Source organism: Microbacterium rhizophilum, from assembly GCF_039605615.1.
GTDB classification, from domain to species: domain Bacteria; phylum Actinomycetota; class Actinomycetes; order Actinomycetales; family Microbacteriaceae; genus Microbacterium; species Microbacterium rhizophilus.
Genome location: NZ_JBCNUN010000006.1, coordinates 1 through 202441, shown reverse-complemented (window position 1 = coordinate 202441; position 202441 = coordinate 1). Strand labels below are relative to the sequence as shown.

Genomic DNA, 202441 nt, shown 5'->3' with positions numbered 1-202441 from the left:
CCGCCGTCCACGTCCCCGGCTTCGCCGTCACCGTCTGCGTCACCTTCACCGTCCCCGACACCGACGGCCTCCCGACCGTGAGCTCGGCCGGGGCGACCGCGCCGGCCGCGGCGCTGGTGCGCTCGGTCGTGACGTAGCCGTCGAGAGTCGCCGTGACCTTCGCCGACAGCGCGTGCCCGAGATCCGCGGCGGAGACGGTGTAGGTGCCGGCAGTCGCGCCCTGGATCGGGGCGCCGTCGCGCAGCCACTGCCAGGCCAGTGTCGCCGGAGCAGGCGTCCACGCGCCGGCGTCGGCCGTGAGCACCGCACCGACCCGCGCCTCACCCGAGACCGTGGGCAGCGGAGCCGCGGCGAACTCCTGCGGGCCGGTCGGCCCGGGCAGCGTCCCCGAGCGCAGCGCGCCGGGCTGGACGCCGTCCGTGAACCACCACGCGGGCCGCACGCCGCCGGCCGTGAGTGCGGCGGGGGCGGTGGCGAAGCCCTCCGCGTTGTCGACCGGGGCGTTCGCCGGGCGGGCGAAGAACGTCACGCCGGGGGTCGCGGTGCCGTTCGGCTCCACGAACGCCGCCACGTCGCCGCAGCCGTCGTCGCACACGGTCCAGAGGCCGCCGCGCACCGTGTCCCAGTCGAGCGCCATCACGCCCGTGAGGCCGGGGGTGAACTCGGCCACCTCGGTGGCAGCGCCGTCCGACAGCGCGAACGCGTGGACCGATCCGCCGTCCTCGACCGCGACGAAGAACAGTCCGTCGCCGTGGCCGGGGTAGTCCGCCGGGTCGTACGCCTTGCCGAGCGCGGTGTCCCACAGCGCGCCGGTGAGGTCGGCGTCCGACACCCACTCGACCGCCTCGATGCCGAGGTTCGCGCCGACGGCCGAGATCATCGCGGTGACGTCCCACTCGGCGAGCGCCACGAGATCCGGTCCCGCGGCATCCGGGTCGACCTTCAGGATCACGTCCTGGTTGATGTCCTTGGCCGAGTTGTCGCGCTCAGAGGCGACGTAGACGAAGCCGTCGCCGTCGGCCGTGATGCCCTCGGCGTCGGGGCCCGCGGCCGCCGCGTTCGCCGCGTCCTTCTGGAAGCGCACGCGCTTGCCGTCGGCCCAGCCGTCCGCGAAGGCGAAGGATCCGTCGGCCGCCACGCGCAGCTTCCAGAACCGTCCGGTGCCGTTGTCGACGGCGTACAGGTAGGTGCCGGTCTCGTCGGTCCAGGTGTCCAGGCCCGAGGAGTCCTCGAGGAACGTCGTCGCGGTGTCGAGCACCGTGACCTCCGCGCCACCGGGCCACGGCGCGGGGTCGTACTCGGAGCCCGGATCCGTGGGCTCCTCGCCGCCGCCATCGCAGGCGTTCGCGGCGCCCGGCGTGCGTGCCGTCTGGACGAAGTCGTCGCCGCCCTCGGGGCACGCCGACCACACGCCGTTGTCGGCCGCGTGCGCGGGGTACGCGTGCTCGTCGACGAGGGTGCCGGCGCCCGTGAACACGCGCCCCGCGTCGCCGTTGCCGAGGCCGAACGCGAAGTGGACGGTCTCCTCGAAGACGAAGCGCGCGCCGGCCGCGAGCGTCGTGCCCGCGGCGAGCGGGGTGACCTCGGCCGCCGTGCGGGCGCTGTCGTCGTTCACGTACCAGCCGGTGAGGTCGATCGCCGCGCCGGAGGTGTTGACGACCTCGACGTAGTCGTGCGGGCCGCCGTTCGAGTTGATCTCGTTGACGGCGACGGCCGGGGGCCGCACGGTGCCGGCGTTGGACGCGCCCTTGCTGATCGCTGCGAGCAGGAAGCCGCCGACGCCGTCGACCTCGCGGGCGAGCGTGTATCCGGCCGCATCCGTGCCGACCGCGGCGTGGTCCGACCAGGCGTAGGTCTCGTCGATCAGCGCGCCGGTCGCGTCGTAGAGGCGGATCTGGTCGGCGCCGCCGACGCCGATCGGCGTGCTGAAGGCGACGTTCTCCTCCCAGGCGGAGGTGGAGTCGTTCCAGCCGCCGCCGAGCGTGTTCGCGTCGACCACGAGGAACGCACCCGCGGCGATCGAGGTGCCGGCGGCGAAGCGCCACCGGTGGTCGTCCGAGTTGTCGCGGATCTCGTAGCCCGAGATGTCGAGCGCCTCGGTGCCCGGGTTGTAGAACTCGACCCAGTCGGACGGCTGCGAGTCGACCTCGTTGATCCGCAGGGCCGCGGGGCTGGCCGGCGGCTCGGGCTCGTCCCAGACCGGCAGGTCGAGCGGCGACGCGCTGAACCGGCTGGTGCCCGGCGAGCCGGGGAAGCCGCCGAGCGAGAGCCAGGATCCCTCGGCGTCGTCCACCGTCGACTTCGTCCAGTTCGCGACGGTGTTCGCGCCGAGCACGGTCTCGTCGTTCGGCCACGCGCTCGCGGTGTCGGTGCGAGGGCCGCCCACACCCGTGACGTTGTCGCCGTAGACGAGCTGGTCGACCAGCGCACCGGCGCCGTCGAAGAGCTTGACGGTGTCGCCGCGGCCGAGGTTCACCGCGTTCCCGCCGGCGACCTTGACGCTCGCGGGCAGGCCCCACTGTGCTCGGAAGGTCGCCGCAGCGTCCTCGGCGAGAAGGAACGACTCGCCGGGGGCGACCACCCCCAGCGCCGCGAGCGACACGGCGCCGGCGGTCGTGCCGGAGTCCGCGAACGACCAGCCGGCACCCTCGGCGAGGTCGACCGGGGTCGCGCCGAGGTTCGTGAACTCCACGAACTCCGAGCCGTTGTACTGGAACTCCGTGATGCGCACGGGGGAGGCGTCGCCCTCGGCCGCCGCGGCGGGTACGGCCACCACGCCGGTGGCGATCAGCGCGACTGCGCTGGCGAGGGCAAGCGGACGGAGGCCGATCTTCGTCGACATGGTGCTCCAGGGCTCGGGCGCACGCGGAGCGGGGGATCTCGCGTGCAGAAAGGGGCGGGTGCTCGTCATGCTGGCGATGCCGCATGGCCGGATCATGGACGCATGGTGAACGGATGGCGCCGCGTGGGCGACCGGAAAGCGCCGACCGGCCGCATCGGTCCACGTCCTAAGCTGGCGCAATGCGCCGTACTGAGCCACCGAACGGGGTCGACATGACGACCCCGGACCAGGAAGCAGCACTCGCCCAGCCATCGCGAGGCCCATCCAAGCGCGCCGCACTCGTCTTCAACCCGGTCAAGGTCGACGGTCCCGCGCTGTGCGCGCTGGTCGAGCGGCACTCGGCCGAGGCCGGCTGGGAGCCGCCGCTGCTGCTGGAGACGTCGGTCGACGACCCCGGCCAGGCGACGACGCGCGAGGCGCTCGCCGAGGGCGTGGACGCCATGCTCGTCGCCGGCGGCGACGGCACGGTGCGCTCCGTATCGGAGGCGGTGCGCGGATCCGGCGTCCCGCTCGCGATCATCCCGGGCGGCACGGGCAACCTGCTGGCGCGCAACCTGCGGCTGCCGCTCGACGGGCAGGACCAGGTGGTCGCGGGCGCATTCGACGGCGACACGGTGGACGTCGACATCTGCGTCGCATCGCTGCGCCGTCCCGAAGGGCACGTCGAGGAGCACGCGTTCGTCGTGATGGCAGGCATGGGCCTGGATGCCGCGATGATCGCGAACACGAGGCCGGAGCTGAAGAAGTCGGTCGGCTGGGTGGCCTATGTCGACGGCGCCGCGCGCTCGCTCGCGGGGGCCGAGCCGTTCCGGATCATGTACGAGGTCGTGAAGAACCCGCTGCGCCGCGGTCAGACCGAGGCCATCCCGACCGCCGCCCGGCTGCACTCCGCCAAGGTGCAGAGCATCCTGTTCGCGAACTGCGGCGAGCTGCCCGGGGGGATCTCGCTCATCCCCGACGGATCCGTGCTCGACGGCGAGCTGGACGTCGCGATCATGCAGCCCTCGGGTCCGCTGGGCTGGCTCGGCGTATGGCGCAAGGTGTGGTGGGACAACTCGGTGCTGCGCCGCACGCGGCGGGGCCGGGCGATCATCGAGCGCCGCGGCCGCGACGCGTCCGTGCGCTACCTGCGCGGTATCGCGGCGGAGGCCGCCACGCCGATCCCCCAGTCCGTCCAGCTCGACGGCGACGAGTTCGGCGAGGCCACGCGGATCTCGTGCCGGATCGAGAAGGGCAACCTCCTCGTGGCGGTCCCGAAGGGGCACGACGTGCGCGCCAAGCAGCCCAAGGCCGACGTTCAGCGGGCCGGTCGCTGAACGAGACGCTCGCTACTGCAGCGCGCTCGTGAGCCGCGCGAGGTTGTCGAGCACGGTCGAGCGCAGCGGCTGCTGGAGCCACTCGTCGAGCGTGAGCTCGCGGCTCAGCTCGCGGTACTCGGCCTCGACCTCGCGCATCTGCTGCACGAACTCCTCGCCCCGCACGAGCAGCGTCACCTCGAGGTTCAGGCCGAACGAGCGCATGTCCATGTTGCTCGAGCCGATCACCGCGACCTCGTCGTCGATCGTCAGGCCCTTGGTGTGCAGGATGTACGGCTTGGGATACAGCCAGATCCGCACGCCCGCGCGCAGCAGCGCCTCGTAGTAGCTGCGCTGCGCGTGGTAGACGACCGTCTGGTCGCCCTCCTCCGAGACGAACAGCTCGACCTGCAGCCCGCGCTTGGTCGCCGCGGTGATCGCGAGCAGCAGCGCCTCGTCCGGCACGAAGTACGGGCTGATCATGATGACGCGCTTCTGCGCCCCGTACAGCAGCCCGAGGAACAGGCGCAGGTTGTTCTCGACCTCGAAGCCCGGGCCGGACGGCACGATCTGGCAGTCGAGGTCGCCGGTGCCGGATTCCATCTCCTTGAGATCGATGCCTTCCGGCACCGCGTCCGCCTCGCTGAACCAGTCGGAGAGGAACACGGCGTTGACGCTCGAGACGATGGGCCCGTCGAGACGCACCATCAGGTCGACCCACTGCAGCCCGCGGCGGATGTTGGCCTTGAGGTTGTAGCTCGCGTCCGTGACGTTCTGCGATCCGAGGAACGCCACGTCGCCGTCGACCACCAGGATCTTGCGGTGATTGCGCAGGTCCGGACGCTGCCACTTGCCCCGCAGCGGCTGGATCGGCAGCGTGAACCGCCACTCGGCGCCCATCGCGTCCAACCGGCGCAGCGTGCGGCGGTGGTACGGCTTGGAGAGGTTCGCCCAGTGGTCCAGCAGCACGCGCACGGGAACGCCCCGTTCGCGCACCTCCTCGAGCGCGCGGAAGAAGTCGTCCGTGGCCGCATCCGACTTCAGGATGTAGAACTCGACGTGCACGTACTCGCGCGCCGCGCGGATGGCGGCGGCCATCTCGGCGAGGCTCTCGCCGTAGTCGCGGATCAGCCGGGCGCCGTTGTCGCCCGTGAGCGGCATGGCGCCGAGCTCGCGGTTCATGCGCACGAGCGACGTGAACCACGCGGGCTCGTTCGGGCGGAGGCTGCCGCGCTCCAGGTACTCGCGCGCCTCGCGGATGTAGTCGTTGATCTGCTCCTGGCGTCGCCGGCGATGGCGCGGCAGGCGCGGGTTTCCGATCAGCAGGAACAGCAGCAGGCCCGGCACCGGCAGGAAGAAGATCGCCAGCAGCCAGGCCATGCCTGCCGTGGGACGGCGGTTGCGCGGCACGATGATGACGGCGATCACGCGGATCGTCAGATCCACGATCGTGACGACGATGAGCGACCACGACGGGTCCAGGATCAGATCCACCTGCACCCCTCTCCCGCGGTCGGCACCAGCGTATCGGTGCCCGCGACGGTGCCCTCGCAGGAGGTGCCAACGCAGGAGGTGCCCGCGCGGGACGCCATGCGAGCGCCGCGCGTCACTCGGCGGCGGAGTCGCGGGGCGGCAGACCGCGCTTGGCGCGCTCCTCCGCCTCGATGCGGGCGTATGCGCGACGCTCCGTGCGATCGAACCGCAGGATGCTGCGGAGCACGAACCAGAAGATCACGCAGATGACGACGGTCGGCAGGAGCGACCACACCACCGTCAGCCAGTACTCGTCCACGTGTCCATGGTACGTGGCGGGCCTGTGAACAACGCCCGGATGCCTCGTCCACAGCCCGCTTCGCCGCAGGGATCAGCGCACACGCCTGTCGGGCGGCGAGCCGCCGGCGACAGGCTCGCCGCATGAGCCTCCAGACCCCGCCCCCGACGCCCGCTCCCGCCCCCTCCGATCCGATCGTCGTGCGCGCCACCGGCTCGTCCGAGTTCCTCGCGATGGTCCCCCACCTCGCAGGCTTCCGGCCGCGCGACAGCCTCGTGCTGGTCCCCTTCGCCGGGAAGCGCACGGCCGGCGCGATGCGCATCGACCTCCCCGGGGCCGACACGGATCCCGCGCGCCTTCCCGAGCTCGCCGCGGCGTTCATCGGAGCGCTCACGCGGGTGCGCGCCGCGGACCGCGTCGCCATCGTCGTCTACACGGACGACCCGTACCGCGACGACCACGACCGGATCGCCCGGGCCGCGTTCGTCGAGGCGCTCGTGCGCTGCGCCGAGGCCGCGACGTACACGATCGTCGACGCGCTGTGCGTCGCGTCCGACGGCTGGGGCTGCTACGTCGAGCCCGACGGGCCGTACGCCGGGCGGCCGCTCGAGGAGATCCGCCCGGAGGACCTGGACTGGCCGTCGGATGCGGACCACCCGCTGCTCGAGGACCAGAGCGCAGGCTGCGAGCTGCCGGCGAGCGACCTCGCCGAGCGCGAGCGCGTCGCGCGGGAGGTCGCCGCGATGACGCTGCGCCTCGACGATCTGACGCTGCCCGCGGTCTTCGAGGACGTCGTGACGCGCGAGCAGGAGCTGCCGCCGCGCTCGCTCGCGCTGCTGACGCTCGCGCTCGACCGTCCGGCGATCCGCGACATCGCGCTCAGCCAGTGGTGCGGAGGCCTGCGGGAGGGTCAGGAGATCCAGCGGTTCAACCTGGCCTGGGCCGCGGGCGAGGTGTCGGACTTCGCCGGGCCGCTGCGGCTCGCGGGCGAGGGCGATCGCCCCGATCCGGCGCGGCTGCGCCGCGCGCTCGAGATCGTCAAGCGCGTCGCCGCCGCCGCGCCGCGCGCCCGGCGCGCAGGGCCCCTCGCGGCGGCGGCGTGGCTGTCGTGGGCGCTCGGCCGCTCCACGCACGCCGCGCACTTCGTGGATCTCGCACGCGAGATCGATCCGGATCACGGCCTGTCGGACATCATCGCGACGATGCTCGCGAACGCGTACCTGCCGGCGTGGATCTACGAGCGCGCCGCCGCCGGCCCCGCCCCGCGCAACCGCGCCGACCGCCGCCGCGCGGCGAGGGCGCGACGGTGACGAGGGGTCACTTGACGAGCGGGAAGAGGATCGTCTCGCGGATGCCGAGACCCGTGATCGCCATCAGCAGGCGGTCGATGCCCATGCCCATGCCGCCCGTCGGGGGCATGCCGTGCTCGAGCGCGCGCAGGAACTCCTCGTCGATGCGCATGGCCTCGTCGTCGCCGCGCGCGGCGAGCTTCGCCTGCTCGACGAAGCGCTCGCGCTGGATGACCGGGTCGACGAGCTCGGAGTAGCCGGTGGCCAGCTCGAACCCGCGCACGTACAGGTCCCACTTCTCGACCACACCGGGGATCGAGCGGTGCTCGCGCACGAGCGGGCTCGTGTCGACCGGGAAATCCATCACGAACGTGGGGCGCGTCAGGTGCTGCTTGACGAAGTGCTCCCAGAGCTCCTCGACCAGCTTGCCGTGCGTCGCGTGCGGCGGCACCTCGACGCCGTTCGCCTCGGCGAGCGTCAGCAGCTCGTCCAGGCCCGTGTCGGGCGTGATCTCCACCCCCGCCGCCTCCGACAGCGACGGGTACATCGACACGCGATCCCACTGGCCGCCGAGGTCGAACTCGGTGCCGTCGGCCCACGTGACGGTGGTGGAGCCGGCCACCGCGATCGCGGCGTTCTGGATCAGCTCCTGGGTCAGGTCGGCGATGCCGTTGTAGTCCGAGTAGGCCTGGTAGGCCTCGAGCATCGCGAACTCGGGGCTGTGCGTGGAGTCGGCGCCCTCGTTGCGGAAGTTGCGGTTGATCTCGAACACCCGGTCGATGCCGCCCACGACCGCGCGCTTCAGGTACAGCTCGGGCGCGATGCGCAGGAAGAGCTCGGTGTCGAACGCGTTCGAGTGCGTGACGAACGGTCGCGCCGTGGCACCGCCGGGCTGCACCTGCAGCATGGGCGTCTCGACCTCGACGAAGTCGTGACCGGCGAACGTCGCGCGCAGGCTGGCGTTCACGGTCGCGCGGGCGCGCACCGTGGTGCGGGCCGTGTCGCGCACGATCAGGTCGAGGAAGCGGCTGCGGACGCGGCTCTCCTCATTGAGTTCGCTGTAAACATTGGGCAAAGGCAGTATCGCCTTGGCCGCGATCTCCCACGCCGACACCATGATCGACAGCTCGCCGCGGCGGCTCGAGACGATCTCGCCCGCCACCTGGACGTGGTCGCCGAGGTCGACGAGCTCCTTCCAGCGCTGCAGCGAGTCGTCGCCGACGTTCGCGAGCGAGACCATCGCCTGGATGCGCGATCCGTCGCCCGCCTGCAGCGTCGCGAAGCAGAGCTTGCCGGTGTTGCGGCTGAACACGATCCGGCCCGCGACGGCGGCCTGCTCGCCCGTCTCGGCGCCCGCCTCGAGGTCGCCGTACTGCGCCCGCAGCGCGGGGATCGTGTGCGTCACCGGCACCGTGACCGGATACGCCCCGCCGGCCGCGCTGTCGCGCTCGGCGATCAGCCGCTCGCGCTTCGCCAGCCGCACGGCCTTCTGCTCGAAGATGTCCTCTTCGGTGGGCTCGGGCGCGGTCTCGACGGGCGTCTCAGGCATGGTCTCAAGTCTATGGGCGGCATCCTGAGCGCTCAGAACACGTGCTCTCAGCGACGACACGCGATCTGAGCGCTCAATCGGCGTGTGCTCGTCGAGAACACGTGTTCTCGAGTCAGGCGTCGGGCTCCGGCGGCAGGATGACCGTGGGCGAGGCCTCGGAGAGCGCGTGGTCGACCGTCGAGCGGACGAGGGACGACAGGTATCCACCCGGGTTCTCCACGCCGATGCCGCGCAGGATGCCGGTGGCCTGGTGCACGATCTGGCGCGAGAACTCCGAGGCGGTCGCGATCGCCTCGGCATAGGCGGCGCGATCCCGCTCCGCGATCACGATCGGCTCGCAGCCGAGCTCGACCGCGAGGGCCTGCGCGATCGGCAGCACGGCCGCGGGCGCCGTGACCGCGGCGTACGAGGCGGCGAGCTGGCGCAGGTCGATGCTCGTGCCCGTGAAGGCGATCGCGGGGTGCACGGCGAGCGGGATCGCGCCGCGCTCGGCGGCGGGACGCAGCACCTCGATGCCGTACGCGGCGTCCGTGTGCAGCACGAGCTGACCGACCTGCCACGCGCCGAGCTCGGCCAGGCCCGACACCAGTCCCGGAAGCTCCGACCGCGGCACCGCGACGATCACGAGCTCGCTGCGCCGCACGACCTCGAGCGCGTCGAGCACGGGCACGCCGGGCAGGATCGCCTCGACGCGCTCGTCGTCGGAGCCGCTCGTGATGCCGGTCAGCGCGTGGCCCGCCCCGGCGAGCGCCGCGCCGATCACGGGCCCGACGCGTCCCGCGCCGATGATGCCGACGCCGAGCCGTCCGTCGCGGTTCACTCCGCGCTCCCCTCGGTCGAGGCCGCCGGGGCAGAGACCATGGGCAGGTGCTGCAGCCAGCGGTGCGACTGATCGGCGGCCGCCGCGGCGACCGCCTCGCGGCTCACGCTCTCGAACAGGCCGATCGCGTCGTCGCGCTCGAGCCCCACGACGCTGCCCGACACGGGTCCCAGCACGGTGTGCACGCGCGCGGCCGCGACCCGCTGCCAGCGGTCGATCGGCCCCTGCTCGAGGCCGACGCCCTGCAGCCGCGCCAGGGGGAACAGCGCGAGCTTGCGCCAGAACACGCCGCGGCGCAGCAGCAGGGCGCCCGGCAGCAGGGCGAAGCCGTGCCGGCGCCACGACAGCGGCCGGCGCCACCACGCGCGCCGCGGCATCGTGCGGTACGGATCGTCGACGTCCGGCACCGGCCCGAGCAGCCCGTGCTCCCACAGCAGCGGGGCGTCCGTCCCCGGCACGACGGGCAGGATGAGCGACAGCACGCGCTCGACGTCGGCCCGCGTGCCGACGGGCAGCACGGTGTTGAACTGCTGGCCCTGACCCGACGACTGCTGCGCGGCGCTCTTGCCGCTCATCCGGTTGATCTTGATGGACCACCAGCCGAACGGCCGCCACAGCAGCGGCTGCGACACCTCGACCGCGTAGATCCGGCCCGGCGGCAGCGTCTCGGTCACGGTCGTGAACAGCCCGAACGTCAGGCGCACGCCGTCCGGGGTCGGCGCGATCGCGTATCGCAGCGACTTCGAGATCTGCGACCACGTGATCGCGACGGCGGCGAACACCATCGGGATGCCGGTGCCGAGGCCGACGCCCACCGTGATCGCGACGCGCTCCCCCGCTCCCGTCGCGAGCAGCAGCGGCACCAGCACGCTCGAGCCCCAGACCACGCCGAAGAACACGACCCACAGCGCGCCGTTGAGCGCCTGGGCCGCGATCAGCCGTCCCGCGGGGATGTGCACGACGCTCTCGGGCGCGATGTCGGCGTTGTCGACGCCCTCGATCATCCCGGCCACACCGTGGTTCAGGGCGTCCACGAGCCGCTCGCGCGCCCCGGACTGCACCCCCGAGACGCCGTCGCGGGCGGCCGCCCGGGCGGCCCGCGCGCCCGACGCGAGCCGGAGGATGTCCGCGCGCACCTGCTCGGCGCGCTCGGTCGCGAGGTACTCGAGCGCGACGTTGGCGTCGGTGCCGGCGCCCACGACCTCGAGCTTGGCCATGCCGATGAGCCGCGCGGGGAACGGGCGCGTGAGGTTGACGCCCTGCACCCTGTCGAGCGGCGCGCGACGGTGCGTGCGGAACACGATGCCCTTGCGCACCTCGACGTCGTCGCCCGTGATCCGGAACTGGTGGAAGCGCCACACGACCCAGAAGATCCCGATCAGCACGAGCACCGCGGCCAGCAGGATGCCGAGTCCGAGCAGGATCAGGTCGTTCTCGAACAGGAACCCCAGCAGGTCGCCCTCGTCGACATCGTCCGCCTCGTCCGCCTCGGACGGCGCGAAGATCGAGATGGCCCAGAACACCGCGTGGTCGCGGAAGTTCGACACGATGATGCCGGCGACGACGAGCAGCACCAGGCCGCCCTGGAACAGGGGCGTCAGCGGGTGCAGCCGGTGCCACCCGCCGTCGGCCAGCGAGGAGGATCCGCCGTGCGACAGGGTGGGCTGCGGCGCCTGCTCCTGCGGCTGCCCGCCGGTCGCGGGCCCGCCCGTCACGGGCCCGTCCGTCACAGGCCCGTCCGCCGCGTCTCGGCGACCTCGATGAGCGTGTCGCGCAGCGCCTCGGACGCCTCGCGGCCGAGCCCCGGGATCTCCACCCCGGTCGTCGCGGCCGCGGTCACCATCTTGAGCTTCGCGATGCCGAACGCGCGGTCCATCGGCCCGTGCGTGATGTCGATCAGCTGCATGCGGCCGTACGGCACGGCGATCATCCGCTGCCACAGGATGCCCTTGCGGAAGACGAGGTCGTCCGCCCGCAGCATGTAGCCGAGCGCGCGCGCCTGGCGCGGCAGCACGAGCTGCGTGATCACGGTGATCAGGATCATGATCCCGCCCGGGATCCAGGGCCACCAGTGGTCGAGCACCCGCCACGCCACCACCGCGGCGATCGCGACGACCGCCACGAACACCGCATTCTGCACGGTCTGCGACACGACGTACTTCGGCGAGATCTGGTGCCACGCGCCGTCGAGCGCGAGACGCCCGGCCCCGCGGGGCTCCCGGATCGCCGTGTACGTCCCGGCGTCGAGGACCGGGTCAGTGCGCGTGCTCTCCGGACCCGGGCTCTGGGGGCTCGGCGTCGTCTCGCTCATCAGGGTCCTTCGGCAGGCTGCAGAAATGCTCCGCGACCAGGGCCGCCGTCACCAGCACGGCGCCCGCCGCGATGGTCGCGATGGTCGTCGCCATCGAGCCTAGCGCCGGCGTCACGGGCCGTGTCGAGACGTACAGCAGCAGGCCCGCAGCCGCCCCGAGGAACGCCGCCCCGACCAGGCTCGACGCCTTCGCGAGCATCGCGATCCGGACCGCGCGGAACGGATCCACGCGCGCCGCGCCCGGCGTGCGCACCGAGCGGCGCACGGGCCACGCGAGCGCCAGGCTCACGAGGCCCAGCAGCACCAGCAGGATCGGCAGGCCCGGTGCGGGCGAGAACGTCGGCCGGCCCGACAGCGTCAGGAGGTGGTCGACCAGGAACCCGACGCCGCCGCCGAGCACGGCGGCTACGAGCAGCGCGAGCGGAGACGTGCGCCTCATCGGGCGCCCCCGCGCAGCTGCGCCAGCAGGTCCGCGACGCGGCCGCGGCCGGGCACGACCGCATCCGGGTCCACCTCGAGCCAGGGGGCGAGCACGAAGTCGCGCTCGGCGGCGCGCGGGTGAGGCAGCCGCAGCCGCTCGTCCCCCGATACGACGTCGCCGTACGCGATGAGGTCGAGGTCGAGTGTGCGGGCGCCCCACCTCTCGCGCCGCTCGCGGCCGTGCCGGGCCTCGATCGCGTGCAGCATCCCGAGCAGCACCGAGGGAGCGAGCCGCGTGCGCACGAGCGCGACGGCGTTCAGGTACGCGGGCTCGGACGCATCGGGCCCCGCGAGCGTCAGCGCCACCGACTCGATCGGCGTCGAGGCGATCACGTCGTCCACGAGAGGCAGCCGCCGCAGCTCCGCGACGGCGTCCTCGAGCGTCGCGGCGCGGTCGCCGAGGTTCGCGCCGAGCGCGACCACGGCGGTCACGGTGTCGCGCGCCGCTCGCTCGGGCGGGGCGCCGAGCGGCATCCGCAGATCGCGGCTCATCCGACGCTCCTCTCGCCCTGTGTCCCACCTGGTGCCGGAATGAATGCGGCATTCCGGCCGCAACGGGGACACGGATCGACCGAGAGCCGCGCGAAGTGGGACATCACCGGTGCTCGTGCATTCCGTGCTCGTCGCGCGTGGCGTGCACGGTCACGGCGACGTCGGCGAACTGCGCCGGTATCGGCGCGTGCGGCTTGTGCACCGTGACGGCGAGGAACGCCACGCGGTGGTCCTGCATGACGGCGTCGGCGATGCGATGCGCGAGCGTCTCGATCAGGTTGACGGGCTCGCCGCCGACGATCCCGACGACCTTCTCCGCCAGCTCGCCGTAGTGCACGGTGTCGGCCACGTCGTCGCTGCGCGCGGCGCGCTTGGTCGACACCCCGAGAGCCAGATCGATCACGAACTCCTGGCCGTTCTCGCGCTCGAAGTCGAAGACGCCGTGCCGCCCGAAGGCGCGCAGGCCGGTCAGCGTGATGGTGTCCAGCGACGTCACTTCGTCTCGCTCCGCTCGGTCGGTACGGCGCGTCCCGGGCCCTCCCATGCCTCCACCACGGCGATCGCGTCGCGGGTGGATCGGACGTCGTGCACGCGCACGGCGTGCAGCCCGCGCCGCGCGGCGAGCGCGCTCGTGACCGCCGTCGCGAGGTCCTTGCGCGCCTCGCTCGCGTCGTCCCCCAGCACCTCGCCGAGGAACCGCTTGCGGGACGTGCCGATCAGCACGGGGAACCCCAGCCGCTGCACCTCGTCGAGCTCGCGCAGCAGGGTCCAGTTCTGCGCGCCCGCCTTGGCGAACCCGATGCCGGGATCCAGGATGATCCGCTCGCGCGGCACGCCGGCGGCGAGCGCCGCGTCTGCGCGCTCCCGCAGCTCGCGCGCGACCTCGGCGCCGATCCGGTCGTACTCCGCCTTGGCGTACATGTCGGCCGACGGGCCGCGCCAGTGCCCGAGGGCGACGTCCGCACCCGACGCCGCGGCGACCTCCAGGATCGTCGGCTCGGCCAGGCCGCCCGAGACGTCGTTGACGATCCGCGCGCCCGCGGCGAGCGCGGCCCGCGCGACCTCGGCCCGGTAGGTGTCGACGCTGACCGAGGCGCCGTCCGCCGCGAGGGCCTCGATCACGGGCACGACGCGGCGGATCTCCTCCTCGGCGCCGACCGGCTCCGAGCCCGGGCGGGTCGACTCGCCGCCGACGTCGAGCACGTCGGCGCCCTGCGCGCGCAGCATCCGGCCGTGCGCGATCGCGGCCGCAGGGTCGAGATAGCGCCCGCCGTCGCTGAACGAATCGGGCGTGACGTTGACGATGCCCCAGACGAGCGTCATCCGCGCGCCCCGATGAGTGCGACGACCTCCGCGCGCGCCGCCGGCTCCGCGAGGTCGCCGCGCGCCGCGATCGTGACGGTCGAGCTGTCGCTCTGCCGCGATCCGCGCATCGTGACGCACTGGTGGGTCGCGTCGAGCACCACGAGCACGCCGCGGGCGTCGAGGGATCCGGCGATCGCATCGGCGATCTGCTCCCCGAGGCGCTCCTGCACCTGGGGGCGGGCGGCGAGGATCTCCACGACCTTCGGCAGCGCGCCGAGGCCGACCACCTGCTCGCCCGGCAGGTACGCGATGTGCGCGTGGCCCGCGAACGGCAGCAGGTGGTGCTCGCACACCGAGCGGAACCGGATGTCGCGCAGCACGACGGCGCCCGACGGGACCGTGTCCGGCGCGGGCCCGTGCGCGACGCTGATCGTGTGCGACAGGGGTTCGGCGGGATCCTCCCCGACGCCCGCGAAGAACTCCGCGTACGCGTCCGCGACGCGCTCCGGCGTCTGACGCAGACCCGGTCGATCCGGATCCTCCCCGATCGCGACCAGCAGCTCTCGCGTCAGCGCGGCGATGCGCTCCCTGTCGACGGACATCCGCTCATCCTAGGGCGAGATCAGGCGGTCGCCGGGCGCGCCTGTCCCGTGGCGGGACGCTTCACCGTCGCCTTCGCCGGCTGCTCTGCGGCGACCGTCGCGGCCACGCCCGACTGCTCGGCGCGGCGCGGGATCTGCACCGGCGGCAGCTGCGAGACCGGACGCTCCTCGCTCGAGAGCCACTGCGGGCGCGGCGGTAGCTTCCGCACGTCCTTGAAGATGTCCTCGAGCTGCACGTGGTCGAGCGTCTCGTGCTCGAGCAGCGCCAGGGCCAGCCGGTCGAGCACGTCGCGATTGGCGTTGATGACCTCGTACGCCTCGTTGTGCGCCTGCTCGATCAGGCCGCGCACCTGGCCGTCGATGCGCTCGGCGACCCGCTCGGAGTACTCGCGGCCGTGGCCCATGTCGCGGCCCATGAACACCTCGCCGCTCGACGACGCGAGCTTCACGGGGCCGACGTCGGTCGTCATGCCGTACTCGGTGACCATCTTCCGGGCGATGCCCGTGGCCTTCTCGATGTCGTTCGACGCCCCCGTGGTGGGGTCGTGGAAGACGATCTCCTCGGCGACGCGTCCGCCCATGGCGTACGCGAGCTGATCCTGCAGCTCGTTGCGCGTCACCGAGTACTTGTCCTCGAGCGGAAGCACCATCGTGTAGCCGAGGGCCTTGCCGCGCGGCAGGATCGTGATCTTCGTCACGGGGTCGGTGTGGTTCATCGCCGCCGCCGCGAGCGCGTGACCGCCCTCGTGGTACGCCGTGATGAGCTTCTCCTTGTCGTTCATCACGCGCGTGCGGCGCTGCGGGCCGGCGATCACGCGGTCGATCGCCTCGTCCAGCGCGCGGTTGTCGATGAGCTGCGCGTTCGAGCGCGCCGTGAGCAGGGCCGCCTCGTTCAGGACGTTCGCGAGATCCGCGCCCGTGAAGCCCGGGGTCTTGCGGGCCACGACGTCGAGCTCGACGCCGTCGGCCAGCGGCTTGCCGCGCCCGTGCACCTCGAGGATGCGGCGGCGCCCGGCGAGGTCCGGCGCGTCCACGCCGATCTGGCGGTCGAAGCGGCCGGGACGCAGCAGCGCGGGGTCCAGGATGTCCGGACGGTTCGTGGCCGCGATCACGATGACGTTGGCCTTGGGGTCGAAGCCGTCCATCTCGACGAGCATCTGGTTCAGGGTCTGCTCGCGCTCGTCGTGACCGCCGCCCATGCCGGCGCCGCGGTGGCGGCCGACGGCGTCGATCTCGTCGATGAAGATGATGGCCGGGGCGTTCTCCTTGGCCTGGTTGAACAGGTCGCGCACGCGGCTGGCGCCGACGCCGACGAACATCTCGACGAAGTCCGAGCCCGAGATCGAGTAGAACGGCACGCCCGCCTCGCCCGCCACGGCGCGCGCGAGCAGGGTCTTGCCGGTTCCGGGAGGACCGTACAGCAGCACGCCCTTCGGGATGCGAGCGCCGAGCGCCTGGTACTTGGCCGGGTCCTTCAGGAAGTCCTTGATCTCCTGGAGCTCCTCCAGCGCCTCGTCGGCGCCGGCGACGTCGGCGAACGTGACGTCCGGGTGCTCCTTGTTGGAGAGCTTGGCGCGCGACTTGCCAAACTGCATGACCTTGCCGCCGCCGCCCTGGGCGCTGGACAGCAGGAACCAGAACAGCACGCCGAGCAGCAGCATCGGCAGCAGCAGCGAGATCAGCCCGTCGAACCAGGTGGCGCGCGGCACGGCGTCGTCGAAGCCGTCCGCGGGGGCGGCCTTCTCGACCGCCGCGACGACCTCGTCGGCACGCGCGCCCACGTAGTAGAACTGCACGTCGGTGGCGCCCTCGTGCGGCTTGGACAGCTGCAGGTCGACGCGCTGGTCGCCGTCGGTGATGAGCACCTTCTGAACCGTGTCGCCCGCGAGGAGCTCGAGGCCCTGCTGCGTCGTGACCTGCTTGGTGCCGGTCAGGCTCGAGATCAGCGAGAAGCCGACCACGAGAAGCACGCCGATGAGCAGGACGTAGATCAGCGGATTGCGAGTGAGCTTCTTGAAGTCCATGGTCCGGGGTCTCCCCCTGCCCCTCCTGTGATGCGCGCCGCGACACGAGGCGACGTGCGCTTCACGTTACCCCTCGGTGTCTATGCGCTGACTGGTATTCGCCCACGGCGTACGTGCGCGTCGCGCACGAGGCGCCCAGACACCTCCCGGGCGGGTCCGCGCCCGTGCGAGCGCAGCGAGCGTGGAGCGAAGCGACCAATGCGGGCGCGAAGCGCACGCCGGCGGGCGCGAAGCACGCCGGCGAGCGCGAAGCGCGAGCCTCGTTCGCGGAGGGCCCCCGAAGGGGCGCCCGAACGAGTGCGAGATCTTCTAAGAAGAAGACGCGTAGACGTGGGGCGCCAGGATCGCGACGTCGCGGAGGTTGCGGTAGCGCTCGGCGTAGTCGAGCCCGTAGCCGATCACGAACTCGTTGGGGATGTCGAAGCCGAGGTACTTGCAGTCGATCTCGACCTTCGCGGCCTCGGGCTTGCGCAGCAGCGCCAGCACCTCGATCGACTCGGCCCCGCGCGAGGCGAAGTTGTCCAGCAGCCAGCTGAGGGTCAGGCCGGAGTCGATGATGTCCTCGACGATCAGCACGTCCCAGCCGCCGAGGTCGGTGTCGAGGTCCTTGCGGATCTGCACCACGCCGCTGGACTTGGTCGAGTTGCCGTAGCTGGACACGGCCATCCAGTCCATCGCGATGTCGCGCTTGAGGTGGCGGGCGAAGTCGGCCATGACCATGACCGCGCCCTTCAGCACGCCGACGAGCAGCAGCTTCCTGCCGGCGTAGTCCTCCTCGACCCGGCGAGCGAGCTCGGCGAGCTTCTCGTCGATCTGCTCCTCGGTGACGAGGACGGAGGTGAGGTCGTTCGGGATGTCCGCCGCGCGCATGCCTCGAGTCTACGTGCGGGCCGTGAAGTGGATCAGCCCGCCGCGGCGGGCGGCCGTGCAGGAGGGCAGGTCGAGGGGGCCCTGGCCAGCCCACGCGGTCGCGAGGCGCGCGACCTCGAGCGTCTGGACGCGCGTGAGCGCCACGCCGAACTCGCTCTGCACGACGTGCCGGATGATCCGGTTCCGCAGCGCGGGCGGGTTCGCGGCGAGCGCGGCCGCGGAGACCGCGATGCCCGCCTCGGAGTGCTCGACGATGTCCTCGATGGTCTCGTCGATCATGTCGGCGAATGCCTCGCTGTCCTCGCGCAGCTGCTCGGCCGTCCGGGCGAGCGCCTCGGCGATGCCGGGACCCAGCTCGGCCTCGAGCACCGGCATGACGCGTTCGCGCACCCGCACGCGCGAGAACCGGTCCTCGACGTTGTGCGGGTCGTCCCACGGCTCGATCCCCTGCGCGGCGCACGCCTCGCGCGTGACCCGGCGGCGCAGCCCCAGGAGCGGGCGCAGCCAGCGCAGCCCGTCCTCGTCCTGCCGCGCCGGGGGCATGCCGGCGAGGCTCGTCGCGCCGGCGCCGCGCGCGAGGCCGAGCAGCACGGTCTCGGCCTGGTCGTCGAGCGTGTGGCCGAGCAGCACGGCGGCGGCGCCCGCGTCGGATGCCGCGTCGCGCAGCACGCCGTAGCGCGCGTCGCGCGCGGCGGCCTCCGGGCCGCCCTCGGTCCCCACCGAGACGGCGACCACGATCGGGTCGACGCCGAGGTCGGCCGCCTTCCGCGCCGCGGCGAGCGCGACCTCATCCGATCCGTCCTGCAGCCTGTGGTCGACCGTGACGCTGCCGACCCGGATGCCGCGGGCGCGCGCCTCGTGCGCCGTCGCCGCGGCGAGCGCGAGCGAGTCGGCTCCGCCGGACAGCGCGACGAGGACGACCGCCCCGTCCGGCACATCGGCGAGCGCGGTGCGGACGGCGAGACGGGTGGCGGCGATGGCGGGATCCAGCACCCCTCCAACGGTAGTGGGACGGCCCGACTACGCTGGAGCGCGCACATCCCCCTGATTTACGAGGAGCAACCGGCATGGGCGCCTACGACGCAGTCATCGAGATCCCCCGCGGCAGCCGCGTGAAGTACGAGGTCGACCACGGCACGGGCCGCGTCTTCCTCGACCGCGTGCTGTACACGACCTTCGGCTACCCGACCGACTACGGATTCTTCGAGAACACCCTCGGCGAGGACGGCGACCCGCTCGACGTGCTCGTCGTGATGGACCACGCGGTCTACCCGGGCGTCGGCCTGAAGGTGCGTCCCGTCGCGGTGCTGAAGATGAAGGACGAGGCCGGCGGCGACGACAAGGTCATCGCGGTGCTCGCGAAGGACCCGCGCTGGGACCACATCCAGGACATCGGCGATCTGCAGGAGTTCACGAAGAAGGAGATCGAGCACTTCTTCGAGCATTACAAGGACCTCGAGCCCAACAAGTGGGTCAAGGTCGACCAGTGGGGCGACGCCGCCGAGGCGGAGCGCCTGGTGAGCGAGGCGTACGAGCGCTTCGAGGAGCACGAGGCGCAGACGCGCACGCAGGGCGCCGGCGAGGCGCCGAACACGCGCGACTGAGATCGGAACGTCGAAGAGGCCCGTCCGGATCGGACGGGCCTCTTTCGCGTGCGAGCGTGCCAGCGCGAGCGTGCCCGCGGACAAGCCGCCCCTCGTGCGAGCGAAGCGAGCGTGCCCGGATGGGCCCCGGCCCCGCTTGCGAGCGCGCCAGCGCGAGCGCGCGGGCGCTCATGCGCCCGCCACCTCACGCCCCCCGATGGAGCCTGCGACAGCGCACGAATCCGCGAGCGGCGCCGCGAAGCGGTGCCCGAGCGGATGCGTGGGGCGTGAGCCGACTAATACGTGTTGATGCCGCGCGCGGACATCCAGGGGCCCGGATCGGTCGTGGCGCCGCCGACGTACACCTCGAAATGCACGTGGCAGCCGAACGAGTTGCCCGTGTTGCCCTCGTAGGCGATCACGTCGCCCGCGCGGACGCGCTGACCATAGCGGACATTGATGCCGCCGTTGACGATGTGGCCGTAGCCCGTGCCGACGCCGTTGCCGTGGTCGAGGCGGACGTAGTTGCCGTAGCCGCCGTTGTAGCCGGCGTAGACGACCGTGCCGGTCGCGGCGGCGTAGATCGGCGCGCCGCAGCCCGCGGCGAGATCGATGCCGGCGTGGAACGTGGATCCGCAGTAGCTCGGACCGCACATCTGCGGGCGCGGGCCGTAGCCCGAGGTGCGCCATCCGTCGCTCGGACGCGCCCAGCCGCTGCCCTGGATGGTGCCGCCGGAGGTGGTGCCACCGCCGCCGCCTCCGCCGCCGCCACCGCCGCCACCGCCGCCGCCGCTGTTCGCGGCCGCTGCCGCCGCGGCGGCCGCGGCCTGGCGGGCGCGCTCGGCGGCCGCCGCGGCCGCCTTGCGGCGACGCTCCTCCTCGAGCTTGCGCTGCTCCTCTTCGTAGGCCTTCTTGGCCGCGACGCCCTTCTCGTAGTCCGCGACCGTCTTCTTGGTGTCGTCCTTGAGAGCAGCCAGCTGCCCCTCCAGGGTGACCATGTGGTCCTCCTGGTCGGCGAGCGCCTGCTCGGCGGCGATCTGCGCGTTCTGCGCGACGATCATCTTCTCTTCGGCGATCTTCTGCAGGCGATCGCGCTCCTCGCGGGCGACCTTCGCCTGATCCGAGAGGTTCTGCGCCGAGTCGCGCGCGGCGACGGCCTCGGCGTAGATCGTCTCGCTGCCGCCGATGAGCTTGTCCATCTGGCCGAGCTTGGTGAGCAGCTCGTCGGCGCTCGCGGCGGATCCGGCGAACAGCACCTCGAGCGACGTGCTGTCGCCGCCCGCGCGGGACAGCTGCGACGCCACCCGCGCGGCGTTGGTCGCCGCGGTCTCGGCGAGGGCGGCCTGCTCGTCGGCCTGCTTCTGCAGCTCGTCGGCGCGGTAGGCCGACTCGTAGAACGCCTGCTGGGCCTCGTAGTACTCGTCGGCGGCTTTCTGCGCCGCGGCCCGGGTTTCTTCCACGCGCCGCTTCAGCTGCGCGATCATGTCCTCGAGCCGGCGGATCTCCGACTCCTTGTCGCCCTGGTTCTTCTTGGCGCGCTCGACGTCATCCCAGGACGGATAGTCGTCGGGGTTGTAGGTGAGCGCGAAGGCGCTGCCGCCGTGCGAGAGGCCGGTGCCGAGCGCGACCGCACCGACGCCGATGCCGGCGAGGGCCAGCGCGCCGCGGCGAGTGATCGGCGTCCACAAGCTGCGCCGCTCGGCCGGGGTCGGCGCGCAGTCGCACGCTTCCGCCGTGGCCTCGGGCGCGTCCATCGGGCCGGTCACCGCCTGTTTCACATCAGTCACACTAACAACACCTGTCACATGGACAACATGGGTCACGCCCTCGGGGCGTGCGACGACGACACTCGGGGGCGCCGCCCATCCTGGCGGCGAAACGCCCGGGATCAGGGAGGACGCGCCCCGAATTGGTAAATCCGAATCCATCCCCTTATGCTGGATCGTCGGCACGTGAGCCCCGAGGTTCACCCCGGCCCCATCGTTTAGCGGCCTAGGACGCCGCCCTTTCACGGCGGTAGCACGGGTTCGAATCCCGTTGGGGTCACACGAGCTGATACAATTTCATAGTTTGGCCCTGTAGCGCAGTTGGTTAGCGTGCCGCCCTGTCACGGCGGAGGTCGCGGGTTCAAGTCCCGTCAGGGTCGCTCCGGGCGACGGGCCCTCTCTCGAGAGGGCCTTTCGCATAGGAAGCGGCAGAAATGCAGCCGCTCGGCTCTGTAGCTCAGTTGGTAGAGCGCACGACTGAAAATCGTGAGGTCACGGGATCGACGCCCGTCGGAGCCACGGAAAGAACCCCGCCTCGGCGGGGTTCTTCTCTTTGGCGGCCCGACCTCACGGAGCGGCGGGAGCCTCCGTGTCGGCGTGCTCGCCGGTCAGCACGATTCCGCCGCCCACAGCGGAATCCGCCAGCTGCTGAAGCCACTTCCGGTTCAGGTCCGTCGGCTCAGGGCCATCGAAGTCGAACTGCACCGGGATCGTCGGATGGATCCACACCGTCGTGCGGCCGAACTCATCGGGCCGCTTCCACGACAGCGTGAAGCTCTCGTGGCGCCGCAGCTTCGCCGTGACCACCACCTTCAGGTGCGCGAGGGTCCGGTCGTCGATCTCGACGGCTGGTCCGATGTGGTCGTAGATGAGTCGCCCCATTGCTTCTCCTTCCCTCGTGCATGCCGACGTTACACCGCGCCGGCGGAAGCGTCGGTGGTGGCCGCCTCAGGCGACGGGGGCGTTGCGCTCCAGGAACTCGTACACCTCGGTCGTGTCGACGCCCGGGAAGGCGCCGCTCGGCAGGGTCGCGAGCAGCGTGCGCGGCGTGCCGACGTGGGGCCAGGCGCCGTCGCGCCAGGCGTCCTCGAGCGCGGCCGGAGGGCGGCGACAGCACACCTCGACGGAGTGCCGCGAGATCCCCCGGTTCGGGGTGTCGCGGCCGACGAACCACCTGGTGTCCTCGAACCGGACGCCCACGCTCACCGAGTGCGCGCCCTGCGGCGAGTGCTCCACGCGGGCCGTGCACCAGTACGTGCCGTTGCCCGTGTCGGTGTACTGGTAGTACGGGTTGAAGCGGTCCTCCTCCGCGAAGACCACCCGGCTCGTCCACCGCCGGCAGCACATCTGGCCCTCGATCGCGCCGAGCTGATCCGCCGGGAAGTTCACGTCGTCGTTCTCGTACGCCTTCGTGATCGTGCCCGACTCGTGCACCTTCAGGAAGTGCACCGGGATGCCGAGGTGCCGCGTGGCGAGGTTGGTGAACCGGTGCGCCGCGGTCTCGTACGAGACCGAGTACGTGTCGCGGAGGTCCTCGATCGAGATCGCCTTGCGCTTCTTCGCCTCCTGCAGCACCTCGACCACGTGCTGCTCGGGCATCAGCAGCGCGCCCGCGAGGTAGTTCTGCTCGATGCGCTGGCGCAGGAACTCGGCGTAGTCCGTGGGCTCGGCGTGGCCGAGGACGCGCGCGGTGAGCGCCTGCAGCACGGCGGTGCGCGGATCGCCGCGGTGGCGATCCGACAGGTACAGCCGGCCGTTCTTCAGGTCGAGGACGCTGCGCGTGGTCTGCGGCAGGTCCGCCACGTGATGGATCGTGAACCCCAGGTGCGACGCGATGTCGCTCGTCGCGCGCTGGGTGAGCGGACCGCCCGGATGCCCCGCCGCGCGCAGCAGCTCGTGCGCCGCGTTCTCGAGCTCGGGGAAGTGGTTGTCCTGCCGGCGCATCAGCCGCCGCAGCTCGACGTTCGCACGGCGCGCCTGCTCGGGCGTCGCGGAGCGCTCGTCGTGCAGCCGGTCGATCTCGCCCGACAGGCGCAGGATGGTGCGCAGCACGTCGTCGGGCAGGGACTTCGGGATCCGGAACGGGCTGATCCCCAGCGCCTGCAGCCGCGCGCCCCGCAGGGCGCGCTCCACGCCGATCTCGAGCTCATCGCGCTCGTCGAGCGGATCGGCGCGCAGCAGTGCGTCCGTCGTGGTGCCGAGCGCCTTCGCGATCGACCGCAGCATCGACAGCCGCGGCTCCCGCCGTCCGTTCTCGATCATCGACAGCTGGCTGGGCGCGCGGCCGACCTGCGACGCGAGCGCCTCGAGCGTCATCCCGCGCTCGCCGCGGAGCTGGCGGATCCGTCGTCCGATCGCGAGCGCGTCGGCATCGTCCAGTTCTTCGTCGAGCGGCATGCGCCAGATCCTGCCATACAGATCCGTGAAACAGAAGATCACTGGAACTTCTGCCGACGAATGCCGTTCGGAAGCCGGATCCTTCGCGCAGGGTGGATTCCACCAGCCGCAGTCCCGAGAGGGACCCGAACCGAGGAGCACGACGATGAGCACCCCGAACGCGCAGCCCGCCCGCCCCGGCGACCAGCTCCAGACCGCCGACGACCTCCGCCTCGAGTGGAGCGCCGACCCGCGGTGGAACGGCGTCCGCCGCGACTACACGGCCGAGGACGTCGTCCGCCTGCGTGGCAGCGTCCGCGAGGACGCCACGCTCGCCCGCCGCGGCGCCGAGGTGCTGTGGGAGCGCCTCACCGCTCATAGGGACGGAGGGGAGGCGTACATCCGCGCGCTCGGCGCCCTCACCGGCAACCAGGCCGTGCAGCAGGTGCGCGCGGGTCTCAGGGCCATCTACCTGTCGGGCTGGCAGGTCGCCGCCGACGCGAACCTATCGGGCCAGACCTACCCCGACCAGTCGCTCTACCCCGCCAACTCGGTGCCCGCCGTCGTGCGGCGCATCAACAACGCGCTGCTGCGCCAGGACCAGCTCGAGAGCGCCGAGGGCGCGCCCACGCGCGATTGGCTCGCGCCGATCGTGGCCGACGCCGAGGCGGGCTTCGGCGGCCCGCTCAACGCGTACGAGCTGGCGCACTCGATGATCCAGGCCGGCGCCGCCGGCATCCACTGGGAGGACCAGCTGGCGAGCGAGAAGAAGTGCGGCCACCTGGGCGGCAAGGTCCTCGTGCCGACGCGGCAGCACATCCGGACGCTGAACGCCGCGCGCCTCGCGGCGGATGTCGCGGGCGTGCCGACCATCCAGATCGCCCGCACGGACGCCCTCGCGGCGGACCTGCTCACGAGCGACGTCGACGAGCGCGACCGCGAGTTCACGACCGGCGAGCGCACGAGCGAGGGCTTCTACCGGGTCCGGAACGGCATCGAGCCCGTCATCGCCCGCGGCCTGGCCTACGCGCCGTACGCAGACCTGCTCTGGGTCGAGACCGGCACGCCCGACATCGAGCTCGCCCGCGAGTTCGCCGCGGCCGTGCACGCCGAGTTCCCCGGCAAGATGCTCGCCTACAACTGCTCGCCGAGCTTCAACTGGCACCGCGCCCTGTCGGACACGCAGATCGCGTCCTTCCAGGACGAGCTGGCCGAGCTCGGCTACCGGTTCCAGTTCATCACCCTCGCGGGCTTCCACGCCCTGAACCACTCGATGTACCAGCTGGCGCGGAAGTACGCCGAGAGCGGCATGCCCGCGTACGTCGAGCTGCAGGACGCGGAGTTCGCGGCCGAGGCCGACGGCTACACCGCCACCAGGCACCAGCGGGAGGTGGGCACCGGCTACTTCGATCGCGTGTCCACGGCGCTCAACCCCGACAGCGCCACGCTCGCGCTCGCGGGCTCCACCGAGACCGCGCAGTTCCACTGATGCCCCATCCGGGCACGACCGTCACATCGCTTTCCGAGGAGACATCATGACCATCACCGACATCGCTCCCCCGCCCCGCGCGATCCGCCAGGAGCCCGAGAACGAGCGCATCACCCCGACCCTCACGGTCGTGGGCCCGCTCCACCCGCGCTTCGAGGAGATCCTGACCGGGGAGGCGCTCGCGTTCGTCGCACAGCTGCACGAGCTCTTCGCCGGCGCGCGCTACGACCGCCTCGCCGACCGGATGCGCCACGGCTACGAGATCGGCAATGGCCGCGACCCGCGCTTCCGCGAGGACACCGCGCGCATCCGCGAGGACACCGCGTGGCGCGTCGCGGGCGCCGGACCGGGCCTTGAGGACCGCCGCGTGGAGATCACGGGCCCGACCGACCCGCGCATGACGATCAACGCGCTCAACTCGGGCGCGAACGTGTGGCTCGCCGACCAGGAGGACGCCACCAGCCCCACCTGGCGCAACGTCATCGGCGGGCAGCTCTCGCTGCACGACGCGATCCGCGGCCGGCTGAGCTTCACGACCCCGGAGGGCAGGCGCTACGAGGTCACCGCCGAGCGCACCCCGACCATCGTGCTGCGCCCACGCGGCTGGCACCTCGAAGAGCACCACATGCACTTCACCGACCGCTACAAGCGCACGATGGCGGCGTCCGGATCGCTCGTCGACTTCGGCCTGTACGCCTTCCACAACGCGACCGCGCTGATCGCGCAGGGCCGCGGGCCGTACTTCTACCTGCCGAAGATCGAGTCGGCGGAGGAGGCGCGACTGTGGGACCAGGTCTTCTCGTTCACCGAGCACTTCCTCGGGATCCCGCACGGCACGATCCGCGCGACCGTGCTGATCGAGACGCTCCCGGCGGCATTCGAGATGGAGGAGATCCTGTACGAGCTGCGGGACCACTGCGCCGGCCTCAACGCCGGGCGCTGGGACTACATCTTCTCGATCATCAAGACGTACCGCGGGCGCGGGTCGCGATTCGTGATGCCCGACCGCAACCAGGTCACCATGACCGTGGACTTCATGCGCGCCTACACGGAGCTGCTCGTCAAGACGTGCCACAAGCGTGGGGCGTATGCGATCGGCGGCATGAGCGCGTTCATCCCGAACCGGCGCGATCCCGAGGCGAACGCGCGAGCCCTCGAGCAGGTCGCCGCCGACAAGCGCCGCGAGGCCGCGGACGGCTTCGACGGCACGTGGGTCGCGCACCCCGACCTGATCCCGACCGCACGCGCCGAGTTCGACGCCGTGCTGGGCGACCGGCCGCACCAGCTGGACCGCCGACGCGACGACGTGCGCGTGTACGAGCGGCACCTGCTGAACCTGTGGATCGGACGCCCCATCACGGACGCCGGCGTGCGGGCGAACGTGTCGGTCGCGCTGCGCTACATCGAGGCGTGGCTGCGCGGCCAGGGCGCGGTAGCGATCGACGGCCTCATGGAGGACGTCGCCACCGCCGAGATCTCGCGCTCGCAGATCTGGCAGTGGATCCGGCAGGAGAAGTCGACCGAGGAGGGCACTGAGATCACGCGCGAGTACGTGTCCGAGCTCATCGAGCGCGTGATCGACGAGTCCGAGCGGCGCCCCGAGGACCGATTCGACGACGCCGCCGAGGTGCTGCGCGACGTCGCACTGAGCGAGGGCTTCCGCCCGTTCCTCACCACGCGCGCCTACGCCGATCACCTGGTCGAGCTCGGCTGACGCGGCAGCACGACGCGGCGGCGCAGGGGCCGGATCCGCCGGATCCGGCCCCTCGTCGCGCCTAGCGGCGGGGCTGGTCGGCGCGCAGCACCTCGAGGCGGGCGCGGTACTCCTGCTCGTCGATGTCGCCGTTCGCGAAGCGGTTCGCGAGCGTCGACTCGGCCGACGGGCCGTGGCCGCCCCAGCCGCCGCCGCGGAAGCGTGGGCCGCGGCGGATGAAGACCGCGAGCAGGACGAAGAAGCCGATCCAGAACAGCGGGACCAGCAGGAGCAGCCAGCCGGGGCCGCCGCCGTGCCACGGTCCGTGGGCGACGGCGTCCTGGGCCTGGATGAGCGCTGCGGTGAGCATGACGAGTCCTTTCGGAGGAGGAGGCGGGCCGATCCGGCCGCTCCTCCAGGCTCACCCGGCGGCGCGATCCGCACATCCGCCCGGCGGAGTCATCCCCGCACTCCCTCCGGAGTCAGCGCCAGCCGGGCTTCACGAGGCCCGACTCGTACGCCAGCACCACGAGCTGCACCCGGTCGCGCGCGCCGAGCTTGCCCATCATGCGTGACACGTGCGTCTTGGCGGTGAGAGGGCTGAGGAACAGCCGCCGCGCGATCTCCTCGTTCGTCAGGCCCTGGCCGATCAGGACGAGCACCTCGCGCTCGCGATCGGTGAGCAGCGACAGATCCTGCCCGCCCGGCGCGCGCACGCCGTCCGCGACGCGCTCGAGCAGGCGCCGCGTGATGCCGGGGCTCAGCAGCGCGTCCCCGCTCGCCGCGACCCGCACGGCGCGGATCAGGTCCACGGGCTCGGAGTCCTTCACGAGGAAGCCGCTCGCGCCGGCGAGGATCGCCTCGGTCACGTACTCGTCGAGCTCGAAGGTCGTCACGACCACGACGTGGACGCACGCGAGGGCGGGATCGGCGACGATCTCGCGCGTGGCCCAGAGGCCGTCGCGTCCGGGCATCCGGATGTCCATCAGCAGGACGTCGGGGCGGTGCTCGCGCGCCATCCGCACGGCGTCCTCGCCCGTGGCGGCCTCGCCGACGACCTCCATGTCGGGCTCGGCGCCGAGCAGCGCGCGGAACCCCGCGCGGATCAGCTGCTGATCGTCCGCGATCGCGACCCGGATCATGCCTCGTCCTTCCCCGCGGGGATGCGCGCGACGACCGCGAACCCGTCGCCCCGGGGACCGGCCTCGAGCGTGCCGCCCAGCAGCACGGCACGCTCGCGCATCCCCAGGATGCCGCGCCCGCCGCCGCGCGGCGGCTCGACGGGCCGCGTCGGTCCGCCATCGGCCACCTCGGCGACGGCCGCTCCCGCCTCCCGGCGCAGGGAGATCCGGACGACCGCGCCGGGCGCATGGCGGGCCGCGTTCGTGAGGGCCTCGCGCAGGATGCGGTGCAGGGCGAGCTGGACGGTCGCCGGCGGGCGCGGATCCAGCCGGTCGTCGAGCGTCACCGTCAGCCCCAGCCGGCGCGACTCCTCGATCAGCTCCGGCAGCGCCGCCAGGTCCGGCTCGGGCGCGAGGGCGGCACCCTCGTCGCCGCGCAGGACGCCGAGCACCTGCCGCACCTCGTCGAGCGCCTGCGTGGACGTGCGCCGGATGTCACGCAGCGCGTCCTGTGCACGCTGCGGCTCCCGATCCGCCAGGTGCAGCGCGACCCCGGCCTGCACCGAGATGGACGACAGCGAGTGCGCGAGCACGTCGTGCAGCTCGCGCGCGATGCGGACGCGCTCGCGCTCGGCCTCCGTGCGGCGCCGCTCCTCGAGCGACGCGCGCAGCCGGCGCATCCGCTCGTGCCGCCCGCGCAAGGCGATGCTCAGGCCCAGGACGATCGCCGACACCACGACCGTGAGCATCGCCGGCAGCATGAACCAGCGGCTGTTGAGCGTGACGGTGACGACCGGCACGGCGAGCGTCGCCGCGGTGACGCCCGCCGCCCACCACACCGCGCCGTACCGCACGGCGCGGGCGATGCCGATCGCGAGCGGCACGAGCGCGAACGGCGGCGCGGGAGCCAAGGCGAGCGCCGCGATCGCGAGCGCCCCCGTCGCCGCGACGCCGGGCCCGGGCCAGCGGTCGACCAGCAGCAGCGCGCACGCCGCGGCCACGCCGAGCACAACGGTGAACCACCCCGGACCCGAGCCCTCGTGCATCCACGTCAGGCGTCCCAGCCCGCCGACGAGCGTCGCGGCGAGCGACAGGGCGAACGCGATCCAGCGCCCGCCCCGGGGATCCCGCGGCTCGCCCCACGAGTCGAGGCGCGCGGGTCCGGGCATGCCGCCAGCGTAGCCACGCCCCGCGACCGCAGACACCGCCGCGGGGAGGTCGCGGACTACTCCCCGCGAAGCACGGAATCCCGCCGCCGGGGGCCTACAGCTCGCCCGGGCGCATCGCCTCTTCGTCCATGATCCGGATGATCCGCTGGCCGGCGGTCTCGGTGCCGGGCTCGCGCGGGCGACGCGGGGCGTAGACGACGAGCGAGTGGAACACGAAGCGCGCGACGAACGCGACCGCGAGCGTGATGGCCGTGGCGAGCACGGACGAGATGTGCCAGGTCTCCACGAGCAGCGCGAGCACGGGGATCCGGATCGCGGCCTCCGCGTTGTTGAACGCGAAGGACGTCAGGAAGCGGCGCCGGAAGCCGGATGCGCGGCCGCGCATGTCCGCGAAGACGAAGCGCTCCGCGAGCAGGAAGTTCGCGACGATCGTGAGCTCGGCGGCGACGACGGCCGCCCAGATGTAACCGAGGCCCAGTGCCGTGAGCAGCCAGACGATCGCGACGTTCGCCACGGCGCCCATCGCGCCGATCCCCGCGAACACCGACATCTTGCCGAAGCGCAGGCGCGCGAGGTGCACGAGGAACGTCACGCCCTGGCGCAGCGACGCCTTCGACTCGCCCTCGGCGCGGGGCAGGAAGCGCATCGGCACCTCGGCCGTGCGCAGATCGCCGCGCACCAGCAGCTCGAGCAGGATCTTGAACCCGCTCGGGCGCAGCGCGTCGAGGTCGACGCGGGTCCGGTCGACCAGGAAGAACCCGGTCATTGGATCGCTCGTGCCGTGCAGCCGCACCGGGAACATCGCCTTGGTCAGCAGCGTCGCCGCGCGCGACAGCCCGAAGCGCAGCGTGGTGCCGAGGCCCGTCGAGTCGCCGCCGCCGATGTAGCGCGACGCGATCACGACGTCGGCGTCGCCCCGCGCGTGCCGGTCGACGAGCGCCGGGACGAGTGCGGGCGGGTGCTGCAGGTCGCCGTCCATGACGACGCACACGTCGGACGCGGCCGCTGCGAGGCCGGCCACCACGGCGCCGCCGAGCCCGCCCGAGCGCACCCCGGCGGCGCGATGGATGGCCCGCACCGGCAGCGGCGCATCGCGCGCGACGCGCTCGACCTCCGCGACCGTGCCGTCGTCGCTGTCGTCCACGAACAGGATCTCGGCGCGGCGCCCCGCCAGCGCGGTCGCCAGCTGCTGCACGACCTCGGCGACGTTGGCCCGCTCGTTGCGCGTGGGGACGATGACCGTGACGTCCACGCCCGCCCTCTCCTGTGTGTCTCCTCCCGCCTCGCGCGGGACGCCTCAATCGTGTCACGTCCGCGCGCGACGCTCGAACGGATCCCGGCCTCCCCGGCGCTCGTATCCTTGATATATGACCTCTCTCGACCAGAACCAGATCACGATGTTCGGCGCCGAGTGGTGCCGCGACTGCCGCCGCACCAAGGCACAGCTCGACGAGCTCGGCGTCGCGTACACCTACATCGACCTCGAGGCCGAGCCCGCCGCCGCCGACGTCGCCAAGGACATCTCGGGCCGCACGAACATCCCGGTCGTGGTCTACCCCGACTCGTCGCACCACGTCGAGCCCAGCAACGCCGACGTCGAGTCGAAGCTGCGCGAGCTGAGCCTGATCTAACCCGCGAAGCGATCCGTCGCCCGTCGGAGCGCGGCGGCGATGCCGGGCTCGATGGCCGCGTGGCCGGCGTCGTCGACCACGACGAGCTCGGCCTCGGGCCACGCCCGGTGCAGGTCCCACGCGGTCATGACCGGAGTGCACACGTCGTAGCGCCCCTGCACGATGACCGCGGGGATGTCCCGCAGGCGCGGGGCATCCTCGATCAGCTGGCCCTCGCGGAACCAGCCGCCGTGGCGGAAGAAGTGGTTCTCGATGCGCGCGAACGCCACCGCGGATCGCGGATCCGCCGCCCGCTCGATCGCCTCGCGGTCCGGGCGCAGCGTGATGGTCGACGCCTCCCACACGCTCCACGCGACGGCCGCGGGCACGTGGACGTCCGGATCCGGATGCGTCAGCCGGCGGTGGTACGCCTCGATCATCCGCCCGCGCTCCCCCGTCGGGATCGGCGCGACGTAGGACTCCCAGAGGTCGGGGAAGAGCGCCTGCGCGCCGCCCTCGTAGAACCACTCCAGCTCGTGCCGGCGCAACGTGAACACGCCCCGCAGCACGAGCTCGGTCACGCGCCGCGGGTGCGCCTGCGCGTACGCGAGGGCAAGCGCGCTGCCCCACGACCCGCCGAACACCTGCCAGCGGTCCACGCCGAGGTGCGCGCGCAGCACCTCGAGGTCGGCCACCAGGTGCCAGGTCGTGACCGCCGCGAGATCCCCTTCCGGCTCGCTGGCGTGCGGCTCGCTGCGTCCGCACGCGCGCTGATCCATCAGGATGATCCGGTACCGCTCCGGATCGAAGAACCGCCGCTGCCACGAAGCGGTGCCGCCGCCGGGTCCGCCGTGCAGGAACACGACGGGCTTGCCGTCCGGGTCGCCGCTGGTCTCCCAGTACACGCGGTGCCCGTCGCCCACCGGCAGCATGCCGCTCGCGTACGGCTCGATGTCGGGATACAGGATCCCGTCGAGCGCGTCGGTCATGTCACAGGTCGCTTCCCGACACGGCGAACGTGTCGCACGCGGTCGCGCCGCCCGCGCGCCCCTCATCGAACCAGCGCTGGCGCTGCTCGCTCGAGCCGTGCGTCCAGCTCTCGGGGTTGACCTGGCCGCCGGACTGCTCCTGGATGTGATCGTCGCCCACCGCCGCGGCGGCGTTGAGCGCGTCGGCGATCTGCTGCGCCGTGGGCTCCTTCAGGTACGGGTCGCCGTCGGCGTCCTTCTGCTCGGTCATGGCCGCGACCCACGCGCCCGCGAAGCAGTCGGCCTGCAGCTCGGTGCGCACGCCGTTGCTGTCGGGCCCCGTGCCGTTGCTCGGGTGCTGCTCGAAGACGCCGATGAGGTTCTGCACGTGGTGGCCGTACTCGTGCGCGAGCACGTAGAGCTGCGCGAGGTCGCCGGCCGATGCGTCGTACTGCGAGCGCAGCAGGCCGAAGAAGGTCGGATCGACGTAGACGGTCTGCTCCGGCGGGCAGTAGAACGGGCCGGTCGCGTTGGACGCGGTGCCGCACTGCGTCGAGGTCTGCTGGTCGACGATGATCAGCTGCGGCTCGACGTAGCCGTCGAGGCTCCCGGACCAGAACTGGTCGATCGCCTCGGCTCCGAACACGAGCCGGCACTCGTCGTTCTCGTTGGCGTCCTCACCGGTCTGGCAGTCCTCGATGATGGCGCCCTCGCCCGGCTGCTGCTGGCTCGTGCCGCCGCCGTCGACGATGCCGAGCAGCCCGGTGAGGTCCTGCCCGGTGAACGCGCTGATGAGCAGCACGGCGATGCCGATGATGCCGACGCCGCCACCGCCCGCGATCGCCGCCGTGCGCCCGCGGCGCCGTGCCTTGCTGCTGCCGACATCGGCGTTCTCGTTGAACGTCATGGCGCAACGCTACTCGGATGCCCGCGGCGCGCGACAAGCCCCTTGCGCCGGGGCGCTCGCGTCTGCCGGCTGTCGGCGGGCCCGCGGAACCTGCACAATAGAACCCGACGAGAGGGGGCGCCGTGGCGGAGATCGCGCACGAACCGGAGGCCACGCGAGCGGACACCGCGCCGCTGCACCTGCCCCATGCGGCCGCGGAGTGCCCCAAGTGCTTCACCGAGCTGCAGCGCGACCGCGACTGGTGGCTCGCGCGACCGGCGGGCTCGCGTCTGGTGGGCCTCGTCGTCTCGCGCGACGACATGCCGTCGGTCGTGCAGCAGCGCGACGACCTGACGCGCTTCGGCGTGCCGATCGAGGGCTTCCGGCACCCGGCCCCGGACATCCTGGAGTCGTGGGAGCAGCGCCTCGGGCGCCTGTTCGACACGTTCAAGCCGGGCGACGTGCTGGTCGTGACGAACGTGCAGGCCCTGGGCCGCAACGTCGACGAGGGCACGCGCACGGTCTCGGCGCTCGCGCGCCGCGGCATCGTCGTGAAGGTTCTCTCGCACGGCGCGCGTCACCTCGACCCCGCGCCCACCGCCTGAGTGGCGCCGCGCCTGCGGCCTGACGCCAGGCTCGCGCCCTGTGCGAACGAAGTGAGCGTGCCGCGGATGCGGCCGACCAGCGCGCGGATGGAGCGAAGCGACAGCCATCGATCGCGAGCGCCGGCGCGAAGCGTCGGCCGAGCGATCGATCACGCGCGGCCAACAAGACCCGATCGATCACGCGCGGCCAAGAAAGAACACGAGCGATCGATCCGCGCGGCCTAAGAAGGCGGCGTGCAGATCCGGGTCGGCTGCGGCGACACCCGCCGGTCGGCGCGCACCAGCGAGACGTCGATGCACACGCGGTCCTCGCCGTCCACGGGCAGCGTCACGGTGGGCTCCGCGATCTCCTCGAGCTCGCTCTCCCGCGCGTCCAGATCGACGCGCTGCCAGCCGTAGGAGTCCCCGCCCTGCGGATCCGGGTTGGTCCACGTGAAGACCGCCTCGTCCCCTTGGATCACGCCCCGCCCCTCGGCGACGAGCGGCACGGTGTCGCCGCCGGTCGGATCCTGCGCGATCACGTCGGACGTCTCGGTCGGCTCGGGCTGCGGCGCCACGACGCCCTGGATCGCGGCCGCGCCGATGCCGATCGCCGCGACTCCGATCACGGATGCCGCGACGATCGCGGGCCAGCGGCGCGGGCGGGCCTGCGCCTCGGGCCCGGCGGTCGGCGCGGACGCCGGGCGGGCCGGGGCTCGAAGGATCGTCGCATCGTCGATCGGCTGCACCACGCGCGGGCCGCGCGCCACCGTGGCATCGTCGTCCGCGGGCGCCGGCGGGGCGGCCGGCACCTTGGCGGTGGTGGCCGAGGCGCGGGTGACGGTGTCGATCTGCGCGATGCTCGTGACGCCGCGCACGCGCGTGAGCCCGCCGTCGTCGTCCTCCGGTGCCGCGTCGAGCGGCCGGTCGTCCAGGATGTCGATCGGCGTGACCGAGTGGGCGAGCTCGATCTGCACCTTCTGCAGCGCGCGCGCGAACGCGACGGCGCTCGGATAGCGGTCCGCCGGATCCTTCGCCATCGCGCGCGCGAGGGCCGAGTCGAGCGAGGCCGGCACGTCTGCGCGGTCGATCGCGGGCAGCGGCATCCGCTCGATCCGCTCGATGAGCTCCGCGCTGCCGTTGCGCTGCCCCGGCAGCTCGAACGGCGAGCGCCCGGCCAGCAGCGTGTAGATCGTGGCGCCCAGCTGGTAGACGTCGGTGCGCGGGCCGCTCTGCGGCAGCGCGCCGCGCGCGTCGTGCGCGAACACCTCGGGCGGCGACCACGGGATCGACATGCCCGCGGTCTCGGTGCTCGACTGCGATGTCGAGGCGATGCCGAAGTCGGTCAGCGCGGGCCGGTTGTACTCGGTGACCAGGATGTTCGCGGGCTTGATGTCGCGGTGCAGCACGCCCGCGCGGTGCGCCGTCTCGACCGCGGCGGCGACCTGGATGCCCACGCGCAGCGTCTCGGCGACCGAGAACGGCTCGCGTCGGTAGCGCACCTGCAGGTTGGGCCGCGGGCAGTACTCCATGACCAGGTACGGACGCCCGTCGGAGGACACGCCCGCCTGGTAGATCGTGACGATCGCCGGATGCGTCGACAGCATCGCCATGACGTTCGCCTCGGCCGTGAACTGCGCGGCCGACGCGGAGATCCGCTCGGCCAGGAGCACCTTGACCGCCACGCGGCGGCGCGGCAGCTCCTGCTCGTACAGATAGACGTCGGCGAAGCCGCCGGATCCGAGCAGCTCGAGGTGCGTGAAGCCCGGCAGCTGCGGCGGCGGCGCGGGCGGACGGCGCTGGTTCACGGCAGGTCCTCGAACGTGATCCGGATGCCGTCGCCGATGTCGACCACGTCGCCCGAGACCACCACGGTCTGCTCGCCGGGGTGCAGGCGCACCGGGTCGGCGGAGGCGCCGAGCAGCCCGCTTCGGTACAGCACCGTTCCGTTGGTGGTGTGCAGGTCGGTGACGACCACGGTCTCGCCGTCCGAGCCGATCTCGATGTGGTTGCGGGAGATGTCGTTCTGCGGGCTCTCGACCGCCACGAGCTGCGGCACGTCCGCGCCCGCCGTGCGCGTCGAGCGCGGCCGGCGGCCGACGATCACGGGCCGGACGAGCTCGATCGTCTCGCCCGTCGAGAGCCGGATCCAGCCGCGGCTCGGCCCGGGAGCGAACGGCGATCCGCCTGGCTCGGGCAGTGCAGGCACGTCGAAGCGGGGCACGGGCGCGGGATCGAGGCGCGGTCCCACGGACGGGTCGGGGCTCTCCGCCTGGCGTGGGATCTCGGGCTCGATCGGGACCTCGGCCGTCACGCTCGCGCCGCGCGGCGCGGCGTCCTCGTGCCCAGGCGGGCCGACCGCGATCGTCGCGCCGTCGTGATCGCCGTGCGCCTCGACGACCGGCACGACGGGATCCGGCTCCGAGAGGCGGACGTCCACGGGCGGCTCGTCGGGGGGCGGCGGGACGTGGCCGTGCAGGGCCTCCAGGTGCGCCGCCGAGATGGTCGCGCCGTCGTGGTCGCCGAGCGGCGTGATCGGGCCGGACGCCTGCGGCTCGAGCGTGTCCACGGGCAGCTCGCGCTCCACGGCCACCGTGTCGGCCGCGGCGAGCGCATCCGCCGGGTCGTCGTCCGCGTGCGCCTCGGCCGGCGCCTCGTCCGCGCCGACCAGCCGGGTGTCGTCGGGCAGCAGGGTCTCGGTCGGCGCGTCTGCCGACGGATCCGCGTCCGGGTCGCCCGAGACGAGGTCGTTCGGCACGTGCGCGTCACCCTGCGCGCGCGCCGGCTCGTCATCGTCCTCGGCCTCGAAGAACACCGCGCGCACGGTGGCCGCCAGCACGGCCCCCGACGCGATCGGCAGCTCCGAGGCGCGCGCGGGCGCGTCCTGCGGCGGACGCACCCGCACGGACAGCGCGTCCTCCACGAGGCGCACGGTCCAGGCGTCGCCGCCTCCCGGGACCTCCAGGGGTCCGCCCAGCGTCTCGACCGTGAGCCGCAGGTCGCCGCGGACCGCCGTGCGCACCGCGTCGCCCTGCAGCAGCGCGACCGCGAACGGCGGCGACGCGGCCGTGGCCGGCCCGAACGCCCGCGCCATCGCGTCGAGCACGGCGGCGACGCCGTCGCCGGAGTCCAGGCCCACCCACACGTCGTCGATCAGCTCCTGGGGCAGGCCGCCGGGCAGCACCGCGATGCCGTCATCGGCGACGATCGTGAGCATGCCGCCGGGCTCGTATGTCACGCGCATCAGCGCAGCCCTCCCACGGGCTCGCGCGGCAGCGTGTCGGAGTCGATGCCGGGGTCCTCGCCCCCGGGCGCCGCGGCGCCGCGCCGCGCGACCGCGATCGCGTCGACCACGATCGCGGTGATGTTGTCGCGTCCGCCGTGCAGCACGGCCTCGTGCACGAGGCGCGTGGCGGCGGCCTGCGGGTGCGACTCGACGCTCAGGATCGTCCGGATCCGCTCGGCGGGCAGCTCGCTCGGGAGCCCGTCCGAGCACACCAGGATGCGGTCGCCCTGCGCCGCGGGCAGCATCCAGAAGTCGGCGTCCGCGTCGCTGCCGGCGCCGAGCGCCCGCGTGATGACGTTGCGACGTCGGTCGCGCGCGGCGTCCTCCGGCGTGAGCTCACCGCGATCCATCAGCTCCTGCACCACCGAGTGATCGACGCTGATCTGCTCGAGGCGGCCGCCGGCCAGGCGGTACGTGCGCGAGTCGCCGAGGTTCAGCGCCAGCCAGTAGCCCTCGCCGGCGACGTCGGCGACCACGACGCCCGTGAGCGTCGTGCCGGCGCCGGCCTCGGTGCCGATCGACAGGCCGTCGACCTGCGTGCGCGCGCGCCGCAGCGCCTCGCGCACGTCCTCGATCGTCAGGCTCTCGCGTCCCGCGAGGCCCGCGAACTCCGCGATCGCCGTCGCGGACGCCACCTCGCCCCGGTCGTGTCCGCCCATGCCGTCCGCCACGAGGAACACGGGCGGCACCGACACGAACGCGTCCTCGTTGAGCGTCCGGCGCAGCCCCGCGTCGGTGGCCGCGCCGCTCAGCGCGACGATCGGGCTGGTCATCCGCGTCCCCTGTACGTCGCGATGCGGTCGCCGATCTCCAGCGCATCCCCGTCCTCGAGCGCCACGCGCTCGCCCGGCGCCGCCTCGATCCGCGCGCCGCCGCGCACGACCGTCACGCCGTTCGTCGAGTGATGGTCGACCACGAACGCGTCGCCCGCCGTGACGACGATCTCGAAGTGGGTCTTGGACAGCGAGAGGGTCTCGTCGCGCACCACGACGGTCTCCGCGCCGTCCGTCGCGGCGGGGTTGCGGCCGAACAGCGCCCGCTCCGCGACCGTGTGCCGCGTGCCGTCGTCCCACTCGAGCACCACCGGACGCGCGCGGACCACGACGCGCGTGTCCTCGAGGCCGGGCTCGGCGGGTTCGGCCGTCGCCGGGCGCACGAGCACGGTGTCGCTGTCGAGGTCGTCCTCCGCCGGCCCAGTCGGCGGCGCCGGAGCCGGGACCGGGGCGGGCGGGACGGGACCCGGATCCGGCGGGAACGGCGCCGCCGCGCGCGCCCGCGAGGCGGCGGGCGCGGAGGGCGGCGGGTCCTGCGTGATCCCCGGGACGAACGCGATCAGCCCGTCCGCCACGGGTGGTGTCGCGGGCGCCTGCGCGGGGGTGGCGGGCACCTGGGCGGGCGCGGCCGGCTGGGACGGGAGCGGCGGTCGCGGCGGGACGTGGCCGGTGAACGGCGGCGCGACCGGCGGGGCCACCGGCATTGCGTAGCTCGGCGCGGGCGGCGCTCCCGCGGCGAAGGCCCCGCCGTAGGCCGGCGAGACGGGCGAGACGGGCAGCGGTGCCACGGCCGCCGCGACCGGGGCCCCTGTGGCGGAGGCGGCTGAGGACGCGTCCTGCATGAACGCGCGCGCCACCCGGTCGTGCCAGCCCTGGCCGCGTCCGGTCTTGTCGAACAGCACCGAGAAGTACCCCACCAGGATCCCGGCGGCCAGCGCCCAGATCACGTTGCGCAGCAGCGCGCCGCCGAAGCCGAGGGGCGCGCCGTCGTCGAGCCGGACGAGCCGCAGCCTCATGAGCCGCATGCCGATCGACCCGTGGCCGCCCTGCATCGCGGTGTAGGCGAACCACCACGCGACCGCGAGGATCCAGGCCGCGATCGCGAAGATCAGTGCGACGGTCGTGCCGAGCGCCGCCGCGAGCAGCCAGCCGACGACCAGCCAGACGACCAGGCCGAGCACCACGATCGCGAGGTCGATGATGTACGCGCTCGCGCGACGCCCGAGCGGCGCCGGCGTGTCGGGAAGCTGCGGTGCGGGCTCGGGATATCCGGAGGCGGCGTAGCCCGACGCGGTCGGCGCGCCGTGCGGCGGCGGAGGCGGATAGGCGCCCGGGGCGGGGGCCCCGTACGGGCTCGGCGTCGTCATGTCAGCCTTCCTTCCGTCGTGCGGAGACCGTCTCGCGCAGCGACCGCACTCGCGTCGCGAGCGTCGAGCTGTGGGTCAGGGACCGCAGGTTCAGTCGCGCGCGCAGCCTCTTCCAGACGGACGCCCGGCTGCTCATCCCGCCGACCACGCCGTCGATCTCGGCCCAGAAGGCCTCGATCTCCTCGGCCGTGGGCTCGCCGGGGCCGAACACGCCCGCGTCCGCGCGCACGGCGAGGCCGTGCACGCGCGGCTCCTCGAGCGTCGCGACCAGCTGGGCCGACTGCTCGTACCGCGTCGCTCCCGGCGGGACGCCGCGGCCGAAGTCCACGGCGCGGTCCATCAGCTCGTCCCAGCCGCCGCTGATCCGGTCGGCCGGCACCGGCGCCTCCCGGCGCCTGCGCCGCCGCGAGGCCTTGATGCCGCCGATGACCACGAACGGCGCGACCAGCAGCGCGATCGTGCCGAGGCTGATCCCGCCGACGACGAGCACGACGCCGAGGTAGCCGGGCAGCGGCTCGGCCTCGTCCTCGGCCTTGCGGTCCTCGGGCACGAGTGGCGGCTCATCCGCCTCCTCCTGCGCGGGCGGCGGCGGCTGCAGCGGCATCGGCTGTGGGTTCTTCTTGGGCTGCGTGGTCTGGTCCTTGGGCTCGTTGTCCTCGTCCGGCGTGGGGTCGAACGCGACCCAGCCGGCGTCGGCGAACGCCACCTCGACCCAGGCGTGCAGGTTCTCTCCCGTCGCGGTCAGCCGGCCGCCCGTCGGGGCGTCGGCGTCCGCGTGGAAGCCCATCACCACGCGCGCGGGGATGCCGACCTCGTGTGCCATGAGCGCCATCACGGCCGCGTACTGCTCGTCGTCGCCGACCATCTGCTCGGATCCGGCCATGGTCGTCAGCCGCGCGGATCCGTGCCCCGACGGCGAGTACGGGTCGCCGTTCTCGCTGATGCCGTGGCTGAAGTACCCCGACTCCGCCAGGAACACGGCCAGCGCCTCCGCCTTCTCGTACGGCGTCCGGGCGTCGGCCTGAGAGATCGCCGCCGACGCGCTCTCTCCGAGCTTCTCGGGCACCGCGGAGGGCTCCGGGATCTCGACCTCGGCGAACCGGTCCTCGTTCAGCCTCGCCTCGTTCGGCTGCGGCGGCAGCACGGCCGTGAACGAGTACGCGTCGCCCGCGCGCAGCCCCGTGGTGACCACACCGGTGCCGCTCGAGGGGTTGTAGTAGGTCGCCCGGCGCAGCGTCTCGGCCTGCTCGCCGCGGAACTCGAGCGCGTCGACCGTGCCGACCTCGGGCAACCACACGTCGTCGTACTCGCCGATCTGGACGTCCACGTCCACGGTCTGCCCGCGGGCGTCCCCGGCCATGTTCGATCGCAGCGACGTGAAGCCGCTCGACTCGTCCGCGACGTCGTAGACGACGCCCGAGTACGCGTCCATCGTCCCGAGCCGCACACGCGCGCCGTCGGGCAGCCCCGTCATGGTGAACAGCGTCTTGTCCGAGAAGTCCTCCACGTAGAGCCGGTAGTCCTGGAGCGGGCTCGGGTACTGCCGGATGTCGAACGGCGGGATGATGACGTCGCGCGCGACGTAGCGGATCTCGTGCGGAGGTGCCAGCAGCATGGATGCGCCGCCGACGGCCGCGGCGATCGCGAGCACACCGCCCGCCGCGCCCACGCGGCGCATCACCTGACGACGGTCCTCCGTGAGCTGATCCCCCGACGAGAGCGCGACCGCGCTGCGCGTCGGCGCCCACGCCGCCCGCACGGCGAGCCAGACGATCGCCACGACCGCGAGCAGGACGCCCTGCAGCACGGGCGCCGCGGCCTGCGAGGTGCCGAGCGCGATCTGCAGGCCCAGGCACACCGCCGCCGGCAGCAGCGCCCACGCGGGCGGCGACACCCGCAGCGCCAGGCTCGCGGTGAGCACCGTGAAGACGAGCACCAGCAGGAACGGGACGATCAGGTGACCGTCCTCGGGGGCGACAGGCGCGACGGTGGTCAGCAGCGACTTCCACGACGTCACCACGCCGAGCGCGAGCTTCTGCAGCGTCTCGAGGGTCGGGATGAATCCCAGGATCGCGGTGTGCGGCAGCGCGAACAGCCCGCCGCACGCGAAGTACGCCACGACGACGCCCGCCGCGAGCAGCAGCACGCCCCACCGCTGCAGCGCCCCCAGCGCGGCGATGCCCAGCCCGAGCACGAGCGCCCCGAGCCCCGGCAGCAGTGCGACGGGCCCGCCGTACGTGGGCCAGAACCCGATCACGGGCACGAGCAGGAGCAGCGCGACGGCGCCGAGGTCCAGCGCCCAGCGCCGCGGCTCGAGCGCGCCGCTCGGCCGCGCGCGGAAGTCGCGGCGACCGCCCCCCACGGAGGCCGCGGGAGTGTCGGACGCCATCCGGACGCCCTCGTCCACGACGCTCATCCGAGCACCCGCCGAAGCGAGGGCGGCAGATGCTCGAGCGCGCCGATCGTGATGACGTCGGCCTCGCCGATGCGCCGCCGGGCGGCCTCCTGGCCGAGCGCCGCGACCACGACGAGCGCGCGCGACCCGAGCGGCAGGCGCGAGACGGCCGACTGCAGCTGCGGCGCCGGCACGCGGCTGCCGCACGCGAGCACGACGACGCTCGCGGCGGGAGCGGCCGCGGCGACGGCACCGGCGAGCACCGACGTCCCTCCCTCGCGGGCGCGCGATGCGTCGACGCCCGAGAGCGAGTCCAGCAGGTGCTTCTGCGTCTCGGTCCGCAGCTTCGCGGACTGCGTGCGCACATCCACCCGGTACGCGTCGCGCAGGGCGCGCAGGCCCAGCGACCCGGCGGCCGAGATCGCAAGCTCGAACTCCTCCGGATCCGCGTACTCGCCGGGGTGCGTGGACAGGCCGATCATGAAGTGGGAGCGGCGCGTCTGCTCGTACGTGCGCATCATGAGCGTGCCGGTGCGCGCGGTGGAGCGCCAGTGCACGTGCCGCAGATCGTCGCCCGGCTGGTACTCCGACAGGGCGTGGAACGCGATGTCGTCGCGGGCGAGGTCCCGCGAGGTCATGCCCTCCAGGTCGCGCACGAAGCCCAGCGACTGCCCCTCGAACCGCACGGTGCGCGGATGCACGTACAGGTCGACCGGCGCGTCGCGGCTGTCGACCCGCTCGAACAGCCCGAGGGGGTCGCCGCGCACGATGCTGACCGGGCCGACCGGGAGGACCGCGCGGCGGCTCGTCGGGATCGCGAAGAGCTCCTCGACCTGCTCGCCGGGCGGGAGGTGCCTGATCCCGAACACGCCGCGGCCGGGCCCGACGGGCAGCACCACACGCGACGGCAGGATCGCGCGCTGACCGGAGTTGGCGAGCGTGAGGGCGCCGACCGCGCGCTCCCCGACCACGACGCGCGTGCGGGCCAGGTCGAGGGCCACGTCGTACGTCGTGCGACCGATCAGGAACAGCAGGCACAGCACGAGCACCGCGGTCACGACCACCGCGGCGATCGTCACCTCCCGCCATCCGAGCCACGGTCCGACGATCCACAGCACCGCGGCGATCCCGATGAGGACCCAGCCGATCGGCCGCACGACCTTCACGACCCGCCGCAGCACCTCCCCGACGCGGGAGAGCAGATACAGCCCGACCTCCCGCCAGCTCGCCTGCGACGGCTGCCCGTCCGCGCGCACGGGCGCCGGGGCCGGCGGGGCCTCGGTCGTGGCGTCGGGGGCGGTGGTCATGCGATCGGCTCAGTCCATCGGCTCAGGCGGCGCTGCGGGTCTGCGGCGCCGAGACCTTCTCGAGCACGCGCGCGATGACGGACTCGGGCGTCGTGCCGACGAACTCGGCCTCCGGGTCCATCACCAGGCGGTGCGCCCACACGGGCTGCGCGAGCGACTTGATGTCGTCGGGGATCACGTAATGGCGCCCCTGCGCCGCCGCCCACACCTTCGCCAGACGCACGATCGCGATCGCGCCGCGCACCGAGACGCCCAGACGCGCGTCCTTGTCGGCGCGGGTCTCCTCCGCGAGCTCCGCGGCGTAGCGCAGCACCGCGGCCTCGACGTGCGCGGTCGCGGCGAGGTCGGCCATGTCCGACACCGCGCTCGTGGTGATGATGGCGCTGAGGCCGGCCGACGGATTGCGATCGGCGGACCCGGCGAGGATCCGCTCGGTCACCTCCAGCGTCGGATAGCCGATCGAGGTCTTCACCAGGAACCGGTCGAGCTGCGCCTCCGGCAGCTTGTACGTGCCCGCCTGCTCGATCGGGTTCTGGGTCGCGATGACCAGGAAGGGACGCCCGACCTCATGGGGCGTGCCGTCGACCGTGATGCGCGACTCCTCCATCACCTCCAGCAGCGCCGACTGGGTCTTCGGCGAGGCGCGGTTGATCTCGTCCGCGAGCACGATCGACGCGAACACCGGGCCGCGGTGGAACTCGAAGGTGTGCGACTGCTGGTCGTAGATCGTCACGCCCGTGACGTCGCTCGGCAGCAGATCGGGGGTGAACTGGATCCGGTTGGAGGTGCCCTGGACCGTCGCGGCGAGGGCCTTCGCCAGGCTCGTCTTGCCCGTGCCCGGCGCGTCCTCGAGCAGCACGTGGCCCTCGGCGAGCATGGCCGCGAGCACCAGGCTCACGATCTCGCGCTTGCCCATCAGCGCCCTGTCGACGTTGTCGACCAGGCGGGTGAAGGTCCCCTGGAACCACGCGGCCTGTTCGGGCGTCATCGTCATGCGTTCATCCTTGTCATCGCCATCGTCGGTCCCCGGAAGGGGTGTCATTGCTGCCACGTCCACCAGGGCGTCCAGAAGTCGACGCCCGGTCCCCGGACGTGCAGGCGCACGTCATGGCCCCGGAATCCGTAGTAGCAGTTCATCCGCTGACTTCCGTTCCCGGACAGGGGACCGTTCCACGTGCCGAATCCGTTCGCGTCGGAGTCCCGGTCGTAGCACGAGACGCTGTAGCTCCCGCCTGGCAGGTCCTGGTAGTTCAGCTGCAGGTAGTAGCACTGTCCGGAGCCGCAGTTGCCGCCATAGCCGTGGTTCACGCCGGAGTTGCTCACCGTCCCCGACGGATTGCGGGGCTCCGCCGCGGTGCTCGCGCGTGCGGGTCCTCCGACCGCGCCCCAGACGCCCGTCTCGTCCTGCGCCTGCGCCTCGATGCTGTGCGAGCTGCCCCACCCGTACTCGACGGCCTCCGATCCGTCGAGGGGCCTGCTCTGCCACCCGCCCCCGTCGATGCGGATCCGCAGCGCGACGATCCTGCGTCCGTTGTCGCCCGGCTTGTGCCACTCCCAGCGGATCATCTTGCCGCGCGCCCCTGCCTGCTGTGCGGAGACGCTCGGCGCGTGCGGCGGGCCGAAGGGCTTGGCGGCCGCGGACTGCGCCGAGGACGGGCCGGGGTTGGACTGCTCCCCGTTCGCCACGGCTACGGCGCGCGCCGCGACGCGGTACTCCGAGCCGTTCTGGAGGCCGCCGATCACCACGGACGTGCTGGCGCCGTTGTCGGTCCAGGCGCCGCCGTTCACGCTGTACTGGTAGCGGACGTCCGTCGTGCCGCCGGCCGTCGCCGGCGTCCACGACGCGGTGATCTGCCGGTCCTGCGGGGTGACGCCGGGGGTGCCGGGCGCGCCGGGCGATGTGAACGAGCGCAGGCCGCCGCTCTGCGGCCCCCACGCGCCCCAGCCGGGGGCCTTGTTCTCGGCGCGCACGCGGAACGTGTAGTCGGCCTGGTCGACGGGAAGCGTGACCGACGCCGTGGTCGCGGTGGTCGAGATCGACTTGAACGCCGCGCCGCCCTTGAGCACCTGCAGCTGGTACGAGTCCACGGCGTCGCCGCCGTCGTCGGGCGGCACGATCGCGTTCCAGGTGACCGTGACGGGGCCCGGCTCGGCGCCGATGGATCCCGACCGCGTCACCGAGGTGATCGACGGCGCCGCCGGCGGCTTGGCCGGGGTGCTGCCCGCCGACCACGTGCTCCAGTCCGAGGGCTCCGGGGCGTCGTTGATGGCCTGCACCCGGAACCGGTACGAGACGCCGTTGCTCAGGCCGCCCCATTCGCGGGTCACCGAGGCGGCGGTCGACTCCACGCGCACGCGGCTGATGCCGCTGGCGGGAGCGGGCTTGATCTCGAGCAGATACGCCTTGACCGGGGATCCCTCGGTCGCGGGCCGCTGCCACGTGACCTTCAGCGTGCCGTCGCCGAACCCGGGCACCGCCGGCGCGAGCGGCGTGTCCGGGCGGGCGTCGGGTCGCACCTCGACGCTCTGGGGCGACGGATCGGAATCGCCGACCGTGTTGGCGGCCGTCACGGTGAACGCGTACTTGACGTTGTTCGTCAGTCCGTCGAGCCGGCACGTCGTGGTCGGGCAGTTCTTCGTGTACGCGCCGCCCTTGACCGCGGTGACCGTGTAGCCCGTGATCTTCGCGCCGTTGTCGGCGGGCGGATCCCAGCTCAGCGTCACCTCGCGGCTCTCCACGTTCGACGCGGACGGCTTGCCCGGCGCGTCGGGGCGCCCCTGCACCGTCACGTTCACGCGCGCCTGCGCCGTCCGATCCGGATCGCCGGTCTTGTCCTGCACCGTGTACCGCACCACCAGGCGCCCGTGGTACTCCGGATCGGGGGTCACCAGCACGCTGTCGGCGTCGTACGACACCTCGGCGTCCCGCGCCGTGCCGGTCTCGAGCACGGCGTCGACGACCTCGAGCGGGGCCTCGCCCTTGAACGGGTTGTAGTCGTTCGTCAGGACGTCCGCCGTCAGCGTCTCGCCCTGATCCCACTCCGGATAGCTGTCGTCGGTCGCGGTCGGCGGCTCGCGTGTGGACGCGGTGACCGTCACCTCGATGGTCGCGACGACCGGCTCGGGATCGAGGGGGTTGTCCTCGCCGTCGTCCACGCGGACCCGGATGTCGGCGACCGTGCCCTTCTGATCCGCGCCCGCGGTCACCGACAGCCGCGTGCCGTCGATCGCCGCGTCCAGTCCCTCCGGCGGGTCGCCGGCCAGCTCGAAGCTCAGCGGGTCGTTGTCGAGGTCGGTCGCGAGGCCGCTGAGCTCGACGGTGCCCGCCTCCTCGTCGCCGGCTCCCACGCGCACCGACGCGCCGGACATCTCCGGGGCGCGGTTCGCCGGCGGGTCGACGATGATCGGGATCGACAGCGTCGCGACCCGGCCGTCCGGATCGTCCGCGTTCTCGCCGTCCGTGACCTCGAAGGTGATGGCGTCGGGACCGCCGTAGCGCTCCGCGGACGTGTAGACGAGCGTCTGCGGGTCGATCACGAGCGAGCTGCCGTCGCTGTGACCGGCCGAGACCGTGTCGGTCTGCGTGAGACGGACGTCCTTGCCGGTGGGCGTCTTGACGTGGTCCGCGAGCCGGATCTCCCTGGTCTCGCCGCTCTCGACCCGCACGGGCTCCGTCGACATCAGCGTCGGGACCAGATCCTGCTGCCCGGGGACGTGGATGAAGGCGCGCGTGCTCTGATCGTCCTGGTCCGTGACCGTGTAGCCGATCAGGCGGCGCTTCTCCTGGATCTCGACCTGCAGCGTGCCGTCGCCGGTGGAGCGGATGCCCTCGGCGGCGGAGTCGAGCTCCATCTCGAGGATCCGGGCCGTGCCGTCGGGGTCCTCGTCGTTGACGAGCGGCTCGACCTCGGCGGTCCTGTCGGCGGGATCGACGTCCTCGATCAGCACCCGGTCGTCCCGGGCGATCGGGTACTCCAGGGGCACCTCGTCGTCGACCTTGATCTGCAGCACACCGAGCGACTCGGCCTTGCGCTCGTCCTGCACGCGGTACTGCAGCGTCGTCTGCAGCGCGGTGTCCGGAGCCGTGACCTCCACGCGGTCGTCCAGCACCGAGGCCTCGACGAGGGGATCGTCGCCCAGGATGAGCCCGCCGTCGCCCTGGACGAGGCCGATCAGGTCGCCATCCGGATCCGAGTCGTTCTCGAGCACGGGCGCCGCCACCACGCGACCGGGCCGCATGGCCAGCTCGTCCTGCACCGCGTACGGCGCCTGGTTCTCGTCCGACGCGGTCGCGATGCCGACCCGGATGGTCGCGCGCCCCTCGGCGCCCAGGCTGTCGCGCACGCGGTAGGTGAACGTGTCCAGGCCCGCGACGCCCGCGCGCGCCTCATACGTCAGGCTGTCGGCCTTCTGCTCCGTGATCGTCCCGAGCTTGGGCCCGGCGCCCACGATGCCGAGCAGCTCCACCGAGTCGCCGTCCTGGTCGATGCCGTCGAGCGGGATCCGGATCGTCGTCTTCGATCCGTCCAGCGCGCGCGCCTCGACATCGCGGGGACGCGGCGCGCTGTTGTTCTCGGCGTCCATCGGGAGCACCTGGATCTCGACCTGGCTCGACGACCCCTGCCCGGTGCTGTCCACCGCCTCGTAGGTCACGCGCGCCTGGCCCGGCTCGTCCCCCGCCCGGAAGCGCACCTCGTTCTCGGACGTGAACGCCTCGCCCGGCACTCCCTGCTGATCCGACAGCTCCCGAACGAGGTCGATCTCGTCGTCGTTCGGGTGGTAGTCGTTCTCCAGGACGGGGATCGTCACCACGTCTCCGACCCGCACGATCGCCGCGTCGGGATTCAGGACGGGCGGCAGCTGCTTCGCCTGCTTCGGCAGCGCGATCACGATGACCTCGCCCTTCACCGGCTCGGCGACGCCGTTCGAGATCATGTACCCGATCTCGACGTGCCCGCCCTCGGCCGACATGCCGCGGTCGGTCACGCGCAGCGTCTCGTGCCCGATCACGGACACCGACAGCCCGCCGGCGGGGTCGGCCTCGACGGACTGCACGACGAGCACGCCGCCCGCGGGGTCCGAGTCGTTCGCGAGCACGTTCACGAGCGCGTCGCCGCCCGACGGCAGCAGGGCGACGTCGCGCACCGCCACGGGGGGCGCGTCCGTCTTCTCGGGCTTGACGACGTCCACGCGGACGACGCCCGGCACCGGCTCGGTGCCCGAGGTCGTCACGAGGTAGTCGACGTAGTACGTGCCCTCCTGCCCGGACTGGAACGTGAACGTGCCGTCGGTGAACTCGGGCACGATCGAGGCGCCCTTGACCTCGGAGACCTGCACGAGCTCGAGCGGCGCGTCGCTCGCGCTGAGGTCGTTCGCGAGCGGATCCACCGTGCCCACCTCGCCGGCATCGACCACCAGGTGATCGGCGTTCGCGATCGGCGGCGTCGTGCCGGCCGCGGTGACCTGGAGCCGGAAGAAGTCGGCCATGGTCTTGTCGCCGTCCGACACCGTGACCGGCACCTCGATCAGCCCGGTGGTGCCCGACAGCGCGCTGTAGACGACGCGTCCGTCGGCGGTGAACTTCGCCGTGTCGCCCTCGAGCGGCGTCACCGACTCGAGATAGATGTCGTCGCCGTCGGGATCGATCCAGTCGGGCAGCACGTTGTAGGTCACGGTGCCGCCCGACTCGACCGGCACGGCGACCTGCAGGTCCTCCTGCAGCACCGGGGCGGCGTTCTCGCTCTCCGGATGCACGGCGACGGCGACCGACGCGCTCGCCTCGCCGTCTCGGCGCCCGTCGCTCACGTCGTAGCGGAAGGACGGGATGCTCGTCACGCCCTCGTCGACTTTGATCTGCAGCGCCGAGCCGTCGTTGATGGGCTGGATGTCGACGCCCGGCGGCGACTTCGCCGGGAGCGCGATCGTCAGCACGTCGCCGTCGGCGTCGCTGTCGTTGTCGAGGACGGGCAGGATCGTCGACGCCCCCGCGCGCACGCCGAACTCGTCGCCGTGCGCCTCGGGCGGGGTGTTGTCGCGGCCGCGATCCGGCGGCGTCGCCTGCGGCACGTTCACGGTCGTGTCGTCCGGGGTCTCGACGCCTTCCTCGCTCTTGGGCGGGAGCAGGTCCTCCCAGTTGTCGACGCGCTGCAGCTTGTCGCTCGCGAACCAGGCGGCGCCGCTCAGCACGCTGTTCAGCAGCACGACGTCGCGGTTCACCCGGAACCGCAGCGGACCGCCGTCCGCCTCGTACTCGCTGATCTGCGCGGGCGGCAGATCCGATGCGGCGCCGACGCAGTCCCTCAGGAACCGTCCCGATTCGTCCCACGCGGCGTAGGCGCATCCGTTCAGCCACACCGGAGCGGTCGGCAGCCCCGAACCTCCCGCCGTTGTCGCTGTGGGCTCCGCGCCGTCGAGCGGAATGCTCAGCAGCTCCGTGCGGGTCGCGACCAGGACCGCCTCGCCGTCGGCGGCGTCGAGCGCCAGCCGCGCGTCCTCCGGCTCGTCGATCGCGACGGTCGGCGAGCCTGCGACCGTGACGGATCCCGTGTCCTCGTCGAGCACGACGGGGCGCTCGCCGACAGCTGTCACCTGCACGGTCGCGTCCTCGGCCACGTCCTCGAGCCGTTGCTCGGCGATCGCCTTGGTGTCGGGCTCGCCCTCGGCGGTGACGGGCACCGTGAAGACCGCGCCGCGCGCGGGCGACGCCACGTGCGCCTTGCCGTCGCGACCCACCGTGACCGCGGCGTTCTCGCCGAGCTTGTCCAGCACGGGCTTGGTCTCGCCCGCGTTGAACGACGCGAGCCCGCCGAACGGCACGACGTACAGCGCGCCCTTCTCCGGATCCAGGATCGCCACGGTGCTCGCGGCGTAGTCGACGACCGCGTCCGCCGGCACCTGCACGCTGTCGCCGACGGCCATCGCCGCCACGTCGACCGATCCGACCGTGGACTCCGTGGCGTCGGCGACCAGCACGCGCGCGCCGTCCTGCAGCACGTCGTAGTCGGCACCGCCCGCGAGCAGCTGCCCGTCGAGCACCCGCGACTCGGCGTTGAAGTGCCCGACGAGCCGGGCGTTGGCCTTGGTGATCCAGACCGAGCCGTCATGCAGATCCAGCTCGGTCGTCGGATTGCCCTCGTAAGCGACGGCCATCGTGGTGATGCCGACGGCGGCGACCGTGACGATCGCGGCGCCGACGAGCGTGCGCGGGCGCACGTGCAGCCACGACACCATCCCGCACCCCCTCGGCCCGTTCTGGCGGCTATCCTAATCGGCGGTCGGACGGCCACCCAATGACTGCCGGGGCACCTCTCCCCCGACGCGACGCGGGCCCGAGGTCGCTCGACCTCGGGCCCGCGGGGCGATGCGCGCGCTCAGCGCTTGGCGGGCTTCTTCTCCTTGGCGGGGGCCTCGCCGCGCGCGACCTGGGCCGCGTGGTGCGCGGCGGCCTCGTCCTGGCGCTCCTTCTCCGCGCCGGAGGCGATGGGCGCCCGGACGTGCTCGGGCGCGAAGCCGAACGCGTCCACGAGGTCCTGCGCGTGCGGGCGCAGGCGCAGGCAGAGGCGGTCGATGTAGCGCGTCACGGCCAGCGCGCGCTGGTTCGACAGGCGCCCGTGCAGCAGGTACCACGACAGGTGCTTCTCGATCAGGTTCAGCCCGAACAGATCGCGCATCCAGCCCAGCACCTGCTTGGTGCCCTCGTCCTCGATCGAGGCGACGACGTCCGTGAACGCCTCCCACTGCAGCAGCTCGGCGTGTGCGCGGGCGGCCTCGAGCAGTTCGACCTGGTTCTCGTTGAACAGGGCCGCGGCGGCCTCGGGGTGCAGCTTGGACGCCGCGCGCAGGCGGCCGGCGACGTCGGCCACCATCTGCTGCACGCGCCCGGTGAGCAGCTCGTGCTGGTCCTTGGCCCGCAGGCCGAGCTCGACGGAGCGGGCGACCTGACCGAGGTCCGCCACGGCCTGACCCAGCTGGCGTAGGCCCGCGCCGTGGAACACCTTGCCCGCCGTCTGGCCGACCACGAACGCGGCGATCTCCTTGGACGCCTTGCCCTTGAACTGCTTGGCGTAGTCCCCGAGCAGGCGCTTGCCGACCAGCTGCAGCAGGACGTTGTTGTCGCCCTCGAACGTCACGTAGACGTCGAGGTCGGAGCGCAGGCTCACGAGGCGGTTCTCGGCGAGGAATCCGGATCCGCCGCACGCTTCGCGCGCCTCCTGGATCGTGTCGAGCGCGTGCCAGGTCGACAGCGACTTCAGCGCGGCCGCGAGCGTCTCGAGGTCCTCGCGGTTCTCCTCGGTGTCGGCCGTGCCGCCGAACACGCCGTCGAACTTCCTCAGCAGCTCGTCGTGCGCGAAGGCCTGCGCGTACGTGGTGGCCAGGCGCGGCAGCAGGCGGCGCTGGTGCTTGCCGTAGTCGAGCAGCACGGTCTCCGCGCCCGTCGCGCCGGCGAACTGGCGGCGCTGGTTGCCGTAGGTGACGGCGATGTTCAACGCGAGCGCGGAGGCGGTCGTCGCGGCGCCGTCGAGCGACACGCGGCCCTGCACGAGCGCGCCGAGCATGGTGAAGAAGCGACGGCCCGGGCTCGCGATCGGGCTGGAGTACGTGCCGTCCGCCGCCACGTCGCCATAGCGGTTGAGCAGGTTCTCGCGCGGCACGCGCACCTCGGTGAAGTGCAGACGGCCGTTGTCGATGCCGTTCAGGCCGCCCTTGACGCCGTCGTCCTCGCCGCCGACGCCGGGCAGGAACTCGCCCTGCTCGTCCCGGATCGGCACGAAGAAGCAGTGCACGCCGTAGTTCACGCCGCCCGTGATGAGCTGCGCGAACACCGTCGCCGCCTTGCCGTGCACGGCGGCGTTGCCGAGGTAGTCCTTCCACGCTCCGCGGAAGGGCGTGTGGATGACGAACTCCTCCGTCGCGGGGTCGTACGTCGCGGTCGTGCCGATCGCGGCGACATCCGATCCGTGTCCCGTCTCGGTCATCGCGAACGCGCCGGGCAGCTCGAGCGACAGCGCAGGGGGCAGCCACTTGTCGTGGTGCTTCTTGGTGCCGAGCTGGTAGATCGCGGACGTGAACAGGCCCCACTGCACGCCGGCCTTGATCTGCAGGCTCGGGTCGGCGAGCACGAGCTCCTCGAAGCCCGCGAGGTTGCCGCCGTTGTCGTTCGCGCCGCCGTACTCGACCGGCATGGCGCGCGAGATCGAGTTGTGCTGCACGAGCAGCTGGAGCTGGCCGTAGACGCGCTCGCGGTGCTCGTGATGCGTCTGGCCGTCGATGCGCCAGAACGCGGAGTCCTTGAGCATCTCGCGCGACGTGCGGCGGATGTCGCTCCACGTGCCGAGGAGCCGGTCGGTGACGAGCGGGATGTCGATCCGGGGGGCGTCGACGGACGCGACCTCGTGGGCGCGGTCGGCGTCGGACGCCTGCGGGCGAACAGCGGTGTCTGCCATATCTGCCTCTCACGGGCTGAAGGGTTTCGCGATCCCGCTCCGCCGGGCGGACGCGGGCGATCACCTCAACGGTAGGACGGCGACAAGCCCCACCGAAGCGGGTTGTGGGGCTTCCACAGGACCGTCGCGAACCGTGCGAGACGCGGATGTGCGCCCGCCACAGTCGTCCGAGCAGCGCGGCAGCGCATCCGCCGCCGGACGCACCTGTGGCGGCCCGGAGAGGTCCGGACCGCCACAGGCGTCTGTCGGGATTCACATCCCGGGGGAGGGACGGATCACGCCTCGGGTGTGCTCACTCCGTTCCGTCGCTTCGAGATCATCAGCGCGGCGCCCGCGACGAGGATCAGCAGAGCGATCGGGATGAGCGGCCCCAGGTCGACGCCGGTGGCGGCGAGCCCGCTGCCGGCGACGATCCGGAACGTCGCGTCGACGGAGCCGGACTCGGCGCCGACGAGTTCCACGCGGTGCACGGCGACCTGGTGATCCGAGTCGATCGTCCACGTGAACGTGACGTCACCGTCGGCATCCGCGATCTGGACGCCGAGGTCGTGCGGCGTCGAGTACATCGTGCCGCGCACCGACTCGCCCGGCTGGAAGCCGTGACCGTAGGCGATCTGCTGCTGGTTCTCGCCGTAGACACGGGTGTCGTACTCGAGCTCCATCCAGATGCCGCTCGCGCTCACCGTGACGGTGTCGGTCGCGGTGCTGGTGCCGTCGGTCGCCACGAGGTCGTAGTCGCCGTCGGCCAGGTCGGCCGGGATCGGGTACGGCACCGTGAACGTGCCGTCCACGTCCGACGTCACAGTGACCGTCGGCCCCACCGGCTCGCCCGTCTCCGGGTCCGTCAGCGTGACCTCGACGTCCGTGTTCGGCGGCCAGCCCTCGCCGGTCACCGTGGCGTCCTCACCGGGTGCCACGGGGTCGTCGACCGAGATCGACGGCCCGCCCGCGCCGGCGTCCTCGGCGACCGTGACGGTGTCCGTCGCGGTGCTCGTGCCGTCGGTGGCGACCATCTCGTAATCGCCGTCCGCCAGGCCATCCGGGATCGGATACGTCGTCCCCGCGGGGATGTCGCCGTTCTCGTCCGTCGTCACCGTGATGGTGTCGCCCACCGGCTCGCCCGTCTCCGGGTCCGTCAGCGTCAGCTCCACGTCCGTGTTCGGCGGCCAGCCGCCGCCCGTCACCGGGGCGTCGGTGCCCGGCGCCGCCGGGTCCTCCACCGACACGGTCGGCCCGTCCCCGCCCGCGTCAGCCGCGACCGTGACGGTGTCCGTCGCCGTGCTGGTGCCGTCGGTGGCGACCATCTCGTAATCGCCGTCCGCCAGGCCATCCGGGATCGGATAGGTGGTGCCCGACGGGATGTCGCCGTTCTCGTCCGTCGTCACCGTGATGGTGTCGCCCACCGGCTCGCCGGTCTCCGGGTCCGTCAGCGTCAGCTCCACATCCGTGTTCGGCGGCCAGCCGCCGCCCGTCACCGGGGCGTCGGTCCCGGGCGCCGCCGGGTCCTCCACCGACACGGTCGGCTCGTCCCCGCCCGCGTCGGCCGCGACCGTGACGGTGTCCGTCGCCGTGCTGGTGCCGTCGGTGGCGACCATCTCGTAGTCACCGTCCGCCAGGCCATCCGGGATCGGATACGTCGTCCCCGCGGGGATGTCGCCGTTCTCGTCCGTCGTCACCGTGATGGTGTCGCCCACCGGCTCGCCCGTCTCCGGGTCCGTCAGCGTCAGCTCCACATCCGTGTTGGCCGGCCAATCGCCACCCGCCACCGGAGCGTCGTCACCGGGCGCCACCGGGTCGTCGACGGTGACCGTCGGGACCGGCGTGACGACCGCGACGTCGTCGCTGGCCTCCTCGTCGCCATCCGTCGCGAACGCCGTGTAGGTGCCGTCAGCCGCGTCGGCCGGCACGGTCAGGGTCGTGGTGAACGCGCCGTCGGCATCCGCCGTGACGGTCTCCGGCCCGGCCGCGACGTTCCCCTCCGCGTCGCGCAGCTCGACCGTGACCTCCGCGCCGGCAGGCCAGCCCTCCGACTCGATCGTGGCGTCCTCACCGGGAGCGACCTCGTCCTCGACGACGTTCAGCGTCGCGGGGACCTCTGCCACGGTCACGGTGTCGGTGCGCGTGTACGTGCCGTCGGTCGCCTGCAGCGTGTAGTCGCCGTCCGCGAGGCCCGCCGGGATCGGGTAGGTCGTCCCGTCGGGGAACGCGCCGTTCTCGCCGACCGGGACCGTGATGGTCTGGGCGCCCGGCACCGGGTCGTCCGTGTCCGGGTCGATCAGCACGAGCTCGACGGTGCCGCCCGGAGGCCAGTCCGCGCCGGCCACGGGCATATCCGCCCCCTCCTCGGTCGGGCCGTCCGCCGTCACCGACGGGTCGAAGACGCCGACTGTGTCCTCGGCCTCGTACGCGCCGTCCGTGGCGTTCACCGTGTAGACACCCGAAGCCGCGTCGGCCGGGATCGTGAACGTCGTCTCGAAGGCGCCGGTCGCGTCCGCGGGCAGCGTCTGCGTCGCGACGACCGTGCCTTCCGGATCGCGCAGCTCGACCGTGATCTCGTCCGTGCCGGGCGCCCAGTCCGTCGAGGAGACGTCGATCGTGTCACCGGGCTCGACCGCGTCCTGCACGATGTCGAGCATGGGCGCGATGTCCTCGGCCAGGGCGTGCACCGACGACGACGCGAGCGAGAGGTCGACGATCGGAGCGCCGCCGACCGCGTTGAGCACCTCGATGTTGACGGCCTCCACCGTGAAGGCGTTGTCGCCCGTGAGATACGGCGTCGGCTGATTGTTGATCGTGATCAGCACCACGCCCTGGAGCGTGGTCAGCAGCGGCGACAGCGCGGCCAGCAGCGGGTCGAGCACGTCCAGTTCGAGCGACAGGTCGTCGACCGCGCCGAGCAGGTCGGACACCAGCGGCGTGACGACCCCGTCGAGGGCCGTCTCGAGCACCGGACCGAGCGATCCGGTGATGTCGCCGAGGAGCGTGCCGAGGTCGAGCCCGAGCAGACCGAGGACCGTGTCGATGCCCGGCACGTCGGCGAGGCCCGGCGCGAGGGCCAGACCCGACGTCACGGCCGTGACGCCGTCTGCGCCGTCCTCCGTGTCGATGACCTGTCCCAGGTTCGCCGTGACGGTCGCCGAGCCCGTGACGAGGTCGATGCCGGCCGCCTCGGCCGTGATCGGCAGGCTCGCCGTGATCGTGACCGCATCGAGCGCGGCCTGGATCTCGGCGATCTGGTCGTCGAGGAACGCGTCGATCGCGCCGGACACCATGTCGGTGATGCCGGCGAGCGTCGCGGCGTCGAGCAGCGGCGTGTTGGCGGGCAGATTGCTGAGCGTGTTCGGGGCGTGGATCGCCTCGAGATCGATGCGGATCTCGCCGGTCGTGAGGTCGACGGCGCCGAGCTCGAGACCCGAATCCGGGTCGACGAGCGGCAGCGCCTCGCCGGTGATGCCGGCGGCCGTGATGTCCGTGAAGTCGTCGAGCCCGTCGACCGTGACCGAGCCGCCCGCGGTCGAGACCTCGAGGCCGAGCACGTCGAGGTCGAGGCCGCCGACGAGGTCATCCAGCAGACTGCCCGCGTCGAGCAGGTCGCCCACGGTGTCGGCGACGCCGCCGGTTCCCTGGATGGCCGTGTTCAGCGTGCCGATGAGGCCGGCGATCGCGTCGCTGTGCAGCACGATGTCGGCGCCGGCCACCATGTACTCGCCAGGCACCGGATCGTCGCCGATCTGAAGCTCGCCGTCGAGGATCTCGGCGCGCGAGGACACGGCGCCGATCTCGAGCGCCGCGGTGTCGATGACGCTCTCCGCGGGGACCGCGAGGCCGAGGTCGTCGAGCAGGCTGATCACGTCGAGTCGCGTGGGTTCGGCGTCTCCCGCGCTGGCGGGGTCGAGGTTGACCGCGCCGTCCTCGCCGACGACGCCGGCCTGCGCGATCGCGTTGGCGGCCGGGCCGAGCGTGGCGGCAGCGGCCTCATTCGTATTGCCCCGGACGTCGCCGGTCGCCGCGACGGCGCCGAGGCTGCCGAGCGTGAGCAGGCCGGACTCGCCGTCGGGTGCGAGCACCGGAAGTGAGAGCGCCGGGATGGTGAGATCGACCGTGCTGAGCGCCTCGGCGGTGACGTCGCCCTGCACGTAGAGCTCGCCGTCCGGATAGGCCGCGTGCGCCTCGGTCACGTTCAGCAGGTCGAGCGACACGATGTGCGAGAGCACCGTCTCCGCGTACGCCTCGGACAGCTGGTCGGTGTAGTCACCCGGTGCGGCGGATGCCGAATCGGCCGAGCCGTTCACTGCGATCGCAGCTCCCGATGCGACGAGTGTCGCTGTCGTGAGTGCGGCGATAGGAGTCAGTCCCCCTTTTTCGTACCAGCGACGCGACGCTCTGCGCCTGGACGTCGTGGCCCCCACTGACTTTTCCATGAGTCTCCAAGGTTCGTTTCGAGAGACGGCAGGATGCTCCCCGCTCCCCTGCGAGGCCCGCCCGACGACGTCGAGTATGCCGAGATACCGACACACCGGGTCGCCAAGCTCACAGTAGCCTGTGAGTGCGAGATATCGGTATCAAGGTGTCACGCCGCCGGAAGCGGCTGCCGGGACGACCGATCGTCAGGCGTAGGAGGCGGAGAATTCGCCGCCCGCGAGCACGCGACCGACCAGGTCGAGCAGGCCCAGCAGGTCGGCGCTGCGCGCGGTCGCGGCGCCGCGACCGGATCCATCCAGCGTCACGGTCTTCCAGGCGAGACCGCCGTAAGAGATCCGGACGTCCGCTCGCGGCTCGCCCGTGAGCGTCACGGTGCACTCATTGGCGGTCGCGAGGCCGAGCAGGCCGGTGCGCGTCGTGCGGCAGCTGGTCGAGTGCTTCAGAGACGCCGGAGCCGTGGGGGTCGGCGCGGCGGACGGCGAGGGCTCGGAGGACGCGGACTGCGACGGGGAGGGCGTCGAGGGAGCCGTCGTCGGCGAGGGCGCGGAGGACGGCGACGGCGCGGCCGAGGTCGTGGGGGCCGGTGCGCTCGAGGCCGGGGCGCTCGGCCTCGGCTCGGCGGATGTCGAGGTGGTCGGCGTCGGGCGCGGCTCGGCCGCGGAGCCGGATGCCTCGTCCGCCGGCCCGGAGGGGGTGGACGTGGGGGCCGAGGGCGGGGCGCTCGGTTGCGGGGCCGTCGGCGAGGAGCCGCCGCCGGCGCCCTGTGCGGTGCCGTCCCTCGCCTCGCGCGCCTCTCCGGCCGGGGCCTCGGGCGCGTCCCGATCCCGGTCGGCCTCGTGCAGGCCGACACGCACGCGACCGCCCTCGGCGACGAGCGGCCGGGTCGTCTCCGTCGGCTCAGGCCGGACGTCGGCGAGTGCGGGATCGTCGTACGCCGAGTTCGATCCGTCGCGCGGCGACGGCGCGAACGCCGCGACGCCCACCGCGACCAGGGCGGCGATCATTCCGGCCGCGGCGATCTGACCGCCGCGCCGCAGCCGCGAGGGGCCGGCCGGCTCGGCCTCGACGCCGAACGACAGCTCGGGGGCCGCGGGCAGCGCCCCGGCGGCGCGCGTCGCGCCGCTGTGCACGACCGGCTCGGCGTAGACCGGCATGAGGAGGTCGCCCGCCTCCTCGACCGACTTCGGGGCGATCGGCTCCGCGGCGGGAAGGAACGTGCCGCGGCGTGCCGGGCCCTGCCCGGGCGGCGCCGCGTCGGCGCGCTCGTGCTCGCTCATCGATCCCCCACCCCCGTGGCGCCCGCGCGAAGGCGGGCGATATCCGAGGCAACCTATCACGCCGCCGATGAGAGGACGCTTCCGGAATCCCGCCCGGACCGGGCAGAAGTCCCCGTTGCGGCTCAGTTCGCGGCGATCACCGCGAGCACCGCGTCGCCGTAGGCCTCGCGCTTGCGCTCGCCGATTCCCGAGATGCCCGCCAGTCCCTCGGGGGACGTCGGGCGGCGCTCGGCCAGGGCGCGCAGCGTGGCGTCGGCGAACACGACGTACGCGGGCACGCCCTGCTCGCGCGCCTGCTCGGTGCGCCATCCGCGCAGGGCCTCGAACAGGGCGCGGTGCTCCGGGGCGAGCTGCGCGGCGGCGGACACCTTGCGCGCGCCGCCCCCCGAGCGCGAGACGCGACCGATGACGTCGCGGCGCAACGGCACCGGGGTCTCGCCGCGCAGCACGCCGGGGCTCGTCTCGCTCGGTGCGAGCGTGCCGTATTCGCCCTGCGCCACGAGCAGCCCGCGCGCCAGCAGCTGCCGGATCACGCTGCGCCAGTCCTGCTCGGACAGGTCGGCCCCGATGCCGTACGTCGCGAGCGACTCGTGGCCCATCTTGCGGAGGCGGTCGGTGGACGCACCGCGCAGGATGTCGATGAGGTGCCCCGCGCCGAACGCCTGGTTGCGCTCGCGCTTGAGGCGCACGATGGTCGACAGCAGCTTCTGCGCCGGCACGAGCCCGTCCCACGTCTCGGGCGGCGTGAGGCACGTGTCGCAGTTGCCGCACGGCTCGGACGGCTGGCCGAAGTACGACAACAGGTTCTGGCGTCGGCAGTCGACCGTCTCGCACAGCGCGAGCATCGCGTCGAGGTGCTGGCCCTGACGCTGCTGGATGGCGCGGCCGCCGTCGCCCTGCTGGATCAGCCGGCGCTGCTGCACGACGTCGCCCAGCCCGTAGGCCATCCAGGCCTGCGCGGGCTCGCCGTCGCGGCCGGCGCGGCCGGTCTCCTGGTAATAGCCCTCGACCGACTTGGGAAGGTCGATGTGCGCGACGAAGCGCACGTCGGGCTTGTCGATGCCCATGCCGAACGCGATCGTCGCCACGACCACGACCCCGTCCTCGCGCAGGAACCGCGACTGGTGCCGCGCGCGCGTGGCGGCGTCGAGACCCGCGTGGTACGGGATCGCGTCGATCCCCTGGCGCGCGAGGTGCTCGGCCGTCTGCTCGACGGCCTTGCGGCTGAGCGCGTAGACGATGCCCGCGGATCCCTCCGGCTGGGACCGGATGAACGCCAGCAGCTGGGCGCGGGGCTCGGTCTTGGCCTCGATGCGGTACCGGATGTTCGGCCGGTCGAAGCTCGCGACGAAGTGCCGGGCGTCGGGCAGGCGCAGCCGCTCGGTGATCTCGCGGTGCGTCTCACGCGTGGCGGTGGCGGTGAGCGCGAGACGCGGCACGCCGGGGAACCGCTGCGCGAGGTCGCCGAGTGCGAGGTAGTCGGGACGGAAGTCGTGGCCCCACTGCGAGACGCAGTGCGCCTCGTCGATCGCGATCACGCTGAGGGTGCCGCGCTCGAGCAGGCGCAGCGTGGCCTCGCCGCCCAGGCGCTCGGGCGCCACGTAGAGCAGGTCGAGCTCGCCCGCGAGATACGCGCGCTCGACGCGGGCGCGCTCGTCCGGCGCCTGCGTCGAGTTCAGGTACGCCGCCCGCACGCCGTTCGCGACCAGCGCGTCGACCTGGTCGTGCATGAGCGCGATGAGCGGCGAGACCACCAGCCCCGTGCCCGGCCGCACGAGCGCGGGCACCTGGTAGCAGACGCTCTTGCCACCGCCCGTGGGCATCAGGACGACCGCGTCGCCGCCCGCGATCACGTGCTCGACGATCTCCTGCTGATCGCCGCGGAACGCGTCGAAGCCGTAGACGGTCTTGAGGGCTTCGAGGGGCGTGGCGTACACGGCGGGGCGCACGCCGGAGGCCGCCGGAGCGGGAGCCGACGCGGGCGCCGCGGGAGGGGCTGCCCACTCGTCGGGCGGCGGGGCGTCGAGGTACGGGTCGTAGGGCGGCTCGTCGTACGGCGGCGGCTCGTACGGGATCCAGTCGCCCGGACCGCCCTGATCGGCCGGGTCGGCGGGCGCCCACGAGCCCCAGCCGGACGGGGATTCCTGGGCGCTCGGGGTCACGCCTTCGAGTGTAGGCGGCGCCCCCGACACGTCCCGGGGTGTGCAGCCGGCGCACCGCATCCGGCCGGTGTGGACGAGTCGCTTTCCGATGTCCCCCGCACGCCGTAGCGTGGCCGCCATGGCGGAGATCACGGTGACGAGGAACGACGAGGCGGGCCGCTACGAGCTGCACTTCTCGGACGACACGCACGACCGCACGCTCGCGGGCCACACGTCCTTCGAGCAGGGCACGGGGCGGATCCGGTTCACGGGGACCGAGATCGATCCGGCCTTCCGCGGCAAGGGGCTCGGCGAGACGCTCGCGTCGGAGGCCCTGGCCGATGCCGCGCAGCGCGGCGACACGATCGTGCCGTTGTGCCCGTTCATCGCGGCGTACCTGCAGAAGAACGAGGTGGCCGGGGCGGTCGTGGAGTGGCCGGGCGGCACGCCGCTCGACGCGGCGACGCAGGGCGAATCGCCGGCGTGACGTGACCCGATACGACGCCGAGGCGGCACCGTGGGACCTCGCGTCCGACGCGTGCGACGGTCCGCGCGAGCTGCTGCTCGCCCCGCGCGAGGTGCCGCTCGGCGGGGTGCGCGCCATGGCGGTGCACCGGTCGCTGCCGCAGCGCGATCTGCCCACCGTCGGCGCGTGGTGCTTCTTCGACCGCTTCGGGCCGCAGGACGCCGTGATGCGCGTCGATCCGCATCCGCACATCGGGCTGCAGACCGTGACGTGGCCGCTGGTCGGCGAGGTGCGCCACCGCGACAGCATCGCCAGCGACGTGACCGTCCGCCGCGGCGTGCTGAACATCATGACGTCCGGACACGGGATCTCGCACTCGGAGTACTCGGTCGGCGACGGCCCCGGCCCGCTCGACGCGCTGCAGCTGTGGATCGCCCTGCCCGACAGCCGGCGTCACGGCGGGCCCGCGTTCGAGCGCCACGAGGACCTGCCTACGCTGATCCTGCCCGCCGCGGAGGGGCCGGATGCGACGGCGACGGTCGTGGTCGGCGAGCTGGCCGGTGTCGACTCGCCCGCGACCGTGCACACCCCGATCGTGGGCGCCGAGGTCGTCCTGGCGGCCGGATCCCGCACCCGCCTCCCGCTGCGTCCCGAATGGGAGCACGCGATCGCGGCGGTCGAGGGCGACGTGGTCGTGCATGCGGGCCGCGGCGGGGAGACGACGCAGCTCGGTCCGCTCGACCTCTTCTACCTCGGCGTGAACCGCGCCGGCGTCGACGTCTCGAGCGAGACCGGCGGGATGTTCTTCCTGCTCGGCGGGGAGCCCTTCGACGAGGACCTCGTGATGTGGTGGAACTTCGTCGGGCGCGACCACGACGAGATCGTCGCCGCACGGGAGGCGTGGGAGGCCGGATCGGAGAGGTTCGGCCACGTCGTCTCGCACGGCGCGGAGCGCATCCCGGCACCGCCGATGCCGCAGGTGCGGCTCACGCCGCGCCGCCGGCGGATCTGATCTCGCCGCGCCCGCCCGCACCTGCCCTAGGCTCGCGACATGGCGCCCTCGCCGCTGTCCACCCGCACGCTGCTCGTGTGCGCGGCCATCGGCGTGGGCACGGGCCTCCTCGGCGCGCTCGCCGGCTGGATCACGGTCGCGGTGCTCGCGACCGCGCCGATGGTCTACGGCTTCGTGCTGGGCGCGCACGTGCTGCCCGGCGTCATCGCGCAGCGCCTGCTGCGGCTGCCGGGCGTCGCGATCGCGACGCACCTGCTCGCGGCCCTCGTCTCGAGCGCGTTCGCGCCGGTGTACGTGTGGCAGTTCCTCGCGACCGCCGTGCTGTTCGGCGGCCTGCAGGAGGCCTCCGCGGCCATCTCGCGGTACCGGTCCTGGGCGCCGCTGCGGGCCATCGCGACGGCCGTGGTGATCGGCGCGCTCGTCGCCGTCGCCGTCGCGTTCGCCGCCGACCTCGACGAGCTCGCGCCATGGGTCCAGCTGGTCTACCTCGTCCTCGCGGTCGTGGGACCCGTCGCGTGGACGATCGCCGGACTGAGCATCTCCGCCGCGCTCGGCCGCGCGGGCGTCGCGTCCGGCACGCGTCCGCCGGCGCGGGGCCGCGCCGCGCACGGAGGTTAGGGCGCCCTTACCGTCGGCTAGGGTGAGCCCGTGCCTCCGGCCGATCCCCCGCTGCTGCGCCTGACCGGCGTCTCGATCACGCATCCCGACGCGATCCGGCCGACGCCGCGCGACGTGACGCTGGAGGTGCGGCGCGGCGAGGTCGTGCTGCTGCTCGGGCCCAGCGGTTCCGGGAAGTCCACGCTCGCGCTCGCGCTGAACGGCCTGGTGCCGCAGGCCGTGCCCGCGGCGCTCGCGGGCACGGTCGAGATCGACGGCGTCGACACCGCCGCGAGCACGCTCGCCCAGCTCAGCACGCGCGTGGCGATGGTGTTCCAGGATCCGGATACCCAGGTCGTCACCGGCACGCTGCTCGACGAGGTCGCGTTCGGGCTCGAGAACCTGACGCTGCCGGCGGACGAGGTGCTCGCGCGCGCCGAGGCCGCGCTGCGCCGCATGGGGCTGTGGGAGCGGCGGGCGTGGAACCCGGACCGGCTCTCGGGCGGCGGCCGTCAGCGCCTCGCCATCGCATGCGCGCTGGCGATGGGATCTCCGCTGCTGGTGCTGGACGAGCCGACGGCGAACCTGGATCCGGTCGGAATCGACGACGTGTACGCTGCGCTCGCGGACGTCGTCGCGAGGGGGGACCGCGCGGTGGTGCTGGTGGAGCACAACCTGGACGCGGCGGTCGGGCTCGCGACGCGCGTGGTCGTGCTGGACGGGACCGGGAGCGTCGCGGCGGACGGCCCCGCCGCCGCCGTGCTGCGCGACCACGCCGAGGAGCTCGCCGCGATCGGCGTGTGGCTGCCCACCGCGACGCTCGCCGCCCTGCGCCTGCGCGAGACCGGCCGGGCGCTCGATCCGCTGCCCCTGACGCCCGGCGAGCTGCGCGCGGCGCTGGATCCCGCCGAGCGCGACGCGGCGGCGACGCACCTCCTGCGGGGTCCCGCCGGCGATCCGGATGCCGCTCCGCTCGTGCGGGTGCGCGGGCTCACGCTCGCGCGCGGGCGCGCCGAGGTGCTCCGCGACGTCGACCTCGACATCCCGGCGGGGTCGTTCACGGCCGTGATCGGGTCGAACGGCGCGGGCAAGACGACGCTCGTGCAGGCGATCGCGGGGGTGACCGCTCCCCCGCCGGGACGCGTCTCGGTCGCGGGACTGGACCCGGGAACCGCGTCGCCGCAGGCCCTCGCGACCCGCATCGGCTTCGTGTTCCAGAACCCCGAGCACCAGTTCGTCGCGGGCACGGTCTTCGACGAGCTCGCGCACGGACTGCGCTTGCGCGGCCTGCCCGATGAGGAGATCCGCGGCCGCGTGGACGCCATGCTCGAGCGGTTCGGGCTCGCCGAGCGCGCGGACGCGCATCCGTTCCTCCTGTCGGGCGGGCAGAAGCGGCGCCTGTCGGTGGGTACGGCGCTGATCTCGAGCGGCACCGATGGCGGCCCGGCGCTGCTGGCCCTGGACGAGCCGACGTTCGGGCAGGATCGCGCCCGCGCGGAGGAGCTCCTCGCGCTGCTGCGCGAGCTGCATGCGGCCGGCACCACGGTCGTCATCGTGACGCACGACCTGCAGCTGGTCGCCGAGCACGCCACGCACGTCGTGGTGCTCGCCGGCGGCCGCGTGGCCGCCGCGGCGGCGACAGCGGAGGTGTTCGCGGATGAGGCGCTGCTCGAGCGCGCCGGCCTCCGACTGCCGCCCGTTCACCGGGCGCTGCGCGCCGAGGCGGCGGTCGCGGCGGGCGGCGAGACCGCAGCGCCCTGCCGAGACAGCAGCGGACACGTGCAGTCTCGTGCGGGGGATGCGGTCTCGGCTCCGGACGACGCCCGGCAGCTCCCGGACCCGTACGCGCCGCCGCCGCCCGCGCCGGCGTGGCGCTTCCTGCACCATCTCAATCCGCTGGCGCTCATCGCGGCCACCGCGCCCGCGATGATCCTGCTGGTCTTCACGCGCGACCTCGCGACGCCGCTGGCGATGCTGATCCTGGCCGCGGTGGTGCTCGCGGCGGGGGCCCGCCTGCCGCGGCGCCTGGCCGCCGGGCTGCTGGCGGGCGTGCCGCTCGGCGTCGCGGCCGTGGGGCTCGGGTTCTCGCTGTGGGTCGATCCGGCCCAGGTCGCCGCGACGCCCGAGATGCTGCGGATCGGCGGATGGACGCTGCACGCGGGCGCGTTCGCGATCGGCTTCGCGACCTCGCTGCGCCTCGCGGCGATCGTGATGCTCGCGGTGCTGAGCGGCGTGGTCACGGCGGGTCCCGACCTCGTGCGGGCGAGCGTGCAGCACCTGCGCGTGCCGTACCGGATCGGCTACACGGCACTCGCGGCGTACCGCTTCGTGCCGCGGTTCGGGCACGAGCTCGAGGTGATCCGCGCGGCGCATCGCGTGCGCGGCCAGGGCGCCGCGGCTCCGTGGGGACGGATCGCGCGCGGCTGGGGCTACATCGTGCCGCTGCTGGCGAGCGCGATCCGGCATGCCGAGCGCGTCGCGCTCGCGATGGACGCCCGCGCCTTCGGCGCCTTCCCCACCCGCACCGAGCGGCATCCGGTGCCGTTGCGGGCGCGGGACCTGGTGTTCGTCCTGCTGTCCTGGGCGGCGACCGCCGCGGTCTTCCTCTCCGTCTCCTTTCTTGCCTGATCTCTCCCGAGGGCCCATGAAGCGCGTCGCGGGCGCCGCCCGGATCCATCCGCGTGACACTTTGGATCTATCTTCGATAGTCCTTGACATCAATTCGGATCTTTGTTCGACTTGTGGAATGAGGTGGCAGGGGCAGGAACTCGGCGTCGCGGACGACAACGCGTTGCCCGGCATGGAGCTGCTCGACGGCCTCGTGCGCACCGTCACGACGCCGGAGTTCGCGGGTGTCACGTTCCATGAGGTCGCGGCCAAGTCCGCGCTCAATCATGTCCCCCGTTCGAGCAGCATGCCCTTCGACTGGACGATCAACCCCTACCGCGGGTGCACGCATGCCTGCGTCTACTGCTTCGCGCGCGGCACGCACGAGTATCTGGACCTGGATGCGGGGGCCGACTTCGACTCGCAGATCGTGGTGAAGGTGAACGTCGACGAGGTGCTGCGGCGGGAGCTCGCGCGGCCCAGCTGGAAGCGGGAGCACGTCGCGCTCGGCACGAACACGGATCCGTATCAGCGCGCCGAGGGGCGATACCGGCTGATGCCCGGGATCGGGACCGCTCTGGCGGATTCGGGCACGCCGTTCTCGATCCTGACGAAGGGGTCCCTGCTGCGCCGCGACCTTCCACTGCTGACGCGGCTGCACGACCAGGTCCCGATCTCGATCGCCATGTCCATCGCGGTCTACGACGACGAGCTGCAGCAGGCGATCGAGCCCGGAACGCCCACCGCGCAGGCACGGCTCGACACCGTGCGCGCCGCGGCGGATGCGGGCTTCCCCGTGGCGGTGTTCATGATGCCTGTCCTGCCGCACCTGACCGACTCGCCCGAGGCGCTGGACTCGGCGCTCGCGCGCGTGAAGGCCGCGGGGGCCGCGCGCGTCGTGCACGGCGCGCTGCACCTGCGACCGGGAGTGAAGCCGTGGTTCATGCGCTGGCTCGCGCGCGAGCATCCCGAGCTGCTGCCGGCGTACCGCGGCCTCTATCCCGGGGCGTCGGTGAACGCGCCGCAGGCGTATCGCTCGATGCTGGCGCAGCGGATCCGTCCGCTCATCCGGTCGCATCGGCTCGACGGCCGCAGCGACGCCGATCCGTGGCGCCGACCGAGCGGGCCCGCGCCCGCGCGGATCGTCACGACCTCCCGAGGGAGGGCCGCCGCCGCGGCCGTGGCGCCGGAGCCGGCGCGGCTGTTCTGAGCCTCACTCGTACGCGGGCGCGGCGGGCAGGCCGAAGAACTCCTCGAGCGTGTGGTGGCCGCCCTCGTGATACACCTCGGCGAGCTCGGGCCCGATGTAGCGCAGGTGCCATGGCTCCGGCTCGTAGCCGGTCGTCGGCGTGTGCCCGCTCTCATAGCGGATGATCCAGCCGTAGCGCCACGAGTTCTCCACGAGCCAGCGGCCCTGCGGCGTCGCGCCGAACTCGTAGATCGTGCCGCATCCCGCGTCGGAGCATGCGACAACGTCGGCGGCGAGGCCGAGCTGGTGCTCGCTGAACCCTGGATGCGCGGACAGCGCGTCGGCGTCCTCCTGGCCGCGGGCCCCGACCTGCGAGTCGTAGGTCGAGACCTGGTCGTCGTACGACCGGTACCCGCTGAACAGCGCGAGCCTGCCGGAGCCCTCATCCCGCGCCGCGGCGACCAGCTTCTCGAACGACTCGACGACGTCGGCGCGCAGGCTCCCCTCGACGACGTGCGAGGGCGGCACGGCCAGTACCCCCGGCGCGTAACGGATCGGATCGAGCGGCCGCTGCTTGTTGACGACGACCCACGGCAGCGCCGGATCGTCCAGCGGCACGCATGGCGCGTCGCCGGCGAGGATCGCGGCGTGCATCCCCTTGGCCCCGCCGAACGCGTCGAGGAGGGCCGCCGGGTCCTTCGCCCGGAGCGCGCCGTCGGCGCCGCATCCCTCGGGAGGCTCCGTCGCCTCCACCTGCACGATCACCGGCACGGGCAGCAGCGCGGCGGCGGCCTCGGGACCCCCGGAGCGGACGACCTCGGCCGCCTCGCCGCGCGAGACGAGCTGGTTGATGAGCGAGACCTCCGAGGCGAGGAGGGCCCCCGCCGCGAGCGCGACGAGCGCCACCCGCCGTGCGCGGCGCAGCAGCACGACCCGGTGGCGGGCCGAGACCCGCTGGGCGTAGCTCATGTCCCCATTGTGAACCGTGCTCCGGCTCACGTCTCGGGCAACGGTGCCCCGGCGCGCCGCCGGAGCTCCGGCCTCAGGCCGAGTACGACACGCCCCAGCGGGCGGTCCAGGTCTCGCCGGGGGCGAGGCGGCGGACGTCCCGGCCGGAGTTGAACGCGTCGGCCGGGGCCGTCATCGGCTCGATCGCGATCGCCATGGAGCGGCCGGGGTATGCGTCGGTGTTGAAGGCCTGGATGTACCCCCAGTTCTCGTCCTGCCACATCGTGACGCGGCGGCCGTCCGGAGCGGTCAGGGTGGTGCGGACGCGTCCGTCCGCGTCGCGCGCGAGCGATCCGAATCCCGTGTCGAGGTCCAGGTCTCCGACGCGCGCGCCGGCGCGCAGGTCGTACTGTCCGGACACCGGCACCTCGGCCGTCGGCAGCAGGCGATCGTCGACCTCGAACACGGTCTGCGCGGGCAGCACGAGCGTGAGGTCCTCGGTCGGCACGTCGCCGATGCCGAAGAAGGGGTGCGTGCCCAGGGCGACCGCCGCATCGCCGTCGCCGACGTTCTCGACGGCGTGCGTGACCTCGATGCCGTCGTCGGTGAGGGCGTAGGTCACGCTCGTGCGCAGCGTGTAGGGATAGCCATGCTGCGGGAAGACGGTGGCCGACAGCGTCGCGGCGTCCTCGGCGGCGTCGATCGCGTACGGCGCATAGCGCAGCAGGCCGTGGATCGCGTTGGAGCGGTCGGGCTCGGTGACGTCGAGCTGGCGGGTCGTGCCGCCGTCCGTCCAGCGACCGTCGCGCACGCGGTTGGGCCACGGGGCGAGCACGATCCCGCTGCCGAACGGCGTCGGGGAGCCCTCGGGATACCCGGCGACGATGTCGACGCCGCCGACCGAGAGGCCGCGCAGCGCGGCGCCTACCTGGGCGATCTGGGCGGTGACGGCGCCGGTCGCGCCCTCGCGACGGAGATGGACCTGGGTGCCGGTGGGATCGATGTGCGTCACCCCTCGAGCCTAGTCAGCCGACCGCCGTGGGACGGCCCGAGACGACGGATGCCGCCCTCCCTCGGGAGGGCGGCATCCGTTCGGACGCGGTGCGTCAGGCCGTGAGCTCGGCGACCGTCGGGCCGCCGGCGAGCTCGTCGAGCACGTCGTCGCCCGGCCGCACCTCATCGAAGGGCGCCTGGATCTCGGCGCGCTCGAGCATCTCGGTCATGCGGCGGCGACGCTGACGCGGGATCAGCGTGACGACGCGGCCCGAGTTGCCGGCGCGGCCCGTGCGGCCGGCGCGGTGCAGGTACGTCTTGTACTCGTCCGGCGCATCGGCCTGGATGACCAGGTCGACGTCGTCGACGTGGATGCCGCGCGCGGCGACGTCCGTCGCGACGAGCACGCGGGCGCGGCCCTTCGAGAAGCGCTCGATGTTGCGCGTGCGCTTGGCCTGGTTCAGGTCGCCGTGCAGCGAGATCGCGTCGATGCCGGCGCCGTCGAACTGCTCGGCGAGCATCTCGGCGTAGGCGCGGGTGCGGGTGAAGACGAGCGTCTTGCCCTCGCGCGCCACGAGCTGGTCCAGGATCTCGGGCTTCGAGCGGTGCTCGACCACGAGCACGCGGTGCTCGATCGTGCCCGTCTCCTGGGTCTCGCCGGCGACCTCGTACACCTGCGGGTCGACGAGGAACTCGTCGACGAGCGCGGCGACCTCGCGGTCGAGCGTGGCCGAGAACAGCAGCTTCTGGCCGCCGTCGGCGGTCTGGCGCAGGATCTCCTGCACGGGCTCGAGGAAGCCGAGCTCGCACATGTGGTCGGCCTCGTCGAGCACCGACACCTGGATCCGCGAGAGGTCGAGCTTGCCTTGGCGGTGCAGGTCGCCGATGCGGCCCGGCGTGCCGATCACGATGTCGACGCCCTTCTTCAGCGCGCCCACCTGGCGGCCCTGCGGCACGCCGCCGTAGATCTGCGTGGTGAACAGGCCGACGCTGCGGGCGATCGCCTGCACCGTGCGGTCGATCTGCAGCGCGAGCTCGCGCGTCGGCGCCATGATCAGCGCGACCGGGGCGCGGCCGAACTCGCGCTTCTCGCCCGCCTTCGAGCGCAGGATGCGCTCCACGAGCGGGGCGCCGAACGCGATGGTCTTGCCCGAGCCGGTGCGGCCGCGGGCGAGGACGTCGCGACCGTCGATGATCGACGGGGCGGTCGACGCCTGGATCGGGAAGGGCTTCTCGGCGCCGAGCGCGGCGAGCGCGCGGACGATGTTGTCGCCGAAGCCCAGGTCGGCGAAGGTCACCGCGGCGACCTCGTCGGCCTGCACGGCCTGCGCCTCGAGGCGCTCGTGCACGACGTCGATCCGGTCCTCCTGCGCCTGCGAACGGGCGGGACGCTCGTCGCGGCGCTCGGCCCACTTGCGCTCACCATCGTTCTGGAAGCGGGGACGCTCGTCGCGGGCCGGGCGCTCGGCGCGGTCGAAGCGGGGGCGCTCGTCGCGGGCCGGGCGCTCGGCGCGGTCGAAGCGGGGGCGCTCGTCGCGGGCCGGGCGCTCGGCGCGGTCGAAGCGGGGGCGCTCGTCGCGGGCCGGGCGCTCGGCGCGGTCGAAGCGGGGGCGCTCGTCGCGGGCCGGGCGCTCGGCGCGGTCGAAGCGGGGGCGCTCGGCGCGGTCGAAGCGGGGGCGCTCGGTGCGGTCGAAGCGCGGGCGATCGGTGCGCTCAAAGCGGCGCTCGCCGTCGCGCTGCGGGCGGTCGAACGAACGACGCTCGCCGTCGCGGGCCGGACGATCGAACGAACGACGCTCGCCATCACGAGCCGGACGATCGAACGAACGACGGTCGCCGCGGTCGGCGCCGCGGCGCTCACCGTCGCGCGACTCCCAGCTGCGGGCCGGGCGGTCGCTGCGTTCGGTGTGGGGACGCTCCGCGCGCGGGCGGTCCGAGCGCTCGAAGCGGCGCTCGCCGTCGCGGTTCGGACGCTCGAAGCGGCGCTCGCCGTCGCGGTTCGGACGGTCGAAACGACGCTCGCCGTCGCGCTGCGGGCGGTCGAACGAACGACGCTCACCGTCACGCGCAGGACGCGCATCGCGGTCGACGCGGGGGCGCTCGGCGCGGTCGAAGCGGCCGGCGCTGTCATCGCGACGCGGGCCGCGCGACCCGCCGTCGCTGCCGCGGAAGGGACCGCCGGTCTTCTTCTTGGCGTAGCGCGGATCGAAGTTCTGGGCGGGACGACCGCCCGCGGGCTTCTTGTTCTTGGGCATGCGAAAGTGACGCACCTTCCATAGGTGTCATGCGGCCTGTCAGGACCACACACACCCGCGCACACAACGCGGCATCCCAAGCCGACCCTTCAGAGTACCGAAGAGCCCTGAGAGAACGCCTGTGCTCGCTCAGCGACCGGTCATCGAGCGAGCGAAGCGAATCGAGATGACCCGCCCGCGTCGATCCGATCAGCTGCGGTCGCGCCGATGCGGCACCTGCACGCTGCCGGCCGCGGGCAGCCCGCCCGAGACCGCGGGCGCCGTCGCCGTCGCCGGTGCGGCCACGATCGGCTCACGCTCCCGGGACGGCTCCTCGCGCTGGGGCGGGAGCCCGTTCTTGGCGCGCCGGCGCTCGCGCGCGCCCTCGACGAGGTTGTACAGCGTCGGCAGCACGATCAGCGTCAGGACGGTGGACGACAGCAGGCCGCCGATCACGACGATCGCGAGCGGCTGCGAGATGAACCCGCTGTGCCCCGTGATGCCGAGCGCCATGGGCGTGAGCGCGAAGATCGTCGCAAGCGCCGTCATCAGGATCGGCCGGAGGCGGTTGGACGCTCCCGCGACGGTCGCGTCGTGCGTGGTGAGGCCCTTCTCGCGGTACTGGTTCACGAGATCCACCAGCACGATCGCGTTCGTCACGACGATGCCGATCAGCATCAGCACGCCGATCAGCGAGGCGACGCCCAGCGGCACGCCGGTCGCGATCTGCAGCAGGATGGCGCCCGTCGCGGCGAACGGCACCGACACGAGCAGCAGCAGCGGCTGACGCAGCGACTTGAACGTCGCGACCATGATCACGTAGACGATCAGGATGGCCGCGAGCATCGCGAGGCCGAGCTGCGAGAACGAGTCCGCCTGGTCCTGCGCGACGCCGCCCACCTCCGCGTCGGCGCCGTCGGGGAGGTCGACGTCCGCCAGCGCGGCGTCGACCGCGGCGGTCGCCTCGGCGAGGTTGTCGCCCGCGGGCGGCACCGTGATGGTCGCGGTCCGACGCCCCTGCTGCGTGGTGATAGAGGTGGGGCTGTCGGCCATGTCGACCGAGGCGACATCCTGCAGGCGCACGGGGCCCGCGGCGGTCGGGATCACCAGCGCGCGCAGCTCGTCGATCGTGGCGGGCGGCTCGTCCGTGGCGATGTAGACGGTCAGCGCGGTGCCGTCGATCTCGATCGATCCCGCCTGCTGCGGGCGCATCGCGCTCGAGACGATCCCTCCGACGGCGACCTCGGACAGGCCGCGCGCCGCCGCCTGCTCGCGGTCGACCTCGACCGCGATGTACGGCAGCGAGGCGGCGAGGTCGTCCGTCACCTGTCCGATGCCGTCGCGGCCATCGAGCGCGGCGACGAGGTCGTCGGTCGCCTGCTGCAGCTCGTCCTGTCCCGGTGCGGTCACGGTGATCTCGATGTCCGTGGACCCGAAGCCCGCGGCCGCGTTCACGGTCAGCTCGCCGACGTCGTCGAGGCCGTCGATCGCATCCTGCACGTCGGCCTGCAGGGCCTCCTGGTCGGCATCCGGATCCGTCACGATCGAGTAGGTGACGGATCCGCCGCCCGAGAACGCGTCGCGCAGCGGCGATCCGCTCGATCCGATGGACGCCTGCACGGTCTCGATGCCCTCGACGCCCTCGAGCGCCTCCTCCACACGCTGCGCGGCGGCGTCGGCCGTCTCGAGGCTCGCGGTCGGCTCGAGCTCCTGCGAGATCGTGAGCGTGTTCTGTCCCGAGCTGCCGAGGAAGTTGACCTTCATGAGCGGCGCCGCCGCGATCGTGCCGCCCATCACGAGCACGGCGATCAGCAGCGTGACCCATGAGTGCCTGAGCGTCCAGCGCAGGATCGGCAGGTAGCCCCGCTGCAGGCGCGACGGGGGCGCATCCGGTGACTCCGGGTCGATCCTGTTCCCCTGCGCGTCGAGCAGCGGCCTGCCGGGGCGCAGGAACCAGTAGGCCAGCACCGGCACGATCGTGAGCGCCACGAGGAGCGACGCCACCATGGCGATCGTCACGGTCATGGCGAACGGCCGGAACAGCTCGCCGACCATGTCGCCGACGAAGACGATCGGCAGGAACACCGCGACCGTCGTGAGCGTGGAGGCGGTCACCGCCATCGCGACCTCGCGCACCGCGAGGCGGATGGCGTCCCCCTTGTCGGCGCCCTCGACGTAGTGCCGCTTGATGTTCTCGATCACGACGATCGAGTCGTCCACGACGCGGCCGATCGCGATCGTCAGCGCGCCCAGCGTGAGCATGTTGAGCGAGTACCCGAACGCCTGCAGCCCGATGAACGTGATCAGCACGCTGGTCGGGATCGAGATCGCGGTGACGAGCGTCGATCGGATCGACAGCAGGAAGACCAGGATCACCACGACGGCGAACACGAGACCCAGCAGGCCCTCGGTCGCGAGCGTCTCGATCGACTGGGTGATGAACGGCGCCTGGTCGAACACGACCGTGAAGCTCGCGTCGGGGAACGTCTCCTCGAGCTGCGGGATCACGTCGAGCGCGCCGCGCGAGACCTCGACGGTGTTCGCGGCCGGCAGCTTGGTGATCGCGATCGAGAGCGCGTCTTCGCCGTTCACGCGCGAGATCGAGGAGACCGGATCCGTCGTCCGCTCGACGTCGGCGACGTCGTCGATCGTGACGACCTGGCCGGGCTGAGGGGTCTGGGCGCCCAGGAGGGGCAGCGCCGCGAGGTCCTCGGCGCTGGTCAGCTTGACGCCGGTCTGCACCGTGAAGGTCGAGCCGTCCTCCGTGATCTCGCCGCCCGGGAACAGCACGCCGTTCTGGTCGAGCGCGTCGCGGATCGCCTGCTGCGACAGCCCGAGCGATGCGAGCGCGCGCTGATCCGGCGTGATCGTGATCCGCTGGCCGAGTCCGCCGACGATCGACGCCGATCCGACGCCGTCCACGTCCTCGAGATCCGGGATCGCGGTGGCCTCGAGGTCGGCCTGCGCGGTCTCGGCGTCGTCGAAGCCGGTGACGGCGATCTGGATCACGGGCAGGTCGTCGAGGCTCACCGACAGCACCTGCGGGTCGACGTCCTCGGGAAGCTGGCTCGAGATCCGGTTGATCGCCTGCTGCAGCTTCTGCTCGGCCGTGGCGAGGTTGGTGCCGTACGTGAACGACGCCTGCACGATCGAGGAGTTCGTGGTGCTGGTGGCGCTCGTGGCGTCCAGGCCCGCGACGCCCTGGATCGCCGTCTCGATCGGCGTGGACACGTCGTTCTCGACGACCTCGGGCGAGGCGCCGGGGTACGTGGTCATCACGAGCAGCTGCGGCAGCTCGATCGCGGGGATCAGCTCCTGCTTGAGGGTCGTGAGCGAGAGCCCGCCGAAGACCGCGCCGCAGATCGTGATCAGCGCGATGAGAGCGCGGTTCTTCAGGCTCAGGACGGCAAGTCTCGACACGGCTGTCTCTCGTTCGCGGGCGGCGGGGCTGTGGGCCGTCGGCGAACATGCGCCGCTACGGTGCTCTATCCCCGGCTCATTGTGACACGGCGCGCGGACGCGCCTCGGACCGCTGCGCTATGGCCTTGCCGTGAATCAGGCGGCGAGCGCGGGGCCGAGCGCGAGCCCGCCGACGGCGACCGCGACGCACAGCACGAGCGTGCCGAGCGCGTTGCCCCAGGCGGCCTCGGATCGGCCCTCGCGCGCCAGCACCTGGGTGTCCACGGCGACCGTGCTGAAGGTCGTGTAGCCGCCGAGCAGGCCGGTGCCCAGCACCGCCGCCCAGATCGCGTCCAGCGAGAGCCCCGTGAGGAGGCCGAGCACGAAGGATCCGCTCGCGTTCACGACCAGGATCGCCCACGGGAACCCGGCGGGCAGGACGCGCGACAGCAGCACGTCGGCGAGCCAGCGCAGGCCCGCCCCGACGCCGCCGGCGAGCGCGAGGCCCGCGAACACCAGGGGCGTCATCCTGCTCCCCCCGAGGGACGGCGGCGCTCGAGCGCGGTGCCCGTCTGCAGCCCGAGGATCGCGGCGACGCTCGCGACGAGCAGGGCCAGCCCGGCGAGGAGCACCGCGTAGACGACGAGGCCCGCCTGCACGAGCTCGCCCTGCAGCACGGCGAACCCGCTGTAGGTCGTGAAGCCGCCCATCACGCCGGTGCCGAGGAACGCCCGGCGGCGCGGATGCCGGCTCCCGAGCGCGCCGACGACGAACCCCAGCAGGCCCGACCCGACCGCGTTGATGCCGATCGTGGCGGTCAGGATCCCGAACGAGAAGCCGCCCGGGAACGGCAGCAGCATCCCGGCCCGCAGCGCGACCCCGAGCGCCCCGCCGACCATCACCAGCGGCAGGAGCCCCCAGCGGATCGGCGCGCGCATCACCCGCTCAGCCTACGGGCGCGGCCCTTCCCGCCGAGAAGGGGCCCCTCCCCCTCCTCGAGAACACGTGCTGTCAGCGGCGACATGCCCGATCGGACCGGATCCGGCGTGTGCTCGCCGAGAGCACGTGTTCTCGAGGGCAGTGGCCGCCGGGCTAGAGGCAGGCCTCGGCGTAGGTGCGGAGGGCGTCCCGGACGAAGGCGGCACCCTGGGCGCCGCCGTAGTTGCGGGCGAAGCGCTCGTCCGCGACGTACATGTCGCCGAGGCCGATCACGTACTCCCTGGCGTGCCCGGCCGCGGCGGGCGTTCCGGGGATGCCGGTGAGCCATTCCACGTGGCGCCGCGCGAGCGCCTGCGCCTCGTCCGCCGCCGGATCCGCTCCGGGTCGCGCCGCCGCGATCCAGTCGCGCCTGAGCGCGGCCGCCCGCTCCTGCCAGGCCATGCGCTCGGCCTCGCTCATGCCTCGCCACCACGCGTCGCCCCGGGCGTACGCGTCCGCGCCCCAGCGGCGCTCGACCTCGCCCCGGTGCTGCGTGTGGTCGAAGCCGTCGAACATGTCCTCCGCCATCAGCTCCTCCTGTTCCTCTAGTCCGCGGATGGTGCCGGTCACCGCGCCGATCTGCCGCGCGATCCGGTCCTGCTCGCCGCGCAGCCACTGGAGGTGCGCCTCGAGGGCGCGCCGCTCGTCGGTCTCGCGGTCGAGGATCTCGCCGATCTGCGGCAGGCCGAGCCCCAGCTCGCGCAGCAGCAGGATGCGCTGCAGCCGCACGAGCGCCCGCTCGTCGTAGTGCCGGTAGCCGTTCGGCCCGATGCGGGACGGCGGCAGGAGCCCGAGCTCGCCGTAGTGACGCAGCGCGCGGCTGGTCGTGCCCGCGAGCCTCGCGATCTGCTGGATCGACCAGTCCATCCGGTCCCCTCTCTTCGCTCCGACGCTAGATCTTGACGTGACGTCAGGGTCAAGCACCGTGAGCCTGAGAATTCGCGACGACCCTCGACAATCGAGATATATCGTGTTCTACTCGACAGATCGAGATATATCTCGAGTTGAACCGGAAGGGATCGCAGCCGTGGAGAAATGGATCGTGCAGCCGGGCCAGACCCGGGTGATCGACGTCGAGGGCATCCGCCACCTCAAGGTGGGGCTCGCCGGCGGACAGATCGACATCATCGGACACGACGAGCCGGGCACCCGCGTCGAGGTGCACGGCGTGACCGTCAAGGACCTGCGGATCGAGGTCACGGGCGACGAGCTCGAGATCGACCACCCGCAGCTGCGCTGGGACAACTTCCTCGAGGTGTTCCGCAACTTCGGCGCGGGCGGCCCCCGGGCGGAGATCAGCGTCGCGGTGCCGCGGGCGGTCGCGCTCACGCTCGGCGTCGTCAGCGCCGGCGCGCTCGTGTCCGGCCTCGCGGCGGAGGCCCGCGTGAACACCGTCTCGGGCGATGTGCTCGTCGACGGACTGACGGGCGACCTCACCGCGAACGCGGTGTCGGGCGACGTGCAGGCCCGCGGCCTCGCGGGCGCGTTCTCGGCCAACACCGTCTCGGGCGACGTCACGGTGGCCGGCCGGATCCGCCGCGCCTCGGTCGACTCGGTCTCCGGCGCGACCATGGTCGACGCCGAGGGCCCGATCGACTCGGCGTCGGTCAACAGCGTCAGCGGATCGGCCACGCTGCGGCTGGACGAGGGACTGCCCGCGAACTACGTCGCACGCTCGGCGAGCGGCCGGATCGTCCTCGACGGCGTCGTGCGTTCGTCCGGCGGGCCCAGCAGCATCGCGGCATCCGTCGGCGAGCTGTCGGGATCGTTCGCGGACGTCCGCGCCAACACCGTCTCGGGCGACGTCACGGTGCTGCGCCGGCCGGCGACCGCACCCGCCGAGTCGGCCACGCCTCGCGCGGAGGAGTCGCTCTGATGCCCCCCGTCTTCTCCCACGGCGACCTGCGCCTGTACCTGCTGAACCTGCTGGCCGAGGCGCCGCGCCACGGCTACGACATCATGCAGTCGCTGGCCGAGCGCACGGGCGGCACATACACGCCGAGCGCCGGGACGATCTACCCGAGGCTGTCGAAGCTCGAGGAGGAGGGTCTGGTGACCAAGACCTCGGACGGCCGCAAGACGGTCTACGAGATCACGGACGCCGGTCGTGCCGAAGTGCGCGACCGGGCCGGGGACATCGCAGGGATCGAGGCGGGCCTGGCCGACACGGTGCGGCTGATCGCGGACGAGGTTCGCCTCAGCGTCCGCGAGGCCATGCGGAGCCTCCGCGCCGACCTCGCCGCGGCCGCGCAGGACGCGCCCCGCGCCACCGCGAGCGCGCCGGACCCCGCGGACGGGGATGCGCGCGTCCGCTCCCGCGAGGAGCTGCACCGCGCCGAGGCCGCCGTGGCCGACTTCCGCGGCCGCGTGCGCGCTGAGCTGCGCTCGCACGTCGCCCGCGGCGGCGAGCTCACGTCCGCGACCGTCGACGCGCTGCAGTCCGCGCTCGAGACGGCCGCCGGATCCCTCAGCGACGCGCTGCGCCGCTGAACCACGGACGGATGCCCCGGGACCTCGTCGTCCCGGGGCATTCGCGTCAGCGCTCTCGGCTCAGCCCTCGACTTCGGGGAAGGCCTCGTCGTCGTGCAGCGGCTCGTCCTGCGGCACGACCAGGATCGGGCGGTGCTGACGGTGCGACAGCCGCGCGGCGACCGAGCCGGTGAAGAACTGCCGCAGGGACTCGCCGAAGCCGCGCTTGCGGGTGCCGACCACGATCAGCTTCGCGTCGATCTTGTCGGCGAAGTGCTTCAGCGCCAGGGCCGGGTCGCCGACCAGCTGGCGCACCTCCCACGTCACGGCGCTGTTGATCAGGTGCGTCTCGGCCTCGCGTCGGACGGCCTCCAGCTCGCCCGCGCCGGCCTGCACGTTGATGTCGACGGGCGCGGAGTGGACGTAGCCGTCCGGGTCCTCGTACGTCACGAAGCGCGTCACATCCACGTGCACGACCGCCAGCGGCGCGCCCAGCATCGTCGCGTAGTGGGCGGCCTCCTGGAGCACGCGCGGCGACTGATCGGGGATCACCGCGGCGATCACCGCGCCGCGCAGCACGGCATCCGCGGACGCCTGCTGTGCCTTCGCGCTGTCGGACGGCTCATCGACGAACGGCTGATCGGTCATCCTGCGACCCCTTCCCGGTGCCGCGGCCGGCCGAGGCGCCGGGGCCGCGTGGTAATCTGAACTCTACTCTTCACCGGCTCTTGTGCCGGATCCAGACAAGCGCATCGGGGCAGCGATCCCGGCAGCTACACGTGAGGGGGTCTCGCCCATGGGCCGTGGCCGTCAGAAGGCGAAGCACACCAAGCTCGCCCGCGAATTGAAGTCGTTCAGCCCGACGGTGAACTACTCGGCGCTGGAGCGCGAGCTCGGGCACCCGAGTGACGACAACGAGTACGTCGACAAGTGGGCCGACATGTACGGCGACGAGAGCGACGAAGACGAGGACGAGTATCAGGCCCAGCAGGCCTGATCCCTCATATCTCCCGCGGAAAAGCGCCCGGGGCTGCGGCACCGGGCGCTTTCGTGTGCCCTCCGACCGGCCGGGTCAGGACGACTGCGTGCCCTCGACCCACTCGAGGTACTCGTCCGTCACGGTGCCCGTGAGGTAGCGGCCGTCGAAGCAGCTCATATCGAGGTCCGCGAACGTCGCGTCGCCCTGCGCGCTCTCGATGATCGCGTCCTTGAGGTCCTCGACCTCCTGGTAGACGAGGTAGTCGGCGCCCAGCTCCTCGGCGATCTCCGGGATCGTGCGGCCGTGCGCGACGAGCTCGTGGCGCGAGGGCATGTTGATGCCGTACACGTGAGGGTGCCGCACGGGCGGCGCCGCGGACGCGAACGTGACCGACTTCGCCCCGGCGTCGCGGGCCATCTGCACGATCTGCTTGCTGGTGGTGCCGCGCACGATCGAGTCGTCGATCAGCAGCACGTTCTTGCCCTGGAACTCGCTCGACATCGCGTTGAGCTTCTGGCGCACGCTCTTCTTGCGCGCCGCCTGCCCGGGCATGATGAACGTCCGGCCGACGTAGCGGTTCTTGTAGAAGCCCTCGCGGTACTCGATGCCGAGCACGCGCGAGACCTCCATCGCGGCGGGGCGCGAGGAGTCGGGGATCGGCATGACCACGTCGATGAGGCCCTCGGGCACGTGCTTCGCGATGGTCGCCGCGAGCTTCGCGCCCATCCGCAGACGCGACTCGTACACGGGCACGCCGTTCATGATCGAGTCCGGGCGGGCGAGGTAGACGTACTCGAACGAGCACGGCAGCAGCGTCGCGTCGTCCGCGCACTGCTTCGAGTACAGCTCGCCGGCATCCGTGATGAACACGGCCTCGCCGGGCTCCACGTCGCGCACGATCTCGTAGTCGGCGTTCTCGAGCACGAGCGACTCGCTCGTGACGACCCACTCGTCCCGTCCCTCCGCACCGGACCGGCGACCCAGGATCAGCGGACGGATGCCGAGCGGATCGCGGAACGCCAGCAGGCCGTATCCCGCGATGACCGAGATCACGGCGTACGCGCCCTCGATGCGGCGATGCGTGCGCGAGACGGCCTCGAAGATCCGCTCGGGCTCGAGGTCGACGGGGCTGGTCGTGGCCTGCAGCTCGTTCGCGAGGACGTTGAGCAGCAGCTCGGTGTCGCTCGAGGAGTTCAGGTGCCGGCGGTCGCGCTGCTCCATGTCGTGCGTGAGCTCGCGCGTGTTGGTGAGGTTGCCGTTGTGGATCAGGATGATGCCGTACGGCGAGTTCACGTAGAACGGCTGCATCTCCTCCTCGCTGGAGGCGGTGCCCTTCGTGGCGTAGCGCACGTGGCCGAGGCCGACGTTGCCGAGCAGCGACCGCATGTCGCGGGTGCGGAACGCCTCGCGCACCATGCCCTGCGCCTTGTGCGTGTGCATCACGCCGTTCGGCTCCGCGGTGGCGATGCCCGTGGCGTCCTGACCGCGGTGCTGGAGGAGGAGGAGAGCGTCGTAGATGTCCTGGTTGACCAGGCCCTGCCCGACCATTCCGACGATGCCGCACATGGGTTGTTACTCTGCTCCGTCCGCGTACGCGCCGACCAGGCGCACCGCGCCGCCGTCGACGCCCTTGGCGCCCTGCTCGAACTCCTCGCCGCCCGCGGGGCGCGCGCCCTCGCCCACGACGCCGACCTGCCAGGCCGGGATGCCCGCGCCCTCGATGTGCGCGATCGCCGCGGCCGCACGATCGGCCGCCACGACCGCGAGGAAGCCGACGCCCATGTTCCACGTGCCCTCGCTCGAGCCGAGCGAGGTGCCGGCGATGTCGCTCAGCACGCGGAAGATCGGCGAGGGGGTCCACGTCGAGCGGTCGACCTCGACCCATGTGCCGCGGGGCAGCACGCGCGCGAGGTTCGCCGCGATGCCGCCGCCGGTGACGTGGCTGAGCGAGTGGACGCCGTCGCCCACCCGGTCGATCAGGTCGAGCAGCGGCGTGGTGTACAGCCGCGTCGGCTCGAGCAGGGCCTCGCCCCACGTCGTGCCGAAGTCGGCGGCGTGGTCGCCGTAGGAGATGCCGGCACGGGTGACGATGTGGCGCACGAGCGAGTAGCCGTTGGCGTGGATGCCGCTGGACCCCAGCGCGATGACCGCGTCGCCGGGGCGGACGCGCTCGGCGCCGAGGATCTTCTCGCCGTCCACGGCGCCCGTGGCCGCGCCCGCGACGTCGTAGTCGTTCGGGCCCAGCAGGCCGGGGTGCTCGGCGATCTCGCCGCCGACCAGTGCGGTGCCGGTGAGCGCGCACGCCTCCGCGATGCCGCGCACGATGTCCGCGATCCGCTGCGGGAAGACCTTGCCCGTCGCGATGTAGTCGGTCATGAACAGCGGCTTGGCGCCCACCACGACGATGTCGTCGACGACCATGCCGACCAGGTCGTGACCGATCGTGTCGTGCTTGTCGATCGCCTGCGCGATCGCGACCTTGGTGCCCACGCCGTCGGTGCTCGTGGCGAGCAGCGGGCGCTTCATGCCGACCAGCGCGCTCGCGTCCCAGAGACCGGCGAAGCCTCCGATGCCACCCACCACCTCGGGGCCCTGAGTGGCCTTGACGGACGCCTTCATCAGCTCGATGGCGAGGTCGCCGGCCTCGGTGTCGACACCCGCCTCGGCATAGGTCGAGGACGTGCGCGGGGACGGGGATTCGGTGGGTGCGGGAGCCACGCGCCCAGCCTACCGGCGTTCTCTTCGCTCACGCCCCACGCATCCGCTCGAGCACCCTTCGGGCGCCGCTCACGGCTGCATGCGCTGTCGCAGGCTCCATCGAGGGCGTGAGGTGGCGGACGCACCCGCGTCCGCACGCTCGCTGCGCTCGCACGTGTGGGCGCCGAAGACCCCGTCGGGAACCTGACCCCCGCGCCGGCGTGAGGATAATGAAGTCCATGACGGCAACCGACTGGCACGTCCGCGAGGACTGCGGCCCCTCGGTGCTCGTCGCGCTGTACCTGCGCCAGGCGCTGGGCGTGCGCCATCCCGACGAGCTGCCGCAGCTGCGCGGCGTCGAGCGCGGCGGGGAGGCGAGCGACGGCGTCGAGCGGCTGTGGCGCCGCTACTGGGACATGACCGTCGAGCCCGAGGCGCATCCCTCCCCCGTGCCGCTCGAGCTGGTCGAGGGATTCGGCACGCACGTGGCGCTGCCCGCCTACGCCGGCGCGCTCCGCGACGCCGCCGCGCCGCACGGTGCGCAGGCGCTGGCCTACGCGCACGACGCGGCCGTCCGGTACGACCGGATGCGCCGCTCGTATCGCGGCTATGCCGGCGCGGTCGTCGAGTTCGAGCGGCGCGCGGGCCGCCGGGCGCACGACTTCCGCCTCGATGTGCAGGTGCTGCCGCTCGCGCAGCGCGGCATCTGGTGGATCGGATCGCTCACGGTCGCGGTGTCCGACAGCCTGCGCGGCGACGTCGCGGCGTTCGACGCCGCGATGCAGCCGATCCTGCGCGAGCTCGGCTGATCCGGATCAGTCGGTCTCGACGACCGTCTCGTGCACGGCCGATACCCGACGCGTGCGGCGTCCGAGCGTCCACTCGAGCAGGAGCGCGACGATCATCGCCAGCAGGATGCCCGCGGGCACGCACCACAGCAGGATGAAGCCGAACGCCTGCGACGGCGAGTAGACGACCTCGGTGAAGGGGCTGGGCTCGCTCGTGCCGTCGAAGGCGGTCGCGAGGATCATCGCCACCACGATCCCGAAGGCCGCGCCGACCCCGGCGAACACGCCGTAACGGGGCGAGCGACGCACGGAGACCTGCTCGGAGACGAGCTGATCGTCGGGGACACCGGCGTGCGAGGACATGGTGCTCATCATCCCACCGCTTCCTGAATGGGGGTCGTGCGTCCGCCCCATTTCGGCCCTACGGACGCAGCGGCAGCACCCCCGCGAGATCGGCCCGCACGCCCGACGCGTGCACGCGCCCGGAGGCCGCCGCCTCGCCCCACGACAGGGATCCGGTGGCCAGATCGATCCAGGTCTGCGGATCCATCTCCACGACGTTCGGCGGCGTGCCGCGCGTGTGCCGGGGGCCCTGGATCACCTGGGCCGCCCCGAACGGCGGCACGCGCACCTCGACGCTGTTGCCGGGCGCCTTCTCGGCCAGCAGCTGCAGCAGGTAGCGCACGGATGTCGCGTGCGCGGTGCGGGGCGGCCTCTCGCCCGCGGCGACGGCGGCCGCGACCGCGGCGAGCGCGCCGCGTCCGTCACCCGTCTCGATCCTGCGCGCGGCCATCGGTCCAGACTAGGACGAGTCGACCCGGGCCATGGCCTCCTCCGGGAGCGAGGTGACCGGGATCACGACGACGTCCTGCATCTTCCAGTCGAGGTCGATGATGCGCCGCTGCAGGCGCTCGAGCTGCGCGACGTCGACGCGGCCGCGCCGCAGCACCACGAAGGCCTCCACGTGCAGCACCTGCCCGAGGTCGCGCACGCGCACCGCCGCATCCGCCACGCCCCGCGCGCCGCGCAGCAGCCGCAGGACGTCCGCGACGAGCGGGTGCACGGCCTTCTCGTCGTACGTGGTGGCGCGCTTGTCGATCAGGTCCTCGACCGCCGTGACGGTGTTGCGCCAGCCATCCCACAGGATGCCCACCGAGATGAACAGGGCGGCCGCGTAGTCGAGCCACCACACGCCGAGGCCCACGCCGCCGACACCCACGATGGAGGCGACCGTGGTCTGCCAGTCGGCCTTCGCCATGTCCGCGTCGGCGTGCAGCAGCTTGTTGTGCAGCGGGCCCGCGAGCTTCGCCTTGTAGCGCCCGTAGAACAGCGGCCCGACGACGATGAGCGCCATCACCGCCATCATCAGCCAGCCGAGCCAGATGGTCTGGCCGAACAGGTTCACGGTGCCGATCGTGGGGTGCTCGCCGCGGATGAACCCGACGACCGCCTCGACCGCCAGGTTGCCGCCCACGATCAGCAGCGCCACGCCCGCCACGAGGTGGCCCACGCCCATGGCGCGGTGCATGCCGAACGGGAAGTTCCGGGTGGGGCGGCGCCGGATGAAGATGAGCGCCGTGAGGAACGCGATCTGCGGCAGCAGCGAGAGCATGTCCTCGATCCATGCCGTGCGCATCGCCTGCGAGCTGCCGACGACCAGCGCGATGAGCGCGATCGTGACCGTGGTGTAGCAGATCGTGAAGACCTCGATGCCGACGGCTCTGCGCAGCGCCTCCGCCTGCCGCTGCGGCAGGTCGGTGCGGCCGAACCGCGTCTTCATCCGCTCACCCGCCCGTCGAGGAACGTCTCGAGCGCGCTGACGAAGCGGTTCTCCCCCAGGCGCGCGAGCATGACGACGGGCCGGTCGCCCTCGACGCCGGGCAGATCCGGGAAGGAGCGCGTGACCGCGGCCTTGTCGAGCCACGGGGTCTGGTCGGTCATGCCGCCGATCGCGAGGTCGAGGTCACCCTCCTCGAGCGCCGTCACCAGACTCTCCTCGCTGCCGACGGTCCAGGCCACGTCGGCGTCGATCGAGGCCGCGAACTCCTCCACCAGGTCGGGCAGCGGGCCGGTCACGCGATCGCCGTCCACCTCCACACGGCCGGCGTCGGACGATGCCCCCACCCTCAGCTCGCCGCCGGCGGCCCGATCGAGCGTGCCGTCCGGATCCGTCGGGATCCGGATCGCGCATCCGCTCACGAGCGCGCCGACGAGCACGAGCGCCGCCACGGCGCCGGCCACCCGCTGCTGCCTGCCCACGGATCCGACCGTACCCACGCCGCGCCGCGCACGCGGGAGCCTTGCCGCCCGGAGCGTTCCCCGATATGGCGGCCTCGATAGGCTGGGCGCGTGAAGATCCTGGTCCTCGGCTCCGGCGCGCGCGAGCACGCCCTCGTTCTCGCGCTGCGCTCCGAGGAGGCGGGCCACGAGCTGCTCGCGGCCCCCGGCAACGCGGGAATCGCGCGCGTCGCGACCCTCGTCGAGGTCGACATGGTCGATCCGGTCGCCGTCGCCTCGTTCGCGATCGATCAGGCGGTGGATCTCGTGATCGTGGGGCCCGAGGCCCCTCTGATCGCGGGGGTCGCGGACGAGCTGCGCGAGCGGGGCATCCCGGTGTTCGGCCCGGGCCGCGCCGCGGCGCAGCTGGAGGGCTCGAAGGCCTTCGCGAAGCGGATCATGTCGGCGGCCGGCGTGCCCACCGGCCGCGCCACGCATGCCCGCACCGCCGCCGAGGTCGCCGACGCGCTCGACGCGCTCGGGGCGCCGTATGTCGTCAAGGCCGACGGCCTCGCCGCCGGCAAGGGCGTCATCGTCACGGAGGACCGCGCGGCCGCGCTTGCCCACGCCGAGACCTACCTGCCGACCGGGCCCGTCCTGATCGAGGAGTTCCTGTCCGGCCCCGAGGTGTCGCTGTTCTTCCTGAGCGACGGCGACGCCGTGCGCGCCCTGAGCCCCGCGCAGGACTACAAGCGCGCGCTCGACGGCGACGCCGGGCCGAACACGGGCGGCATGGGCGCGTATTCGCCGCTGCCGTGGCTCGCCGAGCAGTTCGGCTCGGAGGACGAGTTCGTCGCGCACGTCACGGAGACGGTCGCGCTGCCGGTCGTCCGCCGCCTGGACGAGGAGGGCACGCCGTTCATCGGCCTGCTGTACGCCGGGCTCATCCTGACGCCGTCGGGCGTGCGCGTGATCGAGTTCAACGCCCGCTTCGGCGACCCCGAGACCCAGGTCGTGCTGCCGCGCCTGAAGACGCCGCTGTCGCGCCTGCTGCTGGCGGCCGCGACCGGCACGCTCGAGGACGAGCCCCGGCCGGAGTTCTCCCCCGATGTCGCCGTGACCGTGGTGCTCGCGAGCGAGGGCTACCCCGAGAAGCCCGAGACGGGCCGCGCGCTGAGCGGTCTGGACGAGGCCGACGCGGTCGAGGGCGTGCACATCGCCCACGCCGCGACGGCCGAATCGGACGGCGGCCTGATCGCCACGGGCGGTCGCGTGCTCAACGTCGTGGCGACCGCGCCCGACTTCCGCACCGCACGCGAGCGCGCGTACGAGGCGATCGGCCGCATCCGCCTCGAGGGCTCGCACCACCGCACGGATATCGCCGCGCGCGTCGAGTAGGGCTACCGGCGTCTGCGCCGCGGCAGGGTGCTCACGGCCGCCGCGACGTGGGCGGAGTGCTACCCGGAGGGGGTCTCGCCGGCCCTGTCGACGAGGATGCCGAGCTGCATCCGGTTGTCGAGTCCGAGCTTGGCCATCGCCTGCGCCAGGTGCGTCTTCATGGTCGATTCCGACACGTGCAGCGCCGCCGCGATCTCAGCGTTGCCGCCGCCCGTCGCGACAAGCCGCGCCGTCGCACGCTCTCGCTCCGTGAGGAGGTCCAGGCGCGCGATCGCATCCTGCCGCTGATCGGACCCGCTGACGCCCGTCGACCGCTCGATCACCGCGCGGGCGTAGCGCGGCGGGAGGATCGCGTCGCCGCGCGCGGCGGCCAGAACATCCTCGACCAGCTTCACCGGCCCGTCGCCCTTGAGGATGTAGCCGTCGCCGCCGGCCTCGAAGACGCGCAGCACCGTGTCGAGATCCACCATCGTCGTGAGCGCCACGACGCGCGTCTTCACCACGACGAGCACCTCGCGCGTGGCCTCGATGCCGTCCATGTCGGGCATCTGGAGGTCCATCAGCACGATGTCCGGGCGGGTGTGCCGGACGAACGCGACGGCCGCCGCTCCGCTGTCGACCGATCCGATCACCTCGATCTCGGGACGCAGATCCAGGATCGTCGCGACGGGCTCTCTCGTGTAGGGGTCGTCGTCGACGAGCAGCACGCGCACGGGGCGGTCATGCGCCGAGGCGGGGTCTTCCGCGAGGTGGTCCGTGAGCACCTCGCCACCCTAACGGCGACCACGGACACGGGTCAGACCGCGTCACCCCAGGGCAGGCTGACGTCGACGAGGAACTGGCCCTCGTGCGGACCGATCCACGCCCCGCCTCCGGCGGCGGCGGCGCGCTCGCGGATGCCGAGGATCCCGCTGCCGGATCCGGGGACGCCCGCCCCGCTCGCCGTCAGCGGATTGCTCACGCGGATCCGCACCCCGCGCTCGGGTGAGGCGTCGAAGGTCACGGAGACCCGCGCCCCCGGGGCGTGCTTGATCGCGTTCGTCAGGCTCTCCTGCAGGATCCGGTACGCGGACGCGTCCAGCTGGGCGCCGGCGCGGTCCGCACCCTCGACCATGACGTACGCGTCGATCCGATGTCCGGCCGCGCGCAGATCGTGGAGGAGCGCGCCGACGAGCCGGATCGAGGCGGGCGTCAGCGGCGTCTCGCCCACCTCCGAGCGCAGACCGCCGACGACGCCGCGCACGTCCTCGAGGGCGGCATGCACCTGTTCGCGCGCGATGCGCGCCCGGTCGGGATCGGGCGCGACGCCCGCGTTCGCCTGCGCCTCGAGGACGCCGAGGGTGAGCGCTGCCGACGAGAGCCGATGACCGAGACCGTCGTGCAGGTCCCGCGCGATGCGCTCACGCTCGGCCTGCCGCGCCACCTTCTCGCCGAGGCTCTCGGCCCGCAGGTGCTCGGTCGCGGCGGCGGACCGGCTCTGCGCCGCGTCCGCGGACGTGCGGCGGAAGGCGACGAGACCCGCGACCAGAGCCAGCGCGAGCACGGCGATGATCCATGGCGCGACCGTGCCGGTGAAGCCGGGGGCGCCATCCATGTCCTGCGAGCCCGTCCAGAGCAGCGCGGCGCCCCAGTCGGTCAGCACCTCCCGCAGGACGAACAGGAGCACGAGCCCGGACGCCGCACCGCCGATCGCCCACTGCCGCCGCGGCCAGCGCAGCGCGCAGTGGTACGCGCCGACCAGCAGCAGGACGTACGAGGTGCCGATGAGGGCCAGGACGGCGCCGGCGCTCGCCGTCACCAGCGGATGGCTCGCGCGGACGTACACGCTCAGCCAGGCGACGCCGGCCACGAGGCCCAGCATCACGCCGAGCCCTGTGATCTGGACGACGCGCTCACCCGCCGTGACGCCGAACTCCGCCGCACCCGGCACGTTCATCGCGCAGTAGAAGTCGACCAGGAATCCGATCACGAACACGCCTGTCGACCATCCGCCCGCCAGCACCTGAGCGAGGCGGCCGGGCTTCGCCGGCCGGACGGGCCTCGGGGTCGCGGTGCTCATGGATCGAGAGTAGGGCCGGCCGCGGACACTCCCCTCGGCCGATCGGCTCGGAGACTCCGTCCGATCGGTCAGCGCTGTGCGCCCGCTCAGCCGATCCGGAGCGGGCGGTACGCGGCGGAATCTGGGTTCACCGCCGGGGTCGCCATGGGCCTGTGCGGCCCCGGCGGCTCCGCGATCCCGCGGTATCGCCTCCACCTGACGACACACCAAGGAGCCCTCACATGTCGTTCGACAGCACGCAGCCCCCCGCCCCGCAGCACGATCAGGGGGTCGCCGGTCCTCCGGCGGCCCCCGACGCGCAGACCGAGAAGCGGAAGAAGCCGATCTTCAAGCGCTGGTGGTTGTGGGCGATCATCGTGGTGATCATCGCGATCGCCTGGCCGAAGGGCGGCGGATCGGACGCCCCCGCGTCCGATCCCGCCTCGTCCGACCAGGCCGCCTCCGAGCAGGACGAGCAGGCCGCCGAGCCGCCGGCCGACGAGGAGGAGGCGCCTGCCGACGAGGTTCCGGCCGTCACTCCGATCGGCACCGCCGCCGAGATCGGCAGCCTGTCGATCACGGTCACGCAGGTCGAGCCCGGCGTCCCCCAGGTCGGCGAGGAGATCGGCGGCACGCTGCTCGGCGAGAAGGCGCAGGGGCAGTTCGTGCTGATCCACGTCTCGGTCGAGAACGTGGGCACCGAAGCCGAGTCCTTCAGCGACATGAACGCCAAGGTGTACGACGCGCAGGACCGCGAGTTCGAGGCCAACAGCGCCGCCGGCATCTACATCGACGGCAATGACTCGCTGTTCGGCGAGATCAACCCGGGCAACACGCTGCAGGGCGTGCTGGTGTTCGACATCCCCGCCGACGCGAGCGCCGAGCGCCTCGAGTACAAGGGGGTGCTCGACTTCCTCGCCGATCCGGCGGTGTTCGCCCTGAAGTGAGCGCGGGGCCGGTCGCGGATCCCGATCCGCGACCGGCCTCGGCGTCCGGCGCCCGGGGCGCGACTTGCACCGGATCCCGGTATCCGGTGCAGCACCTCCTCGACTGACCCCGGCGCCGATCCGGCCTGCGCGAATGCGCCCACCGCACCCGCTCACGAAAGGCACACGATGGAAACCGCCACGCTTCTCAGCTGGACGTCCGTCGCATCGACAGCCTCATCGCCTGGGCCGTTCTGAACAGCCACTGATCCGAGACGCCCGAGCAGGCTGCGCGCCCTCAGATCACATCTGCGCGCATGCCTGCTCGGGTGGTCGGCACCTGTTCGGGTTGTTCGAGCGCCTCGCGCGGCTCGACCCGCCGTCCCTGGATGGGATGATGGGCCGGTGACAGTCGAGATCCCCGGATGGAAGCACGTGTACTCCGGCAAGGTGCGCGACCTGTATCGCCCCACTGATGACTCCGACCCGCGGATGCTCGTGGTCGCGAGCGACCGCGTGAGCGCGTTCGACCACGTCCTGTCCCCCGGCATCCCGGGCAAGGGCGAGCTGCTGACCACGCTGAGCCTGTGGTGGTTCGATCAGCTCGCGGGCGGCGACGGCGGCGGCGCGCCGGTCCCTAACCATCTGACCGGCGAGGGCGTCCCGGATCCGGTCGCCGGGCGATCCATGATCGTCCGCTCGCTCGACATGCTGCCGATCGAGTGCGTCGTCCGCGGCTATCTCACCGGGTCCGGCTGGGCCGAGTACCGGGAGCAGGGCACCGTGTGCGGGATCCCGCTGCCCGAGGGCCTGCAGGACGGCGACCGCCTGCCCGAGCCGATCTACACTCCGGCGTACAAGGCGCCGATGGGCGAGCACGACGAGAACATCTCGTTCGAGAAGACCGTCGAGTTCGTCGGCGCCGACCGGGCCGCGCAGCTGCGCGACGCGTCGCTCGGCATCTACCGCCGCGCGGCCGCGGCGGCCGAGGCGCACGGGCTGATCCTGGCGGACACCAAGTTCGAGTTCGGCACGGACGAGGCGGGCACGCTGCGCCTGGCCGACGAGGTGCTCACGAGCGACTCCTCCCGCTACTGGGACGCCGAGGCCTGGCGCACGGGCACGACGCCGAAGGAGCGGATGGCGAGCTTCGACAAGCAGATCGTGCGCGACTGGCTCGCCGCGAACTGGGACAAGCAGGGAACGCCGCCCGAGCTCCCCGCCGAGATCGTCGACCGCACGGTCGCGCGCTACCGCGAGCTGCTCGGCCGTCTCACGGCCTGAGGCCCGCCGCCGACTTGCCCCGAATCGACGTCTCTCGGGGTCCGGAGGCGTCAATTCGAGGCAAGCGTCCGCGTCGCGTCAGCCCCTGACGCAGCGGAACGCGCGCGCGTCGTCGACCGACCCCCGGCCCGTGTACTGCGGCCACGACGGGTACTCGCACATCGGCCGGGTGCGGTCGGCGTCCGGGTTCCCGTCCTGCGCGACGAGGCGGTCGGGATCGTCACCGCGCTCGACCCATTTCACGATCGCCCCCAGCGCGTCGTACTGCGCCGTGAAGACGCCCTGGCCGTGACCCCAGCCGGGCACCATGTAGAACTTCAGGAACCGGTCGAGCTTGCGCCCGAACTCGTGCTGCAGGCCCTCGTAGTACTGCACCGTGTTGTGCGGCGTGATGAAGTCGTCGATCGTCCCATGCGTCAGGATCACCTTGCCGCCGTAGGCCGCGAAGCGCTTCAGCGAGACGTCGGTGACATCCATGATCTCGCCGAGCTCCTGGATCCGCTCGACGTGATCCGCCGGATCGAATGTGTACGTGTCGTGTGCGGGATCGCCGTCCGAGACGCCGTAACGCGAGGTGGCGTCGAGCACCGAGAACTGCAGTCCCTGCGCGTAGGGGCCCGTTCCGAACCCCGCGAAGCCCTGGTACAGCGCGCCCTCGAGCAGCGCGCTCCTGGCGAAGATGCTGTTGCCCTCGATCTGGATGCCGAGGTCGTAGTCGGTGGTCATCTTCTCCACCGCCGCGATCTGCGAATCCGACAGGCAGTCGTCGCCGGCGTCGGCGCCGCCCGGGCAGCGGACCGTCTGGATGTCGAACGCCCTGTCGCAGCCGGCGACATCGCTGACGATCCCGTCCTCCGCCCGATCCAGCGGGTCGCACGTCGCGTAGACGGCGTCCGTCAGCGTCTTCACCTCCGCGGAGCTCATCCAGCCGGCGCCGCCGTCGATGAGCAGCGCGTCACGGAAGTTCACCGCGCCGATGTGCATCATCGTGACGTTGTACGCGGGGTAGTTCGCCACGACGCCGTCGTAGTCCTTCGGGTAGCGGGCGGCGGCGTCCAGCGCCTCGTGCCCGCCCTGCGAGCCGCCGATGAAGTAGGACCAGCGGGGCTCGGACCCGTACGCCTTGCGGATGATCGGCCAGGCGGCGTCGTGCGCCTTCTTCACCGACCACTGGCCGAAGTTCATGAGCAGCTCCGGATCGGTCTGGAACGAGCCGTCGAACCCGGCTCCGCCCTGGTGGCCGCCGTCGCTGCCGAGCGTCACCCAGCCCTGCTGCAGAGCGGTGCGCTGATCGGCGGGCTGTGCCGTGTACAGGCCCGTCGCGGTCACCAGCGAGCCATCGAATCCGCCGCCGCCGAATTGCAGCGCGCGGCTGTTCCAGCGCGCCGGCAGGTTCACGCGGAACTGCATGTCCTGCTCGGCGGAGACCGCGTGGATCCAGCCGGTGACGGCGCAGTACCCGTCCTGCCACGTGGCGGTCTCGACGACCGCTCCGCGGGTGGGCAGGTCCATCTTCCTGGCCGCGATGCCGAAGCCGGTCAGCGCCGCGCAGGACTGCGAGGTGAGACGGTCGGATCCGCCGCGGCCGCCGTGTCGGTCGTCGGCTCGGTCTGCGGGCATCGCCCCCGCGGTGAGGGCGAGGACGGCGGCGGCGGCGAGCGCCAGCGCCGCGGTCCTCCTGGACATGGTCTTCATCGAACGCTCCTTTGCGTGCTGATGACCGTGCGCGACGCCCCCTGCGGCCCCTCGCCCGCGACACGGCACCGGCCGATGGCCGGCAGGCATCACGGTAGACCCGGGCTCCGATGACCGGATAGAGCCCCGTGACGACGAAGCGGTCGCCCTTCCCACTCATCAGGACCCCGGCGGGGCTCGCGCCGTTCAGCGGCGCGAACCCCGTGGGGAAGTATCGTGGATCGATTGCCCTCCCGACCTCCCCGAAGGAGCCTCATGCCCCTGTGGACCCTCCACGGCAACGGCCGCACCGTCGAACCCGGTGCCGTCGTCGCGCCGAGCGAGCGCCTGAGCTGGCCCGCCACGATCGCGATGGGCGTGCAGCACGTCGTCGCCATGTTCGGCGCCACCTTCCTGGTGCCGACCATCACCGGCTTCCCGGTCTCGACCACGCTGCTGTTCAGCGGCCTCGGAACGCTGCTGTTCCTGCTGGTCACGAAGAATCGCCTGCCCAGTTACCTCGGCTCCTCCTTCGCGTTCATCGCCCCCGTCACGGCCGCGACCGCCTCCGCCGGGATGGGATCCGCGCTCGCGGGCATCGTCGCCGTCGGCGTGCTGCTCGCGCTCGTCGGCCTCGTCGTGCAGTTCGCCGGCCTCGGCTGGGTCGACGGGCTCATGCCCCCGGTGGTGGCCGGCGCCATCGTCGCGCTGATCGGCTTCAACCTCGCGCCCGTGGCGTGGACCAGCTTCTCGGGCGCCCCCGTCACGGCCACCGTGACGCTCGCCGCGGTGATCCTGTTCGCGGTGCTGTTCAAGGGCTTCCTCGGCCGGATCTCGATCTTCCTCGGCGTCATCGTGGGCTACGTGTTCGCCGCGATCACGGGCGAGCTCGACTTCACCGCAGTGGGTGAGGCCGCGTGGATCGGCCTGCCCGAGTTCCACCTGCCCGACTTCGCATCGGCCGGCACGTGGTCGGCCATCGCGATGTTCCTGCCGGTGGTGCTGGTGCTCGTCGCCGAGAACGTCGGCCACGTGCGCGGCGTCGCCACCATGACCGACAGCTCGGTCAACCAGCACACGGGCCGCGCGCTGATCGCCGACGGCGCCGCCACGACCCTCGCCGGCCTCGGCGGCGGATCGGGCACGACGACCTACGGCGAGAACATCGGCGTGATGGCCGCGACCCGCGTGTACTCGACGGCCGTGTACTGGGTCGCCGGCCTCGTCGCGATCCTGCTCGCGTTCTCCCCGAAGATCGGCGCGATCTTCAACTCGATCCCCGGCGGCGTGCTCGGCGGCGTGACCACCGCGCTGTACGGCCTGATCGGCATCATCGGCATCAAGATCTGGGTCGACAACCGCGTGGACTTCTCGCGCCCGGTGAACCAGTACACGGCCGCGGTCGCGCTCGTGATCGGCATCGCGCAATTCACCATGAAGTGGGACGGCTTCGAGCTGGGCGCGATCGTGATCGGCGCGGTCGCGGCACTCGTGATCTACCACCTCGGCAACCTGATCGCCCGCGCGCGCAGGACGGGCGCGGACGACGGCGGCCCGATCCCCGCGGTCGGCCCGCTCGGCGGCGACCCGCAGGACTGATTCGCTCGTTCGTCGGAGCCGGCGCCCGGTCGTCGGATCGCAGGGGCTGGTGTGCCGTCGCGCGGCACACCAGCCACTTCCGCATCACGGGTCCGACGACCGGGCGCGCGATCCGACGACTCGTCTGGAGGCGCCGGATCGCGGATGCCAGGATGGCCGCATGGGCACCGTGGACGACTACCTCGCCTCGCTCGACGAACCGGTGCGCGGGATGTTCGCCGCGATCCGCGACCGCGCGCTCGAGCTCGTGCCCGACGCGACGCAGGGCATCAGCTATGGCATGCCCGCGCTGCTGCACCGCGGCAAGGGTCTGCTCTCGACCATGCAGTCCAAGACCCACCTGTCGCTGTTCCCGTTCAGCGGATCCATTCCCGCCCAGGTCGAGGACCGGCTGGCCGGATTCTCGCTGTCGAAGGGCACGATCCGCTTCTCGGTCGACCGGCCGATCCCGCCCGACGTCGTGGACCGGATCATCCTGCTCCGCCGCGACGAGATCGACGCGAAGGCCGGCTGAGCCGTGCCCATCAAGCTGGAGAACGTCGGGATCGCCGTGCGCGACCTCGAGGCCGCCATCGCGTTCTTCACCGACCTCGGGCTCACGGTCCTCGGCCGCGACACGGTCAGCGGCGAGTGGGCCGACACCGCCGTGGGCCTCGACGGCAACCACGCGCGCATCGCGGTGCTGCAGACACCCGACGGCCACGGGCAGCTCGAGCTGTTCGAGTACCTCCATCCCGACGCGATCGAGACCGAGCCCACGCTGCCGAACGAGATCGGCATGCACCGCGTGGCGTTCTCGGTCGACGACATCGACACGGCGCTCGAGATCGCCGCACGCCACGGATGCCACCCGCTGCGCGGCGTCGCGAACTACCGGGACGCTTACAAGCTCACGTACCTCCGCGGCCCGAGCGGCATCCTCGTGATGCTCGCGCAGGACCTGACGAAGGCGGATCGATAGCCTCGTGCCAGCGTCGCGTGTCGGTGGCAGACCATGCCAGACGGCTGCGCGAGGCGGTGGCGGGCCTCGGCGGTCCCGCGGTCAGGGCGCGACGAGGCGGGCGACCGAGCGGCGCACGTCGGCGACGAGCGCGGACGGATCCGCCACGTCGCCGAGCACGCCCATCGCGGCGCCGTGGACGACCGCGAGCACCTGCGCGAGGAGGCGGTCGGCCGGCAGGGTGCCGTCGATGTCGGATCGGGACGCCTGCGCCGCCGCGAGGGCGGCGACCTTCGCGGCCGTGGACGAGGCGCCGGGCTCGAGCAGCGGCAGTCGGCCGGGGCGCTCGAGCACGTGCCACATCAGCAGCCGCGCGAGGTCCTGACGCTCGACGGTGAAGACGAACAGCCGCTCCGCGTACCCCGGCAGGTCCTCGGCGTCGAAGGGCACGGTGTCGAGCAGCTCGCCGATCCGCTCCGCCATCACCCGGTCGAACAGCTCGTCCTTGCTGCCGAAGTACGCGTAGATCCGCTGCTTGTTCGCACCGGCGCGCTCCGCGATCCGGTCCACGCGCGCGCCCGCGAGCCCGTGCGCCGCGAACTCCTCCCCCGCCGCGGCGAGGATCCGCTCGGCCGTCGGATTGAGGGCGGACGACGGATCGGGCATGCCTCTCACTCTAGGACGGCCGCGTCAGCGGGCCGGGGCGGCCGTTCCGGTGATCCGCTCGGCGACGGTCCACAGCCGGGCGGCCGTCGCGTCGTCGCGCATCCGCGCGTTCAGCCTCGCCGGCCCCGGGTCTCCCACGAGCCCCATCCTGCCGGTCGGGCCGTAGTAGCCGCCCTGCGTCGCCGCCGGATCCGCGGCTGCGAGCAGGATGGATCCCGCGCCCTCCTCCGGGAGCATCGACGGCAGGAAGGGGACGCCGCCCGACAGCGGCGTCCAGCGAGGCCGGTCGCGGCCGATGCTCGCGCCGGCGGTCTGCAGGTTGGTGCGCGTGAAGCCGGGGTGCGCCGCCGTCGAGCGCAGCCCCCAGCCGCGCTCGTCCGACATCCGCGCGAGGTGGCGTGCCAGGTGGAGGTCGGCGAGCTTGGATGCCGCGTAGGCCGCGATCGTGCTGTAGCGGCGGCGCTTCCAGTCGAGGTCGTCGAAGTCGATGCGGCCACGGTTCGCCATGCCCGAGCTCATGGTCGCCACGCGCGGCACGGGAGCGGCGAGCAGAAGCGGCAGGAGATGCGCGGTCAGGGCGAAGGGGCCGAGGAAGTTCGTGCCCCACTGCAGCTCGTGCCCGTCGGCGGTCTGGAGGCGCTGCGGCGTGGTCATCACGCCCGCGTTGTTCACGAGCGTGTCGAGGTGGGTGAGGTCGCGCGCGAGACCGTCGGCGAAGGCGGCGACCGAGGCGAGATCGGCGAGGTCGAGGATCCGCACCTCGGCGCGGGCGTCGGGCTCGGCGGCGAGGATCTCGCGCAGCGCGTCCGCGCCCTTGTCCGGGTTCCGGACCGCGAGGATGACGCGCGCGCCGGCGACCGCGAGTCTCTTGGCGGCCTCGCGTCCGGTGCCGGAGTTCGCGCCCGTGACGACGATGGTGCGGCCGGTCTGGTCGGGGACGGGGTACATGGGGCCTCCTGGAGTCCTGGACATGCCAACCAATTAGTTGGTTGGCATGTCCAGCATGCACTGCTCCGCCGCCTCCCGCAACCGGGCCGGTTCGCATTCGCCGCTACGCTCACGGGATGGTCGAGAGGAAGTGGCCGCGATGAGCGCGGGCCTGCACCACGTCGAGATCTGGATCGCGTCCGCCGTGCGGGCCGCGGCGGAGTGGGCGTGGCTGCTCGAGCGGCTCGGCTGGGTGCGCGACGGCGAGTGGCCGGGCGGGTTCACGTGGAGCGCCGGCGGCGCCTACCTCACCTTCACCGAGGCGCCGTCGCAGCGGGGCGGCCACGACCGGCGCCGCGAGGGGCTGAACCACCTCGCGTTCCGCGGCGGATCGCCCGCCGAGGTCGACCGGCTCGTGGCCGACGCGACCGACCACGGCTGGACCCCGCTGTATCAGGATCGCTATCCGCACGCCGGCGGGCCGGGTCACTACGCCGGCTGGCTCGAGAACGCCTCCGGGTTCAAGGCGGAGGTCGTCGCGGAGCGCTGAGCTCAGGCCTCGCCGCGCTCGGCGCGCCGGCGCGCGATCTCGGCGCGGAGGCGGTCGGCCTCGATCTCGCGCTCCAGGTCGGCGAGCTGCTGCTCGGTGCTGCGGGCGTCCATCCGGCGGTCGTCGACGATCCGGACCCTCGGCGCCGGGCGGGAGGCGGCGCCCGAGACGCGCACGGGGCGCTCGGGGTACTCGCGGCCCGCCGCCCACCAGACGATGCCGCCGACGATCGGGATCAGGACGGCCAGGAGGATCCACGCGATCTTCGACAGGTGCTTCACCTGTCCGTCGGGCCGGGTGATGATGTCGATCAGCGTGACGACGGAGAACGCCAGCACCAGCAGCGAGAAGACGAACGGCATGTCGTCACGCTATCGGCCGCCGGGGCACGGCGTCGAGGGCCGCCTCCGCCCCTCGACGACGGGCAGATTTCAGGCGGTCTCGCGGATGACGAGCTCCGCCTGCAGGATCGTCGCCTGCGGCGGCCTCTGACCCGCGAGGCGCGCCAGCAGCACGTCCGTCATGGCCTCGCCCTGCTCGCGTGAGGGCTGGTGCACGGTCGTCAGGCGCGGCGCGAGGTCGGTCGCAACCGGCGAGTCGTCGAAGCCGACGAGCGCGATGTCCTCGGGCACCCGGATGCCGCGCGCCTGCAGCAGGCCGAGCGCGCCGCGCGCCATCAGGTCGCTCGCGACGAACAGCGCGTCGGGCGGGTCGCCGGCGGCGAGGATGCGCGCCATCGCGGCCGCGCCGCCCTCGACCGTGAAGTCGCCGTTCTCGGCCGGGCCCGGCGCAAGCCCCGCTTCCTGCAGCACGTCGCGGAAGCCCTGCAGCCGGTCCGATCCCACGGGCATGTCCAGCGGGCCGGTGATCGTGGCGATCCGGCGGTGTCCGCGCTCGACGAGGTACCGGGTCGCGATCCGGCCGCCCTCGACGTTGTCGACGTCGACGAAGTAGTAGCCCGACTGATCCGCGACGAGCGGGCGACCGCCGAACACGACGGGCACCGCGCGGTGGATCCGCTCGAGGAACGTGTTCGAGGCGTGGTGCGAGACGATCAGCGCGCCGTCGACGTTGCCGCCGATCAGGTAGTTGGTCGTCTTGTCGCCGGGATCGCCCGAGGCGATGAACAGGTTCAGCAGGTAGTCGGACGACGACAGCCGACCGTTGATCCCGGTCACGATGGACGCGAAGAACGGGTCGCCGAAGAACCGGGTCGTGTCCTCGGGGACCACCAGCGCGATCGCGAGCGTCTGCCTGCTGGCGAGGGAGCGCGCCGCGCGGTTGGGCACGTAGTCCAGTTCGGCGATCGCGCGCTGCACCGACTCGAGCGCCGTCGGGCTCACGCGATCACCGCCGCCCAGCACGCGCGAGACCGTCGAGCGGGAGACCCCGGCGCGCGCCGCGACCTCCTCGATCGTCGTCGCGCTCGCACCCCGTGACGCGCTCTCCTGACGACCTGCGGTGGTGCGGGGGTGTTCCATCCGTCTCCTAGCCGAGGACCGGGGCGTCGACCGCCTCGGCGCCCGGCCTCTCGACCGAACGCGCCGCGATGATCCTGGCGTACTCCCTGCCGCTCGTCTTCACGGTGCGCACCTGCGTGTCGTAGTCGACGTGCACGATGCCGAAGCGCTTGGCGTACCCCCAGGCCCACTCGTAGTTGTCGAGCAGCGACCAGTAGAAGTATCCCCGAACGTCGGTGCCCGCGTCGATCGCGTCGAGCACGGCGGCCACGTGGCCGCGCACGAACTCCGCGCGCTCCACGTCGTACACCTCGCCGTCGACGAGGACGTCGTCGTACGCGGCGCCGTTCTCGGTGACGTACAGCGGCACGCCCGCGGCCGCGGCGTAATGGTCCGAGACGCGGTTCAGCAGCGCCGTGAGGCCGGCGAAGTCGACCTCCCAGTTCATGTTGGTGCGCTCGAGGCCCCGCTCCACCCAGTGCACGCCGTCCATGGCCGGGAACGGCGAGCCCTTCGGCCAGTCGGTCGGCGCCTCGCCCGTCGGCGCGGGGTCCGCGGGCAGGTGACCGGAGACGTACTCGCCGTGGTAGTAGTTCACGCCCAGGAAGTCGATCGGCGTCGAGGTGACCGCGAGGTCGCCCTCGCGCACCGCGGCCTCGAAGTCGGCCACGGCGTCGGCGTCGACCGCGCGGATGTCCTCGACCACGTCGGCCGGGTACGCGCCGCGGAAGATCGGCTCGAGGAACCAGCGGTTGAACTGGCCGTCGATGCGGCGCGCGGCGTCCTGATCGGACGGATCGGACGGATCCACCGGCTCGCCGTTCGTGAGGTTCAGCGTGATGCCGATCTCGAGCGAGGCGTCGCGGGCGCGCAGCTCCTGCGCGGTGCGGCCGTGCGAGAGCAGCAGGTGGTGCGAGGCCAGCAGGCCCTCGCGCACGCTCTGGTGGCCGGGCGCGTGCTCACCGCCGGTGTACGACAGGAAGGACGAGCACCACGGCTCGTTGTGCGTCGTCCACTTCGTGACCCGGTCGCCGAGGGCGTCGTGCACGGACAGCGCGTATTCGACGAAGCGGTCGACGGTGTCGCGCGACGTCCAGCCGCCCTTCTCCTCGAGCGACTGCGGCATGTCCCAGTGGTGCAGCGTCAGCCAGGGCAGGATGCCCGCGCCCAGCAGCTCGTCGACCAGCCGGCTGTAGAAGTCGATGCCCTTCGGGTTGACCGGACCGGCGTCGGGACGCACGCGCGACCACGACGTCGAGAAGCGGTACGTCTGCAGGCCGAGCTCCTTCATGAGCGCGACGTCCTCGCGGTACCGGTGGTAGTGATCCGTCGCGACATCGCCGGTGTCGCCGTTGATGACGGCACCGGGGATCCGGCTGAACCGGTCCCAGATCGACGCCGTGCGGCCGTCCTCGAAAGCGGCGCCCTCGATCTGGTAGGCGGCGGTGGCGGCGCCGAAGAGGAAGTCGGACGGGAACGTGCGGGGCGAAGTGGTCATACGTGTCTCTCTCGGTAGCGCGTCTCAGGCGCAGGATATGTCGCGGACGGGCGCGGCGTCAGCCCTTGACGGCGCCGGCCATGATTCCGCTGATGAGCTGCTTGCCGGCGACGACGAAGAGGATCAGCAGCGGGATCGTGGCCAGCACGGCGCCCGCGAGCACGATCGAGTAGTCCTTGTAGAAGCCCGACTGCAGGTTGCTGAGCGCGGTCTGCAACGTGGGGTTCTGGGGGCTCAGCACGAGCAGCGGCCAGAGGTAGTCGGTCCACGCGGTCATGAACGTGAACAGCCCCAGGATCGCCATGGCCGGGCGTGCGGCGGGGACGCCGACCGTGAGGAACGTGCGGAACTGGTTCGCACCGTCCATCCGGGCCGCCTCGATCAGCTCGTCCGGGATGGTGTCGACCAGGTACTGGCGCATGAAGAACACGCCGAACGCCGTCACGAGCGTCGGGACGATCACGGCGCCGATCGTGCCGGTCCAGCCGAACTGCCGCATCACCATGAACAGCGGGATGATGCCGAGCTGCGTCGGGATCGCGAGGGTCGCGATCACGAACACCATCAGCCCGTCGCGGCCGCGGAAGCGCAGCTTCGCGAAGGCGTAACCGGCGAGTGTGGAGAAGCACACGACGGAGATCGTGATGATGGCCGAGACCAGCACCGAGTTCAGCAGGGCGGTCCAGAACGGGATGGCGTCGAAGACCTTCGCGGCGTTCGCGAGGAAGTTGCCGCCGGGCAGCAGCGGCAGCGTCTCGGCGCGCGTCTGGTTCGTGCCGCTCGCCACCACGAACGACCACCACAGCGGGTAGGCGCTGCCGATGAGGAACGCGCTCAGCAGGCCGTAGGTCAGGAATCCGGGCCGGCTGCCGAGCCCGGCGACTCCGCCCTTGGCACGGCGGCGCGGGGGGCGCCCGACGGTCGACTCGGGCGCTCCGGTGACGATCGCGCGTGTCGAGTCGTGCGTCACGGTGCTGTCGGTCATGGGGCTCACTTGGCGGCCTCCTTTGCGGCGCGGCGGGCCCTGCGGTTCGGTCGCGCGCCGCCGCCGGTGGAGATGCGCCGCGAGAGGAAGAAGTTGATCAGGCCGATGCCGACGATCAGCAGGAACAGCAGCCAGGCGACGGCGGAGGCCTCGCCGAAGTTGCGCCGGAAGAACGCGAGCTCCCACATGAACAGCACGGTGGTCTGGAACTGGCGGTCGGATCCGCCGATGCCGCCCGCGTTCGAGACGTCGAGCAGTCGGGGCTCGGCGAAGATCTGGAGCCCGCCGATCGTCGCGGTGATGATCACGAAGATCAGCGTCGGGCGGATCGAGGGGATCGTGATGGAGAGGAAGCGGCGGACGCTGCCGGCGCCGTCGAGGGCGGCGGACTCGTAGAGATCGCGCGGCACGGCCTGCATGGCCGCGAGCAGGATCAGCGCGTTGTAGCCGGTCCAGCGGAAGTTCACCATGATCGCGACGGCCAGGTGGCTGAGGAAGCGATCGTGCTTCCACTGCTGGTCGGCGATGCCGATGAGGTTGAGGAGATTGTTGGCGAGGCCGTCGGCCTCGTTGAAGACGCTCGAGAAGATGAGCGCGACGGCGACGGGGGTCACCACGAACGGGAGCAGGACGCCCATGCGCCAGAACGTCGGCGCGCGCAGGCCCTGGTCGAGCAGGTAGGCCACGACGATCGCCACGAGCAGCTGCGGGATCGCCGAGAGCAGGAAGATGCTGACGGTGTTGAGGATCGAGTTCCAGAACATCCCGTCGGCGAGGATGGCGACGAAGTTGCCGAGGCCGACGAACTCGCCCTGACCCTTGAGCAGGTCCCACTCGTGCACCGAGACGAACGCGGTGTAGGCGAGCGGGAAGAGGCCGACGAGGGCGAAGAGGAGGAAGAAGGGCGACACGTAGAGGTACGGCGACGCCTTCAGATCGAAGCGCGAGAGCCTCTGCCGGAACGTGGGGCGCTCGGCCTGCACGTTCGAGCGGGTGCTCGACACGGGGGTCGTGGTGGTCATGGCTGACGTCCTGGGTCGGGTGCGTTGGGGGCGTCCGGGGGCGAGACGCCCCCAGCGGCGCGTGCCGGGACCGGAGCCCGGCCCCGGCACGCGCGCGATACGCGCTGTTACTTGACGTCGAGCTCGGTCATGAGCTTGAGCGCCTCGTCCCAGGCGCCGTCGGCGTCGAGCTCACCGCGGTCGAGCTTCTGCAGCGCCGGGCCGAAGACGTTCTCCTGGATGACCGAGTCGTCCGGGCCCTTGAACTGGGCCACGACGCCCTCGGCACGCGAGGCGAGGATGGCGCCGGTGGGCGATCCGTTGAAGAACTCGTTCGGCGTGGCCTCGTCCGCGAGCGTCTGCTGCGCCTCGACGGTCGAGGGGAAGTTGCCGGCCGCGGCCGACTGCTTGACCTGCTGCTCGGGCTGCGTCAGCCAGTCGGCGAGCTCGGCGGCCGCCTCCTTGTGCTGGCTGCTCTCGGGGATCGACAGCCAGGCGCCGCCCCAGTTGCCCGCGCCGCCGGGGAAGACGTCCGCGAAGTCCCAGCCGCTGGCGGCGTCGCCGCCCGCGCCCTCGATCGCGCCCTGCACCACGCCGAGCATCCAGCCGGGGCAGACGAACGTGGCGAACGTGTCGTCGATGAACGACTTGCCGCCGTTCCAGTCCCACGCGGCCTGCGCGGCCGACTGGCCGCCCTTGACGGCCTCGGCGAGGAGGTCGAAGTTCTCACGCAGCTCGTCGTTGCCCTCGACGTTGAGCTCGCCGTCCTTCGTGTAATAGCCCTCGGCCTGCTGGTTCACGATCGAGTTCCAGACGAAGCCGGAGTGGTCGAACCACGCCTTGCCGGTCTCGTCGGTGTACTCCTGGCCCACCTCGAAGTAGTGCGCCCAGTCGCCCTCGAGCAGCGAGGCGACCTCCTCGCGGTCGGTGGGCAGGCCCGCGGCCTCGAAGGCCTTGGTGCTGTAGCAGAGGCCCGTGGGGCCGATGTCGGTGCCGTAGCCGATCACGCGACCCGCGGCGTCGGTGCCCGCGGCGTACTTCCAGTCGACCCAGTCGGCCTTGCGGTCCTCGATGCCGAAGTCGCGCAGGTCAGCGAACTGGTCGGACACCTCCATGACGGCGCCGAGCCAGCCCTCCTCGATCGCGACGATGTCGGAGACGCCCGAGCCGGCGCCGAGCTTGGTGAACAGGTCGGTGCGGGCGTTGCCGCCCGTGTCGATGTTGGTGGCCTCGATCGTCACGTTCGGGTGCGCGTCCTCGTACTCCTTGTACAGGTCGTCGTAGCCGAAGGTGCCGAACGTGGTGATCGTCAGCGTGACGGGCTCGTCGGACGGCGCCGCGTCGCCGTCGGCGCCGCCGCTCGAGGCGGGCGCGCAGCCGGCCAGGGCGAGCGCCGAGACGGTGCCCGCCGCGGCGATGGCGCCGAGACGACGCCAGGTGTGTGCCTTCACAGTTCACTCCTTTGTGGTGGGGATTCAGGGCGCCGCCTTGGCGCACCCCCGTGTGGTGAGAGGGGACCTCGCTGGTCGCGTGGGAGCGCTCCCATGAGGGTTGGGTGTGAGCATATGGGAGCGCTCCCACCACCGCAACCCCGTGATCAGGATGTGACCTGCGCCGCGCGGGCGGCGTCCATGGCGTGCGACCCCGTGATCCCCGGCCTGCGGGAGGGGTTGCGCGAGTCGCCGCTCGTGCCGCACGCGCAGACGCGGCGATCCCGGCTCAGATCGATCGCCTCCGCGGCGAGCCGATCGGCGCGGCCACGTAGAATATCCCCATGCCCACCATCGTCGTCGACGTCATGCCCAAGGCCGAGCTGCTGGACCCGCAGGGCAAGGCGGTGACCGGATCGCTCACGCGCCTCGGGCACGGAGCCTTCCAGAACGTGCGCATCGGCAAGCGCATCGAGCTGACGGTGGACGGCGAGGTCACCGACGAGGTGCTCGCCGAGGCGCAGAGGATCGCGGACGAGATCCTGTCGAACGGCGTGATCGAGGACGTCGTGGGCATCGAGGTGGTCGAGTGACCGCGCGCATCGGCGTCATCACGTTCCCGGGGTCGCTCGACGACCGCGACGCCCAGCGCGCGATCCGCCTCGCCGGCGGCGAGCCCGTCGCCCTGTGGCACGGCTCCCACGACCTCGACGGCGTCGACGCCCTCGTGCTGCCGGGCGGCTTCAGCTACGGCGACTACCTGCGCGCCGGCGCGATCGCCGCGCACGCGCCGATCATGGCCGAGGTCAAGGTCGCGGCCGCCAAGGGCATGCCGATCCTCGGCATCTGCAACGGCTTCCAGATGCTCGTCGAGGCGCACCTGCTGCCGGGTGGGCTGATCCGCAACGCGCACCAGCAGTTCATCCGCCGCGACCAGCGCCTGCGCGTCGAGAACGCCGACACCGCGTGGACCACGTCGTTCGAGGCCGGCCAGGAGATCGTCATCCCGCTGAAGAACGCGGACGGCGGCTACATCGCCGACGACGAGACGCTCAAGCGCATCGAGGGCGAGGGTCGGATCGTGTTCCGATACCTCGGCGTGAATCCCAACGGCTCGCTCAACGACATCGCGGGCCTGACGAGCGAGCGCGGCAACGTCGTGGGCCTCATGCCCCACCCCGAGCACGCGGTCGAGCCCGGCTTCGGTCCCGGCACGGTCGCCGCCATGCGCTCGGGCGTCGACGGCCTCGGGTTCTTCGCCAGCGCCATCGCCGCCACGGTCGCCCAGGCCGCCTGACGCTTCCGTCGGCGGCGGCGACCTTCTGCCGCGGTCGGCGCCTGTTCCGACTGGCCGCCCCGGCACTGCTGATCCTGACCACGCTCGCGCTCGCGCTCGCTCTGGGAAACCGCCAGTAGGGTCGGGAGGGTGAGCGAATCCCTCCCTCAGCCCGTGGTCCTGTCCGCCCCGACGTCCGAGCTCGCCGAGGACGTGCGCGCCCTGGTCGATCCGGCCCTGCCGATCGAGGTCATCGAGTGGGACGGCGGCGAGCAGCCCGCGCCCCGCGACCGGATCGACATCGTCGTGCCGCCGTACATGAAGCAGGGCAAGGCGCTCGCGGCGCTCGCGACCGTCGAGCACCGGCTCGTGCAGGGGCAGTCGATCGGCTACGACGGCGTCCAGGATCGGCTCCCGGCCGGCACGGTCTACGCCAACGCGGCCTCGGTGCACGAGACGGCGACCGCCGAGCTCGCCGTCGCGCTGATGCTCGCCGCCCAGCGCGAGCTGCCCCGCATGGTGCGCAACCAGGACCAGCGCGCGTGGGAGAGCTTCGAGACCACGGGCCTTGCCGACAAGCGCGTCGTGATGCTCGGCTTCGGAGGCGTCGCGAAGGCCGTCGCCGACCGGCTCCTGCCGTTCGAGGTCGACCTCGTTCCGGTCGCGTCGCGCGCCCGGAGGGAGGACGGCATCGACGTGCACGGCATCGACGAGCTGTCCGCCCTGCTCCCGACCGCCGACATCCTGGTGATCGTCCTTCCGGGCGGCCCCGAGACTCAGCACCTCGTCGACGACGCCGCCCTGTCGGCGCTCCCGGATGGGGCGCTGATCGTCAACGTCGGCCGCGGGCCGGTCATCGACACGGATGCGCTCGTCGAGCACGTCTCGCGCGGCCGCCTGCGCGTGGCGAGCGACGTGTTCGATCCGGAGCCGCTGCCCGAGGAGCACCCGCTGTGGTCGCTGCCGGGCGTCATCATCGCGCCGCACGTGGGCGGTCGCTCGGCCGCCATGCGCCCCCGCATCGCCCGGCTCGTCGCGTCCCAGGCCGAGCGCCTGGCGCGCGGCGAGGAGCCGATCAACATCGTCATCCGCACCTGACGCGCAGGCGCCCCAAGCGCGACGGACGCCCCCGGACCGTGGAGGTCCGGGGGCGTCCGAGGGAGACCCGGGGATCAGCCGGCGAGCGGAACCGCCTCGCCCTGCGGCAGGTCGACGTCGATCGTGGCCTGGCCGCCGTCCTCGACCGTGATGTCGATCAGGCTGCCGAGCTCGTCCGCGGCGGTGCCGATCTCGTCGGAGGCGGGGGCGACGCCCTCGCCGACGGCGCCGTCGACCGTGCGCGAGACCTCGCCCTTGGCCTGGTCCACGACGCCCTCGAACTGCGACGTCAGACCCGCGGGGAGGCTGTCCGCGGCGCCCTGCACCTCGGCGAGCAGCTGCTCGTCGATGCGGTCCGACACGCTCGCGAGGATCTCGTCCACGTCCGCCTTCACGGCGTCGACGACCGCCTGATCGGCGAGCGTCGCGTCGGCGGGCAGTCCGTGCGCGTCCGCGAGGCGCTGCAGGTCGACCGTCACGTCACCCGACGCGAGATCGAGCGTGACGGCGCCGTCCGAGCTGGTGAGCGGCTCGGAGCCGACGTCGGCCACGAGCGTGCCCGCGTCGACCGGCAGCTCCGGGATGTCGACGTTCTCGCCGCCGCCCACGAGGCCGGCGAACGGTCCGAGGTCGACCGATCCGTCCGCGATCGCGGCCTTGAGCGCTTTCTCGCCGCGCTCGTCCAGCGCGGCGATGGCCTGCGCGAGCTTGTGCTCGAGGTGCGCCGACGCCTGCGCGACGGCCGGGCCCGTGAGCTGGACGATGCCGTCCTCGAGCTGCGTCGCGGTCGGCGCGCCGACGGCCGGCGGAGCCGGCCGGTGGTGGCCCTCGTCCCCGGTGGACGCGTTCGCGGCGGTCGCCCCGAACGCGGCGCCGGCGATCACGGCTCCCGCGGCTCCCACGGCGGCGGCTCCGCGAAGCGTGCGTGCGCCGCGGCGCGACGCGGTCGTGCTGGTGGTCATCGGGCTCGTGTTCTTCGACATGCAGTCGATTCCCTTCGTCATCCGAATCGGCCTCCGCGACGGTCGTGGAGGCGGCTGCGCCCCGAGGGGCACGTCGGCGACGTTAGGCAGAAGGGATGTCCGGTCTCAAACCCACGGGACGGCTCTCAACGGATGCTCACGCGCCGTTCAGACACGCCGCGGCTTGCCAGCCCGGGCGTGTCCCGTCTGCTCGATCAGACGTTCTTCAGCGGATGCATCCCCAGCCGCGCGAGCGCGGTGTCCTCGATCACCTGCATCAGGTTGTAGAGGATCAGCGCGGCCGCCGTGACGAGCACGACCGACGCCCACACCTCGGGGAACTTCGACTGCGAGATCGCCGGGCCGATGCCCCCGCCGATGCCGTCGCTCGTCGCGAGCCACTCGGCCAGCAGGGCTCCCGTGATCGCGCCGGGCACGGAGATCCGCACCGCGGCGAAGAACGCCGGCAGCGACGACGGCAGGGCGACCTTGCGCAGGACGGTGAAGCCGGATCCGCCGTACACGTGCACGACGTCGGTCATCTGCGGCGACGCCGAGCGCAGGCCGAACACGATGTTCACGAGCGCCGGGAACAGCACGACGATGCCGCCGATCACCGCGACCGACCAGAGGTCGCGGCCGAAGACCAGCGTGATCACGGGCGCCATCGCGACGAGCGGCACCGAGCGCAGCAGCATCGCGAGCGGCATCAGCGCGTGCTCGACACCGCGGTTCAGCTGGAACAGGATCGCCGCGGCGAGTGCGACGACGAGTCCGGCGGCGAAGCCGATGAACGCGTGCCCGAGGGTCACCCACAGGCGCCCCAACAGCAGCGCGCGGTTCTCGCCCGCCGCCGGGTCGGCGACGAGGTGCTTCCAGATGTCGGCGGGCCCCTTGCCGACGTACGCGTTCACGCCGAACGCCCACAGCAGCACCTGCCACAGGACCGTGACGACGACGAGCGTCACGACGAACATCAGCAGGCCGCGGCCCAGCACGCGGGCCGTGGACGACGCGGTCTGGCGACGCAGCGTGCGACGGGTGGCGGCCTCGACGGCCTGCGACTCGGGCGGCGGACTGTACGCGGCGAGAGTGGTCATGCTCACGCGCCCTTCGACCACGGCGCGGCGGCGCGCGCGACGAGCCCGACGAGCCAGTACCCGGCGAGCGCGACGAGGCCCGACAGGATCGCGAGCCCCCACACCAGCGGCGGGTTGAAGTCGACCTGGGCGATCATCATCGCCCGCCCGACGCCCGCCTGCACCTTGCCGAAGAACTCCCCCAGCACGGCACCCAGGAACGCCGCGGGCACGGCGATCTGCAGGGCGTTCAGGATGGCCGGCAGCGCGGCGATGAGACGCACCTTGCGCAGCTGCATGAGGCGGGATCCGCCGTACACCGCGACGACGTCGAGCGCGCTGCGGTCGGCGGCCTTGAGGCCGAGGAGCGACCCCACCACCGTGGTGAAGAACACGCTGAGCGCCGCCAGGATCACGGACGTCAGCGACGCGCGCCCCGCCTGCGGGATGGGCAGGATCACGATCAGGACCATGCCGATCGCGACGATCGGCAGGCAGTACGTGATGGTCGCGAGTTGCATCACGAGCCCCTCGATGCGCGGCACGACGAGCACGAGCGCGGCGAACACCAGCGCGAGGCCGTTGCCCCACAGGTAGCCGAGCCCGGCCTCCGCGAGCGTGACGCCGAACTGGGGCGCGAAGAACGCCCAGCCGCGCTGCGCGGCCTCGACGGCGACCTGCCCGGGCGTCGGGATGGGCTGCGCGCAGTTCGGGCCGAGGCACGACAGCACGGTGGCCGCGAGCAGCCACCACAGGGCGACGATGCCGGCGACGCCGACGACGCCCCACACCCACGCGGGGGTCTGGCGACGGACCTCAGACGACATCGGGCGCCTCGGGCGCGGCCGTCGCGTCGGCGTCATCCGCGGATCCGGCGCCCGTCGAGCCGGCGGTCTTCGACCCGGCGCCCGTCGATCCGGACGCCTCCGAGCCGAACAGCAGGTCGGACGCGTGGTCGACGTACGCATGGAACTCGGGCGTGCGCATCATCTCGGGGGTCCGCGGGCGTGGGAGGTCGATGTCCATGACCTCCTTGATCCGTCCCGGTCGTGGCGTCATCACGGCGACCTTGTCGCTCAGGAAGATGGCCTCCGAGATGCCGTGCGTGACCAGCAGGGTGGTCGCGGGCTTCTCGGTCCAGATGCGCAGCAGCTCGAGGTTCAGGCGCTGGCGCGTCATGTCGTCGAGCGCGCCGAACGGCTCGTCGAACAGCAGCACCTCGGGCTTCATCACGAGCGAGCGGGCGATCGACACGCGCTGACGCATGCCGCCGGACAGCTGCGCGGGCTTGGCCTTCTCGAATCCCGCCAGGCCGACGAGTGCGATGAGCTCGGCGACGTAGTCCCGGTCGACCGGCTTGCCGGCGACCTCGAAGGGCAGCTGGATGTTCGACTGCACGCTGCGCCACGGCAGCAGCGCCGCGTCCTGGAACGCGATGCCCAGGCTGTTCGACGCGCGCAGCTCCCGGGGGGACTTGCCGTCGACGCGTGTCGTGCCGCTCGACGGCGCCTCGAGTCCCGCCAGGATCCGCAGGATGGTCGACTTGCCGCAGCCCGACGGGCCCAGCAGCGACAGGAACGTGCCCTGCTCGGTGTGCAGATCGGTGTCCTGGAGCGCGACGACGTCGCGGCGCCCCTGCCGGAAGACCTTGTTCAGTCCGCTGATGTGCAGACCGGTGCCCAGGGCGTCCTGGGCACCGGTCTGCAGGTCCGTGTCGGTCACGGTGTGGTTCTCCCGTTGTGGTTCGGTCGGACGGGCTCAGCCGGCGTAGTCGACGAGCTCGGGGTGCTCGGCGTAGACCTCGTCGAGGAGGCTGAGGTCGAAGATCTGGTCGGCCGACACGGTGATCCCGGCGCCCGCGAGGCTGTCGACCGTCGCCTGCTGCATGTCCTCCGTGATGGTGAAGAGGCCGTGCTCCTCCGTGTCGGGGGTGGCGATGAGCTCGGCCTGCGCCTTCATGGCCTCGAGGGTCTTCTCGGGGTCGAGGTCGGTGCCGAAGTCAGCGACGACATCCGCGGCGGCCTGCTCGGGGTCGGCGAGCACATCCGACCAGCCCTTGATCTCGGCGACCAGGAAGTCCTTCAGCAGCTCGCGGTTCTCGGCGAGGTAGGCGTCGGTCACCGACACGGTCTCGGCGACCAGCGGGAAGCCGTTGTCGGCCAGCGGCAGGTTCGTGATCTCGTTGCCGGCGAGCTTGACGGTGAGCGCCTCGTTGGTGAGGTACGCGTAGAAGCCGTCGACCTCGCCGTTCGTCAGCGGCGCCGGGTCGTACTGGACGGCGACGATCTCGAGCTCGTCCTGGCCGATGCCGTTGGCCTCGAGGAACGCGTCGAAGGCGGCGCGGTTGGAGTCCTGCACGCCGATCTTCTTGCCCTTGAGGTCCTCGACCGTGGCGATGTCGGCGCCGTCCTTGAGCGAGAGAACGGTGAAGGGGTTCTTCTGGAACGTTGCGCCGATCATCTTGATCGTGGCGCCCTCGTTGGCGACGGCGGCGCCGACGGCCAGCGGGTCGTTCAGGGCGACCTGCACGCTGTCGCCCATGAGCTCGGCGACACCGGTCGAGGGCCCCTCGAGCAGCGTGACCTCGTCGAACCCGGCCTCCTCGTAGTAGCCCTTGGTGGTGGCGTAGAACTCGCCGGCGAACTCCTCGTTCTTGATCCAGCTCTGCTGGACCGTGATCGAGCCGTGGCTGGCCGACTCGCCGTCGGCGGTCGCGTCGGCCGCGGGCTCGGATCCGCCGGAGCAGGCGGACAGCGCCAGCGCGCCGGTCAGGGTGAGGCCGGCGGCGACGAGGCCTCGGCGGACGAAGGGGGTGCGGGTCATGTGAAGGTCTCCACTCGTGCGGGACGGGGCGCGGTTATCCAGTTCGAGTCTGGAATGCGTACCGGGAGGGTGATCGGCGGTGCCGGGGGGACCTTCTCACCGTAGGGTGCGGCGATAAGGCCCACCGGACACCCACGTTTCGGCGATGTAAAACATTCTGCCCCGCGAAATACTGCCGAGGGACCAAACCGGCCCGCCGCCGGTCACGGGTGTATATCGAACGGCCGGGAAACGGCTCGTGACCGGATCAGGTCTCAGGCGACGCCGTCCCCCGTCGCGGTCGAGCTTGCGGCTGCGGGCTCGTCCGGGCACCCGGACAGGATGCGCGCGATCGCGTCGCGCTCGGCCGGCGTCACCCACAGGCGGTACGCGGACTTGACCGCGACCCGGCGCGCGACGTACGCGCAGCGGATGCCCTCGACCGGCGGCAGCCAGGTGGCCGCGTCGCCGTCGCCCTTGCTCGCGTTGGCGGAGCCGTCGACGGCCAGCAGGTTCAGGGGGTCGTTCGCGAAGCGCTCGCGCTCGTCGGGCGTCAGCTGCTGCGCGCCCTTCTGCCATGCGTCCGAGAGCGCGACCACGTGGTCGATCTGCACGAGCTCCGAGGTGCCCTGCCCGCGCACGAACGCGATCGTCGTGCCCGTGTACGGATCCGCGAGGGACCCGGTCACCACCGTGCAGGGCCCCGAGCGGGCGACGCCGGTCAGATCGCGGGCCAGGATGTCGTTGCGGCTGTCGCAGCCGTTGCGGTCGACGTCCTTCCAGCGATGCCCGAACTGCTCGCGCGTGTACCCGGTCTTCGGCGCGCGGCCCTTGACCTCGAGGGTCTCGAGCGGCGCGAGCGCGGTGCCCGCGCGCGGCGGCGCCGCCGTGGGCGCCGCGCTCGGGACCGGATCGGGGACGACCGTCGCGGACGGGGTCGGACCCGGCGCCTGCGCGCCGGCCTCGCCCTCGGCCGTCTGCCCCGCCGCCGCCAGCATGGCCGCCACGACGAGCACCACCGCCGACAGCCACAGCACCGTGAGGCGCTCCGGGGTGCGCGGGCGGGCGCGCGGACGCGGAGGCAGGAGATCGAGTGGCATGGTGCGCTTCCGTCGGGGGCCGGATGGGGCATCGCCGCCCTCGCCTACGGCAGCCGCGGCCGCGGCGGACGGTCGGGGCGCCCGCAGGACGGGATCAGGCCGCGAACACCGCGTGCACGTCGCCGCTGTGGGCGCGGCCGCCGAGGTCCGTGAGCTCGAGCACGACTGCGGCGCCGACGACGGAGGCGCCGAGCTCGGTCACGAGGTTCCGCGCAGCGCCCAGGGTGCCGCCGGTCGCGAGGACATCGTCGAGCAGCAGCACGCGCTCCCCGTCACGCAGCACCCCGGGCGCCTCGATCGTCGCGGTGCCGTACTCGAGCGCGTACGAGACGGCGGCGGCGGGGCGGGGCAGCTTGCCGGCCTTGCGGATGGGCAGCATGCCGACGCCGGCCACCGCGGCCGCGTAGCCGGCGAGCAGGAACCCGCGCGCCTCGACGCCCGCGACGATGTCGAAGCGGCCCTCGAACGGCGCGATCATCGCCTCGATAACGGCACGCAGCGCCGGGCCGTCCGCGAGCAGCGGCGTGATGTCGCGGAACAGCACGCCCGGCTCGGGGTAGTCGGGCGTCAGGGTGATCAGCGACTCGGCGCGCGTGAGGGCATCCACCCTCCCATCCTCCCGCACGTACCCTGGACGCATGACCCGACTGCAGGCCGACGCCGACCCCGCGCGCTGGGTCGCCGTGACCGGTTCGCTGGGACTGCGCGGACGTCGTCACCGCAGGGTGGCGATCCGGATGCTCCTGGGCCAGGGGTCCCGGATGATGGGCGGCCAGGGCCGCGGCAGCGGGGTGCTCGCGTGGACGATCAGCCAGGCCGCTCCCCTGATGCTGCGCCGCGCCGACGGGCGTGTGCTCGTGTGGGTGTGGAAGGACGACCCCGAGCTCATGGTGGTCGCGGCGCAGGTGCAGGTGATCACGCCGCAGCTGCGCGCGGCGCGCGCCATGCGGCCCATGGAGTACGACGACACCGAGGCGTTCCAGGGCGCGTACCTCGGGATGGGAGAGCGGCTCGTGCTCGACCGTCCGTCGACGCCCGGCGCCCCGCCCATGGCCGAGTACACGTGGGACACCGGCGCGCATTTCGTGACGGTGACGGCGGTGTCCGGCGACGCGCAGCGCTTCGGCACCGCGATCGGAGCGGTGGACGAGCTCGCCCGCACGCTCCGGGTCGTCGACGACCTGCGCGCGACCGAGGCCACCGGCGTGCTGCGCCTGGGCCCCGCCTGAACCGGTCAAACTCCCGCTCACCGGAGTGCCTAAGCGCATGTTCCCAGGCGATGTCAAGCCCCTGGGAAGGTTCCGGCCGCCCTCCTAACGTGGATGTCGCGGGAGATCCCCGCAGAGAAGGGAGCGCGTCATGGGCTTCATCGCATTCATCATCCTCGGACTCATCGCCGGAGCGATCGCGAAGGCGATCCTGCCTGGGCGGCAGGGCGGCGGCTGGATCGTGACACTCCTCCTGGGAGTCGTCGGAGCCATCCTCGGCGGCTGGCTCGGCTCGGTGCTGTTCGGCACGGGCCTCGAGAACTTCTGGGATCTGTCCACCTGGCTTCTCGCGATCGGTGGCGCGATCATCGTGCTGCTGATCTGGGGCCTCGTCACCGGTCGCAACAAGAGCAGCACCCGGTAATGCACAGACGTCGGTCGCGCTCATCTCCCGCGTCCGACCGCATGGGGAGTCCCCTCTCACGAGCCACCTGACCCCGCGATCCGCGGGTCGGCCCCGGAGGGGGAGGTTCCCGGACACAGCGAACGCCCGTCGCCCCGCGACGGGCGTTCTGCTGTGCAGTCTTGTCGGGCCGCATTCGCGGCACGCTCCCGCTTCGCGGTTCGCACGCTGGGCACAGGGGGCGACCCGAGCGAAGCGCCGGTGCGAGCGTGGACACGCTCTTAGAGAGAGAGGCGGAACCAGACCGTGCCGAGCGGCGGCAGCGCGACCTCGCGGTGGCCGTCCTCCGGGACCTCGACGCGGCCCATGTTGCCGACCCCCGAGCCGCCGTAGTCGGACGCGTCGGTGTTGAGCACCTCGTCCCAGACGCCGGGGGCGGGGAAGCGCAGGCGGTAGCGGTCGTGGGGCTGGGCGGAGAAGTTCGTCACCGCGACCAGCTGCGATCCGTCGCCGTCGCGCCGCACGAACGCGAACACGTTCCCGCCCGCGTCGTCCGCCACGAGCCACTCGAAGCCGGCGGGCTGGGTGTCCAGCGCCCACAGCGCCGGGGTCTCCTTGTACCGCGCGTTGATGTCCTTCATCGCGCGATGCACGCCGAGGTGATCCGGCAGATCCAGAAGCCACCAGTCGAGCTCGCGGGCCTCGGCCCACTCGGACTCCTGGGCGAATTCGCTGCCCATGAACAGCAGCTGCTTGCCCGGGTGGGCCCACATGTACGCGAGGTACGCGCGCAGGGTCGCGAGCTGGCGCCACCGGTCGCCCGGCGCCTTGCGCAGCAGCGACCCCTTGCCGTGCACGACCTCGTCGTGCGAGATCGGCAGGACGTAGTTCTCCGACCATGCGTAGACGAGCGAGAACGTCATCTCGCCGTGGTGGTGCACGCGATGCACGGGATCGCGCTTGATGTACCCGAGCGTGTCGTGCATCCAGCCCATGTTCCACTTGAAGCCGAAGCCCAGGCCACCGCCCGAGGTCGGCCCCGTGACGCCGGGCCACGAGGTGGACTCCTCGGCGATCGTGACGACGCCCGGCACGCGCTTGTAGACCGTGGCGTTCATCTCCTGCAGGAACTGCACGGCCTCGAGGTTCTCGCGACCGCCGTGCTTGTTCGGGCTCCACTCGCCCTCCTGGCGGGCGTAGTCGAGGTAGAGCATGGAGGCGACGCCGTCGACGCGCAGGCCGTCCGCGTGGAACTCCTCGAGCCAGTAGAGCGCGTTGGCGTAGAGGAAGTTGCGCACCGGCGGGTTGCCGAAGTCGAAGATGTGCGATCCCCACTCCTTGTGCCAGCCGCGCTGCGGGTTCGGGTCCTCGTACAGCGGCGCGCCGTCGAAGCGCGCGAGCGCCCAGGCGTCCGTCGCGAAGTGTCCCGGCACCCAGTCGAGGATCACGCCGATTCCGGCCTGGTGCAGCCGATCGATCAGGAATCGGAGGCCGTCCGGATCGCCCAGGCGGCTGTCGGGCGCGTAGTAGCCCGTGACGTGATAGCCCCAGGATCCGCCGAACGGGTGCTGCATGACCGGCATCAGCTCGACGTGCGTGAAGCCCAGGTCGCTCACGTAGCCGACCAGCTCGTCCGCGAGTTGCGCGTACGAGCGGTCCTTGCGCCACGACGCGAGGTGCACCTCGTAGATCGACATCGGCCGGTCGGTGTGCCCGCGGCCCGCCTCGGCGGCGCGGCGCTCGAGCCACTCGTCGTCGCCCCACCGGTACAGCGACTCGTGCACGATCGAGGCCGTCAGCGGCGGCTTCTCGGCGTACGACGCCATGGGGTCGGCCTTCTCCCGCCAGACGCCGTCCACACCGAGGATCTGGTACTTGTACCGAGCGCCCGCGGCCACGTCGGGCACGAACAGCTCCCACACGCCGGACGAGCCGAGGCGGCGCATGGGGTGCTCGCGGCCGTCCCAGTCGTTGAAGTCGGCCTTGACCCGCACCGCCCGGGCGCGCGGCGCCCACACGGCGAACGCCGTGCCGACGACATCCGGAGCGTCGCCCCAGCCCTCGTAGCGGTGCACGTGCGCGCCGAGCACGCGCCACAGCGCCTCGTGGCGGCCCTCGCCGATCAGGTGCTGGTCGACCTCACCGAGCGTCGGCAGGAACCGATACGGATCGTCGCGCAGGTGCGTGACCCGGTCCTCGCCCTCGCCATAGGACGTCTCGACGCGGTACGGCGGGACGTCGCCGGCGGCGACGCCCGGCAGCACGCCCACCCAGATGCCCTCGTGCTCGTGCTCGAGGTCGACGACCGCCCACCCGTCGGGGAAGCGGCGCGTCGGCGCGGTCTGGTACTGCACGCTCACGCCGGCCGCGAGTGGCTTCAGCACGCGCACGGTCACGCCGCCCTCGTGCGGGTGCGGGCCGAGCACGGAGTGAGCATCGTGATGCAGCCCGGAGGCGACGGCGGTGAGCGTCGCCTGGTCGACGGGCAGGATCCCGGGGTCCGACATCATCCACCGATCCGTTCCAGCGCGGCCAGCGGGATCGGGATCCACGACGGCCTGTTGCGCTTCTCGTAGACGGCCTCGTACACGGCCTTGTCGGCCACGTACGCGTCGAGCAGCACGCCGCGCTGCTGCTCGGGACCGGCCTCGGCCCCGAGCGCCGCGACGTATCCCTCCAGGAACAGGCGGCGCGCGCGGGCCGACCACTCGCGGGCGCGCTGGGCGCGCAGCGGGGCCTCCGTCTCGTCGCCGCCGGTTCCCGACATCTCGACCACGCGCGCCGCGTAGTCGAACGAGCGGAGCATGCCCGCCACGTCGCGCCACGGCGAGTCGGGCAGCGCCCGTTCGGCGAACGGCCGGCCCGGCTCGCCCTCGAAGTCGACGATCTTCCAGCCCTGCGACGTCCGCAGCGTCTGGCCGAGGTGCAGATCGCCGTGCACGCGCTGCACGTCGAGCCGGCCGAGTGCGGCGACGGCGTCGTACGCCGCGCGGAGGCGGTCGGCGTAGGGCTCGATCTCGGGCACGATGCGGCGGGCGTGCTCGAGCCGCGCGATCATCGCGCCGGCGAGTTCGCCCGTGCTGTCCTCGCCGCGGCCCTGCGCGGGGAAGCTGTCGCGCAGCATCCGGTGCACCGCGGCGAGCGCCTCGCCGAGGCGCGTCGCCTCGCCCGCGAAGTCGCCGCCGGACTCCTCGACGCTGAGCTCGAGGTGCGCCAGCAGGGTCCGGACGCTGCCGGTCGCGAGCTCGAAGCCGTCGCTCGCCGTGCGGAGGAACTCCTGCAGCATCGCGAGCTGCAGCACGCCCCCATCCGGCAGGTCGGTCTCGATCCAGCCGTACAGGTCGGCCACGTAGTCCGAGCCGCCGCGCGTCAGCACCTCGTGGATCTCGATGTCGGGGTTCACGCCCGGGCTGACCTTGCGGAAGAGCTTCATGATCGCGGTGTCGTCGAACTTCACCGACGAGTTGGACTGCTCGCCCGTCAGGGGCGAGGACTGCAGGCCGGGGTCCAGCTCCTGGCCGGGGACGGACACGCGGCGGAACCGCATCCCGTCCTTCTGCGCGGTGCCCGACGCCTCGGCGGCGATGAAGCCCTGCAGCCACAGCGCCATGGCGCTGCGGTCGTGGGCGCCGTCGTACAGGTGCCGGATCCGTCCGTCCCCGCCCTCGACGGATCCGACGAACGCGTACGCGATCCGCTCCTGCGCGTCGTCGTAGCTCGACAGCGGCACCTGGTACTGCTCGGAGCCGCCCTCGTCGTCCGTGTAGTCGACGGTCACGAGGTACACGGTGACGCGCGCGTCATCCTGCGCCTCCTCCGGCACCGGCAGCTCGGCGAGCCCGCGCACGGTGCTGACGTGGAACGGGCGGCCCTTGCCGCCGAACCAGCGCGTGCGCGACAGGTAGCCCTCCCAGAGGGCGCCGTCGTTCTCCAGGGGATGCTTGTCCGGGGTCTCGCTCACAGCAGACCCACCTCCTCCGCCTCATCGGCCGGCGCGTGCAGCTGGAACCAGTAGAAGCCGTGGCCGCCCAGCGTCAGCAGATACGGCAGCTCGCCGATCCGCGGGAACGGCACGCCGCCGATCAGCTCGACGGGCACGGAGCCGAGGAACCGCCGCAGGTCGAGCTCGACCGGCTGCGGGAACTGCGACAGGTTGTTGACGCACACGATCACGTCGACGGATCCGTCGGCGTTGGTGTGCTCGCGGGAGTACGACAGCACCGCGGGGTTTGATCCGCCGAGGTCGTTGAAGCTGCCGAGCCCGAACGCGGGGTGGCGCTTTCGCGTCTGGATGATCTGCCGCGTCCAGTGCAGCAGCGACGACCGGTTCTCCTGCTGCGCCTCGACGTTCACCGACAGGTAGCCGTAGACCGGGTCCTGCACCACGGGAAGCGACAGCTTGCCCGGGTTCGCGGTCGAGAATCCCGCGTTGCGGTCGCTGGTCCACTGCATGGGCGTGCGCACGCCGTCGCGGTCGCCCAGCCAGATGTTGTCGCCCATGCCGATCTCGTCGCCGTAGTAGAGGACGGGCGAGCCGGGCAGGGACAGCAGCAGCGCCGTGAACAGCTCGATCTGGTCGATGTCGTTCTCGAGCAGCGGGGCGAGACGGCGTCGGATGCCGATGTTCGCCTTCATCCGCGGGTCCTGCGCGTACTCGTTCCACATGTAGTCGCGGTCCTCGTCCGTGACCATCTCGAGCGTGAGCTCGTCGTGGTTGCGCAGGAAGATGCCCCACTGCGTGCCGGACGGGATCGGCGGGGTCTGCGCCAGGATCTCGGAGATCGGGTAGCGGGACTCGCGCCGCACGGCCATGAAGATGCGCGGCATGACCGGGAAGTGGAAGCACATGTGGCACTCGTCCCCGCCGACCTCGGGGTTGCCGAAGTAGTCCACGACGTCGGCCGGCCACTGGTTCGCCTCGGCCAGCAGCACGCGGCCGGGATACTCGCGGTCGACCACCGCACGCACCTTGCGGAGGAGCTCGTGCGTCTCCGGCAGGTTCTCGCCGTTCGTGCCCGGGCGCTCGTACAGGTACGGCACGGCGTCGAGCCGGAAGCCGTCCAGGCCCATGTCGAGCCAGAACCGCATGGCGTCGAGCATCGCCTCGTGCACCTTCGGGTTGTCGAAGTTGAGGTCGGGCTGGTGGGAGAAGAACCGGTGCCAGAAGTACTGCTGGCGCACCGGATCCCACGTCCAGTTGCTCGGCTCGGTGTCGACGAAGATGATGCGCGCGTCCTCGTACAGCTCGTCCGTGTCGCTCCACACGTAGAAGTCGCCGTACGGGCCGTCCGGATCCGACCGGCTCGCCTGGAACCACGGGTGCTCGTCGCTCGTGTGGTTCATGACGAAGTCGATGATCACCTTGATGCCGCGCGCGTGCGCCGCGTCCAGGAAGACCTGGAAGTCCTCCACCGTGCCGAGCTCGGGAAGCACGCCGGTGTAGTCGGCGACGTCGTACCCGCCGTCGCGCAGCGGCGACGGGAAGAACGGGGGCAGCCACAGGCAGTCGACGCCGAGCCACTGCAGGTAGTCGAGCTTCTCGATCAGGCCGCGGAAGTCGCCGGTGCCGTCGCCGTCGCCGTCCTTGAACGAGCGCACGAGCACCTCGTAGAACACCGCGGTCTTGAACCACTCGGGCTGCGCCGAGACCGGGCTGTCGGGGAACGGCTCCTGCGACAGGATCGGGATCGACGACGTGTAGGGGGCGGGCTCGGGCGTCATGCGCGCTGCTCCCCGTGATCGAAGTCGGGTTCGTCCACCGGGGGCGGGCCGACGGGCCGGACGGACAGGATGTGCGCGACGTCGCCCGCCGGGTCGAGTCGCACGTAGTTGTCCGCGCCCCACACCCACTCGGCTCCGGTGAGCTCGTCGTGCACGGTGTAGCGCTCCGGGAGGCCCGCCGCCGCGAGGTCCAGGCGCACGGTGGTCTCGTGCGCGCCGTGCGGATCGAGGTTGATCACCACGATGACGGTGTCCGCGCCGTGGGTCTTCGAGAAGCACAGGATGTGCTCGTCGTCGGCCGAGTGCACGACGAGGTTGCGCAGCAGCCCGAGCGCGGGATGCGCGCGGCGCAGCTCGTTGAGCCGGCCGATGTACGGCGCGAGCGTCTTGCCCGACGCCTCGGCCTCGGCCCAGTCGCGGATCCGGATCTGGTACTTCTCGCTGTCGAGGTACTCCTCGCTGCCGGGCTTGACCGCGACGTGCTCGAACAGCTCGTACCCCGCGTACATGCCCCACGACGGCGTCGCCATCGCGGCCAGCGTGGCGCGGATCGCGAACATCGCGGGCCCGCCGTACTGCAGCGACGCGTGCAGGATGTCGGGGGTGTTCACCCAGAAGCTCGGCCGCATCAGGTGGTCGCTCTCGCGCGACACCTCGCGCAGATAGTCCTCGATCTCGCTCTTCCCGACGCGCCACGTGAAGTACGTGTACGACTGGTGGAAGCCGACCGATCCGAGCGTGTGCATCATCGCGGGACGCGTGAACGCCTCCGACAGGAACACGACATCCGGGTCGGTCTCCCGGATGTCGCCGAGCAGCCGCTCCCAGAACATCACGGGCTTGGTGTGGGGGTTGTCCACGCGGAACACCCGCACGCCGTGCGACATCCACAGCCGCACCACGCGCGTGACCTCCTTCACGACGCCCTCGAAGTCGTCGTCGAAGTACATCGGGTAGATGTCCTGGTACTTCTTGGGCGGGTTCTCGGCGTAGGCGATGGTGCCGTCGGCGCGGTGCCGGAAGAACTGCGGGTGACTCGTGACCCAGGGGTGGTCGGGCGCGGCCTGCAGCGCGAGGTCGAGCGCGACCTCGATGCCCTTCGCCTTCGCCGCGGCCACGAACGCGTCGAAGTCCGCGAACGTGCCGAGGTCGGGATGGATCGCGTCGTGACCGCCGTCCTTCGACCCGATCGCCCACGGCGACCCGGTGTCGTCCGGTCCGGGAGTGAGCGTGTTGTTTCGGCCCTTCCGGTTGATCTCGCCGATGGGGTGGATGGGCGGCAGGTAGAGCACGTCGAAGCCCATCGCCGACACCCGGTCCAGGCTCTGGATCGCGGTCGTGAAGGTGCCGCTGACGACCTTGCCGGTCGCGGGGTCGATCTCGGCTCCCTCCGACCGCGGGAAGAACTCGTACCAGCTGCCGGTCAGGGCGCGGCGGCGGTCGGCGTACAGCGGGTAGGGCCCGGCGACGGTCACGAGGTCGCGCAGCGGGTGCCCGCGGAACAGCTCCTGCGTCTCGGGCCCCTCGAGCACCGCGAGCCGCGCCTCGATGGGTCGGATCTCGTCGCTCGCCGCGTCCTCGGCCGCCGTGAGGGCGGCCTCGTCGTCGGCCGTGAGGCCCTCGGCCTCGGCGCGGATGCGCTTCAGCAGCAGCCGGGCCTCGAGGAACATCAGCTCGACGTCCACGCCGGCGCGGATCTTGATGCCCGCGTCGTGCGTCCACGTGCCGAGCGGGTCGGAGAACCCGCGCACCTCGAAGGCCCACTCGCCCTCGACGTCGGGGGCGTCCCAGGCCTCGTATCTGTCGGTGCCGGGCACGAGCTGGCGCATGCGCACCGGTGGCCTGCGTCCCCCGTCTGGTCCGATCAGCACGAGCTCCGCGGCGAGCTGATCATGCCCCTCGCGGAACACCGTGGCCTGCACGGGCAGCGGCTCGCCGACGGTGGCCTTGGCGGGGCGTCGCCCCTGATCCACCAGCGGGTGCACGTCGATGACGGGTATGCGTCCGACCATGTGCCCAACTTGTCACAGTCGGGTCACGCTGGCCACCTCGCGCCGGGGTCTTGCCAGAGACTTCACGAGGGTGTAACCGCACCGCCGGACGGCCGGACACGGCACCCGGACGATGGGTCAAGTCGTCCGCCCGGCGAAGACGGACGCTGGAGGCGAAGCCTTCCTCCGACCCGGGAGATCCATGACCCAGACCGCCCCCGTCCGCCTGCCCGACGCCCCGGCGACGCCCTCCCGTGCCGCCGCCTGGTGGGGTGTCGCATCGCTGTCGCTCGGCATCCTCGCGCTCGTCACGACCGAGTTCCTGCCCGCCAGCCTGCTGTCCCCGCTGTCCGCCGATCTCGGGGTCACGCCCGGCACGGCCGGGCAGATGGTGACCGCGACCGCGCTCGTGGGCGTGCTCGCGGCGCCCACGCTCGCGCCGCTCCTGCCCCGCGCCGACCGGCGGCGTGTCCTGCTCGTGCTGATGGTCGTCGCGATCGCGTCGAACGTGCTCAGCGCGCTCGCGCCGTCCTTCCCCGTGCTGGTCGTCGCGCGGCTCGCGCTCGGCGCCTCCATCTCCGGATTCTGGGCCATGGCCCTCGCGGTCGTCGCGGTGCTCGTGCCGGAGCGGATGATCGGGCGCGCCATGACGGCAGTGACGCTCGGCGGGACGACCGCGACGGTCGCCGCCGTCCCCGTCGGCGCATTCCTCGGCGAGCTGATCGGGTGGCGCGCGGTGTTCCTGCTCGCGGCCGGCCTCGCCGTCGTCGCGCTCGCGGTGCAGTGGTTCGCGCTGCCGAAGGTGCCGCCGGCGCCCGCGCAGGGATTCGGCGTCGTGCTCGACACGCTCCGCCGCCGCATCGTCGCGATCAGCCTGATCGGCGTGCTGCTCGTCGCCGGCGGGCACTTCACCGCCTTCACGTACATCCGGCCCGCGATCGAGGCCGTGCCCGGCGCGACGGGCGACGCGGCCGCGCCGCTGCTGTTCCTGTTCGGCATCGCCGGCGTCGTGGGCAACGCGGTCGCGGGCTGGCTGGCCGACAGCCGACTGCGGCTCGCGGGACTGCTGTCGCCGGCGCTCATCGCGGTCGGCCTCGTCGCCATGGTCGCGCTCGGATCGTCCGTGCCGTCGGTGGCGGCGCCGATCGCGATCTGGGGCGCGGCGTTCGGGATGTTCCCGACGATCGTCAGCTCGTGGCTCGCGCGCATCGCGCCCGATCGCCTGGAGGCCGCGGGCGGGCTCAACGTCGCCTCCTTCCAGGTCGCGATCACGCTGGGCGCCATCGGCGGCGGCGCGCTCGTCGACTTCGTGAACGTGGACGTCGCCCTGATCGCGGGGGCCATCGCCGCCCTGGCCGGCGGTCTCGTGCTCGTCTCGCGACGGCCCTGACCGCGGGCGCTCAGGCGGGGATCGCGAGGTCCCCGCTCTGGGCGCTCCGGCGCCATGCGTGCGGCGGCTCCCCGACGTGACGCCGGAACGCCCGAGAGAACGACGCCTCGGATCCGTACCCCGCGCCGACGGCGACCTGCGCGACCGGCAGTCCGGCGCGCAGCAGGTCCTTCGCCCGGCTCATCCGCACCTCCGCGAGATAGCGCATGGGCGAGCATCCCACGCGCGCGCGGAACAGCTCGGCCAGCCGCGACCGCGAGGTGTGCACCAGACCCGCGAGCGTGTCGATCGTCCACGGCGCGGCCGGATCGTCGTGGATCGCGCGCACCACGCGCGCGACGTCCGGATCGCGCAGCGCGCCCACCCATCCCGCGACGGTGCCGCATCCGCTCGCGACCCAGACGCGGATCGCCGGGCCCACCACGACGCTGACGAGCGGCCCGAGGAGCGTTCCCCCGCGGCGCGCCTCGTCGTCGAGGCCCGCGATGACACCCGCCATCGCGGGCTCGTGCACCAGCAGTCCGCACGCGTGCACGAGCGGGGGCAGGAGTCGCGTGATGAGGTCCGTCTCGCCCGACTCGGATCGCAGGGCGCCGGTGATCACGACGGCGGCGGACGCGCGCAGCACACGGACCGCGTCGCCGGGCAGGATCGCGAGCTCCCCGGCGGCGAGGCGCTGCCGCTCCTCGGCTCCCCGGATCTCGACGGGCCCGTCCACCGCGAGCACGAACCGATGCGGCCCCGCCACGACGTGTGCGCCGCCCGCGTCGAGCTTCACGCGCTCGACGTCCGCGACGCTCCAGCGCATCCGCCCGAGGATCGCGTCCACGTCCACGCACTCGGGTCCGCGTGACAGGGTGCGGGAGGGTTCCATACGGATCGGCAAGTCCGCGGGGCGGGCGGGTATTCCCGCGGGCGCCGCTCTCGCGCGCTCGTCACGCCCTGGTAACACCGCGGACCTGTCGCCGTCATCGGCCCCCGCGTTAGCGTGGGCACATGCGTGCGATCCGACGATTCACCGTCCGTCCCGTGCTGCCCGAGCCGCTCGCCGCCCTCGGCGAGCTCGCCGGCAACCTGCGCTGGTGCTGGCACCTCGAGACGCAGGACGTGTTCGCCCACGTCGATCCCGACCTCTGGCGGGAGCTGCAGGATCCGGTCCGGCTGCTCGGCGCGGTCACGCCGTCGCGCTTCGACGAGCTCGCCGCCGACGCGACGTTCGTCGAGCGCCTCGGGCGCGTGCGCGACGACCTGCAGGCCTACCTCGCCGACGACCTGTGGTTCCAGCGGGACGTGCCGGAGGGCCCGCGCGGCATCGCGTACTTCTCACCCGAGTTCGGCATCGCCGCCGCCCTGCCGCAGTACTCCGGCGGCCTCGGCATCCTGGCCGGCGACCACCTCAAGGCCGCCAGCGACCTGGGTGTGCCGATCACGGGCGTCGGACTGCTGTACCGCCACGGGTACTTCGCGCAGGCGCTGTCGAGGGAGGGATGGCAGCAGGAGTCGTACCCCGTGCTCGACCCGGACGAGATGCCCATCACGGCTCTGCGCGAGGCGGACGGCAGCGCCGCGGAGATCGCGATCGCGATGCCCGGCGGGCCCGACCTGCGCGCCCGCATCTGGGTCGCGCGCGTCGGCCGCGTGCCCCTGCTGCTGCTCGACACCGACGTCGACCAGAATCCGGATCACTACACGGACGTGACCGACCGCCTCTACGGCGGCGGCAGCGAGCACCGCCTGCGCCAGGAGCTGCTGCTCGGCGTCGGCGGGGTGCGCGCGCTGCGCGCCTTCAGCCGGATCACCGGCGCGCCGGTGCCGGAGGTCTACCACACGAACGAGGGCCACGCCGGCTTCCAGGGGCTCGAGCGGATCCGCGAGCTGACGACGTCGGCCGCGGGCGGCGTCGCGCCGCTCGGCTTCGACGATGCGCTCGAGATGGCGCGCGCGTCGACCGTGTTCACCACGCACACCCCGGTGCCCGCCGGCATCGACCGGTTCGAGCGCACGCTCATCCAGCAGTACTTCGCGGCCGACGGCGGCGTGCTGCCGGGCGTGCCGACCGAGCGCGTGCTCGCGCTCGGCACGGAGGACTACGCGGGCGGCGATCCCGGCATGTTCAACATGGCGGTCATGGGCTTCCGCCTCGGCCAGCGCGCCAACGGCGTCTCGCAGCTGCACGGCCACGTCAGCCGCGACATGTTCAACGGCCTGTGGCCCGCGTTCGACGAGCCCGAGGTGCCGATCGGATCCATCACGAACGGCGTGCACCTGCCCACGTGGCTCGCGCGGGAGTTCCGCGAGATGCTCGACGAGTTCGGCGCGGACATCGACGGCGACCCGGCCGCCTTCACGCGCGCCCTCGATCCGCTGCCGTTCTCGCGCGTGTGGGGCGTGAAGCGCGAGCTGCGCTCCCGCCTGGTCGACGACGCCCGCGCGCGGCTGCGCGCCTCGTGGGCCAAGCGCGGCGCCGCCCCCGCCGAGCTCGGTTGGATCGACGACGCCCTCTCCCCCGACGTGCTCACGATCGGCTTCGCGCGGCGCGTGCCGTCGTACAAGCGGCTGACGCTGATGCTGCGGGACCAGGATCGACTCAAGCGCCTCCTGCGGGATCCGGATCGCCCGATCCAGCTCGTCATCGCCGGCAAAGCGCATCCGGCCGACGAGGGCGGCAAGCGCCTCATCCAGGAGCTCGTGCGCTTCGCCGACGACGCCGAGGTGCGCCATCGCATCGTGTTCCTGCCGAACTACGACATCGGGATGGCGCAGAACCTCTACCCGGGCTGCGACGTGTGGCTCAACAACCCGCTGCGTCCCTACGAGGCGTGCGGCACGAGCGGCATGAAGGCCGCGCTGAACGGCGGCCTCAACCTCTCGATCCTCGACGGCTGGTGGGACGAGTGGTACGACGGCGAGAACGGCTGGGCGATCCCGTCCGCCGACGGCGTCGACGACCCGAACAAGCGCGACGACCTCGAGGCGTCGGCGCTGTACGACCTGCTCGAGCGCGAGATCGCGCCGCGCTTCTACGACCGCAACAGCGAGGGCGTGCCCGTGCGGTGGATGGAGATGATGCGCCACACGCTCGAGTCGCTCGGCCCCAAGGTGCTGGCGACGCGCATGGTGCGCGACTACGTGGGGCAGCTGTACGCCCCCGCCGCGGCATCCGCGCGGACCCTCGACGGCGACTTCTCGGGCGCGATCGAGCTCGCGGCGTGGAAGGGCCGCGTGCGCGACGCGTGGCACGGCGTGCGCGTCGAGCACGTCGACTCGCGCGGCGTGGACGAGGCGGCCGAGGTGGGCGCCGAGCTGTCCGTGCAGGCGCACGTCGCGCTCGGCGGACTCACCCCCGACGACGTCGAGGTGCAGCTGATCTACGGCCGCGCCGAAGGCGACGACCAGCTCAGCTCGACGCAGGTCGCGCCGCTGTCCGCCGTCGACGCGTTCGCCGGCGGCCGCTGCTCGTTCGGCGGCACGGTGCGGCTGGACCGCGCGGGCCCGTTCGGCTACACGGTCCGCGTGGTGCCGAAGCACCCGCACCTGGCCACGGTCGCGGAGCTCGGCCTGGCCGCCCTCGCATAGCGGGGCTAGAGCGACTTCACCACGACGATCGTGCGGGCGCCGTGTGTCCTGTCGGTGCCTGCGGCGATGCGCGTGCCTACCGGGATGGCCGGGTCCGTCGACAGGACGACCTCGACCTCGTCGATCCACGCGTTCTCGGGGTGATGCACCTCGACCGGGGTGTCGGCCGCGTTGAGCCAGAGCAGGAAGGAGGTGTCGATGAGCTGCTCGCCCCTCGGACCGGGCTCGCGCAGCGGCGTGCCCGACATGAACATGCCGAGGGCACGCAGGCCGCCGTCGCCCCAGTCCCGGTCCCGCATCAGCCGACCCGTGGGGTGCAGCCATGCGAGGTCGTTCGGCCCATCCGGAATCGTGGGCCGCCCCTCGAACCAGTGACGCTGGCGCAGCGCGGGGTGCTCGCGCCGCAGGCGCAGCGCGGCCTTGGTGACCTCGTACACGTCGAGCCACGCGTTCTCGGCGCCCCAGTCCATCCACGAGATCTCGTTGTCCTGGCAGTAGGCGTTGTTGTTGCCCCCCTGCGTGCGCCCGCGCTCGTCGCCCGCGGTGAGCATCGGCACGCCGTTCGACAGGCACAGGGTCGCCATCAGATTGGCGGCCTGCCGCCGGCGCAGGGCCAGGATGTCCGGATCATCCGTCTCGCCCTCGACGCCGTGGTTCCACGAGCGGTTGTTGTCGGTGCCGTCGCGGTTGTCCTCGCCGTTGGCCTCGTTGTGCTTGCGGTCGTACGACACGAGGTCGCGCACCGTGAAGCCGTCGTGCGCCGTGATGAAGTTGATCGAGTTCGACGCCGTGCGGCCGTCGTCGGCGTACAGGTCGCTCGACCCGGCGAGGCGGGTCGCCATGGCGTGGATCGGCGCGCTCCCCCGCCAGAAGTCACGGACGGTGTCGCGGTACTGGTCGTTCCATTCCGCCCACTGCGGCGGCATCCGCCCCACGAGGTAGCCGTCCATCGACACGTCCCAGGGCTCGGCGATGAGTTTGACGTGGCGCAGGATCGGATCCTGGTCGATCGCGATCAGGAGGGCGCACGCGAAGTCGACCTCGTAGCCCGTGCGGGTGAGGGCCGACATGAGATCGAACCGGAACCCGTCGACGTGCATCTCGGTCACCCAGTAACGCAGCGAGTCGAGGATCAGCCGCAGGGCCAGGGGGTTCCACGCGTCCACCGTGTTGCCGCAGCCCGTGACATCCCAATAGCGGTCGTCGAAGCCGCCGTGTGCGGGGTCCGGCTGAACCCGCTTGTAGAAGCCGCGGTCGTCGAAGCCGCGGAACGACAGCGTCGGCCCCTCCGGACCCGCCTCGGCGGTGTGGTTGTAGACGACGTCGAGGATCACCTCGATGCCCTCGCGGTGAAGAGCCTTCACCATGTTCTTGAACTCGGCGACCTGGCCGCCGCGGTCGCCCGAGGAGCTGTACGAGGCATCGGGCGCGAAGTACGAGATCGTGTTGTAGCCCCAGTAGTTGGTGAGGGCGCGGTCGCTGAGCCACGGCTCCGAGAAGAACTGCTGCACGGGAAGCAGTTCGACCGCCGTCACGCCCAGGTCGCGCAGGTACGAGGTCACGGCGGGCTCGGCGAGCCCCGCGTACGTGCCGCGCAAGTGCTCGGGCACGCGGTCGTGCAGCTTCGTGAAGCCCTTCACGTGCAGCTCGTAGATCACCGTCTCGCGCCAGCGCGTGCCGAGCAGCGCGTCGCCCTCCCAGTCGAAGGACGGGTCCACGACCACGCTTCGGGCGCTGTATCCCGCCGAGTCGGTCTCGTCGCGGACGGCCGGATCGTCTTCGCGCGCGCCGTAGATGGGCTGTTCCGCGATGATCGTGCCGCTGGTGGCGAGCCCGTACGGATCGAGCAGCAGCTTGTGCGGGTTGAAGCGGTAGCCGTTCTTCGGGTCCCAGGGTCCGTCGACGCGGTACCCGTAGCGCTGGCCCGGGCGGATGTCCGGCAGGGCACCGTGCCAGATGCCGAGCGTCTGCTCGGTGAGCTCATAACGGGTCTCGCGGTCATCCTCGTCGAACAGGCAGAGGTCCACTCCCGTCGCGTTGGGCGCGTAGACGGCGAAGTTCGTGCTCTCTGCGGTCCACGTCGCGCCCAGAGGCCACTCCCGCCCCGGCCAGATCGAGGAAGTCTCTCCGAGTCGTGTCCACTGCTGCGGGCTCAACGACCCTCCTCCCGCTGCGGCGGCGTCCACAGCACGAGGTCGGCGCTGCGGCGCACGCGGGTGCCGGCGCGGAGCGTGACGACGGATCCGGTCGCGCCCGCCGCGAACACCCGCGCACCGGGGCGGCTCGCGCGCTCCGCCTGCAGCCGTGCCTCCAGCTCCCGGACATGACGGCGCAGCGCCCGCACCTCGTCCTCCAGATCGAGCACGCGCGCGATGCCCGCGAGGCTCATGCCCTCGCCCGACAGGCGGGAGACCTCGCGCAGCTGCTCGATGTTCCGCGCCGAGTACCGGCGGGAGCCGCCGCGTGTGCGGCCGGGGACGACCAGGCCGATCCGGTCGTACTGGCGCAGCGTCTGCGGGTGCATGCCCGACAGCTCGGCGGCCACGGCGATCGCGAAGACGGGGGCGTCCTCGTCGATCTCGTACGAGTCGCTCATCCGGTCCTCCTCTCCCGCCTCGTGGGATCCGTCCAGGCTACGAGCTCTGGGCCCTGCCCATCAGGTCGGCGCGCGGGTTGCCCTGCGGGCCCACCTCGACGAAGCGCGCGAGCGCCTCGCGGGCCTCGTCGTCGAGGTGCGCCGGCACGACCACCTGCACCTCGGCCAGCAGGTCGCCCGTGCCCTTCTGCGATGCGATGCCTCGGCCCTTGACGCGCAGGACGCGACCCGACGGCGTGCCGGGCGCGACGCGCAGCTTGACGGGATCGGCGCCCAGCGTGGGGACCTCGATGGTCGCGCCGAGCGCGGCCTCGGCGAACGTCACCGGCACGACCACGCGCAGGTTCAGACCCTCGCGCGTGAAGACCGGATGCGGGCGCACCGCGATCTCCACGACGATGTCACCGGGATCGCCGCCGTCGGGCGAGGGGCGCCCCTTGCCGCGCAGGCGGATCTTCTGCCCATCGGCCACGCCCGCCGGGATCTTGATCTTGAACGGCTTGCCGTCCTCGCTCTGCAGCGAGATGGTCTCGCCCTTCGCCGCGGTGACGAAGTCGATCGTCGCCCGGGCGCGCACGTCCGCGCCCTTCTGGGGCCCGCCGAAGCCGCGGAAGCCGCCGCTCGTGCGGCCGAAGCCGCCCGAGCCGAAGCGTCCGCCGCCGCCCTGGTTGAACATCGCGAAGACATCGTCGAAGTCCTGCGCCGATCCGCGGTTCTGCGTGAACGCGCTGAAGACGTCGTCGAAGCCGCCGTTCGCCCCGCCCGCCGTGAAGCGCGCGCCCGAGCCCATCGCGCGGATCTGGTCGTACTCCTCGCGCTGCGCCGGGTCGGAGAGCACGGCGTACGCCTCGCTCATCTCCTTGAACTTCGTCTCGGCGGCGGCATCGCCCGGGTTGGAGTCCGGGTGATACCGCCGCGCGAGCTTGCGGTACGTCTTCTTCAGATCGGACGCGCTGACGTCCTTGGACACACCCAGGACCGCGTAGAAGTCCTTCTCGAACCAGTCCTGACTGGCCATCTCGGATCTACTCCGCCGGAACCGCGACGACGACCTTCGCGGCGCGCAGCTCGATGTCGCCCAGGCGGTAGCCCAGCTCGACGACCTCGAGGATCGTGGCCTCGGTCGTGCCCGGCACGGGCTGCTGGAAGATGGCCTCGTGCTGCTGCGGGTCGAACGCCTCGCCGGCCGCGCCGTACGCGACCAGGCCCATGCGCTCGGACACGCCGCGCACCTTGTCGGCGATCGCGGCGAAGGGCGTGCCCTCGCCGAGGTCACCGTGCTTCTCGGCGCGGTCGAGGTCGTCGAGCACGGGGATCAGGCCCTTCACGGCCTCGCCCTTCGCGCGTGCGATCTCGATGTGGCGCTGCTCCTCGGTGCGCCGGCGGTAGTTGGCGTACTCCGCCTGCAGCCGCTTGAGGTCGTGCAGCAGCTGCGTCTCGTAGTCGCTCTTGTCCTGCTCCTCGGCCTCGTCGCTCTGACCGATGTTCAGGATGTCGTCGACCGTCAGCTCGGGCTCGCCCTGCTCGGCACCGCCCGGGCCGTCCGCGGTGTTCGCGGCGTCCTCGTCGGCGGGGACCCCATCCTGCGCCTCAGGGGCGGTCGCGTGCGCGTCCGCCCCCTCGGCCTCAGGCTGGACCTCGTCGCCGTCGTTGCGGGGCTCTTCGAAGTCCTTGTCGCTCATCAGCTCTTCTTGTCCTCGTCGTCCTCGACCACCTCGGCGTCGATCACGTCGTCGTCCACGGCCTGGTCACCGGCCGGGGCGTCGCCCGCGGGCGCGGACTGCTCGGCCTGCGCCTGCGAGTAGATCGCCTCGCCGAGCTTGGTCTGGCTCTGGTTCAGCTTGTCGAACGCGGTCTTCACGGCCTCGTCGTCGTCGCCGGCGAGGGCCTTCTTGAGCTCGTCGACATCCGCCTGCACCGAGTCCTTGACGTCGGCGGGCAGCTTGTCCTCGTTCTCCTTGATGAGCTTCTCGATCGAGTACGACAGGGTCTCGGCCTGGTTGCGGACCTCGGCGGCCTCGCGGCGCTTCTTGTCCTCGGCCGCGTGCTCCTCGGCCTCGCGCACCATGCGCTCGATGTCGTCCTTCGGCAGCGACGAGCCGCCGGTGATCGTCATCGACTGCTCCTTGCCGGTGCCCTTGTCCTTGGCGGACACGTGCACGATGCCGTTCGCGTCGATGTCGAACGTGACCTCGATCTGCGGCACGCCGCGAGGCGCGGGCGCGATGTCGGTCAGGTCGAACGTGCCGAGCGGCTTGTTGTCGCGCGTGAACTCGCGCTCGCCCTGGAACACCTGGATCGACACGGACGGCTGGTTGTCGTCCGCCGTCGTGAAGGTCTCGCTGCGCTTGGTCGGGATGGCCGTGTTGCGCTCGATGAGCTTCGTCATGATGCCGCCCTTGGTCTCGATGCCGAGGCTCAGGGGGGTCACGTCGATCAGCAGGACGTCCTTGCGCTCGCCCTTGAGGACGCCCGCCTGCAGGGCGGCGCCGACGGCGACGACCTCGTCCGGGTTCACGCCCTTGTTGGGCTCCTTGCCGGTCTCGCGCTTGACGAGCTCCGACACGGCGGGCATGCGGGTCGAGCCGCCGACGAGCACGACGTGCGCGATGTCGTCGACCTTGATGCCGGCCTCGCGGATGACGTCCTCGAACGGCTTCTTGGTGCGCTCGAGCAGGTCCTTCGTGAGCTCCTCGAACTTGGCGCGCGAGAGCGTCTCCGACAGCGACACCGGGCCGGACTCGGTCAGCGACAGGTACGGCAGGTTGATCGAGGTGCTCGTCGACGAGGACAGCTCCTTCTTCGCCTGCTCCGCGGCCTCCTTGAGGCGCTGCAGGGCGATCTTGTCGCCCGAGACGTCGACGCCCGTCGTGTCCTTGAACTGCTTGATCAGGTGGTCGACGATGCGCTGGTCCCAGTCGTCGCCGCCGAGGCGGTTGTCGCCGGCGGTGGAGCGCACCTGGATGGTCGAGAAGTCGTCGTCCTTGCCCACCTCGAGCAGGGACACGTCGAACGTGCCGCCGCCGAGGTCGAAGACCAGGATGAGCTCGTCCTCCTTGCCGCGGTCGAGGCCGTAGGCCAGCGCCGCCGCGGTGGGCTCGTTGATGATGCGCAGCACGTTGAGGCCGGCGATCTCGCCCGCGTCCTTCGTGGCCTGGCGCTCGGCGTCGTTGAAGTACGCGGGGACCGTGATGACCGCGTCGGTCACGGTGTCGCCGAGGTACTGCTCGGCGTCGCGCTTGAGCTTCATGAGGATGCGCGCCGAGATCTCCTGCGGCGTGTACTTCTTGCCGTCGACGTCGAACGACCAGTCGGTGCCGATGTGGCGCTTGACCGACGCGATCGTGCGGTCGACGTTGGTGACAGCCTGGCGCTTGGCGGTCTCGCCGACCAGCACCTCGCCGTCCTTGGTGAACGCGACCACCGACGGGGTCGTGCGGAAGCCCTCGGCGTTGGCGATGACCTTCGGCTCACCGCCCTCGAGGACGCTGACGACCGAGTTGGTCGTTCCGAGGTCGATACCCACAGCACGTGCCATGTTCTGCTCCTTCTGCTGGACGCTGAGTCAAGCTGGCGCGCGACTTGAGCCGCGCTCACTCAACGATACAAAGACCCGTGCACGCTGTCAATCGAACTTGATACGGATCGGCTCAAGTTTGGCCGCTGTGTCGGAGCACCGGATGTTCACCGCGCGGCCCTAGCCTCGTGGCATGACGCCCGAGCACGACTCGTCCCATCTCACGCCGCGCACCGTGGCCGACAGCCGCTCGCTGGTCGCCGCCGGCGGGGAGCTGCAGGAGCAGCCCGTCCCGCGCAAGCGCGTGTGGTCGTGGGCCCTGTGGGACTGGGCGACGCAGCCCTTCAACTCCGTGATCCTCACGTTCGTGTGGGCGTCGCTCTATCTCGTCTCCGACAGCTTCCTCGCGCCGGATCTCGCGGCCCTGCCCGACGCCGATCCCGCCAAGGAGCGCGCGCTCGCCGACCTCACGAGCGGCTACGGACTCGCGACGACGCTCGCGGGCATCCTGATCCTGCTGCTCGCGCCGGTGCTCGGGCAGCGCGCCGACGCGAGCGGGCGCAAGAAGCGCTGGCTCGTCGCCGCGACCGCGGGGCTCGCGATCGTCCAGTTCACGCTGTTCTTCGTGCAGGCCGATCCGTCGTTCTTCTGGTTCGGCGCGATCACGCTGGCGCTCGGGGCGGTCGTCTCCGAGATCGCGGGCGTCAACTACAACGCGATGCTCGTCGAGGTGTCCACGCCCCGCACGATCGGCAAGGTGTCGGGCCTCGGCTGGGGCCTCGGCTACATCGGCGGCATCCTGGCGCTCACCGTCGTCGTCGCCGTCACGCAGCTGGACTGGTTCGGGATGGACACGTCCAACGGAATGGCGTATCGCGTGATCGCGGTCGGCTGCGCCGTGTGGACACTGATCTTCGCGATCCCGCTCGTGCTGAACGTGCCGGAGGCGCCGGCGCACCGGGCCGCGCAGCGCGTCGGGTTCTTCCGCAGCTACGTCGTGCTCGTGCAGGACCTGATCGGGCTGTTCCGCAACCACCGCCCGACGTTCTGGTTCCTGCTCGCATCCGCCGTGTATCGCGACGGCCTCGCCGGCGTGTTCGCGTTCGGCGGCGTGCTGGCCGCCGTCGCGTTCCACTTCACGAGCAACGAGGTGATGATCTTCGGCATCGCGGCGAACCTCGTCGCGGGCGTCTCCACGATCGTCGCGGGGCGCTTCGACGACCGCTTCGGATCGCGCTCGGTGATCGTGTTCGCGCTCACGGGTCTCGTGGCGATGGCCCTCGTGGTGTTCGTGCTGCGCGACGTCGGCACGATCGTGTTCTGGATCTGCGGACTGCTGCTGTCGGCGTTCGTGGGCCCCGCGCAGGCCGCGAGTCGCGCTCTTCTGGCGCGCGTCACGCCGGACGGCATGCAGGGCGAGATCTTCGGCCTCTACGCCACCACCGGCCGGGTCGCGAGCTTCCTCGCTCCCGCCGCGTGGACGCTGTTCATCGCCCTCGCCGGCTCGACCGTGTGGGGCGTGCTCGGCATCGCGCTGGTGCTGCTCGTCGGCCTCGTGCTGCTGCTGTTCGTGCGCCTGCCGAAGCACGTCCGGCTCTGATCCTCCGGGGCACCACCCCTCCCCCCGAGAACACGTGCTCTGAGCGAGGACATGCCATTTCGACCGCGAAACGGCGTGCCCTCGTTGAGAACACGTCCTTTCGGCGAAGGGGTCGCGGTCAGCGGGGCCAGGCGTCGGCGAGGCGCGTCAGGAGATCCGCGAGCTGGGCACGCTCGGCGGCCGTGAAGCCGTCGAGCGCGTCGGCGACCGCGTCGGCCCGCGCGCCGCGGCTGCGGTCGACGATCGCGCGACCCTGCTCCGTGAGCGCGACCAGCGTGCGGCGCGCATCCGACGGATCCGCCTCGCGTCGGGCGAGGCCCATCTCGACCGCGGCCTGCACCAGCCGACTCGCCCGGGGCTGATCCACGCCGAGCGCCTCGGCGAGCGCGCCCACGGGCTGCGGTCCAGCGGAGCGGGCGAGCACCTCGAGCAGGCGCAGCCGCGCCATCCCGCGACCCAGGGGGCCGCCGTGCGGGCCGCCGTGGCCGTGGCCGTGCGAGGTGTGCTCGTGGCCGTGACGGCCGTGCGAGCCGAGATCCCACGGGCCGCGGCCGGGGAATCCCTCGCGCCCGCCGGGGCGCCCCGCCATCCGCAGGCGTCCGAGCGCCTCGGCGATCCGGGCCACGGGATCGGCGTTCTCGACCATGCCCCCACGATACATGTGACTTGACATGCACTCCGCTTTCATGTCATTCTGCATATACATGCAAAGAGACATACAACAGAGGAGGACTCCCATGGAGACCCACGACACCGACTCCCCCATCCACGACCGACGCCCGCTCGGCTTCTGGCTGCGCGCCGTCGACGGCCTCATCAGCCGCGAGTTCGCGGCCGCGTTCGACGACGAGCCGATCGACCGCCGCGACTGGATGATCCTGAACGCGCTCGACGGCTCGGTCGATGAGCCGCTCGCGGAGCGCCTGCGCGAGCGGCTCGCACGCCGGCCCAAGCGCCTCGTGCGCCTGGCCGAACTGGGCTGGATCTCCGCGTCCGACGGCCGCTGGACCCTGACCGACGAGGGCCGCGCCGCGAAGGAGCGCCTCGCCGCCGAGGTCGACGCCGTGCGCGAGCGCGTCGCCGGCGCCGTGCCGGCCGAGGACTTCGTCACCACCCGCCGCACGCTCGAGGCGATCGCGCGCGAGCTCGGCGGCGACGACGACGACGCGCTGCGGTTCGGCGTCCGCGGGCGCCGGCACGGGTTCGCGCACCGCGTCCACGCCCGCGCGCACGGCGAGTGCGAGCACGGCGAGCACGGCCGCGGCCGCCGCGGATTCGGCCCGCACGGGTTCGAGCCGGGGCACCACCGCTTCGGTCCGCACGCTCACCGCGCCTGCTAGATCCGCCCGCGCGATATGGCAAGCAGGATGGGGACAGCTCCCCATCCTGCTTCGCGCGCACGAAGCATTCACACCTCCGAAACACAAACCTGCGAAAGTGCTGTGATCAGCTGTGCATCCCCACCGATGCCGCAGGCATTCGCACGGCCGGATCGGCGGTCATCCGACCCCGATCGTCCTACTCCCCGGAGGAAAAGTGAAGACACGCACCACCTGCGCGCTCGGCACGGCAGCGATCCTGCTGACGAGCGCGCTCCTCGTGCCGAGCGCGGCGTCCGCGGCGCCGGCGCCGGCCCCCGAGGCCGAGACGCACGCCGAGTCGCAGCGCCACGATCGACCCGACGCCCTCGCCGACAAGCACGCCGCGACGAAGCAGAAGGCGGCCGAGCTCGTCGCCACCGGTGAGGCCCAGGTGAAGACCCGCGGCAAGGACAAGCACAAGAGCCGGGTCGTCGAGCTCAAGCCCGGGCAGTACGTCGAGTACGGCACGTCCGAGACGGCGCAGCTCTTCACGATCCTGGCCGAGTACGCCGACCAGGCGCACAACACCATCCCCGAGCCCGGCCGCAAGGACAACTCGACCTACTGGCTGCCGGACTTCTCTAAGGCGCACTTCGAGGACATGTTCTTCGGCGAGGGCGAGTCGTTCAAGGACGTCTACGACGAGATGTCTTCGGGACGGTTCGATCTCGAAGGCGCGGTCAGCGACTGGGTGACGCTGCCCGGCGCGGCCGCGACCTACGGGAAGAACGAGTTCGACCCGGAGACGGGCGAGGACCTCGGCGAGTCCAACGTCACGATGACGAAGTTCATCCAGGACGCCGCGAACGCCTGGTACGCCGCGCAGGTCGCGGCCGGCAAGACGCAGGCCGAGATCGTCGCCGAGCTGCAGTCCTACGACATCTGGGACCGCTACGACGCCGACGGCGACGGCATCATCAACGAGCCCGACGGCTACATCGACCACTTCCAGGCCGTGCACGCCGGCGAGGGCGAGGAGGCCGGGGCTCCCACAGACGCCATCTGGTCTCACCGCTGGGCGGCGAACCAGGCCGGCACCTACCGGGTCGGCCCGGCCGCGTACGCGAAGCTCGGCGGCATCAAGATCGGCGACACCGACATCTGGATCCGCGACTACACGACCGAGCCGGAGAACGGCGGCCTCGGCGTCTTCGCGCACGAGTTCGGCCACGACCTCGGCCTGCCGGACTACTACGACACGGCCGGCGGCGACAACGGCACCGCGTTCTGGACGCTGATGAGCTCGGGCTCGTGGCTCGGCCACGGCGAGGGGTCGATCGGCACCACACCGAACCACATGGGCCCGAGCGAGAAGCTGTTCCTCGGCTGGCTCGACTTCGAGGTCGTGGAGCCGGAGGCGGACGGCACCGTCAAGCTCGGCCCGGCCTTCCACGCCAACACCCTGGGAGCACAGGCCGCGATCGTCGACCTGCCGGACGGCGAGCAGTTCATCGAGGTCGGCGAGGCCGCCGAGGGAACCCAGCACCTCTACTCGGGCGCCGGCGACAACCTCGACGTGACCGCGACGAGCCCGGAGTTCACGGTTCCCGCGGGCGGCACGCTGACCGCGCAGGTGAGCTTCGACATCGAGAAGGACTGGGACTACGCCTATCTCGAGGCTTCCACCGACGGCACGACCTGGACGCCCGTGGCGACGAACCTCTCCACCACGACCGACCCCAACGGCCAGAACCCGGGCTTCGGCATCACGGGCGTGACGGACGGCTGGACGGCGCTCACCGCGGACCTGTCGGCGTTTGCGGGCGAGACCGCGCAGATCCGCTTCCACTACTGGACCGACGTCGCCGAGACCCGTCCGGGCTTCCAGGTCGACGACATCGCGGTGGGCGACGCGCTCGTGACCGACGACGGCGCGAGCGACTGGACCCTCGAGGGCTTCGAGCGACTCGAGAACGGCGGCTACCTGCAGCCGTACGGCCACTACTACATCGCGGAGAACCGCGTGTACGGCGGCTACGACACCACGCTGCAGACCGGACCGTACAACTTCGGCTGGTCGCTCACGGCACCCGACAAGGTCGAGCACTTCCCCTACCAGGACGGCCTGCTGGTCTGGTACGTGAACAGCCTGTACGCCGACAACAACACGTCGGGGCACCCCGGCGGCGGCGAGGCCCTTCCGGTCGACGCCCGCGCAAAGGCCCTGAAGTGGTCGGACGGCACGGTCGCCCGCAACCGGATCCAGGCGTACGACGCCACGTTCGGACTGCAGAAGACCGACCCGATCTCGCTGCACCGCGAGACCGAGGCCGGCCTGACGACGCTGAAGGTGGGCGCGCAGAAGGCGCTGCCGACGTTCGACGACACCGACCCGAACGCGTACTACGACGAGGCCAACCCGCAGAACTCGGTCCGCGTCGCCGGGACGGGCACGTCCATCACGGTCACGCAGCAGGACGCGAAGAAGGGCACGATGACCGTCGCGGTCAAGCGCGCCTCCAACGCGCCCGCGCTGCCGGCCTGGGACGCCAAGACCGTGTACACGGGCGGCGAGAAGGTCACCTACAAGGGCGCCACGTGGCTCGCGACGTGGTGGACCAAGGGCCAGAAGCCGGGCGACGTGAACGGCCCCTGGCAGGAGCTCGGCGTCGAGGACGCGAACGGGGTCCCCGCGTGGACCGCGTCGCGCATCTTCAACGCCGGTGACACGGTGACCTACAAGGGCGCCACGTACGAGGCGAAGTGGTGGACCCGCAACCAGGCGCCGGGCGACAAGCACGGTCCCTGGAAGAAGGTCGGCTGAACCAGCCCTCCGCGAAGGCCGCGTCCCCCCAGGGGCGCGGCCTTCGCGCTTTCCCCGCGCCTACCCTGATCAGATGAGCCTGCTCGATCCCTGCCCGTGCGGTTCCGGGCGCGCCTACCCTGCCTGCTGCGGCGCGCTGCACGTCGGCGCGCGCCCGGCCGAGACGCCCGAGGAGCTGATGCGCTCGCGGTACAGCGCGTTCGCCCGGCGCGACGCCGAGTACCTGCTGCGCACGTGGCATCCGCGCACGCGCCCGAAGACCGTCGACTTCGAGGACGGTCTCGTGTGGACCGGGCTCGAGATCGTCGAGGCCGCGGGCGACGAGGTCGAGTTCGTCGCCGTCTACGAGACGGCACTCGGCCTCGGCGCCCTGTCCGAGCGCAGCCGCTTCGAACGGCGCGGCGGACGCTGGGCCTACGTCGACGGGGACGTCAAGGGCTGACACGGCTTCTCTCCGGATGGTCGTCCGGATGTCATCCGGTCGCCACCCGCCCGGGCGAGTCGTCGCCGGGACGCCAGCCTGGGGTCATCCGGGAGCCACGCGCGGCCGGGAGCGTGGGAGGAGTTCACCTCCCCAGCGAACGGAGCAGTCATGCGCATCCGCCACCTCGCCACCAGCGCCGCACTCGGGGGCCTCGCCCTCGCGGGCGCCTCGACTCCGGCGCTCGCCACCCAGCCCGAAAAGGTCTCGGTCGTCACCACCGCCCACCGCGGCGCATCCGCGTACGCCCCCGAGAACACCCTCGCCGCGTTCCAGGTCGGCATCGACCAGGGCGCGACCTGGATCGAGTCGGACGTCCAGCTCACGAAGGACGGCGAGGCGATCCTGATGCACGACACCACGCTGACCCGCACGACGGACGTCGAGCAGGTCTTCCCCGACCGGGCGCCGTGGAACGTGAAGGACTTCACCCTCGCGGAGATCGCGCGGCTCGACGCGGGCTTGTGGTTCGGCCCGGAGTTCGCCGGCGAGCCCGTGCCGACCCTCGCCCAGATGGTCGAGCAGGTCCGGAAGAGCCGCGCGGGCATCATCATGGAGCTGAAGTCGCCCGAGCTGTACCCGGGCGTGGAGCAGAAGGTCATCGACGTGTTCGCGTCGTTCCCGGGGTATGTGCCGTCGGCGCTCGCGAGCGGCCGCCTGTCGGTGCAGAGCTTCGACTGGGACTCGATGAAGACATACGCCGGCCTCGCGCCCGAGACGCCCGTGGGCCTGCTCGGCGCGCCCGCGATCGCCGAGCTGCCCGCCTACGCCGAGTGGGCCGACCAGATCAACCCCGGCTCGGGCCAGACCAGCGAGGCTTACATCGTCGCCGTGCACGAGCTCGGTCTGGACGTCAACGTCTGGACGGTGAACGACGTGCCGACCATGACGCGCCTGCTCGACTGGGACGTCGACGGCATCATCACGAACGTCCCCGACGTGCTCGAGGATCTGCTGCAGGCACGCGACCGGGGCTGAGGTCGAGTCGGCTCAGCAGCGCCGGTGCGCGTCCCGCGGATCCACCCCGACGCGCACGGCCCTGCCGGCGGACGCCGCGGCGAGCGCCTGGTCGATCTGGGCCAGCGGGTAGCGCGCGCTGACGAGCTCCTCGAACGGACGCGCCGCGCCGCGGTCGCGCAGGTAGCGCACGGCGGCGTCGAGGTCGCGCGGGGCGTAGTTGTGCACGCCGCGGATCGTGATCAGGCCGCGCACGAGGCGCTCGGGGTCGACGGGGAGCGGCTCGGTGGGGAACACGCTGCCGACGAGCACCACGACTCCCCCGACGCCCACGACCTCGAGCGCGGCCTGCACGGCGCGGGGCGAGCCGGACGCCTCCAGAACGATGTCGTACTCGGGCGATCCGGTCGCGGCGAGCGCGGCGGTCAGCGCCCGCACGTCGCGCGGATCCGCGACCTGCGCCGCTCCGAACCGCACGGCCAGCGCGCGGCGCGCGGGATCCGGATCCGCGACCACGACGGTCGCGCCGCGATCGGTCGCCATGGCGCACGCGCTGAGGCCGATGAGGCCGGCGCCCAGGATGAGCACGGTCGCGCCGTCGACATCGGCGACCTCGTCCGCCCGGGCGAGGGCGGCCCACGCCGTCGCGCCGCCGCACGCCGCGGGCGCGAGCACCTCGGCGCGCAGGCTCTCGCCGACGCGCACGATCGCGGTGCCCGCGCGCAGGTGCGCGTGCGTGGCGAAGCCGCCGGTGAGCTCCCAGTGGGTCTGGATGCGCTCGTGCCCGTACTTCAGGACGGCGCGGCACTTCTGCGGCAGGCCTCGACGGCAGCGGTCGCACTCGCGGCAGCTCGCCATGATCGACCACACCACCCGGTCACCCACCTGCACGTGCGCGCCGTCGACCGCGCGCACGCCGTCCGCGACCTCGATCACGCGGCCGACGTACTCGTGGCCGAGCACGAGCGGCGCCGGCGCCGCGCGGTGCCCCTCCACGGTGTGGACGTCGGATCCGCAGACCGTCGCGAGCTCGATGGCGACGAGCGTCTCCCCCGCCCCCAGCACGACGCCGGGCACGGCGACGATCTCGTGCGGGCGGCCCGCGCCGGTCCAGACCATGGCGATCGCCGGGGGCACGAGGACGACGTCGCGGGTGGCCGGGGTCGTCGGGGTGAGGGCCGGCGACGCCATGTCAGACACCACCGGAGGCGGGGATGCCGGCCGCGGCCGGCAGGCCCAGCAGCGCGCGCAGGCCGGTGACGTCGTCGATCACGGCGTGCGCACCGGCGGCCTCGAGGGTCGCGCGGTCGTGGGCGCCGCTCAGCACGCCGACGACCAGGCCGGCACCCGCGGCCAAGCCCGCGCCGATGTCGCTCGCGGTGTCGCCGGCCACCGCGATCGCCGCGACGCCCGACACCTGGCCGAGCAGCGCCGCGCCGAGCACGAGGTCGGGGGCCGGGCGCCCGCGTCCCACGTCGGCGGGCGACAGGGCGGCGTCCACCAGGTCGCCCCAGCCGAGGCCGTCGATGATCGCGTCGCGCGTGACGGGCGCGAAGCCCGTGGTGAGCACGACCCCGATGCCGGACTCGCGCAGGTCCTCGAGCAGCTCGCGGGCGCCGGGGATGGGCTCGACGCCGTCCTCGCCGATCAGCTCGGCATACGCGCGCTCGAACGCGGCGGTCGCCTCGGCCGCGCGCGCGGTGTCGCCGCCGGCCAGGTGCGTGAACACGTCGAACTTCGACTGGCCCATGGTGGCGCGGACGTACTGCAGCGCGTCGTCCCAGCTCATCCTGTCCGCGACTCCCGTGCGCTGGTGCGCACGCTCGAAGGCCCGCTCGACGACGCCGTCGTCGCGGACCGTCGTACCGGCCATGTCCAGCACCACGAGCTCGTAGGCGCGGGTCTCGGGAACGGTCATGGGATCCCCCTCTCGCGTCGATCGCACTGCTCTTCGAGGGATCGAACGCTCCAGCCTGACACCCGCCATCCGGCCGAATATGCCCGCCCCGGCATTGTTCAGGCGCCGTTCACCGAGCCTTCCGCCGAGACCGGGCGGGGCTTCATGCGCCGGTCTCCTGACGTCCCGGTCGCCGGGTGAGCGCGCGTGGTCGAGCGTCCGCGGATCAGGATCCGACGGAGCCCGCGTCCGTCACCGAGACGTCCGTGCGGTGGAAGCTCTGGAACGACCGCGACGCGGTCGGGCCGCGCTGGCCCTGGTACCGGTTGCCGTAGGCGCCCGAGCCGTAGGGGTTCTCGGCGGGCGAGGTGAGTCGGAAGAAGCAGAGCTGGCCGATCTTCATGCCCGGCCACAGCTTGATCGGCAGCGTCGCGACGTTGGACAGCTCGAGGGTCACATGGCCCGAGAAGCCCGGGTCGATGAAGCCCGCCGTCGAGTGGGTCAGCAGCCCGAGGCGGCCGAGCGACGACTTGCCCTCGAGTCGCGCGGCGACGTCGTCCGGCAGCGTGACGGCCTCGAACGTCGAGCCCAGCACGAACTCGCCGGGGTGCAGGATGAACGCCTCGTCCGGCGCGACCTCGACCAGGTGCGTCAGATCGGGCTGATCCTCCGACGGGTCGATGAAGGGGTACTTGTGGTTGTCGAACAGCCGGAAGTACCGGTCGAGCCGCACGTCCACGCTGGACGGCTGGACCATCGCCGGGTCGTACGGGTCCAGGCCCACGCGGCCGGAGTCGAGCTCGTCCTTGATGTCGCGATCCGAGAGCAGCACGGGACCAGCCTAGAGGGCGGCGCGCGGGCGCCGTCCTCGCGTGACACACGGCGGGCGCGACGTCAAGCGGGAGGCGGATCCGGGCCGGAGGTGATGACATCGGAGGATCAGTGATCCCCAACGGAAGGGAGACGCGCATGTCGCAGAACTCGGGTCAGACACCCACCACCCCCAGCACGGACGACGCCCCCGCGGTGACGCCGGCGACGGTGGCGCACTCGACTTCGACGCCGCCGGCCGCGGCGGAGGCAGCGGCCGATGCGGCCGAGTCGCAGGATGCCACGCCCGAGACGGGTGGCAGCTATCTGACGGAGCCCAATGTCGCGCAGCAGAAGGTGGCGGAGGGACTCCGTCAGGCCGGCGAGAAGGTCGAGGCGCTCGCCCCGAACGACGGCGTCGCCAAGGACCTGGCGGACAAGGCCTCCGCGGGCCTCAAGCACGCGTCGGAGTGGGTCTCGGAGCAGGATGCGGGTGCGGCCCTCACCGAGGCGAAGTCGTTCGTGCGCCGCAAGCCGTGGGTCGCCGCGGGCATCGCCGTCGGCGCGCTGCTGGTCCTGAACAGGATCACTCGCGCGCTGACCGGCGGCAAGAAGTAGCCGCCGGCGACCCGTTCGCGCCGGCTCCCACGCCTGGGGCCGGCGCGAACGGGTTCGGCCGAGGTCGCTGTTATGCTGGCCCTCGCGCGCTTCGGCGCGTACGGGGCTGTAGTTCAATGGCAGAACTTCTGCTTCCCAAGCAGACAGCGCGGGTTCGATTCCCGTCAGCCCCTCCACACATCGCTCACGCCCCGGCGTGCTCGAGCCATTCGTCGAAGGTCTGGGTCCCGCGCCTCGCGTCCGGGCCCGTCAGCAGCGAGCCGTCGGCGCTCACGCGGCCCATCGATCCCGGTATCCGCACCTCCAGGACGCGGCCCTTCCGGCCGGAGGCGCGGAGATAGCGGCGCACCATGTCGGCCATGCGCTCGACGCCGGGCCCTCCGAGATCCTGCGCGAGCCCGACCGGCGCGCCCTCGGCGATCCGCACCAGCTCGGCGCCGACCTCGGCGGCCGCGACCGGCTGCGAGAGCATCTTCGGCACCACGATCATCCCGAGCATCGCGCCGCGGCCGACCATCTGCGCCGCGAACTCGTGGAACTGCGTCGCCCGCAGGATCGACCATCGATCACCCGAGGCCATGAGCAGGCGCTCCTGCGCGGCCTTGCCCGCGTAGTAGCCCGAGGTCGACTTCGCGGCCCCCACGATCGAGAGCGCCACGTGATGCCCGACCCCGGCCGCGCGCTCGGCCGCCAGGAGGTTCCGCGTCACGGTGTCGAAGAACGAGATGGAGGCCCTGGTCGACAGCGTCGCGATCGACGACACGTCGATCACAACGTCCACGCCCTCCAGCGCCGCGGCCAGGCCAACCCCCGTGATCAGGTCGATGCCGGTCGAGCGTGTGATCGTCACGGTCTCGTGCCCGGCGCGCTGCGCGGCCCGGATGACGTGCCTGCCCACGGTGCCGGTGCCGCCGGCGACCGCGATGCGGCTCATGCGGCGACCGCCGAGTGCGATGCCGCGCGAACCCGGCTCGGTGCGAGCAGGGACGCGCCGAGGACGAGGCTCAGAAGCCGCGTGATGTCGTTGCCCGCGATATCGATCGCACTGCCCTCCGGATGGGTGATGTGGAACAGGAAGTGTGGGGCTAGCCGCCGAACCCGCGCCCCTGGGCACAGCTCTTGTCGTCCGCGGACCGGCCGGGCGCCGCCACCACGCTGCCGGGCGCCGGCTCGTCGCTCGGCTCCGGCCCGTCTGTCGCGGTCGGCGACGCGGGCACGGGAGTCAGCGACGCGTTGTCCGCGATCGCGCGGAACATCGCCGCCGCGGCGTCGTCATCCGGCACGACGTGGTTGCGGTTGGTCGGATCCTCGATCACCGGGTACTGCACGAACGTGATGTCGGAGGTCGGCACGTCCTTCACCGCGAGGCCGATCTGCACGAGCGTGACGGGGTTCGCGAGGCTCGTGCTCGGATCCACGTTGCGCAGCGTCGTGCGGGCGAGCGTGAGCAGCGTGGCCGGATCGGTGAGCACGCCCTCGCTGGTCAGCTTCCGGGCGAGCGCGGACATGTACACCTGCTGGTTGCTGATGCGCGTCAGGTCGCCCTTGTCGCCGACGCCGTACCTCGACCGGAGGAACGCGAGCGCCTGCTCGCCGGCGAGGGTGTGCGGGCCGGGCTCCAGGTGGAGCATCCCCGCCTGCGCATCGTCGATGCCCTCGTCCACGCACACCTCGACGCCGCCGATCGCGTTCGTGATCTCGATCACGCCGTTCCACGTGACCGTGGCGGCGTACTCGATGCCGAGGGCCGGGTCGTGGCTCTCGGTGATGCCGTCGATCGTCCTCGCGACGCACGCGAGGCCGCCCGCGGCATACTGCTCGTTGATCAGCCGGGTCGTGGACGCGGCGGTGACATGGCCCGCTCCGTCGTCGCACTCGGGCGTCGGGATCCGCAGGTCGCGGGGGAACGCGATCGCGGTGATCCGGCGCGGTTCGGGCGAGACGTGCACGAGCAGGTTCACGTCGTTGCGCCCCGCGTCCAGCTCCCGGCCGTCCTCGCCGTAGCGGGACCGGTCGTCCGGGCACCTCTTGCCGAACTTCTCGTGCGAGTCCCACTCGCACACGTCGATGCCCGTGAGCAGCAGATCGACGCCCTCGTCGTCGACCAGCGCCGCGATGTCGGGCGGCGCGGGGTGCCCCAGGTCCTCGGCGTCCTCGGCGAAGGCGGACGCGAGGTCGTGATAGCCGTAGGCGACCACTCCGGCCGTCGCGACGAGCACGACGGTCGCGGCGACGCCCAGCGCCCGGAGCGCCCGCGAGAGCGGACGCTCGCGCGGCAGCACCCCGTGCCCGGCGATCGTGCGGCGGACGTGCGGCGAGGACATCCGGGCCATGGGCTCCCTTTCGATCGCGCGCGACGCGCGCGTGATCACTATCGCATCGCGGCGGACGCGATGGGCACGGCGCTCTCCGGGAGCCTCAGTCCCTCACCCGGTCCGCCGCCCGAGGGACCAGCTCGGCGATGACCGCCTCGACGCCGGCGAGCCCGGGCGCCGCCGCGATGTCGCTGCCGATGCGCGCGGCGGCCTCGCGGTAGCGCGGGTCGCCGAGCACGCGCCGCACCGCGCGGCGCACGGCGGCGGGCTTCGGGCTGCGGGTCTTCAGGTTGATCCCCGTGCCGGACCACGCCACGCGCGCGGTCGTCTCCATCTTGTCCTCGGTCGTGCCGGCCGCGACGATCGGAACGCCGTGACGCAGCGCGAAGTGCAGTCCGCCGTAGCCGCCGTTCGAGACGAACGCCGCCAGCTTCGGGAACAGATCGTCGTACGGCAGGTACTCCGCCGCGCGGACGTTGGCGGGCAGCGGGCCGAGCCCGGCCACGGGACGCCCGCCCGTGGCGATCACGAGCAGCACGTCCTCGTCGGCGAGCGCGTCGATCGTCGGTCGCACGAGCTGATCCAGGTCGTTGTTGGCGACCGTGCCCTGGCTGACGTGAACGACGGGGCGCGATCCGTCCAGGTCGTCCCACCATTCGGGCAGCGGCGCGGTCGCTCCGCGCGACACCGGCCCGATGAAGCGCACGGTGTCGGGGATCGTCGGCCGCGGGTACTCGAAGGCGGGCACGGTGAGCTGGATGACCCGATCCGTCGCGGTCGGCAGGTCGCCGAACACGAAGTCGTCGGGGAGGTGCACGCCGACCTTCTCCCCCGCCTCCCGCAGCTCGCGCACGACCGGCGCGAACACCGGCTTCGACATCGCCTGCAGCAGCCGGTTGCGGAGCCGTCCGAACGGAGCGGGCAACGGCGGCATCCCGAAGCCGAACGGCGCCGAGTCGGGGTCGACGGTCTGCAGCGGCCCGATGTTCACCAGGATGAGCGGCAGCCGCTCGGAGCGCGGGCGGGCGCAGTACAGGATCGCGCCGAACGACATCAGATCCGCCAGGACCACGTCGGCGGGGCGCTCGGCGAGCGCCGCATCGATCGCGCGCACCTGGTGCACGGCCGGGCGGGCGAACAGGTTGACCATCGACCACTGCACCTCCTTCAGGCCCGTCAGCGCGGCGCGCTCGGGATAGGCCTCGTTGGCGTGGTCGAGGTCCAGGTCGCCCTCCTCGGGAAGCGGCAGGAACGGGAGGCCGGCGGCGCGCACGCGGTCGGCGTAGGCGCGCCCGCCGAGGAAGCGCACGTCGTGGCCCTCGCCCGCCAGGTGCGTCGCGATCGCCAGCAGCGGCGCCACGTGCCCCTGGGCGGGAGTGCAGCAGATCAGGATGGATGTCATGGGGATGTCCGCCTCTCAAATCGGATAACATGTCGGAGTATTCACCAACCTGGAGAGGTAGTCAATATGCCAGCGACCCCCCGCGTCTATCGCTCCGAGCTCCGCGGCGCCCAGGCCGCCGCCACCCGGGCGAAGGTCCTCGATGCGGCGGCGGACGAGTTCACCGAGAACGGCTACTCGGGCACGACGCTCGGCGCGATCGCGGCGGCGGCGGGGGTCTCGGTCGAGACCGTGAAGCTCCAGGGCGCCAAGCACGAGCTGCTGCTGGCGGCATGGGAGCGCCGGCTCGGCGCCCCCGAAGACCGGTCCGCCATGCTCGACGATCCGGACTTCCGGGCGCAGACCCGCGCGATCCCGGATGACGAGCTCATCCCGAGCCTCGTCGCGATGGCCGCGGACATCAGCCGCCGCAGCCACGGTCTGTGGGCGACGCTCAGCGCCGTCTCGCGCACCGAGCCGGCCCTGCGCGGCACCGTGGAGTCGCTCCAGGAGCGGCGCCTCGCCGAGTTCGCCCTGCTGGTGGAGGAGCTCGACGCGCGCGGCATGCTGCGCGGCGACCAGCCCCACGACGTGCGAGCCGCGAGCATCGCGTTCCTCGCCAGCGCGGAGGGCTACCGCCAGCTCGTCCACGACAGCGGCCTCAGTCACGAGGCCTACTGCGCCTGGCTCACGCACGCTCTCGAGCGCATCGTGCTGGACGGCTGACCCGCTCTGCAGGGGACTTGACGACCCCGAGCCGGCGACTGCTCAGGCGGCCGCGCGGATGAGCGGCACGGGGAAGTTCGCCGCGCGGATCGGGTCGAGCCGTTGGTCGGTGATGCCGGCGGTGAACGGCTCGAGATCGAAGCACTTGAACAGCGCCTCACGGCCGAACTTCGAGCTGTCTGCGACGAAGAACGACGCGCTCGCGATGGACAGCATCGTGCGCTTGAGCTCGAGCTCGTAACTGGACGTGGAGTAGAGCCCGTCGTCCATGACGGTGTCGCAGCCGAAGACGGCGACGTTCACGCGCAGCGTCTGGAGCTGCTGCACCGAGGTCGGGCCCCACATCGAGACGTCATTGGGGAGCAGCTCGCCCCCGATGAACACGAGGTTGGCACTGCGGCGCTCGGCGATGACCATTCCGATCTGGAGGTCGTTCGTCACGACGGTGACGCGAGAGCTCGAGAGGTGGCGCGCCACCTCGAGAGTCGTCGTCCCGCTGTCCAGCAGCACCGTCTGCCCGTCGAGGATGCGGTCGGCCATCGCCTTGCCGATCGCGACCTTCTCGCGGCGATGCAACGTCTCCTTGAGGTCGAACGGTGCGTCGGTCTGGCGCACGGGCAGGGCGCCGCCATGCGTACGCTGCACGAGGTCGCGCGCCTCGAGTTGCTCGAGATCGCGCCGCACCGTCGACGGCGTGACACCGAACGCGTCTGCAAGCGTGCTGACGGATTGAAATCCCTGCTCGACGAGCATTTCGACGATCTCAGCCTGGCGCGACACGGCCGCTCCCTTCCGCGGGTTTCGCATAACCCTATCGCGCGTTCTGCGCGTTTCTGCGCAGCAAATGCGCAGGTGTCGAATTTTCTTGCGCGATATCGATTGACTTCATGCGCGAGACCGCGCTACGTTCACGCCAAGACACGCCCGAGCGTGGCACCTGCTCACGGCGACCGATCACAAAGGAGTGGACATGAAGCGAAAGAGCCCTGCAATCGCGTTGCTCGCGACCACCACCGCGCTCGCCCTCGCGGGCTGCGGCACCACCGCCGGCACGCCCGAGGAGAGCGGCGGCGCGGGGGGCGGCGGAGGTGACGCCGCCGGTGCGTACGTCACGGTCGTCAAGGCCACCGGCATCGGCTGGTTCGACCGCATGGAGGTCGGCGTGGACGAGTGGGCCGAGGAGACCGGCCTCGACGCTCGACAGGAGGGCCCCGCCGAGGCGACGAACGAGGGCCAGGTCGACATCATCCAGAACCTGATCGCGCAGGATCCCGTGGCGATCACGGTCGTCCCGAACGACGTCGCGGGCGTCGCATCCGTGCTGGCCGAGGCGAGGGACGCCGGCATCATCGTCGTCACGCACGAGGCGGCCGGCATCGAGAACGCCGACATCGACATCGAGGGCTTCGAGAACTCGGCCTACGGCGCGCAGATCATGGACAACCTCGCCGAGTGCATGGGCGAGGAGGGCGGCTACGTCCAGTTCGTCGGACGCCTCACGAACGGCTCGCACAGCGAGTGGGTCTCGGGCGCGCTCGAGAACCAGGAGGCCAACTACACGGGCATGACCCGCCTGGAGGACCCGATCGAGTCCGAGGAGAACGAGGAGGTCGCCTACAACAAGGCGAAGGAGCTGCTCGCCAAGTATCCCGACATCAAGGGCTTCCAGGGCTCGGCGGGCACCGACGTCGTCGGCATCGCCCGTGCGGTGGAGGAGGCCGGCAAGACCGACAGCGTCTGCGTCATGGGCACCTCGATCCCCTCGGTCGCCGGCAGCTATCTCGAGTCGGGCGCGATCGACAAGATCTTCTTCTGGGACCCGGCTCTCGCCGGCAAGGCCCAACTGGCGATCGCGAAGATCCTGGCGGACGGCGGCACGGTCGAAGAGGGCACCGACCTGGGCATCCCGGGTTACGAGTCGCTCGTCAAGCTCGAGGGCTTCGAGAACGTCTTCGCGGGCGACGCCGGGGTGGCGGTCGACGCGTCGAACGTCGGCGAGTACGACTTCTGATCCGCATCATCCGTTCGCGCGGAGGCACGCGGCAGCGTGTGCCTCCGCGCGACGGCCGAGACCGCGACAGGTACGAGGGAGTACGACATGGGATCCGAGAACGCGGTTCTCGAGGTGCGGGACATCGTCAAGACCTACGGCGGCGTCCGCGCACTCGACGGCGTCTCGTTGACGCTCCAGCCCGGTGAGGTGCACTGCCTGGCCGGAGAGAACGGCAGCGGCAAGTCCACGCTGATCAAGGTCATCAGCGGCGTCGAGCGCCCCGACTCCGGGGTGCTGGTGATCGACGACCAGCCGCTGTCGCACACCACGCCGAGCGAGGCGATCCGCGCGGGCGTCCAGGTGATCTACCAGGACTTCTCACTCTTCCCCAATCTCACCGCGGCAGAGAACGTCGCGATGCTCGACGAGCTGGCCGCGCGGCGACGGCTCTCCTCGCGCCGGCGCATCCGCGAGTCGGCGCGGCGGGTCGTCGACACGCTCGGCTTGGAGCTCGACCTCGACGCCGACGTCGCCTCCCTGTCCGTCGCCGACCGCCAGCTGATCGCGATCTGCCGCGCACTCGTCGGCAGCGCGAAGGTGCTCATCATGGACGAGCCGACCACCGCGCTCACGCACTCGGAGGTGCGGCGCCTGTTCGAGGTGGTCAAGCGCCTCCAGGAGCGCGGCGTCGCCGTCGTGTTCGTCAGCCACAAGCTCGACGAGGTGCTGCAGATCTCCCAGCGCGTCACGGTGCTGCGCAACGGCCAGGTCGTGGCGTCCGGCCCCGCGTCCGAGCACACCGCCCGGTCGATCGCGAAGGCCATGACGGGTCGCGACATCAACGACCAGCGCGTCGTCGAGCCGCTGTCCGACGACGCGAAGCCCCTCCTGGTGGTCGACGGCCTCGGACGCAAGGACGCGTTCAGCGACGTCAGCTTCACCCTCTCGTCCGGCGAGATCCTCGGCATCACGGGCCTGCTGGGGTCCGGACGCAGCGAGATCGCGGATGCCATCTTCGGCGTCGCGCCCGCCGACACCGGGACCATCACGGTGGACGGCCGGCAACGCACGATCCGCTCCATCGCGGACGGCGTGCGCGCCGGCATCGGGTACGTGCCCGAGGACCGGCTCACGCAGGGGCTGTTCCTCGAGAAGTCCATCGCGGACAACATGGTGGCCGCGTCGCTCGACTCGTACCGCACCCGCACGCGCCTGCTCGATCGCCGCCGCATCGCGGAGTCGATCGCGGGGCTGTTCTCCCGCCTGCGGATCAAGGCGCCCAACGTGCACGCTCCCGTGCGCAGCCTCTCGGGCGGAAACGCCCAGCGCGTCGTCATCGCCAAGTGGCTCGACCGCGATCCCTCCGTCCTCATGCTCAACGGCCCGACCGTCGGAGTGGACATCGGCTCCAAGGAGGAGATCTTCGGGATCCTCCGCGCCCAGGCGGCGCACGGCACGGGCATCGTCGTCATCTCCGACGACATCCCCGAGCTCGCCGCGAACTGCCACCGCGTGCTGATCGTGCGGGCCGGACGGATCGTGGCCGAGCTCGCCGGCGAGCAGATGGACGTCGACCGGATCCAGGAGAGGATGACCGCCTGATGGAGACGCTCCGTCGCCTGCGCGGCGCCAACAACGAGGGCGTGCTCGTCGCCGTCATCCTCGTCGTCGTCATCGCGATGTCGATCGCCAGCCCCGCGTTCTTCACACCCGGCACGTTCTTCGGGCTCGTGCGCAGCTCGCTCGTGCCGCTCGTGTTCGCACTGGGGGTGCTGCTCATCATGATCTCCGGCGGCATCGACGTGTCGTTCCCCGCCATCGCGATCTTCGCCGCCTACACGACCGTGGCGTGGTCTACGGAGGCGAGCTTCGATCCGACGCTCGTCGGGATCTTCGCGATCGCGCTCGTCATCGGCGCGGCGTGGGGCCTGCTCAACGGCGTCGTGATCGCGCGCTTCCGGCTGCCCACGCTGATCGTCACACTCGGCACGCAGGGCGTCATCAAAGGCATCCTGCTCACCTACGTCGGCTCCACGTACATCTCTGCGGGAAAGCTGCCCGCCAGCGTCGCCGACGCCGGCAACGCCCACCTCGTCGACATCCCCGGCGCCGGGTACCTGCACGGCATGATGGTGCCCGTTCTGGTCGTCGCGGTGCTCATCTGGTGGATGCTCAAGTACACGATGTTCGGCCGCAGCATCTACGCGATCGGCGGCGACGTCGAAGCGGCCCGCCGCGTCGGCATCAAGGTGGTCCGCACTCAGGTGCTGCTCTACGTCCTGGTCGGCGCCCTCGCGGCGTTCGGCGGCATGATCTCGGTGATCCTCGGCCGCAATGCGAATCCGCAGACGCTGGTGGGCACCGAGCTGGACATCATCGCTGCGGTGGTGCTCGGCGGAGCGTCGATCTTCGGCGGTCGGGGCTCGGTGGTCGGCACCGCGCTCGGGGTCGTGCTGGTGCAGCTCATCAACAACAACCTCGTGCTCATCGGCATCCCGAGCACGTGGCAGCGCGCGGCCGTCGGCATGCTGCTCATCATCGGCGTGACCGTCCAGGCGCTCGCGGCCGTCCGCAGCAGACCGCGACCCATCGTCATCCAGGAGGAGGTGGGCCACGCATGAGCGACTCGACCGGCCTCAAGGAGGCCAACCACAAGGTCGACGGCGGGTTCAGCGCGCTCGTCTCCCGCGTCCAGGTGCAGCGCGGGACGGGGCGGATGATCGTGCTCCTCGTCGTCACGTTCGCGATCTTCGCGGTCCTGAACCCGCGGGTGTTCCTCAACCCCGTCAACCTCCAGAACATCGGCGTCGCGTCACCGGAGATCGGCCTCATCGCCCTGGCGATGATGATCGCGATGCTCACGGGGGGCATCGACCTGTCGGTCGTGGCCATCGCGAACGTGTCTGCGATCACCGTCTCGTCGCTGTTCACCGCGATCTCCGCGGGCGCCGGCGCCGATACCGCGGAGTCGCTCTCGATCGTGATCGTCCTCGCGGGGATCGCGATGGGAGCCCTGCTGGGCGCCATGAACGGCATCCTCATCAGCGTCGTCGGTGTGACGCCGATCCTGACCACCCTCGGCACGATGCAGCTGTTCAACGGCATCGCGCTGGTCTGGACCGGCGGCGTCACGATCTCCGGGGCCCCGCCCGTGCTGCGCGCGATCGGCCAGGCCACGCTCGTGGGTGTCCCCGTCCTGTTTCTGATCCTGCTCGTCGTGGCGGCCGTGCTGGCGATCCTCGTCGACCGCACACCGCTGGGTCGAAAGATCCAGCTGCAGGGCGCCAACCCGGTAGCCGCCCGGTACTCGGGCATCAGCGCTCGGTCGACGCTCATGCTGACCTACGTCGTGAGCGGGCTGCTGGGCGCCACCGCCGGGCTCGTCTTCCTGGCGCGCAGCCCTTCGGCGAGCGCCGATTACGGCTCCAGCTACGTGCTGCTCGCCATCGTCATCACCGTGCTCGGCGGCACCAACCCGAACGGCGGGTTCGCGACCGTGCTCGGCGTCGTGCTCGCCACGCTCACGCTGCAGGTGGTCTCCAGCGGGTTCACGGCACTGCGCCTGTCCGCGTACGAGTACGCCATCGCGCAGGGCGTGCTGCTCATCGCGGTCATGGTGTTCGACCAGATCGACTTCAGACGCCGGAGGGTCCGTCCCGCGCCGGCGACGAGCGAGACGGTGGCGATCGCCACCCAGAACCGAAAGGACGGCACCCAGCCGTGAAGAAGATCATCAACGCGCCGGAAGCGTTCGTCGATGAGTTCGTCGAGGGGATCCTGCTCGCCCACCCCGACCTCGTGAAGACGCCGGGCGACGACATCCGGATCCTCGTTCGCGCCGACGCGCCACAGCAGGGCAAGGTGGGCATCGTCACGGGAGGAGGGTCGGGCCACCTGCCGCTCTTCAAAGGCTACGTGGGACGCGGCCTGTGCTCGGGCGTCGCGATCGGCAACGTGTTCAGCTCCCCCAGCTCCGACCAGATCTTCCAGGCGACCAAGGCCGTCGACGGCGGCGCCGGCGTGCTCTACCTCTACGGCAACTACGGGGGCGACGTCTTCAACTTCGACCTCGCCGCCGACCTCGCCGAGCTCGAGGACATCCCGACCCGGACCGTGCTGGGCCGCGACGACGTCGCCAGCCAGCCGAACGAGCGCAAGCACGATCGCCGCGGGGTCGCGGGCATCATCTTCGCGTACAAGGCCGCGGGCGCCGCCGCCGAGCGCGGCGACACGCTCGAGCAGGTGGCCACGATCGCCGAGGACGTGGTCGAGCACACCGCGACGATGGGCATCGGCCTGGCGCCGACGATCCTGCCCACGACCGGCCAGCCGAGCTTCGAGCTGCCGGACGGCGAGATGGAGATCGGCATCGGCATCCACGGCGAGCCCGGCACGCGGCGCGGTCCGCTGGAGACGGCAGACGAGATCGCGGAGCACATCGTGTCCGCCCTGATCGACGACCTCGGCCTCACGACGGGCGCGCGCGTCGCCATCCTGGTCAACGGTCTCGGCGCGACCCCGCTGGAGGAGCTGTACGTCCTCTACCGGAAGGCGTTCCGCGTGCTGGCCGATCACGGGATCGAGGTCGCGAAGAACTACGTCGGCGAGTACGCGACGAGCCTCGAGATGGCCGGAGCGTCGATCTCCCTGCTCGATCTCGACGACGAGCGCCTGGCGCTTCTCGAGGCGCCGGCGAAGTCCCCGTTCTTCCAGGAAGGATGACATGAACGCCATCGAACTGAACGAGCGGATCCGCGGCAGCCTGACGATCCTCGTCGACTCGGCGGACGAGCTGCGCGACCTCGACCAGGCGCTGGGCGACGGCGACCTCGGCATCACCATCTCCGCCGGCTCGGGCGCAGTCATCGCCGCGCTCGAGCAGCTGCCGGTCGATGCCACGCCGACCGATGTCGCGCGCGCGAGCGCGAAGGCCTTCGCCAACGCGAACCCGTCGACGATGGCCGCGCTCGTCGCGGGCGCTCTGCTGGCCGGATCGCGCACATGGGCGGACAGGACGGACATCACGATCTCGGATGCCCAGCAGTTCGCCGCCGCGGCAGCCGCGAGCATCGCCCAGCGGGGCAAGACCCAGCTCGGCGACAAGACGATCTACGACGGCCTCGCTGCCGTCGCGGACTCGCTGCGCGACCGGGCGAGCGCCGACGACGCCGTCGACGGCGCGATCGCGGCGGCCGCGCACGCCGTCGAGAGCACGAAGGACCTCCAGTCGCGACGCGGCCGCGCGTCCTGGCTCCAGGAGCGCAGCATCGGCATCCCCGATCCCGGCGCGACGGCATTGCTGCGCTTCGTCGAGGCATGGCGGGCCGCATCCCGCCTGCCGAGCAGCTGACCACCCGCGCACACGACCCACCCCACAAGCGACACAAGAAGGCGGTACCACCCCGTGAGCACCTGGCTCGACGAAGTCTTTCCCGTGACGAAGCCGATCATCGGCATGTGCCACCTGCCCGCGCTGCCCGGCGACCCCGGCTACGACCGGACGGCGGGCATGGCGGCGATCGTCGAGCACGCTCGCCGGGAGGTCACGTCGCTCCAGGAAGGCGGGGTGGACGGCATCCTGATCTCGAACGAGTTCAGCCTCCCGTACCTCACGCAGACCGAGCCGATCACGGCCATCTCGATGGCCCGGGTGATCGGCGAGATCCGCGACGAGCTCGAGGTCCCGTTCGGCGTCAACGTGCTGTGGGACGCCGTGGCGTCGATCGACCTCGCGGTCGCCACCGGCGCATCGTTCGTGCGCGAGGTGTTCACGGGCGTGTACGCGAGCGACTTCGGGTTGTGGAACACGAACGTCGGACGGACCGCGCGCCACCGCCTCGCGGTGTCCGGCAGCGACGTCCGACTGCTCTTCAACATCGTGCCCGAGGCCGCGGCCTACGTGGCGGATCGCGACATCGCGCAGCTCACCAGGTCGACCGTGTTCAACTGCGTGCCGGACGGGCTGTGCGTGTCCGGCCTGACGGCGGGCTCCCCGACCGACACCTCGACGCTCAGCATCGTGAAGGAGCACGCGGGCGACGTGCCCGTGTTCGTCAACACCGGCGTGCGGCCCGACACGATCGCCGAGAGCCTCCGCTACGCGGACGCCGCGATCGTCGGCACGTTCTTCAAGAAGGACGGGCGGTTCGAGAACGACGCGGAGTCCGGTCGCGTCGCCGAGCTCATGGGCGTCGTGAAGAGCGTGCGCTGAACATGTTCGTCGGCATCGACATCGGCACCTTCGAGACGAAGGGGGTGCTCGTCGACGAGACGGGCGCCGTGCTGGCCGAGGCCCGCCGCCGACACGAGATCTCGACGCCGGCACCCGGCCGGGTCGAGCACGATCCCGAGACCGTATGGTGGGGCGACCTCGTCCACGTCGCCGACGCGCTCATGAGGCATCCCCGCGCGGGCGAGGTCGCGGGGATCGGCGTCAGCGCGATCGGTCCGTGCGTCGTCGCGGCGGACGAGGATCTGCGTCCGCTGCGACCCGCCATCCTCTACGGCGTCGACACCCGCGCGAGCGCGCAGATCGAGACGCTCACGCGGCGGCTGGGCGAGGACGAGATCCTGCGTCGCAGCGGGAACACGCTGACCAGCCAGTCCGCGGGCCCCAAGATCGCGTGGATCAAGGACGAGGAGCCCGACGTCTGGCGGGCCGCCCGCTGGTTCATGACGAGCCAGTCGTGGCTCGTCGCCAAGCTCACGGGCGAGGTGGTCATCGACCACGGCACCGCGGGCTACTTCCATCCGCTGTACGACTTCCGGCGCGGGCGCTGGGACGTCGCCGGATGCGAGGACTTCATCGAGGAGCGGCGCCTGCCGCGGATCGCGTGGGGCGACCGCATCGCCGGCGCCGTGACGCCCGCGGCCGCCGCGGAGACCGGGCTTCCGGAGGGAGTGCCCGTCGTCGTCGGCACCACGGACTCCCCCGCCGAGGCCGTCGGATCCGGAGTCGTCGGATCCGGCGACCTCATGGCCATGTACGGCTCCAGCGGCTACTTCATCCGGGTGGGCGAGACGCCCGCGGCGGCGGACGGGCTGTGGGCGGCGCCCTTCGTGTTCGAGGGCACGTACGTGCTCGCCGCGGGGACGTCGACCGCCGGCACGGCCACGCGCTGGCTCGCCGACCTGCTCGCGCTCACCGACCAGGCGGACGACGTCACGTTCGCCCGACTGCTGGAGCTCGCCGACGCGTCCGAGCCCGGGGCGCGGGGCGTGCTGGCACTGCCCCACTTCGCCGGCGAGCGCACGCCGTTCCAGGATCCGCTGAGCCGCGCGGCGATCGTCGGCGTGGGCCTCGAGCACACCAGGGCGGACGTCGCCCGGGCGGTGCTGGAGGGCGTCGGGCACTCCATCGCCGAGGCCATCCTGACCTTCCGCCGGGCGGGCCAGGAGCTCTCCCGCGTCGTCGCGATCGGCGGCGCCACGAAGAACCCTCACATCGTGGGCACGGTGTCCGCCGTGACCGGGCTCAGGCAGGAGGTCGCCGACACGGCGGGAGCGGCGTACGGCGACGCGTTCCTCGCGGCACTCGGCGTCGGCGCCGTGGATCGCCCATCCGACGTGGGCCGCTGGGTCGGAACGCGTGCCGCGGTCGAGCCGGACCGGCAGGGCCGGGACGTGCTGCAGCGCGACCACGAGGACTTCGTGGAGCTGTACCGGTCCCTGGCCCCTCTGCAGCACAGGAGGACGCGATGAGCGGCGCGGGCCCCGTCGACTGGCGGCGGATCGCCCTGCTCGTCGCGGACGGCGTCGCGATCGGGTCGAGCGACCGCGTGTCGGTCTTCACGACGGATGCGACGGCGATCGACGCCGTCGCGGCGTTCGTGGACGAATGCTGGCGGCGCGGCGCGGTGCCGCAGGTGCTGTCGACCGACGAGCGGTTCGACGAAAGCGCGCTGCGCTGGGCGAGCGCCGCCCAGCTGGAGCAGGCGCCCCCGCTCGAGCTGGCGGCCATGCAGTGGTCGGACGTGCACGTGTCCTTCCGGGCGATGACCTCACCCGTCGTCGACGCGGATCCGGCCCGGGTCGCGTCCCTCCGGCACGGGCGGGGGATCGTCTCCACCGCCCGGTGGGAGCAGACGCGATGGGCTCTCGTGCGCGTGCCGACGCCGGCCTGGGCCGCGAGCGTCGGGCTGGACGCGGATGCCCTCCTGACGGAGTGGATCGCCTCGTTCGACGCGGACTGGACCGCCGCACGCGAGCGCATGGGCTCGCTGTGCACGCTGCTGGACGCGACGCGGACCGTCGTCATCCGGGATGAGCACGGCCATCTCGAGCTGCCCGTCGCGCACCGCTTCTGGGTGCCGTTCTCGGGCAGCGCGAACTGGCCGGACGGGGAGATCGCGACCGCGCCCGTCGAGACCGACGTGAACGGGGCGATCGCATTCCCCGGCGACTTCTGGTTCGCAGGCGTGCACATCCGCGACCTGCATCTCGAATTCGAGGACGGACGGGTCGTCCGAGAGAGCGCAGCCGAGGGGCTCGACTTCGTGCGGGGCCTGCTCGACTCCGACGACGGCGCGCGTCGCGTCGGCGAGCTCGGCATCGGCACGAACGCCGCGCTGGCCACGCCCACGGGAGACCTGCTGATCGACGAGAAGATCCTGGGCACGGTCCACATCGCGCTGGGACGCGCCTATCCCGAGTGCGGCGGCGTGAACCGCTCGGCCGTGCACTGGGACATCGTCAAGGATCTGCGCGGCGCGGCGAGCGGATCGCTGACCGCCGACGACCTGTTCCTGATACGCGACGGCGTCGTGCAGCAGCCGCTGCTCGATGCGGCGGTCGCCACCACCGGCACCTGACCATCCTTCTGGAGGAACCATGTTCGCGAACGAGGTAGACACCCCCGCTCCCCTGGCCGAGCACCCGCTGCAGTGGCGTGAAACGGCCGCCCCCACGCCCGGCGCGGGGCAGCTCGTCATCGCCGTCGCCGGCTGCGGCGTCTGCAGATCGAACCTCCACCTCGTGGAGGGCGACTGGGTCGGAGGCGGTGTGCCCGCGATCAGCCCGATCATCCCCGGCCACGAGGTCACGGGCGTGGTCTCCGAGATCGGCGAGGGCGTCAGCGACTTCGCCGTGGGCGACCGCGTGGGCGTGCAGCCGCTGTGGTGGTCGTGCGAACAGTGCGAGTACTGCACGAGCGGACGCGAGCAGCTCTGCCGCCAGCGGGTCATCACGGGCGAGCACGTCAACGGCGGGTACGGCGAATACATGCTCGCGAACGCCGCCCACACCTACCACGTGCCCGACAACCTCGACCTCGTCGAGGCCGCCCCCCTGTTCTGCCCCGGCATCACCGGATTCGGCGCGGTCTCGAAGCTCGACGTCGGACCGGGCGATCGCGTCGCCGTCTTCGGGCTCGGCGGCGTGGGCCACCTGGCGTTGCAGTTCGCCTTGCTGACCGGCGCCGAGGTCACCGCGATCGCACGCAGCGCCGACCACCTCGCGGTCGCTCGGGAACTCGGAGCGCACCGTGTCTTCGATGCATCGCAGGCCGATCCCGGCGAGGCGCTGGAGGACAGCTTCGACGCCGTGCTGACGTTCGCGCCCTCGGACGTCGTCAGCGCGCAGGCACTGCGGGCGCTGAAGTGGGGAGGCACGCTCGTGTCCGGTGTCCCGCTGACGCTCGAGGAGTTCCACTTCAACAAGGCGCAGACGATCAAGGGCTCCATCCTGGGCAATCGCGACCAGATGAACGAGGTCCTCCGACTTGCCTCTGAGGGAAAGGTCCGCACGGTCGTGGACCGCTTCCCGATGGACCGCGCCGCCGACGCGCTCCAGCTGCTGGCGGACGGTCGGCTGCGCTCGCGCGCGGTGCTCGAGAACGGCGGAAGGCCCGCGTAGCCGACGCGATGTCCTCGACCCACCCTCGACGGCTGACACGCTCTCCCACCCAGTGACGGTCCCGCCCCCGCGCGCGGCACCGGCCCCGTTGCGGCGCCCGGACGCACCGGAGGAGGCTCTGGATGCTGGCCATCCGCCAGCAGAAACGCCGGCAGAAAACAGGAGGGCGAAGATGCCTGAGAACAGAGCTGTGGTGTACCAGGGTCCGGGGAAGGTCGAGGTGGTCGACACCCCGTATCCGGAGTTCGAGCTGAAGGACGGACCGGGCGTGAACCCGGCCAACATCGGCCGGAAGGTGCCGCACGGCGCCATCCTGCGCACGGTCAGCACCAACATCTGCGGATCGGATCAGCACATGGTCCGCGGCCGCACGACTGCGCCGGCGGGCCTCGTCCTGGGCCACGAGATCACCGGCGAGGTGATCGAGGTCGGGCCGGACGTGGAGTTCATCAAGGTCGGCGACATCGTCTCGGTGCCGTTCAACATCGCGTGCGGCCGCTGCCGCAACTGCAAGGAGGGCAAGACCGGCATCTGCCTGAACGTCAACCCCGACCGCCCCGGATCCGCGTACGGCTACGTCGACATGGGCGGCTGGGTCGGCGGCCAGGCGGAGTTCGTGCTCGTCCCCTACGCCGACTGGAACCTGCTGAAGTTCCCGGACCGCGACCAGGCGCTCGAGAAGATCCTGGATCTGACGATGCTGTCGGACATCTTCCCCACCGGATTCCATGGCGCGTACACCGCGGGTGTGCGGCCCGGATCCACCGTGTACGTCGCCGGCGCCGGCCCGGTCGGGATCGCGGCGGCCGTGGGCGCGCAGCTGCTCGGCGCGGCGGTCGTGATCGTCGGCGACCTGAACGCCGACCGCCTCGCGGCCGCGCGAGCCATCGGCTGCGAGACGGTCGACGTCTCCAAGGGCGATCCGAAGGACCAGATCGAGCAGATCCTGGGCGTCCCCGAGGTCGACGCGGGCGTGGACGCGGTCGGCTTCGAGGCGCACGGGCACGGCTCGGACGCCGACCACGAGGCGCCCGCCACCGTGCTGAACTCGCTCATGGACCTCACCGCCGCCGGCGGCGCGCTCGGCATCCCCGGTCTGTACGTCACGGGCGATCCCGGTGGCATCGACGAGGCCGCCCAGCAGGGCTCCCTGTCGCTGCGGCTCGGCCTCGGGTGGGCGAAGTCGCTGTCGTTCACGACCGGCCAGTGTCCCGTGATGCGGTACAACCGGTCGCTGATGATGGCGATCCTGCACGACAAGGTGCAGATCGCCAAGGCCGTGAACGCCACCCCGATCTCGCTCGACGACGCCCCGCGCGGCTACGAGGAGTTCGACCAAGGCGCCGCGAAGAAGTACGTGCTGAACCCCAACGGCTACATCAAGGCCGCCTGATCGCGAGCGGGCCGGCCCTCGCCGGGCCGGCCCGTCACCGCGCGTAGCGCTCGACGAAGCGGCGCAGGATGCGGCCGGCCTCGGTGACGGGCACCCGCCGGACGGCGGCGAGCGTGTCGTCCATCTCACGGGGCACGAAGTAGCCGTGCCCCGCGTAGGCGCGGATGCGCGCCGAGATGCCGTCGACGTCGAGCTCGGGGTGGAACTGCGTGGCGTACACGTTCCGACCGATCCGGAACATCTGCACGGGCGCGCCGGGCGAGCTCGCCAGCAGCACCGCCTCCTCGGGCAGCGTGCTGATGGCCTCCTTGTGACCGACGAAGGCGTCGAACGTGAGCGGCATGCCCGCAAGCAGCGGATCGGCGCGGCCGGCATCCGTGAGCGTCACCGGCACGATCCCGACGGGCTCGCCGAACGTGTGATCGATCGTCGCGCCGATGTGGGCTCCCAGTGTGCCGACCCCGTAGCAGGCGCCCAGGAACGGGATGTCGCGCGCGACGACCTCGCGCAGCAGCCCGTCGAACTCCGCCTCCACCCGCCGCTGCACGGCCGACTTCCGGTCGTCCGGGTCCGAGGCGTTGAAGGGGCTGCCGCCGACGAAGATCCCGGAGATCGCGTCGAGGTCCAGGCTCGGCATGGGCTCGGACTCCAGCCGCACGCGCAGCAGCTCGTCGGGGCGGAGCCCGCCGTAGCGCAGGAACTGCTCGTATTCCTCGTCCGCGGGGCCGTCCTCGGGGCGCGTGGCCAGCAGCACGAAGGGGCGCGTGGCGCTCACGATGCGTCGCCCGGCGGCGCGCTCGGGATCCGGATGTCGCACGGCAGCGCGGTGACCATCGCCCGATCCTCTCAGCCGAACACGCGCGACAGGCGGTGCCACTCGGCGTCGAGCCAGTCTCCGACGATCCGCGCGCGGTCGTCGGCCTCGGCCGCGGGGAACGCGATGCCGCGCGTCGGGACGCTCGCCCCGAGCTCGACGAGCAGCGGCCGCAGCGTGTGCTCGACCGCGAGGCCGTGCGCGGGCGACCCGATCGTCAGGATGGGCACCGCCGCCACGCGCGCGAGCCCGTTCGCGCCGTACCGGTCGAGGAACGCCTTGAGCAGCCCGGTGTAGGCACCCTTGTACGTGGGGCTGGCGACGACGACGAGATCCGCCTCGGCGATCCGGTCGCGCAGGCCGTCGATCTCGGGCTCCGGGACCACGAAGATCCGGTCGGCGAGCGTCGCGAGATCGATCGTGGGCAGGATCTCCGCCCCCGACCGCGCGGCGATCTGCGCGGCCACCTCCTCGGCGACGAGGCGGGTGCGGGAGGACGGCTGCGGATTCCCGACGAGGACGGCGATCACGGTCATGCTCCGATCCCACCGCACGGGCGACCCCGGCGCCAGTCTCGCGACGCACGGCGCAACGCGCGGCCGCCGGCGACGATCCGCGGCCGGTACCGTAGAGGGGTGACCCCGGCAGACCGCGACGACGAGGTCGACCTCCTCATCGACGCGTGGTCGCGCCGGCTTCCGGAGGTCGATCTGACCCCGCTCGACGTGATGTCGCGGCTGCGGCGCGCGGCCAACCGCCTCACGCGGCTGCGGGCCGAGGCGTTCCGCGGCGCGGGCCTGGCGGCGTGGGAGTTCGACGTGCTCGCCGCGCTGCGCCGCGAGGAGCCGCCGCACGAGCTCAGCCCCATGCAGCTCGTCTCCGCCACGATGATCGGCAGCGCGGCGATGACGAACCGGATCGACAACCTCCTCGCGCGCGGGCTCGTCGAGCGCCGCCGCCACCCGAGCGACGGCCGCGCCGTGCTGGTGCGACTGCTCCCCGAGGGCGTCGAGCGCGCGGACGCGGCGATGACCGCGCTCGCCCGGCGGGAGGCGCAGGAGCTCGGCGCCCTCAGCCGCGCGGACCAGGCGACGCTCGCGCGCCTCCTGCGGGTGCTCGCGCACGGCGGCGGCCGGACGTCCGCGGAGACCGACCAGGCGGAGCGCCCCGCGCAGGCGTAGGCCTCCCGCCCGCTGTCAAGCCCATGCCGTCCGCGCCGGGGCCGCCCTACCGTGGGATCCGAGCGAAGGGAGCCGCGATGGTCGAGCCGGGACCCGCGCGCCGGGGCCGCTTCCCCGGCGATCCGACGCGGATGCGCAACCAGGCCGCGCTGCACACGCCGAAGCGGTGGATCTGGCTCGGGCCCGGCCTGCTGCTGGCGGTCGCCGCGATGGTCGCGTTCGCGATGTCCCTGCGGATCAACCTCGCGATCGCGTGGATCGGGATCGCGTTCGCGGTCGCGTCCGCGATCGGCCTGGTCGTCGCGGCCGTCACGGTGCAGGACGACCGCACCCGCAACCTCGCGATGGCCGGCCTGATGGCCGTGCTCGCGGCCATGTCGCTGCTTCTGCTGATCGCGATCCTCTGGGTCGCGCAGCTGCCGGGCCTCTGATCCGGCCCGCGCGGCCTGCTACAAGAAAGCGCGCGCGAGGCGCGGGGCGCGTTGTGACCGTTCCCACACACGCCCGCCGCGCGACGCGACCGCCCCATAGGGTGCTTCGGAGCGCTGCCCGCACGACGTCGCCGTTCCGCGGAGCGGCCGATCGCCGCACCGCCGTTCGCACGAAGGAGTCGAACTTGCCCGGAAAACCCGCCCCCGACGTCGTCGCGGGATCCACCGTCCTGATCACGGGCGCCGCCCGCGGAATGGGCGAGCTGTACGCCCGCCGCGCCGCGAGAGAGGGCGCCGCCGCCGTGGCGCTGTGGGACGTGGACCAGGACGCGGCGGCCGCCGTCGCGGCCGACATCTCCGCGCAGGGCGTGCGCGCCGACGCGTTCCGGGTGGATGTGTCGAGCCCCGATGCGGTGCGCGACGGCGTCGCCGCCACGCGCGAGCGCCTCGGCGACATCGACATCCTCGTGAACAACGCGGGGATCGTCCGCGGCGTCCCGTTCTGGGAGCACGACGTGCACCGCGACATCGACCTCACGATGCGCATCAACGCGCTCGCGCCCATGTGGCTGACGCGCGAGGTGCTGCCCGCCATGATGGCCGATCGCAGCCGCGCCAAGCGCATCCTGAACATCGCGTCCGCCGCGGGGACGATCGCGAACCCGAACATGAGCGTGTACGCCTCGTCGAAGTGGGCCGTCATCGGCTGGAGCGAGTCGCTGCGGCTCGAGCTCGCGCGCAGCGGCCACGACCACCTCGCGGTCACCACGTTCTGCCCGAGCTACGTGTCCACGGGCATGTTCGCCGGCGCGCGCGGCCCGCTTCTCACGCCGATCCTGACGCCCGACCATGCCGTCGAGGCGGCCTGGACCGGGATGATCGCGGGCCGCCCGATCGTGTCCAAGCCGTGGACCGTGAAGCTCGGCATGGCCGCGCGCGGCGTGCTGCCGACGCGCGCATGGGACTGGGCCGCCGACAGGGTGTTCCAGGTGTACTCGTCCATGGACCACTTCACGGGGAGGAAGGGCGCGTGATGGCGTCGCAGGCGACGGATGACCGGATGCAGGATGCACGCTCGACGGCGCTGCTCTCCGACCGGGTGCGGACCGGGCTCCTCGCGCAGGTGAGCGCCGCGTCCGGCGCGTCGCGGGAGATCCGCTCGCCGTGGAACGGCGACGTCATCGGCGAGGTCCCCACGCACACCCTCGACGAGCTCGACGGCATCACGCGGACGGCGCGCGACGCGCAGCGCGCGTGGGCCGCCGTGCCGATGTCGCGCCGCCGCGCGATCGTCCGCCGGTTCGCGCGGCTCGTGCTGGACCGGCGCGACACGGTGCTGGACGTGATCCAGGCCGAGACCGGGAAGTCCCGCGTGCACGCGCTCGAGGAGACCCTCGACGTCGCCCTGCTCGCCGGCCACTACGCCGGCACCGCCGGGCGCGCCCTGCGCCCGCGCATCCGCCTGGGCGCGATCCCCATGCTGACGTCGGTGCGCGAGGTGCGGCATCCGAAGGGCGTCGTGGGCGTCATCAGCCCGTGGAACTATCCGTTCACGCTCGCCGCGAGCGACGCGATCCCGGCCCTGCTCGCGGGCAACGCGGTGGTCCTGAAGCCCGACTCGCAGACGCCGTACTCGGCGCTGCTGGCCCTGTCGCTGCTGCGCGAGGCCGGGCTGCCGCGCGACGTCATGCAGGTCGTGCTCGGGCCGGGCGCGACGATCGGCGACGCGCTCATCGACGCCGTGGACTTCATGATGTTCACGGGGTCCACCGCGACGGGCACCGCGATCGCGCAGCGCTGCGCGTCGCGGCTGATCGGCTTCTCGGCCGAGCTGGGCGGCAAGAACCCGCTCGTCGTGCTGGAGGACGCCGACCTCGCGGCGGCCGCGCGCGGCGCCGCCCGCGCGTGCTTCTCGAACGCCGGCCAGCTGTGCATCAGCGTCGAGCGCATCTACGTGCCCGAGCGGATCGCCGACGCGTTCACGGAGGCGTTCGTCGCGGAGACGAGGGCGCTGCGGATCGGCACGGGCGCCGACTGGGGCATCGACGTGGGCTCGCTCATCTCCGACGCGCAGCTGCGCACGGTGCAGGCGCACGTCGACGACGCCGTCGAGCGCGGCGCGCGCGTGCTCACGGGCGGCGGCGCCCGCCCGGACCTCGGCGACCTCGTGTTCGAGCCGACGATCCTGACGGACGTGCCGGAGACCGCGCTGCTGCATCGGGACGAGACCTTCGGGCCCGTCGTGTCGATCTACCGCACGCCCGATGAGGAGACCGCGATCGCGCGCGCGAACGACAGCGACTACGGGCTGAACGCGAGCCTGTGGACGCGCCGTGCGGATGCGACGGAGGTCGCGGCGGCGCTGCGCACCGGCACGGTCAACATCAACGAGGGCTACGCGGCGGCCTGGGCCTCGCACGCCGCCCCGATGGGCGGCTGGAAGGCCTCGGGCGTCGGCCGCCGGCACGGGCGCGAGGGCATCGAGAAGTACACCGAGGTGCAGACCATCGCGCGCCAGCGACTGCGCCCCGTCGGCCCGTGGCCGGGGATGTCCAACGCGGCGTACGAGCGCCTCATGGTCGGCGCGGCCCGCGCGCTCAACCTCCTGCGCTGAGCTATGCGAGCGGCTCGGCCACGGGCTCCGGGCCGGGCCGTCCGCGCGAGGTCCACACGGCGCCCGCGCTGGCGCACACGACGAGCGCGAGCCCCAGGATCTCCAGCCACGACAGCGCCTGCCCGAGCAGGATCCATCCGGCGAGCGCGGCGGTCGCCGGCGCGAGGCTCATCAGGATCCCGAACGCGGCCTCGGTGAGGCGGCGCAGGGCGATGAGCTCGAACGCGTACGGGATCGTCGAGGACAGGATCGCGACCGCAGCTCCCAGCGCGAGGAAGTCGGGCCGCAGCAGCACGGGCCCCGCGGCGGCGAGGCCGAACGGCAGCGAGATCGCCGCGCCGATCGCCATCGCGAGCGCGAGCCCCTCCAGCTTCGGGAACGCCCGTCCCACACGCGCCTGGCCGCGGATGTAGAACGCCCAGCTCACGGCCGCGCCGAGCGCGCACACCACGCCGACCGGATCGAGCCGGTCCCATCCCCCGCCGCCGAGCGCGACCACGCCGGCGAGCGCGAGACCCGCCCAGATCCAGGCCGCCCGCGTGCCCGCGACGAGGATCGACAGCGCGAGCGGGCCGAGCACCTCGATCGTCACCGTCACGCCGAGCGCGAGCCGGTCGAGCGCGAGGTAGAACGTGCCGTTCATCACGGCGAGCGCGACCCCGAGGCGCGCGACCGCGGCCCACTCCTCGCGCGTGCGGCCTCGCAGCGACGGACGCGCGATCGCCAGCAGGATGAGCGCCGAGAACACCAGGCGCAGCATCACCATCCCGAGCGGGCCGGTGTGCGGGAACAGCAGGACCGCGATGGCGGCGCCGACCTCCTGGCACGCGAGACCCAGCGCGACGAGCCCGACGGCGAGGCCCGAGGAGGAGCCGCCGGGAGTCACTCGTCGGTGTCGATCGGGCAGACGGCGCGGTCGGCGATCCGCTGGTGGTAGTCCTCCGCGGTCCACGGCAGGCCGAAGTCCGGGGCGGTCTCGCCCTGGCGCGCGGGCACCTTGGAGACGATCGCCGCGAGCTCCTTGGCGAGATAGCCGACGAGCGACTCGGGAGCCGCGGAGTTGTTCAGCACGACCGCGACCGTCAGGCCGTTGTCCGTGTCGGCGTACGCGCTGGTCAGGTAGCCCGGCACCGCGCCCTGCTGTCCGATCATCGAGCCGGCGACGAACGTGCCGCCCGCGTACTGGTACCAAGAGTCGCTCGACGTGCTGATGGGCTTGGCCCCGCCCCAGCGCGGCGCGAACGCGTCGCCGTCCTTCGCCCGGGATGCGAGCGCCTCGGTGTAGACCCCGAGCTCGCTGATGGTCGAGACGGCGCCCGAGTCGGTGTAGCCGAGGCTCGCCGACAGCTTCGTGTACTCGCGCGGCTCCGCGCATCCGGCCTCGCGGTCCTCCTGATCCGAGTACCAGCCGCGCAGCGCGGGGTCGCCGGGGACGTCGGCATCGCGGCCCGGCAGGCCCGTCGCGTCGAGCCCGAGGGGCGCCGTCACGTACTTGCGGAACAGCGCCGCGGGGCTCTCGCTCGTGGCGTTCTGCAGCGCGATGCCGAGCAGGATGTACCCGGTGTCCGAGTCGGTGAACGCGACGCCCGCCTCGGTGCGGTCCTTGCCGAGGCCCGCCGCGGCGACCTCGCGGGGGTTCCACTCCCGTTCGGGCGTGCGCAGCGCGTTGTCGAGCAGGGTGTCCGACGAGCGGCCGAGGCCCGAGGTGTTGTCGCACAGCTCCTGCAGCGTGACGTCGTCGAGGTCGGGCGTGCTCGGCACGTAGTCCGACACGGGGTCGTCCAGCTTCACGACGCCGTCCTGCACGAGCCCGTAGAGCACGTCGCACGTCATGGGCCGGGTCATCGAGGTGATCCGGAACGCCATGTCGGTCGTCACCTTCTCACTGGAGCCGGGCCCCGTCGTGCCGAGGCCCGTCACCCAGGCGCCGGCCCACGGCACCCACACGCCGACGATCGCGCCCGACGATCCGGTCGCCGCCATGGCGTGCTCGACCGCCTCCTGCAGCTGGTCGACGGTGTCGCCGGGCAGGTCGCCCGTGACCTGCTCGGGTGTGCGCGCCTGGGAGGGCTCGTCGCCGGTGCATCCGCTCACGGTCAGCGCGAGCGCCGCCGTCGCAGCCAGCACCGCCGCGGCGCGCCCCCATCGCCTCGTCACCCGCATGGACACCCCCGATCGCCCGTCCCCCGAGTCTATGGCGAACCCGCGGAGACTCCGGTTCAGGACGACGCGGCGCGCGCCTCCGCCTGCCGCTGCTCCCACACGGCCTTCATGAAGCGGCGCACGTCCTGGTCCACGCGGATGTCGCTGGGACGCAGCGGCCGCGACAGATAGAGGCCCTCGAGCGACGTGAGGCGGCTGAGGGCCACGTACGTCTGGCCGGGCGCGAACGCCCCGGCACCCAGGTCGACGACCGCCCGGTCGTATGTCTTGCCCTGCGACTTGTGGATCGTCACGGCCCACGCGAGCCGCAGCGGGAACTGCGTGAACTCCGCGACGACCTCGCGCGTGAGCTTGCGGCCGATCGGGTCGTACGCGTAGCGGTACTTCTCCCACACGGCCGGCTCGACGTCGAACTCCTCGCCGTCGACCTCCACGCGCACACCCTCGCCGACGATCCGCGTCACGGTGCCGATCGTGCCGTTGACCCAGCGCGGGGGCTCGCCGGGCGATCCGGAGTCGTTGCGCAGGAACATCACCTGCGCACCGACCTTGAGCTTGAGCTCCTGGTCGGCCGGGTACACGTCGCCGCGGCCGAAGTCGCCGTTCACCTCGGCCTTGGCGGTCTGCTCGCGGCCCGGCAGCTGCGCCAGGTGCTTGACGTTGATCGCGTTGACCCGGTCGTTGCGGGTCGCGAGCGTGATGATCGGGCGCTCCGGATCCTCCGGCGGCGTGCGCGCGCCCGTCGCGTTCAGGACATCCGCGATGTCCTTCGTGACGCGCCCGTAGCGCACGGCATTCAGCATGGCCTTGAACGCGTCGTCGTCCTGCCGGTGGATGTGGGTCAGCTCGCGGATGTGCAGCTCGGCGCCGTGCCGGCCCAGCTCGATCAGCCCATCGCCCTCGGGCTCGCGGCCGGCCCAGACGTGCGCGTCGAAGAACCAGAACGACCGGTAGTGGTCGTGGATGTAGCGCGCCTCGTCGCCGCGCGGCGGCACGGGGGCGAGCTGGTACGGGTCGCCGAACATCACGACCTGCACGCCGCCGAACGGCTCGCCGCGGCGCCCGCGGGCCTGGCGCAGCGAGCGGTCGATCCCGTCCATCAGGTCGGCGTTGACCATCGAGATCTCATCGATCACGAGCGTGTCGATCGCGTTGAGCAGCTTGCGCGTGGCGTCGTTCTGCTCGATGTCGCTGTCGGCGATGAGGCCGATGGGCAGCTTGAACAGCGAGTGGATCGTCTGCCCCTCGACGTTCAGCGCCGCGACGCCGGTGGGCGCGCACACCGCGATCTGCTTCTTCGTGTGCCACGACAGGTGGTTCAGCAGCGTCGACTTGCCCGTTCCGGCGCGCCCCGTGATGAAGACGTGCTCGCGCGTGTCCTCGATGAGGCGGAAGAGCTCCTCCTGCTCGGGGGACAGCGCGGGCATGGGATCCATCCTCCCATCCCGGGCCGTCCCGAGCGGCGCGCCATGCACAGCCGCATCCACGTGCTCAGGATGATCCGGACCGGGCTTTCGTAGACTGACCGAATGGATCAGGCCACCGCGAGCGCGACGCCGACGGCGGCCACCCCCGGCCGGGGCGTCGAGCCGGAGCCGCGCGACGCGCGCTCGGGGCTCACGCGCGACCTGCTGATCCTGGGCGCCGTCGGCGTGCTGCTGGCCGCCGCCATCTGGGCGGGCTTCTCGGCGCTGCACCGCCAGTTCTGGGGCCCGAGCGCCTTCGTCGAGCGCTACATCGGCATGATCTCCGACGGTGACGCCGCCCGCGCGCTCGCGGTGCCGGGCGTCGCCCTCGACAGCACCGACCTCGAGGAGGCGGGCCTGTCGGCCACGTCATCCGACGCGCTGCTGCGCAGCGCCGCCCTCACGTTCGACGTGACCGATCTGGACGTCACCGAGCGCCCCGCGGAGGGCGGCGTGATCGAGGTGACCGCGACGTACCGCGTCGACGGCACCGCCGGCGAGACCGTCTTCCGCGTGCGGCAGGTGGGGACCGAGGGGCTCGTACCGCGCTGGGGCTTCGAGATCAGCCCGCTCGCCGAGCTCCGCGTCGCCGTGCACGGCTCGATGCAGTTCGCCGTGAACGGCTTCGAGATGGACAAGCGGCAGGTCTCTCCCGACGGCTCGGAGGCGGCCCCGAACGACCCGGTGTCGCTGCTGGTGTTCTCCCCCGGCATGTACACCGTGGAGGTCGACACCGCCACGGCCGAGGCCGACGCCGTGAACGTGTTCGCCGACGCGGCCCTGCACAGCGTGCCGCTCGAGATCCAGACCGAGCCCACGGAGGAGTTCGCGGGCGTCGTGAAGGAGAAGGTCTCGAGCTTCCTCGCCGACTGCGCGAAGCAGCAGGTGCTGCAGCCCAGCGGCTGCCCGTTCGGCATCCAGATCGACGACCGCGCCCTCCCGGACACGCTCACGTGGTCGGTCACCTCCGAGCCCCAGGTCGAGATCGTGCCCGCCGAGGACTACTGGGCCATCTCCGCCGCCACCGGCACGGCGCACATCGACGTCGACGTGCGCTCGCTGTTCGACGGCTCGATCTACCACGTGGGCGAGGACGTGCCGTTCGTGATCGACGGCACGATCGACATCCTGCCCGACGGCACCGCGTCGATCCTGGTCGGCAGCCCGGCGCTGCGGTGAGTCAGCGCCCCGCCGCGCTGTCGCGCTCGGCGAGGCGCGCCAGGCGGGCGTTGTAGGCCTCGAGCTCGGCGTCGTCCGTGCGGTCGGCGTGCCGGTCCGCGCGGCGCTGCTGGCGCTCGTCGCTGCGGCTCCACTGGATCGCCACGACGATCGCGGTGATGAGGGTCGGGATCTCGCCGATCGACCACGCGACGCCGCCGCCGATGTACTGGTCCTCCATGGGCGTGGGCCCCCACGTGCGGCCCATGGCGCCGAACCACTCGGCGACCATCAGACCCGACTGCATCATCATCGCGACGCCGAAGAACGCGTGGATCGCCATGACGGCGATGAGCGTGACCAGGCGTCCGGGGTAGGGCATCCGGTACGGCAGCGGATCGATCCCGGTGAGCGTCATGACGAACAGGAAGCCGGTGACGAGGAAGTGCGTCACCATCCAGACGTGCCCGAGGTGGTCGTACAGCGACCAGCGGAACAGGTCGGTGTAATAGAACACCCACAGCGAGCCGACGAAGAGCGCCGCCGCGACCAGCGGGTGGGTGATCACGCGGGCGTACGGGCTGTGCACGGCCCACATGATCCACTCGCGACCGCCGCGGGTGCCGTCGTCTCGCTTGGCGATCGCGCGCAGTGCCAGCGTGATGGGCGCGCCCGGCACGAGCAGCAGCGGGATGCCCATGGTCAGCAGCATGTGGCCGAGCATGTGCAGGCTGAAGAGGTAGTCCTGGTACGCGTTCACCGGGCCCGACGTCACCCAGAACAGCAGCAGCATGCCGAGCACCCACAGCACCGTGCGGTACACCGGCCAGCGGTCGCCGCGGCGGCGCAGCCGGATCACGCCGGCGAGGTAGAGCGCGATGCCCGCGGCCGCGACGAACGCCCAGAGCAGGTCGACGTCCCACGTCGTGAACCAGCGATCGAGGCTGAGCTCTGGAGGCAGCGGCTCGTCGGTCAGGATCTCCGCGGGCGTCGAGGAGTACGGCGTCTCGGTGGCGGGCGGGGGTGTGCGCGCCAGCGCGGCGGCCGCCCCGGAGGCGACGCCCATGAACGCCAGCTCGACCGCGATGAGCGACCAGAACGAGCGCGCGGCCTGCGTGGCGCGCCCGATCCGGCCGATGAGGCGCTGCCGGTACCACGCGCCGAGCAGGCCCATCACGACGAGCGCGAAGACCTTCACGCACAGGATTCCGCCGTACGGCGTGGTCAGCTGGTCCCACGCGCTGATCGACGACAGCGTCCGCGCGAGGCCGGACAGCGCCACGACGGCGAACGCCACGAGCGCGATCGACGAGTACCGCAGCAGCACGTCGGGCACGCGCGCCGCCGGGAGGATCGGACGCAGCGCCACGAGCAGCACGAGACCGCCGAGCCATACGGCGGCGCCGAGCACGTGCAGGCTGAGCGCGGTGACGGTCGCATCGTGGCTCGCGAGCTCGCCCGAGTGCCCCTGCGTCGCCATCGGGACGAGCGACGCGAGCGCCAGGATCGCGGTCAGCAGCGTCGACGTCCACGACCGGATCGCGAAAGCCAGGATCGTCACGACGGCCGCCGCGATCGTCGTGATCAGCCACGTGCGGCCGAGCTCGACCGCCGTGAGGAATGTGCCGAGCTGCGCGCCGAACTCCGGCCCGGCCGACAGCTGCGGATTGAACGAGTCGAGGAACGTGAGGAACCCGACCGTGCCGGAGGCCACCGTGAGCACGGCCGCGCCGATCGAGGCCACGTCGAGGGCGCCGTCGAACTCGCGCTCGCCGGCCTTCAACGCGAACAGCGCGAGCACGAGGGAGCCGGCCATGACCGCCGCCGAGACGTTCACGATCAGCTTGGCCAGCGGCAGGCCCCAGCGCACGAACGGCCCCGGGTCTCCCGTGGCGAGCGGATCGGCCGCGCCGCCGTACATCAGGGCCGCGACCGCCGTGAGCACCGCCGCGGCGATCAGGATCGCGGGCCCGGCAGCCCGCAGCGCGCGCGGATTCACCCGATCAGCCTAGTTCGCCGCGGCTGTGCCGAGTCTGACCCCGCCCGCCTCGTGCGCTGCCGGTCGTCGAGCGAGCCGCAGGCGGGTCGAAGCCGGCCGCGTGTTGCCCGGTCTTGCGCCCCGCTCGTTCGTCCACAGGGGCGGTTCGGGTCGAGTTGTCCACGCTTCGGGTTCTATCCCCAGATCAGCGGTTTCCCGCCCTTCGAATGTCGGTGGTCTCTGGGAGGATCGGGGCATGACAGCGCAGGCGTACTGCCCGGAGCCGTGGACTCCCACGGCCGGTGAGAGCGCCCGCACGAGTGCGCTGGTGGATCGGTTCGTGGAGCTGGAGGCGCAGGTGGCGCGGGTCCGCGCCGAGCAGGCCACGCTCCTGGTGTCCCTGGCGGAGATCGCGGTCGTGCAGGGGCGTCGGAGTGGGTCGGAGTCGGAGTACGACTTCGCCACCCGCTCCATCGCCGCCGAGCTCGCGACCGCCGCCCGGATCCCCGACGGCACGATCCGGGGCCGGATGGGCGACGCGGTCACCCTGATGACCGGGTTCCCTGCGACGTTCGCGGCGTTGCAGGAGGGGCGGATCAGCGAACCCCACACCCGGGTGATCGTCGCCGCCGGCGAGCGACTGGACGACGACTCGAGGGTGGAGTTCGAGGGGATCGTGCTGCCGCGGGCGGAGGGCGTCACCGTGGGGCAGCTGCGGTCGTTCGCGAGGGCGGTGGCGGAGCGGATCGACCCGGTGCCGTTGACGGTGCGGCAGGCGGAGGTCATGGCCCACCGTGGCGTGTGGATCACCCCGCTGCAGGACGGCATGGCGGAGATCCGGGCGGTGCTTCCCGCGTTCGCCGTGTACGCCATCCACGACCGGCTCACCCAGGCCGCCACGAAGCTGAAGGCCACCGCCCGCGCCGCCGGCCACGCGGATCCCCGCACCCTGGATCAGATCCGCGCCGATCTGCTCGCCGACCTGCTCCTCACCGGCACCCCCACCGCCGGGGACGCCCTGGACGCGATCCACGCCACCATCCAGGTCACCATCCCCGTCGACACCATCACCGGGATCGGAGATGACGCCGCGTTCCTCACGGGGTACGGGCCGATCGACCCGGACACCGCCCGCCGCCTCGCCGGCAACGCCCCCACCTGGGTGCGGGTCTGACAGCACCGCGACACCGGCGCGCTCCTCACCGTCGACTCCTACACCCCGACCGCCGCGCAACGGCGGTACCTCACCGCGAGGGACGAGCACTGCCGGTTCCCCGGGTGCCGACAACCCGCCAGACGCTGCGACACCGACCACACCATCCCGCACTCCCACGACGGGCCCACCACCGCGACGAACCTCGCCCACCTCTGCCAAGCGCACCACCGCCTGAAACATCACTCCCCCTGGCGGATGCGGCAAGGCCCCGACGGGGAGATCGAATGGACCTCCCCGACCGGCCGCACCTACGCCCACAAGCCCACGCCCATGGTCCGGTTCGAAGCTGAAGCCGCGGTCGTCATGCCCGACCTGCACCTCAGCGACGACCCACCACCGTTCTGACGGCGGGGGGTGAACCGTCCCTCTCTCGAATTGTCAAGCCCGGTGACCGGGAGTTCCCGTGCCCCTAGCGTGACGGCCATGAGTATCGGAACCGGAGTAGTGCTGTTCGTGATCGGCGCCATCCTGGCGTTCGGCTTGGAACTCGACATCCCGGGCGTGAACGACGACTTCATCGGCTACCTGCTGATGGCGGTCGGCGTGGTCGTCTTCATCGTCGGTCTCGTGCTGGTGACCCGCCGTCGCTCCTCCGTCGAGCGCACCCGCACGGTCAACGATCCGGGTGCCGGGCAGGTGACCGAGCGCCGCACCGACGTCGACCCCTATTGATCCCGCCGGGGCGTGGGAGACGCCTCTGAAGGGAACGCACGCGAAAGGGGATGCCTCCCACGGGAGGCATCCCCTTTCGTGATGCTGGCTGCGTCTTACTTGGCGGCGGCCTTCAGCTTCGAACCCGCGGTCACCTTGACGCGCTTGCCGGCCGGGATCTTGATCTCGGCGCCGGTCTGCGGGTTGCGGCCCGTGCGCGCGGCGGTCTCGACCTGCTCGAAGGCGATCCAGCCCGGGATCGAGACCTTCGAGCCCTTGGCGACGGCCTCGGAGACCGAGGTGAAGAGGGCGTCGAGAACGCCCGAGACGGCGGCCTGGCTCTGACCGGTCGCGCTGGCGATGCTCGCAACGAGCTCGGTCTTGGTGATGGACTTGTCGGCCATGTCATCCTCCAGCGGCGCCACCGGGACGCCGCAACGTGATCAATGGACCGGAGGCGGATGCCCCCGGGGCGATCGTCGATCGCGCCTCGACAGTATCAACGGGGCCCGGAATTCCGCGGATTCTGGCGGGTTTCCGGGCGATTCGGGCGGCGTGTCGGGGTCTCATGGGGCAGATGTGACGGATGTGACCGGAATATGACGCGACCCGCGGGATTCCGCGGGCATTCGCCTGCCGCCGCGTCAGCCGTGCAACGTGCGCAGGGCGGCGACCACGTCGTCGTGCCAGCGCCGCGCGACCGCCAGCACGCCCGTGAAGATCGCCGTGTCGTGCGTCGCGCCCATGTACTGCACGGCGCTCGCCTCGACCCCTGCCTCGCGCAACGCGGCGGCGTAGGCGACGCCGTCGCCGCGCAGCGGGTCGTACTGCGCGGTCAGGATGACGGCGGGCGGCAGCCCCGCCAGCGACTCCGCCCGGATCGGCGACGCGTACGGCTCGCGCCGGTCGCGCCGGTGCCGCAGGTACGTGCGGGCGACGGATGACAGCTCGCGCGCCATGAGCGGGCTCGGGATGCCGAGCGCGCGCGAGGCGCGGAAGTCCACGTGCCGCCCGGTGAGGTCGACCACGGGGACCTCCAGCAGCTGCAGTCGCAGGGGCAGAGCGCCGCGATCGCGGTTCATCAGAGCGACCGCGGCCGCGATGTTCGCGCCCGCCGACATCCCGCCGATGCCGATCCGATCCGGGTCGATGCCGAGCTCCTCGGAGTGCGCGAACACGTAGTCCAGCGCCGCGTGACCCTGCAGCACCTGCGCGGGGTACTTGCGCTCGGGCGCGAGCGCGTAGTCCACGCCGATCATCGCGACACCCGCGTCGGCCGCGCGGCGGCGGTTGGCGGCGTCCGTCGTGGGGTAGTCGATCCCGCCGATGCGGAACGCGCCGCCGAAGAACGTCAGGCACCCCGGCACGGATCCTTCGGGCCGCGCGCCGACCGTCGGGTAGTAGATGCGCAGGCGCACGTCGGGCTGCCCCGGCACCGGGACGATCCGGTCGATGGTGTGCACGCGCGGCCCGGGGGTGCCGACCTTCTGCAGCTCCTCGCGGTCCCACGACAGGGTGATCCGACGGTGCTCGGCGCGGCGGCGGCTCGGGCGGTGGGCATCGTCGACGCGCGGCGCCGTGGCCTGCGGCGGCGTCTCGAGCTGCGCGGCCTCGGGCGCCGGTCGGTGCCGCGGCGGGGTGCGCTTGGGCGCGGCCGCGTCGGCGGGCGCGGTCTCGACGCCCGCTTGAGCGGCGGGGCGCATGAACCACGGCCACCCGAGCTGCCGCTTCAGGCCCTCGAGGCCCTGAGCGATCATGTACTTCCGCTGCCGTCGCAGGCGTTCGGCGAAGTACGGGTCGAGCGGCATGCGATCCTCCGTCGGTCAGTCCCGGTGCGCCTCGACGACCCTGCGGGCCGTGCGGGCGAAGGCGTCGGCGGCGCGGTCGCGTCCGTCCAGGTAGCCGCCGACGAGCGCGGCGTCGCGCAGCAGCACGAGCGAGGCGGCGACCTCCTCGGGCTCGCGCAGGCCGGCGCCGCGCGCGACCTGCTCGAGCGTGCCGCGGAACCACGAGCGGTGCTCGTCGATCAGCGTGCGCACGGGGCCGGCGGCATCCGGGAACTCGGCGGCCGCGTTGATGAACGGGCAGCCGCGGGTGTGCCGCTCCCGCACGTCGGCCGCAACGCCTTCGACCGCCAGCTCGAGCAGCCGCTGCGGATCGTCCGTCTGCGCGAAGGCGCCATCGAACATGTCGCGGATGACCTGGTCCTCGCCGCGCAGGTAGGCGAGCACGAGGTTCTCCTTGCCCGCGAAGTGCTTGTACAGCGTGGCGCGCGTGACGCCGGCCTCCTCGATCACGCGGTCCACGCCCACGGAGTGGATGCCCTCGGCGTAGAACAGCCGCGTGGCGGCATCGAGCAGGCGGTCGCGCGCGGGGCTCGGGCGCGTGCGCGTCTCATCGGCGGTCATCGGGTCCTCCTTCTCCCCATCGTGCCATCACGGTTCGATGGTCGGGAATAGTTGTATAGATAGAACGTTCGGTCTAGTATCGAGGCTACACCCCCACGGCACCACTCATCCGAGGAGCAAGGAAATGAACACCACCGACAAGGCCCCCATCGTCCTCATCCACGGACTGTGGATGACCCCGAAGAGCTGGGACACGTGGGCCGAGCGCTTCCGCGCCCGTGGCCACGAGGTCATCGTCCCGGGCTGGCCCGGCATCGACGACCGCACGGTCGCGGACATCCGCTCGAACCCCGCGGCGCTCAAGGGCATCGGCCTCAAGCAGATCGCCGACGACTACGAGCGGATCATCCGCTCGCTCCCGCGCAAGCCGATCATCATGGGCCACTCGTTCGGCGGCGTGCTCACGCAGATGCTCGCCGACCGCGGCCTCGGCGTCGCCTACGTCGGCGTCGCCCCCGGGCAGCCCGCGGGCGTCACGACCCTGCCCCTGTCGACACTCTGGACCGGCACCCCGATCCTGTCGAACCCGTTCGGGATCAACGGCGCCAAGCCGCTCTCGAAGCGCCACTTCCACTTCACGTTCGGCAACGACCTGCCCCGCAGCGAGTCCGACAGGCTGTGGGAGGAGTACGCGGTGAACTCGTACAACCGCGTGTTCTTCGAGGGCGTCTCCTCGGTCCCGAACGAGAAGGGCGGCGTCACGCACGTCGACTTCGGCCGCGCGGACCGCGCCCCGCTGCTGATCATCACGGGCGAGATCGACCACGTCGTGCCGCCGGCCATCGGCAAGGCGATCGTGAAGAAGTACACCGCGGCCGGCCCCGCCACGGTCGACTACAAGGAGTACGCGGGCCGCACCCACCGCCTGGTGAGCCAGGACGGCTGGGAGGAGATCGCGGACTACGCGCTCGACTGGGCCGTCCGGCACCAGCGGGCGGCCGCCTGACGGACCTCCTCCGCAGACGAAGGGGCGGGGATCCACCGAGGATCCCGCCCCTTCCTGTCATCGGGCGCTCGCGCGTCGTCGAGAGCGGGCCGCCTGGACAGCAGCAGGACCGCCACGGCGCCGAGCACGAGCAGCCCCGCGGTGCACGAGTACAGCGCGACGTTCGTCCATCCGGCGTCCAGCAGGACGCCCGCCGCGATCGGCGCGAGGATCGCGCCCGCACGACCCACACCGAGGGCGGCGCCGACGCCTGTCGCACGGACCTCGGTGCCGTAGCGCGCGGGCGCCACGGTGTAGAGGCCCGCGATGCAGCCGTTGACCAGCACGCCCACGACCACGCCGAGTGCGAAGGCGAGCGCGAGCACGGCGGTGGACAGCACGAACGTCACGATCGCGGCGGCGCTCAGCAGCAGGAAGACCAGCAGCAGCCGCTCGCGCGAGGCGCGGGCCGCCAGCGCGCCGTACAGCACGGATCCGGCCGCGCCGCCGAGAGCGAGCGCCATGCCCACCACGACGCCCTGGTCCACGGTCATGCCCGCCTCGACCATGAGGCGCGGGGTCCACGAGTTCACGAAGTAGAACGCGAACATGACCGTGAAGAACGTCGCCCACAGCAGCAGCGTCGCCCCGATGGCGTCGCGCGAGAACAGCGCGCCGAGGCCCGACTTCGCGGGCGCCGCCTCCGGCCGCGCCGCGCTCGACGCGATCCGGACGGGGTCGAACCCCACACGGCGGGCGATGCGCGCGAGCGTGGCCTGGGAGCGCGCACCCCGCAGCTGCAGGAAGTGCACGGACTCGGGCAGCAGGAACACGAGCACGGCGAGCAGGACCGTGCTGGTGATCGCGCCCGCGAGGAACACGCCGCGCCAGCCGGCGCCCTCCTGCAGGCCCACGGCGGCGATGCCGCCGAGCGTCGCGCCCACACCGTAGCCGGCCGTGTAGATGCCCAGGGCGAGACCGCGCCAGCGCCGAGACGAGAACTCCGCGGTGATCACGGTGATGCTCGTCAGGATGCCGCCCACGCCCAGACCGGTCAGCACCCGCCAGATGCCGAGCTGCACGACATCCTGCGCGGAGGCGGCCAGGTACATGCCCGCGGTGGCGAGCGCGACCGAGCCGAGCACGGTGATCCGCCGCCCGATCAGGTCGGCGACGCGGCCGAGCGCGAGCGACCCGATCGCCATGCCGATCAGCGTCGCGCTGATGACGACGCCGAGCTCGGCGCCACTGAGGGCGAATTCCTTCTCGACGCGCGCGGACACGAACGACATCGCCGCGACGTCGAAGCCGTCCAGGGCGTTCAGCAGCACCGCGGCGGCCACGATGGCCCACTGGTACGGCGACATCGGGGCGCGCTCGAGATGCTCGCGCAGGTCCAGGGCCGGGGTATCGGTCTTCGTCATATCGTTGCAGCCTTCGCCGGTCACTCGGATGGACGCGTCAGCGCGCCGATCGCCCAGCATATACCTATGTCCATAGCCTCTGGCCATAGGCATCGATATCGCGGGGCAAGAGAAAGGGCGAGGATCCGGATGGATCCTCGCCCTTTCTCAGCGGGTGCTTACCAGCTCGACTTGGTCACGCCGGGCAGCTCGCCACGGTGCGCCATGTCGCGGAAGCGGACACGCGAGATGCCGAACTTCGTCAGGACACCGCGGGGGCGGCCGTCGATGACGTCGCGCGAGCGGACGCGGATCGGCGACGCGTTGCGGGGCAGCTTCTGCAGGCCCACGCGAGCGGCCTCGCGCTCCTCGTCGGTCGCGTTGGGGTCGATGAGCTGCTTCTTGAGGGTCGCGCGCTTCTCGGCGTAGCGGGCGACGATCTCCTTGCGCTGCTCGTTGCGAGCGATCTTGCTCTTCTTGGCCATGATTAACGCTCCTCGCGGAAGTCGACGTGCTTGCGGACCACCGGGTCGTACTTCTTGAGCACGAGGCGGTCGGGGGTGTTGCGGCGGTTCTTCTTGGTCACGTACGTGTAGCCCGTGCCCGCCGTCGAACGCAGCTTGATGATCGGACGGATGTCCTGAGCCTTCTTGGCCATTAGAGCTTCACACCCTTCGCGATCAGGTCCTTCACGACCGACTCGATGCCGCGGGCGTCGATGACCTTGATGCCCTTAGCCGACACGTTCAGCGTGATCTTGCGACCGAGCGACGGAACGTAGTAGGTCTTCTTCTGCACGTTCGGGTCGAAGCGGCGCTTCGTCCGGCGGTGCGAGTGCGAGATGTTGTGACCGAAGCCGGGAACGGCACCGGTCACCTGGCACACAGCAGCCATGATGATTCTCCTTCAATACCGTGGGACCGGACGGCCCCACCCAAGGTCTCTTGTCTGCACATGACCGACCCGACCCTTGCGGGCTGTGTTCGGGAGGGGATGTACGAACTGCGCACAGGAGTGCACGCAGACAATCGCCTAGCCTAGCACACCCGGGCGGGGCCCCTCCGGGCGGAGGCTCCGCCCGTCGAGAATGCGACGGGTGGAGTGCCCGTGAGGGAGCGCCCCGACCTCGGCGGCCCCGCGGCCGGGGCGGAAGGCGGAGACCGTCGGATCGCCCGGGATCCAGAAGCGCCACGGGAAGGCGTCGGTCCCCGCGATGCCGGCGACGCCCACGCGCGGGCCCGTGGCGATCTCGGCGAGCGGGCGCTCGAACAGGTGCAGGCGCGCGATCGCGTCGCCCTGGTCGGCGCCCGTCACGGCGTCGATCCCGTCGTGCCGCGCGTGGCGCAGTCCGACCGCGTCGCCGAGCCGCCCCGGGCCGCGCGCCAGGTCGCGGTCGGTGCGCGCGACGCCCCGGGCCTCGCGACGGCGGCGCGCGACCTCCGCGCCCTCGACGATCTCCCCCGCGCGCAGCAGGATGCCGTCGCCGCGCCCGACCGGGCCGCACACGACGTTCACGCACGAGTGGATGCCGTGGCTGAGGTACACGTACAGGTGGCCGGCCTCGCCCCACATCGTGGCGTTGCGGGCCGTCGGCCCCATGCGCGCGTGCGACCCCGGATCCGCGACGTCGCCCGACCCGAGCCCGTGGTAAGCCTCGACCTCGGTGATGCGGACCGTGACGTCGCCGTCCGGGAGCGAGGTGTGCAGCAGCGCGCCGAGCAGCCGGGGCGCGACGACGGCGGGCAGGCCGGAGAAGTCGTCGCGGCGGGCGGGGCGGTGCGTCACCACGGGCCGACCGTGCACCACGAGATGTCGAAGCCCGAGAGCACCGTTGCCGGATCGCCCGTGTCGAGGTCGACGATGTGCGTCTCGAGCGTGCGCGGCACCGCCATCCCGCCGATGTCGTACGGGTTGGTCGCGATGTCCGGCGCCACGAGCGCCGCGACGTAGCGGCCGCTGGGCGAGACGCACGACTGCAGCAGCGCGTCCTCCGGCCCGGTCTCGAACAGCGTCCGCGTCGTCCCGTCGTCCGCGACGTGTGCGAGCGTCTGCCCGTCGGGATGCCACGCGTCGCGCATCTTCTGGAACTGCCGGACGGTGCCCGCGCGGCCCTCGCCGCCGGCCGGAACGGGCGCGACGGTGCCGAGCACGCCGAGGTCGCGATCCGGCTCGACGAGCGCGGTCTCCTCCCCGGTCGTGAGGTCCAGCTGGCGGATGCCCTGATCCACGCGCTCGACGATCGCCGTGTACGTGCCCCGCGCGATCGCGTCGATCGTGAGCGCGCCGCCGAGCATCGTCGGATCCCCTGCGCTCTCGGGATCCGTCAGGATCAGCTCGCCGTCGAAGTCCACCAGCAGCAGGGCCGACGAGTCGGGCACGAAGCGCCAGCGGTCGACGCTCGCGGGCTCGCCGCCGACCTCGACCGGCACGGGATCGGCCGCCGGCTCCTTGAGCCGCGCGGTGAACAGGACGCTCGCGAACTCCGCGCCGTTCGGGTCGGAGAACGTGTACCCCACCAGGTCGCCGCGCTGCGACACCTGCAGTCCCTGCACGCTTCCCTTCCCCGGCAGGGTCAGGTCGGTCTCGCCCGAGCCGTCGCGGTTCATCACGTGCAGCGCCGACACGCCATCCTGGGCCGTCGCGACGACGAGCCGCGTCGACGTCGCGCGGAAGTCCTCGATCAGCGGGCTCGAGTAGACGGGCACGGCGTCCCGGCCGTGCAGGCTCGAGCGGAAGATCGTGTCGTCGCCCTTCGGGTCGCGCTGCAGCAGGAACACCTCGGCGGCTGGCGTGCGGAACGTCGTCTCGAGCGTCGCCTCGGGCCCGCCGCCCACGGCATGGGCGCCCTGCACCCGCACGGTGTACTCGGTGTCGTCGTCCAGCGGCACGGTGAAGCGCACTCCGACGCTGCGCCCCGCGGCGTCCACGGTGAAGGGCGCGGCGGGCGTGAGGCTGACCTGATCCGGATCGATGTCGGCCAGCGCCTGATTCACGGTCAGGATGGCGCGCGCGCCCGCGACCTCGATCGCCGCGGACGGATCGACCTGCACGTCGCTCACGCGCGGCCCCTGCGCGAGGCTGACCGCGGCCCCGGCGCCGCTCAGCGCGACGAGCCCGGCCAGCACGCCGACGAGCGTGAGCGCGAAGCGGCGCAGGCCGGCGCGGCGGCGGGCGCCGCGGCGAGTGGGCTCAGTACTCATACGGATCGTCCGGGGCCGGGATCGGGGCGATGTCGCGCGGCTCGATGATGAGGGCGCCCGACGCGTCGGTGGTCACGACGCCGTCGACCGTGACCCACTCGCCGGTGGCGAGGTCGTCCTGCCAGCCCGGCGAGGCGACCGGCAGCGAGGCCGGCTGGGCGTCGATCACGCAGTGCGTGATCACGAGGCGGCCCAGCCGCAGCGTCGCAGCGTCGGCGTCGTCCGGCGTCACGAAGCCGGTCAGGGTGACGTGGGTGCCCTCGTATGCGTCGGGGCTCGTGGCGCTGGAGAACACCGACACCCAGTCGCCCACGCCGAACGTGCTGGTGTCGGCGGCGGCGAGCAGCACGTCGTCCGCGCCCGCGAACAGCGGCGCCGTGCCGGTGTCGCGAGCCATGGCGAGCTCGACCGACAGGGGCGCGGGCGGCAGCACGAGCGCCGCGACCGCGACGGCCGAGGCCGCGAGGCCGCCGGTCGCCGTGAGGGCGATCGTCCACGGCCTCCCCCGGCCCGCGGCGCGCTCGAGCTCGTCGTGCTCGTCATGGTCGTGCTCGTCGACGTGGTCGTGGTCGTGCCCGTGGTCGGCCTCGGCGCCGAGCGGCAGCGCGAACGACGCGACCGCTCCGACCAGCGCGAGCACAGCCATCCCGACCGCGAACCACGCCTGATCCGGGTTGATGTACAGGGCGAGGCGGCCGGTCGCCGCGAGGCCGAGCGTGACCACGGCCAGCGCGGCGGCCAGGCCCGCGCCGAGCCAGCGCGTGCCCACGGACCCCAGGGCCTTCCGATCGACGGCGCTAGACAACGAGGTTCACCCCGATCCCGATCCCGAAGGCCGCGAGCAGCACGACCGCGACGACGCCGGCGAGCGTGCGGGTGGTGAACGTCGTGCGCATCAGCGCGAGCATCTTCACATCGACGAGCGGGCCGACCAGCAGGAAGACCGCGAGCGACCCAGGAGAGAACGTCGCGGCGAACGACAGCGCGAAGAACGCGTCCACGTTCGAGCAGATCGCCACGGTCATGGCCAGTGCCGTCATCGCGACGATCGACAGCACGGGGTTGGATCCGATCGCCAGCAGCGCGTCGCGCGGGATGATCACCTGCACGGCCCCGGCGATCGCCGAGCCCACGATGAGCGCGGGCATCACCGCGCGCAGCTCCACGACGAACTGCGCGAGGCTGCGCCGGCCGCGGCCGCCGGTCTCGCGCGTGACGATCTCGCACGCGTCCAGGAAACGTCCCGTCAGCAGGCTCGACGGATCCGGATGCCGGCTGTAGATCCAGCCGATCAGGTTCGCGATCGCCCAGCCGCCGACGATCCGGGCCACCAGGATGCCACCGTCCCAGCCGAATGCGGCGTGCGTCGTGATGATCACGATGGGGTTCACGATCGGCGCGGCGACGAGGAACGTCAGCGTCTCGGCCGGCGCGACGCCGCGCATCAGCAGGCCGCGCGCGAACGGCACGTTGCCGCACTCGCACACCGGGATGATCATGCCGAGCAGGGATAGGACGGCCCGACGCGCCCATGCCCGGCGCGGCATGATCCGCTCGATCACGCCGGCGGGCAGCCACACCTGCACCGCGATCGACAGGATGACGCCCAGCATCACGAACGGCAGCGACTCGATCAGCACGCTGAGCGAGAGCGTCAGGCCGTCCTGCACGCGCGTCGGCAGCGCCTGCGGGAACAGCCCCGGCGCGAAGGCGTCGATCAGCACCAGCACGACCACCGCGGCCACGCCGGCGCCGAGCCCGATCAGCGGCCGGGAGCGCCGCGTCTCCGGCGCCGCGCTCCTGCGCTCAGCGACCGATGTCATGCCCTCGCGGCCGCGCAGGCCTCGCACAGGCCGAAGATGTCGACCACGTGCTCGGCGTCGCGGAAGCCGTGCCGCGCGGCGGTGTCGCGCGCCCACTGCTCGACGGCGGTGGCCTCGATCTCGACAGCGAGCCCGCACGAGCGGCAGATCAGGTGGTGGTGGTGGCCGCTCATCGAGCAGGCGCGGTACAGCGCCTCGCCCTCGGGGCTCTGCAGCGAGTCGGCCTCGCCGGCGGCGGCGAGGCCGGCGAGCGCGCGGTACACGGTGGCCAGGCCGATCCCCGTGTTCTCGTCGCGCAGGGCCGCATGCAGGCTCTGGGCGCTCACGAAGCCGCGCGCGTCGGAGAGCGCGTCGCGCACGCGCTCCCGCTGCCACGTGTTCCGCTGGGCCATGCGACCGATCCTAGGCCGCGACTCTCGGCGCCGGCTGGGCACCCTGCACGGTCAGCGCACGGTCGCGGCGCCAGGCGATCGCGCGGCACACGACGTAGATGAGGAACGAGATGGTCGTGATGTACGGGCTCACGGGCAGCGTGCCCGCGATCGCCAGCAGGATGCCGCCGACCGCGGAGACGAACCCGAACGCGGCCGCGAGCAGCGGCACGCCCAGCGGGCCGTGGCTGACGCGCATGGCGGCCGCCGCGGGGGTCACGAGCAGCGCCATGACGAGCAGGGCGCCGATGATGTGCACCGCGACCGCGACGATCAGGCCCAGCAGCAGCATGAACACGATGCTCACGGCGCTGGTCGGCACGCCGCGCGCCGCGGCCGACTGGCCGTCGAGCGAGTCGAACCGCAGCGGGTTCCACACCAGCACGAGCCCGATCAGGACGACCAGGGAGATCCCGATCAGCCAGCCGAGATCCGGGCTCGACACCGACACGATCTGCCCCGTCAGCAGGCTGAACCGGTTGGCGCTGCGGCCCTCGTAGAGCGAGAGGAACAGGATGCCGAGGCCCAGGCCGAAGGGCATCAGCACGCCGACGATCGAGTTGCGGTCGCGCGCCCGCGCGCCGAGCAGGCCGATCAGGACGGCCGCCGCGACGGCGCCCGCGAGGGACCCGATCACCACGCTGCCGCCGAACAGCAGCGCCGCGGCGGCGCCCGCGAACGACAGCTCGCTCACGCCGTGCACCGCGAAGGCCATGTCGCGCTGCATGATGAACACGCCGATCAGCCCGCCGACGATCCCGAGGATCGCGCCGGCGATCACCGAGTTCGACACGAGCTGCAGCAGCGCGCCGTAGTCCTGGAACGAGAAGACGTCGCTCCAGTCGAGGGTGGGGCGGATCACGCGGCGCCCGCCTCGAGGGCCGGGGCCGGGATGTCGCAGTGGTCGTCCGCGTCGGGGACGCCCACGACGACGAGGCGACCGCCGGCGCGCAGCACGTGCACGGGGGCGCCGTAGAGGTCGGTGAGCACGTCCGAGCGCAGCACCTCGTCGGGGGTGCCCAGCGTGAACCGGCCGCCCGCGATGTACAGGATCCGGTCCACGCGATCGAGAATCGGGTTCACGTCGTGCGTGACGAACAGGACGGCCGCATCCCGCTCCCGGCGCTCGCGATCGATGATCGCGGTGACGGCCTGCTGGTTCGCGAGATCGAGGCTCGACAGCGGCTCGTCGCACAGCAGCAGGGCCGGCTCGTCGGCCAGCGCCTGCGCGACCCGCAGCCGCTGCTGCTCACCGCCGCTCAGCAGCCCGACGGGCCGGTCGGCGTAGGCCGAGGAACCCACGGCCGCGAGCAGCGCGTCCACGCGGGCGCGGTCGCCCGGCCGCGGGATCGGCAGGCCGAAGCGCGTGCCCTGGATGCCGAGCGCCACGAGGTCGCGCGCGCGCATGCTCGTGCCGGGCGGCAGGGGTCGCTGCTGCGGGATGTAGCCGATGCGCCGGTCGCCGCGGCGCACGGCGGCGCCGGCCACGCGGATCTCCCCCGCGCTGAGCTCCTGCAGGCCGAGGATCGCGCGCAGCAGCGTGGTCTTGCCGGATCCGCTCGGCCCCAGCACCGCGACGAACTCGCCCGGCCGCACCGCCAGATCCAGCCCCGCCCACAGCTCGCGCCCGCGCAGGCGCAGCGCGGCGCCCGAGATCTCGAGCACGGGGGAAGAGGTCATGAGGGCCAGTCTAGGTCGGCTGGTGATAACGGTTCTCGGCTTCTGTCCTGCGACGCGGGCGCAAGTCGCCTGCGAGCGAAGCGAGCGTGCCCCGGATGGGCCCCGCAGCGTGCGAGACGAAGAAAGAACGGCTCAGGACAGCGCGGCTTCGAGCGCGTCCACGTTGCCGGTCATCCACTCGACGTAGGTCTGGCCGTCGCCGAGGAGCTCGCCGAGCTCCACCACGGGCACGCCCGCGGCGTCGGCGGCGTCGATCACGCGCTCGGTCTCCGCACCGCCCGTCTGCGCATTGGCGAGCACGACCGCGACGTCGCCCGACTCGATCGCGCGGGTCGCGGCGAGCAGCGTGGCGGGCGGGACATCCTGTCCCTCCTCGACGGACTCGGCGAAGCCCTCGGGCGTGACGTCCTCCAGGCCGGCCGTCGTGGCGAGGTAGCCGCCGATCGGCTCGGTGAGGAACACGCCCTCCCCCTCGTGCGATCCCGCGAGATCCTCGAGCCGCGTCTCGATCCCCTCGAGCTCGCCGACCAGCGCGTCGCGATCGGCCTCGAGCACGGCCGGATCGACGAGGTCGGGCAGCTCGTGCTCGATCTCCTCGGTGATCGCCTCGACGAGGGAGATCATCGTGTGCGGGTCGTACCAGACGTGCTCGTTGAGGCCCTCGATGTGCTCGTGACCCTCGTGGCCCTCGCCCTCGGCGTGCTCGTGATCGTGGTCCTCCTCGGCCTCGTGCCCCTCGTTCCCGGGGAAGTCGTGCGAGAACTCGACGGCGCTGATCACGTCAGCCCCCTCGCCGACGAGCTCGTCCATGAAGGGGTCGTAGCCGCCGCCGTTCATGATGACGACGTCCGCGTCCTGGACCGCGAGCCGGTCGCGCGCGCTCGCCTCGTACGCGTGCGGATCCTGCGTGGCGTCGTCGATCACGGCCGTCACCTCGGTCGCGTCGCCGACGAGGGCCTGCGCGAGCGAGGCGTACACGTTGGTCGAGGCCACGATCGGCGCCGAGGCGTCGCCGCCGGCTCCATCCCCCGAGTCGCTCGCGCACGCGGCGAGCGCGAGGGCGGAGACGGCGAGGAGGGACACGGGCAGCACGCGGCGGGGGGTCATGCCCCCACTCTAACCGCAAATGAGAATCGTTCTCAAACCGGGCTCAGTCCAGCAGCAGCGCCGGCTCCTCGAGGACGGAGGCGACGTCGGCGAGGAAGCGGCTGATGCCGTCGCCGTCGATCACGCGGTGGTCGAACGAGCCCGACACCGTGGTGACCCAGCGCGGGCGCACCTCGCCGTCGACGACCCACGGCTTCTGCCGGATGGCGCCCATCGCGACGATCGCGGACTCGCCGGGGTTGATGATCGGGGTGCCCGCGTCCATCCCGAACACGCCGATGTTCGTGATCGTGATGGTGCCGCCCTGCTGATCCGCGGGCGTCGTCTTGCCCTCGCGCGCGGTCAGGGTGAGGCGCTCGAGCGCCCTGGCGAGGTCGCGCATGCTGAGGTCCTGCGCGTCCTTGATGTTCGGCACCAGCAGGCCGCGCGGCGTGGCGGCCGCGATGCCGAGGTTCACGTAGTTGCGGACGTGGATCTTCGCGCCGCCGTCGCCGTCCACCCACGCGGAGTTGATCATGGGCGTGCGGCGCACGGCCCACAGCACGGCGCGGGCGACGATCAGCAGCGGCGAGACCTTGACGTCGGCGAAGTCGGGCGAGGCCTTGAGGCGCTTGACGAACTCCATGGTCCGCGTGGCGTCGACGTCGGTCCACACCGACACGTGCGGCGCGGTGTGCGCCGATCCGGTCATGGCGGCGGCGGTCGCCTTGCGGACGCCCTTGACCGGCACCTCCTCGACGCGGGCGTCGGCCGCGGCCGGCTCGGGCGGCGGGACGGGGATCTCCTCCTCGCGCACCGCGGGCCACTCCGGCGTCGAGATGTTGCGGAACACGCTGGCCTGCTGCGCGTGCGCGAGCACGTCCTCGCGCGTCACCTCGCTCGCGGCACCGGACGGGCGCACCTCGGCGAGGTCGACGCCGAGGTCGCGCGCGAGCTTGCGGATCGGGGGCTTGGCGATCACGCCGACCGACGACGCGACGGGCTTCTCGGGCTTCTTCCGGCGGCGGGTCTTGGCCTCGCCGCCCGTCCCGTAGCCGACCAGGACGGAACCGCCGCCCTCCTCCGCGACGTGCTGACCGGGGCCGGTCGGCTCGTGCGCGTCCGCGGCGCCGGGGCCCGCATCGGAGGCGACCACCGTGATGATCGGCGCGCCCACGTCGACCGTGTCCCCCTCGGCGACGAGCAGCTCGCCCACCGTGCCCGAGAAGGGCGAGGGCAGCTCGACGAGCGACTTGGCGGTCTCGATCTCGGCGATCACGTCGTCGACCGCGACCGTGTCCCCCGGGGCGACGTGCCAGGAGACGAGCTCGGCCTCGGTCAGGCCCTCGCCGACGTCGGGGAGGTGGAAGGTCTGCATGATCCGGTCCTTACGTCTGTGTCTCGTCAGTATGCGAGCGCGCGGTCCACTGCTTCCAGCACCCGGTCGGCGTCCGGCAGGTAGGCGCCCTCGAGCTTCGCGGGCGGGAAGGGCGTGTCGAACCCCGACACGCGCAGGACGGGCGCCTCGAGCGAGTAGAACGCGCGCTCGGCGATCGTCGCGGCGATCTCGCTGCCCACGCTCGTGCTCTGCGGGGCCTCCTGCGCGACGACGACGCGGCCGGTCGAGCGCACCGAGTCGAGGACGGGGCCGTAGTCGATGGGCGACAGCGACCGCAGGTCGACGACCTCGCAGCTGGTGCCCTCGGCCTCCGCGAGCGCCGCGGCCTGCAGCAGGGTCGTGACCATCGCGCCGTGGCCGACGAGCGTCACGTCGGTGCCGCGGCGGACGATCCGGCTCGCGTGCAGCGGCAGCGCGGGGCCGGACAGGTCGACCTCGCCCTTCTGCCAGTACTTCGACTTCGGCTCGAGGAAGATCACCGGATCCGTCGACGTGATCGCATCCTGGATCATCCAGTACGCGTCGTTCGGCGTCGACGGGCTGACCACGCGCAGCCCGGCGGTGTGCGTGAAGTACGCCTCCGGGCTCTCCTGGTGGTGCTCGATCGCGCCGATGTGGCCGCCGTACGGGATCCGGATCACGACGGGCAGCGAGAGGGCCCCCTCGTGCCGGTTGGTCATCTTCGCGAGCTGGGTGGTGATCTGGTCGAACGCCGGGAACACGAACCCGTCGAACTGGATCTCCACGACCGGGCGGAACCCGGTCATCGCGAGGCCGATGGCGGTGCCGACGAGGCCCGACTCCGCGAGCGGCGTGTCGAGCACGCGGCGCTCGCCGAACTCGGCCTGCAGGCCCTCGGTCACGCGGAACACTCCGCCGAGGCGGCCGATGTCCTCGCCCATCATGAGCACGCGGTCGCTGTCGGCCATGGCCTTGCGCAGGCCGGCGTTCAGCGCCTTCGCCAGGGTCATGGTCTCCATGCCGCTCACTCCTGCCCCTCGAACGAGGCCTCGTAGTCGGACAGCCACTTCCGCTGCTCGTCCATGAGCGGATGCGGTTCGGAGTACACGTGGGAGAAGATCGTGTCGCGTCCGGGCGCCTCCAGCTGCAGCGTGCGCGTGCGGGCGTCCGCGGCGAGCGCGGCGGCCTCGGCGTCGACATCGGCGAAGAACGCCTCGGGGGCGCCGCGGCCCTCGAGGTACGCGCGCATCCGCGTGATCGGATCACGCGCGATCCAGGACTGCTCCTCGTCGCTCGTGCGGTACTTCGTGGGATCGTCGCTCGTGGTGTGCGCGCCCATCCGGTACGTCACGGCCTCGATCGCCTGCGGTCCGCCGCCGGCGCGCGCCTCGTCGAGCGCGACCTTGGAGACCGCGTAGCTCGCGAGCACGTCGTTGCCGTCCACGCGGACGCTCGGCATGCCGTAGCCCGCGGCCCGGTCGGCCAGCGGCGCGCGCGACTGCGTCGCGACCGGCACCGAGATCGCCCAGTGGTTGTTCTGCAGGAAGAACACCTGCGGGGTCTGGTAGCTCACGGCGAACACCATCGACTCGTGCACATCGCCCTGGCTGGAGGCGCCGTCGCCGTAGTAGACGATGACGGCCTCGTCCTTCTCGGGATCGCCGGATCCGGATCGCCCGTCGAACGCCATGCCCATCGCGTAGCCCGTGGCGTGCAGGGTCTGCGACCCGAGCACCAGCGTGTAGATGTGCGTGTTCCCGTTCTTGGGATCCGTCGGGTCCCAGCCGCCGTGGCTCGTGCCGCGCATCAGCTTGATGATGTCGACCGGATCCACGCCGCGGATCGTGCACACCACGTGCTCCCGGTACGACGGGAAGACGTGGTCCTGCGTGCGGGCGGCGCGCGCGGATCCGACCTGCGCGGCCTCCTGCCCCTGCGACGGCGGCCAGAGGGCGAGCTGCCCCTGGCGCTGCAGCAGCGTCGCCTGGCGGTCGAACGCCCGGATCACCGCCATGTCGCGGTAGAACTGCTCGACCTCGGCGTCGCTCAGCGCGTCGATCAGGGGCAGGTACCGCTCGGCGGATTCGGATGGCGCGATCGTGCCGTCTGCCGCGAGCACGCGGACGGTCGGGTCGATCGCGGGTTCCGTGGGAACAGCTCCTGCCGAAGTCACCGTTCCACGCTAGCCGCGGGTCAGCGTTCGACCGAGGGAAGACTCGGGACAACGGATCCGGCGATCCGCAGTACCTTCTCCACAGACTCATGCTCGCCGATCGATATGCGCACGCCCTCGGGGAACGGGCGCACGATGATCCCGGCGGCGTCGAACGCGGCGGCGACGGTCGTCGAGTCGACGTGCTCGGACGCCGGCAGCCACACGAAGTTGCCCTGGGCGTCCGGGACCTCCCAGCCGATCTCCCGCAGGCCCTCGACGAGCGCGCTGCGGCGCGCGACGAGCTCGTCGACGCGCTCGTCGAGCTCGGCCTGGTGCGCGAGACTCGCCACAGCGGCGGCGACGGCGGTGGCCGTGACCGACAGCGGCGTGACGGTGCTGCGGCCCGCATCGAGCACGCGCGGGTGGCCGATCGCGTAGCCCACACGCAGGGCCGCGAGCCCGTACGCCTTGGAGAACGTGCGCAGCACGACCACGTTGGGGTGCGCCTCGTACACGCGCTCGCCCAGGCCGTCGACCGCGGCGTCGTCGCGCACGAACTCGGCATACGCCTCGTCCAGCAGGATCAGCACGTCGGACGGCACCTGGGCGACGAACGCGTGGAACTCGGCGCTCGTGATGACCGGGCCGGTCGGGTTGTTGGGCGTGCAGAGCAGGATGACGCGGGTGCGGTCGGTGACCGCGGCGGCCATGGCGTCGAGATCGTGACGGCCGTCGGACAGGTTCGGCACCTGCACCCCGGTGGCGCCCGCGATCAGCACCAGGCCGGGGTACGCCTCGAACGAGCGCCACGAGTAGAGGACCTCGTCGCCCACCGTGGCGGCGGCCTGCACGAACGCCTGCAGCAGCGCGACGCTCCCCGCACCCACCAGCACGCCCTCGGGCTGGACGCCGTACTTCGCGCCCAGCGCGGCGCGCAGATTCGCGGCGGTCGCGTCGGGGTACCGGTTGAAGTCGACCGCCGCGCGCGCGGCCTCGACCACCCCGGGCAGCGGCTCGAACGGGTTCTCGTTGCTCGACAGCTTGAACCCGCTCGGGTCGGCCGCGCGCCCCTGCTTGTACGGCGGCAGGGCCGCGATCTCGGGGCGGATGCGCGGCAGGACCGGCTCGGTGGACGTCATGGAGCCAGTCTATTGACGGGCCGCGTCCATCCCACCTGCCCAACGCAGGACCGGGATCCGGATTCTGCCGTCAGGCGTCGCAGGCGGCCCGTCCGTCACATCCGCTCCTGCGTTGTGCGGCTCGAGGTCAGCCCCGCGACCCCTTGTCCACCGCCTCCCACAGGCCGTTGAGGTAGCTGGCGCCGATCGCGCGGTCGTACAGGCCGTAGCCGGGGCGGCCGGTCTCGCCCCAGATCATGCGGCCGTGGTCGGGGCGGATGAAGCCGTCGAAGCCCGCGTCGTGGAACGTCCTGACGATGTCGTACAGGTCGAGCGACCCCTCCGACGACAGATGCGCCGACTCGTAGAAGCGGCCGGTGTCCTGCCAGCGGATGTTGCGGATGTGCGCGAACGGCACGCGCCCCTCGCCCGCGAACTCGCGCACGATGTCCACGACGCTGTTGTCGGGGTTGGCCCCGAGGCTTCCCGTGCACAGGGTCAGGCCGTTGTTCGGGCTGTCGACCGCGTCGACGATCCAGCGCAGGTCCTCGCGGTTCGACACCACGCGCGGCAGGCCGAACAGCGGGTGGGGCGGATCGTCCGGATGGATCGCCATCGAGATGCCCACCTCCTCGCACACGGGGATGATCGCCTCGAGGAAGTACCTCAGGTTCTCGCGCAGCGCGGCGGCGTCGATGCCGTCGTACTTCGCGAACAGGCTCCGCAGGTCGGCGAGGCGCTCGGGCTCCCAGCCCGGCAGGACGAGGCCCGACGACTCGCTCTCGTACTGCGCGAGCAGCCCCTCGGGCGTGATCGCCTCGGACACCGAGCGGTCGTACTGCATGGTCTGCGAGCCGTCCGGCAGCTCGTACCAGAGCTCGGTGCGCAGCCAGTCGAACACCGGCATGAAGTTGTAGCAGATCACCGAGATGCCCACCGCGCCGAGGCGGCGGATCGTCTCGCGGTAGTTGTCGATGTAGCGGTCGCGCGAGGGCAGGCCGATCTTGATGTCGTCGTGGATGTTGACCGACTCGATCACCTCGAGCGACAGGCCCGCCTCCTCGACCTGCTTCTTGAGCGCGCCGATCTTGTCCTCGGGCCACGTCTGGCCCACCGGCACGTCGTACAGCGCGCCGACGACGTCGTGCACGCCCGGGATCTGCCGGATGTGCTGCAGGGGGATCGGATCGTCCTGGGCGCCGAACCAGCGGAAGGACATTCTCATGGGGTGCTCCTTACGAGTGAGCGAGGGCGTAGAGACCCGAGCGGACGGCGCCGGGCCCGTGAAGAAGCGTGCTGAGGTGGGCGATCACCGTGTTGGCGACGCCCGCCTCGACGAGGTCGACGCCGAAGACGGACGCGTCGGCCAGCAGCTCACGCGCGGCGGTGGCCGTGCGCGGCTCGCCGAACCGCACGCCGGAGAGGCGCTCGTCCAGCTGCGCCAGCAGCGGATCCGGGCTGCGCTCGAAGGGCGCGCCCTGGTCGTCGACGGCCAGCAGGTACCGGATCCACGCGGCGATCGCGAACGGGATCCACGTGAGCGACTGCGCGGATCCGGCCGCCACGTGACGGCGGATCGTCTCGCCGAAGCGGATGCCCACCTTCTGCGAGGTGTCGGATGCGATGCGCTGCGGGGCGTCGGGCAGGCCCGGGTTGGGCAGGCGCTTCTCGATGACCTCGCGGAGGAACGCCGCCGGGTCCATGCCGGCCGGGGCGTCGACGACGGGCAGGCCCTCGACGGCCCCGACGCCCACCACCAGGCGACGGATGTCGGAGTCCGTCATCATGTCGGCGATGCGGGTGAAGCCGAGCAGGCACCCCGTCACCGCCATGGCGGTGTGCAGCGGGTTGAGGCACGTGCACACCTTCATGCGGTCGGCACGGCCCACGGTCTCGCGGTCGCCGAGCACCACGCCGCCGCGCTCGAACGGCGGGCGGCCGTTCGGGAAGTCGTCCTCGAGCACCAGGTAGCTGACGGCCTCGGTGTTGGAGAACGCGGCGAGCGCTCCCCCGGAGGCGCGCTCGTGGATCCGTGTGGTCTCCAGCCCGAGCGCGGCCAGTCTCTCCCCCACCGCGGCGGACGGGGCGGGCGTGATCCGGTCGACCATGGTCGAGGGGTACGTCACGGCGGACGGATCCGCGAGGTACGCCGCGAAGGCCTCGGGCGCCTGACCCGCCGCGGCCCAGGCGCCCGCGACGGCCTGGACGGCGGACGCGAGGCGCTCGCCGTTCTCGGAGAAGTTGTCGGTGCTCACGAGAGCGATCGGCGCCGCCCCCGCGGTGAAGCGCGCCAGCAGCAGCGTGGCCAGCGCCGGGATCGCACCGCGGACGCGGCCGGGCCCGTGCGCGACGTCGCCGTCGGAGAGCAGGTAGCCCTTCTCGGTGACGGTGAGCGTGACGAGTTGCAGCGAGGGGTTCTCGAACACCGCGGTCAGGCGCTCCCAGCCCTCCTCGGAGTCCGGCCCGAGGTGGTGGCTCTCGGCGACCGACGCGATCAGGGTGGGCTCGAGCGATCCGTCCTCCCGCATCACGGCGTTCACGAACAGGTCGTCGGTCGCGCGGGAGTTCTCGACCACGGCGGGATCGCGCAGATTCGCCAGGATGACGCCCGTGTCGTGCCCGGCGTCGAGCATGCGCTGCGCCACGACCGCGTGCAGGCTGCGGAAGAAGTTGCCCGCGCCGAGGTGCACCCAGGTGGGCCGCTCGGCCGTGGCGGCGCGCATCGCGCGCACGTCGTATCGCGGCACGCCGAACCCGGCGGCCTCGAACTCCGCCGGCCGGTCGACCGCGGTCGCATCGAGGGTGAGGCTCATGCGACACCTCCCACCAGCGGCACGTCGAAGCGGAAGTACCGCACCGAGTTGTCGTGGAAGATGTCGCGCAGGATCGACTCGAGCGTCGCGTCGGAGGCGGGGAACTCGCCCGAGTCGACCCACTGCGCGACGATGTCCACCACGATCCGGCGGAAGTACTCGTGCCGGGGATACGACAGGAACGAGCGCGAGTCGGTCACCATGCCGACGGCCGCCGGCAGGTAGCCGACCTCCGCGAACGTGCGGATCTGCGCGGCCATGCCCGCGATCGTGTCGTTGAACCACCAGGCGTTGCCGAGCTGCACCTTGGCGGCGATGCCGGATCCGGGGAAGCACGTGGCGAGCACGGCGAGCTGCTTGTTCTGCCCCTCGTCCACGGTGAACAGCAGCGTGCGCGGCAGGGTGTCGTCGGCCTCGAGCTCGCCCAGGAACTCCCGCAGCGCCTCGATCGGACGGTCCTCGCCGATCGCGTCGAAGCCGGTGTCGTGGCCGATCTGCCGCATGGCGCGGGGGTTGGCGTCGCGCAGCGCGTTGACGTGCAGCTCCATGACCCAGTCCCGCGCGTGGTACAGCTTCGCGAGGCGCCGCATCAGCGCCCAGCGGAAGTCGTCCGCGTCCCGCGCCGTGAGCGGCTCGCCGGCCAGGCGGCGGCGCAGGATCGCGTCGGCCTCGGCGTCGCTCGTCGCGCGCTTCGGGAAGATCTCGAGCGACTGGTCCGAGACCGTGCAGCCCCGCGCGTCGAAGTACGCGATGCGCTGCTCGAGCGCCGCCACGAGGCCGTCGAAGCCGGCGACCTCGATGCCCGTGGCGTGCGCGAGGCGCTCGACGTATGGGCCGAACGCGTCGCGCTCGATCCGCAGCACGCCGTCGGGGCGGAAGCCGGGCACCACGAGGGTGTCGAAGTCCGTCGCCGCGGCGAGCGCCTCGTGGTGCTCGAGCGCGTCGAGCGGGTCGTCCGTGGTGCAGATCACCTCGACGCCGCTGGCCTTCACGAGCCCGCGCGCGCTGAACTCGGGGCGCTGGAGCTGCTCGTTCGCGCGGTCGTAGATGTCGCGCGCGCTGTCGGCGTCGAGGACGTCGTGGATGCCGAAGTACCGCTGCAGCTCGAGGTGCGACCAGTGGTGGATCGGGTTGCCGATCGCCCGTCCCAGGACCGTGGCGAACGCGTGGAACTTCTCCCAGTCGTCCGCCGCGCCCGTGATCAGGCGCTCGTCGACGCCCGCGCCGCGCATCAGCCGCCATTTGTAGTGGTCGGCGCCGAGCCAGACCTCGGTGATCGAGGCGAAGCGGCGGTCGTCCGCGAGCTCCTGCGCCGAGAGGTGGCAGTGGTAGTCGACGATCGGCACGTCGCCGGCCGCGGCGAACAGGCGGCGCGCGGTGGCGGAGCCGAGCAGGAAGTCGGGGCCGAGGAAGGTCCGGGCCGCGGCTCCGGGAGCTGTGTCGAGCGTCATCGTCGATCGCCGCCTTACGCAGTTCGGTGCGCTCCGCCGGGTGTTTCGCCCAGCGGAACGCAGGTCTGTTTTCGTAACCACGGTACTCGATCCCGTCCTCCGGAGCGGGTCGAGCTCCCCACGCGGCCGACTTGCGCGGGCCCGGGACCGCGCTTAGCCTGTGTCCGCACCACAGACCAGTGTTCCATTGTGCGGAACCAGGCATCGACGCCACACGTGCGCGGGCCAAGGAAGGAACCCACCACATGCACTCCCGAATCGCGACGCCGCCCCCGGAGGAGCGCGACTACTCGACCGGCCGGGTCTACACGGCCAAGCCCATCACGATCGTCCGCAGCATGGGCTACGGCGTCGTCGACCTCATGGGCGGCGGATGGAACACCATCGTCGGCGGCCTCATGCTGTTCTTCTTCACGACGTACGGCAACGTGACCGCGCTCGAGGGCGCGTCCATCCTGTTCATCGCGCGCATCGTCGACGCCGTGGTGAGCCTGCTGATCGGCCCGCTCACGGACAACTTCTTCCGGACCCGGATCGGTCGCCGCTTCGGACGCCGCCACTTCTTCCTGCTGATCGGCGCCCCGGCCGTGCTCGTCACGTTCCCGCTGCTGTGGATCGCGGGCATGGGCTTCTGGTACTACCTCGTCGTATATCTCGTGATCGAGATCGTGATGGCGATGATCCTGATCCCGTGGGAGACGCTGCCCAACGAGATGACCGCCGACTACGTCGACCGCACCAAGCTGTCGTCGACGCGCATGTTCTTCTCGGCGACCGGCACGTTCCTCGTGTTCGCGCTGCCGGCCGCCATCAAGACCACCGGCAACCCCGACGCGTACCTCATCGCCGGCGCCGCCATGGCGGTGCTGTTCGCGGCCGGCGTGGCGATCGCGTACTTCACGACGTGGGAGCGCAAGCTCACGCCCGAGTTCCTCGCCGCGCTCGAGGCGCAGCCGCGCCAGAGCGTCTGGAAGAACGTGAAGGACACGCTCGTGCAGGCCGGGAGCACCTTCAAGAACATCACGTTCGTGAAGCACCTCGTGATCTACCTGTGCTCGTTCACGGCCAAGGACATCTTCTCGAGCGCGCTGACGTTCTTCATCGTCTACTCGGTCGCCAACAGCGAGACGTTCGGCCTCACGCTGCAGTCGCTCGCGATCGTGGGCCTGCCCGTGACGATCGCGGCGGGCTTCCTGATGGTCCGGAAGGGCCCGCGGTTCCTCTACGCCACGTCGTACACGATCATCGTGGCGTCGCTGCTGGCGATCGGCGCGATCTACCTCTTCCAGCCCGACTCGACCGTCGCACTGCTCATCATCGTCGGCGTCGCCTACCAGGCCGGCCGCGCGCTGCTCGAGTTCACGCCCTGGAACGTCTACCCGTTCATCCCGGATGTGGACTACCTGATGACGGGCCAGCACCGCGCCGGCATCTACGCCGCCGTGATGACGTTCGGCCGCAAGTCGACCGGCGCCATCGGCTCGCTGATCGTGGGCGCGCTCATCGACGCCTCGGGCTACCTGAAGCCGGGCACGGAGGGCGGCGTGCCGCTCGATGAGTCCTGCACCGAGGCGTGCGTGCTGGTCCAGCCCGCCGGCGTCTCGGGCGCGATCGCCGCGGTCACGGTCATCCTGCCGCTCGCGCTCATCGTGGCCGCGTTCGTGATGTCGCGCCTGTTCCACCTCGACAAGCCGACGCACGCGATCCTGCTCGCCGAGACCGCGCGTCTCGAGGACGGCGGCGCGAAGGCCGAGGCCGACCCCGCCGTGCGCGCCACGATGGAGAAGCTCGCGGGTCACCGCTACGAGAAGCTGTGGCCCGTCGAGGACGCCATCAAGGCCGGAACCTGGCGCAAGCCCAGCGAGGACTGACCGTTTCCTCCGGGCCGCGCCGGCGCGCTCCCACGAGGTCGGAGTCGTGAAGAAGGGGTCCCGCCGTGTCCATGGCGGGACCCCTCTCGCGCACCGTCAGAAACTACCGGGAGACGGGATCGCCGCCCGCGAGGAGCTCGGCGAGGTCGCGTCGGGTGGGCATCATCTCCCAGTCGCCGTCGCCGCGGCAGGCGCACGCGCCCGCGGCCGCGGCGGTGCGCATCCGCTCGGGCAGGTCCAGGCCGGCGAGCCGCTCGGCGAGGTAGCCGCCGACGAACGCATCGCCCGCGCCCACGGTGTCGGCGACGTCGACGCGGAACGACGGCTGCTCATGCGTGCGGTCACCCTCGAGCGCGTACGCGCCGTGCTCCCCCAGCTTGATGATCACCTCGCGCGGCCCGTACGCGGCGATCCGCTCGGCCAGCTCCGCCGGCGACCCCTCGCCGACCGCCAGGGCGGCCTCGTCGTCGCCCGCGAACACGATGTCCGCCAGGGCGAACGCCTCGCGGAACGCCCGGCCGGCGGCCTCGGCGCTCCAGAGCTTGGAGCGGTGGTTCAGGTCGAACGACACGAGCGCGCCGCCCGCGCGCGCGGCGCGCGCGGCGGCCAGCACGGTCTCGGCGGAGGGGCCGCTGAGCGCGAGCGCGATGCCCGTGAAGTGGAAGATGCGGGCCGAGGCGACGACGTCCTGCGGCACATCCTCGACCCCGATCCGGCTGCCCGCGTTGCCCGCGCGGTAGTAGACGACGCGCGTGCGGCCGAGGGAGGGGCGGTCCTTGACCATGAGCGCGGTGGGCGCCTCGGGGTCGATCGTCGCGACGACGTCCACGCCCTCGCCGCGGATGCCGCGCACGATGCGGCGGCCGAACGCGTCGTCGCCGATGCGGCCGATCCAGGTCGCGTCGGCGCCGAGCCGCGCGGCGGCGATCGCGACGTTGCTCTCGGCGCCGCCGAAGCTCACCGCGGCGTCGGCGGCGGTGTCGAAGCCGCCCGTGCGCGGCGAGTAGACGAGCGCGAGGCTCTCGCCGACCGTGACGAGGCCGGTCACTTCGACTCGCTCCGCGCGGCGCTCGCGCGCACCGAGGCGTCCGCGATCTCGACCGACGCGCGCACGGCCTCCGCCACGGCGTCGGCGCCCCGGTCGAGCATCGCGCCCGAGGTCAGCCAGCTGCCGCTCACGGCGGCGACCGCGGGGTGCGCCAGGTGCTCGGCCAGCGTGGCCTGCGAGACCCCGCCGGAGGGCATGAACGACATGTCGCCGAACGCCGCGCTCAGGGCGCCGATGTACTTCAGCCCGCCCAGGACGTTCGCGGGGAACAGCTTGACGAACCGCAGGCCGGCCTGGCGTGCGCGCAGCACCTCGGTCGCCGTGGCGACGCCGGGCACGATCGGCACGCCGCGGCGCCGGGCGACCTCGACGATGTCGTCGGCGAAGCCGGGCGTCACGAGGAACGCGGCCCCGGCGTCGAGCGCGGCCTCGGCCTGCGCGCCGTCGAGCACCGTGCCGGCACCGACGATCAGCTCGCCGCCGGCGGCGAGCTCGGTCAGCGCGGTCATCGAGTACGGGGTGCGCAGCCCCACCTCGACGATCTTCAGTCCGCCCCCGAGGAGGCCGTCCCGCAGGGCCGCGGTCTGGGCGGCGTCCGTCGGTGCCGCGAGGGGCACCAGGCGCTGGCCGTGGAGCACGCTCGTCGTGGAAGGGGTGTTCATGCGGACCTCCATGGTGCCGTGAGCGCGTGCAGCCCGTCCGGCGTTCCACCTGACGAAACCGTGTTCTATAATTCAGTATAGATGCGCGGGTCCGTGCCGACCGGGCACGGGAGGGGACGCGGTGCGACGTAACGAGCGAACGGGGCGAGTCGAAGTGACCGACAGCGGGGACGCGCTCAGCGCGAGCGAGAAGACGCTCAACGTGCTCGCGGCGGCGCTCGAGCACTCGCGGTTCACGGACATCGTGTCGGCGTCGGGCCTGGCCAAGGCGACCGTCCACCGGATCCTGGCGACGCTCGTCGCGAACGACTTCATCGCGGGCGACGGCGAGCGCGGCTACCGCGCCGGGCCGGCGCTGCTGTCGCTGGCCGGTCGCGCGATCTCCACGGTCGACATCGCGCAGGTCGCGCGGCCGATCGTCGACCGCCTCGTCGCGGAGGTCGACTGCACGGTGCACGTCGGCGTCGCCACCGACAACGAGATCGTCTACCTGATCCGCCGCGATGCGACCAAGCCGTACCAGATGAAGTCGCGCGTCGGTCACGGGATGCCGATGCACTCGACGGGCATGGGCAAGGTGGTGATGGCTTCCTGGCCCGCCGCGCAGGTCGCCGAGTTCGCCGCGCGCGTGGGCCTGCCCCCGCGCACGAACGCGACGATCACGACGCTCGACGCGCTGGACGCCGAGCTCCGCCGCGTGCGCGAGCGCGGCTTCGCGACCGACCTCGGCGAGAACGAGCTGGGCACCGTGTGCGTGTCGGCCGGCATCCGCGACCACACCGGAGCCGTGACCCACGGCCTGTCGATCTCGTCGATCGCGCTCGAGCATCCCGGCACCTCGATCGAGCAGTTCGCCGATGCGGCCGTCGCCGCCGCGGACGAGATCTCCCGGCTGATCGGCGCGCCGGCCTGACCCGGACACCCGGGGGCCACCCGAGCGCGTGCGCGAGGTTCCTGCGAAGATACCCGCATGCGCTTCCTCGTCCGCGTCGTCGTGAACGCGTTCGCCATCTGGGTCGTGACGCTGATCCCGGCCCTGCAGGTGAGCGTGACCCCGTTCGCCCCGGGCGGCGACCTGCAGCTCGTGCTGACGCTGCTGGCGGTGGCCGCGATCTTCGCGCTCGTCAACACCATCATCGGGACGATCATCAAGATCGTCGCGTTCCCGCTGTACATCCTGACGCTCGGCCTGATCTCGCTGGTCATCAACGGCTTCCTGCTGTGGCTCACCGCGGTCATCACAGGCGCCTGGAGCTGGGGACTGACGGTCGGGAACTTCTGGTGGGGCGTGGTCGCGGCGTTCCTCATCAGCGTCATCAACTGGATCTTCGGGATCGTGCTGCGCCCGCAGAAGAAGCGGGACTGAGCCGCTAGCCGGATCCCTCCCGCTCGGCCGCATACTCGTACTTCTCGACGGACTCGGCCGCGGCGAGCCCCGCGAGCCGGTCGCGGATCGGGCCCAGCTGCGTGTCCTCTGTCGTGTCCGCCCGCTCGGCGAGCTGCTCGTACGCGTCGAGGAGGTGCGGGGCGATCTGGGCCTTCGCGTCGAGGAGCTCCGCGCCGGGCGAGAACGCGTCCTGGATCACGACGCTTCCGGCTCCGCCGCCGGCTGCGGGGGATCCGCCGCCCGTGAGGCCCGTGCCGACGATGTCGTCCCGGTGCCGCAGGGAGACGTTCAGGGTGCCCGCGCCGGCCATGAGCTGCACGGGCGAGCCGAACGTGACGAGCGTCTTTACGTCGTACTCCCCCTCCCGCGCCAGGTGCGACGCGACCATGCCGCCCTGGGAGTGTCCGAACGCGTGCACGGTCGCGCCCGGCTGCGCGCCCGACTTCCGCAGCGCGTCGCGCACGGCCTCGTACGACTCGGCGGCCTTGTCGAAGTAGAGGTCGAGGTTCGACTCCGAGTCCCACGCCTCGCCGCCGCCGCGCAGCGCCTCGAACGGCGCGTAGACGCCGAGCTCCGTCATGGCGCGCGTGCCGGTGATGTACACGGCGTACTCGGGCGGCCGATCGGCGAACGTGTACCTCTCCACCCGCACCTGCGTGTGGTCGGAGACCGGAATGCGCCGCACGGCGTCGGCGAGCCCCGCCACCGCGACGGCGGGCTCCCGCGGATACGCTCCGGTCCGCACCGGGGCGGCCTGCCCGGCCAGCCGCCGCTCGCGCGACATCACCCCGTGGCCGAACCGGTCGACGAGCCCGAGCAGGAAGGTGCCGAACAGCAGCGGCACGAGGCCGGCGGGCAGCGAGAGCCACCCCGGCGCGCCCGGGACCGGCACCGTCAGCGGGAGCCCGAACGTCATGTTCGCCGCGAGCTCCTCGTGCCGCGTCGCCAGCCACTGCCCGACGAGGCGCTCGGCCTCGTCGGCCGCGCCGGGGCTGCGTGCCTCGGCGGCGCGGATGCGCTCCTCCCACATGCGCACGGCCTGGATCCGCGCGCGGCCCGGCCCCGGATCCGCCGCCAGCATGGCCAGCGCGGTGTCGGCCTCGACGATCTCGTAGACGTCGGCCGCCCGCCGCAGCGCCCCCGCCACCCCGCGCGCGCCGTCGGCGAGAAAGCCCGCCCGCGTCGCGACGTCCTCGGCCGGCGCCTGGTCGACGGGGAACGGTGTGCGGGCCGCGGCGGACCAGCCGTCCGCGCGGGCGGCCTCGAAGTGCCCCGCCGCCGCATCGAACCGGGCCGCCGCCGCCCGCAGGCTGTCGGTGTCGACCGACACGACCGATCCCGGCCCCACCTCGAAGCCCATCACGCCTCCTGGGCCACGCCGCCGGCGTGCACCATGCTCTGCCAGCGGATCGCGCGCGCCGCCTCGTCGCAGGCCGCGACGAGCGCGGACGCGAGCGCGCCGTGCTGCACCGTGGTCTCCCGGAACGCGTCGCCCGCGGGCGAGTGCCACGCGGTCAGCTCCCGTGCGACCGCGAGCGCCGCGGCCCCCTGCTCGGCGCTCGCGCGCGCCGCGGCGAGCAGGCGGCACGCGTCGTCCGCGGTGTCGTATCCCTCGATGCGCATGGCCCCCACGGTGCCCGTTCCGGCGCCCGCGGATCACGGCCGGACGGCCATGGGGGCCGAACCCGCGGGCCGCCGGCGCTGTGGACGAGCGCGCGGCTGTGCGAACCCCGCGCCGCGGGCAGAATGGGCGCATGGTCGATCCGGATCCCTTCCGCATCGTCCCGTTCCGCGTCGTGTTCGTCTGCACGGGGAACATCTGCCGGTCTCCCATGGCCGAGGTGGTGTTCCGCGCGCTCGCCGTGCGCGCGGGCGTGGGCGAGCGCGTGGTCTCCACCAGCGCCGGCACGGGCGACTGGCACGTCGGCGAGCGCGCCGACCACCGCACGATCGCGGCGCTCGAGCGTCGCGGATACGACGGATCCGCGCATCGCGCGAAGCAGTTCACGGTCACCGCGTTCCACGACAACGACCTGGTGATCGCGCTCGACCGCACGCACGAGCGGATCCTGCGGCACTGGGCCCAGGCCGAGGACCACCGCGACCGGATCTCGCTGCTGACGTCCTTCGATCCGGGTGCCGCGGTGCCGGATGTGCCCGACCCCTATTACGCCGACGACCGGGCGTTCGACGACGTGCTCGGTATGATCGAGAGCGCCAGCCGGGCGCTGTTCCGCCAGCTCGAACCGGCGATCCGTCCGCCTCGATCCGCCATCTGACTTCGATCCGGAGGTCCCGCGTGACCACTCTGCCCACCCAGCCCCTCAGCCCGCTCGACGGCCGCTACCAGGCCGCGGTCTCGCCGCTCGGCGAGTACCTCTCGGAGGCGGGCCTGAACCGGGCCCGCGTCGAGGTCGAGATCGAGTGGCTCATCACGCTCACGAACCACTCGCTGTTCGGCACCACGCCGCTGACGCAGGACGAGAAGCACCAGCTGCGCGCGCTGTACGTGACGTTCGGCCAGGGCGAGATCGACTGGCTCGCCGAGCGCGAGGCCGTCACGCGCCACGACGTGAAGGCCGTCGAGTACCTCGTGCGCGACCGCCTGAGCGCGCTCGGCCTCGACCGGATCGCCGAGCTCACCCACTTCGGCTGCACGAGCGAGGACATCAACTCGCTCGCGTACGCCCTGACCGTCAAGCGCGCCGTGAACGACGTGTGGCTCCCGAAGTTCCGCGGCGTGATCCAGCGCCTGCGCGATCTCGCCCTGGAGCACGCGGACGCCGCGATGCTGTCGCGCACGCACGGCCAGCCCGCGACGCCGACGACCATGGGCAAGGAGCTCGGGGTGTTCGTGTGGCGCCTCGAGCGCGTGCTCTCGCAGATCGAGGGCGGCGAGTACCTCGGCAAGTTCTCCGGCGCGACCGGCACCTGGTCGGCCCACCTCGCCGCCGCGCCCCAGGTCGCGTGGCCGAACATCGCGCGCGCGTTCGTGGAGTCGCTCGACCTGACGTTCAACCCGCTCACGACGCAGATCGAGTCGCACGACTGGCAGGTCGAGCTGTACGACCGCGTCCGCCACGCGGGCGGCATCCTGCACAACCTCGCGACCGACATCTGGACCTACATCTCGCTCGGCTACTTCGCGCAGATCCCCGTCGCGGGCGCGACCGGATCGTCGACCATGCCGCACAAGATCAACCCGATCCGGTTCGAGAACGCCGAGGCGAACCTCGAGCTGTCCGGCGCGCTGCTGGCCTCGCTCGGCTCGACGCTCGTCACCTCGCGCCTGCAGCGCGACCTCACCGACTCCACCACGCAGCGCAACATCGGCGTCGCGTTCGGCCACTCGCTGCTCGCGCTCGACAACCTCACGCGCGGCCTCGGCGAGATCTCGCTCGCGCGCGACGTGCTGCTGGCCGACCTCGACCACAACTGGGAGGTGCTCGGCGAGGCCATCCAGACTGTCGTGCGCGCCGAGGTCACGGCCGGCCGGTCGACGATCCAGGATCCCTATGCGCTGCTGAAGGAGCTCACGCGCGGCCGCCGCGTCGGGGCCGCCGACCTCGCCGAGTTCGTCAAGGGCCTCGAGATCGGCGACGAGGCGAGGCAGCGCCTGCTCGACCTCACGCCCGCGACCTACACGGGCCTGGCGGAGAAGCTCACGCGCGCAAGGCTCTGACGCGGGCTCCCGCCCCCACCCCGCCCGAAAACACGTGTTCTCGGCGACGACACGCGGTTTCTGGCGCTGTCATGTCGCAGGACATTGGTGACAGTTCTGTATCAGGACATCGGTGACACTTCGGGTGTGTTTGGTGGTGACACT

179 protein-coding genes, 4 tRNA genes and 1 pseudogene are annotated in these 202441 nt (G+C 72.1%); 66 read left to right on the top strand and 118 right to left on the bottom strand.

What is annotated here, in order from left to right; all coding sequences use genetic code 11:
• Positions 1-2842, bottom strand: a 2842-nt coding sequence (locus AAD528_RS11895; RefSeq protein ID WP_345752289.1) for a lamin tail domain-containing protein, incomplete at its 3' end; no start/stop codon positions are given.
• 212 nt (positions 2843-3054) lie between these two features.
• On the opposite strand from AAD528_RS11895, the gene AAD528_RS11890 reads away from it, so the two are divergent.
• Complete coding sequence (locus AAD528_RS11890; protein WP_345752288.1) at positions 3055-4158, top strand: diacylglycerol/lipid kinase family protein; 1104 nt, start codon at positions 3055-3057, stop codon at positions 4156-4158.
• Between the two features lie 12 nt (positions 4159-4170).
• On the opposite strand, the gene cls is transcribed toward AAD528_RS11890, so the two are convergent.
• A complete protein-coding gene (gene cls / locus AAD528_RS11885; protein ID WP_375339613.1) occupies positions 4171-5631 on the bottom strand; it encodes a cardiolipin synthase in 1461 nt (486 codons plus the stop codon).
• A 112-nt stretch (positions 5632-5743) separates the two neighbouring features.
• A complete protein-coding gene (locus AAD528_RS11880; RefSeq protein ID WP_345752287.1) occupies positions 5744-5929 on the bottom strand; it encodes a hypothetical protein in 186 nt (61 codons plus the stop codon).
• A 122-nt stretch (positions 5930-6051) separates the two neighbouring features.
• Between AAD528_RS11880 and AAD528_RS11875 the strand changes: the two genes are divergently transcribed.
• The gene (locus tag AAD528_RS11875) at positions 6052-7218 is read left to right on the top strand and encodes a DUF4192 family protein (protein WP_345752286.1); all 1167 of its coding nucleotides are present in this window, start codon (positions 6052-6054) and stop codon (positions 7216-7218) included.
• Between the two features lie 7 nt (positions 7219-7225).
• On the opposite strand, the gene lysS is transcribed toward AAD528_RS11875, so the two are convergent.
• The 12 genes from lysS to tilS all read right to left on the bottom strand — a co-directional run bounded on the left by lysS (position 7226) and on the right by tilS (position 18643).
• On the bottom strand, positions 7226-8746 hold the full coding sequence (gene lysS / locus AAD528_RS11870; protein ID WP_345752285.1) for a lysine--tRNA ligase: 1521 nt from the start codon (positions 8744-8746) through the stop codon (positions 7226-7228).
• Between the two features lie 112 nt (positions 8747-8858).
• Positions 8859-9566, bottom strand: a complete 708-nt coding sequence (locus tag AAD528_RS11865) for a DUF2520 domain-containing protein (RefSeq protein WP_345752284.1) — start codon at positions 9564-9566, stop codon at positions 8859-8861.
• Positions 9563-11296: a PH domain-containing protein gene (locus AAD528_RS11860; RefSeq protein WP_345752283.1), complete on the bottom strand. Its 1734-nt coding sequence runs from the start codon at positions 11294-11296 to the stop codon at positions 9563-9565. The genes AAD528_RS11865 and AAD528_RS11860 overlap by 4 nt, the downstream gene beginning before the upstream one ends.
• Entirely contained in the window at positions 11293-11877 is a 585-nt protein-coding gene (locus tag AAD528_RS11855; RefSeq protein ID WP_345752282.1) for a PH domain-containing protein, read from the bottom strand. Before AAD528_RS11855 ends, AAD528_RS11860 begins: the two co-directional genes overlap by 4 nt.
• Positions 11822-12316, bottom strand: a complete 495-nt coding sequence (locus AAD528_RS11850) for a DUF3180 domain-containing protein (protein WP_345752281.1) — start codon at positions 12314-12316, stop codon at positions 11822-11824. The genes AAD528_RS11855 and AAD528_RS11850 overlap by 56 nt, the downstream gene beginning before the upstream one ends.
• Positions 12313-12849 (bottom strand): 2-amino-4-hydroxy-6-hydroxymethyldihydropteridine diphosphokinase, encoded by a 537-nt coding sequence (gene folK, locus AAD528_RS11845; protein WP_345752280.1) that lies wholly within the window; start codon positions 12847-12849, stop codon positions 12313-12315. The genes AAD528_RS11850 and folK overlap by 4 nt, the downstream gene beginning before the upstream one ends.
• A gap of 103 nt (positions 12850-12952) precedes the next feature.
• Positions 12953-13345, bottom strand: coding sequence for a dihydroneopterin aldolase (gene folB / locus AAD528_RS11840; RefSeq protein ID WP_345752279.1), 393 nt, complete (start codon positions 13343-13345; stop codon positions 12953-12955).
• Positions 13342-14172, bottom strand: a complete 831-nt coding sequence (folP, locus tag AAD528_RS11835; protein WP_345752278.1) for a dihydropteroate synthase — start codon at positions 14170-14172, stop codon at positions 13342-13344. The genes folB and folP overlap by 4 nt, the downstream gene beginning before the upstream one ends.
• Positions 14169-14756 (bottom strand): GTP cyclohydrolase I, encoded by a 588-nt coding sequence (gene folE / locus AAD528_RS11830; protein WP_345752277.1) that lies wholly within the window; start codon positions 14754-14756, stop codon positions 14169-14171. The genes folP and folE overlap by 4 nt, the downstream gene beginning before the upstream one ends.
• 20 nt (positions 14757-14776) lie before the next feature.
• Positions 14777-16780, bottom strand: coding sequence for an ATP-dependent zinc metalloprotease FtsH (gene ftsH, locus AAD528_RS11825; protein ID WP_345752276.1), 2004 nt, complete (start codon positions 16778-16780; stop codon positions 14777-14779).
• Positions 16781-17089: 309 nt separating this feature from the next.
• Positions 17090-17650, bottom strand: coding sequence for a hypoxanthine phosphoribosyltransferase (gene hpt, locus AAD528_RS11820; RefSeq protein WP_345752275.1), 561 nt, complete (start codon positions 17648-17650; stop codon positions 17090-17092).
• 9 nt (positions 17651-17659) lie between these two features.
• Positions 17660-18643: a tRNA lysidine(34) synthetase TilS gene (gene tilS / locus AAD528_RS11815; protein ID WP_345752274.1), complete on the bottom strand. Its 984-nt coding sequence runs from the start codon at positions 18641-18643 to the stop codon at positions 17660-17662.
• Between the two features lie 74 nt (positions 18644-18717).
• On the opposite strand from tilS, the gene AAD528_RS11810 reads away from it, so the two are divergent.
• Positions 18718-19254: an inorganic diphosphatase gene (locus tag AAD528_RS11810; protein WP_345752273.1), complete on the top strand. Its 537-nt coding sequence runs from the start codon at positions 18718-18720 to the stop codon at positions 19252-19254.
• Between the two features lie 275 nt (positions 19255-19529).
• Here AAD528_RS11810 and AAD528_RS11805 read toward each other — a convergent pair whose 3' ends face one another.
• A complete protein-coding gene (locus tag AAD528_RS11805; protein ID WP_345752272.1) occupies positions 19530-21020 on the bottom strand; it encodes a M23 family metallopeptidase in 1491 nt (496 codons plus the stop codon).
• Positions 21021-21206: 186 nt separating this feature from the next.
• Here AAD528_RS11805 and AAD528_RS11800 point away from each other — a divergent pair.
• From AAD528_RS11800 to AAD528_RS11790, 3 genes are all read left to right on the top strand, one after another.
• A tRNA-Glu gene (locus AAD528_RS11800) sits at positions 21207-21279 on the top strand.
• A 26-nt stretch (positions 21280-21305) separates the two neighbouring features.
• A tRNA-Asp gene (locus tag AAD528_RS11795) sits at positions 21306-21379 on the top strand.
• A gap of 66 nt (positions 21380-21445) precedes the next feature.
• A tRNA-Phe gene (locus tag AAD528_RS11790) sits at positions 21446-21518 on the top strand.
• 48 nt (positions 21519-21566) lie between these two features.
• On the opposite strand, the gene AAD528_RS11785 is transcribed toward AAD528_RS11790, so the two are convergent.
• Together AAD528_RS11785 and AAD528_RS11780 are read right to left on the bottom strand one after the other, a co-directional pair.
• Entirely contained in the window at positions 21567-21881 is a 315-nt protein-coding gene (locus AAD528_RS11785) for a DUF7882 family protein (RefSeq protein WP_345752271.1), read from the bottom strand.
• A gap of 66 nt (positions 21882-21947) precedes the next feature.
• A complete protein-coding gene (locus AAD528_RS11780) occupies positions 21948-23396 on the bottom strand; it encodes a helix-turn-helix domain-containing protein (RefSeq protein WP_345752270.1) in 1449 nt (482 codons plus the stop codon).
• Between the two features lie 145 nt (positions 23397-23541).
• Between AAD528_RS11780 and aceA the strand changes: the two genes are divergently transcribed.
• A complete protein-coding gene (gene aceA, locus AAD528_RS11775; RefSeq protein WP_345752269.1) occupies positions 23542-24864 on the top strand; it encodes an isocitrate lyase in 1323 nt (440 codons plus the stop codon).
• A 46-nt stretch (positions 24865-24910) separates the two neighbouring features.
• Positions 24911-26578: a malate synthase A gene (gene aceB, locus AAD528_RS11770; protein ID WP_345752268.1), complete on the top strand. Its 1668-nt coding sequence runs from the start codon at positions 24911-24913 to the stop codon at positions 26576-26578.
• A 61-nt stretch (positions 26579-26639) separates the two neighbouring features.
• Here the strand turns inward: aceB and AAD528_RS11765 are convergent, their stop codons facing one another.
• The 4 genes from AAD528_RS11765 to AAD528_RS11750 all read right to left on the bottom strand — a co-directional run bounded on the left by AAD528_RS11765 (position 26640) and on the right by AAD528_RS11750 (position 30099).
• Positions 26640-26927 carry an SHOCT domain-containing protein gene (locus AAD528_RS11765; protein WP_345752267.1) on the bottom strand — a complete coding sequence of 96 codons (288 nt, stop codon included), beginning with the start codon at positions 26925-26927 and terminating at the stop codon, positions 26640-26642.
• 112 nt (positions 26928-27039) lie between these two features.
• Entirely contained in the window at positions 27040-27699 is a 660-nt protein-coding gene (locus AAD528_RS11760; protein ID WP_345752266.1) for a response regulator, read from the bottom strand.
• Complete coding sequence (locus AAD528_RS11755; protein ID WP_345752265.1) at positions 27696-28847, bottom strand: sensor histidine kinase; 1152 nt, start codon at positions 28845-28847, stop codon at positions 27696-27698. The genes AAD528_RS11760 and AAD528_RS11755 overlap by 4 nt, the downstream gene beginning before the upstream one ends.
• 94 nt (positions 28848-28941) lie before the next feature.
• A complete protein-coding gene (locus AAD528_RS11750) occupies positions 28942-30099 on the bottom strand; it encodes a glycosyltransferase (RefSeq protein ID WP_345752264.1) in 1158 nt (385 codons plus the stop codon).
• A 115-nt stretch (positions 30100-30214) separates the two neighbouring features.
• On the opposite strand from AAD528_RS11750, the gene AAD528_RS11745 reads away from it, so the two are divergent.
• Positions 30215-30478 (top strand): glutaredoxin family protein, encoded by a 264-nt coding sequence (locus tag AAD528_RS11745; protein WP_345752263.1) that lies wholly within the window; start codon positions 30215-30217, stop codon positions 30476-30478.
• On the opposite strand, the gene pip is transcribed toward AAD528_RS11745, so the two are convergent.
• On the bottom strand, positions 30475-31446 hold the full coding sequence (gene pip / locus AAD528_RS11740; RefSeq protein ID WP_345752262.1) for a prolyl aminopeptidase: 972 nt from the start codon (positions 31444-31446) through the stop codon (positions 30475-30477). The genes AAD528_RS11745 and pip overlap by 4 nt on opposite strands.
• A 1-nt stretch (position 31447) precedes the next feature.
• On the bottom strand, positions 31448-32332 hold the full coding sequence (ypfJ, locus tag AAD528_RS11735; RefSeq protein ID WP_345752261.1) for a KPN_02809 family neutral zinc metallopeptidase: 885 nt from the start codon (positions 32330-32332) through the stop codon (positions 31448-31450).
• A 122-nt stretch (positions 32333-32454) separates the two neighbouring features.
• Between ypfJ and AAD528_RS11730 the strand changes: the two genes are divergently transcribed.
• Entirely contained in the window at positions 32455-32916 is a 462-nt protein-coding gene (locus AAD528_RS11730; RefSeq protein ID WP_345752260.1) for a recombinase family protein, read from the top strand.
• 221 nt (positions 32917-33137) lie between these two features.
• Here AAD528_RS11730 and AAD528_RS11725 read toward each other — a convergent pair whose 3' ends face one another.
• The 12 genes from AAD528_RS11725 to recQ all read right to left on the bottom strand — a co-directional run bounded on the left by AAD528_RS11725 (position 33138) and on the right by recQ (position 59327).
• Positions 33138-34703 (bottom strand): serine/threonine-protein kinase, encoded by a 1566-nt coding sequence (locus tag AAD528_RS11725; protein WP_345752259.1) that lies wholly within the window; start codon positions 34701-34703, stop codon positions 33138-33140.
• Positions 34700-36139 (bottom strand): FHA domain-containing protein, encoded by a 1440-nt coding sequence (locus AAD528_RS11720; RefSeq protein WP_345752258.1) that lies wholly within the window; start codon positions 36137-36139, stop codon positions 34700-34702. The genes AAD528_RS11725 and AAD528_RS11720 overlap by 4 nt, the downstream gene beginning before the upstream one ends.
• Positions 36139-36954 (bottom strand): PP2C family protein-serine/threonine phosphatase, encoded by an 816-nt coding sequence (locus AAD528_RS11715; protein WP_345752257.1) that lies wholly within the window; start codon positions 36952-36954, stop codon positions 36139-36141. The genes AAD528_RS11720 and AAD528_RS11715 overlap by 1 nt, the downstream gene beginning before the upstream one ends.
• The gene (locus AAD528_RS11710; RefSeq protein WP_345752256.1) at positions 36951-38321 is read right to left on the bottom strand and encodes an RDD family protein; all 1371 of its coding nucleotides are present in this window, start codon (positions 38319-38321) and stop codon (positions 36951-36953) included. The genes AAD528_RS11715 and AAD528_RS11710 overlap by 4 nt, the downstream gene beginning before the upstream one ends.
• A gap of 1 nt (position 38322) precedes the next feature.
• A complete protein-coding gene (locus tag AAD528_RS11705) occupies positions 38323-40737 on the bottom strand; it encodes a transglutaminase-like domain-containing protein (protein WP_345752255.1) in 2415 nt (804 codons plus the stop codon).
• On the bottom strand, positions 40734-42023 hold the full coding sequence (locus AAD528_RS11700; protein WP_345752254.1) for a DUF58 domain-containing protein: 1290 nt from the start codon (positions 42021-42023) through the stop codon (positions 40734-40736). The genes AAD528_RS11705 and AAD528_RS11700 overlap by 4 nt, the downstream gene beginning before the upstream one ends.
• A gap of 22 nt (positions 42024-42045) precedes the next feature.
• Complete coding sequence (locus tag AAD528_RS11695) at positions 42046-43017, bottom strand: AAA family ATPase (RefSeq protein ID WP_345752253.1); 972 nt, start codon at positions 43015-43017, stop codon at positions 42046-42048.
• 44 nt (positions 43018-43061) lie between these two features.
• Positions 43062-49253: an Ig-like domain-containing protein gene (locus AAD528_RS11690; RefSeq protein ID WP_345752252.1), complete on the bottom strand. Its 6192-nt coding sequence runs from the start codon at positions 49251-49253 to the stop codon at positions 43062-43064.
• Between the two features lie 140 nt (positions 49254-49393).
• Positions 49394-51466 carry an acyl-CoA dehydrogenase family protein gene (locus AAD528_RS11685; protein ID WP_345752251.1) on the bottom strand — a complete coding sequence of 691 codons (2073 nt, stop codon included), beginning with the start codon at positions 51464-51466 and terminating at the stop codon, positions 49394-49396.
• A gap of 275 nt (positions 51467-51741) precedes the next feature.
• Complete coding sequence (locus AAD528_RS11680) at positions 51742-55758, bottom strand: choice-of-anchor G family protein (protein WP_345752250.1); 4017 nt, start codon at positions 55756-55758, stop codon at positions 51742-51744.
• 315 nt (positions 55759-56073) lie between these two features.
• Complete coding sequence (locus AAD528_RS11675) at positions 56074-57165, bottom strand: hypothetical protein (RefSeq protein WP_345752249.1); 1092 nt, start codon at positions 57163-57165, stop codon at positions 56074-56076.
• Positions 57166-57287: 122 nt separating this feature from the next.
• Positions 57288-59327, bottom strand: coding sequence for a DNA helicase RecQ (recQ, locus tag AAD528_RS11670; protein WP_375339612.1), 2040 nt, complete (start codon positions 59325-59327; stop codon positions 57288-57290).
• Between the two features lie 118 nt (positions 59328-59445).
• Here recQ and AAD528_RS11665 point away from each other — a divergent pair, with 118 nt between their 5' ends.
• From AAD528_RS11665 to AAD528_RS11645, 5 genes are all read left to right on the top strand, one after another.
• Positions 59446-59793, top strand: coding sequence for a GNAT family N-acetyltransferase (locus AAD528_RS11665; protein WP_345752248.1), 348 nt, complete (start codon positions 59446-59448; stop codon positions 59791-59793).
• A 1-nt stretch (position 59794) separates the two neighbouring features.
• Positions 59795-60784: a pirin family protein gene (locus AAD528_RS11660; RefSeq protein ID WP_345752247.1), complete on the top strand. Its 990-nt coding sequence runs from the start codon at positions 59795-59797 to the stop codon at positions 60782-60784.
• A 39-nt stretch (positions 60785-60823) separates the two neighbouring features.
• On the top strand, positions 60824-61402 hold the full coding sequence (locus AAD528_RS11655; RefSeq protein WP_345752246.1) for an ECF transporter S component: 579 nt from the start codon (positions 60824-60826) through the stop codon (positions 61400-61402).
• A 30-nt stretch (positions 61403-61432) separates the two neighbouring features.
• Complete coding sequence (locus AAD528_RS11650) at positions 61433-64009, top strand: ATP-binding cassette domain-containing protein (RefSeq protein ID WP_345752245.1); 2577 nt, start codon at positions 61433-61435, stop codon at positions 64007-64009.
• Positions 64010-64127: 118 nt separating this feature from the next.
• Positions 64128-65198, top strand: coding sequence for an Rv2578c family radical SAM protein (locus AAD528_RS11645; protein WP_345752244.1), 1071 nt, complete (start codon positions 64128-64130; stop codon positions 65196-65198).
• A 3-nt stretch (positions 65199-65201) separates the two neighbouring features.
• Here AAD528_RS11645 and AAD528_RS11640 read toward each other — a convergent pair whose 3' ends face one another.
• The 7 genes from AAD528_RS11640 to AAD528_RS11610 all read right to left on the bottom strand — a co-directional run bounded on the left by AAD528_RS11640 (position 65202) and on the right by AAD528_RS11610 (position 74596).
• Positions 65202-66146: a M15 family metallopeptidase gene (locus tag AAD528_RS11640; protein WP_345752243.1), complete on the bottom strand. Its 945-nt coding sequence runs from the start codon at positions 66144-66146 to the stop codon at positions 65202-65204.
• A gap of 73 nt (positions 66147-66219) precedes the next feature.
• A complete protein-coding gene (locus AAD528_RS11635) occupies positions 66220-67137 on the bottom strand; it encodes an aldose 1-epimerase family protein (protein WP_345752242.1) in 918 nt (305 codons plus the stop codon).
• 94 nt (positions 67138-67231) lie between these two features.
• The gene (locus AAD528_RS11630) at positions 67232-69373 is read right to left on the bottom strand and encodes a DEAD/DEAH box helicase (RefSeq protein WP_345752241.1); all 2142 of its coding nucleotides are present in this window, start codon (positions 69371-69373) and stop codon (positions 67232-67234) included.
• 189 nt (positions 69374-69562) lie between these two features.
• Positions 69563-72772: an efflux RND transporter permease subunit gene (locus AAD528_RS11625; protein ID WP_345752240.1), complete on the bottom strand. Its 3210-nt coding sequence runs from the start codon at positions 72770-72772 to the stop codon at positions 69563-69565.
• 135 nt (positions 72773-72907) lie between these two features.
• On the bottom strand, positions 72908-73279 hold the full coding sequence (locus AAD528_RS11620) for a fluoride efflux transporter FluC (RefSeq protein ID WP_345752239.1): 372 nt from the start codon (positions 73277-73279) through the stop codon (positions 72908-72910).
• Entirely contained in the window at positions 73276-73689 is a 414-nt protein-coding gene (locus tag AAD528_RS11615; protein WP_345752294.1) for a fluoride efflux transporter FluC, read from the bottom strand. The genes AAD528_RS11620 and AAD528_RS11615 overlap by 4 nt, the downstream gene beginning before the upstream one ends.
• A 154-nt stretch (positions 73690-73843) precedes the next feature.
• Positions 73844-74596, bottom strand: a complete 753-nt coding sequence (locus AAD528_RS11610; protein ID WP_345752238.1) for a MerR family transcriptional regulator — start codon at positions 74594-74596, stop codon at positions 73844-73846.
• Between the two features lie 160 nt (positions 74597-74756).
• Here AAD528_RS11610 and AAD528_RS11605 point away from each other — a divergent pair, with 160 nt between their 5' ends.
• Together AAD528_RS11605 and AAD528_RS11600 are read left to right on the top strand one after the other, a co-directional pair.
• Complete coding sequence (locus AAD528_RS11605) at positions 74757-75605, top strand: DUF4097 family beta strand repeat-containing protein (protein WP_345752237.1); 849 nt, start codon at positions 74757-74759, stop codon at positions 75603-75605.
• On the top strand, positions 75605-76219 hold the full coding sequence (locus tag AAD528_RS11600; RefSeq protein ID WP_345752236.1) for a PadR family transcriptional regulator: 615 nt from the start codon (positions 75605-75607) through the stop codon (positions 76217-76219). The genes AAD528_RS11605 and AAD528_RS11600 overlap by 1 nt, the downstream gene beginning before the upstream one ends.
• Positions 76220-76279: 60 nt before the next feature.
• Here the strand turns inward: AAD528_RS11600 and AAD528_RS11595 are convergent, their stop codons facing one another.
• Complete coding sequence (locus tag AAD528_RS11595; RefSeq protein WP_345752235.1) at positions 76280-76846, bottom strand: universal stress protein; 567 nt, start codon at positions 76844-76846, stop codon at positions 76280-76282.
• A gap of 148 nt (positions 76847-76994) precedes the next feature.
• On the opposite strand from AAD528_RS11595, the gene AAD528_RS11590 reads away from it, so the two are divergent.
• Positions 76995-77195, top strand: coding sequence for a DUF3073 domain-containing protein (locus tag AAD528_RS11590; protein WP_345752234.1), 201 nt, complete (start codon positions 76995-76997; stop codon positions 77193-77195).
• Positions 77196-77270: 75 nt separating this feature from the next.
• Here AAD528_RS11590 and purF read toward each other — a convergent pair whose 3' ends face one another.
• Together purF and purM are read right to left on the bottom strand one after the other, a co-directional pair.
• Positions 77271-78743 (bottom strand): amidophosphoribosyltransferase, encoded by a 1473-nt coding sequence (gene purF, locus AAD528_RS11585; protein ID WP_345752233.1) that lies wholly within the window; start codon positions 78741-78743, stop codon positions 77271-77273.
• Between the two features lie 6 nt (positions 78744-78749).
• Positions 78750-79895 carry a phosphoribosylformylglycinamidine cyclo-ligase gene (purM, locus tag AAD528_RS11580; protein ID WP_375339611.1) on the bottom strand — a complete coding sequence of 382 codons (1146 nt, stop codon included), beginning with the start codon at positions 79893-79895 and terminating at the stop codon, positions 78750-78752.
• A 218-nt stretch (positions 79896-80113) separates the two neighbouring features.
• Between purM and AAD528_RS11575 the strand changes: the two genes are divergently transcribed.
• Positions 80114-80683: a zinc-binding alcohol dehydrogenase gene (locus AAD528_RS11575; RefSeq protein WP_345752232.1), complete on the top strand. Its 570-nt coding sequence runs from the start codon at positions 80114-80116 to the stop codon at positions 80681-80683.
• Positions 80684-80689: 6 nt separating this feature from the next.
• Here AAD528_RS11575 and AAD528_RS11570 read toward each other — a convergent pair whose 3' ends face one another.
• From AAD528_RS11570 to AAD528_RS11555, 4 genes are read right to left on the bottom strand one after another with little or no spacing between them, the layout of a single operon-like run.
• Positions 80690-81025, bottom strand: coding sequence for a potassium transporter Trk (locus AAD528_RS11570; protein ID WP_345752231.1), 336 nt, complete (start codon positions 81023-81025; stop codon positions 80690-80692).
• Between the two features lie 58 nt (positions 81026-81083).
• Complete coding sequence (locus AAD528_RS11565; protein WP_345752230.1) at positions 81084-81455, bottom strand: sterol carrier family protein; 372 nt, start codon at positions 81453-81455, stop codon at positions 81084-81086.
• Between the two features lie 9 nt (positions 81456-81464).
• On the bottom strand, positions 81465-82442 hold the full coding sequence (locus AAD528_RS11560) for a cation efflux transmembrane domain-containing protein (protein WP_345752229.1): 978 nt from the start codon (positions 82440-82442) through the stop codon (positions 81465-81467).
• Positions 82439-82921 (bottom strand): type 2 periplasmic-binding domain-containing protein, encoded by a 483-nt coding sequence (locus tag AAD528_RS11555; protein WP_345752228.1) that lies wholly within the window; start codon positions 82919-82921, stop codon positions 82439-82441. The genes AAD528_RS11560 and AAD528_RS11555 overlap by 4 nt, the downstream gene beginning before the upstream one ends.
• A gap of 90 nt (positions 82922-83011) precedes the next feature.
• Between AAD528_RS11555 and purD the strand changes: the two genes are divergently transcribed.
• Positions 83012-84277, top strand: coding sequence for a phosphoribosylamine--glycine ligase (gene purD / locus AAD528_RS11550; RefSeq protein WP_345752227.1), 1266 nt, complete (start codon positions 83012-83014; stop codon positions 84275-84277).
• A 59-nt stretch (positions 84278-84336) separates the two neighbouring features.
• On the opposite strand, the gene AAD528_RS11545 is transcribed toward purD, so the two are convergent.
• Both AAD528_RS11545 and AAD528_RS11540 read right to left on the bottom strand, forming a co-directional pair.
• Positions 84337-85041, bottom strand: coding sequence for a response regulator (locus AAD528_RS11545; protein WP_345752226.1), 705 nt, complete (start codon positions 85039-85041; stop codon positions 84337-84339).
• 32 nt (positions 85042-85073) lie between these two features.
• Positions 85074-86336: a sensor histidine kinase gene (locus tag AAD528_RS11540; protein WP_345752225.1), complete on the bottom strand. Its 1263-nt coding sequence runs from the start codon at positions 86334-86336 to the stop codon at positions 85074-85076.
• 221 nt (positions 86337-86557) lie between these two features.
• Between AAD528_RS11540 and AAD528_RS11535 the strand changes: the two genes are divergently transcribed.
• Complete coding sequence (locus AAD528_RS11535; protein WP_345752224.1) at positions 86558-87262, top strand: DUF4352 domain-containing protein; 705 nt, start codon at positions 86558-86560, stop codon at positions 87260-87262.
• Positions 87263-87646: 384 nt separating this feature from the next.
• Positions 87647-88525: a phosphoribosylaminoimidazolesuccinocarboxamide synthase gene (locus AAD528_RS11530; RefSeq protein ID WP_345752223.1), complete on the top strand. Its 879-nt coding sequence runs from the start codon at positions 87647-87649 to the stop codon at positions 88523-88525.
• Between the two features lie 78 nt (positions 88526-88603).
• On the opposite strand, the gene AAD528_RS11525 is transcribed toward AAD528_RS11530, so the two are convergent.
• Positions 88604-90220 carry a tannase/feruloyl esterase family alpha/beta hydrolase gene (locus AAD528_RS11525; protein ID WP_345752222.1) on the bottom strand — a complete coding sequence of 539 codons (1617 nt, stop codon included), beginning with the start codon at positions 90218-90220 and terminating at the stop codon, positions 88604-88606.
• 255 nt (positions 90221-90475) lie between these two features.
• Between AAD528_RS11525 and AAD528_RS11520 the strand changes: the two genes are divergently transcribed.
• The 3 genes from AAD528_RS11520 to AAD528_RS11510 all read left to right on the top strand — a co-directional run bounded on the left by AAD528_RS11520 (position 90476) and on the right by AAD528_RS11510 (position 92759).
• Positions 90476-91798 (top strand): uracil-xanthine permease family protein, encoded by a 1323-nt coding sequence (locus tag AAD528_RS11520; protein WP_345752221.1) that lies wholly within the window; start codon positions 90476-90478, stop codon positions 91796-91798.
• A 160-nt stretch (positions 91799-91958) separates the two neighbouring features.
• On the top strand, positions 91959-92312 hold the full coding sequence (locus AAD528_RS11515) for an iron chaperone (protein ID WP_345752220.1): 354 nt from the start codon (positions 91959-91961) through the stop codon (positions 92310-92312).
• Positions 92313-92315: 3 nt separating this feature from the next.
• On the top strand, positions 92316-92759 hold the full coding sequence (locus tag AAD528_RS11510; protein WP_345752219.1) for a VOC family protein: 444 nt from the start codon (positions 92316-92318) through the stop codon (positions 92757-92759).
• A gap of 81 nt (positions 92760-92840) precedes the next feature.
• On the opposite strand, the gene AAD528_RS11505 is transcribed toward AAD528_RS11510, so the two are convergent.
• Both AAD528_RS11505 and AAD528_RS11500 read right to left on the bottom strand, forming a co-directional pair.
• The gene (locus AAD528_RS11505) at positions 92841-93404 is read right to left on the bottom strand and encodes a TetR/AcrR family transcriptional regulator (protein WP_345752218.1); all 564 of its coding nucleotides are present in this window, start codon (positions 93402-93404) and stop codon (positions 92841-92843) included.
• 24 nt (positions 93405-93428) lie between these two features.
• Positions 93429-94352, bottom strand: a complete 924-nt coding sequence (locus tag AAD528_RS11500; RefSeq protein WP_345752217.1) for an SDR family oxidoreductase — start codon at positions 94350-94352, stop codon at positions 93429-93431.
• A 139-nt stretch (positions 94353-94491) separates the two neighbouring features.
• Here AAD528_RS11500 and AAD528_RS11495 point away from each other — a divergent pair, with 139 nt between their 5' ends.
• Entirely contained in the window at positions 94492-94881 is a 390-nt protein-coding gene (locus tag AAD528_RS11495; RefSeq protein WP_345752216.1) for a VOC family protein, read from the top strand.
• A gap of 2 nt (positions 94882-94883) precedes the next feature.
• On the opposite strand, the gene AAD528_RS11490 is transcribed toward AAD528_RS11495, so the two are convergent.
• From AAD528_RS11490 to AAD528_RS11465, 6 genes are all read right to left on the bottom strand, one after another.
• Complete coding sequence (locus AAD528_RS11490) at positions 94884-95243, bottom strand: PLD nuclease N-terminal domain-containing protein (RefSeq protein WP_345752215.1); 360 nt, start codon at positions 95241-95243, stop codon at positions 94884-94886.
• A 69-nt stretch (positions 95244-95312) separates the two neighbouring features.
• Entirely contained in the window at positions 95313-96362 is a 1050-nt protein-coding gene (locus AAD528_RS11485) for a LacI family DNA-binding transcriptional regulator (RefSeq protein ID WP_345752214.1), read from the bottom strand.
• A gap of 7 nt (positions 96363-96369) precedes the next feature.
• Entirely contained in the window at positions 96370-97839 is a 1470-nt protein-coding gene (locus tag AAD528_RS11480; RefSeq protein WP_345752213.1) for a glycoside hydrolase family 1 protein, read from the bottom strand.
• Positions 97840-97897: 58 nt separating this feature from the next.
• Entirely contained in the window at positions 97898-98824 is a 927-nt protein-coding gene (locus tag AAD528_RS11475; RefSeq protein WP_345752292.1) for a carbohydrate ABC transporter permease, read from the bottom strand.
• Between the two features lie 5 nt (positions 98825-98829).
• Positions 98830-99846 carry a carbohydrate ABC transporter permease gene (locus tag AAD528_RS11470; protein WP_345752212.1) on the bottom strand — a complete coding sequence of 339 codons (1017 nt, stop codon included), beginning with the start codon at positions 99844-99846 and terminating at the stop codon, positions 98830-98832.
• Between the two features lie 107 nt (positions 99847-99953).
• A complete protein-coding gene (locus AAD528_RS11465; RefSeq protein WP_345752211.1) occupies positions 99954-101276 on the bottom strand; it encodes an ABC transporter substrate-binding protein in 1323 nt (440 codons plus the stop codon).
• A 323-nt stretch (positions 101277-101599) separates the two neighbouring features.
• Here AAD528_RS11465 and purS point away from each other — a divergent pair, with 323 nt between their 5' ends.
• The 3 genes from purS (at position 101600) to AAD528_RS11450 (ending at position 103629) form a co-directional block, all read left to right on the top strand.
• Positions 101600-101848: a phosphoribosylformylglycinamidine synthase subunit PurS gene (purS, locus tag AAD528_RS11460; RefSeq protein ID WP_345752210.1), complete on the top strand. Its 249-nt coding sequence runs from the start codon at positions 101600-101602 to the stop codon at positions 101846-101848.
• The gene (gene purQ, locus AAD528_RS11455) at positions 101845-102552 is read left to right on the top strand and encodes a phosphoribosylformylglycinamidine synthase subunit PurQ (RefSeq protein WP_345752209.1); all 708 of its coding nucleotides are present in this window, start codon (positions 101845-101847) and stop codon (positions 102550-102552) included. Before purS ends, purQ begins: the two co-directional genes overlap by 4 nt.
• Positions 102553-102681: 129 nt before the next feature.
• On the top strand, positions 102682-103629 hold the full coding sequence (locus tag AAD528_RS11450; protein ID WP_345752208.1) for a 2-hydroxyacid dehydrogenase: 948 nt from the start codon (positions 102682-102684) through the stop codon (positions 103627-103629).
• A 74-nt stretch (positions 103630-103703) separates the two neighbouring features.
• Here the strand turns inward: AAD528_RS11450 and AAD528_RS11445 are convergent, their stop codons facing one another.
• The 7 genes from AAD528_RS11445 to AAD528_RS11415 all read right to left on the bottom strand — a co-directional run bounded on the left by AAD528_RS11445 (position 103704) and on the right by AAD528_RS11415 (position 110179).
• Positions 103704-104633 carry a hypothetical protein gene (locus tag AAD528_RS11445; protein ID WP_345752207.1) on the bottom strand — a complete coding sequence of 310 codons (930 nt, stop codon included), beginning with the start codon at positions 104631-104633 and terminating at the stop codon, positions 103704-103706.
• A gap of 173 nt (positions 104634-104806) precedes the next feature.
• Positions 104807-105691, bottom strand: coding sequence for an ABC transporter permease (locus AAD528_RS11440; RefSeq protein ID WP_345752206.1), 885 nt, complete (start codon positions 105689-105691; stop codon positions 104807-104809).
• A gap of 2 nt (positions 105692-105693) precedes the next feature.
• The gene (locus AAD528_RS11435) at positions 105694-106497 is read right to left on the bottom strand and encodes an ABC transporter permease (protein WP_345752205.1); all 804 of its coding nucleotides are present in this window, start codon (positions 106495-106497) and stop codon (positions 105694-105696) included.
• Positions 106487-107392: an ABC transporter ATP-binding protein gene (locus AAD528_RS11430; RefSeq protein WP_345752204.1), complete on the bottom strand. Its 906-nt coding sequence runs from the start codon at positions 107390-107392 to the stop codon at positions 106487-106489. The genes AAD528_RS11435 and AAD528_RS11430 overlap by 11 nt, the downstream gene beginning before the upstream one ends.
• Before the next feature lie 36 nt (positions 107393-107428).
• Positions 107429-108493 (bottom strand): ABC transporter substrate-binding protein, encoded by a 1065-nt coding sequence (locus tag AAD528_RS11425; protein ID WP_345752203.1) that lies wholly within the window; start codon positions 108491-108493, stop codon positions 107429-107431.
• A 254-nt stretch (positions 108494-108747) separates the two neighbouring features.
• Entirely contained in the window at positions 108748-109572 is an 825-nt protein-coding gene (locus AAD528_RS11420) for an HNH endonuclease family protein (RefSeq protein ID WP_345752202.1), read from the bottom strand.
• 94 nt (positions 109573-109666) lie between these two features.
• The gene (locus AAD528_RS11415; RefSeq protein ID WP_345752201.1) at positions 109667-110179 is read right to left on the bottom strand and encodes an adenine phosphoribosyltransferase; all 513 of its coding nucleotides are present in this window, start codon (positions 110177-110179) and stop codon (positions 109667-109669) included.
• A gap of 31 nt (positions 110180-110210) precedes the next feature.
• Between AAD528_RS11415 and AAD528_RS11410 the strand changes: the two genes are divergently transcribed.
• Both AAD528_RS11410 and AAD528_RS11405 read left to right on the top strand, forming a co-directional pair.
• Positions 110211-110801, top strand: coding sequence for a hypothetical protein (locus AAD528_RS11410; protein ID WP_345752200.1), 591 nt, complete (start codon positions 110211-110213; stop codon positions 110799-110801).
• A 130-nt stretch (positions 110802-110931) separates the two neighbouring features.
• On the top strand, positions 110932-111204 hold the full coding sequence (locus tag AAD528_RS11405; RefSeq protein WP_345752199.1) for a GlsB/YeaQ/YmgE family stress response membrane protein: 273 nt from the start codon (positions 110932-110934) through the stop codon (positions 111202-111204).
• A 260-nt stretch (positions 111205-111464) separates the two neighbouring features.
• Here the strand turns inward: AAD528_RS11405 and glgB are convergent.
• From glgB to AAD528_RS11385, 4 genes and pseudogenes are all read right to left on the bottom strand, one after another.
• A pseudogene (gene glgB / locus AAD528_RS11400) lies at positions 111465-113693 on the bottom strand (1,4-alpha-glucan branching protein GlgB); the annotation flags it as partial.
• Positions 113690-115030, bottom strand: a complete 1341-nt coding sequence (locus AAD528_RS11395) for a maltokinase N-terminal cap-like domain-containing protein (protein WP_445974733.1) — start codon at positions 115028-115030, stop codon at positions 113690-113692. The gene AAD528_RS11395 and the pseudogene glgB, both read right to left, overlap by 4 nt.
• Positions 115031-115140: 110 nt before the next feature.
• Complete coding sequence (treS, locus tag AAD528_RS11390) at positions 115141-116904, bottom strand: maltose alpha-D-glucosyltransferase (protein WP_345752196.1); 1764 nt, start codon at positions 116902-116904, stop codon at positions 115141-115143.
• Entirely contained in the window at positions 116901-118916 is a 2016-nt protein-coding gene (locus AAD528_RS11385) for a maltotransferase domain-containing protein (protein WP_345752195.1), read from the bottom strand. The genes treS and AAD528_RS11385 overlap by 4 nt, the downstream gene beginning before the upstream one ends.
• A gap of 181 nt (positions 118917-119097) precedes the next feature.
• Here AAD528_RS11385 and AAD528_RS11380 point away from each other — a divergent pair, with 181 nt between their 5' ends.
• Positions 119098-120285, top strand: coding sequence for an MFS transporter (locus AAD528_RS11380; protein ID WP_345752194.1), 1188 nt, complete (start codon positions 119098-119100; stop codon positions 120283-120285).
• Positions 120286-120295: 10 nt separating this feature from the next.
• On the opposite strand, the gene AAD528_RS11375 is transcribed toward AAD528_RS11380, so the two are convergent.
• Entirely contained in the window at positions 120296-121114 is an 819-nt protein-coding gene (locus AAD528_RS11375) for an AraC family transcriptional regulator (RefSeq protein WP_345752193.1), read from the bottom strand.
• Between the two features lie 167 nt (positions 121115-121281).
• On the opposite strand from AAD528_RS11375, the gene glgP reads away from it, so the two are divergent.
• Entirely contained in the window at positions 121282-123861 is a 2580-nt protein-coding gene (gene glgP, locus AAD528_RS11370) for an alpha-glucan family phosphorylase (protein WP_345752192.1), read from the top strand.
• A gap of 5 nt (positions 123862-123866) precedes the next feature.
• On the opposite strand, the gene glgX is transcribed toward glgP, so the two are convergent.
• From glgX to dnaK, 5 genes are read right to left on the bottom strand one after another with little or no spacing between them, the layout of a single operon-like run.
• The gene (glgX, locus tag AAD528_RS11365) at positions 123867-126017 is read right to left on the bottom strand and encodes a glycogen debranching protein GlgX (RefSeq protein WP_345752191.1); all 2151 of its coding nucleotides are present in this window, start codon (positions 126015-126017) and stop codon (positions 123867-123869) included.
• The gene (locus AAD528_RS11360; RefSeq protein ID WP_345752190.1) at positions 126014-126457 is read right to left on the bottom strand and encodes a heat shock protein transcriptional repressor HspR; all 444 of its coding nucleotides are present in this window, start codon (positions 126455-126457) and stop codon (positions 126014-126016) included. Before AAD528_RS11360 ends, glgX begins: the two co-directional genes overlap by 4 nt.
• A 37-nt stretch (positions 126458-126494) precedes the next feature.
• Positions 126495-127475, bottom strand: a complete 981-nt coding sequence (locus tag AAD528_RS11355) for a DnaJ C-terminal domain-containing protein (protein WP_345752189.1) — start codon at positions 127473-127475, stop codon at positions 126495-126497.
• 7 nt (positions 127476-127482) lie between these two features.
• Positions 127483-128139, bottom strand: coding sequence for a nucleotide exchange factor GrpE (gene grpE / locus AAD528_RS11350; protein WP_345752188.1), 657 nt, complete (start codon positions 128137-128139; stop codon positions 127483-127485).
• Positions 128139-129995 (bottom strand): molecular chaperone DnaK, encoded by a 1857-nt coding sequence (gene dnaK, locus AAD528_RS11345; protein WP_345752187.1) that lies wholly within the window; start codon positions 129993-129995, stop codon positions 128139-128141. Before dnaK ends, grpE begins: the two co-directional genes overlap by 1 nt.
• Positions 129996-130167: 172 nt before the next feature.
• On the opposite strand from dnaK, the gene AAD528_RS11340 reads away from it, so the two are divergent.
• Complete coding sequence (locus AAD528_RS11340; RefSeq protein ID WP_345752186.1) at positions 130168-131574, top strand: MFS transporter; 1407 nt, start codon at positions 130168-130170, stop codon at positions 131572-131574.
• 118 nt (positions 131575-131692) lie between these two features.
• Here AAD528_RS11340 and AAD528_RS11335 read toward each other — a convergent pair whose 3' ends face one another.
• Positions 131693-132220 (bottom strand): MarR family winged helix-turn-helix transcriptional regulator, encoded by a 528-nt coding sequence (locus tag AAD528_RS11335; RefSeq protein ID WP_345752185.1) that lies wholly within the window; start codon positions 132218-132220, stop codon positions 131693-131695.
• Between the two features lie 91 nt (positions 132221-132311).
• Here AAD528_RS11335 and AAD528_RS11330 point away from each other — a divergent pair, with 91 nt between their 5' ends.
• From AAD528_RS11330 to AAD528_RS11315, 4 genes are all read left to right on the top strand, one after another.
• Positions 132312-132914: a winged helix DNA-binding protein gene (locus tag AAD528_RS11330; protein ID WP_345752184.1), complete on the top strand. Its 603-nt coding sequence runs from the start codon at positions 132312-132314 to the stop codon at positions 132912-132914.
• A gap of 196 nt (positions 132915-133110) precedes the next feature.
• A complete protein-coding gene (locus AAD528_RS11325; protein WP_345752183.1) occupies positions 133111-135699 on the top strand; it encodes an immune inhibitor A domain-containing protein in 2589 nt (862 codons plus the stop codon).
• 73 nt (positions 135700-135772) lie between these two features.
• Positions 135773-136141 (top strand): YchJ family protein, encoded by a 369-nt coding sequence (locus AAD528_RS11320; RefSeq protein ID WP_345752182.1) that lies wholly within the window; start codon positions 135773-135775, stop codon positions 136139-136141.
• A gap of 150 nt (positions 136142-136291) precedes the next feature.
• Positions 136292-137158, top strand: a complete 867-nt coding sequence (locus tag AAD528_RS11315) for a glycerophosphodiester phosphodiesterase (protein ID WP_345752181.1) — start codon at positions 136292-136294, stop codon at positions 137156-137158.
• 12 nt (positions 137159-137170) lie between these two features.
• Here AAD528_RS11315 and AAD528_RS11310 read toward each other — a convergent pair whose 3' ends face one another.
• The 3 genes from AAD528_RS11310 to dcd form a co-directional block, all read right to left on the bottom strand.
• Positions 137171-138328, bottom strand: coding sequence for a zinc-binding dehydrogenase (locus AAD528_RS11310; protein WP_345752291.1), 1158 nt, complete (start codon positions 138326-138328; stop codon positions 137171-137173).
• Position 138329: 1 nt separating this feature from the next.
• Positions 138330-139055, bottom strand: a complete 726-nt coding sequence (locus AAD528_RS11305) for an HAD family hydrolase (RefSeq protein WP_345752180.1) — start codon at positions 139053-139055, stop codon at positions 138330-138332.
• 205 nt (positions 139056-139260) lie between these two features.
• Positions 139261-139866, bottom strand: coding sequence for a dCTP deaminase (gene dcd / locus AAD528_RS11300; protein WP_345752179.1), 606 nt, complete (start codon positions 139864-139866; stop codon positions 139261-139263).
• Positions 139867-140003: 137 nt separating this feature from the next.
• Here dcd and AAD528_RS11295 point away from each other — a divergent pair, with 137 nt between their 5' ends.
• Positions 140004-140462, top strand: a complete 459-nt coding sequence (locus AAD528_RS11295) for a hypothetical protein (RefSeq protein WP_345752178.1) — start codon at positions 140004-140006, stop codon at positions 140460-140462.
• Between the two features lie 102 nt (positions 140463-140564).
• A tRNA-Gly gene (locus AAD528_RS11290) sits at positions 140565-140638 on the top strand.
• A gap of 8 nt (positions 140639-140646) precedes the next feature.
• Here AAD528_RS11290 and AAD528_RS11285 read toward each other — a convergent pair.
• From AAD528_RS11285 to AAD528_RS11275, 3 genes are all read right to left on the bottom strand, one after another.
• The gene (locus tag AAD528_RS11285) at positions 140647-141396 is read right to left on the bottom strand and encodes an SDR family oxidoreductase (RefSeq protein WP_345752177.1); all 750 of its coding nucleotides are present in this window, start codon (positions 141394-141396) and stop codon (positions 140647-140649) included.
• A gap of 151 nt (positions 141397-141547) precedes the next feature.
• Positions 141548-142795: an LCP family protein gene (locus AAD528_RS11280; protein ID WP_345752176.1), complete on the bottom strand. Its 1248-nt coding sequence runs from the start codon at positions 142793-142795 to the stop codon at positions 141548-141550.
• 85 nt (positions 142796-142880) lie between these two features.
• Positions 142881-144179 (bottom strand): glycosyltransferase, encoded by a 1299-nt coding sequence (locus tag AAD528_RS11275; protein WP_345752175.1) that lies wholly within the window; start codon positions 144177-144179, stop codon positions 142881-142883.
• A 66-nt stretch (positions 144180-144245) separates the two neighbouring features.
• On the opposite strand from AAD528_RS11275, the gene AAD528_RS11270 reads away from it, so the two are divergent.
• Positions 144246-144884: a TetR/AcrR family transcriptional regulator gene (locus AAD528_RS11270; RefSeq protein ID WP_345752174.1), complete on the top strand. Its 639-nt coding sequence runs from the start codon at positions 144246-144248 to the stop codon at positions 144882-144884.
• 42 nt (positions 144885-144926) lie between these two features.
• Here AAD528_RS11270 and AAD528_RS11265 read toward each other — a convergent pair whose 3' ends face one another.
• Entirely contained in the window at positions 144927-145664 is a 738-nt protein-coding gene (locus AAD528_RS11265; RefSeq protein ID WP_345752173.1) for a DeoR/GlpR family DNA-binding transcription regulator, read from the bottom strand.
• A 190-nt stretch (positions 145665-145854) separates the two neighbouring features.
• On the opposite strand from AAD528_RS11265, the gene AAD528_RS11260 reads away from it, so the two are divergent.
• The 11 genes from AAD528_RS11260 (at position 145855) to fdhA (ending at position 158122) form a co-directional block, all read left to right on the top strand.
• Positions 145855-146895 (top strand): autoinducer 2 ABC transporter substrate-binding protein, encoded by a 1041-nt coding sequence (locus AAD528_RS11260; RefSeq protein WP_345752172.1) that lies wholly within the window; start codon positions 145855-145857, stop codon positions 146893-146895.
• 87 nt (positions 146896-146982) lie between these two features.
• On the top strand, positions 146983-148479 hold the full coding sequence (locus AAD528_RS11255) for a sugar ABC transporter ATP-binding protein (RefSeq protein ID WP_345752171.1): 1497 nt from the start codon (positions 146983-146985) through the stop codon (positions 148477-148479).
• A complete protein-coding gene (locus AAD528_RS11250) occupies positions 148479-149498 on the top strand; it encodes an ABC transporter permease (protein WP_345752170.1) in 1020 nt (339 codons plus the stop codon). The genes AAD528_RS11255 and AAD528_RS11250 overlap by 1 nt, the downstream gene beginning before the upstream one ends.
• Positions 149495-150601 (top strand): ABC transporter permease, encoded by a 1107-nt coding sequence (locus tag AAD528_RS11245; protein ID WP_345752169.1) that lies wholly within the window; start codon positions 149495-149497, stop codon positions 150599-150601. The genes AAD528_RS11250 and AAD528_RS11245 overlap by 4 nt, the downstream gene beginning before the upstream one ends.
• Positions 150598-151599, top strand: coding sequence for a dihydroxyacetone kinase subunit DhaK (locus tag AAD528_RS11240; RefSeq protein WP_345752168.1), 1002 nt, complete (start codon positions 150598-150600; stop codon positions 151597-151599). Before AAD528_RS11245 ends, AAD528_RS11240 begins: the two co-directional genes overlap by 4 nt.
• Position 151600: 1 nt before the next feature.
• Entirely contained in the window at positions 151601-152227 is a 627-nt protein-coding gene (locus AAD528_RS11235; protein WP_345752167.1) for a DAK2 domain-containing protein, read from the top strand.
• Between the two features lie 84 nt (positions 152228-152311).
• Positions 152312-153088 carry a BtpA/SgcQ family protein gene (locus AAD528_RS11230; protein ID WP_345752166.1) on the top strand — a complete coding sequence of 259 codons (777 nt, stop codon included), beginning with the start codon at positions 152312-152314 and terminating at the stop codon, positions 153086-153088.
• Between the two features lie 2 nt (positions 153089-153090).
• On the top strand, positions 153091-154578 hold the full coding sequence (locus AAD528_RS11225) for an FGGY-family carbohydrate kinase (protein ID WP_345752165.1): 1488 nt from the start codon (positions 153091-153093) through the stop codon (positions 154576-154578).
• Positions 154575-155687, top strand: a complete 1113-nt coding sequence (locus AAD528_RS11220; RefSeq protein WP_345752164.1) for an aminopeptidase — start codon at positions 154575-154577, stop codon at positions 155685-155687. Before AAD528_RS11225 ends, AAD528_RS11220 begins: the two co-directional genes overlap by 4 nt.
• 19 nt (positions 155688-155706) lie before the next feature.
• Complete coding sequence (locus AAD528_RS11215) at positions 155707-156729, top strand: alcohol dehydrogenase catalytic domain-containing protein (RefSeq protein ID WP_345752163.1); 1023 nt, start codon at positions 155707-155709, stop codon at positions 156727-156729.
• Positions 156730-156901: 172 nt separating this feature from the next.
• Entirely contained in the window at positions 156902-158122 is a 1221-nt protein-coding gene (fdhA, locus tag AAD528_RS11210) for a formaldehyde dehydrogenase, glutathione-independent (protein WP_345752162.1), read from the top strand.
• Between the two features lie 34 nt (positions 158123-158156).
• On the opposite strand, the gene AAD528_RS11205 is transcribed toward fdhA, so the two are convergent.
• Both AAD528_RS11205 and AAD528_RS11200 read right to left on the bottom strand, forming a co-directional pair.
• On the bottom strand, positions 158157-158897 hold the full coding sequence (locus tag AAD528_RS11205; protein ID WP_345752161.1) for a glutamine amidotransferase: 741 nt from the start codon (positions 158895-158897) through the stop codon (positions 158157-158159).
• A 71-nt stretch (positions 158898-158968) separates the two neighbouring features.
• Positions 158969-159472, bottom strand: coding sequence for an NADPH-dependent FMN reductase (locus AAD528_RS11200; RefSeq protein ID WP_345752160.1), 504 nt, complete (start codon positions 159470-159472; stop codon positions 158969-158971).
• 99 nt (positions 159473-159571) lie between these two features.
• Here AAD528_RS11200 and AAD528_RS11195 point away from each other — a divergent pair, with 99 nt between their 5' ends.
• The 4 genes from AAD528_RS11195 (at position 159572) to AAD528_RS11180 (ending at position 163162) form a co-directional block, all read left to right on the top strand.
• Complete coding sequence (locus AAD528_RS11195) at positions 159572-160117, top strand: MarR family winged helix-turn-helix transcriptional regulator (protein ID WP_345752159.1); 546 nt, start codon at positions 159572-159574, stop codon at positions 160115-160117.
• Positions 160118-160194: 77 nt separating this feature from the next.
• Positions 160195-160548, top strand: a complete 354-nt coding sequence (locus AAD528_RS11190) for a hypothetical protein (RefSeq protein ID WP_345752158.1) — start codon at positions 160195-160197, stop codon at positions 160546-160548.
• Between the two features lie 185 nt (positions 160549-160733).
• Complete coding sequence (locus AAD528_RS11185; protein ID WP_345752157.1) at positions 160734-161582, top strand: SDR family NAD(P)-dependent oxidoreductase; 849 nt, start codon at positions 160734-160736, stop codon at positions 161580-161582.
• The gene (locus AAD528_RS11180; protein WP_345752290.1) at positions 161582-163162 is read left to right on the top strand and encodes a succinic semialdehyde dehydrogenase; all 1581 of its coding nucleotides are present in this window, start codon (positions 161582-161584) and stop codon (positions 163160-163162) included. Before AAD528_RS11185 ends, AAD528_RS11180 begins: the two co-directional genes overlap by 1 nt.
• 1 nt (position 163163) lies before the next feature.
• Here the strand turns inward: AAD528_RS11180 and AAD528_RS11175 are convergent, their stop codons facing one another.
• From AAD528_RS11175 to AAD528_RS11165, 3 genes are read right to left on the bottom strand one after another with little or no spacing between them, the layout of a single operon-like run.
• Positions 163164-164048 carry an EamA family transporter gene (locus tag AAD528_RS11175; RefSeq protein ID WP_345752156.1) on the bottom strand — a complete coding sequence of 295 codons (885 nt, stop codon included), beginning with the start codon at positions 164046-164048 and terminating at the stop codon, positions 163164-163166.
• Positions 164045-165325, bottom strand: coding sequence for a serine hydrolase domain-containing protein (locus AAD528_RS11170; protein WP_345752155.1), 1281 nt, complete (start codon positions 165323-165325; stop codon positions 164045-164047). The genes AAD528_RS11175 and AAD528_RS11170 overlap by 4 nt, the downstream gene beginning before the upstream one ends.
• Before the next feature lie 56 nt (positions 165326-165381).
• Complete coding sequence (locus AAD528_RS11165) at positions 165382-166761, bottom strand: ATP-dependent DNA helicase (RefSeq protein ID WP_345752154.1); 1380 nt, start codon at positions 166759-166761, stop codon at positions 165382-165384.
• Positions 166762-166854: 93 nt separating this feature from the next.
• On the opposite strand from AAD528_RS11165, the gene AAD528_RS11160 reads away from it, so the two are divergent.
• A complete protein-coding gene (locus AAD528_RS11160; RefSeq protein WP_345752153.1) occupies positions 166855-167970 on the top strand; it encodes a hypothetical protein in 1116 nt (371 codons plus the stop codon).
• 1 nt (position 167971) lies between these two features.
• On the opposite strand, the gene AAD528_RS11155 is transcribed toward AAD528_RS11160, so the two are convergent.
• Positions 167972-169948, bottom strand: a complete 1977-nt coding sequence (locus tag AAD528_RS11155; protein WP_345752152.1) for a bifunctional copper resistance protein CopD/cytochrome c oxidase assembly protein — start codon at positions 169946-169948, stop codon at positions 167972-167974.
• A 235-nt stretch (positions 169949-170183) separates the two neighbouring features.
• On the opposite strand from AAD528_RS11155, the gene AAD528_RS11150 reads away from it, so the two are divergent.
• The 3 genes from AAD528_RS11150 to AAD528_RS11140 all read left to right on the top strand — a co-directional run bounded on the left by AAD528_RS11150 (position 170184) and on the right by AAD528_RS11140 (position 171815).
• Positions 170184-171101, top strand: coding sequence for a DUF222 domain-containing protein (locus tag AAD528_RS11150; RefSeq protein ID WP_345752151.1), 918 nt, complete (start codon positions 170184-170186; stop codon positions 171099-171101).
• Between the two features lie 237 nt (positions 171102-171338).
• Positions 171339-171488 (top strand): hypothetical protein, encoded by a 150-nt coding sequence (locus tag AAD528_RS11145; RefSeq protein ID WP_345752150.1) that lies wholly within the window; start codon positions 171339-171341, stop codon positions 171486-171488.
• Between the two features lie 78 nt (positions 171489-171566).
• On the top strand, positions 171567-171815 hold the full coding sequence (locus AAD528_RS11140; RefSeq protein ID WP_345752149.1) for a DUF6458 family protein: 249 nt from the start codon (positions 171567-171569) through the stop codon (positions 171813-171815).
• A gap of 95 nt (positions 171816-171910) precedes the next feature.
• On the opposite strand, the gene AAD528_RS11135 is transcribed toward AAD528_RS11140, so the two are convergent.
• The 3 genes from AAD528_RS11135 to AAD528_RS11125 all read right to left on the bottom strand — a co-directional run bounded on the left by AAD528_RS11135 (position 171911) and on the right by AAD528_RS11125 (position 174202).
• Positions 171911-172198 carry an HU family DNA-binding protein gene (locus AAD528_RS11135; protein WP_345752148.1) on the bottom strand — a complete coding sequence of 96 codons (288 nt, stop codon included), beginning with the start codon at positions 172196-172198 and terminating at the stop codon, positions 171911-171913.
• 240 nt (positions 172199-172438) lie between these two features.
• Positions 172439-173602, bottom strand: coding sequence for an alpha/beta hydrolase fold domain-containing protein (locus AAD528_RS11130; protein WP_345752147.1), 1164 nt, complete (start codon positions 173600-173602; stop codon positions 172439-172441).
• Positions 173603-173617: 15 nt separating this feature from the next.
• Positions 173618-174202: a TetR/AcrR family transcriptional regulator gene (locus AAD528_RS11125; protein ID WP_345752146.1), complete on the bottom strand. Its 585-nt coding sequence runs from the start codon at positions 174200-174202 to the stop codon at positions 173618-173620.
• A 124-nt stretch (positions 174203-174326) separates the two neighbouring features.
• Between AAD528_RS11125 and AAD528_RS11120 the strand changes: the two genes are divergently transcribed.
• Complete coding sequence (locus tag AAD528_RS11120; protein ID WP_345752145.1) at positions 174327-175148, top strand: alpha/beta hydrolase; 822 nt, start codon at positions 174327-174329, stop codon at positions 175146-175148.
• On the opposite strand, the gene AAD528_RS11115 is transcribed toward AAD528_RS11120, so the two are convergent.
• The 19 genes from AAD528_RS11115 to uxaC all read right to left on the bottom strand — a co-directional run bounded on the left by AAD528_RS11115 (position 175103) and on the right by uxaC (position 193647).
• Positions 175103-176551 carry an MFS transporter gene (locus AAD528_RS11115; RefSeq protein ID WP_345752144.1) on the bottom strand — a complete coding sequence of 483 codons (1449 nt, stop codon included), beginning with the start codon at positions 176549-176551 and terminating at the stop codon, positions 175103-175105. The two genes, AAD528_RS11120 and AAD528_RS11115, sit on opposite strands and share 46 nt — an antisense overlap.
• A 158-nt stretch (positions 176552-176709) precedes the next feature.
• Complete coding sequence (rpsN, locus tag AAD528_RS11110) at positions 176710-177015, bottom strand: 30S ribosomal protein S14 (protein ID WP_135115039.1); 306 nt, start codon at positions 177013-177015, stop codon at positions 176710-176712.
• 2 nt (positions 177016-177017) lie between these two features.
• Positions 177018-177188: a 50S ribosomal protein L33 gene (rpmG, locus tag AAD528_RS11105; RefSeq protein WP_055987916.1), complete on the bottom strand. Its 171-nt coding sequence runs from the start codon at positions 177186-177188 to the stop codon at positions 177018-177020.
• The gene (gene rpmB, locus AAD528_RS11100) at positions 177188-177424 is read right to left on the bottom strand and encodes a 50S ribosomal protein L28 (protein WP_005051771.1); all 237 of its coding nucleotides are present in this window, start codon (positions 177422-177424) and stop codon (positions 177188-177190) included. Before rpmB ends, rpmG begins: the two co-directional genes overlap by 1 nt.
• A 138-nt stretch (positions 177425-177562) precedes the next feature.
• Entirely contained in the window at positions 177563-178318 is a 756-nt protein-coding gene (locus tag AAD528_RS11095) for a DNA-3-methyladenine glycosylase (protein WP_345752143.1), read from the bottom strand.
• Positions 178312-179730 carry a WD40 repeat domain-containing protein gene (locus AAD528_RS11090; protein ID WP_345752142.1) on the bottom strand — a complete coding sequence of 473 codons (1419 nt, stop codon included), beginning with the start codon at positions 179728-179730 and terminating at the stop codon, positions 178312-178314. The genes AAD528_RS11095 and AAD528_RS11090 overlap by 7 nt, the downstream gene beginning before the upstream one ends.
• Positions 179720-180499, bottom strand: a complete 780-nt coding sequence (locus AAD528_RS11085; RefSeq protein ID WP_345752141.1) for a TIGR03943 family putative permease subunit — start codon at positions 180497-180499, stop codon at positions 179720-179722. The genes AAD528_RS11090 and AAD528_RS11085 overlap by 11 nt, the downstream gene beginning before the upstream one ends.
• A 28-nt stretch (positions 180500-180527) precedes the next feature.
• Positions 180528-181553: a permease gene (locus AAD528_RS11080; RefSeq protein WP_345752140.1), complete on the bottom strand. Its 1026-nt coding sequence runs from the start codon at positions 181551-181553 to the stop codon at positions 180528-180530.
• A complete protein-coding gene (locus AAD528_RS11075; protein WP_345752139.1) occupies positions 181550-181945 on the bottom strand; it encodes a Fur family transcriptional regulator in 396 nt (131 codons plus the stop codon). Before AAD528_RS11075 ends, AAD528_RS11080 begins: the two co-directional genes overlap by 4 nt.
• Before the next feature lie 10 nt (positions 181946-181955).
• Entirely contained in the window at positions 181956-182846 is an 891-nt protein-coding gene (locus AAD528_RS11070; protein WP_345752138.1) for a metal ABC transporter permease, read from the bottom strand.
• Positions 182843-183664, bottom strand: a complete 822-nt coding sequence (locus AAD528_RS11065) for a metal ABC transporter ATP-binding protein (protein ID WP_345752137.1) — start codon at positions 183662-183664, stop codon at positions 182843-182845. The genes AAD528_RS11070 and AAD528_RS11065 overlap by 4 nt, the downstream gene beginning before the upstream one ends.
• A gap of 132 nt (positions 183665-183796) precedes the next feature.
• Positions 183797-184771, bottom strand: coding sequence for a metal ABC transporter solute-binding protein, Zn/Mn family (locus AAD528_RS11060; RefSeq protein WP_345752136.1), 975 nt, complete (start codon positions 184769-184771; stop codon positions 183797-183799).
• 43 nt (positions 184772-184814) lie between these two features.
• Entirely contained in the window at positions 184815-186128 is a 1314-nt protein-coding gene (locus AAD528_RS11055; protein ID WP_345752135.1) for a dihydrolipoamide acetyltransferase family protein, read from the bottom strand.
• 26 nt (positions 186129-186154) lie between these two features.
• Positions 186155-187129, bottom strand: a complete 975-nt coding sequence (locus AAD528_RS11050; protein WP_345752134.1) for an alpha-ketoacid dehydrogenase subunit beta — start codon at positions 187127-187129, stop codon at positions 186155-186157.
• 5 nt (positions 187130-187134) lie between these two features.
• The gene (locus AAD528_RS11045) at positions 187135-188283 is read right to left on the bottom strand and encodes a thiamine pyrophosphate-dependent dehydrogenase E1 component subunit alpha (RefSeq protein ID WP_345752133.1); all 1149 of its coding nucleotides are present in this window, start codon (positions 188281-188283) and stop codon (positions 187135-187137) included.
• 20 nt (positions 188284-188303) lie between these two features.
• Positions 188304-189404: a histidinol-phosphate transaminase gene (locus AAD528_RS11040; RefSeq protein WP_345752132.1), complete on the bottom strand. Its 1101-nt coding sequence runs from the start codon at positions 189402-189404 to the stop codon at positions 188304-188306.
• A 127-nt stretch (positions 189405-189531) separates the two neighbouring features.
• Positions 189532-190608, bottom strand: coding sequence for a mannonate dehydratase (gene uxuA / locus AAD528_RS11035; protein WP_345752131.1), 1077 nt, complete (start codon positions 190606-190608; stop codon positions 189532-189534).
• Between the two features lie 10 nt (positions 190609-190618).
• A complete protein-coding gene (locus AAD528_RS11030) occupies positions 190619-192196 on the bottom strand; it encodes a mannitol dehydrogenase family protein (RefSeq protein WP_345752130.1) in 1578 nt (525 codons plus the stop codon).
• The gene (uxaC, locus tag AAD528_RS11025) at positions 192193-193647 is read right to left on the bottom strand and encodes a glucuronate isomerase (protein ID WP_345752129.1); all 1455 of its coding nucleotides are present in this window, start codon (positions 193645-193647) and stop codon (positions 192193-192195) included. Before uxaC ends, AAD528_RS11030 begins: the two co-directional genes overlap by 4 nt.
• 245 nt (positions 193648-193892) lie before the next feature.
• Between uxaC and AAD528_RS11020 the strand changes: the two genes are divergently transcribed.
• Positions 193893-195518: an MFS transporter gene (locus tag AAD528_RS11020; protein ID WP_345752128.1), complete on the top strand. Its 1626-nt coding sequence runs from the start codon at positions 193893-193895 to the stop codon at positions 195516-195518.
• 103 nt (positions 195519-195621) lie between these two features.
• Here AAD528_RS11020 and AAD528_RS11015 read toward each other — a convergent pair whose 3' ends face one another.
• Positions 195622-196566, bottom strand: coding sequence for a sugar kinase (locus AAD528_RS11015; RefSeq protein WP_345752127.1), 945 nt, complete (start codon positions 196564-196566; stop codon positions 195622-195624).
• Complete coding sequence (locus tag AAD528_RS11010; RefSeq protein ID WP_345752126.1) at positions 196563-197228, bottom strand: bifunctional 4-hydroxy-2-oxoglutarate aldolase/2-dehydro-3-deoxy-phosphogluconate aldolase; 666 nt, start codon at positions 197226-197228, stop codon at positions 196563-196565. The genes AAD528_RS11015 and AAD528_RS11010 overlap by 4 nt, the downstream gene beginning before the upstream one ends.
• 154 nt (positions 197229-197382) lie before the next feature.
• On the opposite strand from AAD528_RS11010, the gene AAD528_RS11005 reads away from it, so the two are divergent.
• Both AAD528_RS11005 and AAD528_RS11000 read left to right on the top strand, forming a co-directional pair.
• Positions 197383-198141, top strand: coding sequence for an IclR family transcriptional regulator (locus tag AAD528_RS11005; protein ID WP_345752125.1), 759 nt, complete (start codon positions 197383-197385; stop codon positions 198139-198141).
• Between the two features lie 57 nt (positions 198142-198198).
• Positions 198199-198594, top strand: a complete 396-nt coding sequence (locus AAD528_RS11000) for a phage holin family protein (RefSeq protein ID WP_345752124.1) — start codon at positions 198199-198201, stop codon at positions 198592-198594.
• Between the two features lie 4 nt (positions 198595-198598).
• Here AAD528_RS11000 and AAD528_RS10995 read toward each other — a convergent pair whose 3' ends face one another.
• Both AAD528_RS10995 and AAD528_RS10990 read right to left on the bottom strand, forming a co-directional pair.
• On the bottom strand, positions 198599-199975 hold the full coding sequence (locus AAD528_RS10995) for an alpha/beta hydrolase (protein ID WP_345752123.1): 1377 nt from the start codon (positions 199973-199975) through the stop codon (positions 198599-198601).
• Positions 199975-200238: a hypothetical protein gene (locus AAD528_RS10990; RefSeq protein WP_345752122.1), complete on the bottom strand. Its 264-nt coding sequence runs from the start codon at positions 200236-200238 to the stop codon at positions 199975-199977. Before AAD528_RS10990 ends, AAD528_RS10995 begins: the two co-directional genes overlap by 1 nt.
• A gap of 131 nt (positions 200239-200369) precedes the next feature.
• Between AAD528_RS10990 and AAD528_RS10985 the strand changes: the two genes are divergently transcribed.
• Both AAD528_RS10985 and purB read left to right on the top strand, forming a co-directional pair.
• Positions 200370-200894 (top strand): low molecular weight protein-tyrosine-phosphatase, encoded by a 525-nt coding sequence (locus AAD528_RS10985; RefSeq protein ID WP_345752121.1) that lies wholly within the window; start codon positions 200370-200372, stop codon positions 200892-200894.
• A 20-nt stretch (positions 200895-200914) separates the two neighbouring features.
• The gene (purB, locus tag AAD528_RS10980) at positions 200915-202297 is read left to right on the top strand and encodes an adenylosuccinate lyase (RefSeq protein WP_345752120.1); all 1383 of its coding nucleotides are present in this window, start codon (positions 200915-200917) and stop codon (positions 202295-202297) included.
• Positions 202298-202441 lie beyond the last annotated feature (144 nt).

What these genes read in the sequence shown, in the direction of transcription:
- AAD528_RS11890 (WP_345752288.1), top strand. Translation starts at nt 3,055, where the DNA reads ATGACGACCCCGGACCAGGAAGCAGCACTCGCCCAGCCATCGCGAGGC.
- AAD528_RS11875 (WP_345752286.1), top strand. Translation starts at nt 6,052, where the DNA reads ATGAGCCTCCAGACCCCGCCCCCGACGCCCGCTCCCGCCCCCTCCGAT.
- lysS (WP_345752285.1), bottom strand. Translation starts at nt 8,746, where the DNA reads ATGCCTGAGACGCCCGTCGAGACCGCGCCCGAGCCCACCGAAGAGGAC.
- AAD528_RS11855 (WP_345752282.1), bottom strand. Translation starts at nt 11,877, where the DNA reads ATGAGCGAGACGACGCCGAGCCCCCAGAGCCCGGGTCCGGAGAGCACG.
- AAD528_RS11850 (WP_345752281.1), bottom strand. Translation starts at nt 12,316, where the DNA reads ATGAGGCGCACGTCTCCGCTCGCGCTGCTCGTAGCCGCCGTGCTCGGC.
- folK (WP_345752280.1), bottom strand. Translation starts at nt 12,849, where the DNA reads ATGAGCCGCGATCTGCGGATGCCGCTCGGCGCCCCGCCCGAGCGAGCG.
- folP (WP_345752278.1), bottom strand. Translation starts at nt 14,172, where the DNA reads ATGACGCTCGTCTGGGGCATCGTCAACGTCACGCCCGATTCGTTCAGC.
- folE (WP_345752277.1), bottom strand. Translation starts at nt 14,756, where the DNA reads ATGTCCGTCGACAGGGAGCGCATCGCCGCGCTGACGCGAGAGCTGCTG.
- ftsH (WP_345752276.1), bottom strand. Translation starts at nt 16,780, where the DNA reads ATGGACTTCAAGAAGCTCACTCGCAATCCGCTGATCTACGTCCTGCTC.
- hpt (WP_345752275.1), bottom strand. Translation starts at nt 17,650, where the DNA reads ATGCGCGCGGCGGACATCCCGAACGACCTCACCTCCGTCCTCGTCACC.
- AAD528_RS11810 (WP_345752273.1), top strand. Translation starts at nt 18,718, where the DNA reads ATGGGCGCCTACGACGCAGTCATCGAGATCCCCCGCGGCAGCCGCGTG.
- AAD528_RS11785 (WP_345752271.1), bottom strand. Translation starts at nt 21,881, where the DNA reads ATGGGGCGACTCATCTACGACCACATCGGACCAGCCGTCGAGATCGAC.
- AAD528_RS11780 (WP_345752270.1), bottom strand. Translation starts at nt 23,396, where the DNA reads ATGCCGCTCGACGAAGAACTGGACGATGCCGACGCGCTCGCGATCGGA.
- aceA (WP_345752269.1), top strand. Translation starts at nt 23,542, where the DNA reads ATGAGCACCCCGAACGCGCAGCCCGCCCGCCCCGGCGACCAGCTCCAG.
- aceB (WP_345752268.1), top strand. Translation starts at nt 24,911, where the DNA reads ATGACCATCACCGACATCGCTCCCCCGCCCCGCGCGATCCGCCAGGAG.
- AAD528_RS11765 (WP_345752267.1), bottom strand. Translation starts at nt 26,927, where the DNA reads ATGCTCACCGCAGCGCTCATCCAGGCCCAGGACGCCGTCGCCCACGGA.
- AAD528_RS11760 (WP_345752266.1), bottom strand. Translation starts at nt 27,699, where the DNA reads ATGATCCGGGTCGCGATCGCGGACGATCAGCAGCTGATCCGCGCGGGG.
- AAD528_RS11755 (WP_345752265.1), bottom strand. Translation starts at nt 28,847, where the DNA reads ATGCCCGGACCCGCGCGCCTCGACTCGTGGGGCGAGCCGCGGGATCCC.
- AAD528_RS11745 (WP_345752263.1), top strand. Translation starts at nt 30,215, where the DNA reads ATGACCTCTCTCGACCAGAACCAGATCACGATGTTCGGCGCCGAGTGG.
- pip (WP_345752262.1), bottom strand. Translation starts at nt 31,446, where the DNA reads ATGACCGACGCGCTCGACGGGATCCTGTATCCCGACATCGAGCCGTAC.
- ypfJ (WP_345752261.1), bottom strand. Translation starts at nt 32,332, where the DNA reads ATGACGTTCAACGAGAACGCCGATGTCGGCAGCAGCAAGGCACGGCGC.
- AAD528_RS11720 (WP_345752258.1), bottom strand. Translation starts at nt 36,139, where the DNA reads ATGCGCGTGACATACGAGCCCGGCGGCATGCTCACGATCGTCGCCGAT.
- AAD528_RS11715 (WP_345752257.1), bottom strand. Translation starts at nt 36,954, where the DNA reads ATGACCAGCCCGATCGTCGCGCTGAGCGGCGCGGCCACCGACGCGGGG.
- AAD528_RS11710 (WP_345752256.1), bottom strand. Translation starts at nt 38,321, where the DNA reads ATGACGACGCCGAGCCCGTACGGGGCCCCCGCCCCGGGCGCCTATCCG.
- AAD528_RS11705 (WP_345752255.1), bottom strand. Translation starts at nt 40,737, where the DNA reads ATGAGCGTCGTGGACGAGGGCGTCCGGATGGCGTCCGACACTCCCGCG.
- AAD528_RS11700 (WP_345752254.1), bottom strand. Translation starts at nt 42,023, where the DNA reads ATGACCACCGCCCCCGACGCCACGACCGAGGCCCCGCCGGCCCCGGCG.
- AAD528_RS11695 (WP_345752253.1), bottom strand. Translation starts at nt 43,017, where the DNA reads ATGACGATGACGCCCGAACAGGCCGCGTGGTTCCAGGGGACCTTCACC.
- AAD528_RS11690 (WP_345752252.1), bottom strand. Translation starts at nt 49,253, where the DNA reads ATGGTGTCGTGGCTGCACGTGCGCCCGCGCACGCTCGTCGGCGCCGCG.
- AAD528_RS11685 (WP_345752251.1), bottom strand. Translation starts at nt 51,466, where the DNA reads ATGGCAGACACCGCTGTTCGCCCGCAGGCGTCCGACGCCGACCGCGCC.
- AAD528_RS11675 (WP_345752249.1), bottom strand. Translation starts at nt 57,165, where the DNA reads ATGAGCGAGCACGAGCGCGCCGACGCGGCGCCGCCCGGGCAGGGCCCG.
- AAD528_RS11665 (WP_345752248.1), top strand. Translation starts at nt 59,446, where the DNA reads ATGGCGGAGATCACGGTGACGAGGAACGACGAGGCGGGCCGCTACGAG.
- AAD528_RS11655 (WP_345752246.1), top strand. Translation starts at nt 60,824, where the DNA reads ATGGCGCCCTCGCCGCTGTCCACCCGCACGCTGCTCGTGTGCGCGGCC.
- AAD528_RS11645 (WP_345752244.1), top strand. Translation starts at nt 64,128, where the DNA reads ATGAGGTGGCAGGGGCAGGAACTCGGCGTCGCGGACGACAACGCGTTG.
- AAD528_RS11640 (WP_345752243.1), bottom strand. Translation starts at nt 66,146, where the DNA reads ATGAGCTACGCCCAGCGGGTCTCGGCCCGCCACCGGGTCGTGCTGCTG.
- AAD528_RS11630 (WP_345752241.1), bottom strand. Translation starts at nt 69,373, where the DNA reads ATGCCCAAGAACAAGAAGCCCGCGGGCGGTCGTCCCGCCCAGAACTTC.
- AAD528_RS11620 (WP_345752239.1), bottom strand. Translation starts at nt 73,279, where the DNA reads ATGACGCCCCTGGTGTTCGCGGGCCTCGCGCTCGCCGGCGGCGTCGGG.
- AAD528_RS11615 (WP_345752294.1), bottom strand. Translation starts at nt 73,689, where the DNA reads ATGCGCGCGCCGATCCGCTGGGGGCTCCTGCCGCTGGTGATGGTCGGC.
- AAD528_RS11610 (WP_345752238.1), bottom strand. Translation starts at nt 74,596, where the DNA reads ATGGACTGGTCGATCCAGCAGATCGCGAGGCTCGCGGGCACGACCAGC.
- AAD528_RS11600 (WP_345752236.1), top strand. Translation starts at nt 75,605, where the DNA reads ATGCCCCCCGTCTTCTCCCACGGCGACCTGCGCCTGTACCTGCTGAAC.
- AAD528_RS11595 (WP_345752235.1), bottom strand. Translation starts at nt 76,846, where the DNA reads ATGACCGATCAGCCGTTCGTCGATGAGCCGTCCGACAGCGCGAAGGCA.
- AAD528_RS11590 (WP_345752234.1), top strand. Translation starts at nt 76,995, where the DNA reads ATGGGCCGTGGCCGTCAGAAGGCGAAGCACACCAAGCTCGCCCGCGAA.
- purF (WP_345752233.1), bottom strand. Translation starts at nt 78,743, where the DNA reads ATGTGCGGCATCGTCGGAATGGTCGGGCAGGGCCTGGTCAACCAGGAC.
- AAD528_RS11575 (WP_345752232.1), top strand. Translation starts at nt 80,114, where the DNA reads ATGACGGCAACCGACTGGCACGTCCGCGAGGACTGCGGCCCCTCGGTG.
- AAD528_RS11570 (WP_345752231.1), bottom strand. Translation starts at nt 81,025, where the DNA reads ATGTCCTCGCACGCCGGTGTCCCCGACGATCAGCTCGTCTCCGAGCAG.
- AAD528_RS11565 (WP_345752230.1), bottom strand. Translation starts at nt 81,455, where the DNA reads ATGGCCGCGCGCAGGATCGAGACGGGTGACGGACGCGGCGCGCTCGCC.
- AAD528_RS11560 (WP_345752229.1), bottom strand. Translation starts at nt 82,442, where the DNA reads ATGAAGACGCGGTTCGGCCGCACCGACCTGCCGCAGCGGCAGGCGGAG.
- AAD528_RS11540 (WP_345752225.1), bottom strand. Translation starts at nt 86,336, where the DNA reads ATGAGCACCGCGACCCCGAGGCCCGTCCGGCCGGCGAAGCCCGGCCGC.
- AAD528_RS11535 (WP_345752224.1), top strand. Translation starts at nt 86,558, where the DNA reads ATGTCGTTCGACAGCACGCAGCCCCCCGCCCCGCAGCACGATCAGGGG.
- AAD528_RS11525 (WP_345752222.1), bottom strand. Translation starts at nt 90,220, where the DNA reads ATGAAGACCATGTCCAGGAGGACCGCGGCGCTGGCGCTCGCCGCCGCC.
- AAD528_RS11520 (WP_345752221.1), top strand. Translation starts at nt 90,476, where the DNA reads ATGCCCCTGTGGACCCTCCACGGCAACGGCCGCACCGTCGAACCCGGT.
- AAD528_RS11515 (WP_345752220.1), top strand. Translation starts at nt 91,959, where the DNA reads ATGGGCACCGTGGACGACTACCTCGCCTCGCTCGACGAACCGGTGCGC.
- AAD528_RS11505 (WP_345752218.1), bottom strand. Translation starts at nt 93,404, where the DNA reads ATGCCCGATCCGTCGTCCGCCCTCAATCCGACGGCCGAGCGGATCCTC.
- AAD528_RS11500 (WP_345752217.1), bottom strand. Translation starts at nt 94,352, where the DNA reads ATGTACCCCGTCCCCGACCAGACCGGCCGCACCATCGTCGTCACGGGC.
- AAD528_RS11495 (WP_345752216.1), top strand. Translation starts at nt 94,492, where the DNA reads ATGAGCGCGGGCCTGCACCACGTCGAGATCTGGATCGCGTCCGCCGTG.
- AAD528_RS11490 (WP_345752215.1), bottom strand. Translation starts at nt 95,243, where the DNA reads ATGCCGTTCGTCTTCTCGCTGCTGGTGCTGGCGTTCTCCGTCGTCACG.
- AAD528_RS11485 (WP_345752214.1), bottom strand. Translation starts at nt 96,362, where the DNA reads ATGGAACACCCCCGCACCACCGCAGGTCGTCAGGAGAGCGCGTCACGG.
- AAD528_RS11480 (WP_345752213.1), bottom strand. Translation starts at nt 97,839, where the DNA reads ATGACCACTTCGCCCCGCACGTTCCCGTCCGACTTCCTCTTCGGCGCC.
- AAD528_RS11475 (WP_345752292.1), bottom strand. Translation starts at nt 98,824, where the DNA reads ATGACCGACAGCACCGTGACGCACGACTCGACACGCGCGATCGTCACC.
- AAD528_RS11470 (WP_345752212.1), bottom strand. Translation starts at nt 99,846, where the DNA reads ATGACCACCACGACCCCCGTGTCGAGCACCCGCTCGAACGTGCAGGCC.
- purS (WP_345752210.1), top strand. Translation starts at nt 101,600, where the DNA reads ATGCCCACCATCGTCGTCGACGTCATGCCCAAGGCCGAGCTGCTGGAC.
- AAD528_RS11445 (WP_345752207.1), bottom strand. Translation starts at nt 104,633, where the DNA reads ATGACGAAGGGAATCGACTGCATGTCGAAGAACACGAGCCCGATGACC.
- AAD528_RS11440 (WP_345752206.1), bottom strand. Translation starts at nt 105,691, where the DNA reads ATGACCACTCTCGCCGCGTACAGTCCGCCGCCCGAGTCGCAGGCCGTC.
- AAD528_RS11435 (WP_345752205.1), bottom strand. Translation starts at nt 106,497, where the DNA reads ATGTCGTCTGAGGTCCGTCGCCAGACCCCCGCGTGGGTGTGGGGCGTC.
- AAD528_RS11425 (WP_345752203.1), bottom strand. Translation starts at nt 108,493, where the DNA reads ATGACCCGCACCCCCTTCGTCCGCCGAGGCCTCGTCGCCGCCGGCCTC.
- AAD528_RS11420 (WP_345752202.1), bottom strand. Translation starts at nt 109,572, where the DNA reads ATGCCACTCGATCTCCTGCCTCCGCGTCCGCGCGCCCGCCCGCGCACC.
- AAD528_RS11410 (WP_345752200.1), top strand. Translation starts at nt 110,211, where the DNA reads ATGACCCGACTGCAGGCCGACGCCGACCCCGCGCGCTGGGTCGCCGTG.
- AAD528_RS11405 (WP_345752199.1), top strand. Translation starts at nt 110,932, where the DNA reads ATGGGCTTCATCGCATTCATCATCCTCGGACTCATCGCCGGAGCGATC.
- treS (WP_345752196.1), bottom strand. Translation starts at nt 116,904, where the DNA reads ATGACGCCCGAGCCCGCCCCCTACACGTCGTCGATCCCGATCCTGTCG.
- AAD528_RS11385 (WP_345752195.1), bottom strand. Translation starts at nt 118,916, where the DNA reads ATGGTCGGACGCATACCCGTCATCGACGTGCACCCGCTGGTGGATCAG.
- AAD528_RS11380 (WP_345752194.1), top strand. Translation starts at nt 119,098, where the DNA reads ATGACCCAGACCGCCCCCGTCCGCCTGCCCGACGCCCCGGCGACGCCC.
- glgP (WP_345752192.1), top strand. Translation starts at nt 121,282, where the DNA reads ATGCGTGCGATCCGACGATTCACCGTCCGTCCCGTGCTGCCCGAGCCG.
- AAD528_RS11360 (WP_345752190.1), bottom strand. Translation starts at nt 126,457, where the DNA reads ATGAGCGACTCGTACGAGATCGACGAGGACGCCCCCGTCTTCGCGATC.
- AAD528_RS11355 (WP_345752189.1), bottom strand. Translation starts at nt 127,475, where the DNA reads ATGGCCAGTCAGGACTGGTTCGAGAAGGACTTCTACGCGGTCCTGGGT.
- grpE (WP_345752188.1), bottom strand. Translation starts at nt 128,139, where the DNA reads ATGAGCGACAAGGACTTCGAAGAGCCCCGCAACGACGGCGACGAGGTC.
- dnaK (WP_345752187.1), bottom strand. Translation starts at nt 129,995, where the DNA reads ATGGCACGTGCTGTGGGTATCGACCTCGGAACGACCAACTCGGTCGTC.
- AAD528_RS11340 (WP_345752186.1), top strand. Translation starts at nt 130,168, where the DNA reads ATGACGCCCGAGCACGACTCGTCCCATCTCACGCCGCGCACCGTGGCC.
- AAD528_RS11335 (WP_345752185.1), bottom strand. Translation starts at nt 132,220, where the DNA reads ATGGTCGAGAACGCCGATCCCGTGGCCCGGATCGCCGAGGCGCTCGGA.
- AAD528_RS11330 (WP_345752184.1), top strand. Translation starts at nt 132,312, where the DNA reads ATGGAGACCCACGACACCGACTCCCCCATCCACGACCGACGCCCGCTC.
- AAD528_RS11320 (WP_345752182.1), top strand. Translation starts at nt 135,773, where the DNA reads ATGAGCCTGCTCGATCCCTGCCCGTGCGGTTCCGGGCGCGCCTACCCT.
- AAD528_RS11315 (WP_345752181.1), top strand. Translation starts at nt 136,292, where the DNA reads ATGCGCATCCGCCACCTCGCCACCAGCGCCGCACTCGGGGGCCTCGCC.
- AAD528_RS11310 (WP_345752291.1), bottom strand. Translation starts at nt 138,328, where the DNA reads ATGGCGTCGCCGGCCCTCACCCCGACGACCCCGGCCACCCGCGACGTC.
- AAD528_RS11305 (WP_345752180.1), bottom strand. Translation starts at nt 139,055, where the DNA reads ATGACCGTTCCCGAGACCCGCGCCTACGAGCTCGTGGTGCTGGACATG.
- AAD528_RS11295 (WP_345752178.1), top strand. Translation starts at nt 140,004, where the DNA reads ATGTCGCAGAACTCGGGTCAGACACCCACCACCCCCAGCACGGACGAC.
- AAD528_RS11285 (WP_345752177.1), bottom strand. Translation starts at nt 141,396, where the DNA reads ATGAGCCGCATCGCGGTCGCCGGCGGCACCGGCACCGTGGGCAGGCAC.
- AAD528_RS11280 (WP_345752176.1), bottom strand. Translation starts at nt 142,795, where the DNA reads ATGGCCCGGATGTCCTCGCCGCACGTCCGCCGCACGATCGCCGGGCAC.
- AAD528_RS11275 (WP_345752175.1), bottom strand. Translation starts at nt 144,179, where the DNA reads ATGACATCCATCCTGATCTGCTGCACTCCCGCCCAGGGGCACGTGGCG.
- AAD528_RS11270 (WP_345752174.1), top strand. Translation starts at nt 144,246, where the DNA reads ATGCCAGCGACCCCCCGCGTCTATCGCTCCGAGCTCCGCGGCGCCCAG.
- AAD528_RS11260 (WP_345752172.1), top strand. Translation starts at nt 145,855, where the DNA reads ATGAAGCGAAAGAGCCCTGCAATCGCGTTGCTCGCGACCACCACCGCG.
- AAD528_RS11255 (WP_345752171.1), top strand. Translation starts at nt 146,983, where the DNA reads ATGGGATCCGAGAACGCGGTTCTCGAGGTGCGGGACATCGTCAAGACC.
- AAD528_RS11250 (WP_345752170.1), top strand. Translation starts at nt 148,479, where the DNA reads ATGGAGACGCTCCGTCGCCTGCGCGGCGCCAACAACGAGGGCGTGCTC.
- AAD528_RS11245 (WP_345752169.1), top strand. Translation starts at nt 149,495, where the DNA reads ATGAGCGACTCGACCGGCCTCAAGGAGGCCAACCACAAGGTCGACGGC.
- AAD528_RS11235 (WP_345752167.1), top strand. Translation starts at nt 151,601, where the DNA reads ATGAACGCCATCGAACTGAACGAGCGGATCCGCGGCAGCCTGACGATC.
- AAD528_RS11225 (WP_345752165.1), top strand. Translation starts at nt 153,091, where the DNA reads ATGTTCGTCGGCATCGACATCGGCACCTTCGAGACGAAGGGGGTGCTC.
- AAD528_RS11220 (WP_345752164.1), top strand. Translation starts at nt 154,575, where the DNA reads ATGAGCGGCGCGGGCCCCGTCGACTGGCGGCGGATCGCCCTGCTCGTC.
- AAD528_RS11215 (WP_345752163.1), top strand. Translation starts at nt 155,707, where the DNA reads ATGTTCGCGAACGAGGTAGACACCCCCGCTCCCCTGGCCGAGCACCCG.
- fdhA (WP_345752162.1), top strand. Translation starts at nt 156,902, where the DNA reads ATGCCTGAGAACAGAGCTGTGGTGTACCAGGGTCCGGGGAAGGTCGAG.
- AAD528_RS11200 (WP_345752160.1), bottom strand. Translation starts at nt 159,472, where the DNA reads ATGACCGTGATCGCCGTCCTCGTCGGGAATCCGCAGCCGTCCTCCCGC.
- AAD528_RS11190 (WP_345752158.1), top strand. Translation starts at nt 160,195, where the DNA reads ATGGTCGAGCCGGGACCCGCGCGCCGGGGCCGCTTCCCCGGCGATCCG.
- AAD528_RS11180 (WP_345752290.1), top strand. Translation starts at nt 161,582, where the DNA reads ATGGCGTCGCAGGCGACGGATGACCGGATGCAGGATGCACGCTCGACG.
- AAD528_RS11170 (WP_345752155.1), bottom strand. Translation starts at nt 165,325, where the DNA reads ATGCGGGTGACGAGGCGATGGGGGCGCGCCGCGGCGGTGCTGGCTGCG.
- AAD528_RS11165 (WP_345752154.1), bottom strand. Translation starts at nt 166,761, where the DNA reads ATGGATCCCATGCCCGCGCTGTCCCCCGAGCAGGAGGAGCTCTTCCGC.
- AAD528_RS11160 (WP_345752153.1), top strand. Translation starts at nt 166,855, where the DNA reads ATGGATCAGGCCACCGCGAGCGCGACGCCGACGGCGGCCACCCCCGGC.
- AAD528_RS11150 (WP_345752151.1), top strand. Translation starts at nt 170,184, where the DNA reads ATGACAGCGCAGGCGTACTGCCCGGAGCCGTGGACTCCCACGGCCGGT.
- AAD528_RS11145 (WP_345752150.1), top strand. Translation starts at nt 171,339, where the DNA reads ATGCGGCAAGGCCCCGACGGGGAGATCGAATGGACCTCCCCGACCGGC.
- AAD528_RS11140 (WP_345752149.1), top strand. Translation starts at nt 171,567, where the DNA reads ATGAGTATCGGAACCGGAGTAGTGCTGTTCGTGATCGGCGCCATCCTG.
- AAD528_RS11135 (WP_345752148.1), bottom strand. Translation starts at nt 172,198, where the DNA reads ATGGCCGACAAGTCCATCACCAAGACCGAGCTCGTTGCGAGCATCGCC.
- AAD528_RS11130 (WP_345752147.1), bottom strand. Translation starts at nt 173,602, where the DNA reads ATGCCGCTCGACCCGTACTTCGCCGAACGCCTGCGACGGCAGCGGAAG.
- AAD528_RS11125 (WP_345752146.1), bottom strand. Translation starts at nt 174,202, where the DNA reads ATGACCGCCGATGAGACGCGCACGCGCCCGAGCCCCGCGCGCGACCGC.
- AAD528_RS11120 (WP_345752145.1), top strand. Translation starts at nt 174,327, where the DNA reads ATGAACACCACCGACAAGGCCCCCATCGTCCTCATCCACGGACTGTGG.
- AAD528_RS11115 (WP_345752144.1), bottom strand. Translation starts at nt 176,551, where the DNA reads ATGACGAAGACCGATACCCCGGCCCTGGACCTGCGCGAGCATCTCGAG.
- rpsN (WP_135115039.1), bottom strand. Translation starts at nt 177,015, where the DNA reads ATGGCCAAGAAGAGCAAGATCGCTCGCAACGAGCAGCGCAAGGAGATC.
- rpmG (WP_055987916.1), bottom strand. Translation starts at nt 177,188, where the DNA reads ATGGCCAAGAAGGCTCAGGACATCCGTCCGATCATCAAGCTGCGTTCG.
- rpmB (WP_005051771.1), bottom strand. Translation starts at nt 177,424, where the DNA reads ATGGCTGCTGTGTGCCAGGTGACCGGTGCCGTTCCCGGCTTCGGTCAC.
- AAD528_RS11090 (WP_345752142.1), bottom strand. Translation starts at nt 179,730, where the DNA reads ATGAGTACTGAGCCCACTCGCCGCGGCGCCCGCCGCCGCGCCGGCCTG.
- AAD528_RS11080 (WP_345752140.1), bottom strand. Translation starts at nt 181,553, where the DNA reads ATGACATCGGTCGCTGAGCGCAGGAGCGCGGCGCCGGAGACGCGGCGC.
- AAD528_RS11075 (WP_345752139.1), bottom strand. Translation starts at nt 181,945, where the DNA reads ATGGCCCAGCGGAACACGTGGCAGCGGGAGCGCGTGCGCGACGCGCTC.
- AAD528_RS11065 (WP_345752137.1), bottom strand. Translation starts at nt 183,664, where the DNA reads ATGACCTCTTCCCCCGTGCTCGAGATCTCGGGCGCCGCGCTGCGCCTG.
- AAD528_RS11060 (WP_345752136.1), bottom strand. Translation starts at nt 184,771, where the DNA reads ATGACCCCCCGCCGCGTGCTGCCCGTGTCCCTCCTCGCCGTCTCCGCC.
- AAD528_RS11055 (WP_345752135.1), bottom strand. Translation starts at nt 186,128, where the DNA reads ATGCAGACCTTCCACCTCCCCGACGTCGGCGAGGGCCTGACCGAGGCC.
- AAD528_RS11050 (WP_345752134.1), bottom strand. Translation starts at nt 187,129, where the DNA reads ATGGAGACCATGACCCTGGCGAAGGCGCTGAACGCCGGCCTGCGCAAG.
- AAD528_RS11040 (WP_345752132.1), bottom strand. Translation starts at nt 189,404, where the DNA reads ATGACGTCCACCGAGCCGGTCCTGCCGCGCATCCGCCCCGAGATCGCG.
- uxuA (WP_345752131.1), bottom strand. Translation starts at nt 190,608, where the DNA reads ATGAGAATGTCCTTCCGCTGGTTCGGCGCCCAGGACGATCCGATCCCC.
- AAD528_RS11030 (WP_345752130.1), bottom strand. Translation starts at nt 192,196, where the DNA reads ATGAGCCTCACCCTCGATGCGACCGCGGTCGACCGGCCGGCGGAGTTC.
- uxaC (WP_345752129.1), bottom strand. Translation starts at nt 193,647, where the DNA reads ATGACGCTCGACACAGCTCCCGGAGCCGCGGCCCGGACCTTCCTCGGC.
- AAD528_RS11020 (WP_345752128.1), top strand. Translation starts at nt 193,893, where the DNA reads ATGCACTCCCGAATCGCGACGCCGCCCCCGGAGGAGCGCGACTACTCG.
- AAD528_RS11010 (WP_345752126.1), bottom strand. Translation starts at nt 197,228, where the DNA reads ATGAACACCCCTTCCACGACGAGCGTGCTCCACGGCCAGCGCCTGGTG.
- AAD528_RS11000 (WP_345752124.1), top strand. Translation starts at nt 198,199, where the DNA reads ATGCGCTTCCTCGTCCGCGTCGTCGTGAACGCGTTCGCCATCTGGGTC.
- AAD528_RS10995 (WP_345752123.1), bottom strand. Translation starts at nt 199,975, where the DNA reads ATGGGCTTCGAGGTGGGGCCGGGATCGGTCGTGTCGGTCGACACCGAC.
- AAD528_RS10990 (WP_345752122.1), bottom strand. Translation starts at nt 200,238, where the DNA reads ATGCGCATCGAGGGATACGACACCGCGGACGACGCGTGCCGCCTGCTC.
- AAD528_RS10985 (WP_345752121.1), top strand. Translation starts at nt 200,370, where the DNA reads ATGGTCGATCCGGATCCCTTCCGCATCGTCCCGTTCCGCGTCGTGTTC.